General features: G+C 48.8%; 206 protein-coding genes, 4 tRNA genes and 2 riboswitches (1 of these 212 cut by a window edge). Of the genes, 149 read left to right on the forward strand and 61 right to left on the reverse strand.

Features of this window, described 5'->3' with window-relative positions; translation table 11 throughout:
• The first annotated feature begins 17 nt into the window (after positions 1-17).
• Genes AC6R03_RS03815 through rlmM form a run of 4 tightly spaced genes read left to right on the forward strand, consistent with a single transcriptional unit; the run spans position 18 to position 3018 of the window.
• On the forward strand, positions 18-926 hold the full coding sequence (locus AC6R03_RS03815) for a transcriptional regulator GcvA (RefSeq protein WP_334555218.1): 909 nt from the start codon (positions 18-20) through the stop codon (positions 924-926).
• Positions 919-1542 (forward strand): alpha/beta fold hydrolase, encoded by a 624-nt coding sequence (locus AC6R03_RS03820; RefSeq protein WP_500630648.1) that lies wholly within the window; start codon positions 919-921, stop codon positions 1540-1542. Before AC6R03_RS03815 ends, AC6R03_RS03820 begins: the two co-directional genes overlap by 8 nt.
• Positions 1532-1930, forward strand: coding sequence for a DUF423 domain-containing protein (locus tag AC6R03_RS03825; RefSeq protein ID WP_500630647.1), 399 nt, complete (start codon positions 1532-1534; stop codon positions 1928-1930). Before AC6R03_RS03820 ends, AC6R03_RS03825 begins: the two co-directional genes overlap by 11 nt.
• Positions 1927-3018, forward strand: coding sequence for a 23S rRNA (cytidine(2498)-2'-O)-methyltransferase RlmM (rlmM, locus tag AC6R03_RS03830; RefSeq protein ID WP_500630646.1), 1092 nt, complete (start codon positions 1927-1929; stop codon positions 3016-3018). The genes AC6R03_RS03825 and rlmM overlap by 4 nt, the downstream gene beginning before the upstream one ends.
• Before the next feature lie 49 nt (positions 3019-3067).
• Here the strand turns inward: rlmM and xni are convergent, their stop codons facing one another.
• The 5 genes from xni to queF all read right to left on the reverse strand — a co-directional run bounded on the left by xni (position 3068) and on the right by queF (position 10286).
• Entirely contained in the window at positions 3068-3847 is a 780-nt protein-coding gene (gene xni, locus AC6R03_RS03835) for a flap endonuclease Xni (protein ID WP_500630645.1), read from the reverse strand.
• 70 nt (positions 3848-3917) lie between these two features.
• Complete coding sequence (gene ppnN, locus AC6R03_RS03840; protein ID WP_500630644.1) at positions 3918-5279, reverse strand: nucleotide 5'-monophosphate nucleosidase PpnN; 1362 nt, start codon at positions 5277-5279, stop codon at positions 3918-3920.
• Between the two features lie 171 nt (positions 5280-5450).
• A complete protein-coding gene (locus AC6R03_RS03845) occupies positions 5451-7016 on the reverse strand; it encodes a diguanylate cyclase (RefSeq protein ID WP_334555224.1) in 1566 nt (521 codons plus the stop codon).
• 111 nt (positions 7017-7127) lie between these two features.
• On the reverse strand, positions 7128-9398 hold the full coding sequence (locus AC6R03_RS03850; RefSeq protein WP_500630643.1) for a tetratricopeptide repeat protein: 2271 nt from the start codon (positions 9396-9398) through the stop codon (positions 7128-7130).
• A gap of 42 nt (positions 9399-9440) precedes the next feature.
• Positions 9441-10286 carry an NADPH-dependent 7-cyano-7-deazaguanine reductase QueF gene (gene queF / locus AC6R03_RS03855; RefSeq protein ID WP_500625980.1) on the reverse strand — a complete coding sequence of 282 codons (846 nt, stop codon included), beginning with the start codon at positions 10284-10286 and terminating at the stop codon, positions 9441-9443.
• A gap of 82 nt (positions 10287-10368) precedes the next feature.
• Here queF and syd point away from each other — a divergent pair, with 82 nt between their 5' ends.
• Positions 10369-10932, forward strand: coding sequence for a SecY-interacting protein (gene syd, locus AC6R03_RS03860; protein WP_500630642.1), 564 nt, complete (start codon positions 10369-10371; stop codon positions 10930-10932).
• Positions 10919-11695 (forward strand): Zn-ribbon-containing protein, encoded by a 777-nt coding sequence (locus AC6R03_RS03865; protein ID WP_500653639.1) that lies wholly within the window; start codon positions 10919-10921, stop codon positions 11693-11695. The genes syd and AC6R03_RS03865 overlap by 14 nt, the downstream gene beginning before the upstream one ends.
• A gap of 104 nt (positions 11696-11799) precedes the next feature.
• On the opposite strand, the gene AC6R03_RS03870 is transcribed toward AC6R03_RS03865, so the two are convergent.
• From AC6R03_RS03870 to AC6R03_RS03885, 4 genes are read right to left on the reverse strand one after another with little or no spacing between them, the layout of a single operon-like run.
• On the reverse strand, positions 11800-12069 hold the full coding sequence (locus tag AC6R03_RS03870; RefSeq protein ID WP_500625983.1) for a DUF2897 family protein: 270 nt from the start codon (positions 12067-12069) through the stop codon (positions 11800-11802).
• Positions 12070-12076: 7 nt separating this feature from the next.
• On the reverse strand, positions 12077-12751 hold the full coding sequence (locus tag AC6R03_RS03875) for a M15 family metallopeptidase (RefSeq protein ID WP_500633951.1): 675 nt from the start codon (positions 12749-12751) through the stop codon (positions 12077-12079).
• A gap of 2 nt (positions 12752-12753) precedes the next feature.
• Positions 12754-13887 carry a succinyl-diaminopimelate desuccinylase gene (dapE, locus tag AC6R03_RS03880; protein ID WP_500632302.1) on the reverse strand — a complete coding sequence of 378 codons (1134 nt, stop codon included), beginning with the start codon at positions 13885-13887 and terminating at the stop codon, positions 12754-12756.
• A gap of 58 nt (positions 13888-13945) precedes the next feature.
• Positions 13946-14293, reverse strand: a complete 348-nt coding sequence (locus AC6R03_RS03885; protein ID WP_500632301.1) for an ArsC family reductase — start codon at positions 14291-14293, stop codon at positions 13946-13948.
• 201 nt (positions 14294-14494) lie between these two features.
• On the opposite strand from AC6R03_RS03885, the gene AC6R03_RS03890 reads away from it, so the two are divergent.
• Entirely contained in the window at positions 14495-14782 is a 288-nt protein-coding gene (locus AC6R03_RS03890; RefSeq protein WP_334555233.1) for a winged helix-turn-helix domain-containing protein, read from the forward strand.
• A gap of 47 nt (positions 14783-14829) precedes the next feature.
• On the opposite strand, the gene AC6R03_RS03895 is transcribed toward AC6R03_RS03890, so the two are convergent.
• Both AC6R03_RS03895 and AC6R03_RS03900 read right to left on the reverse strand, forming a co-directional pair.
• Positions 14830-15189 carry a DUF4156 domain-containing protein gene (locus AC6R03_RS03895; RefSeq protein ID WP_500632300.1) on the reverse strand — a complete coding sequence of 120 codons (360 nt, stop codon included), beginning with the start codon at positions 15187-15189 and terminating at the stop codon, positions 14830-14832.
• Positions 15173-15514 (reverse strand): DUF2956 domain-containing protein, encoded by a 342-nt coding sequence (locus AC6R03_RS03900; protein ID WP_500632299.1) that lies wholly within the window; start codon positions 15512-15514, stop codon positions 15173-15175. Before AC6R03_RS03900 ends, AC6R03_RS03895 begins: the two co-directional genes overlap by 17 nt.
• Before the next feature lie 133 nt (positions 15515-15647).
• Here AC6R03_RS03900 and AC6R03_RS03905 point away from each other — a divergent pair, with 133 nt between their 5' ends.
• From AC6R03_RS03905 to flhB, 27 genes are all read left to right on the forward strand, one after another.
• A complete protein-coding gene (locus AC6R03_RS03905) occupies positions 15648-16127 on the forward strand; it encodes a DUF2919 domain-containing protein (protein ID WP_500632305.1) in 480 nt (159 codons plus the stop codon).
• Between the two features lie 119 nt (positions 16128-16246).
• Positions 16247-17149 carry a Dyp-type peroxidase gene (locus tag AC6R03_RS03910; protein ID WP_500632298.1) on the forward strand — a complete coding sequence of 301 codons (903 nt, stop codon included), beginning with the start codon at positions 16247-16249 and terminating at the stop codon, positions 17147-17149.
• 127 nt (positions 17150-17276) lie between these two features.
• Complete coding sequence (locus AC6R03_RS03915; RefSeq protein ID WP_500632297.1) at positions 17277-18410, forward strand: flagellin; 1134 nt, start codon at positions 17277-17279, stop codon at positions 18408-18410.
• A gap of 269 nt (positions 18411-18679) precedes the next feature.
• On the forward strand, positions 18680-19813 hold the full coding sequence (locus AC6R03_RS03920; protein ID WP_334555237.1) for a flagellin: 1134 nt from the start codon (positions 18680-18682) through the stop codon (positions 19811-19813).
• A 253-nt stretch (positions 19814-20066) separates the two neighbouring features.
• Entirely contained in the window at positions 20067-21200 is a 1134-nt protein-coding gene (locus AC6R03_RS03925) for a flagellin (RefSeq protein WP_487902628.1), read from the forward strand.
• Between the two features lie 70 nt (positions 21201-21270).
• The gene (flaG, locus tag AC6R03_RS03930) at positions 21271-21699 is read left to right on the forward strand and encodes a flagellar protein FlaG (protein WP_334555239.1); all 429 of its coding nucleotides are present in this window, start codon (positions 21271-21273) and stop codon (positions 21697-21699) included.
• 20 nt (positions 21700-21719) lie between these two features.
• A complete protein-coding gene (gene fliD / locus AC6R03_RS03935) occupies positions 21720-23744 on the forward strand; it encodes a flagellar filament capping protein FliD (protein ID WP_500632296.1) in 2025 nt (674 codons plus the stop codon).
• Positions 23728-24051 (forward strand): flagellar protein FliT, encoded by a 324-nt coding sequence (gene fliT / locus AC6R03_RS03940; RefSeq protein ID WP_500625991.1) that lies wholly within the window; start codon positions 23728-23730, stop codon positions 24049-24051. Before fliD ends, fliT begins: the two co-directional genes overlap by 17 nt.
• A 12-nt stretch (positions 24052-24063) precedes the next feature.
• Positions 24064-24474 carry a flagellar export chaperone FliS gene (gene fliS / locus AC6R03_RS03945; RefSeq protein ID WP_500629280.1) on the forward strand — a complete coding sequence of 137 codons (411 nt, stop codon included), beginning with the start codon at positions 24064-24066 and terminating at the stop codon, positions 24472-24474.
• A gap of 255 nt (positions 24475-24729) precedes the next feature.
• Positions 24730-26196 carry a sigma-54 dependent transcriptional regulator gene (locus AC6R03_RS03950; protein WP_500632295.1) on the forward strand — a complete coding sequence of 489 codons (1467 nt, stop codon included), beginning with the start codon at positions 24730-24732 and terminating at the stop codon, positions 26194-26196.
• A gap of 120 nt (positions 26197-26316) precedes the next feature.
• A complete protein-coding gene (locus AC6R03_RS03955; protein WP_500632294.1) occupies positions 26317-27375 on the forward strand; it encodes a sensor histidine kinase in 1059 nt (352 codons plus the stop codon).
• Between the two features lie 2 nt (positions 27376-27377).
• Positions 27378-28784: a sigma-54-dependent transcriptional regulator gene (locus AC6R03_RS03960; protein WP_500632293.1), complete on the forward strand. Its 1407-nt coding sequence runs from the start codon at positions 27378-27380 to the stop codon at positions 28782-28784.
• A gap of 96 nt (positions 28785-28880) precedes the next feature.
• A complete protein-coding gene (fliE, locus tag AC6R03_RS03965; RefSeq protein WP_334555246.1) occupies positions 28881-29192 on the forward strand; it encodes a flagellar hook-basal body complex protein FliE in 312 nt (103 codons plus the stop codon).
• Between the two features lie 15 nt (positions 29193-29207).
• The gene (fliF, locus tag AC6R03_RS03970) at positions 29208-30950 is read left to right on the forward strand and encodes a flagellar basal-body MS-ring/collar protein FliF (protein WP_500632292.1); all 1743 of its coding nucleotides are present in this window, start codon (positions 29208-29210) and stop codon (positions 30948-30950) included.
• Positions 30943-31995: a flagellar motor switch protein FliG gene (gene fliG, locus AC6R03_RS03975; RefSeq protein ID WP_487902636.1), complete on the forward strand. Its 1053-nt coding sequence runs from the start codon at positions 30943-30945 to the stop codon at positions 31993-31995. Before fliF ends, fliG begins: the two co-directional genes overlap by 8 nt.
• 107 nt (positions 31996-32102) lie before the next feature.
• Positions 32103-32906 carry a flagellar assembly protein FliH gene (gene fliH, locus AC6R03_RS03980; RefSeq protein WP_500632291.1) on the forward strand — a complete coding sequence of 268 codons (804 nt, stop codon included), beginning with the start codon at positions 32103-32105 and terminating at the stop codon, positions 32904-32906.
• Positions 32906-34228, forward strand: a complete 1323-nt coding sequence (fliI, locus tag AC6R03_RS03985) for a flagellar protein export ATPase FliI (protein ID WP_500632290.1) — start codon at positions 32906-32908, stop codon at positions 34226-34228. The genes fliH and fliI overlap by 1 nt, the downstream gene beginning before the upstream one ends.
• A gap of 6 nt (positions 34229-34234) precedes the next feature.
• On the forward strand, positions 34235-34675 hold the full coding sequence (fliJ, locus tag AC6R03_RS03990) for a flagellar export protein FliJ (RefSeq protein WP_334555250.1): 441 nt from the start codon (positions 34235-34237) through the stop codon (positions 34673-34675).
• Positions 34676-34802: 127 nt separating this feature from the next.
• Positions 34803-36905, forward strand: coding sequence for a flagellar hook-length control protein FliK (locus AC6R03_RS03995; protein WP_500632289.1), 2103 nt, complete (start codon positions 34803-34805; stop codon positions 36903-36905).
• Between the two features lie 37 nt (positions 36906-36942).
• Positions 36943-37440 carry a flagellar basal body-associated protein FliL gene (fliL, locus tag AC6R03_RS04000; RefSeq protein WP_334555252.1) on the forward strand — a complete coding sequence of 166 codons (498 nt, stop codon included), beginning with the start codon at positions 36943-36945 and terminating at the stop codon, positions 37438-37440.
• A gap of 7 nt (positions 37441-37447) precedes the next feature.
• A complete protein-coding gene (gene fliM / locus AC6R03_RS04005) occupies positions 37448-38497 on the forward strand; it encodes a flagellar motor switch protein FliM (protein ID WP_334555253.1) in 1050 nt (349 codons plus the stop codon).
• Between the two features lie 20 nt (positions 38498-38517).
• Complete coding sequence (fliN, locus tag AC6R03_RS04010; protein WP_334555254.1) at positions 38518-38928, forward strand: flagellar motor switch protein FliN; 411 nt, start codon at positions 38518-38520, stop codon at positions 38926-38928.
• Between the two features lie 3 nt (positions 38929-38931).
• Positions 38932-39273 carry a flagellar biosynthetic protein FliO gene (fliO, locus tag AC6R03_RS04015; protein WP_487902640.1) on the forward strand — a complete coding sequence of 114 codons (342 nt, stop codon included), beginning with the start codon at positions 38932-38934 and terminating at the stop codon, positions 39271-39273.
• A gap of 19 nt (positions 39274-39292) precedes the next feature.
• A complete protein-coding gene (fliP, locus tag AC6R03_RS04020; RefSeq protein ID WP_500632304.1) occupies positions 39293-40147 on the forward strand; it encodes a flagellar type III secretion system pore protein FliP in 855 nt (284 codons plus the stop codon).
• Between the two features lie 12 nt (positions 40148-40159).
• Positions 40160-40429, forward strand: coding sequence for a flagellar biosynthesis protein FliQ (gene fliQ / locus AC6R03_RS04025; protein WP_487902641.1), 270 nt, complete (start codon positions 40160-40162; stop codon positions 40427-40429).
• Between the two features lie 8 nt (positions 40430-40437).
• Positions 40438-41220, forward strand: a complete 783-nt coding sequence (fliR, locus tag AC6R03_RS04030; RefSeq protein WP_500632288.1) for a flagellar biosynthetic protein FliR — start codon at positions 40438-40440, stop codon at positions 41218-41220.
• 9 nt (positions 41221-41229) lie between these two features.
• The gene (flhB, locus tag AC6R03_RS04035; RefSeq protein WP_334555258.1) at positions 41230-42360 is read left to right on the forward strand and encodes a flagellar biosynthesis protein FlhB; all 1131 of its coding nucleotides are present in this window, start codon (positions 41230-41232) and stop codon (positions 42358-42360) included.
• A 3-nt stretch (positions 42361-42363) separates the two neighbouring features.
• Here the strand turns inward: flhB and smrB are convergent, their stop codons facing one another.
• Positions 42364-42894 carry an endonuclease SmrB gene (gene smrB, locus AC6R03_RS04040; protein WP_334555259.1) on the reverse strand — a complete coding sequence of 177 codons (531 nt, stop codon included), beginning with the start codon at positions 42892-42894 and terminating at the stop codon, positions 42364-42366.
• A gap of 63 nt (positions 42895-42957) precedes the next feature.
• Between smrB and prmB the strand changes: the two genes are divergently transcribed.
• The 3 genes from prmB to AC6R03_RS04055 all read left to right on the forward strand — a co-directional run bounded on the left by prmB (position 42958) and on the right by AC6R03_RS04055 (position 45812).
• Positions 42958-43890: a 50S ribosomal protein L3 N(5)-glutamine methyltransferase gene (gene prmB, locus AC6R03_RS04045; protein ID WP_500632287.1), complete on the forward strand. Its 933-nt coding sequence runs from the start codon at positions 42958-42960 to the stop codon at positions 43888-43890.
• Between the two features lie 193 nt (positions 43891-44083).
• Complete coding sequence (gene aroC, locus AC6R03_RS04050; RefSeq protein ID WP_500632286.1) at positions 44084-45169, forward strand: chorismate synthase; 1086 nt, start codon at positions 44084-44086, stop codon at positions 45167-45169.
• Between the two features lie 112 nt (positions 45170-45281).
• Positions 45282-45812: an elongation factor P hydroxylase gene (locus AC6R03_RS04055; RefSeq protein WP_500632285.1), complete on the forward strand. Its 531-nt coding sequence runs from the start codon at positions 45282-45284 to the stop codon at positions 45810-45812.
• Between the two features lie 151 nt (positions 45813-45963).
• Here the strand turns inward: AC6R03_RS04055 and AC6R03_RS04060 are convergent, their stop codons facing one another.
• The gene (locus tag AC6R03_RS04060) at positions 45964-47082 is read right to left on the reverse strand and encodes a DUF6923 family protein (RefSeq protein WP_500632284.1); all 1119 of its coding nucleotides are present in this window, start codon (positions 47080-47082) and stop codon (positions 45964-45966) included.
• Between the two features lie 157 nt (positions 47083-47239).
• On the opposite strand from AC6R03_RS04060, the gene AC6R03_RS04065 reads away from it, so the two are divergent.
• Positions 47240-47512, forward strand: a complete 273-nt coding sequence (locus AC6R03_RS04065) for a YfcL family protein (RefSeq protein WP_500632283.1) — start codon at positions 47240-47242, stop codon at positions 47510-47512.
• A gap of 48 nt (positions 47513-47560) precedes the next feature.
• Here AC6R03_RS04065 and mnmC read toward each other — a convergent pair whose 3' ends face one another.
• Entirely contained in the window at positions 47561-49576 is a 2016-nt protein-coding gene (gene mnmC, locus AC6R03_RS04070) for a bifunctional tRNA (5-methylaminomethyl-2-thiouridine)(34)-methyltransferase MnmC2/FAD-dependent 5-carboxymethylaminomethyl-2-thiouridine(34) oxidoreductase MnmC1 (protein WP_500632282.1), read from the reverse strand.
• A 130-nt stretch (positions 49577-49706) separates the two neighbouring features.
• Here mnmC and fabB point away from each other — a divergent pair, with 130 nt between their 5' ends.
• From fabB to AC6R03_RS04125, 11 genes are all read left to right on the forward strand, one after another.
• On the forward strand, positions 49707-50918 hold the full coding sequence (gene fabB / locus AC6R03_RS04075) for a beta-ketoacyl-ACP synthase I (RefSeq protein ID WP_487902647.1): 1212 nt from the start codon (positions 49707-49709) through the stop codon (positions 50916-50918).
• Positions 50919-51152: 234 nt separating this feature from the next.
• On the forward strand, positions 51153-52286 hold the full coding sequence (locus AC6R03_RS04080) for a 4-phosphoerythronate dehydrogenase (RefSeq protein WP_500632281.1): 1134 nt from the start codon (positions 51153-51155) through the stop codon (positions 52284-52286).
• Positions 52283-53296 (forward strand): aspartate-semialdehyde dehydrogenase, encoded by a 1014-nt coding sequence (locus AC6R03_RS04085; RefSeq protein ID WP_500632280.1) that lies wholly within the window; start codon positions 52283-52285, stop codon positions 53294-53296. The genes AC6R03_RS04080 and AC6R03_RS04085 overlap by 4 nt, the downstream gene beginning before the upstream one ends.
• Positions 53297-53492: 196 nt before the next feature.
• Positions 53493-57914: a FimV/HubP family polar landmark protein gene (locus AC6R03_RS04090; protein ID WP_500632279.1), complete on the forward strand. Its 4422-nt coding sequence runs from the start codon at positions 53493-53495 to the stop codon at positions 57912-57914.
• A 94-nt stretch (positions 57915-58008) separates the two neighbouring features.
• A complete protein-coding gene (gene truA, locus AC6R03_RS04095) occupies positions 58009-58803 on the forward strand; it encodes a tRNA pseudouridine(38-40) synthase TruA (RefSeq protein WP_500632278.1) in 795 nt (264 codons plus the stop codon).
• A gap of 174 nt (positions 58804-58977) precedes the next feature.
• Positions 58978-59904: an acetyl-CoA carboxylase, carboxyltransferase subunit beta gene (gene accD / locus AC6R03_RS04100; RefSeq protein WP_500626009.1), complete on the forward strand. Its 927-nt coding sequence runs from the start codon at positions 58978-58980 to the stop codon at positions 59902-59904.
• A 43-nt stretch (positions 59905-59947) separates the two neighbouring features.
• On the forward strand, positions 59948-61213 hold the full coding sequence (folC, locus tag AC6R03_RS04105) for a bifunctional tetrahydrofolate synthase/dihydrofolate synthase (RefSeq protein WP_500632277.1): 1266 nt from the start codon (positions 59948-59950) through the stop codon (positions 61211-61213).
• The gene (locus AC6R03_RS04110) at positions 61214-61747 is read left to right on the forward strand and encodes an SPOR domain-containing protein (protein ID WP_500632276.1); all 534 of its coding nucleotides are present in this window, start codon (positions 61214-61216) and stop codon (positions 61745-61747) included.
• A 62-nt stretch (positions 61748-61809) separates the two neighbouring features.
• Entirely contained in the window at positions 61810-62301 is a 492-nt protein-coding gene (locus AC6R03_RS04115; protein ID WP_334552740.1) for a CvpA family protein, read from the forward strand.
• A gap of 35 nt (positions 62302-62336) precedes the next feature.
• On the forward strand, positions 62337-63851 hold the full coding sequence (gene purF / locus AC6R03_RS04120; RefSeq protein WP_500626012.1) for an amidophosphoribosyltransferase: 1515 nt from the start codon (positions 62337-62339) through the stop codon (positions 63849-63851).
• Positions 63852-64066: 215 nt separating this feature from the next.
• Complete coding sequence (locus tag AC6R03_RS04125) at positions 64067-65083, forward strand: IS110 family RNA-guided transposase (RefSeq protein ID WP_334227813.1); 1017 nt, start codon at positions 64067-64069, stop codon at positions 65081-65083.
• Positions 65084-65672: 589 nt separating this feature from the next.
• On the opposite strand, the gene AC6R03_RS04130 is transcribed toward AC6R03_RS04125, so the two are convergent.
• A complete protein-coding gene (locus AC6R03_RS04130; RefSeq protein WP_263837520.1) occupies positions 65673-66305 on the reverse strand; it encodes a LysE family translocator in 633 nt (210 codons plus the stop codon).
• An 87-nt stretch (positions 66306-66392) separates the two neighbouring features.
• A riboswitch (Lysine riboswitch) is annotated at positions 66393-66589 on the reverse strand.
• A gap of 716 nt (positions 66590-67305) precedes the next feature.
• Between AC6R03_RS04130 and AC6R03_RS04135 the strand changes: the two genes are divergently transcribed.
• Positions 67306-68874, forward strand: a complete 1569-nt coding sequence (locus AC6R03_RS04135) for a polysaccharide lyase 6 family protein (protein WP_500632275.1) — start codon at positions 67306-67308, stop codon at positions 68872-68874.
• 486 nt (positions 68875-69360) lie between these two features.
• Here AC6R03_RS04135 and AC6R03_RS04140 read toward each other — a convergent pair.
• Positions 69361-69436: transfer RNA gene (locus tag AC6R03_RS04140), tRNA-Asn, on the reverse strand.
• 544 nt (positions 69437-69980) lie between these two features.
• On the opposite strand from AC6R03_RS04140, the gene uvrB reads away from it, so the two are divergent.
• The 3 genes from uvrB to luxU all read left to right on the forward strand — a co-directional run bounded on the left by uvrB (position 69981) and on the right by luxU (position 73986).
• The gene (gene uvrB, locus AC6R03_RS04145; protein ID WP_487903397.1) at positions 69981-72011 is read left to right on the forward strand and encodes an excinuclease ABC subunit UvrB; all 2031 of its coding nucleotides are present in this window, start codon (positions 69981-69983) and stop codon (positions 72009-72011) included.
• A 251-nt stretch (positions 72012-72262) separates the two neighbouring features.
• Positions 72263-73642 carry a quorum-sensing sigma-54 dependent transcriptional regulator LuxO gene (luxO, locus tag AC6R03_RS04150; RefSeq protein ID WP_334552735.1) on the forward strand — a complete coding sequence of 460 codons (1380 nt, stop codon included), beginning with the start codon at positions 72263-72265 and terminating at the stop codon, positions 73640-73642.
• Positions 73642-73986, forward strand: a complete 345-nt coding sequence (gene luxU, locus AC6R03_RS04155; RefSeq protein ID WP_334552734.1) for a quorum-sensing phosphorelay protein LuxU — start codon at positions 73642-73644, stop codon at positions 73984-73986. The genes luxO and luxU overlap by 1 nt, the downstream gene beginning before the upstream one ends.
• Here the strand turns inward: luxU and yvcK are convergent.
• A complete protein-coding gene (gene yvcK, locus AC6R03_RS04160; RefSeq protein ID WP_500632274.1) occupies positions 73972-74859 on the reverse strand; it encodes a uridine diphosphate-N-acetylglucosamine-binding protein YvcK in 888 nt (295 codons plus the stop codon). The two genes, luxU and yvcK, sit on opposite strands and share 15 nt — an antisense overlap.
• A gap of 170 nt (positions 74860-75029) precedes the next feature.
• A riboswitch (molybdenum cofactor riboswitch) is annotated at positions 75030-75170 on the forward strand.
• Between yvcK and moaA the strand changes: the two genes are divergently transcribed.
• The 5 genes from moaA to moaE all read left to right on the forward strand — a co-directional run bounded on the left by moaA (position 75159) and on the right by moaE (position 77941).
• Positions 75159-76148, forward strand: coding sequence for a GTP 3',8-cyclase MoaA (gene moaA / locus AC6R03_RS04165; RefSeq protein ID WP_500632273.1), 990 nt, complete (start codon positions 75159-75161; stop codon positions 76146-76148). It overlaps the preceding riboswitch by 12 nt.
• Before the next feature lie 89 nt (positions 76149-76237).
• Positions 76238-76750, forward strand: coding sequence for a molybdenum cofactor biosynthesis protein B (moaB, locus tag AC6R03_RS04170; RefSeq protein ID WP_487903400.1), 513 nt, complete (start codon positions 76238-76240; stop codon positions 76748-76750).
• Between the two features lie 9 nt (positions 76751-76759).
• Positions 76760-77242, forward strand: coding sequence for a cyclic pyranopterin monophosphate synthase MoaC (moaC, locus tag AC6R03_RS04175; RefSeq protein ID WP_334552727.1), 483 nt, complete (start codon positions 76760-76762; stop codon positions 77240-77242).
• Positions 77235-77480: a molybdopterin synthase sulfur carrier subunit gene (gene moaD / locus AC6R03_RS04180; protein WP_334552725.1), complete on the forward strand. Its 246-nt coding sequence runs from the start codon at positions 77235-77237 to the stop codon at positions 77478-77480. The genes moaC and moaD overlap by 8 nt, the downstream gene beginning before the upstream one ends.
• A gap of 2 nt (positions 77481-77482) precedes the next feature.
• Positions 77483-77941 carry a molybdopterin synthase catalytic subunit MoaE gene (gene moaE / locus AC6R03_RS04185; RefSeq protein ID WP_500632272.1) on the forward strand — a complete coding sequence of 153 codons (459 nt, stop codon included), beginning with the start codon at positions 77483-77485 and terminating at the stop codon, positions 77939-77941.
• Positions 77942-77954: 13 nt separating this feature from the next.
• Here the strand turns inward: moaE and AC6R03_RS04190 are convergent, their stop codons facing one another.
• Positions 77955-78917 (reverse strand): GGDEF domain-containing protein, encoded by a 963-nt coding sequence (locus AC6R03_RS04190; RefSeq protein WP_500632271.1) that lies wholly within the window; start codon positions 78915-78917, stop codon positions 77955-77957.
• 150 nt (positions 78918-79067) lie between these two features.
• Here AC6R03_RS04190 and AC6R03_RS04195 point away from each other — a divergent pair, with 150 nt between their 5' ends.
• Positions 79068-79484, forward strand: a complete 417-nt coding sequence (locus AC6R03_RS04195) for a CBS domain-containing protein (protein WP_334552721.1) — start codon at positions 79068-79070, stop codon at positions 79482-79484.
• A 300-nt stretch (positions 79485-79784) separates the two neighbouring features.
• Positions 79785-80543 (forward strand): uridine phosphorylase, encoded by a 759-nt coding sequence (udp, locus tag AC6R03_RS04200; protein WP_334552719.1) that lies wholly within the window; start codon positions 79785-79787, stop codon positions 80541-80543.
• Positions 80544-80693: 150 nt separating this feature from the next.
• On the opposite strand, the gene AC6R03_RS04205 is transcribed toward udp, so the two are convergent.
• The gene (locus tag AC6R03_RS04205) at positions 80694-81506 is read right to left on the reverse strand and encodes a hypothetical protein (protein WP_334552717.1); all 813 of its coding nucleotides are present in this window, start codon (positions 81504-81506) and stop codon (positions 80694-80696) included.
• Between the two features lie 205 nt (positions 81507-81711).
• Positions 81712-83787 (reverse strand): methionine--tRNA ligase, encoded by a 2076-nt coding sequence (gene metG / locus AC6R03_RS04210; protein ID WP_500632270.1) that lies wholly within the window; start codon positions 83785-83787, stop codon positions 81712-81714.
• A gap of 222 nt (positions 83788-84009) precedes the next feature.
• Here metG and apbC point away from each other — a divergent pair, with 222 nt between their 5' ends.
• The 3 genes from apbC (at position 84010) to AC6R03_RS04225 (ending at position 88234) form a co-directional block, all read left to right on the forward strand.
• Positions 84010-85083 carry an iron-sulfur cluster carrier protein ApbC gene (gene apbC, locus AC6R03_RS04215; RefSeq protein WP_500632269.1) on the forward strand — a complete coding sequence of 358 codons (1074 nt, stop codon included), beginning with the start codon at positions 84010-84012 and terminating at the stop codon, positions 85081-85083.
• Positions 85084-85281: 198 nt separating this feature from the next.
• Positions 85282-85923, forward strand: a complete 642-nt coding sequence (gene udk / locus AC6R03_RS04220) for a uridine kinase (RefSeq protein WP_334552711.1) — start codon at positions 85282-85284, stop codon at positions 85921-85923.
• Positions 85924-86062: 139 nt separating this feature from the next.
• Positions 86063-88234: an AsmA family protein gene (locus AC6R03_RS04225; RefSeq protein WP_500632268.1), complete on the forward strand. Its 2172-nt coding sequence runs from the start codon at positions 86063-86065 to the stop codon at positions 88232-88234.
• A 94-nt stretch (positions 88235-88328) separates the two neighbouring features.
• Here the strand turns inward: AC6R03_RS04225 and cobO are convergent, their stop codons facing one another.
• Positions 88329-88940, reverse strand: coding sequence for a cob(I)yrinic acid a,c-diamide adenosyltransferase (gene cobO, locus AC6R03_RS04230; RefSeq protein WP_500632267.1), 612 nt, complete (start codon positions 88938-88940; stop codon positions 88329-88331).
• Positions 88941-89199: 259 nt separating this feature from the next.
• Between cobO and AC6R03_RS04235 the strand changes: the two genes are divergently transcribed.
• The 3 genes from AC6R03_RS04235 to AC6R03_RS04245 all read left to right on the forward strand — a co-directional run bounded on the left by AC6R03_RS04235 (position 89200) and on the right by AC6R03_RS04245 (position 90955).
• The gene (locus AC6R03_RS04235) at positions 89200-89994 is read left to right on the forward strand and encodes a family 16 glycosylhydrolase (RefSeq protein WP_500632266.1); all 795 of its coding nucleotides are present in this window, start codon (positions 89200-89202) and stop codon (positions 89992-89994) included.
• 110 nt (positions 89995-90104) lie between these two features.
• Positions 90105-90353 carry a DUF3297 family protein gene (locus AC6R03_RS04240; protein ID WP_334552704.1) on the forward strand — a complete coding sequence of 83 codons (249 nt, stop codon included), beginning with the start codon at positions 90105-90107 and terminating at the stop codon, positions 90351-90353.
• 140 nt (positions 90354-90493) lie between these two features.
• Positions 90494-90955, forward strand: a complete 462-nt coding sequence (locus AC6R03_RS04245) for a low molecular weight protein-tyrosine-phosphatase (protein WP_500632265.1) — start codon at positions 90494-90496, stop codon at positions 90953-90955.
• Here AC6R03_RS04245 and AC6R03_RS04250 read toward each other — a convergent pair.
• From AC6R03_RS04250 to sodB, 3 genes are all read right to left on the reverse strand, one after another.
• A complete protein-coding gene (locus AC6R03_RS04250) occupies positions 90952-91614 on the reverse strand; it encodes an SDR family oxidoreductase (protein WP_500632264.1) in 663 nt (220 codons plus the stop codon). The two genes, AC6R03_RS04245 and AC6R03_RS04250, sit on opposite strands and share 4 nt — an antisense overlap.
• A gap of 219 nt (positions 91615-91833) precedes the next feature.
• Positions 91834-92343, reverse strand: coding sequence for a VC2046/SO_2500 family protein (locus tag AC6R03_RS04255; RefSeq protein ID WP_334552698.1), 510 nt, complete (start codon positions 92341-92343; stop codon positions 91834-91836).
• Positions 92344-92465: 122 nt separating this feature from the next.
• A complete protein-coding gene (gene sodB / locus AC6R03_RS04260; protein WP_334552697.1) occupies positions 92466-93050 on the reverse strand; it encodes a superoxide dismutase [Fe] in 585 nt (194 codons plus the stop codon).
• A 340-nt stretch (positions 93051-93390) separates the two neighbouring features.
• On the opposite strand from sodB, the gene AC6R03_RS04265 reads away from it, so the two are divergent.
• The 11 genes from AC6R03_RS04265 to AC6R03_RS04315 all read left to right on the forward strand — a co-directional run bounded on the left by AC6R03_RS04265 (position 93391) and on the right by AC6R03_RS04315 (position 109071).
• Positions 93391-93726 (forward strand): Grx4 family monothiol glutaredoxin, encoded by a 336-nt coding sequence (locus AC6R03_RS04265; protein WP_334552696.1) that lies wholly within the window; start codon positions 93391-93393, stop codon positions 93724-93726.
• A 95-nt stretch (positions 93727-93821) separates the two neighbouring features.
• The gene (locus AC6R03_RS04270; protein ID WP_500632263.1) at positions 93822-95768 is read left to right on the forward strand and encodes a DNA topoisomerase III; all 1947 of its coding nucleotides are present in this window, start codon (positions 93822-93824) and stop codon (positions 95766-95768) included.
• Positions 95769-96079: 311 nt separating this feature from the next.
• The gene (locus AC6R03_RS04275; RefSeq protein WP_500629009.1) at positions 96080-97423 is read left to right on the forward strand and encodes a carbohydrate porin; all 1344 of its coding nucleotides are present in this window, start codon (positions 96080-96082) and stop codon (positions 97421-97423) included.
• A gap of 162 nt (positions 97424-97585) precedes the next feature.
• Complete coding sequence (locus AC6R03_RS04280) at positions 97586-99586, forward strand: methyl-accepting chemotaxis protein (RefSeq protein ID WP_500632262.1); 2001 nt, start codon at positions 97586-97588, stop codon at positions 99584-99586.
• A gap of 288 nt (positions 99587-99874) precedes the next feature.
• On the forward strand, positions 99875-100882 hold the full coding sequence (locus AC6R03_RS04285) for a LacI family DNA-binding transcriptional regulator (RefSeq protein WP_500632261.1): 1008 nt from the start codon (positions 99875-99877) through the stop codon (positions 100880-100882).
• Positions 100883-100921: 39 nt separating this feature from the next.
• Positions 100922-102166, forward strand: a complete 1245-nt coding sequence (locus AC6R03_RS04290; protein ID WP_500632260.1) for an ABC transporter substrate-binding protein — start codon at positions 100922-100924, stop codon at positions 102164-102166.
• An 88-nt stretch (positions 102167-102254) separates the two neighbouring features.
• Positions 102255-103220 carry a carbohydrate ABC transporter permease gene (locus AC6R03_RS04295; RefSeq protein WP_420378211.1) on the forward strand — a complete coding sequence of 322 codons (966 nt, stop codon included), beginning with the start codon at positions 102255-102257 and terminating at the stop codon, positions 103218-103220.
• A 2-nt stretch (positions 103221-103222) separates the two neighbouring features.
• Positions 103223-104119, forward strand: coding sequence for a carbohydrate ABC transporter permease (locus AC6R03_RS04300; RefSeq protein WP_334552683.1), 897 nt, complete (start codon positions 103223-103225; stop codon positions 104117-104119).
• 13 nt (positions 104120-104132) lie between these two features.
• Positions 104133-105482: a GH1 family beta-glucosidase gene (locus AC6R03_RS04305; RefSeq protein ID WP_500632259.1), complete on the forward strand. Its 1350-nt coding sequence runs from the start codon at positions 104133-104135 to the stop codon at positions 105480-105482.
• A complete protein-coding gene (locus AC6R03_RS04310) occupies positions 105482-106573 on the forward strand; it encodes an ABC transporter ATP-binding protein (RefSeq protein ID WP_487903504.1) in 1092 nt (363 codons plus the stop codon). The genes AC6R03_RS04305 and AC6R03_RS04310 overlap by 1 nt, the downstream gene beginning before the upstream one ends.
• Before the next feature lie 86 nt (positions 106574-106659).
• Entirely contained in the window at positions 106660-109071 is a 2412-nt protein-coding gene (locus tag AC6R03_RS04315) for a glycoside hydrolase family 94 protein (RefSeq protein WP_500632258.1), read from the forward strand.
• Between the two features lie 39 nt (positions 109072-109110).
• On the opposite strand, the gene AC6R03_RS04320 is transcribed toward AC6R03_RS04315, so the two are convergent.
• The gene (locus tag AC6R03_RS04320; protein ID WP_500632257.1) at positions 109111-110061 is read right to left on the reverse strand and encodes an aldose 1-epimerase; all 951 of its coding nucleotides are present in this window, start codon (positions 110059-110061) and stop codon (positions 109111-109113) included.
• 66 nt (positions 110062-110127) lie between these two features.
• Here AC6R03_RS04320 and AC6R03_RS04325 point away from each other — a divergent pair, with 66 nt between their 5' ends.
• From AC6R03_RS04325 to AC6R03_RS04340, 4 genes are all read left to right on the forward strand, one after another.
• The gene (locus tag AC6R03_RS04325; RefSeq protein ID WP_500632256.1) at positions 110128-113220 is read left to right on the forward strand and encodes a GH116 family glycosyl hydrolase; all 3093 of its coding nucleotides are present in this window, start codon (positions 110128-110130) and stop codon (positions 113218-113220) included.
• Positions 113221-113387: 167 nt separating this feature from the next.
• The gene (locus tag AC6R03_RS04330) at positions 113388-114404 is read left to right on the forward strand and encodes a LacI family DNA-binding transcriptional regulator (protein WP_500632255.1); all 1017 of its coding nucleotides are present in this window, start codon (positions 113388-113390) and stop codon (positions 114402-114404) included.
• Between the two features lie 62 nt (positions 114405-114466).
• A complete protein-coding gene (locus tag AC6R03_RS04335; RefSeq protein WP_500632254.1) occupies positions 114467-115378 on the forward strand; it encodes a histone deacetylase family protein in 912 nt (303 codons plus the stop codon).
• A gap of 2 nt (positions 115379-115380) precedes the next feature.
• Positions 115381-115863: an NUDIX domain-containing protein gene (locus AC6R03_RS04340; RefSeq protein WP_500632253.1), complete on the forward strand. Its 483-nt coding sequence runs from the start codon at positions 115381-115383 to the stop codon at positions 115861-115863.
• Positions 115864-115943: 80 nt separating this feature from the next.
• Here AC6R03_RS04340 and AC6R03_RS04345 read toward each other — a convergent pair whose 3' ends face one another.
• From AC6R03_RS04345 to AC6R03_RS04410, 14 genes are all read right to left on the reverse strand, one after another.
• The gene (locus tag AC6R03_RS04345) at positions 115944-117212 is read right to left on the reverse strand and encodes a DUF3526 domain-containing protein (protein ID WP_500632252.1); all 1269 of its coding nucleotides are present in this window, start codon (positions 117210-117212) and stop codon (positions 115944-115946) included.
• Complete coding sequence (locus AC6R03_RS04350) at positions 117209-118645, reverse strand: ABC transporter permease (RefSeq protein ID WP_500632251.1); 1437 nt, start codon at positions 118643-118645, stop codon at positions 117209-117211. Before AC6R03_RS04350 ends, AC6R03_RS04345 begins: the two co-directional genes overlap by 4 nt.
• Positions 118646-118647: 2 nt before the next feature.
• Positions 118648-119364, reverse strand: coding sequence for an ABC transporter ATP-binding protein (locus tag AC6R03_RS04355; protein WP_334552662.1), 717 nt, complete (start codon positions 119362-119364; stop codon positions 118648-118650).
• Positions 119365-119495: 131 nt separating this feature from the next.
• Positions 119496-119678 (reverse strand): diguanylate cyclase domain-containing protein, encoded by a 183-nt coding sequence (locus AC6R03_RS04360; RefSeq protein WP_500626045.1) that lies wholly within the window; start codon positions 119676-119678, stop codon positions 119496-119498.
• On the reverse strand, positions 119665-119862 hold the full coding sequence (locus tag AC6R03_RS04365) for a DUF6538 domain-containing protein (RefSeq protein ID WP_500632250.1): 198 nt from the start codon (positions 119860-119862) through the stop codon (positions 119665-119667). Before AC6R03_RS04365 ends, AC6R03_RS04360 begins: the two co-directional genes overlap by 14 nt.
• Positions 119863-120169: 307 nt before the next feature.
• The gene (locus AC6R03_RS04370; RefSeq protein WP_500632249.1) at positions 120170-120457 is read right to left on the reverse strand and encodes a hypothetical protein; all 288 of its coding nucleotides are present in this window, start codon (positions 120455-120457) and stop codon (positions 120170-120172) included.
• Positions 120458-120581: 124 nt separating this feature from the next.
• Entirely contained in the window at positions 120582-121697 is a 1116-nt protein-coding gene (locus tag AC6R03_RS04375) for a hypothetical protein (RefSeq protein WP_500632248.1), read from the reverse strand.
• A 130-nt stretch (positions 121698-121827) separates the two neighbouring features.
• Positions 121828-122610, reverse strand: coding sequence for a hypothetical protein (locus AC6R03_RS04380; RefSeq protein WP_500632247.1), 783 nt, complete (start codon positions 122608-122610; stop codon positions 121828-121830).
• Positions 122611-122839: 229 nt separating this feature from the next.
• Positions 122840-123397 (reverse strand): DNA-binding protein, encoded by a 558-nt coding sequence (locus tag AC6R03_RS04385; protein ID WP_500632246.1) that lies wholly within the window; start codon positions 123395-123397, stop codon positions 122840-122842.
• Between the two features lie 71 nt (positions 123398-123468).
• On the reverse strand, positions 123469-125004 hold the full coding sequence (locus tag AC6R03_RS04390) for a hypothetical protein (protein ID WP_500632245.1): 1536 nt from the start codon (positions 125002-125004) through the stop codon (positions 123469-123471).
• 178 nt (positions 125005-125182) lie between these two features.
• Positions 125183-126304, reverse strand: a complete 1122-nt coding sequence (locus AC6R03_RS04395; protein ID WP_500632244.1) for a tyrosine-type recombinase/integrase — start codon at positions 126302-126304, stop codon at positions 125183-125185.
• A gap of 220 nt (positions 126305-126524) precedes the next feature.
• Positions 126525-127766, reverse strand: coding sequence for a tyrosine-type recombinase/integrase (locus AC6R03_RS04400; RefSeq protein WP_500632243.1), 1242 nt, complete (start codon positions 127764-127766; stop codon positions 126525-126527).
• 86 nt (positions 127767-127852) lie between these two features.
• Positions 127853-127943, reverse strand: a tRNA-Ser gene (locus AC6R03_RS04405).
• Positions 127944-128018: 75 nt separating this feature from the next.
• Positions 128019-128729 carry an oligogalacturonate-specific porin KdgM family protein gene (locus tag AC6R03_RS04410; protein ID WP_500632242.1) on the reverse strand — a complete coding sequence of 237 codons (711 nt, stop codon included), beginning with the start codon at positions 128727-128729 and terminating at the stop codon, positions 128019-128021.
• A gap of 626 nt (positions 128730-129355) precedes the next feature.
• Here AC6R03_RS04410 and AC6R03_RS04415 point away from each other — a divergent pair.
• The 5 genes from AC6R03_RS04415 to AC6R03_RS04435 all read left to right on the forward strand — a co-directional run bounded on the left by AC6R03_RS04415 (position 129356) and on the right by AC6R03_RS04435 (position 135358).
• Positions 129356-130240 (forward strand): carbohydrate ABC transporter permease, encoded by an 885-nt coding sequence (locus AC6R03_RS04415; protein WP_334552657.1) that lies wholly within the window; start codon positions 129356-129358, stop codon positions 130238-130240.
• 2 nt (positions 130241-130242) lie between these two features.
• Positions 130243-131142 (forward strand): carbohydrate ABC transporter permease, encoded by a 900-nt coding sequence (locus tag AC6R03_RS04420; RefSeq protein ID WP_334552655.1) that lies wholly within the window; start codon positions 130243-130245, stop codon positions 131140-131142.
• Between the two features lie 15 nt (positions 131143-131157).
• Positions 131158-132294: an ABC transporter ATP-binding protein gene (locus AC6R03_RS04425; RefSeq protein ID WP_500632241.1), complete on the forward strand. Its 1137-nt coding sequence runs from the start codon at positions 131158-131160 to the stop codon at positions 132292-132294.
• A 17-nt stretch (positions 132295-132311) separates the two neighbouring features.
• Positions 132312-133595, forward strand: a complete 1284-nt coding sequence (locus AC6R03_RS04430; protein ID WP_500632240.1) for an ABC transporter substrate-binding protein — start codon at positions 132312-132314, stop codon at positions 133593-133595.
• 95 nt (positions 133596-133690) lie between these two features.
• On the forward strand, positions 133691-135358 hold the full coding sequence (locus tag AC6R03_RS04435) for a pectate lyase (protein ID WP_500632239.1): 1668 nt from the start codon (positions 133691-133693) through the stop codon (positions 135356-135358).
• Positions 135359-135380: 22 nt separating this feature from the next.
• Here AC6R03_RS04435 and AC6R03_RS04440 read toward each other — a convergent pair whose 3' ends face one another.
• From AC6R03_RS04440 to AC6R03_RS04455, 4 genes are all read right to left on the reverse strand, one after another.
• On the reverse strand, positions 135381-136382 hold the full coding sequence (locus AC6R03_RS04440; RefSeq protein ID WP_500632238.1) for a pectinesterase family protein: 1002 nt from the start codon (positions 136380-136382) through the stop codon (positions 135381-135383).
• Positions 136383-136500: 118 nt separating this feature from the next.
• Positions 136501-136577: transfer RNA gene (locus AC6R03_RS04445), tRNA-Pro, on the reverse strand.
• A 51-nt stretch (positions 136578-136628) separates the two neighbouring features.
• On the reverse strand, positions 136629-138440 hold the full coding sequence (locus AC6R03_RS04450; RefSeq protein WP_500632237.1) for a DUF3413 domain-containing protein: 1812 nt from the start codon (positions 138438-138440) through the stop codon (positions 136629-136631).
• Between the two features lie 28 nt (positions 138441-138468).
• Entirely contained in the window at positions 138469-138693 is a 225-nt protein-coding gene (locus tag AC6R03_RS04455) for a YejL family protein (protein WP_334552646.1), read from the reverse strand.
• Between the two features lie 83 nt (positions 138694-138776).
• Here AC6R03_RS04455 and yejK point away from each other — a divergent pair, with 83 nt between their 5' ends.
• The 3 genes from yejK (at position 138777) to asd (ending at position 142604) form a co-directional block, all read left to right on the forward strand.
• Positions 138777-139775 (forward strand): nucleoid-associated protein YejK, encoded by a 999-nt coding sequence (yejK, locus tag AC6R03_RS04460; RefSeq protein ID WP_487901073.1) that lies wholly within the window; start codon positions 138777-138779, stop codon positions 139773-139775.
• Between the two features lie 179 nt (positions 139776-139954).
• Positions 139955-141169 (forward strand): Hpt domain-containing protein, encoded by a 1215-nt coding sequence (locus AC6R03_RS04465; RefSeq protein WP_500632236.1) that lies wholly within the window; start codon positions 139955-139957, stop codon positions 141167-141169.
• A gap of 322 nt (positions 141170-141491) precedes the next feature.
• Positions 141492-142604 (forward strand): aspartate-semialdehyde dehydrogenase, encoded by a 1113-nt coding sequence (gene asd / locus AC6R03_RS04470; RefSeq protein ID WP_334552638.1) that lies wholly within the window; start codon positions 141492-141494, stop codon positions 142602-142604.
• Between the two features lie 95 nt (positions 142605-142699).
• Here asd and AC6R03_RS04475 read toward each other — a convergent pair whose 3' ends face one another.
• Positions 142700-143551, reverse strand: a complete 852-nt coding sequence (locus AC6R03_RS04475; RefSeq protein ID WP_500632235.1) for an ion transporter — start codon at positions 143549-143551, stop codon at positions 142700-142702.
• 106 nt (positions 143552-143657) lie between these two features.
• The gene (locus tag AC6R03_RS04480) at positions 143658-144296 is read right to left on the reverse strand and encodes a YchE family NAAT transporter (protein WP_500629045.1); all 639 of its coding nucleotides are present in this window, start codon (positions 144294-144296) and stop codon (positions 143658-143660) included.
• A gap of 625 nt (positions 144297-144921) precedes the next feature.
• Here AC6R03_RS04480 and adhE point away from each other — a divergent pair.
• Positions 144922-147624 (forward strand): bifunctional acetaldehyde-CoA/alcohol dehydrogenase, encoded by a 2703-nt coding sequence (gene adhE, locus AC6R03_RS04485; protein WP_500626054.1) that lies wholly within the window; start codon positions 144922-144924, stop codon positions 147622-147624.
• Between the two features lie 199 nt (positions 147625-147823).
• Here the strand turns inward: adhE and minE are convergent, their stop codons facing one another.
• From minE to minC, 3 genes are read right to left on the reverse strand one after another with little or no spacing between them, the layout of a single operon-like run.
• Positions 147824-148087 (reverse strand): cell division topological specificity factor MinE, encoded by a 264-nt coding sequence (gene minE, locus AC6R03_RS04490; RefSeq protein WP_334552630.1) that lies wholly within the window; start codon positions 148085-148087, stop codon positions 147824-147826.
• Between the two features lie 6 nt (positions 148088-148093).
• Positions 148094-148906 (reverse strand): septum site-determining protein MinD, encoded by an 813-nt coding sequence (gene minD / locus AC6R03_RS04495; protein ID WP_500632234.1) that lies wholly within the window; start codon positions 148904-148906, stop codon positions 148094-148096.
• Positions 148907-148926: 20 nt separating this feature from the next.
• Positions 148927-149730, reverse strand: a complete 804-nt coding sequence (gene minC, locus AC6R03_RS04500) for a septum site-determining protein MinC (protein ID WP_500632233.1) — start codon at positions 149728-149730, stop codon at positions 148927-148929.
• Between the two features lie 110 nt (positions 149731-149840).
• On the opposite strand from minC, the gene AC6R03_RS04505 reads away from it, so the two are divergent.
• From AC6R03_RS04505 to AC6R03_RS04515, 3 genes are all read left to right on the forward strand, one after another.
• Positions 149841-150131 (forward strand): YcgL domain-containing protein, encoded by a 291-nt coding sequence (locus AC6R03_RS04505; RefSeq protein ID WP_487901077.1) that lies wholly within the window; start codon positions 149841-149843, stop codon positions 150129-150131.
• 37 nt (positions 150132-150168) lie between these two features.
• The gene (locus AC6R03_RS04510; RefSeq protein ID WP_500632232.1) at positions 150169-151155 is read left to right on the forward strand and encodes a lytic murein transglycosylase; all 987 of its coding nucleotides are present in this window, start codon (positions 150169-150171) and stop codon (positions 151153-151155) included.
• 133 nt (positions 151156-151288) lie between these two features.
• Positions 151289-152401, forward strand: coding sequence for a GGDEF domain-containing protein (locus AC6R03_RS04515; protein WP_500632231.1), 1113 nt, complete (start codon positions 151289-151291; stop codon positions 152399-152401).
• Between the two features lie 18 nt (positions 152402-152419).
• On the opposite strand, the gene folD is transcribed toward AC6R03_RS04515, so the two are convergent.
• A complete protein-coding gene (gene folD / locus AC6R03_RS04520; protein ID WP_487901080.1) occupies positions 152420-153277 on the reverse strand; it encodes a bifunctional methylenetetrahydrofolate dehydrogenase/methenyltetrahydrofolate cyclohydrolase FolD in 858 nt (285 codons plus the stop codon).
• Between the two features lie 201 nt (positions 153278-153478).
• Here folD and AC6R03_RS04525 point away from each other — a divergent pair.
• The 9 genes from AC6R03_RS04525 to AC6R03_RS04565 all read left to right on the forward strand — a co-directional run bounded on the left by AC6R03_RS04525 (position 153479) and on the right by AC6R03_RS04565 (position 160659).
• Positions 153479-153555, forward strand: a tRNA-Arg gene (locus tag AC6R03_RS04525).
• Positions 153556-153782: 227 nt separating this feature from the next.
• Positions 153783-154496 carry a hypothetical protein gene (locus AC6R03_RS04530; protein WP_500653640.1) on the forward strand — a complete coding sequence of 238 codons (714 nt, stop codon included), beginning with the start codon at positions 153783-153785 and terminating at the stop codon, positions 154494-154496.
• Between the two features lie 40 nt (positions 154497-154536).
• On the forward strand, positions 154537-155265 hold the full coding sequence (locus AC6R03_RS04535; RefSeq protein WP_500632229.1) for a competence protein CoiA family protein: 729 nt from the start codon (positions 154537-154539) through the stop codon (positions 155263-155265).
• A 330-nt stretch (positions 155266-155595) separates the two neighbouring features.
• Positions 155596-156168, forward strand: a complete 573-nt coding sequence (locus AC6R03_RS04540; RefSeq protein WP_500632228.1) for an AlbA family DNA-binding domain-containing protein — start codon at positions 155596-155598, stop codon at positions 156166-156168.
• 201 nt (positions 156169-156369) lie between these two features.
• Entirely contained in the window at positions 156370-157038 is a 669-nt protein-coding gene (locus tag AC6R03_RS04545) for a hypothetical protein (RefSeq protein ID WP_500632227.1), read from the forward strand.
• Between the two features lie 206 nt (positions 157039-157244).
• The gene (locus AC6R03_RS04550) at positions 157245-157844 is read left to right on the forward strand and encodes an outer membrane beta-barrel protein (RefSeq protein WP_500632226.1); all 600 of its coding nucleotides are present in this window, start codon (positions 157245-157247) and stop codon (positions 157842-157844) included.
• Positions 157845-157970: 126 nt separating this feature from the next.
• A complete protein-coding gene (locus AC6R03_RS04555) occupies positions 157971-158285 on the forward strand; it encodes a DUF6693 family protein (RefSeq protein ID WP_500626065.1) in 315 nt (104 codons plus the stop codon).
• Positions 158286-159168: 883 nt separating this feature from the next.
• On the forward strand, positions 159169-159378 hold the full coding sequence (locus AC6R03_RS04560) for a helix-turn-helix domain-containing protein (RefSeq protein ID WP_500626067.1): 210 nt from the start codon (positions 159169-159171) through the stop codon (positions 159376-159378).
• A gap of 9 nt (positions 159379-159387) precedes the next feature.
• A complete protein-coding gene (locus AC6R03_RS04565) occupies positions 159388-160659 on the forward strand; it encodes a VapE domain-containing protein (protein WP_500653641.1) in 1272 nt (423 codons plus the stop codon).
• 173 nt (positions 160660-160832) lie between these two features.
• Here AC6R03_RS04565 and AC6R03_RS04570 read toward each other — a convergent pair whose 3' ends face one another.
• Positions 160833-162158, reverse strand: a complete 1326-nt coding sequence (locus AC6R03_RS04570; RefSeq protein WP_500630376.1) for a tyrosine-type recombinase/integrase — start codon at positions 162156-162158, stop codon at positions 160833-160835.
• A gap of 373 nt (positions 162159-162531) precedes the next feature.
• Here AC6R03_RS04570 and AC6R03_RS04575 point away from each other — a divergent pair, with 373 nt between their 5' ends.
• The 5 genes from AC6R03_RS04575 to AC6R03_RS04595 all read left to right on the forward strand — a co-directional run bounded on the left by AC6R03_RS04575 (position 162532) and on the right by AC6R03_RS04595 (position 166711).
• Positions 162532-162885, forward strand: coding sequence for a DUF1428 domain-containing protein (locus AC6R03_RS04575; protein WP_500630375.1), 354 nt, complete (start codon positions 162532-162534; stop codon positions 162883-162885).
• A 178-nt stretch (positions 162886-163063) separates the two neighbouring features.
• The gene (locus AC6R03_RS04580) at positions 163064-164146 is read left to right on the forward strand and encodes a calcium/sodium antiporter (RefSeq protein WP_500630374.1); all 1083 of its coding nucleotides are present in this window, start codon (positions 163064-163066) and stop codon (positions 164144-164146) included.
• 222 nt (positions 164147-164368) lie between these two features.
• The gene (locus AC6R03_RS04585; protein ID WP_500630373.1) at positions 164369-165109 is read left to right on the forward strand and encodes a nucleoside recognition domain-containing protein; all 741 of its coding nucleotides are present in this window, start codon (positions 164369-164371) and stop codon (positions 165107-165109) included.
• Positions 165109-165576: a YjiG family protein gene (locus AC6R03_RS04590; RefSeq protein WP_334552601.1), complete on the forward strand. Its 468-nt coding sequence runs from the start codon at positions 165109-165111 to the stop codon at positions 165574-165576. The genes AC6R03_RS04585 and AC6R03_RS04590 overlap by 1 nt, the downstream gene beginning before the upstream one ends.
• A gap of 10 nt (positions 165577-165586) precedes the next feature.
• Positions 165587-166711, forward strand: a complete 1125-nt coding sequence (locus AC6R03_RS04595; protein ID WP_500630372.1) for a M20 family metallopeptidase — start codon at positions 165587-165589, stop codon at positions 166709-166711.
• 116 nt (positions 166712-166827) lie between these two features.
• Here the strand turns inward: AC6R03_RS04595 and AC6R03_RS04600 are convergent, their stop codons facing one another.
• The gene (locus tag AC6R03_RS04600; RefSeq protein ID WP_500625857.1) at positions 166828-168036 is read right to left on the reverse strand and encodes an IS256 family transposase; all 1209 of its coding nucleotides are present in this window, start codon (positions 168034-168036) and stop codon (positions 166828-166830) included.
• A 205-nt stretch (positions 168037-168241) separates the two neighbouring features.
• Here AC6R03_RS04600 and AC6R03_RS04605 point away from each other — a divergent pair, with 205 nt between their 5' ends.
• The 11 genes from AC6R03_RS04605 (at position 168242) to AC6R03_RS04655 (ending at position 181087) form a co-directional block, all read left to right on the forward strand.
• Positions 168242-168850 carry a DUF2913 family protein gene (locus AC6R03_RS04605; RefSeq protein WP_500626074.1) on the forward strand — a complete coding sequence of 203 codons (609 nt, stop codon included), beginning with the start codon at positions 168242-168244 and terminating at the stop codon, positions 168848-168850.
• 526 nt (positions 168851-169376) lie between these two features.
• A complete protein-coding gene (locus tag AC6R03_RS04610) occupies positions 169377-170849 on the forward strand; it encodes a protein adenylyltransferase SelO (RefSeq protein ID WP_500630331.1) in 1473 nt (490 codons plus the stop codon).
• 148 nt (positions 170850-170997) lie between these two features.
• A complete protein-coding gene (locus AC6R03_RS04615; protein ID WP_500630330.1) occupies positions 170998-171726 on the forward strand; it encodes a response regulator in 729 nt (242 codons plus the stop codon).
• Positions 171727-171750: 24 nt separating this feature from the next.
• Positions 171751-173199 carry an ATP-binding protein gene (locus AC6R03_RS04620; protein ID WP_500630329.1) on the forward strand — a complete coding sequence of 483 codons (1449 nt, stop codon included), beginning with the start codon at positions 171751-171753 and terminating at the stop codon, positions 173197-173199.
• A gap of 144 nt (positions 173200-173343) precedes the next feature.
• Positions 173344-174594, forward strand: coding sequence for an ABC transporter substrate-binding protein (locus AC6R03_RS04625; RefSeq protein WP_334552591.1), 1251 nt, complete (start codon positions 173344-173346; stop codon positions 174592-174594).
• A 117-nt stretch (positions 174595-174711) separates the two neighbouring features.
• Positions 174712-175635, forward strand: a complete 924-nt coding sequence (locus AC6R03_RS04630; RefSeq protein WP_500630328.1) for a carbohydrate ABC transporter permease — start codon at positions 174712-174714, stop codon at positions 175633-175635.
• Entirely contained in the window at positions 175632-176489 is an 858-nt protein-coding gene (locus AC6R03_RS04635) for a carbohydrate ABC transporter permease (protein WP_334552587.1), read from the forward strand. Before AC6R03_RS04630 ends, AC6R03_RS04635 begins: the two co-directional genes overlap by 4 nt.
• 5 nt (positions 176490-176494) lie before the next feature.
• Complete coding sequence (locus AC6R03_RS04640) at positions 176495-177610, forward strand: ABC transporter ATP-binding protein (RefSeq protein WP_334568264.1); 1116 nt, start codon at positions 176495-176497, stop codon at positions 177608-177610.
• Between the two features lie 359 nt (positions 177611-177969).
• Positions 177970-178965 (forward strand): TRAP transporter substrate-binding protein, encoded by a 996-nt coding sequence (locus AC6R03_RS04645; RefSeq protein ID WP_500630046.1) that lies wholly within the window; start codon positions 177970-177972, stop codon positions 178963-178965.
• A gap of 91 nt (positions 178966-179056) precedes the next feature.
• Entirely contained in the window at positions 179057-179722 is a 666-nt protein-coding gene (locus AC6R03_RS04650; RefSeq protein ID WP_334552581.1) for a TRAP transporter small permease, read from the forward strand.
• A 3-nt stretch (positions 179723-179725) separates the two neighbouring features.
• Positions 179726-181087, forward strand: a complete 1362-nt coding sequence (locus AC6R03_RS04655) for a TRAP transporter large permease (RefSeq protein ID WP_500630327.1) — start codon at positions 179726-179728, stop codon at positions 181085-181087.
• Positions 181088-181135: 48 nt separating this feature from the next.
• Here the strand turns inward: AC6R03_RS04655 and AC6R03_RS04660 are convergent, their stop codons facing one another.
• Positions 181136-182485 (reverse strand): sigma-54-dependent transcriptional regulator, encoded by a 1350-nt coding sequence (locus AC6R03_RS04660; RefSeq protein WP_500630326.1) that lies wholly within the window; start codon positions 182483-182485, stop codon positions 181136-181138.
• The gene (locus tag AC6R03_RS04665; RefSeq protein WP_500630325.1) at positions 182485-184272 is read right to left on the reverse strand and encodes a sensor histidine kinase; all 1788 of its coding nucleotides are present in this window, start codon (positions 184270-184272) and stop codon (positions 182485-182487) included. The genes AC6R03_RS04660 and AC6R03_RS04665 overlap by 1 nt, the downstream gene beginning before the upstream one ends.
• 534 nt (positions 184273-184806) lie before the next feature.
• Here AC6R03_RS04665 and tig point away from each other — a divergent pair.
• The 13 genes from tig to pyrF all read left to right on the forward strand — a co-directional run bounded on the left by tig (position 184807) and on the right by pyrF (position 199359).
• The gene (gene tig / locus AC6R03_RS04670) at positions 184807-186108 is read left to right on the forward strand and encodes a trigger factor (protein WP_500626083.1); all 1302 of its coding nucleotides are present in this window, start codon (positions 184807-184809) and stop codon (positions 186106-186108) included.
• 104 nt (positions 186109-186212) lie between these two features.
• Positions 186213-186839 carry an ATP-dependent Clp endopeptidase proteolytic subunit ClpP gene (gene clpP / locus AC6R03_RS04675; RefSeq protein ID WP_045975254.1) on the forward strand — a complete coding sequence of 209 codons (627 nt, stop codon included), beginning with the start codon at positions 186213-186215 and terminating at the stop codon, positions 186837-186839.
• Positions 186840-186921: 82 nt separating this feature from the next.
• Positions 186922-188205, forward strand: coding sequence for an ATP-dependent protease ATP-binding subunit ClpX (gene clpX, locus AC6R03_RS04680; protein ID WP_334552573.1), 1284 nt, complete (start codon positions 186922-186924; stop codon positions 188203-188205).
• A 129-nt stretch (positions 188206-188334) separates the two neighbouring features.
• Positions 188335-190680, forward strand: coding sequence for an endopeptidase La (gene lon / locus AC6R03_RS04685; RefSeq protein WP_500630052.1), 2346 nt, complete (start codon positions 188335-188337; stop codon positions 190678-190680).
• A 194-nt stretch (positions 190681-190874) separates the two neighbouring features.
• Positions 190875-191153, forward strand: a complete 279-nt coding sequence (gene hbs, locus AC6R03_RS04690; protein WP_334552786.1) for a non-specific DNA-binding protein Hbs — start codon at positions 190875-190877, stop codon at positions 191151-191153.
• A 177-nt stretch (positions 191154-191330) separates the two neighbouring features.
• A complete protein-coding gene (ppiD, locus tag AC6R03_RS04695; protein ID WP_500630324.1) occupies positions 191331-193190 on the forward strand; it encodes a peptidylprolyl isomerase in 1860 nt (619 codons plus the stop codon).
• Between the two features lie 160 nt (positions 193191-193350).
• On the forward strand, positions 193351-193683 hold the full coding sequence (locus AC6R03_RS04700) for a ComEA family DNA-binding protein (RefSeq protein WP_334552570.1): 333 nt from the start codon (positions 193351-193353) through the stop codon (positions 193681-193683).
• A 329-nt stretch (positions 193684-194012) separates the two neighbouring features.
• Complete coding sequence (cmk, locus tag AC6R03_RS04705; RefSeq protein ID WP_334552569.1) at positions 194013-194693, forward strand: (d)CMP kinase; 681 nt, start codon at positions 194013-194015, stop codon at positions 194691-194693.
• 103 nt (positions 194694-194796) lie between these two features.
• Positions 194797-196467, forward strand: a complete 1671-nt coding sequence (gene rpsA / locus AC6R03_RS04710; RefSeq protein ID WP_334552568.1) for a 30S ribosomal protein S1 — start codon at positions 194797-194799, stop codon at positions 196465-196467.
• Between the two features lie 204 nt (positions 196468-196671).
• Positions 196672-196953 carry an integration host factor subunit beta gene (gene ihfB, locus AC6R03_RS04715; RefSeq protein WP_011080796.1) on the forward strand — a complete coding sequence of 94 codons (282 nt, stop codon included), beginning with the start codon at positions 196672-196674 and terminating at the stop codon, positions 196951-196953.
• A gap of 160 nt (positions 196954-197113) precedes the next feature.
• Positions 197114-197392 carry a lipopolysaccharide assembly protein LapA domain-containing protein gene (locus AC6R03_RS04720; protein WP_500630323.1) on the forward strand — a complete coding sequence of 93 codons (279 nt, stop codon included), beginning with the start codon at positions 197114-197116 and terminating at the stop codon, positions 197390-197392.
• Between the two features lie 32 nt (positions 197393-197424).
• The gene (gene lapB, locus AC6R03_RS04725; RefSeq protein WP_334552566.1) at positions 197425-198594 is read left to right on the forward strand and encodes a lipopolysaccharide assembly protein LapB; all 1170 of its coding nucleotides are present in this window, start codon (positions 197425-197427) and stop codon (positions 198592-198594) included.
• Between the two features lie 69 nt (positions 198595-198663).
• A complete protein-coding gene (pyrF, locus tag AC6R03_RS04730; protein WP_500630322.1) occupies positions 198664-199359 on the forward strand; it encodes an orotidine-5'-phosphate decarboxylase in 696 nt (231 codons plus the stop codon).
• A 56-nt stretch (positions 199360-199415) separates the two neighbouring features.
• Here pyrF and miaE read toward each other — a convergent pair whose 3' ends face one another.
• On the reverse strand, positions 199416-200195 hold the full coding sequence (gene miaE, locus AC6R03_RS04735; RefSeq protein WP_500630321.1) for a tRNA isopentenyl-2-thiomethyl-A-37 hydroxylase MiaE: 780 nt from the start codon (positions 200193-200195) through the stop codon (positions 199416-199418).
• Between the two features lie 65 nt (positions 200196-200260).
• Positions 200261-201022 carry a DNA repair protein gene (locus tag AC6R03_RS04740; RefSeq protein ID WP_334552563.1) on the reverse strand — a complete coding sequence of 254 codons (762 nt, stop codon included), beginning with the start codon at positions 201020-201022 and terminating at the stop codon, positions 200261-200263.
• A 294-nt stretch (positions 201023-201316) separates the two neighbouring features.
• Here AC6R03_RS04740 and cysB point away from each other — a divergent pair, with 294 nt between their 5' ends.
• The 5 genes from cysB to AC6R03_RS04765 all read left to right on the forward strand — a co-directional run bounded on the left by cysB (position 201317) and on the right by AC6R03_RS04765 (position 206472).
• Positions 201317-202291 (forward strand): HTH-type transcriptional regulator CysB, encoded by a 975-nt coding sequence (gene cysB, locus AC6R03_RS04745; protein WP_334552562.1) that lies wholly within the window; start codon positions 201317-201319, stop codon positions 202289-202291.
• Entirely contained in the window at positions 202291-203517 is a 1227-nt protein-coding gene (locus AC6R03_RS04750) for a methyltransferase (RefSeq protein ID WP_500630365.1), read from the forward strand. Before cysB ends, AC6R03_RS04750 begins: the two co-directional genes overlap by 1 nt.
• Before the next feature lie 179 nt (positions 203518-203696).
• Entirely contained in the window at positions 203697-204662 is a 966-nt protein-coding gene (locus AC6R03_RS04755; RefSeq protein WP_334552561.1) for an ABC transporter substrate-binding protein, read from the forward strand.
• Positions 204663-204739: 77 nt separating this feature from the next.
• Positions 204740-205681, forward strand: a complete 942-nt coding sequence (locus AC6R03_RS04760) for an ABC transporter permease (protein ID WP_334552560.1) — start codon at positions 204740-204742, stop codon at positions 205679-205681.
• Positions 205678-206472: an ABC transporter ATP-binding protein gene (locus AC6R03_RS04765; RefSeq protein ID WP_334552559.1), complete on the forward strand. Its 795-nt coding sequence runs from the start codon at positions 205678-205680 to the stop codon at positions 206470-206472. The genes AC6R03_RS04760 and AC6R03_RS04765 overlap by 4 nt, the downstream gene beginning before the upstream one ends.
• Positions 206473-206498: 26 nt before the next feature.
• Here AC6R03_RS04765 and dusC read toward each other — a convergent pair whose 3' ends face one another.
• On the reverse strand, positions 206499-207458 hold the full coding sequence (gene dusC / locus AC6R03_RS04770; RefSeq protein ID WP_500630320.1) for a tRNA dihydrouridine(16) synthase DusC: 960 nt from the start codon (positions 207456-207458) through the stop codon (positions 206499-206501).
• 104 nt (positions 207459-207562) lie between these two features.
• On the opposite strand from dusC, the gene AC6R03_RS04775 reads away from it, so the two are divergent.
• The 4 genes from AC6R03_RS04775 to serS all read left to right on the forward strand — a co-directional run bounded on the left by AC6R03_RS04775 (position 207563) and on the right by serS (position 211595).
• A complete protein-coding gene (locus tag AC6R03_RS04775; protein ID WP_500630319.1) occupies positions 207563-208168 on the forward strand; it encodes an SEC-C metal-binding domain-containing protein in 606 nt (201 codons plus the stop codon).
• A 58-nt stretch (positions 208169-208226) separates the two neighbouring features.
• A complete protein-coding gene (lolA, locus tag AC6R03_RS04780) occupies positions 208227-208823 on the forward strand; it encodes an outer membrane lipoprotein periplasmic chaperone LolA (RefSeq protein ID WP_500630318.1) in 597 nt (198 codons plus the stop codon).
• A 2-nt stretch (positions 208824-208825) separates the two neighbouring features.
• A complete protein-coding gene (locus AC6R03_RS04785) occupies positions 208826-210172 on the forward strand; it encodes a replication-associated recombination protein A (RefSeq protein WP_500630364.1) in 1347 nt (448 codons plus the stop codon).
• Positions 210173-210287: 115 nt separating this feature from the next.
• Positions 210288-211595, forward strand: a complete 1308-nt coding sequence (gene serS / locus AC6R03_RS04790; protein WP_500630317.1) for a serine--tRNA ligase — start codon at positions 210288-210290, stop codon at positions 211593-211595.
• A 90-nt stretch (positions 211596-211685) separates the two neighbouring features.
• Here the strand turns inward: serS and ansA are convergent, their stop codons facing one another.
• Together ansA and sppA are read right to left on the reverse strand one after the other, a co-directional pair.
• Positions 211686-212702, reverse strand: a complete 1017-nt coding sequence (gene ansA, locus AC6R03_RS04795; protein ID WP_334552553.1) for an asparaginase — start codon at positions 212700-212702, stop codon at positions 211686-211688.
• Between the two features lie 115 nt (positions 212703-212817).
• Positions 212818-214668 (reverse strand): signal peptide peptidase SppA, encoded by a 1851-nt coding sequence (gene sppA, locus AC6R03_RS04800; RefSeq protein ID WP_500626094.1) that lies wholly within the window; start codon positions 214666-214668, stop codon positions 212818-212820.
• A gap of 199 nt (positions 214669-214867) precedes the next feature.
• On the opposite strand from sppA, the gene AC6R03_RS04805 reads away from it, so the two are divergent.
• On the forward strand, positions 214868-216871 hold the full coding sequence (locus AC6R03_RS04805; protein ID WP_500630363.1) for an FAD-dependent oxidoreductase: 2004 nt from the start codon (positions 214868-214870) through the stop codon (positions 216869-216871).
• Between the two features lie 68 nt (positions 216872-216939).
• Here the strand turns inward: AC6R03_RS04805 and purU are convergent, their stop codons facing one another.
• Positions 216940-217773, reverse strand: a complete 834-nt coding sequence (purU, locus tag AC6R03_RS04810) for a formyltetrahydrofolate deformylase (protein ID WP_487901103.1) — start codon at positions 217771-217773, stop codon at positions 216940-216942.
• Positions 217774-218039: 266 nt separating this feature from the next.
• Between purU and AC6R03_RS04815 the strand changes: the two genes are divergently transcribed.
• The 8 genes from AC6R03_RS04815 to rnd all read left to right on the forward strand — a co-directional run bounded on the left by AC6R03_RS04815 (position 218040) and on the right by rnd (position 225787).
• Positions 218040-218240, forward strand: a complete 201-nt coding sequence (locus AC6R03_RS04815; protein ID WP_500630316.1) for a hypothetical protein — start codon at positions 218040-218042, stop codon at positions 218238-218240.
• A 113-nt stretch (positions 218241-218353) separates the two neighbouring features.
• Positions 218354-220270 (forward strand): DNA repair helicase YoaA, encoded by a 1917-nt coding sequence (gene yoaA, locus AC6R03_RS04820; protein WP_500630315.1) that lies wholly within the window; start codon positions 218354-218356, stop codon positions 220268-220270.
• A 23-nt stretch (positions 220271-220293) separates the two neighbouring features.
• Entirely contained in the window at positions 220294-220995 is a 702-nt protein-coding gene (gene tsaB / locus AC6R03_RS04825; RefSeq protein WP_500630314.1) for a tRNA (adenosine(37)-N6)-threonylcarbamoyltransferase complex dimerization subunit type 1 TsaB, read from the forward strand.
• 40 nt (positions 220996-221035) lie between these two features.
• Positions 221036-221338 carry a chromosome partitioning protein ParA gene (locus AC6R03_RS04830; RefSeq protein WP_500630313.1) on the forward strand — a complete coding sequence of 101 codons (303 nt, stop codon included), beginning with the start codon at positions 221036-221038 and terminating at the stop codon, positions 221336-221338.
• A gap of 32 nt (positions 221339-221370) precedes the next feature.
• Entirely contained in the window at positions 221371-221907 is a 537-nt protein-coding gene (locus tag AC6R03_RS04835; protein WP_500630312.1) for a Slp family lipoprotein, read from the forward strand.
• On the forward strand, positions 221904-222761 hold the full coding sequence (locus AC6R03_RS04840; RefSeq protein ID WP_500630311.1) for an alpha/beta fold hydrolase: 858 nt from the start codon (positions 221904-221906) through the stop codon (positions 222759-222761). The genes AC6R03_RS04835 and AC6R03_RS04840 overlap by 4 nt, the downstream gene beginning before the upstream one ends.
• Before the next feature lie 108 nt (positions 222762-222869).
• Positions 222870-224561: a long-chain-fatty-acid--CoA ligase FadD gene (fadD, locus tag AC6R03_RS04845; RefSeq protein WP_500630310.1), complete on the forward strand. Its 1692-nt coding sequence runs from the start codon at positions 222870-222872 to the stop codon at positions 224559-224561.
• Between the two features lie 110 nt (positions 224562-224671).
• A complete protein-coding gene (gene rnd / locus AC6R03_RS04850; protein WP_500630309.1) occupies positions 224672-225787 on the forward strand; it encodes a ribonuclease D in 1116 nt (371 codons plus the stop codon).
• Between the two features lie 73 nt (positions 225788-225860).
• Here the strand turns inward: rnd and AC6R03_RS04855 are convergent, their stop codons facing one another.
• Together AC6R03_RS04855 and rne are read right to left on the reverse strand one after the other, a co-directional pair.
• Positions 225861-227420, reverse strand: coding sequence for a SulP family inorganic anion transporter (locus tag AC6R03_RS04855; RefSeq protein ID WP_334552541.1), 1560 nt, complete (start codon positions 227418-227420; stop codon positions 225861-225863).
• Positions 227421-227678: 258 nt separating this feature from the next.
• On the reverse strand, positions 227679-230686 hold the 3' portion of the coding sequence (gene rne / locus AC6R03_RS04860; protein WP_500630308.1) for a ribonuclease E. It continues 37 nt past the right edge of the window; only the last 3008 of its 3045 coding nucleotides appear in the window; its start codon lies off the right edge, out of view — the gene reads right to left on this strand; its stop codon occupies positions 227679-227681.

Below are 230686 nucleotides of genomic sequence, written 5' to 3' on the forward strand. Positions count from 1 at the left end.
ATATAGAGGCGACCCTAATGTCCAGAAGATTGCCCCCTTTGAACTCATTAAAAGTGTTCGAGGCCGCCGCACGTCATTTGAGCTTTACCCGTGCTGCCGAAGAGTTGTTTGTGACTCAAGCGGCAGTGAGCCACCAGATTAAAGCGCTGGAAGAGTTTCTCGGCTTGAAACTGTTTCGTCGCCGAAATCGCTCGTTACTGCTCACCGAGGAAGGTCAAAGTTATTTCCTTGATATCAAAGATATCTTCTCTTCACTGGCCGAAGCGACAGATAAAGTTCTGGAAAGAAGTGAGAAAGGTGCCCTAACCATCAGCTTACCGCCGAGCTTTGCGATCCAATGGCTTGTTCCAAGACTGGCGGACTTTAACCAGCAAGAGCCAGATATCGACGTGCGTATTAAAGCCGTTGATATGGATGAGGGGTCTCTGACCGATGATGTCGATGTGGCCATTTACTACGGGCGCGGTAATTGGCCCGGGCTTCGAGCAGACAAACTTTACCAAGAATTTTTAATCCCACTTTGTTCCCCGTCGTTACTTTTAGGTAACAAACCATTAGAAACATTAAGTGACCTCAAGCAGCATACTCTACTTCACGATACCTCGCGCAAAGATTGGAAGCAGTTTGCGAAAGAGCATGACATTGAAGGCGTCAATGTCAACCACGGCCCCATCTTTAGTCACTCAACCATGGTGCTGCAGGCGGCTGCTCACGGCCAAGGGGTCGCCTTGGGTAACAACGTTCTTGCCCAACCAGAGTTGGAGGCAGGACGCTTAATTGCCCCATTCGATGAGGTATTGGTCTCCAAGAACGCCTTTTATGTGGTCTGCCATGAGAAGCAGGCGGATATGGGGCGTATTGCCACTTTCCGTGATTGGATGCTGGCCAAGGCGCACAAAGAACAAGAGGTATTGCTGGATGAATAATCGACGTATTGACGGCGATAGCCATGATCCTGTGTTTATTTTTGCTCATGGCGCGGGGGCGGGAATGGATCATGCGTTCATGGATGCCGTCGCCAAGGGGCTCGCGAGTCACGGTATTCAAGTGATTCGTTTTAATTTTCCCTATATGGAAAAGTGCGAACAAGATGGCAAGCGCCGCCCGCCAGACAGAGCGCCCAAGTTACTGGAAGCCTATCAACAGGTACTTGAGCAACATGCCGCTTCCCCTGTGGTGATCGGCGGTAAGTCGATGGGAGGACGCATGGCGAGTTTATTGGCTGATGACGATAAGGTGCGCGCGGTGGCATGTTTGGGGTTTCCTTTTCATCCGCCGGGCAAGCCAGAGAACTTTAAGGGCGACCACCTAAGCACTATCCACAAACCCACCTTGATTTTGCAAGGTGAGCGTGATGCGTTCGGCTCAAAAGATGAGTGCGTGAATTTCTCTTTGTCGTCATGTACCGAGCTTGTGTTCATTCCAGATGGCGATCATAGCTTTAAACCTCGCAAACGCTCTGGGCATACTGAGCAAAGCAATATCGCCTTAGCGGTCGAGAAGTTGGCCGAGTTTATTCAAGGAGTCTACAGTGAAAAGTAACCACTTACTTGCCTTGGGTGGCATGTTTGCCGGTCTTGGTGTCGCATTAGGCGCTTTTGCTGCCCATGGTTTAAAAGCCATGCTGCCGCCTTATCTGCTGGAGGTGTTTCAAACCGGCGTCCATTATCAATTCCTCCACGCTGTCGCGATCATGCTCTGTGCGCTTTTCCTTCGGTTGACGTCATTATCCGCCGGAGAAAAAAATTTCGCACGTGCGGCAATTTGCTTTATCATCGGCATCTTTTGTTTTAGCGGCAGCTTATACGCACTCGCGATCACGGGCATCAAATGGTTTGGCCCGATCACTCCGTTCGGTGGAGTGATGTTTTTGATTGGTTGGGCGCTGTTTGTTGTCGCCGCACTGCAAAGTAACGAGGTGAATCAGTGAAACAGTTAATGCTCTATTGCCGTTCTGGGTTTGAGAAAGAGTGTGCCGGAGAAATTCTAGATCGCGCCACCCAGTTGGAAGTGTATGGTTTCCCTCGCCTGAAAAAGAATTCGGGATACGTGCTGTTTGAATGCTATCAAGAGGGCGATGCCGAGAAGTTGGTCAAAGAGCTCGACTTTAAGTCGCTCATTTTTGCCCGTCAGATGTTTGCGGTGGCGGTAGAAATTGACGAGCTGCCTCGTGAAGATCGTATCACGCCGATTTTGCAATCTCTGGCTGAGGTCGAAGATTTTCCTCGTTGCGGCGATATCCGAATTGAGACGCCAGACACCAATGAGGCCAAAGAGCTACTCAAGTTCTGCCGAAAATTTACCGTACCGATGCGCCAAGCGATGCGCGGCAAAGGCATTCTTTTCGATAGAGAGAGCCCGAAAAAACCAGTATTGCACCTCTGCTTTGTAGCGCCGGGGCACTGTTTTGTTGGCTACTCGTTACCTAGCAACAACTCCCAATTCTTTATGGGCATCCCGCGTCTTAAGTTCCCTGCTGATGCGCCTAGTCGTTCGACGTTGAAGCTTGAAGAAGCGTTCCATGTCTTTATCCCAAAAGAAGAGTGGGACGAGCGTCTTGCCTCTGGCATGTGGGGTGTGGACTTAGGTGCGTGTCCGGGCGGTTGGACCTATCAACTGGTCAAGCGTTCGATGTTTGTCCATGCGGTTGATAACGGCATGATGGCGGACAGCTTGATGGAAACAGGGCAGGTGAAACACCATCAAGAAGATGGTTTTAAGTTCGAACCCGCGCGTAAAAACGTCACTTGGCTCGTGTGTGACATGATTGAAAAACCGTCACGCGTGGCGCAATTGATGGGTGAATGGATCATCAGTGGTTGGGCGAAAGAGGCGATCTTCAATTTAAAGTTGCCGATGAAAGGGCGTTACGATGAAGTGTTGGAAGATATTGAAAACTTGAAGATTTTCCTGATTGAAAACAAGGTCAAATTCAAGCTGCAAGCGAAGCACTTGTATCATGATCGAGAAGAGATCACCGTGCACGTCCAGTGTTTATCGAACATCTCGCCGCACTAAGCTAACCGATTAAGGTCAAGTTACAGCCCTGCATTGTCAGGGCTGTTTTTTATCCTTGTTCGGGCGGTGAATAGCGCAAATCTTGCAAGTTGAATCCAAGCTCGATATCGGTTTTCAGCGCGGCAACTTGGCGGCACAGTTTGGCTTGCTCAATATGCTCGTCCAATTTTTTACGATATTTGGGCGCTAAACTCTCGCTGGCGTAGGCCTCATCGATGTTGGCAAATTGCGTCAGGATCTCTTTGGCGGCTTTCGGGCCAATGCCCGGAACCCCAGTCACTTGGCTTGAGCTAATGCCAGCCAATCCCCAGTAGTCGGCCAATTGCTCGGGTTTGACACCAAATTCTTGTTCGATAAATGGCGCGTCCAACCAACGATGCTGAAAATAGTCGCGAATTTGCAAGGTGGGAGAGAGCAATTGGCAATAGCCTTTATCGGTGGAAATGATGGTCACTTTTTCGCCGTGACTCGCGACCTTCATCGCCAGTGTGGCGACCAGATCGTCAGCTTCATCCCCTTCAGATAACAGCGAATCCACCCCCAATTGCCACCATGCTTCTTGAATGCTCTCTAGGCCCTCTTGCAGTGGTTCGGGCATCGGTTTGCGGTTTTGTTTGTATTCAGGCAACCGTTCGGCGCGCCAGCCTCGCTCTTGCAGGTGATGATCAAACACCGCAATAATGTGGGTGGGTTGGCTTTCGTTGATGATGCGACTTAAAGTGCGCGAGGTGGTTTGAGCGGTACGTGCGATGTCTGACGCATCGGGCTGCGCTGAGTGGACTCGGCGAATCAAATTGAGGGCATCGATGATCACAAGGTGTATAGACATAACAGCGTTACCAAAACGGCATAAAATAAGGGCTCTAAGGCCCTTATTGTAATGATTGAGTGATAGATTGCTAGGCGGTCTTAATCCGATAGCACGGTTCGTAGGCACTGCCTCCGGGCAGTTTCATCCGGTCTTGGCTGACAAAGTCTTTTAATAGTCTGTCCATCTTTTTCATCAGCTCACTATCGCCATCGAGTTCGAACGGGCCGTGGCGTTCAATCTCACGGATACCTTCTGCCTTCACATTACCCGCCACAATACCCGAGAACGCTTGACGCAGAGAAGCGGCGAGGTTTTCAGGTCGTTGATTGAGGTGCAAATCCAAACTCGCCATGTTGTCGTGGGTCGGTTCAAAAGGCAGTTGGAACTCAGGCTCAATTTTAAGTGACCAGTTGTAGCTGTATGCATCGCCGGTTTCTTTACGATGAGCACGCACTTCACTCATTCCATGTTTCATGATTTGCGCCACACGCGCGGGATCATCAATCACGATTTCGTAGTGTTGTTGTGCAGTTTTACCTAGCGTGGCACCGATAAACTGGTCAATGGAGCGGAAGTACTCTTCACTCTCTTTTGGCCCAGTCAGTACGATGGGCAGCGGCTGATCGGCGTTTTCTGGGTGCATCATAATGCCTAACACGTAAAGCAGCTCTTCCGCTGTGCCCGCGCCGCCGGGGAAAATCACAATGCCGTGCGCCATACGCACAAAGGCTTCGAGGCGCTTTTCAATGTCCGGCATGATGACCAGTTCATTGACGATCGGGTTTGGCGGCTCAGCAGCAATGATCGATGGCTCAGTGAGGCCAAGATAACGCTGCTCGTAGTAGCGCTGTTTGGCATGACCGATCGCAGCCCCCTTCATGGGGCCTTCCATCGCACCAGGACCGCAGCCGGTACAGATGTTCATTTCACGCAGACCCAGCTCATTACCTACTTCGCGCGTGTATTGGTACTCCGTCGCATTGATAGAGTGACCGCCCCAACAGACGACTAAGTTAGGCTCAAGCCCAGGGATTAGGGCTCCGGCGTTACGCAAAATGCCAAACACCAAGTTGGTAATGTGGCTGGCATTGGTCAGGTTTAGACGTTGATTATCCGCTAAGTGCATGTTGACATAAACAATATCGCGCAGCACAGAGAAGAGATGCTCCTGAATACCTTTGATGATTTCCCCGTCAACAAAGGCGTGCTCTGGAGCATTAATGAGTTCGAGTTTGATGCCTCTCTCACGGCGTAATACATTGACATCAAAGGATTTGTATTTGTCGAGTAGCTCTTTTGAGTTGTCCGTGTGGCTGCCGGAGTTAAGCACCGCCAGTGTGCAGTTGCGATACAGTTGGTAGAGATCACTCGAGGCCGTTTTTTTAAGGCGCTCAACTTCAAGTTGAGACAGTAAGTCCATACTACCGGCTGGGCTGATATGTGTGATCATGAAGTCTCCTTAACCAGAATTGTTTCATGCGGTGATTTATTATTGTTAGTGCTCAGTGGAAAATGGAGAGGGAGTGAATAACTGAGTTACTACTAGCTTAGCATGCTTTAACAGATAATAAAGGCTAAGTATTTGATATGTTTATATCAAGCTGAGAAATGAGGGGGTGGGTTATTTCCAAACCAGTTGGCTTTTTCCGACGGATTTCGCTTCTTTCAGTGAAAGGTTTAGGCGTTCGAGTACTTCTTCTGGTGTATCGGACTCTTTGAAGGAGGTGCTGGCCGCCGACAAGGTGATAGAGAGGTTTTGGTCGCGGAATTTGAATGGCAGCTTCGAGACCTGAGACTGAACAGTTTGGATGAGCTTAAAGCTGGCGTTGTCATCGGATTCAGGCAGTAAAATGATGAACTCTTCGCCTGAGAAACGGGCGACAGTGTCTGTGCTATTCAACTGGCTCTTAATGGTGCGTGCAATGATCTTGAGTGCTTTGTCGCCCGCAGAATACCCAAAGCTGTCATTGATGACCTTAAAACCATCAATATCAAACATCACCACGCGAAGATTATGTTGCGCGCGAATCCAGCGGCGATATTCAAGCTCTAAACGATCGTTAAAGGCGGTGCGGTTGTAGACCTTGGTCAGCGGGTCAAGCAACATGCGCTGCGCTTGATCTTCAAGTCGACGACGGTAATCTTGCGTCACTTCGAACAGCGCTTCCAACTGATTATTGCCATATTCCATCCGCTCGATGAGGGCTTGCTCACGCTGCTCCGCTAAGTGTAACCGTTCGGTTAATGCATTGAGCTGACTCAACAGTGGATTGAGATCTTGCTTGAGATCATCGAGCGACTGCGCGTTGTTGACCTTAGATTGAGTACTGCCCAGTAACTCGGAGAGCTCGATGTTCATCTCTTTGCGCTGCTCAAAGTAGCTTTCCGACTGCTGCGTATTTTGCGCGCTACTTTTGAGTGTCGTCGCGAGAGAAGCGTTCACTTGCTCTAAAAACTGCTCAGAGGTCTTGCGCTCATACTTGGTGCCTTCGATGACCAGCTTGAGCGTTTGTAAGGTGAGCTCAAGCAATACATGTGAAGAGACGCCAATCAGCAGTTTGGCACGGATATCCGCTAAGAGATCCCCTGACTCACCTTCAAAATCCAATTCAGTGATGAGGTGTTGCAGCTCATCCGAAAGGCGCAAAAGCAGTTCGCGATCCGAGCTGTTGGCGATTTGATTGATGGAAGTGTCAGGGTTGGAAGTAATGATTTTGATGGAGCGTTCGTAGAGGCCAAGTAGAGTCAAAGCTTGTTCTGCTTTTGGCCGCTCAATGCCGTTGGAATAACTGAGTAAATCGCGTAGATCACGCTTAATCTTGGCAGGCAAACCTGTCAAGCGTAGCAGGGTCTCACCGCTTGCTTTGATTTTCGAGTCTAAATTGTCGCTCTGTTTGTCCATCGCTATGCTCTGCTGTTTAAGCAGGCGTTCAAGAACGGCGAGCTTCGGTATCATGGTAGTGACATCTTGCTGCTGTTCTAAGGCTCGACGCAGTTCTATCAAGCCATCTTGAAGCCTAGGGTTCTCATAAGTATAGGCGCTACTTAGGGACGCGACGATTCGCTTCAATACCTTTTGTTCTCGTTGAAACTTGAACGAGGTATCTCTGTGATTCAATCGGACTTGTTCCAATTGAGATTTCAGATTGTACAGCTGTGACTGAAGATCTTGCTCAAGAACGCCCATGAAAATCTAAACTTAAGACGGATAGGAAAAGCCTAACCTTAATAACGAATTTAACGATAATATCAAAATAAATCCGCCCGTCACGACATACCGACGTCGTTTGCCCAGGTTTTACTCATCTTTTAATAGTTTTTTGATACTGTCCTCATTCTTGAACGATGAATGGACCTTTATTAACCCTTGATTAATGGAATGTTTACACGCTTTACGTATGTTACCAGTTGCAAGGCTCGCTGCCGGAGCATTCTCAATCGCCTTGAGGTAAACCCACTGACTACTGTGTTCTTTCATACTTAAGGTACGCGCCGTGCTGGTGGACATCAACAACACATCAATCAACTCTTTATCATTCACGGCCGTATAAGCCCTTGGTAGGAAGGGGTAATCCGCCATACCAATTCGTACGATGCGGTTAAGCGAGCGTTGAGGCTCAAACTCACAGATCCACTGCTGAATGCGTTCAAACAGTCGTTCAGGATCTCGGTTCTCTTCGCTGGCTGGCTCAATGTAGAGGAGGTTGGCATCGGAAAAGTGATACATACGCGCCGGAGATTCAATTCGGCTGTGCAGATAGTCACCAAAGGCTTTTTCCAGTTTTAACCCCTCTGCGTAGCCGTGTTGCAAATACATGTTACGCAGGAAGGGGACGTCAATCATGACGAAGCGCAGGCGGTCATTGAGTGGTTCATGAATCAGCTCGCCAACATGCCATTTCTCAAATTTGTGGCTGCTCTCTTCCAATGACGCCGGTAGTTTCGCGTTCAACATGCGTAGGTTTTTCAAGCCAGAACGTGAATGGGTGTAGATCAGCTCGTTGAGCAGATCCAACTCCTCACGTTGAACATTGATGACATGCCCTCGACGTATTAAGAAGATAAAGAGCAGCGCGCACACCACAAACAGCGTCACTGTGATTTTCTGAAATTTGAGGTACTCGGCGTGGGTTTCAATCAGCTCTTCTTTTTGGCCCGCTAGATGAAGCGATTGCTCGACGAACTCTTTTTGTTGGCGAAACGCGTCTTCGCTTATGATGTCGAGTTGCTGCTGCTCAATAATGGATAGGGAGTTAAATTGTTTCATAAACTCTAACGCTTCTTTGTATTCCCCACTCAGTTCATAGCCGTAGTAGAGCAGTTGGAACGCGTGTTTACGAATGGTGATGTCATTGAGCGATTCACCGATAGAGAGCGCTTTGAAGGCGCGATCCAACACCACTTTTGCGAGCTTTTGATGACGTGCCAAACCGGATTCAAGCAACAGAGCGTGTGCCTTTAGACGTGGGGTATCTGTGTACTGCAACAGATCTTGCGCGCGCTCTAAATATTGCTCTGCCAGTGGGTAGTTGACCAAATTTAGATAAGTGGTCGCGAGCGAGAGACGAATGTCGATGACACTTTCGATATTGGTGCGCATCTTTTCATGGTCCATGGCGTTGAAGTAGTGCACCAACGCCAAGTTGTATTTCCCTTGCTGGTAGTAGATATCGCCCATACGTTTGAGCAAGGGGGCTAATCGAGGTGATGAGTCAAAGTTGTCATAAAAATCCGCTGCTTGGGAGAGGTGGTCCGCCGCTTTATCCAGCACTCGGCGCTCAAAAAAGAGTTGTCCCAGCACTTGGTTGACCTCTGCCAATTGTTGCCCTGAGTCCACTTCAATCGCTTTCCAATAACTGGCAAGAAGCTCGGAGAGCGCTTGGTTGTACTGTTTATGCGCGAGTAAGTGCTGGCCATAGGTGGTGTGAAAGCGGATAAACGTGCGGTCAGAATTGGAGTTGTCCACATACTCTTTACTTTGCAGGTAGAGTTGATTGGCGAGATCCAATTGCCCTTCCTGTGACGCTATCGCAGCGCGCAACATGGCAGTGCGGTATTGCAATCCGCGCGCAAATTGCTGTGGATTGGCGATTTGACTGATTTCTTGCTCGACCAGCTCGAGCCCTTCACGGGCGGCGGCGCCATCAGCGCTGATTTGCCAACGCAGTTGAATTTCATCAATACGCACGTCAAGCAGCAGATAGGGGAGCTGGTATTTCGCCGCTAATTCTTCCGCTTGTTCAAGGTGCAGGAGCGCGTTTCGTGGGTTGTGCAGATTGTATTCGGCTTTTGACAGAATACGCAGAGCGTCAATGGTGCTGCCTGGAGAGCGAGTGCGGCTCTCAGAATCGTCACGCGATAAAGCGTTCGGGCTTTGCTCCGTCTGACCAATTAAATCACGCTGCTCTAAGAAATTTTGCACCAACTGACGAGCTTGCGCTGGCACGACATCCACCACGCCGCTGGCCTCGTTCAACACGGCGGATGAATAGATCGTGTTGGCCCATAACGGGCGAGAAATCAGCAAAACAAACGCAAAGACAATCGAGCGCCAGCGAAGTGAAATCATGGTGGTAGCTATCCTTGTTGACCAAATTAAGAGGAACGAATGTTATTGGCGCGCCATGCGTTGGTTGTGCAACGGTTCTGGGTATTGATTTGAGCGATATGGGTTGATATCAAGACCACCACGGCGCGTGTAACGGGCATAAACCGTGAGCTTCTCTGGTTGGCAGTAGGTCATGATGTCGGTAAAGATTCGTTCCACACACTGCTCGTGAAACTCATTGTGCTCACGGAAAGAGACAAGGTAACGCAGCAGCGCTTCGCGATCGATTTGCTTGCCCTGGTACTGAATCTCGACGCTGCCCCAATCAGGTTGATTGGTGATCAAGCAGTTCGATTTCAATAGATGGCTGTGGAGGCTCTCTTCCACGTCTTCCGCGAGCGTGGCATTTTCCAGCAGGCTCGCATCAAAGTCGTAGTGGGTGATTTCGATGTCTTGGTGATCGATACACTCGCCATTCATGGTCACAATCACGCTGTCGGTATAGTCCTCAACGCTGTGCAGGGTGACGGATACGGTTTCACCTGCGCAGGCCGAAAGATCGCGGGTCAACGTGCGTTCGACTTCATCCCAACTGTCGAAGCGGGATTGGTTAAGACTGTTAAGGTAGAGCTTGAACGACTTCGACTCAATCAAGTTGGCGCTAGTGGCAGGGATGGCGACGTCACCAATCGCAACTTGAGGCAGCCCTTTACTGTTTAGCCATGAGAGCTCATACAAAGTCCAAAGATCGCAGCCCATAAATGGCAAAGTGTCACCCAGCTGAAGATCGTCGCGGTTGAGGCTGCGCGGGACCGGTTGAAGCAAGCTTGGGTCGTACTGGTTGGCGTAGTCGGTTTTTTGTCCAAGGGTTAGGCCAGCCAGCTCTTTGGCATCAGAATATTTGCTCATACTTTTGTTCATTTTCCATTAGAATGGCGAGAATTTTACGCAATCCCGCCCCTAAAAGCGAACATTGATGTTGGAGATTTGAATGCAAGATATCGCAGCTGAGGCGTTACTCTCGTTGAGTGACCGCTACCGCCAAGCCTACCTTGACCGTCAAGGTCATTTGCCGAAAAGCGCAGAGTTGGCGGACTTGGTCTCACCCTGTGTTGTACACAAGGATGAGGACACAGTCTGGTGGCAAGCTCAGCCGAGAGAGCGTCAAGCGGATTTTTCCAACGTTGAACAAGCGATTGAGCTGACCCTTCACGATGACATCAAAATCTTTTACGGTATTCAATACAGCGCCGATATGGACGTGACCTGGCAAGGCAATGACTTGACGCTCTTGCAAGTGTGGAGTGATGACGACTTTGAGCGCCTGCAAGAGAACATTCTGGGGCATTTGGTTACCCAGCGTCGTTTAAAACTCAAACCTACGGTGTTTATCGGAGCAACAGAGGCGGAGCTCGATGTGGTCTCGATCTGCAATTTGACGGGGAACGTGATTCTTGAGCGCCTCGGCACGGCAAAGCGAGACGTCCTCGCACCAAGTATTGATGAATTTCTTTCCCAGTTAGAGCCGGTGGTATCAAGCGATGTACGTAGTTGAGTTACAGTTTGAGTGTTTTGATAACACCACCATCAGTGCGGTCGACAAAGCCATTAACGGTCTGATGGATGCGCTACGTTACAACGGTCAGGTGCTCGGCAGAGAGTTCCCTATCGTGATGGGCGATGGCGAGTTTTTTGTCCGTGTCGTCTGCCCAGAGAAAGAGAGCTTACACCCAAGACACCACTCCGACTTTGTCAAAGTGTGTCTCAAGCGCCTAGCTGAGGCGGCGCTGCTGGCCCCAAAAATGCGTCTATTGGGCCGAGACATTAACTCGGAAGAGGCCGCCGATGACAGTGCGCCAAGCTGGCAGGTGCTCTACACCACGTATGTGCATACTTGCTCGCCGCTTCGTAGTGGCGATACCTTGCTGCCTATCCCTTTATACCGCACTGGCCCAACGCTCAATGGCGATCATAAAGCGGTGATCAAATGGCAGACGGAATGGCAAGCGTGCGATGAGCTGCAAATGGCCGGTGCGTGCCGCGCTGAACATGCGGCCTTGCATGAGATTGGTGACGTGGACAGCGTGCTATTTAAGCGTGGCTGGGATTTGCGCGGCCGGATTGAGTACATCACGCAAATCCCCACTTACTACTATCAGTATCGCGTCGGAGGCGAGAGCCTCGCGACTGAGCAGGCTAGGTTATGCCCCAAGTGTGGTGGCGACTGGCGCTTAGACGAGCCACTTCATGACGTGTTTCATTTTAAATGCGACGAGTGCCGATTGGTCTCAAACATGTCGTGGGATCATATCAAATAGATCGCCGGGCTAAACCGACTTGGCTGATACGCGGAGATGGCTCCGCGTAATGCTCTGAATCGGAGATGATCTGAATTGGAGATGTTCAGAATTAGGGAGGTAGCTTAGTCTTTGTTCTGCGGGTGAGTGGTGTTGCTAGTGGCACTATTATTGGTCATTGGGTCGCTGCCCTCTGGCGTGCTTTCCTCGCTTTCTTCGAGTAGCTCTTTGAGTAGCGCTTCATCGCTGCGTCGCTCTTGCTCTGCGTCTGTTGGCTGCGTTTTGCTAGTTGGTTTGAGTTTCAAGTAGGAGACATAGCGCAGTGCCGCGATGTTGCCGACCATAAAACAGACGACCAGAATGATGATAAACCAAGGGTTAGTGAACAGTTCCATTGCAAGCCTACGCGCTAATATTGGTGATAAACTGAGTATACAGCGTATCGACGTTTGAGATCAGGTACTCTTTTCCCAGTAGCTCGGGATCGTGCCACTGCTCAGTCAGCAAGGCTGGGGTGAGGTGGCTAAGGCAAGTATCTGCAGTCGCTCGGTGACTGATGTGCCAAGGCTCGGGAGCGACACCGCCACGATCGGTGTGATAGGGGAAGAAAAAACCGTAGTCCTGCAGGGTGTGACTAAGCCACAGATAGAAAGGTTGCTGGTGACCGGTGTGATATTCCCAAGGTTCCAGTTTTAGAGAAGTATGCCGAGGAAGTAAGTTACGTGCATACACGTCGAAATCCGTACCCCAATGATGGCGGCTCGCGCCTGGCACCGCTGACCAGCGCATGATGATATGGATGCGCTCTGCAATGGTGAGCGATTGAGCGTCGAGCGGACGGCTGTGGCTGTCGAGCACGGCAGCCTCTCCGCTCATTTTTCGATTCCAAATCGCTTTTTGCCGATCATAATCCCGAAAACCGCTCGCAACGCACAGGTCAAATCCAGCCTCAAGTGCCGCTTTTCTTAACGTCAGCAAGGCGTGTGTGGCGTTCGGGTGCACCAGAAACGCTTTTTCTCCCACCAACACCTCTTCCAGGTGATCGGAGGCTTTGCCGGTCAGTTGCGAGGGCGTCATGACTACACCAACAGATTTTCGAGCGTTTTCTGGTACATCAATGTCAGCTTTTCAAGATCATCGACTATTACACACTCATTCACTTTGTGGATGGTTGCGTTGACCGGACCAAGCTCAACCACTTGCCCCCCCATTCGGGCAATAAATCGGCCGTCTGAGGTGCCGCCCGTCGTGAGGAGTTGCGGTTTCGTTTGGTTGACCGCATCCACCGCATCCACAACAGCGTCAAGTAGCGCACCGGTATCGGTTAGGAACGGGTCACCATTGAATGTCCATTTCAGATCGTAGTCGAGTTGGTGCTTGTCTAATGTGTCGTGGACGCGTTTGACGATGGTGTCGTTATTGAGTTCGGTACTAAAACGCAAGTTAAACTGAACGTTGAACTCTCCCGGGATGACGTTAGAAGCCCCGGTACCTGCGTGCACATTGGGGATCTGGAAGCTGGTGGGTGGGAAGTAATCGTTCCCTTGGTCCCACTCTGTCGTGGCCAGTTCATGAATGGCGAGCAGCGACTCATGCACTGGGTTTTTGGCAAGATGCGGGTAGGCAACGTGGCCTTGAATACCTTTAACGGTCAAATCGCCGGTGATGGAGCCACGACGACCATTTTTCACTACGTCGCCAACGATGTCTGTGCTGGATGGTTCGCCAACGATACACATATCAATGTGCTCATTGCGTGCCATTAAGGTTTCAACCACGCGCACTGTGCCATTGATGAAGGGGCCTTCTTCGTCTGAGGTGATCAAAAAACCAATCGACCCCTTATGATCAGGATGCTCAGCAATAAACTGCTCCACCGCAACAATCATACTGGCCAGTGAGCCTTTCATGTCCGCTGCACCGCGACCAAATAAGACGCCGTCTTTGATGGTCGGTTCAAAAGGGGGCGTCTGCCACTGTTCAAGCTTACCCGCAGGCACGACGTCGGTGTGGCCTGCAAAGGCAAACAGCGGCGCATCAGTTCCTCTTCTTGCCCAGAAGTTGGTGGTGTCTTCAAACACCATCACTTCGATGTCAAATCCCAAGGCTTTTAAGCGTTCAATCATTACGTCTTGGCAGCCGGCATCTTCTGGGGTCACCGACTGGCGGCTAATTAAATCTTTTGCGAGAGCCAATGTTGGGCTATCTGTCATCCTTGAGTTCCTTAATTATTCATGTCAATACAATGTGGGTGATGCAATATGAGGGATTCTACGAAAAAACCGCTGTGTACTGGTCTGCTTTGAAACCGAGGTGGAGCGTACCGTCGACATCGAGAATCGGACGTTTGATCATCGCAGGCATCTCAACGAGCAGCGACACGGCCGTTTCTTTGTCTAGATTGGCTTTTTGCTCGTCGCTGAGCTGGCGGTATGTGGTGCCGCGTTTGTTGAGCACTTGCTGCCAGTCAAGCTGTTGGCAAAAGCGCTCGACGAGCTCCGTTTCTATGCCTTGTTTGCGATAGTCATGAAATTGGTACTCAATGCCTTGTTGTTCCAACCATTTTTTGGCTTTTTTGATCGTATCGCAGTTAGGAATTCCGTACATAGTGATGGTCATGACTTACCTTTTTTATGACTGTTTTTATTGTTTTCGCATCGTAGCAGGAACTGAGCAACGAGACAAAAGTGTGATCGATATATTTCATTGAGCAAAAAAAATGTGTTGCAACGAATTTCGATTGTCGAGTTATTGATCAAACGCAACACATCGCCAGGCAAAACAGAAATAATGACCATAGAAATCTTTAGGAGGTTATCAATGGAGTTGAGTCCTGTGTTTGCAAGACGCCTATATCTTGCACTGCTCGTTGAAAATTTAGAAAGGCCCAATGTCCCCAAGCTGATTGAACAGACGGGGTGGCCACGCCGCACCATACAAGATGTGATCAAAGCGTTGCCCGGTATCGGTATTGAATTGATGTTTGTTCAAGATGGACGCCGCCATAATGACGGCTATTACCAGCTTTCAGACTGGGGTCCGTTTGACAGCCAGTGGGTGATTGAGCGCCGCTCAGACATCGCGGCCAGTTTGGGCTTTAAAGCTTAGCCAGTGAGTGGAACCCACTCGGGGCACCGCTCTTACCAGGTATTCGTTTACGGACACAAATAGGCGTTGCCCATGAGTGTAAATGAAGTCACGAAATCTTGCGGAGAAACCATATACACCGTGTTTGCGCCTAGTGCGTGAGCACGGTTTTTAATGTCATTGGTTGCACCTTGGATCATCACATCGTTGGCAAAGAACCAGTAGCTGTACCAATGGCCTTCACTGCCGGTCACTTCACCAAGGAACTGACATCGCAGAGGATCAAAGGTGGCATCTTGGCGAAGATGAACGTGCTGTGCCGCAGGATTGAGGCTCATGCTCGGTGACGCGCACCCTACCAATGTAAGTCCGCAAAAGGTGAGCGCGCAAAAGGTAAGTAAAGTGCGATGTTTATTGGCTAACGACATAAGCAATAAATCCTATCCAACTGATGATAAGTAGCCCCCAAGGGAGCCAAGCATTGGTCTTTGAGCGAGAAGGAACCGATTGTGGTTCAGGGGAAAGCGCGACTTTCTGTGTCGGCGTGGTTTTGGCTTTCTGATTTTTCTTACGAGCCTTATCCGCTTGGCGAGCTTTCTCTTTTTGCTGCTTTTTATACAATGCGATGCCTTTCTCGATCCCTTGAGCAATAAGTTTGGTTTGCTCTTTGGTCTGCCCCGGCTTTTGCGTCGCTTTTGCAATGGCTAGCGCGTCTTGCTTGGTTTCAGGTGAGAGGGAAGGGCTGGTTTTCATGGCGGTCTTCATTGAGAAAGTAAACAAAGGCTTATCATAGCACGCCGCTATGGCTTGTGGGGGCTTGCGGGTCGCAAAGTGGCGGCTTTTACTTTACAGTGTGGGTTAGTCGTCTTAGAAAATGAATAACGTCGTGCGTTACGCCATCGAACACTATGATCAACACGGTTTTTTAAAAGCGCCAAAATGGCTATGGCTAGGGTGGTTTTTTCTTGCTCGCGCTTGGATTGTCTTCGTCGTCGCTGGCGCCAGTCGAGAGTCCGGAAGTGAGATACTGACTATCGTGTACCCTAATCAAACGGGTCTCTATCTTGGGTTACTGATGGGGTTGCCGACGATTGCGTTGATGTGGCTTTATGGTTTGCGCAGTCCCGAGCGCACTTGGCTCACTCGTTTACTGTATTACGGTCGCCCGCTCACCTTAGTCATTGCGGTTGCTCAGTGGTTGCAGTGGGCTTACCAGGTATACTTGCATCACGGTGCCTTCAGTTGGACACAGGGTGGTATCGGGTTATTGCTGACTTGGCTCATTATCTATCTAGTTAACAGTCGCAGTGTGAAAGATTGTTTTCAGCTTGGCGTCGAAAATGAGTCAACCAAGTCATCTACGTAAAAGCATCTACGTAAAAGGCATCTACGTAAATCGTGCATTCACCGTTAAAGAAGAATTGAACAGATACTGATCTCCCAACGTAATGGGATAAAGAACAATAAATACGTGAGGTTATAACAATGTCATCGCCACAAAGTGCCATTCTCCCTGAGGCTGGCCCATTCGCTCAATACACACTTCTCAAAATCAAACAGAATCCGCAAGGGGTGCTTGAAAAGCTTCAAGCTCTGCCGCAAAAGGTGGCTGAGCTCAATCAGCAGCAACCGGGCGCACAGTTAACCTTGTCGATTGCGTTTACGCACGCATTTTGGTCGCAGCTCGATGCGCCAATGCCAAGTGAATTGATGGCGTTCCCTGTTTTGGGAACGGGTAGTGTGGTGGCGCCAAGCAGTGATGTCGATGTGCTGATTCACTGTCACTCACTGCGTCATGACCTGCATTTTTACCTTCTGCGTACGCTGATGGCGGAGGTGGCCGATGAGGTCGAGATTGTGGATGAGACATACGGTTACCGCTACCTAGACTCTCGTGATATGACCGATTTCGTCGATGGCACAGAAAACCCGAAAGAGGGGCAACGTCATGAAGTGGCGATCATCCCTGAAGGTGAATTCGCCGGCGGTAGTTACGTGATGGTTCAGCGCTTCGTGCACAATTTACCTGCATGGAATCGCCTTAACGTGTCAGCGCAAGAAAAAGTGGTCGGTCGTACAAAACCGGATTCTATTGAGTTAGATGACGTGCCAGCGGCATCGCATGTTGGCCGCGTTGACATCAAAGAAGAGGGGAAAGGACTGAAAATTGTGCGTCACAGCTTACCGTATGGTTCAGTATCGGGTGAGCATGGTCTGCTCTTCATTGCTTACTGTAATACGCTGCACAATTTCAAAGCGATGCTTGAGAGTATGTACGGTGTGACAGATGGCAAGACGGATCAACTGTTGCGTTTTACCACCGCGGTCACCGGGGCTTACTTCTTCGCGCCTTCTGAGGCAATGTTGACGGCGTTAAGCGTCAAATAATCTCCCTCATAAAGCTTAAACGCGAGAGCCGAAGCATCCAGCTTCGGCTTTTTCATATTTGTCATTAAAGAATGGCGTGATTGGCCGATATAACCTGTAGGACTTTAATTGAATTTGTAGTGAAATCATGGCGATCACCGTAAGCACCAACGTGTCAGCAATGACGGCGCAGCGATATTTGAGTAGCGCGACAGAGATGCTCAATCAATCGTTGGAGCGGCTCTCTTCGGGCAGTCGGATCAATAGCGCCAAAGATGACGCGGCGGGTTTACAAATCTCTAATCGTCTTGAGTCACAAATGCGCGGGCTCGATGTTGCAATGCGCAATGCCAATGATGGCATTTCAATCATGCAAACCGCGGAAGGGGCGATGCAAGAGACGACCTCCATCTTGCAGCGTATGCGCGATCTCTCTTTGCAGTCGGCCAATGGCTCGAACAGTCAAGCTGAAAGGCAGGCGCTACAAGAAGAAATGGGCGCTTTAAACGACGAATTGAATCGAATAGCAGAAACGACCTCTTTTGGTGGGCGAAAATTGCTCAATGGTGGCTTTGAAACCTCTTCGTTTCAAATCGGTGCTAGCTCAGGGGAGGCGGTTCAGGTGTCACTAAAAAGCATGCGCACCGACACCCTAGCGATGGGCGGGTTTAGCTACCGCGCTGGCTTATCTGCAGGTTCAGATTGGCAGGTCTCGCAAGGGGCATCGATGCTCAATATTCAGTACACCAACGCCGTAGGTGAGCAAGAACAAATTCAAATAAAAGCCAAACAGGGTGATGACATAGAGCAACTGGCGACTTACATCAATGGGCAAACGGATAAAGTCTCCGCCTCGGTGAATGACGAAGGGCAACTGCAACTGTTTATCGCCGGTAAAGAAACATCAGGAACCTTATCTTTCTCGGGCAGCTTAGCCAATGAATTGCAACTGGGGCTGGTGGGCTACGAGGCGGTCGATAATCTGGATATTTCCAACGTCGGCGGCGCGCAACGAGCGGTGTCAGTGATTGATACGGCGCTGCAGTACGTCGATAGCCATCGAGCAGAATTAGGCGCAATGCAAAACCGCTTTGACCATGCGATCAACAACCTAGGCAATATCAACGAAAACCTTGCCGCCTCGAACAGCCGCATTAAGGACACCGACTACGCACGTGAGACGACGCAGATGGTCAAACAGCAAATCTTGCAACAAGTGAGTACCTCCATCCTTGCCCAGGCGAAACAGCAACCCGATCTGGCGCTAACGCTGTTGAATTAATCGTCATTGTTGAGAAAACAAAAATCTCAAAAAAGAGAAAGGTATCGACAGGTCGAAATAAAGCTTTAGCGAAAAAATGAATTTTTTAACGATTATTGCCCGTTAATCACGTTTTCCTCCCCAACTGCCTTTTTTTCGAAAAAAACAAAAAAAATGTCTCAAGCTTTTCCGCCTCACGCCGTTAATAAAAGTAACTTTGAGAGAACTACTTTGGTTTTCCGAGACGTCGGAAACCGGATACATCGGAAAATCAATTTGGAGAAATCACCATGGCAGTGAATGTAAATACTAACGTAGCAGCAATGACAGCACAGCGTTACCTAAATAGCGCGAACAATGCACAACAAGCTTCAATGGAGCGTCTATCTTCTGGTTTTAAAATCAACAGTGCGAAAGACGACGCAGCAGGTCTACAGATCTCAAACCGTTTGAATGTGCAAAGCCGCGGTCTTGATGTCGCTGTACGTAACGCGAACGACGGTATCTCTATCGCGCAAACTGCTGAAGGTGCGATGAACGAGACAACCAACATCTTGCAACGTATGCGTGACCTATCGCTTCAATCAGCGAATGGCTCGAACTCAAAATCTGAGCGCGTGGCGATTCAAGAAGAAGTCACAGCTCTAAACGACGAGCTAAACCGTATCGCGGAAACAACCTCTTTTGGTGGTAACAAGTTGCTTAACGGTACTTACGCAACGAAATCGTTCCAAATCGGTGCAGACAACGGTGAAGCCGTCATGCTGACGCTCAACGACATGCGTTCTGACAACGTTGGCATGGGCGGTACTAGCTACGTTGCACAAAACGGTAAAGATAAGGATTGGTCTGTTCAAGCGGGTACCAATGATCTCACGATCAACCTGACTGACACTGACGGCCAAGCACAAACCATCAATATCACCGCGAAAGAAGGGGATGATATTGAAGAGCTTGCGACTTACATCAACGGTCAAACTGACATGGTAAAAGCCTCGGTTGATGAAGATGGTCAACTGCAAATCTTTGCAGGTACCAACAAAGTTGACGGCGCAGTGAGCTTCTCTGGTGGTCTAGCGGGCGAGCTAAACATGGGCCCAGGTCAAGACGTAACAGTGAACACCATTGACGTGACGACGGTGGGCGGCGCGCAAGAGTCTGTCGCGATTGTTGATGCGGCGCTTAAATATGTGGATAGTCACCGTGCAGAGTTGGGTGCGTTCCAAAACCGCTTCAACCACGCGATCAACAACTTGGACAACATCAACGAAAACGTCAACGCGTCGAAGAGCCGAATCAAAGACACTGACTTCGCGAAAGAGACAACAGCACTAACCAAATCTCAGATCCTGTCTCAAGCGTCAAGCTCAATCTTGGCTCAAGCGAAACAGGCGCCAAACTCGGCACTCAGCCTACTTGGCTAATCGCCCTCCGCGCTTATCGAATAAAAATCCAGCTTCGGCTGGATTTTTTACGTTTGGTGTTTGCAAGGATTTTCATGGTAGTTAGATCAGTTTCACGAAATTGTACGGATGTGAGGCAAAGAGAAAAAAACTTCATTTTTTTTCTAAAGGTATTTTTTGTTTCGCCGTTACAAGACTGAGAGAAATGAGATGCGCCGAAGTGAGGTGAGAGACACGACAGCGCATCACCCCTAATGCCAAAGGAGATCAATATATGGCAATTAACGTAAACACGAACGTGTCTGCGATGACCGCTCAGCGCTACCTCAATGGGGCGTCGGATGGTATGCAGAAATCCATGGAGCGTTTGTCATCGGGTTACAAAATCAACAGTGCCCGTGATGATGCTGCCGGTCTACAAATCTCAAACCGTTTAACGTCTCAGAGTCGTGGTCTTGACATGGCGGTGAAGAATGCCAATGACGGTATCTCTATTGCTCAGACGGCTGAAGGTGCGATGAATGAAACCACCAACATCCTTCAACGTATGCGTGATTTGGCACTGCAATCGTCTAATGGTTCGAACTCGCGCTCAGAGCGAATTGCGATCCAAGAAGAAGTCACGGCGCTGAACGATGAATTGAATCGTATAGCCGAAACCACTTCGTTTGGTGGCAATAAGTTGCTCAATGGTACTTATGGCAGTCAGTCGTTCCAGATTGGTGCCAGTTCCGGTGAGGCGGTGATGTTATCCATGGGCAACATGCGTTCTGATACAGCAGACATGGGCGGTAAAGCGTATATTGCTACGGCGGGTAAAACACCCGATTGGACAGTGAGTGCAGGGGCGAGCGACCTGACTTTAGACTATACTGACGTGCACGGTGAGGCGAAAAGCTTGACCATCAACGCGAAAGAAGGCGACGACATCGAGCAATTGGCCACTTACATCAATGGTCAAAGTGAAGATGTGAAAGCGTCGGTTGGCGAAGATGGCAAACTGCAACTGTTCGCTGCGACCAATAAAGTCTCTGGTGATGTCACCATTGGCGGTGGTCTTGGTGGAGAGATCGGCTTTGGCGCCGCGCAAGATAAAACTGTCGCAGATGTCGATGTCACTACCGTTGCGGGCTCGCAACTGGCAGTGTCAGTGATTGATGGCGCGCTAAAGAGCGTGGACAGCCAGCGCGCGGAGCTTGGTGCGTTCCAGAACCGCTTTGGTCATGCGATCAGTAACTTGGATAACATCAACGAGAACGTCAATGCGTCTCGTAGCCGTATCCTTGATACAGATTACGCCAAAGAGACGACAGCGATGACCAAATCGCAAATTCTCCAGCAAGCGAGTACGTCGGTTCTAGCGCAAGCTAAGCAGTCACCGTCGGCAGCTCTTAGCTTATTAGGTTAATCGGTAGGTTCGCAGGAGCTTATTGGTAGTAGCATGCGCTACTGACCTATGAGGTGGAAGGGAGATTGTTATGGACATACCATCTAACACATCGAACATCCAGCCTTACGGCTCAGAAAGTGGCACTAAAATTGCTTCTAAGTATGATGGTGCGCAGTCCATTTCTTTAAGTAAAGAAAAGGCCTCTACCCATGAAATGAGCAAGCAGTCTGCCGAGTCTGTCACGCAAGCGATAGAAGCGGCGAAAGCTCGTGAAAAGCTCAATAGCCAAGAAAGGCAACGTTTGGTCGAGGAGATGAATGATTTCATTTCGTCCATCAACAAAGGGTTGTCCTTTCGAGTGGATGAAGAGTCGGGGAGAGATGTGGTCACTATTTACGAAGCGAGTACTGGCGATATTATCCGCCAGATACCCGACGAAGAGATGCTGGTAATATTGCGGCGCCTAAGGGAACAAACGGCTCGATACTCATCGGGCTTAGTAAACCAAACGGTGTGATCGTACTTCGAGGTGATTGAATGAGTTTTGGCCCTATTGGGATGAACACTGGCATGGACATCAATTCCATGGTCAGCAAAATTGTTGATTCGGAGCGTGTGCCTAAGCAGCAACGTATCGACAATGAGCGAGCCGAAATTGAGTCTAGTATCAGTGCCTATGGGCGACTCAGAGAGTCGCTGGATACGATGAGAAGCTTGATGCAAAACTTTCGTACAGAGAAAGCGTTTGCAGCAAGAAAGGTCGATACGACCGATGACTCTGTTGTCTCCGCGACGGCAACCACAGAAGCTATCGCTGGTCGATACGCTATCGATGTGTTGCAGCTTGCCCAAAGTCATAAAATTGCGTCTGATGTTTTGCCAGCAGATGGCAAATTTGGACCGGGCAAGCTGCAGATTTCAATGGGCAACCGAAGTTTTGATGTCGATGTTCAATCCGGCTCGAAACTGGTCGATATTGTACGTGGTATCAACAACGATAAAGCCAATCCAGGCGTTCGCGCCTCAATCATTAACGACGTAGACGGCCCTCGTCTTATCGTCGCCTCCAATAAATCCGGCGAAGAGAACAGCGTATCGCTGCTTGCAGACGCACAGCCGGGTGATCTACTTAAAAATCTAGAATACAAAACGCTTGAGCAGCGCGTGAAAGATCTCGAACGTGCACGTGCTCAGGCGCAAGAGCTGCTTGTCCCTCTCACTCCAGAAGAGCAAGCGATTGCCGACAACATCGCGCAAAGAAACATCGAAGCGGCAAAACTTGTCGATCAGGAAATTGCCGATGCCTCAAAGCAAGCGGCCATTCAAGCCGACCCTAACGCCGCCAAAGATGCGTCAGCAGGGAATGAGCTGTCCGATAGTGCAGCAGCAGCGGCGGCCGGTGCGGGTGTTGAGGCGAACAAGTACATCAAACCAGAAGACCGCATTCCAGGTTGGACGGAAACCGCTTCAGGGACCTTGCTCGACTCTTATTGGGAACCAGAGCCTGAGCTCGATGCCAAAGCGCGCGAGAAAGCCGGTGATGTCCCTGGATGGAGTAACACCGCGTCAGGCACACTGACAGACTCCTACGTGACGCCGAAAGAGGCGCAAGCCAAGCTCGAAGCAGAACAAGCCCGTATTGAGCAGAAGGTGGCCGACGAAAAAGCCGCGCTTCAGCAGCGCGTTGATGCTGGCGAATTGACGGCAGAACAAGCCAAAGAGTTGGAGCGAGCAAAATTACCGAAAGAAGAGCGCGAATATCTAGAACGTGTCGATGCCGCGCAAAAAGCCCTTGAGGACGCACAACGCTCTTTTGAGTCTTATCGCGGGATGACGCAGGTCCAAGCAGCCCAAGACTCCAAAGTGATGCTTGATGGTGTCGCCCAGTTGTCGAGTGACAACAACATTATCGAAAATGCCATTGAAGGGGTCGATTTAACCTTAAAAGGTCGTACGACACCCGGGAAACCCGCATCGGAAATCGATATTGAGTATGACCGAGAAGGTGTACGCCAAGATATTGAACAATTCGTTGCTGCTTACAATCAGTTCTATCAAGTATCAAAAGAACTGTCTGGAGTCGATCCCCGTACAGGCATGGCGGGCCCACTATCAGGCGACAGTATCGTCCGCAATGCCGATGCTAGGTTGAAATCTGTTTTCTCATCCGCTATTGAGCCTGCGCCCGATGACCTCAAAACATTAACCGAGTTTGGTATCACCACCACACGTCAGGGTAATCTTGAGATTAATTACGCGATGCTCGACAGGCAAATCAACAATAACTTCAATAAGCTTGAAGCCTTCTTTGGCGGCAATCAAGGGTTTGCCAAGAAAGTGGAAGATGCCATTCAAGGGTTAACTGGCGCGACTGGGTCGATTCGAACTCGTGAACAGAGCATGATTGAACGCAACTATGGTCTTCGAGATGATCAGGCGGCACTGGATCGCCGCATGGAGAGTTTGGAGCAGCGAACTCACGCCAAATTTTCGGCGATGCAGGACGCGACCGGTAAAATGCAATCACAGTTAGCAGGGATGATGAATGCACTTGGCGGATGATTTTTCGGCGCAACTGGCCACTTTGTGTGATATTGATCAAGCTATTGGCCATCTGCTTTCAATAGATGACATAAATACTGAAGAAATCACCGCCCAAGTCGATACAAGGGAACAGATATTGCAGAAGTTACTCTGCATGATCGAACAGTGCCCTGAGTTAGCGCAATTGCCTGCTTGGCAACGCGCCATAGATGACACTGCAGCCATGGTGCAGTTGATGCAACAGAAAACGGCCCTCGCAGGCCAAGCGCTAAAACAGTATCGTCATGGTCAACGTTCGGTTCAGCAGTACAAAAAGTTTTTATAAAAGAGGATAGTTATGCGTGGTTCTTTACAGGCTTACAAGAAGGTATCGGTTGATAGCCAGCTCAGTGCGGCCTCCCCGCATAAGATAGTGCAAATGCTGATGGCTGGAGCTATCGAGCGTCTTATTCAAGGGAAAGCAGCAATGCAAGCTGGCAATGTTCCAGTGAAGGGAGAGCGTTTGGGTAAAGCGTTAGACATCATCATCAGCTTACGCAGCTGCTTATCGATGGATGATGGCGGTGACATTGCACAGAATCTCGATCAACTCTATGAGTTTATGATCACTCAGATCACGGAAGCGAATCATAAAAATGAACCGCAGCCTATTGACGATGTGATTGAGATTATCCGTGAAATCAAATCAGCATGGGATCAAATACCCACTGAGTTTCATAACCTTACCGCAGCAGAAGTGGGCATTTAACCCGCACTTCGGTCAAGAAATGTTAAGTCGAAAGCCTTTCATTAACGCGCTTTTGGCTTAACATCACACCGAGTTATTGCTCGGTTGCCTTTTGCTATTTATCACATAGAATATAAGTCACTACGTAGCCTAGTGGCTTATTTTTGTTGTAGAAGTTTATACATTCTCTGTCGTTACACCTACACTGTAATTGAAAGACGTTAGAACAGATAAAACAGCCACAACGTTTCTGATAAAAGGCAAATATTCTCACCTATGCAAGGTTTAGCAAAAATTCTCGTGATTGAGGATGACGCGCAGGCGCAAATCAATCTGAGTAACATATTGGAGTTTGTAGGAGAACAGTGTGAGGCCATCTCTTCTCGCCAATTAGAAGAGCCCAATTGGTCTGGTTTGTGGGGCGGCTGTATCGTCGGTTCCCTGATTGGAGACTCACTGCCTGCAAGCCTGAGTGAAAAACTGGCCTCTGCCAACCATATCCCTTTACTGATAGCCGGTACGCATTCTTATCCCGTCGATGAGCTGACCAATTATGTTGGCGATCTCGAATACCCATTAAATTACCCGCAACTCAGTGAAGCCTTACGTCACTGCAAAGACTTTCTAGGCCGCAAAGGTGTGAATGTCTCTGCATCGACTCGAAAAAACACCTTGTTCCGAAGTCTGGTTGGCCAGAGCATGGGCATTAAGGAAGTGCGTCACCTAATCGAGCAAGTGTCTGGCACGGAAGCGAATGTGTTGATTCTGGGTGAGTCCGGTACAGGTAAAGAAGTGGTGGCACGCAATATTCATTACCACTCAGCGCGACGCAATGGGCCTTTTGTGCCGATCAACTGCGGCGCTATTCCACCGGACCTGCTGGAAAGCGAATTGTTTGGTCATGAAAAGGGCGCGTTTACCGGCGCGATCACTTCAAGAAAAGGGCGCTTTGAGCTGGCAGAAGGCGGTACACTCTTTTTGGATGAAATCGGCGATATGCCGATGCCGATGCAAGTTAAACTGTTGCGGGTTTTGCAAGAGCGCACATTTGAACGTGTTGGTGGCAACACCACGATTCGTGTCAACGTACGAGTGATTGCCGCTACTCACCGGAACCTTGATAATATGATTGTGGATCAATCTTTCCGCGAAGACCTCTACTATCGTCTCAACGTTTTTCCAATCGAAATGCCCGCTCTGCGTGATCGTAAAGAAGACATTCCGTTGCTATTGCAAGAGTTGATGACGCGAATGGAATCGGAAGGATCGCAGCCTATTTGCTTCACGCCTCGTTCTATCAATTCATTGATGGAACATGAGTGGCCTGGCAATGTCCGCGAGCTCGCGAACTTAGTAGAGCGTATGATTATCCTCTATCCCAACAGTTTGGTTGACGTTAACCACTTACCCACCAAGTATCGTTATAGTGACATTCCTGAGTTTCAACCAGAGTACCACTCTACGGAGTCGGTTGAAGAGCAGGAGCGTGATGCCTTGCATGATATTTTCTCTGAAGACTTTAGCTTTGAAGGGAGCGACCCATTTCAAGAGTTTGATAACGCGCCGCAAGATCTGCCGCCCGAAGGAGTCAATCTCAAAGAGATGCTCGCAGAGCTTGAGGTCAACATGATCAATCAAGCCCTTGAAGCGCAAAGTGGTGTTGTGGCACGCGCAGCGGACATGCTAGGCATGCGACGCACCACCTTAGTTGAGAAAATGCGCAAATATAATTTGCAGCGCTAAAGCGACAAAAACTCAACTGTCAAATAATCGACTTTTGTAAGTCTTTGAAAAATATATAAAATAGCCTGGTATGCAATTTGCATTTCAGGCTATTGTTGTATTTACGATAAGAATGTCGACATGACCTCAAACCCACCGACAGAACCCGCGATGCCACTGGGCACGCTCGAAGAGCAAGTAGCACGTTATCAGCAAGTGTTGGATGTGATGCCTGCAGGTGTCATTTTGCTCGATACACAAGGTGTTGTGCGAGAAGCCAACCCTGAAGCGCAAAAATTACTTGAAGTTCCGCTGGTGGGGTCGCGTTGGTTTGAAGTAATTCAGCACGCGTTTGCGCCGCGTGAGGATGACGGCCATGAAATTTCTTTGCGCAACGGGCGTAAAGTCCGACTGGCGATTTCCGCCTCGGCGACAGGGCAATTGATTCTCATCACTGACCTTACCGAGACGCGTTTGTTGCAGTCGCGCATCAGTGATTTGCAGCGGCTCTCTTCGCTTGGGCGCATGGTGGCGTCGCTGGCCCATCAGGTGAGAACGCCTCTGTCGAGTGCCATGTTGTACGCTTCCAATTTGGTGGCGCCGAATCTGCCTCCTGCAACGAAAGACCGATTCCAATCCAAATTAATGGATCGATTGCACGATTTGGAAAAACAGGTCAATGACATGTTGCTGTTTGCCAAAGGTGGCGACAACAAAGTCGTTAAACCTTTTTGCATTGGCGAGTTAGTGGATGAGTTCTCCCCCATGGTGGAGACCGCGTTAAAGAACAATCAGATAGACTATCATTTAGAAGTAGAGCAAGAAGAGACCTTACTACTCGGCAATGCCAATGCGCTAGCTTCAGCTTTGAGCAATTTGGTGATGAATGCGATCCAAATTGCAGGCAAAGAGTCTCAACTCGACGTCTTTTTTAGGCCCGTGAAGGGTGAACTGAAAATCTCGGTTCAAGACAGTGGCCCAGGGGTACCCCCTGAGCTGCAAAGCAAAATCATGGAGCCCTTTTTCACCACACGCTCTCAAGGTACTGGGCTTGGCCTTGCGGTGGTACAGATGGTGTGTCGAGCGCACGATGGGCGTTTAGAGCTCATATCAGAACCGGGTGATGGCGCATGCTTCACCATGTGTATTCCGTTGCAGCGCAATGTGGAACCTAATCAAGATTTAAGCACTGGAGAATAACAATGGCTCAAAGCAAAGTACTGATCGTTGAAGACGATGAAGGTCTACGCGAAGCGTTGGTCGATACGTTAGCGCTGGCGGGGTACGAATGGCTTGAAGCGGACAGCGCAGAAGACGCGTTGGTTAAGCTGAAAAGCCAAGAGGTGGATATCGTTGTTTCTGATGTGCAAATGGCAGGCATGGGCGGTCTCGCCTTGCTAAGAAACATCAAGCAGCACTGGCCTAACTTGCCGGTGCTATTGATGACGGCCTACGCCAATATCGAAGATGCCGTGTCAGCGATGAAAGAGGGCGCCATTGACTACATGGCAAAACCTTTTGCTCCAGAAGTCCTACTTAATATGGTCAGCCGATACGCGCCGATCAAATCGGATGACAATGGCGACGCTGTAGTCGCAGACCAAAAAAGCCTTAAGCTGATGGCGTTGGCCGATAAAGTGGCGAAAACCGATGCGAGCGTGATGGTGCTTGGCCCAAGCGGTTCGGGCAAAGAGGTGATGTCTCGCTACATACACAATGCGTCATTGCGCAAAGAGGGCCCTTTTGTCGCGATTAACTGCGCCGCGATCCCAGATAATATGCTTGAAGCTACCTTATTTGGTTATGAGAAAGGGGCCTTTACGGGCGCCGTTCAAGCGTGTCCGGGTAAGTTTGAGCAAGCGCAAGGCGGTACGATTTTACTCGACGAAATCAGTGAGATGGACTTGAGCCTACAAGCCAAACTGCTGCGTGTTTTGCAAGAGCGAGAAGTGGAACGTTTGGGGAGTCGCAAAAGCATCAAACTGGACGTGCGCGTACTGGCGACCAGTAACCGCGATCTTAAGCAATACGTCCAAGAAGGGCATTTTCGCGAAGATTTGTACTACCGCCTCAATGTCTTTCCGATTACTTGGCCAGCACTGTGTGACCGACCGGGGGATATTGAACCGCTCGCTAATCACTTGATGCAGCGTCACTGTTCAAAACTTGGGATGCCGGTTCCGCAGTTGGAGCAAAGTGCGATTCATAAATTGCTGACTTACCGTTGGCCTGGCAACGTACGTGAATTGGATAACGTGGTGCAACGTGCCCTGATTCTTAGCGATCAAGGGCAGATTCACGCTGAGCACATTCTGTTAGAAGGGCACGATTGGCATGACGCGTCAGGCTTACAACAAGTCGTTCAAGAGAGTCATGTGATGGCGCCGGAGGTCAAGCCGATTGCTGAAGCGGAGGCATCGCGTCAGCTCTCAGGGGGAAGTGGCTTGGGAGGCGAGCTTCGTGACCAAGAATACGCAATCATTTTGGAGACCATGGCCGAGTGCAAAGGGCGCCGCAAAGAGATGGCCGAGAAGCTGGGTATCAGTCCACGTACCTTGCGCTACAAGTTAGCGAAAATGCGTGATGCGGGGATTGATATTCCTAACTAACGTGCTATTTTTCGTCTCATTCAAACGTGGCATACAGTTTGCAGCGTCAGAGAAACAGCAGAACAAAATGTCAAAGAGTTGACAATCGAGGTACGGATGAAAATTGACGGTTTTCAGGGCGAAATGCAAGCCATGATGTTTGAAGCAAGTAACACCAGACCTGCCGCCACCGGTCATACGGTCGGGGCGGATTTTGGCGACTTACTCAACAATGCCATCAATAACGTCAATCAACTTTCGAAAACCTCGAGCAACTTACAAATGCGCTTTGACCGCGGAGATGAAGATGTCTCTTTGTCAGATGTCATGATTGCCCGCAACAAATCGAGCGTGGCCTTTGATGCGACAATCCAAGTACGAAACAAGTTTGTTGAAGCGTACAAAGAATTGATGAATATGCCAGTTTAATAGTAGGTATCGACGGTGGCAGAACCAACTCAATCCACAGACCTAACCGTAGCGGATGACCATGTCGATAGCACCATGCTATCGACGGATATCGATAGCGGTGGTCAAAACCCCGATCTTGATGAAAAAAGCAGCTCCAAGTTTGATATGGCGGTGGGCGATCTCGACCTGCTGCGTCAAGTGGTGCTGGTTCTGTCGATCTCAATCTGTGTCGCATTGATTGTGATGCTGTTTTTTTGGGTCAAAGAGCCCGATATGCGCCCACTCGGAGCGTACGATACCGAGGAATTGATTCCTGTCTTAGATTACCTTGATCAGCAAAAGCTAGACTACAAACTCGACGGCAACACTATTTTGGTGCCTGCGAGCGATTACAACTCACTCAAACTCAACATGGTCCGCGCGGGGCTCAACACCGAGAAACAGGCGGGTGACGAGATCTTGTTGCAAGACATGGGATTTGGGGTTTCTCAACGTCTCGAGCAAGAGCGCCTTAAGCTCAGCCGTGAACGCCAGCTCTCTAAAGCGATAGAAGAGATGACCCAAATACGCAAAGCGCGTGTGCTGCTTGCGCTGCCTAAGCAAAGTGTGTTTGTGCGTCACAATCAAGAGGCCTCAGCGTCGGTATTTTTGACTTTGCGTACCGGCACCAGCCTTAAGCAAGAAGAGGTCGACTCGATTGTGGATATGGTCGCGAGCGCAGTTCCGGGCATGAAGCCGACCCGCATTACCGTGACGGATCAGCATGGGCGTTTACTGAGCTCTGGCTCGCAAGATCCAGCCTCTGCGGCAAGACGCAAAGAGCATGAGCTAGAGCGTAAACAAGAACAAGCCTTGCGTGACAAAATTGATTCTGTATTGATCCCAATATTAGGCTTTGGCAATTACACCGCTCAGGTCGATATCCAACTTGATTTTAGTGCGGTCGAACAGACGCGTAAGAGCTTTGACCCTAATACGCCGGCAACGCGCAGTGAATACACCCTTGAAGATTACAACAATGGCAATGTGGTCGCTGGCGTGCCAGGCGCACTGAGTAATCAACCGCCTGCCGATGCCTCCATTCCTCAAGATGTGGCCCAAATGAAAGATGGGTCGCTACTTGGCCAAGGTTCGGTGCATAAAGAAGCGACGCGCAACTTCGAACTCGATACCACCATCAGCCATGAGCGTCGTCAAACCGGTGTCGTGAATCGCCAAACGGTCGCCGTCGCGATAAAAAATCGTGCTGTGGTCAACCCTGAAACCGGTGAGACAACCTACCAGCCGCTCTCGGATGCGGACCTAAACTCGATTCGACAAGTGTTGGTCGGCGCTGTTGGCTTTAACGAAAATCGCGGTGATTTATTGAATGTGCTGAGCATGCAATTTGCTGAGCCAGAGATGGATATCGTCCAAGATGTGCCACTATGGGAACACCCGAATTTCAACGACTGGGTACGTTGGTTTGCTAGTGCGCTCGTGATTATTGTGGTGGTACTGGTGCTTGTGCGCCCAGCCATGAAGAAACTGCTCAACCCAGCATCGGATGACGATGAACAACTGTATGGCCCAGATGGCTTACCGATTGGCGCCGATGGTGAAACAAGCTTAATTGGGAGTGATTTAGAAGGTGGCGAGCTGTTTGAGTTTGGCTCAAGTATTGACCTTCCAAATCTACACAAAGATGAAGACGTGCTGAAAGCGGTTCGTGCATTGGTTGCGAATGAGCCGGAACTCGCGGCACAAGTTGTGAAGAACTGGATGCAAAATGCCTAACGAAATGGTCCCACAGGGGGGCGGTGAAGAATCAGAAAACACCGTGGATATTGAATCAATACCGGGTGAGGAGCGCGCGGCGATTCTATTGTTGAGTCTCAATGAAGAGGACGCAGCAGGCATTATTCGCCACTTAGAGCCCAAACAAGTACAACGCGTGGGTAGCGCTATGGCACGCGCGTCGGATTTAAGCCAAGACAAAGTTGGGGCGGTGCACCGCGCTTTTCTTGAAGATATCCAAAAATACACCAACATTGGTATGGGTAGCGAAGACTTCATGCGTAATGCCCTAGTGGCGGCGCTCGGTGAAGACAAAGCGAATAACTTGGTTGACCAAATCCTGCTGGGTACGGGCTCGAAAGGCCTTGATTCCCTCAAGTGGATGGACCCACGTCAAGTGGCCAGCATCATCGTCAACGAACACCCACAGATTCAAACGATTGTCTTGTCTTACCTAGAGCCCGATCAATCGGCGGAGATTTTGTCTCAATTTGCCGAGCGCGATCGTCTCGACCTGATGATGCGTATTGCTAACCTCGAGGAAGTCCAGCCTTCAGCATTGGCCGAGCTAAACGAAATCATGGAGAAGCAGTTTGCGGGTCAAGCAGGGGCGCAAGCCGCCAAGATTGGTGGCCTGAAAGCCGCAGCCGAAATCATGAACTACATGGACAACAACATCGAAGGCGTCTTGATGGAGCAGATGCGCGATCAAGACGAAGATATGGCGACACAAATCCAAGATTTGATGTTCGTGTTCGAGAATTTGATCGAGGTCGACGACCAAGGTATCCAAAAATTGCTGCGTGATGTTCCGCAAGATGCGTTGCAGCGTGCACTCAAAGGTGCCGATGACGCACTGCGCGAGAAGATCTTCAAGAACATGTCCAAGCGTGCAGCTGAGATGATGCGTGATGATCTTGAAGCCATGCCTCCGATCAAGGTGTCGGACGTGGAAACCGCTCAAAAAGAAGTCTTGGCGATCGCCCGTCGCATGGCCGATGCGGGCGAAATTATGCTTGGCGGCGGCGCAGACGAGTTCTTGTAATGGTTTGGGTCATCACCGCTCAACCGAGTGATGACCGCAACGCAAATCAACGCGAAGAGCGATCAGTAATTCAGTGAACGATCAGTAACTCAGTGAGTAAAAGTGTTATGGCCGGAGAAAGAAAGCGCGGTTTTTTACGATTGGATGATGAAGAAGTGGTGGTCCAAAAAGCGGAGCGCTGGGGCATGCCTGACTACACGTCACACACTCACAAGCAAGCCAAAGAAACGGCGTTGAATTACGATCCGAGCTGGATGCCTTTGCCCACCGAACCTGAAGAAGAGGCGCCCGTTGAGCTGACCGATGAGCAAATTGAGCACATCAAGCAGCAGGCGTATCAAGATGGATTGCTGCAAGGTCAAGAAGCCGGTTTCAAGCAAGGCTATGAGAAAGGCAAAGAGCAAGGCTTAGCGGAAGGCCATCAAGAAGGGCTCGAAGCGGGCCGTCAAGAAGGTGTCACGGCAGGCGAAGCCTTTATCAAAGAACAAGTCGATACCTTCATCAACTTAGCCAACCAATTCGCTCAGCCGCTTGAACTGATGAACGCCCAAGTGGAAAAACAGTTGGTCGATATGGTCCTCATTTTGGTGAAAGAGGTGGTGCATGTCGAAGTTCAAACCAATCCTCAAGTCATTCTAGACACCATCAAACAGTCGGTGGAATCTCTGCCTATTTCCGGTCACGCGATTACCTTAAAACTTCACCCCGACGATGTCGCTATTATCCGTTCTGCCTATGGCGAAGACGAATTGAACCTGCGTAATTGGAACTTGATGAGTGAGCCTGCTCTCAATCGGGGCGATGTTCAAATTGAAGCGGGGGAGTCGAGTGTCAACTATCGCCTTGAAGATAGGATTCGCAGCGTGATCCAAAGCTTTTGTGGTGTCAATCGCCATCAAGGTGTTGAGTGATGCTCGAGCTCGCTCAGCGTCTTGGCCAGTACAAAACCCACGGGTTAACGTGTCGCCCAGTGGCGTCCGGTAAGTTGATTCGCGTGGTGGGATTAACGCTCGAAGCGACCGGGTGCCGGGCTCCGATTGGCAGTTTGTGTACCGTGGAAACCATGCACGGTGAAATGGAAGCCGAAGTGGTCGGCTTTTCTGGCGACAACCTTTTTTTGATGCCGAGTGAGCAGATCACCGGCGTGCTGCCCGGGGCGAAAGTGACGCCGCTGACCAGTGATGCAGGCCTGCCTGTTGGTATGGAGCTTCTTGGTCGAGTGATTGACGGCGTAGGCAACCCACTCGATGGTCTTGGCCCGATTTATACCGAGAAAAAAGCCTCGTTTAATGTGCAGCCGATTAATCCGCTGGCACGTAAACCGATCACGGAGCCGCTGGATGTCGGCATTAAAGCGATCAACGGCTTATTGACAGTGGGCAAAGGCCAACGTATTGGTCTGTTCGCCGGTTCTGGTGTCGGTAAATCGGTGACACTCGGTATGATGACTCGAGGCACAACTGCGCAAGTGGTGGTGGTCGGCTTGATCGGTGAACGTGGCCGAGAAGTGAAAGAGTTTATCGAAGAAATTTTGGGTGTGGATGGTCGCCAGCGCTCTGTGGTGGTCGCAGCGCCCGCCGATGCCTCGCCGTTGATGCGTTTGAAAGGGTGCCAGACCGCCCTGACCATTGCGGAATATTTTCGCGATCAAGGGCTCGATGTGCTGCTTTTAATGGACTCCTTAACCCGTTTTGCTCAAGCGCAACGTGAAATTGCGCTATCGGTTGGCGAACCGCCGGCAACCAAAGGTTACCCGCCTTCGGTCTTTGCCAAATTACCCGCTTTGGTAGAGCGAGCCGGTAACGGTGGCCCCGATCAGGGCTCCATTACCGCATTTTTTACCGTACTGACCGAAGGGGATGACCTGCAGGACCCGATAGCAGACGCATCGCGAGCCATTCTCGATGGTCACGTTGTGCTCTCGCGAGAAATGGCCGATGCGGGTCATTATCCAGCGATTGATGTCGAAAAATCGGTCAGTCGTGTCATGCCACAGATCACCACCGATGAGCATATTTTGATGTCCAAAGCGGTGAGACAAATCCTCTCGATTTGTCGCAAGAATCAAGATCTGGTCTCTATTGGTGCTTACAAACCGGGTACCGATGCAGCGATTGATGGCGCGTTTACTATCAAGCCGAAACTCGATGGTTATCTACAGCAAGGAATGAAAGAGAGCGTGCCGTACGATATGTGCGTAAATATGCTCAAGAACTTGCTGCAAGGGGAGTGATAGTCGATGGATAACGCGTTGGCATTCTTGCTAGAGCAGGCGAAAGAACAGGAAAATCAGGCGGTCATGGCGCTTACACAGGCTCGCGGTGAGCTAGAAGGCTATTACCGACAGCTCAAACAGATTGAGCAATACCGCCTAGATTACTGCCAGCAACTGGTTGAACGAGGTCAGCAAGGGTTAACGGCTAGCCAATATACCCACTTAAACCGCTTTTTAACCACGCTCGATGAGACCCTCGCCAAACAGCAGAAAGCCGAGCACCATTTTAAGAGTCAGGTAGAAAGCTGTGAGCAGCACTGGCTGGAGCGTCGCAAACAGCGACGTTCGTATGAATGGCTGATGGAGAAAAAACGCAGTGAAAAAGCGCGTGAACAAGAGCATCGCGAGCAAAAGCTGATGGATGAGTTTGCCACCTTGCAATATTCACGGCGGAAGCCGAACTGATCGCTCATTATCATCGTAAAAACTTCGTATTAGCTTCCAACTATGGCGTGATTTTTGCTGATATCCTAGCTAACCCCTGTTCCGTCTCTGCGCTGTTTCGAGATGATTAACTGTGAGTAGCTCAACTATGAATATCAATTTATCGTCTGTTTCTGACAGCGGAAAAGCCGCTAAGGTCGCGCCAAGCACGGGTGAGGCCAGCACTGAGAAAAACAGTGGAGAAGGCTTTTTTTCTAAACTCGCTGCGCTGATTAAAGGTGAAGGCGGAAAAGGCGACGGCTCAGGTGATGGGGTAAAAGCGCAAGGCAAAGTCCCTGTAGAGAAAGCACCCGCAGAAAAAGCCCCCACAGAGCAAGCAAGCGCGAGTGAGGCGTCTAAGTCAACGTCTAACGGCGATAAGTCGACATCGACCGCCAATCAATCTACCGACGAGTTACTCGAGGCCGAATCGGTAAGTTCGAAAGCCGACGGTGCAAAAGGCGAAAGCGATCGCGCAGCCTCAGCTAAGGTGTTGGCTGCGACGGATGATAGCGAGGCCTCCCTGCCGAAAGACCAAGCGGCGAAAATTGTGTCCGACAATGACCAAGTATTGCAGCGTCTGGATGAATCTAATCGCGCCCTCAAGGCAAAAGACGGCAAGAACTTGCCTCATGAAGCCAATGCCGCCAAGCTCGATCCTGCAACGGATACGCCTAAAGTGTCTGCTGAAGGGCAAGTGTCTGTTCAAGCCGCCGCCATCTCCGCTCAAGGCGATGAAAAGACCCAACCAGAATCCTTTGTGCGCTCAAATGAGAGTGAAGTGGTGAGAGTGCACGGCGAAACCCTGCACGCAAATAGCCAGGCTAGAGATGAAGGTCAAGATGCAAATGCAGTGCAAGCCGCCGCGTCTTCGGCCTCGGCTACTGGCAGCGATGGCGAATCGCTTGCTGTAAGCGAGGTATCTGAGCAGGCGAAAGCGGAATCGGCGAAAAAGTACCTTAATGTGGAGTCTCCACTTGTGGATAGCGAACAAGATGGTGCTTCGCCTCAGGTTGCCGCTGCAGTGACCGCGAGTGTGGCGGCAAAAGCGGGACAAGACCCCACACCAACCGATGCATTGCCTGTAGATAAGTCGACTCAACACCGTTTCAACACCGAGCAACATCAAGCCGATGCGACCGCTGCGCCAAACGCACTGAATGCCAGCGCCATGATGGTAGGCACGGAATTAAGTGAAGCTGGCGTTGATACGAACAGAGCAGAGCAAGCGACCAATGTCTCTGCTGCCTCCTTGACTGCAGAGCCCCAAACCGTATCGGCCGATACTCTTACGGATACCGAAAAGCCAATGCAAGCAACAGCCATCCCATGGGCCGTACAAGGTGAGGCGGTGGTCAAAGAGGAGGTCAATCTGGCCCGAGATCCGCAAGTGAAATCTCAGCAAGCGGTGCTCGCGCACTCAGTACAACAAGCGATGCATCAAACGCAGTCAGTGACACCTACGCCGCTGCAACAGGCTGCCACTTCGCCTATTCCTAACGCTGCCACGCAAGCGATCCCCACATCGCCTATACCCACCGACCTAAGCGCCAGCGCGATGCCGAATGTGGCGGCGAACCCGGCACTGCAAGAGCAGGCACTGTTAAAATCGGCGTTGGGATCGAAAGTCGCGATGGGCGCCGCCCAAAGTGGGGAGAGCAAAGAGGCGGCATCGGGCGAGCATTTTGCTCAGCAGTTGGCTGCCGCGAGTGGGCAGCAGCTTGGCACTCAACCTAATGGCATGCGTGCGGAGCAAGCCAATCCTGCGCAAGTTCCTTTGCAGCTCAGCCGTGATGTAGCCGCGGATCAAGTGGCAGAGCGCGTACAGATGATGATGTCGAAAAACTTGAAAAACATCGACATTCGCCTTGATCCCCCTGAGCTAGGCCGCTTGCAAATTCGCATGAACATGAATGGTGACGGCGCCACAGTCCACTTTACTGTCGCCAACCAAGGCGCGCGCGATATTATCGAGCAATCGATGCCAAGACTGCGTGAAATGCTCGCTCAGCAAGGGGTTCAGCTGGGAGACACCTCCGTTCAGCAACAGGCCTCTGGCCAGCAGCAAGGACGCTATGCAACAGGCAGTGGGCAAGGAAATGGTCAAGGGAGCAGCAATCACGCCTTTGGCGGTGAAGAAAACCTTGAACCAGACACCAATCTTGATTTGAATGTAGCAACAAAGCGTGATGGAATCAGTTATTACGCTTAAACTGTTAGAAAAACTAGGATTTAGAGACCGTTAAGTTATGGCAGACGAAGATATCACCGCAGAAGCTCCCAAAGGGAAAGGCAAATTACTGATCATAGTGGCCGTTGTTGTTGTCTTGCTGCTTGGCGGTGGTGGTGCCGCGTTCTTTTTGATGGGTTCAGATGAGCCCTCCGGAGAACAGGCTGCAACGCAACAGCAAGTGGTGACGCCCGCCGAGCCTGTCTCTTATGTCAATATTCCTCAGCCGTTTTTGTTTAACGTGACGGGCGACAAACGTGACCGCATGGTACAGATCAAAGTGCAGTTGATGGTGCGTGGCAGCGAAAATGAAAACCTGGCCCGCTATCACTCGCCACTGATCGAGAGTTCCCTGCTGAGCACGTTTGCTTCGGCAACGGTGGACCAACTACGCAGCGTCAACGGACGCGTGGAGTTGCGCGACAAAGCGACGGATGACATCAAAGCCAGTTTGACCAGAGCTGTGGGTCAGCCTGTGATTGAACGTGTGCTATTTACTGATTTTGTAATGCAATAGGTGACGCGTGACTGATCTATTAAGCCAAGATGAGATCGATGCGCTGCTTCACGGCGTCGATGACGTCGATGAGATAGAAGAAGAGAGTAACGAGCAAGACGCGAGCGCCGTCGATTTTGACTTTTCCTCTCAAGACCGCATTGTTCGTGGTCGGATGCCAACCCTCGAGCTGATCAACGAACGCTTTGCTCGTCATATGCGTATCAGCCTGTTCAACATGCTGCGTAAAACCGCTGAAGTCTCGATCAACGGCGTGCAGATGATGAAGTTCGGCGAGTATCAAAATACACTTTACGTACCGACCAGTCTCAACATGGTGCGCTTTCGACCTCTAAAAGGTACGGCGCTGATCACCATGGAAGCACGCTTAGTGTTCATTTTGGTGGAGAACTTCTTTGGCGGTGATGGCCGTTTTCACGCGCGGATTGAAGGGCGTGAATTTACGCCAACCGAACGTCGAATTGTTCAATTGTTGCTCAAAATCGTCTTTGAAGATTATAAAGAAGCATGGTCGCCTGTGATGGGGGTCGAGTTTGAGTATCTCGACTCCGAAGTGAACCCGAGCATGGCGAACATTGTCAGCCCGACGGAAGTGATCGTTGTGAGTTCGTTTCATATTGAAGTGGATGGCGGGGGCGGCGATTTCCATGTCGTGATGCCATACTCAATGGTAGAGCCGATCCGTGAGCTACTCGATGCCGGTGTTCAATCGGATAAGATGGAAACTGACGTGCGCTGGAGTACGGCGCTACGCGAAGAGATCATGGATGTTCCTGTGAACTTTCGCGTTAACTTGCTCGAGCAAGATATTTCCCTGCGCGACCTAATGGAGCTGCGCCCTGGCGATATTATCCCGATCCATATGCCAGAGCACGCCACCATGTTTGTAGAAGAGTTACCGACCTATCGGGTCAAAATGGGCCGTTCAGGGGAAAACCTTGCGGTACAAATATCGGAAAAAATTAAGCGTCCCGATGTAGTGAAAACCGATATTGCCTTCTTGGGCAAAGATGTTATCTCCGAGTTAGAAGATGACGAAGGCGACATTGAAGATTAATTGAAGAGTAGGAATTAGGTATGGAACCAAGTGACGATCAGAAACTGGCGGACGAATGGGCGGCAGCCCTAGGAGAAGATCCCAACGCGCCAGAGATCGATGTGGATGAAGTGATGTCAGCGCAACTGGATGAGTTAGAAGATACCTCCTCACCCATTTCCGATGACGAGCGCCGTAAGCTCGATACCATCTTGGATATTCCGGTCACCATCTCTATGGAAGTGGGCCGCTCGCAGATCAGCATTCGTAACCTGCTGCAACTCAACCAAGGTTCAGTGGTCGAACTTGAGCGCTTGGCCGGGGAGTCACTCGATGTATTGGTCAACGGCACCTTGATTGCCCACGGTGAAGTGGTGGTGGTCAATGACAAGTTTGGTATCCGTTTGACTGACGTTATCAGCCAAACTGAGCGTATTAAGAAGCTTCGTTAAGCCATGGGGCCTGCAACCGATAGCCAGTTAGACATAGCGACCACCTTTGGGTCGCTTTTGTTCGTTGTCGCTTTTATTTTGTTTTTGGCTTGGCTACTCAAGCGAATGCGCGTTCCCGCTATTGGCAATCAGCCGGGGTTGAGTGTGGTACGCCAAATCGCGGTGGGCACTAAAGAGCGTATCGTGATTGTTCAAGCCGGAGAAGAGCAGTTCTTAGTCGGCGTGACGGCGCAGTCTATCCAGTTGATTGCGAAGTTGGATAAGCCACTTTCTCAGGAGGAGTTAGCCACCAGTCCGTTTGCAAGCCAACTGACTCAGCTATTGAAAAAGAATGATAAATCGTAGTCGAACTTTTTGGGTCTGGATGACCTTGCTATGGTCTCTTCTCTCTACGGCGGTGGTCGCACAGGAGGAGTTAGCGACATCGGTACCGAGTAATGCGGCGGGCGCATCGTCTGTGACTGTCTCGGCGATGGAGCGTGAACAAGGCGCTTCCGGTAGCAGCGCACAAACGTTGTCGACCGGTAGCTTGACCGGCGGTGGCGGCGGTATCCCTGCCTTTACCATGACCACCAACCCTGACGGCACAGAAGACTATTCCGTCAATCTACAGATTCTCGCTTTGATGACCATGCTGGGCTTTTTGCCTGCCATGGTCATTTTGATGACCTCATTTACCCGCATCGTTGTCGTGATGTCGATTTTGCGTCAAGCGATGGGTTTGCAGCAGACGCCGTCGAACCAAGTGATCATTGGCATTGCTATCTTTCTTACCTTTTTCATCATGTCGCCAGTGTTGAGTAAAATTAACGACGACGCGATTCAACCCTACATCAACGAACAAATCACGGCACGTGACGCGTTCGATTTGGCGCAAGTGCCAATGAAAGATTTCATGCTCAAACAGACGCGTGTTAAAGATCTGGAAACCTTTGTCAACATTTCGGGCTCCGACGCAACCGCTCCAGAAGATGTGTCGATGGCGGTGCTGATCCCGGCGTTCATTACTTCTGAGCTCAAGACGGCGTTTCAAATCGGCTTTATGCTCTTTTTGCCTTTCCTCATCATTGACCTAGTGGTCGCTTCTGTCTTAATGGCCATGGGTATGATGATGCTCTCACCCATGATCGTCTCGCTGCCATTCAAACTGATGCTGTTTGTGCTGGTGGATGGTTGGAACCTGATTTTGTCGACCTTGGCCGGCAGTTTTGCGTTGTAGCGGGAGGAGACCATGACGCCAGAGGTTTTTGTCGAAATGTTTCGCGGCGCACTGTGGATGGTGCTCATTATGGTGTGCGCCATCATTATCCCAAGCTTGCTGATTGGTCTTGTGGTGGCGATTTTCCAAGCCGCAACGTCGATTAACGAACAAACGTTGAGTTTCTTGCCACGTTTGATTGTCACATTGCTAGCGTTAATGCTGTTTGCTCACTGGATGACACAAATGCTCATGGAGTATTTCTTTGCCATGGTTGAGCGACTACCTCAGGTTCTCTACTAGGAGCGGGTATGGAATATCCCGCTAGCGTCGTCCTCGACTGGATTGCCAACTACTTTTGGCCCTACACGCGCATTGCCGCCATGTTGATGGTGATGTCGGTGACCGGCGCGCGGTTTGTCTCTAATCGTGTTCGACTCTATTTGGGCTTAGCCATCACCTTTGCCGTTATGCCCGCTATCCCCGCCGTCCCTGATAATATTGAGCTGCTCTCATTCGCCGGTTTTATGACGTTACTTGAGCAGATCATCATCGGCGTGGCGATGGGTACCGTGACCCAATTTATGATTCAAACCTTCGTCATTCTCGGCCAAATCTTGGGTATGCAGTCGAGCTTGGGTTTTGCGTCTATGGTAGACCCTGCCAATGGACAGAATACGCCGCTGCTCGGTCAACTGTTCATGTTTTTGGCAACGCTATTCTTTCTGGCGACGGATGGCCACTTAAAGATGATCATGCTAGTGGTGATGAGTTTTCAATCTCTACCCATAGGCTCAGGGTCGCTGACGAGTGCCGATTTTCAAGAGTTGGCGAGCTGGCTGGGGATCATGTTTAATGTTGCACTGAGTATGTCGCTATCGGGCATTATTGCGCTACTGACCATCAACCTGTCGTTTGGTGTTATGACGCGTGCGGCGCCGCAGTTGAATATCTTCTCGCTCGGTTTTGCTTTTGCGCTGATGGTGGGTTTGCTGCTCTGTTGGTACATTATCGCCGGCCTGTATAGCCACTATGAGCTATTCTGGTTACAAGGTGAAGCGCAAGTGTGCCGCTTCATCCGGTTGGATTGTTAAGGGAGCGCGATGGCAGAATCCGACGGTCAAGAACGCACCGAAGACGCCACGCCCAGGCGCTTGCAACAGGCTCGAGAGAAAGGGCAGGTTGCAAGGTCTAAAGAACTGGCGTCGGTCTCCGTCCTTGTGGTGGGCGCGATTGCTTTAATGTGGTTTGGTGAAGGGTTGGCACGTGGCTTGTTTCAAGTAATGCGCCGCTTGTTCACTTTGTCGCGTGAGGAAGTGTTTGATCAAGTCAAACTGTTCGACATCGCCCTCGGGTCGCTAGGCAGTTTGATATTGCCATTATTGCTGATTCTGGTGACGCTGTTTGTTGCCGCGCTGATTGGCGCAGCGGGTGTTGGTGGTATCAGCTTTTCAGCAGAAGCCGCGACGCCCAAATGGTCAAAAATGAACCCGCTGAGTGGTTTTAAGCGCATGTTCGGTCTGCAAAGCTGGGTCGAGCTGCTGAAATCCATTCTTAAAGTGGCGCTGGTGACCGGTGTGGCGATCTTTCTTATCAACTCAGCGCAGCAGGATTTGTTTCAGCTGAGTATGGACGTTTACCCGCAAAACATCTTCCATGCGCTCGATATCTTACTCAACTTTGTGCTCTTGATTAGCTGCTCACTGTTGGTGGTGGTCGCCATCGATATTCCGTTCCAAATCTGGCAGCACGCCAACCAATTGAAAATGACCAAGCAAGAGGTCAAAGACGAGTACAAAGAGACTGAAGGTAAACCTGAGGTAAAAGGCCGTATTCGTATGCTACAACGGGAAGCGGCTCAGCGGAGAATGATGGCAGAAGTGCCGCAAGCGGATGTGATTGTTACCAACCCAGAGCACTTTTCCGTGGCGCTCAGGTACAAGCAAGATAAAGATCGCGCGCCGATTGTAGTTGCGAAAGGGACCGATCACATGGCGCTTAAAATTCGAGAAGTGGCGCGAGAGCATGATATCTACGTGATCCCCGCTCCGCCATTGGCTCGGGCGCTGTATCATTCAACAGAGTTGGAGCAAGAGATCCCAGATGGGCTGTTTACCGCAGTGGCTCAAGTGTTGGCGTATGTGTTCCAGCTCAAGCAGTATCGCAAACGTGGCGGTCAAAGGCCGAAGCTCAAGGCGTCCGAACTCCCTATCCCGCCAGATTTGCGCCAGTAATGATTATTTTTCCGGGATCGAGAGTAAAACCAGCAACGCGCCATCGCCACCAAACTCAAGCGGTGCTTGGTGAAACGCCATCACATCAGGGTGCTGGGCCAGCCATAGCGGCGTTTTTTGCTTCAGGATGTGTTTGCCGATGCCATGCTGAACACAGGCACAGGCAATTTCGTTTTTGATGCAATAGGCAATCATCGCGCCGAGTTCACGCTTGGCCTCCAGTTGCGTCATACCGTGCATATCCAAAAAGACATCAGGCACGTACACGCCACGGCGGAGTCGCTTCACCTCATACTGTGACACGTCGTCGCGGGCGTAGCGTGTTGGCCCTTCTTCATTGAGGAGCGGTACAAACTCGTCAGAGAAGTAAAACTCCGAGTCGCTCGCTTCACGTGCGCTGCGTGTGATTTCTTTCTGCTTAGTGTTTCTTTTTGGCTGTTGGACTATGGTATCCTGTCGCAACTTTTTTACGCCTTGTACTGCATCCCTGAAGAGGGCGAAATCGTCATCAATATCGGTGTCTTTTTTGTTCATGGGTGATTTCAATAGGTATGATTAATGCTATTGGCAGTATTGTAGCGCTTTTCGGAGGCAATTTTGGATAAGATTTTTGTAGAAGAAGCGGTATCGGAACTGCATACCCTTCAAGATATGATTCGCTGGACGGTCAGCCGTTTCAACGCCGCTCACCTATTTTACGGTCACGGCACTGACAATGCTTGGGATGAAGCCGTTCAGTTGATCCTACCCACACTCTATCTTCCGATTGATGTGCCTCCCCATGTTCTCAACTCTCGTTTGACCAGCAGTGAGCGCCTGCGCGTCGTCGAGCGTGTGGTGAAGCGCATCAATGAGCGCACGCCTACCGCCTATCTGACGAATCGTGCCTGGTTCTGTGGTTTGGAATTCTTCGTCGATGAACGTGTCTTGGTGCCACGCTCTCCGATTGGTGAGCTGATTCAAGCTCAGTTCGAACCTTGGCTAATCGAAGAGCCGACGCGCATTATGGATATGTGTACCGGCAGTGGTTGTATCGCCATTGCTTGTGCGTACGCCTTCCCAGAGGCGGAAGTGGACGCCATTGATATTTCATCCGACGCGCTGCAAGTGGCGGAACAGAACGTTCAAGATCACGGCATGGATCAACAAGTCTTCCCAATTCGCTCGGATCTGTTCCGCGATTTACCGAAAGAGCGTTACAACTTAATTGTCACGAATCCACCGTATGTGGATCAAGAAGACATGGACAGCTTGCCGCAAGAGTTCACCCATGAACCTGAACTCGGCTTAGCGGCGGGCAGTGATGGTCTCAAACTGGTGCGCCGCATTCTTGCCAATGCCCCCGATTACCTGACCGAAAAGGGTATTTTGATTTGTGAAGTGGGCAACTCCATGGTGCACATGATGGAGCAATATCCAGACATCCCATTCACATGGTTAGAGTTCGAAAACGGCGGGCATGGTGTCTTCTTGTTGACTCGTGACCAACTGGTCGCTTGCGCCGACGAATTCAAGTTGTACAAAGACTGATTTGTTGCCAACCGTGCACGCCCAAACGCCGAGCTTTTGCTCGGCGTTTTGCTCTCTAGCGTTTTCGCGGCTAGGTGAACTAAAATAGTTCTGGCTTGGGGCTTTACATCAAACCGTAATAAAGACACTATGAAAAAACGAACAATTGACGTGTAAAGCCTAATTGACAAGGCTGAAATAATACGAGGAAGTAATGGCAGGAAACAGTATCGGACAACATTTCCGAGTGACCACATTCGGAGAAAGTCACGGTATCGCACTAGGATGTATCGTTGACGGATGCCCTCCAGGTTTAGACCTCTCAGAAGCAGATATTCAAACGGATCTCGACCGTCGTCGTCCAGGCACTTCTCGCTATACCACTGCACGCCGCGAACCTGATGAAGTAAAAATCCTTTCCGGTGTGTTTGAAGGGAAAACGACCGGGACTTCGATCGGTTTGCTGATTGAAAATACCGACCAACGCTCAAAAGACTACTCAGAAATCAAAGACAAGTTCCGTCCCGGTCATGCTGACTACACCTACTATCAAAAGTATGGAGTGCGTGATTATCGAGGTGGCGGCCGTTCGTCTGCTCGTGAAACAGCGATGCGCGTTGCGGCGGGCGCGATTGCGAAGAAATACCTTAAGCAAGAGTTTGGTGTCGAAATTCGCGCTTACCTATCGCAGATGGGCGATGTCGCCATTGAGAAAGTCGATTGGGATGAGATCGAGAACAACCCATTTTTCTGCCCGGATGTGGATAAGGTCGAGCAGCTCGATCAATTGATCCGAGATTTGAAAAAACAAGGCGACTCTATCGGTGCCAAATTGCAAGTGGTCGCCACTGGCGTACCCGTTGGACTTGGCGAGCCAGTGTTTGATCGTTTAGACGCCGACATTGCGCATGCACTGATGAGCATCAATGCGGTAAAAGGCGTCGAAATCGGCGATGGTTTTGATGTGGTAAGCCAAAAAGGCAGCCAGCATCGTGATACCCTCACGCCAAGCGGTTTTGGTAGCAATCATGCTGGTGGCATCTTAGGCGGTATCTCGACTGGGCAAGACATTGTCGCGAATATAGCGCTCAAACCAACGTCGAGCATTACCGTACCGGGTGAAACCATCACCAAGCAAGGGGAGTCGACCGAGCTGATTACCAAAGGCCGCCATGACCCTTGTGTTGGCATTCGCGCAGTGCCGATTGCTGAAGCCATGCTGGCGATTGTGTTGCTGGATCACTTGCTGCGTCATCGCGGTCAAAACCACGGTGTCACAACGCAAACCCCGAAAATTTAATCGTTCAAACGGCTTCGCAAGGAAGCCGTTTTCTTTTCGCTGTGGCGCGTCTTAACGCTGGCTGCGGAGTCGGGTACAATGGCGTGCATCGTTACTTTGAACTTCCACATAGATGACCCACGATTATCGCGATTTGATTGCACTCTTCAATCAGACCTTTTTTGAACTGTATCAGACCCGTCTTGAACTTGGCGGTGATGAACCTATCTATCTTCCCGCGGATGACTCTACTCCTTACCATCGCATCGTGTTTGCACGAGGTTTCTATGCGTCTGCACTGCATGAAATTGCCCATTGGTGTGTGGCAGGCCCTGATCGCCGTTTACTGGAAGATTTTGGTTATTGGTATCACCCCGATGGCCGCGATGAACAGGTTCAAGCGCAGTTTGAACAAGTGGAGATACGTCCGCAGGCGTACGAGTGGATCCTATCGGTCAGCGCTGGCTTTGCATTTAGTGTCAGTTGCGACAATCTCAATGGCGACGTTGAACCTGACCGCCTCGGGTTCATGCAAAAAGTCCATCAAGAAGTGATGTCCATTTTAGCGACGGGGTTGCCGCCGCGTGTGCTGGCATTGTCTGAGGCATTGCGTGCCTTCTACCAAACCCCGCCACTTAAACCTGACGCCTTTATCGTCAAATAGAGCTTGGAATCAGCCACACCGCCTCTGACTCGCCTTCATGTTGGTAGGTGTATGAGGTTGGTACGCTGCCTTCTTCCATAACCCACACCACAGCAATCAGTGATGACCAATGGTTGCCGCTGGCGTTGCGGATGGGGATGTCTGCACGGCGTCAGTGTTTGCTGGAGTCAAACTCCCCATCTCTGTCCCAGTCAATCCAGCCATTGAGCACGCTGTCGGCGCTTGCGCCAGTGACCGTAACTTGCACCGTACTGGTTTGGCCCACTTGCAGCGGGACGGGAAACGCGACACCATCGTCGTCGTTGAGTCCATCGGCGCTGTCATCACTCAATGGAGGAAGATAAGCCTCGCTCTCACCATCCACGCTGAGCCCGAGCGTCAAGCCACTGATACCATGGCGCGCGCCGAGCGCAGCGTAACTGGTTTGATAGCTGTCTGGCGTATCACCAAAGTCTGTGTTGTCACTGGCGACCACTAGCGCTAACGCGCAGCGTGCGCCATCATTCGAGTTGCTGGAAGGGCCGTAGGCAAAAAAATCCGCACTGGATTGAGTACCGTCTAGGGTGACACGAAACACCAAACCGCTGGCCTTGTTGCTGCCATAGAGATTGCCGTCAACGTCAAAATAGATAGCACCAAAGGTGAGCTTGTAGCCGAGTAGATCTTTGTTCAACACTTGGTTAAGACGCGTTGAACTCCCGGCTTCAACGTCAATCTCAATCAAGTAACCGTTAGCATCAATCGAATAGGCGAGGCCATTGTCAGGATGAAACGCGAGATCATAAATCGCAGGCGTGCCGAAATCAGACGGATTGGCCACTTGCGTCATGACCAGAGTCTCGAGATCCGCCTTAATTAGGCCATATGAAGGGTGGTAGCCAAACCACGCATTAGTATGCACCGCCACATCACCAACATAGATGCGCTCGGGTACGCCGGCGGGCTGAGTCATCTCGAGCGGGTATTTGACGAATTCGGCATCGAGTTTAGCCAGAGTCTTGGCATCGTAATCCCACGCGCAAATAAAATCATCATGATTGCTGTAACCGGCGCAATTAAGCTTTGCACTGCCCATATTGGACTCGAGCGTGCGATAGCTGCCGAGGTCGATGTCGACACCATATGCCACTGGGAAGCCATTTGGGTTTTGAATTAGAAACGCCTGAGTGGTGGGACATTGCGCAAAAGGCACCTCAGCGCGCGCGTTGTAATGCGCTGCGGCGAGGGATAAGGCGACGAGAACGTTGACGGACAATCGGGACATCTTCATAGCAATTCCTTGGTTGTTTGCGGTGCATAACTCCCTATTGCAACCGATATGCCAGAGGACAACCCCTTGTGAACACAAGCATTTGCCTTGGGTTTCTCAATGTGAGAAGCTTTGGCCTCTTTTTGAGAATCAAACTGATTTTAGGTAGCTACAAAGAATGATCACGGAATACGAAGAAGCGTTGCTTGCGCTAATTGATGCGCGTATTGAGACAGCATCGGAAGATGAGTTGTTTGCAGGTGGCTACCTGCGTGGGCACATTTCTCTCTCCGCCGCGGCGTGTGAAGAAGAGGGGATCGTCGATCTTGACGTGTTCAAGCACCGCATTCAAGCCAGTTTAGATGAGGCGCGCAGCGAGTTGTCACCTGCTGATCGCACCATAGTGAATGACCTATGGGCCGAGTTAGCTGACCAAGCCTTACGTGCCTAAGTCTTAGGAGCCTGAGTCAGCCAATCGGGCCTTGTTGACTAAAGCCTATTACAACTCAGTAATAGGCTTCCCTTTTCTTAATTTTCTTACCCACATCCGACTCGGGTGACAGGCGTCGAGGATGTCGACAGGCAGTGGCATCGGATCGCCACACATCTGTGAAGCGAGTGTTTCCGCCAGCAACGGTGCGCTGCTCAATCCACGCGAACCTAGCCCCAACATGCAATATAGATTCGGATAACTTGGTACCGGCAGCGCCTCATCCTCTTGCTGTGTTGCTAATGTTTTGTATTGTTCCACCGTCGCGCTCTGCAGACCCACCGCACCGATAAACGGCAGATGGTCGCGGCTCACGCAGCGAATGCCTTGGCGAGATTTGTTCTCACTGGTATCGACATCCTGAGTCCAATCTTGGTTGGGGAGGCAGCGCTTGAGTTTTTCGCCATTGTCGATTTGCGCAGCAGGATCAAACTCTGTATCAAGGCTCGTGCGATCGTAGCTAGCGCCAATACAATGCTGCTGGGTCTTCGGGTTTACTGGCGTCATGTAGCCATCGTAACAAAGTACGTTGCGCAGGCTGCTTAATCGATCGGTGGTCGGGATATGACTTACTTGTCCTTTCACTCGTCCAAGTGGCAGAGTGGAGGTCTGCGTAAGGTCGGTAAATTGATGCCCATTGGCGACCACCACCGCATCAAAGGTGCGGGACTCCTGTTGGCTGCATACCGTCCAAGTGCCCTCTGAGTGCGCTTTTAGCTCGGTGACCTTATGCTCAAAGCGAACCTCGAAAAGAGGGTGTGCCGATAAATCGTCAATCATTCCTCGACTAAACTCTGCCGGGCAGAGCCAGCCGCCCAATGGATAATGCACGCTAGGCATGGTCAACGGTAAGCCGACGGTTTGCGCCGTCTGCGCTGGGTCCAATGGCCTAACCAGTTGAGCATCAAAGCCCACTTGATTCAGTTTGCTCAGTTTGGTGTGTGATTTTTCATCCCACATCAATTGAGTGACGCCGCACCAGTCGTGGTCGAAATGAAAGCGTTCACTGGCTTGCTCGACAAATTGACGGGCGAAGAGAAAAGCAGGGGCGAAAAAGCGTGACACGCCGCTGTGGGTGCCATTGAGCAGTGGGTACACCGCGCCTTGTCGATTGCCAGAGGCGCCCATTGCTGCGGCTTTATCTTGGCAATAGAGCGTGACGCGTTTCCCGCGTCGAATCAGCGCCGTGGCTAAAGTTGCGCTGGCAATGCCACCACCAACAATGGCGATCGACTCTGCGTCTGCGCTATTTGGCCGCGCAAATAGGGGGGAGAGGTTGCTGTAAGGTGTGCGTTCACTCAACTCACCCGCAATCATCTCTCTTTTGGTGCCAAAGCCTTTGACTTTTTTCATCGCAAAGCCCGCTTCAATCAGCCCTCTACGGACAAAACCGGCGGCAGTAAAGGTGGCGCAGTGACAGCCTTGCTTGGCGAGTCTCGCCATGCCGTCAAACAGCGTTTGATTCCACATTTCTGGGTTTTTACTCGGAGCAAATCCGTCGAGAAACCAGGTGTCGACGAAACCTTGCTCAGGCACTGGAACCAGAGGGAGGCAATCTTTAATGTCACCAAACCAGAGATCTAACGTCACGGCACCGTCATCGAGCACAATACGGTGACACTCAGGCACTGCAATCGGATAGTGCTTTTGCAGCTTTTGCGCGTAGCTGGCCAGCTCAGGCCATGCGAGGTGGGCCTTGGCCAAGTCTTCTTTACTTAGGGGGTACTTCTCAAAACTGACAAAATGCAGCTCTTTAAGTGGCGCATCAGGATGGCGCTGTCTAAATTCATCAAACCATTGCCACAACGCAAGGAAGTTAAGCCCTGTGCCAAAGCCGGTTTCTGCCACCACAAAACGGCGTTGGTCATATTCCTGCCATCTTTGCGGAAGATGATTTTGGGTCAGGAAAACATAACGGGTTTCTTCAAGACCATTGACGTTGGAGAAGTAGACGTCGTCAAATTGGTCGGAAACTGGTGTGCCAGCTTCATTCCAGCCAAGCTGGGCGTGCGAAATAGTGGTCATAGAGAGTCAGAATTCTTTCTATTTAGACATTAAAAGTGTGAAGATTGTACGGATTTATGGGAAAGCTGACCACTTTTGCAGGGCAACTTCGTTATTATCTAGCGGAAATTTAATTTATAGGATTGTCATAATGAAACGTGTCGTAATCACCGGTATGGGTATTGTTTCGAGTATCGGTAACAACGCCGAAGAAGTGTTAGCGTCTCTAAAAGCAGGAAAATCTGGTATCACTGCCTCTGAGCAGTTTAAAGAACACGGTCTACGTTCGCAGGTTTGGGGTGATCTAAAAATCAACCCAGCAGAGCACATCGATCGTAAACAGATGCGCTTTATGGGTGATGCGGCTGCGTATGCTTACCTATCAATGGAACAAGCGATCGAAGACGCAGGCCTGACTCCAGAGTTGGTCTCTAACGATCGTACCGGTATTGTGGCAGGTTCAGGTGGCGCATCTGCGCTTAATCAAACGGTGGCGACTGACACCATGCGTGCCAAAGGCGTGAAACGTGTTGGCCCATACATGGTGCCTCGCACTATGTCATCGACGGTTTCTGCGTGTCTTGCGACACCGTTTAAAATCCGCGGCGTGAACTACTCAATGAGCTCGGCGTGTGCGACTTCTGCGCACTGTATTGGTCACGCGATGGAGCTGATTCAACTGGGTAAACAAGACATCGTATTTGCCGGTGGTGGTGAAGAGCTCGATTGGTCTCAAACCATGATGTTTGATGCGATGGGCGCTTTGTCGACTAAGTACAACGAGACACCAGAAAAAGCGTCTCGTACCTACGATGCGGACCGTGATGGTTTCGTTATCTCTGGGGGGGGCGGTATGTTAGTCATTGAAGAGCTTGAGCACGCGCTTGCGCGCGGCGCGAAAATTTACGGCGAAATTGTTGGCTACGGCGCAACCTCTGACGGCTACGATATGGTGGCACCATCAGGTGAAGGTGCGGTGCGTTGTATGAAGATGGCGATGCAAGCTGTCGATAGCATTGATTACGTCAACACGCACGGCACCTCTACACCAGTTGGTGATGTTAAAGAGCTTGGTGCGATTCAAGAGCTGTTTGGTCAAAACAGCCCAGCAATATCAGCAACGAAAGCGATGACAGGTCACGCATTGGGCGCTGCAGGCGTGCATGAAGCCATCTACTCAACTTTGATGCTGACTCACAACTTTATTGCCCCAAGTGTGAACATCGAAAATCTCGACGAAGCGGCTCAAGGCCTTGATATCGTGACTCAAGCGCGTGACGCTGAGTTGAACACTGTGATGTCAAACAGCTTCGGCTTTGGTGGAACGAACGCGACGTTGGTGATTAAAAAGTACCAAGCTTAATCGCTCGCGCTGGTTCGCCAGACACCCGTTTCCAGGACTGGTGGTGAAGAGTTTTACTCACCGCCGAACAGACGCAGACTCTGACCCATGGAGAGCGGGTTAGGATCCTTTTGTTCTGGATAATTGCCCGGCCATGCGCCGGGCTTTTTTACGTCAGGCGGGGCGTGCTACTCGACACCGAGCCTGCTTTTCTGCACAATCGCCCCAACGCCCTTTAATCAAAGACAGCACACCATGAAAATTCTAATCGATGAAAACATGCCTTACGCCGAAGGGCTATTTAGCCAACTGGGTGAGGTGGTGTTGAAATCAGGCCGAGAAATCACTGCGCAAGACCTTATCGATGTGGATGCGCTCATGATTCGCTCCGTCACCAAAGTGAACGCAGAGCTTATCGCCAACGCCAATAAACTGAAATTTGTCGGCACCGCAACGGCGGGGATGGACCATGTCGACCAAGCACTATTGCGTGAACGAGGTATCTTCTTTACCGCCGCTCCCGGATGCAACAAAGTCGGCGTTGCTGAATATGTGGTGAGTGTGATGATGGTGCTAGCGCAGCAACACGGTTTCTCGGTGTTTGATAAAACCGTTGGCATTATTGGTGCTGGTCAGGTAGGCAGCTACTTACAAGCGTGTTTGGAAGGGATCGGCATTCAAGTGCTCATCAATGATCCACCAAAACAAGCGCAAGGCGACATGCGTTCGTTTACTCCGCTGGATAACTTGCTCGAGCAAGCGGATATTATCACCATCCATACGCCGATTACGAAAGAGGGTGAGTATCCTACCCATCACCTTATCGATGAAGCGGTACTCAACCGTTTACGCGGTGACCAAATCTTGATCAATGCGGCGCGGGGTCCCATCGTGGACAACAGTGCACTTAAGGCGCGGCTTGCGCGTCAAGATGGCTTTATTGCAGCACTGGACGTGTTCGAATTTGAACCTGAGGTTGATATGGAGTTGCTGCCTCTGCTAGCATTCGCGACCCCTCATGTGGCTGGATATGGGCTTGAGGGGAAAGCTCGTGGCACGACGATGCTCTTTAATGCCTTTTGTGAGTTTTTAAATCAAGAGTTGAGCGCGAACGCCAGTGATCTGTTGCCGAACGCGCCGGTTCCTCGTCTTGAGCTCAATCGAGCGTGGGATGAGGCGACGCTACACACGATCACACAGCTCGTCTATGATGTGCGTAAAGATGATGCACTGTTTCGCCGAGAAATCGGTCAGCCCGGCGCCTTTGACGCCATGCGTAAAAATTACTGGGATAGACGCGAATACAGTGCTATCACGCTAGTGGGGACGGCTGATTGTCAGTTGTCACCCCTAGCCAAACTAGGTTTTCAGGTTGAGGTAAATCAATGAGCCAGCAATACAATGTTGCCATTTTGGGCGCGACAGGCGCCGTCGGTGAGACGATTTTAGACGTTTTACAAGAACGTAAATTTCCCGTGGGTGATCTTTACCTACTTGCCAGTGAGCGTAGTGAAGGCAAAAGCTACCGTTTTAATGGCAAGACGATCAAAGTAGAGAATGTTGAGAATTTTGACTGGTCTCAAGTTCATATTGCGCTGTTTTCTGCTGGGGGTGATTTGTCGGCGAAATGGGCACCCATCGCTGCAGAGGAAGGCGTTGTCGTGATCGACAATACGTCACATTTCCGCTACGAATATGACATTCCTCTTGTGGTGCCTGAGGTCAATCCAGAAGCGATTGCGGAATTTCGTAACCGCAACATCATCGCTAACCCAAATTGCTCGACCATTCAAATGCTGGTGGCGCTCAAGCCAATTCATGATGCCGTCGGAATCGAGCGCATCAATGTCTCGACTTACCAATCAGTGTCAGGAGCAGGCAAAGCCGGTATTGATGAGCTGGCAGGGCAAACGGCCAAGTTGCTCAATGGGCTACCTGCTGAAACCAACCAGTTCTCTCAGCAGATCGCGTTCAACTGTATTCCACAGATCGACCAGATGATGGAAAACGGCTACACCAAAGAAGAGATGAAGATGGTGTGGGAGACGCAAAAAATCTTTAATGACCCATCCATTACGGTGAACCCGACCTGCGTTCGCGTGCCGGTGTTTTATGGCCATGCTGAAGCGGTCCACGTAGAAACTCGTGCGCCGATTGACGCAAGCGAAGTCGTGCAGATGCTGGAGCAAACCGAAGGGGTTGAAGTATTCCATGGCGAGGATTTTCCGACCCAAGTTCGCGATGCTGGCGGCAAAGATCACGTCATGGTCGGACGAATCCGCAATGACATTAGCCACCACAGTGGCGTCAATTTGTGGGTGGTGGCCGACAACGTCCGCAAAGGCGCGGCGACCAACGCGGTACAAATCGCCGAAGTGTTGGTTCGCGATTACTACTGAGTGTGTGCTTCGCTTTTAAGAGCCTCGCCCTAGTGCGAGGCTTTTTTAATCAAAGTAAGAAAATTAGTGTGAGATTCATGCGATTATGGCGTAGGACACACATTTTTTGGCTCTCAGCCTATAGTTTTACTGCGTTTATCCGATATATTTAACAGATCAACGTTTTCAAACTATTAAGCACATAGCTGAGCCTTTTATGCTTCATATTTTTAAGCGCCTGCTTTTGCCCTTGGCATTGGTGGCCGTGACTCAGACATCCATCGTTAGTGCAGAAAGCATTCGCCTAAAGGGTCCAAATGGCGAAATTCAGTCTTCTCCACAGTTTGCACAGCCGCTTGCGCGTCGCTCTGGACTAGCGAATGAACCGTCACGCTTCTACGGACCGACTGGCGAACAAGAGACCTTATGGAGCATCGCTTCGCAACTGAGACCCTCTAATCAAGTCTCTGTGCAGCAAACCCTCTACGCTATTTATCAGATCAATCCCCAAGCTTTCGACAACCAAAATATCCATGAACTGATCCCAGGCAGCAATCTTCGTATCCCTTCATTAGCGCAAATCCAGAGTGCCACCACTGAACAAGCGGTCAATGTGATGACGGCGCATCAAGCGCGCTTAACTCCGACTCAACCCGTCGCCCCAGCGCCTCAGCCTCAACGGGCAACCCCTTCGGTCACGGCGCCAGTCGAAGCTCCGGTCGTTGAGTCTACAACGCCTGACATGATAGACAAACCGGCGCAAGATGTGCCGAGTACGCCTGAAACTCGCCCACAAGACAGTGCCTCACAAATCAGCGATCTTCAAGAGATGGCCAATCAAGAGCGCCAAGGTGAAGTCTCGACGCTGGAAAATCAGCTCAAAACCTCCGAAACAGAGTTGATGGCGTTGGAGGAGAAAAACCACAAATTGCGCCTGATGCTTGCACAGGTTCAGTCGGAAGTGGACGTACTCAAAGACTCGTTGGGCGATGAATCTCGCATTCGCAACGAAGTTGAAAAACTGCTGGAAGCCGAACGTCTCAAGCTGGCGGAAGAGCAAAAAATGGCGCCAAGCCAATGGGATAAGTTGCTATCGAACACTTGGGCAGTGGCTGCAATGGCGGTGGTTCCAGGTTTGATCATTGGTTTGTTGGTCGTGTTGTTACTCGGGCGCCGTTCTAAATCGGAGCCTCAAGCAGAAACGACACCGGAAGCGACACCAACGGTTGCACCTGTTGTCCCCGATACCCTCAATGAAGATATTGGTGATGATCTGTTGCTTGATGATGACTTGTTTGGCGAGTCAGATGACGGTGAAGCGCTGTTCTCCGATGAGTCGGAAGAGCAAAGTGATGAAGCGGATGTGTTTGCCGACCTTGATGACAGCGATTTAGACTTCAACCTCGAGGGCGAAGAGGGTGAGGACCCATTCGCCGGTATCGGCGATGACGGCGATCTGGATGAAACCCTTGCCGATGAAGTGGACAGTGCCAACGGTATCAGCGTCAAAGGGGACGATAAAGCGCTCAGCTTGGAAGAGATGGAACGTGCGCTTGATGATGTCGTGATGGACGACGATGAAGATGACAGTTTCGACCTCTCGGATGGGGGTGACTTTAGTCAAGATGACATTGACTCGTTGCTCGCCGGTGACAGCGATGACGACTCGCTAGAAAGTAGCGAGCTCGATCAATCCATGTTGGATGACTTGTTTGAGCAGAACAAAGAGAGTGATGAAGGCGATGTTGACTTCGATGAGTTGCTTGATGAAGCGGAAAATGCGTTTGACTTGAGTGATGAGGCCGATGACGAACTGACACAAACCTCAATTGCATCCGATGATGATATTGATGCGCTGTTCGCAGAAGCGGAGGCGCAAGCTAACTTAGAGGAACTCGAGTCTAACTCGGTCGATGACGCCGCTCTGCTTGACGAAATGCTAGAGTCAGACTTCCAGCTCGATGATGACGAAGAGGATGACTTCGACGACTTGATTGGCGCTGATATTGAGGAGAGCGTTGAGCCTGAGAGCACCGAGTTACTCGACGAGTTGCTGGAGGTCGATGAAGAGGACCCGTTTGAGGATTCACAATCTCTACTCGATAGTGAACTCGATGAGCTGATTGGTACCGATGAGTTAAATGCCCCTCTTGATGCCGGCACGGATCTGCTCGATGAACTGGTAGGGCAAGATGGCGAAGAGGATCTCAACGATGACGCCACTGATTTGTTCGAAGAGCTGCTTGATATTGAGCAGAGTAGTGAAGAGAGCCTAGAAGCCATTGCTGACGACGTGTCGCCTAGCGTGAGTGAAGATGTCGATACCTTGCTTGACCAAGCGCAAGCAGAGGAACAGGCTTTACCAGAACCAGAACCAGAACCAGAACCAGAACCAGAACCAGAACCAGAACCAGAACCAGAACCAGAACCAGAGAAAGGTTTTTCTAGCGAAGAGTTCATCGACGATATGATGAGTGTTGCCCCGCAAGGTGACCCATTGCTCGACGCACAAGAACAAGACCCTGATTTATCTACGTTAGCGCTTGACGAGCAGGACGAGTCTGAACTCATCCCTGCAGAGCCAGAGCCAGAGCCAGAGCCAGAGCCAGAGCCAGAGCCAGAGCCAGAGCCAGAGCCAGAGCCAGAGCCAGAAGAAGATGAAGACGACTGGTTAAGCGCCGCTATCGACGAAGTGGAAAATCCTGATTATGACTCAGAGACGCCGCTCGATAGTGACGAGTTGCTGCCGCAAAGCGGCAGTGAGGAAACGCCAGCAGAGCCAGCTACGCTGAGTGATGATGACCAAAGTGATGATGCTGACGATGATGATTGGCTGACGTCCGCCATTGAAGAGGTTGAGCAGCTACACGTTGAAGAGAGCCCATTAGAAGAGAGTCAGGTTAAGGAAGAGTTAGCGACTGAGCCAGAACCAACACAACCTGTAGAGGATGAGAGTACACCTGCCGTTGATGCTGGATGGGACCAGGACAGTGATCAACCAGCTTCTAACACACAGGAGAGTGAAGCGGTAGAAGCACCGGAATCGGATGAGAAGGAATCATCAGACGAGCTGGAGCTTGCGCCATCATCAGCCCCTGAAGTCGCTGCGAATGAGTTTGGTGTTCCGCAAGATGAAGATTGGCTGGTGGGAGACCCAACACCAGAGATACAAACTGATGCGGATACATTGGACAGTGCAGATCCACTGTCGCAATCTGTCAGTGATATCTCTGACGTCGATGATTTGGAACTTCCAGAACGTACTGAAGAAGATGACCTCGCGGATGTGGCCAATGAGCCTGCAACATCAGAGCCAGAGAAATCAGTCAGTGACGATGAGACTCACGATTTTGATGATTTAGAGCTTCCAGAATACAGTGAAGACGATGCGCTTGCGGATATGGCCAACGAGCCTGCCGAACCAGAGCCAGAGAGATCAGTGAGTGACGATGAGACTCTTGATTTTGATGATTTAGAGCTTCCAGAATACAGTGAAGAAGACGCACTTGCGGATATGGCCAACGAGCCTGCCATACCAGAGCCAGAGCAATCAGTCAGTGACGATGAGCCTTTCGACTTCGATGATCTCGAGCTTCCCGAATACAACGAAGACGATGCTCTGGCGGATTTGGGCGATGAGCCATTCATTGATCTTGAAGAGAAGGCGCTAGCGTCGAGTGCAGACTCTCCTCAAGAGGAGCAAGCGACGGAATCAGTCGATACCGATGAGCTTGAGCTGCCTGAATATAATGAGGATGACGCACTGGCAGATATGGCTTCAGAGCCGATGTCTGATGACCAAGGCGAGCCTGTTGGGCAGGAACTGACCGAGTTTGATGAGCTGGAATTGCCTGAATATGGTGAAGACGAAGCGCTGGCTGACATGCCGACCACAGATGGGGACGCAGAGAGTGCCGATGAGGTCAATTTCAATTTAGACGATTTGGAGACGCCTGAACTGTCGGAAATTCCTTCCGAACGCCGCGCTGATATCGACGTCGCTGAGGCAATGGCCGCACAAGAGTTTGATGAGCAGGCGTTTGATGAGTTGCTTGCAGACAGCGAGGATGCCACACCTAGCTTCTCATTTGACAGCCCGATCGATGCCACAACGTCTGACAGTGCCGGTATGGATATTGACGCTATGCTCGAGATGGGCGGCGAAGATTGGAACGGCTTTACGCTCTCTCCCGAGCAGCAGGCACAGATTTCGGATGACATTCCTGAAGAAGAGCGTGGGGTTTGGGATCAAGATAATGCTTTAGAGCAACCTGAGGTCAGCGATGAAGATTGGAGCATTCAAGACAGCGCCGACGATTTCAGCCCACAGCAAAATCAGTTTAGAACCATTGATGAACTGATGGCAGAAGTGGAGATAGAAGAGCAGCAAGAGTTGGATGACGAGCTTAAGTTGGATGTTGGCCTGAATGATTTCCCTGATGTGATCGGTGACATTGGTGATGAGATTGATGTCGATTCAAACGCAGAGGCGGCAGGAAAACTTGATCTCGCCAAGATTTACGTTGAGATGAATGACGCGCAAGGGGCCATCAAACTGCTCGAAGAGGCGATTGTTGATGGCAGTGACGAGATTCGTCGAGAAGCCAAACGTCTGATTGACAAAATCAACCGCGGATAGGCGAGTTAGAGTGAGGTAAGAGGGCTGCGGCCCTCTTATTTTTTATCCCTATTAAAGGTATACTGCCCGGCCCATTTTTAAAGAGATTCTGCAGATGAGAATAGCGTTAGGCATCGAATATAACGGTACTCAATACTATGGCTGGCAACGCCAAAAAGAGGTGAAAAGTGTTCAGGAAGCGCTCGAGAAAGCGTTGAGTGTTGTCGCCAATCACCCCGTTGAAGTGCAATGTGCTGGCAGGACAGATGCAGGCGTACATGGCACAGGCCAAGTGGTTCACTTTGATACCACGGCAGAAAGAAAAATGGTGGCGTGGACTATGGGCGTGAACGCCAATTTGCCATCGGATGTCTGTGTTCGCTGGGCGAAAGAGGTACCGGAGTCGTTTCATGCTCGTTTCTCTGCGACCGCGCGACGCTACCGCTATATTATCTTCAATAGCCCTCTCAGACCCGGGATCCTCTCGTCAGGCGTGAGCCACTACCACGGTGAACTGGATGAAGCATTGATGCACCAAGCTGGGCAGTATTTGCTCGGCGAAAACGACTTTACCTCATTTCGAGCGGTGCAATGCCAATCTCGTAGCCCTTGGCGCAATGTGATGCACCTGCATGTGTCTCGTCACGGGCAATATGTCGTGATTGATATTAAGGCCAATGCCTTTGTGCATCATATGGTACGTAACATTACCGGCAGCCTTATCTGCGTGGGACGTGGGGAACAAAAGCCCGAGTGGATAGAGTGGTTGCTTGGCGTGAAAGACAGAAAATTGGCGGGCGCCACAGCGAAAGCAGAAGGATTATACTTGGTGGATGTGGATTATCCGGATGAGTATCAGTTGCCACGCGTACCGATCGGACCTCTGTTTTTGCCAGACAATCTGAACTAATTCGTGATAAATTGTCGAATCAATCAGGACGTTAGGGCGTGAGACAGAGAGCCAGAAAATAGGTACAACCAGTTTTTTGTCTACACTTGGCATTTAATATGCTTTAATCCTCACGCGTAAATTCAGAATTTGAATCCCTGTATTGAACGGGGATCGAGAGAGAAAAGGTCTTCCATGAGTTGGCTTGAAAAGATTTTAGAAAAGAGCAATATCGGCACATCGAGAAAAGCGTCAATCCCTGAAGGGGTATGGACCAAATGTACATCGTGTGAACAAGTGCTTTATCACGCTGAACTAGAGCGAAATCTAGAAGTTTGTCCTAAATGTGATCACCACATGCGCATGTCGTCGCGTCGTCGTCTTGAAACATTTTTGGATGAAGGCAATCGTACTGAGTTAGCCACTGAGCTTGAGCCACAAGATAAGCTCAAGTTCCGCGATTCGAAGAAATACAAAGACCGTATTTCTGCTGCGCAAAAGAGCAGTGGTGAAAAAGACGCGCTCATCGTTATGCAAGGCGAGTTGCTGGGTCTACCTGTGGTTGCGTGTGCGTTTGAGTTCTCCTTTATGGGTGGCTCGATGGGTTCAGTCGTTGGCGCTCGTTTCGTACGTGCGGTTGAAGCGGCGATGGAAAACAACTGTGGTTTAGTTTGTTTCTCGGCCAGTGGTGGTGCGCGAATGCAAGAGGCGCTAATGTCTCTGATGCAGATGGCAAAAACCAGTGCAGCGTTAGAGCGACTATCGCAAAAAGGATTGCCGTTCATCTCAGTGATGACGGACCCAACCATGGGCGGTGTATCGGCGAGCTTAGCGATGCTAGGCGATATCAATATCGGTGAACCCAAAGCACTGATTGGTTTTGCTGGTCGCCGTGTGATTGAACAAACCGTTCGTGAAGATCTTCCAGAAGGCTTCCAGCGCAGTGAGTTCCTATTGGAACACGGGGCTATCGATATGATTGTTGATCGCCGTGAAATGCGTCAACGCATCGGCAGTTTGTTGGCCAAAATGACCAATCAACCGTCGCCACTGGTGGTTTCTGTGAATGATGCGCCAAATGAACCTGCATATGAAGTACCAGAAGCGGACGAAAAAGGGTAAAGTAACACACTAACAAACCACCACAATTTATGGTTTCAGTTAGATGAGTCAAACCCAAATTCCACAAGCCACATCCCCTCTTACGATGTGGCTTGATTATTTAGCCAACATTCACACCTCAGCGATCGATCTCGGGCTAGACCGAGTCCAAGCCGTCGCACAACAAGCCAACTTAACCAAACCCGCTCCGACAGTCATTACCGTTGCTGGTACCAACGGCAAAGGTTCTACCTGCGCTTTGATGGAAGCGATTTTGCTCGACGCAGGGTATAAAGTCGGTGTCTACTCTTCTCCTCATTTAATTCGATACAACGAGCGCGTGCGCGTCAATGGCGTCGATTTAGCCGACGAGAAGCATTGCCAAGCCTTCGATTTCATTGAACAGCAGCGCGGGGATATCAGCTTAAGCTTTTTTGAGTTTGGCACGCTTGCGGCGTTACGCCTGTTTCAAACCGAGCAAGTGGATGTTGTCTTGCTTGAGGTCGGTTTGGGCGGGCGTTTAGACGCCACTAATGTCGTCGATCATGACGTATCCGTGATTACCAGTTTAGCCATCGACCACGTCGATTGGCTGGGCGATGACATTAACGTGATTGGTTTTGAGAAAGCCGGCATCTTTCGCGCAGGCAAACCAGCGATTTGCGGTCAGCCGAAAGCGCCATCAACCGTGGCAGCACACGCCGATGATATTCAGGCTGAGCTCTTTCAAGTGGGGATTCAATACCACTATGAGCAACAATCAGAGACACAATGGCGCTGGCAACTTGGCACTTTTGAATTAAACGAGCTACCCATTCCCGGACTGCCACTGCAGAACGCGGCGACGGCCTTAACGGCGCTGGCAAACGCCAATCTGGATATCACAGATATCAATATCGTCAACGGCCTTGAAAACGCCACCTTGCCAGGGCGCATGCAAATTCTGCACACTTCGCCAGTGATACTTTTGGATGTCGCGCACAATCCACATTCAGCGCAATACTTGGTTGAACGTGTAGCAAAGCAATACCCAAAACGTGTGATTCATACTGTGGTGGGCATGCTGCATGATAAAGACATCAAGGCGACGCTGGCTATCTTGAGCGAGCTTTCTTCGCATTGGTATCCAGCTTCACTGCATGGCCCTCGCGCCGCGCACGCTAATGAACTGGCAAGTCATTTACCAGCCGCGACTCAAACCTTTGATTCTCCGGTGCTGGCTTTTGAAGCCGCGATGACAAAGGCGGGCCAAGACGATGTGATACTGGTTGTTGGCTCATTTCATACCGTTGGGGAAGTGTTGGCGCATTGGCAAACACAAGGAGATTAAATGGCGAGCAAATTTCAAAACCGCTTAGTCGGTACCATCATCTTAGTGGCGATTGGCGTCATCGTATTGCCCGATGTGCTCGATGGCAAGAAAAGCCACTATCAGGAAGAGATCGCCAGTATTCCGCTAAAACCGGAGCTTGAAAGCGATCTGGAATCGTTTGAGATTCTCGAGCCGGTGGATGACTCGAAAGCGCTGCCCGATACGCCTGTCGCGGTCGTCACTCAAGAGGAGAGTGCAGAAGAGGCGCCACTCGAGGTGATCGTTAAAGCCATCCCTGAACGCAATGAGTATCAAGACAGTGCATGGATCATCCAACTGATGGCGTTAAAAAACGCAGAGAATGCGCAGAGCGTCGTGGATGATTTGCAAAAGCGCGGATACCAAGCACACACCAAATTAGAGAATGGTTTTACCCGAGTAATTATTGGTCCTGATGTGTCGAAGAGTAAACTCGAACACCAAGTGATTGAACTGGAAAAGATCACTGGCTCAAAAGGTCGATTGCTTAAATTTAAACCACTAAATCCATAAGAAAACGTTTGCGTCAGCGTTTTTTCTGTTAAAATGCGCGCCAACTTAAGATGTAGAACAACATGAACTGGTTAGATATTGTCATTTTAAGTGTGATCGGCCTCTCAGCGCTGATCAGTTTAATTCGTGGCTTCGCGAAAGAAGCGCTGTCTCTTGTTATCTGGTTTGGCGCCTTTTTTATTGCCAGTCAGTACTACGCGAAATTGGCGATGTATTTCACCAATATCGAAGATGACATGATCCGAAACGGATCCGCGATCGCTGCTCTGTTTATTGCAACTCTGATTGTCGGTGCTATCGTCAATTATGTGATTGCTCAATTAGTGCAGAAGACAGGTTTGTCTGGAACGGATAGAGTCCTTGGTATCGTGTTTGGCGGTTTACGAGGTGTTCTTATAGTGTCAGCGGCACTATTCTTCATGGATGCGTTTACGTCGTTTCCAGACTCACAGTGGTGGAAAGGGTCGCAGTTGGTACCGGAATTCAGCCGCATCATCGCACCTTTTTTTGAACACCTACAAGCAACATCTAGTTTCTTATCTGGGGCGCTATAGCGCTCCAGCCATTGTCGAAAATCGAGGGTTAAGACATGTGTGGTATTGTTGGAATCGTGGGCACAACGCCTGTAAACCAGTCTATCTATGACGCATTGACGGTATTGCAGCATCGTGGCCAAGATGCCGCGGGTATTTGTACCATAGATAGCAATCGTTTTCGTCTTAGAAAGGCGAACGGTTTAGTAAAGGATGTGTTTGAAGCCAAACACATGCAAAGACTTCAAGGTACAGTGGGTATCGGCCATGTTCGCTACCCAACAGCAGGAAGCTCAAGCGCGTCTGAAGCGCAACCTTTCTACGTGAACTCACCATTTGGTATCACACTGGCTCACAACGGTAACCTCACAAACGCACACGAAATTCGCGAAAAGTTGTTCGAGAAAGACCGTCGTCACATCAACACCACCTCTGATTCAGAAGTGTTGCTTAACGTGTTGGCTCATGAGATTGATACTGTCAAAGGTAACGTTACCTCTGAAGATGTGTTCCGTGCTGTCACCAACGTGCATCGCGCGATTCGTGGTGCTTACGCGGTGACGGCTATGATCATCGGTCACGGCATGATTGCGTTCCGCGATCCTAACGGCATTCGCCCACTGTGTTTAGGTAAACGCGAGGTTGAAGGTCGCACCGAGTACATGGTTGCCTCTGAATCAGTGGCACTGGATGCCGTCGGTTTTGACTTTATGCGCGATGTCGCGCCAGGTGAAGCAATCTATGCGACGTTTGATGGTCAACTGCATACTAAGCAGTGTGCGGACAACCCTCGACTCAACCCATGTATTTTCGAATTTGTTTACTTTGCACGTCCCGACTCCTTTATCGATAAGATTTCGGTTTACAGCGCACGCGTAGAGATGGGTAAGAAGCTGGGCGACCGAATCCGTGACGAATTTGCTGATTTGGACATTGATGTGGTTATCCCGATTCCAGAGACCTCGTGTGACATCGCCCTACAAATCGCTCAAGCGATTGAAAAGCCTTACCGCCAAGGTTTTGTGAAAAACCGCTATGTTGGCCGCACGTTCATCATGCCGGGTCAGCAGCAGCGTAAGAAGTCAGTACGTCGTAAACTCAACGCGATTCGTTCAGAGTTTAAAGACAAGAATGTCTTGTTGGTTGATGATTCTATCGTACGTGGTACTACGTCAGAGCAGATCATCGAAATGGCCCGCGATTCAGGTGCGAAGAAAGTGTACATGGTCTCTGCTGCGCCAGAGATTCGCTTCCCGAACGTGTACGGCATTGACATGCCAAGCGCCAATGAGCTTATCGCCCATGGCCGAGACAACGAAGCGATCTGTAAGCAAATTGGTGCCGATGAGCTCATTTTCCAGACGTTGGAAGACCTTACGGACGCCGTTGGCCTAGGCAACACAGACATCTCTCAGTTCGAAACGTCGGTATTTAGCGGTGAATACGTAACCGGCGACATCAATCAGCAGTACTTAGACTTTCTTGAGTCTTTGCGCAGCGATGATGCAAAAACGCAACGAGAGATTCAGCAAGAGCTTGCTAACCTAGAGTTGCATAACGAAGGCGCGTAACCTCCACGCCCTCTACGTAAACGTATTTAATGGTCATCCAACGGATGACCATTTTTTATTGCGCCATCCGGCTGCTGTCAGATGACAATAACGTGCGATTACTTTTTGGGTTTAAAGCCGTAATTAGCTGAACACGCGTTATCTCATTAATTAGATGGTACGCCCCACACCTACGCTAAAATTAGCATGGTCGTTGAACATTTAGAGGTGCCATCATGTCAGCTATTAAAGTTATTGGTATAGATCTCGGTAAGTCTGTTTTCCATCTAATTGGCCACGACTACTCTGGTCGTGAAGTTTTCCGACACAAATTAACCCGAGCTAAGCTCATTCATTTTATCTCACAGCTAGAATCTACAACCATAGCAATGGAAGCCTGCTGTGGTGCGCACTGGTTGGCTCGAAAATGCAAAGAATATGCTCATAAGGTCAAGCTAATACCTGCACAGTATGTAAAGCCATACGTTAAGAGCCACAAGAACGATTTCATTGATGCTGATGCTATTGCCGAAGCTGCCACGAGACCTAATATGAGGTTTGTCTCTCCGAAAAGCGAACAAGCTCAAATTAGTACCGTTATTAGGAAAATCAGAACAGGATATATTCGCGAAAGAACCTCCTGTATGAATAGAATCGGGTCAATCTTACTAGAGTTTGGCATTAGCTTTCCTCGGGGGCATGCCAATATGAAAATGCTGTTCCAGTGGCTAGCAGATAGAAAAGCTATAGTCCCACCACAGATCATTCTTGAACTTCGTGACCAATTGGACTACTACAACCAACTAAATGAAAAGATCGCTGTTCAAGACCAAAAACTAGTCGAACTCAATAAAGAAAATGAGTTATATAGTTTACTTCAAACGATACCAGGCATAGGGCCTATGACAGCTTCGTGTTGCTTGTCTTCCGTCGGAGACCCTAAAGACTTTGCTAATGGGCGAAACTTTGCAGCATGGATAGGGTTAGTACCGTTTCAATATACAACGGGAGGAAAGTCGCGATTGTTGGGTATATCGAAGCGGGGAAACAAAGAACTGAGAGAATTATTTATCCATGCGGCTAGAGCTGTCATGTGGAGGGATAGCTCTGCGGAGCATTACTTCGGGTCATGGCTTATTGATTTGAAGTGTCGAAAACCATTCAACGTTGCTGTTGTTGCATTGGCTAATAAACTGGCTCGCATAGCATGGTCAGTTATGAACTCTCACAAAGCGTTCGAAGTAAAAGCATAACCAAAATTTGCATATGATAAATCAAGATGACAAAACGGTTAGACCACCAGATTGAAGACCTGAGGGGCAGAACAGCATTGAAAGTGCTTTCTCATTTATGAGGACAATCTGGCGCGGATCTCATCGTAGAGCTGGGACTAATGAAAGTCTCAAAAAGACTCTGAATACATTAGCGCAAACCAACTCTGTTTTTTTGACTTTTCACTTGCAAAACGGGGCGTACCATACATTCTGCCCCAAACCGCCTTAGTGCTATTACTCAGCAACGAGTTACGCTGCGGAGTTTGCGATACGTGAAGTTATGGCAGACACCAGAACAGCGCTGCACGGAATCTCCCATTTCCAATCAAAAACGATGCCCTTACCCAGAAAATATCACCTGAGTTGTTATGCAAATTCACAACCGGACAGAAGTTTATTGGAGTAGCATCCCATAGTGTTGCTTTCAGGAACTCCTTCGTACCCAAAAACGTAAAAGGCCACCGTTTGTAGCGGTGGCCTGTTTGCTCTGAACTAGAAGGAAACGCGCATCATGTAAATGTCTAATTCACTATTGCGGTACACGCTCATTCTCCTTGAGTAGATATTTTTAGTTTGTTGATACTGCTAACTTTACACCCAGACCAGCAAACATTGTTCCGACAGCACGATCTAACCAGATGCTGAGTTTTTTACTGCTTCTAACTCGTTCAGAAATCTTGTCTGCCGCAAGAACATATGCAGCTTCCACAACGATAGCAACCGCAATAACAAGTAACCCGAGATAGAACAACTGGAATGATACAGAGCCTGCGTCTTCACGAACAAACTGTGGTAGAAACGCCATAAAGAAAATAGCTACTTTAGGGTTTAGAATGTCGATTAGTACCCCTTGCTTAAATGCTTCAAATGCTGTTTCTTTGCTCTGATTTGAGCCATCGGCATTTAACTCAAATCCAGATGATCTAAATGACTGATAAGCAAGATATATCAGATAAGCCGCACCAACATACTTAACAATGCTAAATGCTAGTGCAGAAGAGACTAAAATAGCAGATAAGCCAATGGAAGCAGCAAACACATGGAAAAGCGCTCCGGTACATACACCAATAGCCGATGCTAAGCCTACCTTTTTTCCATTGCTAATTGTCTTCGTCAGGATGTACAGCAGATCAGGCCCCGGAGCGACATTTAGAGCAAAAGCGGTTGTTAGAAACAATAACCAAAAGTTAAAATCAGACATTCTTACCTCAATATATATTATGGAGGCTACTAGAACAGCGATGCAGGATGCAAAGCTTTGGGGGGACACATATAAACTGGCTCACCATCCATCTGTAGCGCTCCATAGAAAACGTGTTTTTGTCATCCTAACGAGTTTACTATGGCAGTGCTGTACCTATTCGATACAACCCCAGCACTACGGGGTGACGCCCGTGGCACTTCGGCATTGACTCCTTTCACTCAGGGTCAATGGTTGTCAACCTAAACTGAGCTACTGATAGGTAATGCGCCTCTACATTGCTGCACTGATTTTCGCCAATACAGCTTTGCAAATGAAGATAAACTATAAGCTAGAATGATTGCAAATATTTTTTGCGTCGCTTAAACCTCCCAACGGAGCTCTGGGAAAATCAATTCGGGCCGAACGAGATTCTGCATACTTTGTGGCGAATTCTGCATATAGAGAATCTAACAATGTAGATCGCAGGTGGAAGATTATGTCCAATTCCGCGCAGACAGACCATCACTGACAACGGTGGTCTTTGACGTTTTGGGGTACGAAAAGTTATCCGTAATAACCTAAATTAGCAAAGCAGCTAGCAGTGTGATCACTGCTAGCAGAAAGAATTACTAACTCATTCATACTCTGTATCTTTCACAAAATCCCGATCAATATTTCGTTATTGTAAGTGCACTAATATTACAAATTATCCTTAATTTGCAAAGTCTCTCATATGCTCTAGTTTGAAAATTCTACTAAGAGTTAAGGTAATCTCAGATAAAAGAGTTTAAAAACAATAAGTTAAAATAAAATTTAAGAGAGCTATTGAACTGAACCAAGACCCTTTACAACCATTAAATAGTACGATCTGTTTGTATTATTAAATTATTTGAACTTGTCCGCAGTTTAACAAAGCCGATGCGATTCAGACCACATTCCAAGGGCGAATCGGTTTTCTCGCCCTCTTGTGTGTTGCTAACCTTCCCTCATACTCAAATACCCTACGAAAGAGATACCAATGAAAAAGTCACCAATTGCATTTATTTTAGGTTCATTACTATTCGCAAGCGCGACAACGAGCCACGCAAGCACAGAACAAGTTACCCAACCGACAGCAGTTATGGTTGATCAAGGTGTTGCTGTTGCTTCTGCACAAGAGGTGCTGGAGCTGCGCGAGAGCATCAACAACGCGCAAGATGGCGATGTGATTAGCATCAAACCAGGTCGCTATGCCGATTTAGGTCGTGTGACGTTATCTGCGAACAACGTCAAGATTGTCGCTCAAGAGCCTGGAACTGCCATTTTTAACGGTTCAACTCAGTTCTTGATTAAGGGTGACAATAACCTAATTGAGAGCTTAGTCTTCACTGAAGGTGGCGCAACGCTAAGCACTGAAAGTCATGATGCAAACATCATGGGCGTGTTTGGTATCTTTGGTAAAAACAACACCTTAAATAACTCTGTTATCTACAAGTTCAACGATTACGAATACGTAGCGGATGAGAAAGGAAAATACCCTAACATCCGTTGGATCACTGTTGGCGGCGAAAACAACAAGATTACCAACAATACTTTTGAAGGTAAGTACAAGCGCGGCGCGATGCTTGTTGTGGCAACATCAGACAAGTTAGAGAAAACTCTGATCGAAGGTAACATCTTTAAAGACCTGACGGCTTTAGATATGGAGCTGATCGAAAACTCTAACCCGAAAATGGTGAGAACCAACCGCAACGACAGACAAGCGATCCGCGTGGGTGACAGCCACAACTCACTGTTTGATTCACAAAGTATTATCCGCAATAACTACTTCGACAATATCAGTGGTTATGTCGGTAAAAACGGCTCTGGCGAGATCGAGCTTATCTCTGTGAAAGCGAGCGGCATCACTTTTGATGGCAACACAATCAAAAACAGTACTTCGATGATTTCTTTGCGTCATGGCCATAATAATGTTGTGACAAACAACGTGATCTTACCGGGTAACACGCCTAACTCAGGCGGTATCCGCATCTATGATGAAAACCACGTTATTGAAAACAACTATATCGAAGGCACGTTAGGTAAAGGCACTTACCGAGGCGCTCTTGTACTGAACACTGGCATCATCGATGTAGCGAATGGCGAAGTACTAAGTAAAGATTCAACAGACGGTAAAACACTGCAAAAGCAGTGGACACCAAAAGACGTTGTGGTTAAGAACAACACGCTAGTGAACAACACACAAGGTATCTTTGCGAGTAATGCAATTCACCGTGTGAGCTTAACCAACGATGAACGTGTTGAAACAATCTTCCCAGCTGTTAATACGCTATTTGAAAACAACCTGTCTATCGCAACTGAAGATGGTACAAACGCATTCCGACAATTTGAAGGCGAAAAATTCCAGATGGTTGGTTCTAAGTTTGTGAACAATATCTTCTATGGTCAAATCGAAGGCTTAGACCAATTGCCTGAGGGTATTACTACAGACGCACCAGCAATGGAGCGTGACGAGCAAGGTCTATTGAAAGCGGTGGGTACAGTAGGTGCGTCTAACCTAACCGTACTGAATGAAGAAATGGTTGGTTCAACTATCGTTATCAACTAATCGATTTCAATAATTTAATCTGGTTCGTTCAGCCATCTATTCGCTGAACGGGCCGGCCATCCGGCTGTGACATATTCACCATTCACAAAGATCTGAACGTAAAAAAGCCCAACTTATTTCTAAGCTGGGCTTTTTTGAATTTGGCTCCCCCTGCGGGACTCGAACGTGCCGGCCATCCGGCTGTGACATATCCACCGTTCACAAAGCTCTGAACGTAAAAAAGCCCAACTTATTTTAAGCTGGGCTTTCTTGAATTTGGCTCCCCCTGCGGGACTCGAACGGGCCGGCCATCCGGCTGTGACATATCCACCGTTCACAAAACTCTAGCTATAAAAATGCCCAACTGTATAAGCTGGGCATTTTTAGGAATGTGGCTCCCCCTGCGGGACTCGAACGGGCCGGCCATCCGGCTGTGACATATCCACCGTTCACAAAACTCTAGCTATAAAAATGCCCAACTGTATAAGCTGGGCATTTTTAGGAATGTGGCTCCCCCTGCGGGACTCGAACCTGCGACATACGGATTAACAGTCCGCCGTTCTACCAACTGAACTAAGGGGGAATTGCTCTAAAGCGAGCGGGATATTAGCAGTACCAGAAAATCTGTCAAGTTTCATTCTGCGTAAAAACGCAAAAATTAATCATAAAAAAAGCTTTACTTTTCTGTAGCCCTTGCGGCATTTGGGCTCTATTTACTTATCCACCAAAATTGTGGATAAGTGTGTGTATGAGATCTGATCAAGTAAAATTTCCGTCAAAATTAATGCCTTTACTCTAATTTGTAACGTGAAGAGTTTGGGTTACAACACCTTGTTCTATCAGATGATAATCGAGAAAATGCCTGAGAAACAGCGAGATCTTAGCCTGTGTATAACAAAAAGAGAATGTAAAAAATTAGCTTGAAATGTGAGTAAGCTGTGGAGTAAAAGAGAGGAATTTTAGGAGTAGATTTCCTTTAGGGGGAGGAATATTAACAGGAATGAATATGATGATCTAGAGTAAATTCTACAGATAAGAAAAATCGGTAATTTATTTTTCTCTCGCCTATTGAGTCTGTATATCTATACAGCCAAAATAGACGAAATTGTCTCACGGTGTACATGCGTATGAATAAAGTATTTGATCTGGTCTCAGACTATCAGCCATCAGGGGATCAGCCAACCGCGATCAAGCAGTTACTCGAGGGCCTTGATGCAGGGCTTGCCCATCAAACACTGCTCGGTGTTACGGGCTCTGGCAAGACGTTCACACTGGCTAATGTGATTGCTCAAGCACAAAGGCCAGCCATTCTACTTGCACCGAATAAAACACTGGCTGCGCAGCTGTACGGAGAGATGAAGTCGTTTTTCCCTAATAATGCTGTTGAGTATTTCGTCTCTTACTACGACTACTATCAGCCTGAAGCCTACGTACCTACCACCGACACCTTTATTGAAAAGGACGCCTCGGTTAACTCGCACATAGAGCAAATGCGCCTGTCGGCCACCAAAGCGCTACTGGAGCGTAAAGATGCCATCATCGTCGCGTCTGTGTCCGCGATCTATGGTTTGGGCGATCCTGAATCCTATTTGCAAATGATGTTGCACATCCGTCGCGGCGATGTGATGGACCAACGTGACATCCTACGTCGTTTGGCCGAATTGCAATACAGCCGCAACGACGTTGCGTTCGAGCGCGGCCAATTTCGAGTGCGTGGAGAGGTGATCGACATCTTCCCGGCTGAATCGGATCAAGATGCGGTTCGGATTGAGATGTTTGATGATGAGATAGATTGCATCAGCGTGTTTGACCCGCTCACGGGTGTGGTGAAACAGCGAGACCTACCGCGATTTACCATTTATCCAAAAACGCACTACGTTACCCCTCGAGATCGTATTTTAGATGCGATAGAAAAAATCAAGGTAGAGTTGGAAGGGCGTAAAAAAACGTTGCTGGAAAACAACAAATTGCTTGAAGAGCAGAGGATCTCCCAGCGTACTCAGTTTGATATAGAGATGATGAACGAGTTGGGTTTTTGCTCGGGGATTGAAAACTACTCCCGCTACCTCAGTGGTCGAAATGAGGGAGAGCCGCCGCCGACCTTGTTTGACTATCTACCGCACGATGGCTTGTTGGTGATTGATGAATCGCACGTTACAGTTCCGCAAATCGGCGCGATGTTCAAAGGGGATCGCTCACGAAAAGAGACCTTAGTGGAGTTTGGTTTTCGTCTGCCGTCGGCGCTCGATAATCGTCCGTTGAAGTTTGAAGAGTTTGAATCACTGGCACCGCAAACCATTTTTGTTTCAGCGACGCCAGGTAATTATGAGCTAGAGAAATCGGATGGGGAGATCGCCGATCAGGTCGTTAGGCCGACGGGTTTGCTTGACCCACAACTTGAAGTGCGCCCCGTGGCGACTCAGGTAGATGATCTACTGTCAGAAATTCGTATTCGAGCGGCGAAAGATGAGCGTGTGTTAGTCACGACGCTGACCAAGCGAATGGCGGAGGATCTCACTGAGTACTTGACCGAGCATGACGTCAAAGTGCGTTATTTACACTCAGACATCGATACGGTGGAGCGGGTCGAGATCATTCGCGATCTGAGACTTGGTGAGTTTGACGTCCTAGTGGGTATTAACTTGTTGCGAGAAGGACTCGATATGCCTGAGGTCTCTCTCGTAGCGATTTTAGACGCCGATAAAGAAGGCTTCTTGCGTTCAGAACGTTCCTTGATTCAGACCATAGGCCGCGCGGCGCGAAACATTGAGGGTCGAGCGATTCTGTACGCGGACACCATCACCAAGTCGATGAAGAAAGCGATGGACGAGACGAATCGACGTCGCGAGAAACAGCAAGCTTACAACGAGAAAATGGGCATAGAGCCACAAGCATTAAAACGTAATATCAAAGATATTATGGAGCTAGGTGATATCACGAAGTCGAAGCGTCAGAAGAATCAAAACGCCGTGCCTTTGTCCAAAGTCGCCGAGTTGTCTCAATCCTATGGCAATATGAGCCCACAAGAGTTAGAGAAAGCGATCAGTCAGCTCGAAGCGCAAATGTATCGTCATGCGCAAGAGTTGGAATTTGAGCTTGCTGCTGAGAAGCGTGACCAAATTGACAAGCTGAGGCAGCAATTTATTGCCAACAGCTAATCCCAGATCACAAGACAAAAAAAAGCCAACAGAAATCAGTTCTATTGGCTATTCTTGTGAATACTTTGTTCACTAACAACGTCAGTTGGCTAGGTGACCCATGAGGGTCACAGTGTTTACTGCATCTAGCGTGCCAACTTTTAAAGCGTGATTTTCATTCAATTACGCGCTTTTTAGGTGATAAATTTGCAAAATGCAATGCGCAATGCAATCATTTAGTCGAATGCAAAATAAAAATAGACGGCTAGGCAATGAATACTCAAAAATCCAAATACCTACTCATGGTAGAAGATACGGCGTCCGTTGCGGCGCTCTATCGCTCGTATCTCACGCCGCTGGGGATAGACATCAATATCGTCGGCACTGGGCGTGATGCGATTGAGAGCCTCAATTTTCGCACACCGGATCTCATCCTACTCGACTTAAGACTTCCAGATATGACGGGGATGGACGTATTAACCGCGGTGAAAGCGAAAGATCCGGATGTCCCTGTTATCTTTATGACTGCCCACGGCTCGATTGATAGCGCGGTAGAAGCGATGCGTCTTGGCGCGCAAGACTTCATGATTAAGCCGTGTGAAGCCGATCGCCTGCGCGTAACCGTGAACAACGCGATTCGTAAAGCCACTAAGTTGAAAAACGAAGCCGATAACCCGGGAAATCAGAGTTATCAAGGGTTTATCGGCAGTAGCCAAACCATGCAAGCGGTCTATCGCACCATAGACTCCGCCGCAACCAGTAAAGCGAGTATTTTTATCACTGGTGAGAGTGGCACAGGTAAAGAAGTGTGCGCCGAGGCTATTCATGCCACCAGTAAACGTGGCGATAAGCCCTTTATTGCGATCAACTGTGCGGCGATTCCTAAGGATTTGATTGAGAGTGAGCTGTTTGGCCACGTGAAAGGGGCGTTTACCGGCGCATCAACCGACAGGCAGGGCGCCGCAGAGTTGGCTGATGGTGGCACACTCTTTTTGGACGAGCTGTGTGAGATGGATCTAGACTTGCAAACCAAATTGCTGCGTTTTATCCAGACCGGTACTTTCCAGAAAGTCGGGTCGTCTAAAATGAAAAGCGTAGACGTGCGTTTTGTATGTGCAACTAACCGAGATCCTTGGAAAGAAGTGGAAGAAGGGCGTTTTCGGGAAGATTTGTACTATCGCCTGTATGTGATCCCATTGCATCTCCCGCCACTGCGTGAGCGTGGCGAAGATATTATAGAGATTGCCTACTCGCTGTTGGGTTTCATGTCTAATGAGGAAGGGAAAGACTTTGTTCGTCTGGCACCGGATGTGGTCGAACGTTTTAAACGTTATGAGTGGCCGGGCAACGTGCGTCAGCTGCAAAACGTGTTACGTAACGTCGTTGTGCTTAATAATGGCCGCGAGATCACCTTAGACATGTTGCCGCCGCCGCTAAACCAACCGGCGACCAATGAAATCCGAGTCTCTTTACCGCAGCCGGAGACGATTTCAGTGCACGAGATTTTTCCGTTATGGTTGACTGAGAAAAACGCCATTGAGCAGGCGATCGCCGCATGTGATGGCAATATACCGAAGGCCGCAGGGTATTTGGATGTCAGCCCGTCAACGCTCTATCGAAAATTACAAGCGTGGAACGCTAAGGAAAGCTAATGGAACCTGTTTTGAATCAGGCTAAAGTCGATAAGTTGGCCGATGAAATCGGCCAAGAGAATGTCCCTGTGCTATTAGACATCTTTTTAGGGGAACTGAGCAGTTACATTGAGCATCTCTCTGATGACGGTGCAACGGACGTGTTAGAGTACCTTAAAGAGATCAGCCACGCGTTGAAAAGCAGCGCCGCCAGTTTTGGCGCCGATGCCCTGTGTCATCTCTCTACGCAAATAGATACCAAAGTCAAAACCGGGGCGGAGTTAGACGTAGAGCAATCAAAGCATGCCATGATTGCTCTGCTGCACGAGACCAAGCAAAGTTACCACTCGTTATTGGTCAATTAAGTGTTCAATGGCGCGCTGCAATTTCACCCGGTCGTGACGCCAGTCGCGATTGGGTGAGGCAAGGGGCGTCGTCACACAGTTCCACTCGCTGAGCTCAGGGTGAGGCGTATCACCGAGCACCACATCAATCCTACGCCCTTGGCATGCGCGTTCACACCATTCGAGTTTTTCCCTTAAGGACATTTTCCCCGCAGGACCATGCTCCTTGGATAAGTTTTCGACGAAAATCAGTGTCGCTTTGCGATTGAGCGCGATGGCTTTGCTTAATTCAGGCAGCAGCAGCGGGGGCATAATACTGGTCAGAAAACTGCCAGGGCCAAGTATGATTGCATCTGCCTGTTCAATAGCGAGGACGCCCTCTTTCGTCGCCGGTACCTCTGGCTCTAAGTCTAAACGAATCAACTTATCTGGCATTTCATCGACACTGGTTTCACCGGTGACCCAGCGTCCGTTAGGTGCAAGGGCTTTCAAGTCAGAGGGGTGCTCTGACATGGGGATGATATTGACATCCACTTTAAGCATATTGCGAATGAGATTGGTCGCCTCTAGTGGGCGCACGGATAGGTTATCCAGTGCCGTGAGCATAAGATTGCCAAGGTTATGACCATCGAGCTCTCCCGCGCCTTTGAAGCGATATTCGAACATCATTGAGCTGATGGAGGGTTCGGTGATCAATTGGTTGATACAGTTACGAGTGTCGCCCCAGGCAATGCCGCCTTGGCAGTGGCGAATACGCCCAGTTGAGCCACCGTTATCTGTCGTCGCCACGATCCCCGTGGCGTTACTACCGAAATCTTTTAGAGCCGCCAACATGCGCCCTAGACCGTGACCGCCGCCAACTGCGACCACTTTTTTTGTATTGTATAACGTCATGTGTGTGTCATTGTTATTATCACTATGGACTACAATGTAGAGTAATCGAGGCGCCGCAAGTACTCAATAGTGGGTATTTTGGGCGCGAGATTCGGTTTTTTTACGCCAAAGGTAGAAAGGCCCACAAATTTTAAGTATTTTATCGCTTAGCTGCTGGTTCAAAACGGAATCAGTTGCCATAACTCCGAGCTTATCGGGCTAAGTTTTCAACAAGAGAATAAGCGCGCTAAGCCAGTGACATAAGGTCACAAGGGCTTGATTGGAAATGGTCATGCCTCCCGTGTTTGGAAAGGTGTTTCGTGGCGCAACAATTCGAAGATAGTTTTCAACGCAAGTTTTACTACTTGCGTCTCTCTGTTACAGATGTCTGTAACTTCAAATGTACCTACTGCTTGCCTGATGGTTATCAATCTGCGGGGCGTCGCAGCTCGTCTTTTTTATCGATAGAAGAGATCCAACGGGTCGTCAATGCGTTCGCCGAGTGCGGCACTAACAAGGTGCGCATCACAGGCGGAGAGCCCAGCTTACGTAAAGACTTCACGGATATCATTCATACCGTCTCAAGTACGCCGGGCATCAAGAAAGTCGCCACTACCACTAATGGCTACCGGATGGAGAAGCAGGTTGAACAGTGGAAGCAAGCCGGGTTAACTCACATTAACGTTAGCGTCGATAGCCTTGACTCGCGCATGTTCCACCAGATCACCGGTGAGAACAAGTTTACCCAAGTCATGGCGGGCATTGATAAAGCGTTTGAAGTGGGGTATTCGCAGGTCAAAGTGAACGTTGTGTTGATGAAAGATCTCAATGCGCAAGAACTGCCGGCGTTTCTCGCTTGGATAAAAGACCGGCCAATCCAGTTACGTTTCATTGAATTGATGAAAACGGGTGAGATGGATGAGCTGTTTCAACGACATCATGTCTCCGGTGTGGCGATTCGCAATCAGCTTATCGCCAACGGCTGGCTGCTCAAGGCTCGAGCCAGTAACGATGGCCCCGCTCAGGTGTTTATTCACCCAGATTACCAAGGTGAAATTGGTTTGATCATGCCTTACGAGAAGGATTTTTGCCAAAGTTGCAATCGTCTACGAGTCTCGGCAATTGGTAAATTGCACTTATGTCTGTTTGGCGAAGAGGGGGTGGATCTGCGAGATTTGCTCCAAAGTGATGGCCAACAAGCGGCGCTGACGTCGCGTATTCAGCAAGCACTTCAAACCAAATCCGTCAGTCACTTTCTTCATGATGGCAACTCAGGTGCTACACCTCATTTAGCCTCTATCGGTGGATAGTCACGTCAGAATGACGAAAGCGAAATTGTGATCACGGGGGGACACTCGTGATGGAAAAAAACAACGTAAATTATGTGAAAGGTGAACAAATGGGTCACGCAGAAAGCAAATTTCAACCGGCGACAATCGCGGTGTTAACCGTGTCGGATACCCGTAACGAAGAAAACGATACCTCGGGACGCTACTTGGTCGAGCAAGCTCAAGAGGCAGGACACCAAGTGGTTGATAAACAAATTGTGATTGATGACATGTATAAGATTCGTGCCATCGTCTCTCAGTGGATTGCGGATGAGTCAATCCAAGCGGTGATGATCACCGGCGGTACGGGGTTTACTTCTCGCGATAGTACGCCTGAAGCACTGAAGCCTCTGTTTGATAAAGAAGTGGAAGGGTTTGGCGAGCTATTTCGCATGGTCTCTTTTGAAGAAATCGGCACTTCAACGATTCAGTCACGTGCCATTGCTGGCTTTGCCAATCACACCGTGATTTTTGCCATGCCGGGTTCGACAGGCGCGTGTCGCACAGGCTGGACTAAGATCATCAAGCAGCAGTTGGATGCCAGCCATCGTCCTTGTAACTTTATGCCTCACTTATCAGTATAAGGGGATCGCATGAGTGAACTGACTCACATCAATGCTTCGGGTGAAGCGAATATGGTCGATGTGTCGAGCAAAGCAGACACAGTGCGCGAGGCGCGCGCTGAAGCTTTTGTTCACATGGCGCCAGAGACGCTGCAACTGATTCTCTCTGGAGAGCATCACAAAGGTGACGTGTTTGCCACCGCTCGTATTGCCGGTATTCAAGCCGCGAAAAAAACCTGGGACTTGATTCCGTTATGCCACCCGCTGCTCCTGTCCAAAGTGGAAGTACAGTTGGAAGCGCTGACCGAAAAGAGTCAGGTGCGCATCGAGTCGGTGTGCAAGCTCGCCGGTAAGACCGGTGTGGAGATGGAAGCATTGACCGCGGCTTCAGTGGCGGCGCTGACCATCTACGACATGTGTAAAGCGGTTCAAAAAGACATAGTGATCGGTTCGGTGCGTCTTTTGGAGAAAACGGGCGGAAAATCCGGGCATTTCAAGGTGGATTATGATTAACGTATTGTTTTTTGCGCAGACGCGCGAGTTGGTTGGCGTTGATACATTAACGCTCCCTGACCAATTTGACACCGTGGAGTCATTGCGTGCGCATCTTGCGCAGCAAGAGGGCAAATGGTCTCTCGCACTTGAAGCGGGTAAACTGCTCGCAGCGGTGAATCAAGCGATTGTGCCGCTTACCCATCCGCTGAAAGATGGCGATGAAGTGGCCTTTTTCCCGCCAGTGACTGGGGGCTAACGATGACGGTTCGTATCTCTGTTCAAGCGGATGATTTTGATGTCGGTGAGGAGTATGGTCAGTTGGCGAAAGACGCCAGTATTGGCGCAGTGGTGACCTTTGTCGGTAAGGTAAGGGACATGAACTTGGGCGACCAAGTGACCGGTCTTACCCTTGAACATTACCCAGGAATGACGGAGTCATCGCTGCAAAAGATTGGCGACAGCGCATTGGCGCGTTGGCCGCTAGATTGTGTGCGTGTGATCCATCGTATTGGCGATCTTGATATTGGCGATCAAATTGTGTTTGTCGGTGTAACGAGTGCGCATCGCAAAGCCGCGTTTGAAGCGTGCGAATTTGTGATGGACTACCTCAAGACACAAGCGCCGTTTTGGAAAAAAGAGCGCACGACAACCGATACGCGTTGGGTGGAATCGCGTGAGTCCGATGCGCAAGCCGCACAGCGCTGGCAACAACCTTAGTTGATGCCTTGCTCTACCACTGATTGATTTGATGAATCGTACCCCGGCGCTGTTTTTTGGCAAAGAACAGCGCTTTGTCTGCGACAGCGACTAGACGCTCAGTGCTCATCGGGTGGGGAATGTGCGGGCAATAATGAATGCCAATCGTAATCGACACACAATTGCTTACGGTTGAAGATAGATGCTCAATCGCTAGAGCGTTAACCTGATCTCGCAATTGCTCTGCACGCTCTAAACACTCACTCTCCCTGATGTTGGGACACACAATCAGAAACTCATCACCACCATAGCGAAAACAGAGGTCGTGCGCACTGCACCAGTTCATCAGCGTTGCCCCCAGTGATTCAAGCACATCATCGCCTTTCAAATGGCCATAGCGATCGTTGTATTGTTTAAAACAATCAAGATCGATCATCAGCAGCGCACATCCGGTTTGGTTAAGATAGGCCAGCTCTAAGACATCCGGGACCATCACATCCAAGGCGTAGCGGTTGTAGACCTTAGTCAAATGGTCAAGATGGGTAATTTTTTCCAATTCAAGCTGCTGCTTTGCCAACCTTTCTAGCGCATTTTGGTGCTCGGTGATGTTGCGAACCGTCCAGAGGACAAACTCCGTATCGGGGAGGGGGATCACCAACGCATTAAAAAACTGTCGATCTTTTGGCCCTTCCACCTCGTTAAAACAGCTCAACGACTTTGGGTCAAGGGAGTATTCCAGCTCTGCCGGGGTTTGACTCTCTATGACATCGACCACCACTTGGCTAAACCACACCGCTTTATCAGCGGGGAGTACCTGGTACTGATCTAGCCCGATAATGATTCTTGGGTCATGGTGACGCGTCGTATCGCGTCCACCCCACGCCTCCACATAGACGCCCATTTTGCTGATTAAAAAGGTCGGCTCAGGCAAAGAGGCAAACACCGTATGCATCAACGCGGGGTTCACTTTCATCAATTCAGTCAACGTTGAGTTCACGGGCTCATACCTCTCCATCGCTATCACTAATTACAGTTTAGTCATTAAGTTGAGGGGCGGTGGAAAAATCCGCAGCGCCATTTGTGAAATCAAGAAATTAGACGACAATATATAGTATGACCCGCCCAGAGCACGGACAAGGAGACGCAGATGGAATCATTAAAGGTCAGAGACTATATGACGTTACAAGCGGTGACATTTACCCCCAATATGTCGTTGAGTGCGGCGCTTGAAAAGGTGATGAACTCAAATTATCTCGGTGGGCCCGTGATTGACGAGAGCAAAAAAGTGATTGGTTTTCTCTCGGGCCAAGACCTGTTGGATAAACTCATCAAGGTGAGTTACTACTGCCAAGATACCCATATCGTATCGGACTGTATGAGCAAGGAGGTACTTTCAGTGACCCCTGAGACTTCTATTATCGAGTTGGCGGATATGATGAAGGTCGGTAAGCCTAAGGTCTACCCTGTCATTGATAATGGTCGATTGGTTGGGATCATCACGAGAAGAGATGTGTTACGTGCGATCGGTAAAACCATCAACGATTGCTTTAAGCATCCGGTTTAATCTACGTCTCGCCGTTTATTTCGCTCTCGGAGGCATCGCTGTTGACCTCGGGGTGATGGCCGTAGCGATGAGAAAACGTGAGATCAAACGGCGGTTTTATGTGCAAAATTGACGATATTGCGCATTAAAGTGTGATGCAAAACGGTTTATTGTGAAATTGAATGTTTTGTTGCTTTGTTATGTGTGATCTAAATCACTCTATATTGCTGCTGACTTGGTTAGAGTATCCGGGTACCCAAACAAATGTAAGAACAGGCCGCCACTCATTCGATGAGCCTGTCACTATAAGGAGCCTCCCCTATGTCTCAAGCTGTTTTCCACCTTGGTGTTACGAAAGATGATCTTGCTGGTGCGACACTCGCGATCATCCCTGGTGATCCTGCACGTGTGCAAAAAATTGCTGAAGAGATGGATAATCCCGTCTTTCTCGCCAGTCACCGCGAATACACGCTGTACCGCGCTGAATTAGAGGGCAAGCCTGTTGTTGTGTGTTCAACCGGTATTGGTGGCCCATCGACTTCTATTGCGGTTGAAGAGCTAGCGCAGTGTGGTGTGCGTACCTTCCTACGTGTTGGTACCACTGGTGCAATCCAACCGCATGTGAATGTTGGCGATATGATTGTTTCAACCGGCTCTGTGCGTCTCGATGGTGCCAGTCTACATTTCGCGCCTATGGAGTTCCCAGCGGTGGCTGATTTTGATGTCGCAACAGCGATGAAAGCGGCGGTAGAAGAGACAGGTGCAACGGTTCACATGGGTGTCACGGCTTCCAGTGATACCTTCTACCCTGGTCAAGAGCGTTACGATACCTTCTCCGGTCGCGTGGTGAAACGTTTCCAAGGCTCGATGAAAGAGTGGCAAGATATGGGCGTACTGAACTTCGAGATGGAGTCAGCGACCTTATTGACGATGTGTGCAAGCTCAGGCCTAAAAGCAGGTTGTGTGGCGGGTGTCATCATCAACCGAACTCAAAAAGAGATCCCTGATCACTCTACGCTAAAAGAAACCGAAGCACGCTCGATTAAAGTTGTCGTCGAAGCGGCGCGCAAAATGCTCTAAGTAAAAATGATCTAAGTATCAGAGTCTTTAGCGCATATTCGCGTTGACCAAACAATGATGAAAACGGCCAGGTCTTATCACCTGGCCGTTTTATTTATTTCAAATAGATTGGCAACCATAGATTTTGCTAAAACGTGTATCGCTAGCCGTTCACGCTATCGCTACTCGAGGAAGTGGCAGATAGAGTGTTTCCGTCATGTCCGATAACACTTGGTCATAGACTTGCGAGATGACCGCAGACACGTCACTGGTCAGTTCATACAAGGCTTCTTCTGTCCAATCAAGCTCTTCGCTGATGGCGATTTCAGTCAGGTCACGCATCGCGGCACTGCTGGCTGGCGAGGCAACACTCAAGGGACTGATAATCGACAGTTGGTTAAGTTTACGACGTGTTTTGTCGCAATAGTATTTAACGCGCAAGCGACCATCAATAGTATCGATTTCTGGAATGCACAAACGCAGTTGAGTCAACACTTCCATACTGTCGAGGATTTGTTGCCAGTTCATGTGGTACTCATCACTGAGATCTTCACGCTCAGACTCAATCAACCATGCAATCGCGACTTCATCCATCAAGAACATGCAGTGACGAATGGTTTTACCGTGGATGACTTGGTTGCGAATCACGGTTCTGTCTTGCCACTCTTTATGCATGCCTTTGAGTTTTAATTGGAAAATTCGGTACATGGGTTTGTTGTCAAAGGGCGCGTTGGCCACCAAGCCATTGGTGATATCGACCATTTGATCGTAGAGCGCTTCAATCTCTTCCAGCTCACTATCCGTCACCTCCTTGGTTAACGCTAAGTGGGTCGCGCTACGATGTTTGCGGCTAAGCAACATCACCTGTCGCAGCAAGACCAGTGTTTCAAACTTGCGCTCTAAAGTGCTTTGACGCTTTTTAGAGAAGTAAAGCATGACAGCCAATACGGCTATCGATAGAACCACTGAGATCAACACAAACATAACGTACTCCTTGTACTCGCCTACTACTAAGTGGGTAGAGCAGGAACAGTGCCAACTTATAAGTTGTTTAAATACAGTAAGTTACATTCTGGACGGCGAAGGGGTTGAACGGTTTTGGTGCAAAGTAAGCCCTAATATTGTGATTGAGGGCACAAAAATCCCCGCGGACGGTGTCACGCGGGGATGAGTGATACGAGCCTGGTGATTACATCACGCGCATACCTGGCTGTGCGCCTTCATGAGGCTCAAGAATCCATAGCTCGCTGCCACCAGGGCCTGCTGCTAGGATCATGCCTTCCGACATACCAAATTTCATCTTACGCGGCTTAAGGTTCGCAACCATCACGGTGAGTTTGCCTTCAAGCTCTTCGGGTTTGTAAGCAGACTTAATACCAGAGAAGACTTGACGAGTTTCACCGCCGATATCGAGCTGGAACTTAAGCAGCTTGTTGGCTTTTGGCACTTCTTCGCAAGAGATGATACGAGCGATACGCATGTCCACGGCGGCGAATGCATCAAATTCAATCTCATCGGCGATAGGATCTTTATCCAGCTCAGTTTGGCTCGCTTGGTGCTTCGCCGCTTCTGCTGCTTCCTTCGCTGCCACTTCGGCTGCCGCATCTTCTTTAGACGCTTCCACCATCGCTTCCACTTTCTTCGGATCAATGCGATTGAACAGCGCTTTGAACTTAGTGATTTCGTGATCGGTCAGCGGTGACGCGACCCCTTCCCACGTCAGCTCTTCGTTTAGGAAGGCTTCAGTGCGTGCAGCGAGCGCAGGCATCACAGGTTTTAGGTACGTCATCAATACGCGGAATAGGTTGATACCCACAGAGCAGATGTCTTGCAGCTCTTGGTCTTTACCTTCTTCTTTCGCAATCACCCACGGCGCTTTCTCATCGACGTATTGGTTTGCTTTGTCAGCAAGGGCCGTGATTTCGCGGATTGCGCGACCAAATTCACGGCTCTCATAAAGCTCTGCGATGCGAGAAGCCGCTGTTGCGAACTCGTTGTATAGTTCTGGCTCTGCAAACTGTGCTGAAAGCTTGCCGTTAAAGCGCTTGCTGATGAAGCCTGCGTTACGTGATGCTAGGTTAACAATCTTGTTCACGACGTCAGCGTTCACGCGCTGAGTGAAGTCTTCAAGGTTGAGGTCGAGGTCATCGATGCGGCTGTTGAGCTTCGCCGCGTAGTAGTAACGTAGACACTCTGGATCTAGGTGATCTAGGTAAGTAGCTGCTTTGATGAAGGTCCCTTTAGACTTAGACATCTTCGCGCCGTTAACCGTGACATAGCCGTGGACGAATACGTTGTCTGGCTTGCGGAAACCGCTGCCTTCAAGCATCGCTGGCCAAAACAGAGAGTGGAAGTAAACAATGTCTTTACCAATAAAGTGATAAAGCTCAGTTGTGCTGTCTTTTTTCCAGTACTCGTCGAAGTCGAGATCATCACGCTTGTCACACAGGTTTTTGAACGAGCCCATGTAGCCAATTGGCGCATCTAGCCAAACATAGAAGAACTTGTCCTTTTCACCTGGGATCTCGAAGCCAAAGTAAGGGGCATCACGTGAAATATCCCACTGCTGCAGACCTGACTCAAACCACTCTTGCATCTTGTTGGCGGTTTCAGCTTGAAGAGAACCAGAACGAGTCCACTCTTTCAGCATGCTTTCGAACTGAGGCAAGTCGAAGAAGAAGTGCTCAGAATCTTTCATGATGGGCGTCGCGCCAGAGACCGCTGATTTAGGATCAATCAGTTCCGTTGGGCTGTAGGTTTCACCACAGTTGTCACAGTTATCACCGTACTGGTCTTCGGATTTACACTTCGGACAGGTCCCTTTTACGAAACGGTCCGGAAGGAACATCTCTTTCTCAGGGTCAAACAGTTGAGAAATGGTACGGCTAGAAATAAAGCCGTTTTTCTTTAGCTCTAAGTAGATGTGTGACGCTAGCTCACGGTTCTCTTCTGAGTGTGTGCTGTGGTAGTTATCAAAGCTAATATCGAAGCCAGCGAAGTCTTTTTGGTGCTCTTCACTTACGGCAGCGATCATCTCTTCTGGTGTCATCCCCATCTGTTGTGCTTTTAGCATGATTGGCGTGCCGTGAGCATCGTCAGCACAGATGAAGTTTACAGTGTTGCCACGTAGGCGTTGGTAGCGTACCCAGATATCGGCTTGAATGTGCTCAAGCATGTGACCTAGGTGAATCGAACCGTTAGCGTACGGAAGGGCACAAGTTACCAGCAGTTTCCTTGGATCAAGGGTTCTTGGATCGTTTGCCATACTTAATATTCGCTTCTTAAGGTGTAGGAAAAAATAGACGGTAATACTACCTTATCCCACCAGTGACTCCAAGGTATCTAGTTGCTCAAACACCCAGTTTTTTCAGGGTTCTGTCAGGACCTCGGGAGTGATAGCATGTGCGGTGCTATCCTTCTGTACAAAGAGCGTGTGTTTTCTGCGCGCCCTCTGCCAGTTCAGTGGGTCTTATAACAAGGAGCATTCATGCAGCAGTTTACTTCCAAGCAAGCGCTATGCGACTGGCTTAATCAGTTTCAACATCCACAGCTTGTGGCCGATTGGGCCTCAACGTCACATCTCGTTCATGTCGCCGCCGACCAATGTCAGATTCGACTGCCGTTTTCTTCGCGCTCTTTGCCTAGTGAACTCACTACTTGGATTGAAGGTCAGTTAGAGCGCGGTCAAATCCAGCGTTTCCCGTATTCTATCCAAATCGATGTGAAACCGCTCAGCACTCATGTGAGCGCGGAAGTGAAAGGCGTGAAAAATATCCTTGCCGTAACCTCAGCCAAAGGCGGTGTGGGAAAATCGACAACGTCGGTCAACTTGGCGTTGGCGCTGGCCGCGACAGGTGCCAACGTCGGTTTGTTGGATGCGGATATTTATGGGCCATCAGTGCCGATGATGATTGGTCAGCAAGACGCTAAGCCACAAGTGAGAGACAACAAGTGGATGCAACCTATCAAGGCGCACGGCATCGTGACGCAATCTATCGGTTATCTGGTGTCCAAAGACGAAGCCGCGATTTGGCGTGGCCCGATGGCCTCTAAGGCGTTAGCTCAGCTGTTGAATGAGACCGAATGGCCAGATTTGGACTATTTAGTGGTCGATATGCCGCCGGGTACGGGGGATATTCAACTGACGCTGGCGCAGCAAATCCCCGTCACCAGTGCTTTGATTGTCACCACACCGCAAGATTTGGCGCTCGCCGATGCACGTAAAGGCGCGGCGATGTTCAATAAAGTAGAGGTGCCAGTTGTCGGCTTGGTCGAGAACATGAGTTACCATATCTGTTCTCATTGCGGTGAGCGTGAGCACATCTTTGGCGCAGGCGGCGCAGAGAAAATGGCGCAAGAATATGGGTTGGATCTGCTCGCTCAAGTGCCGCTGCATATTGCGATGCGTGAAGACATCGATCAAGGCGTGCCTACGGTGGCGGCAAGGCCAGACTCAGAGCACAGTCAAATCTACCTTACCCTTGCCGAATCGATCACTGCGCGCATGTATTGGCAAGGTGAGGAGCGCCCTGCGGCAATCCAATTCACCATGGTCGAGTAACCCTCACTCGGTGTAATCGATTGCTTGCGTTTTTCTCCCTTCAAATGCGGTTTTGTTGCTAAGTGTGACTAGCAACAAACCGCGCTTCTCCCTATAATCATGCGGTTTAACCAATTTACACTGATATGCATGCGTCTATTTGCACACTTGCTAATATTAGTGAATATGACACCAATTCAAACATCGAGTGCAAGAATAATGTCTGAGAATAATCAATGTGTGATCGTCGGTATTGCTGGCGCGTCTGCTTCTGGGAAAAGTTTAATCGCAAGTACGATTTACCGTGAGTTGCGTGAGAAGGTGGGCGATCATCAAATTGGTGTGATTACGGAAGATAGTTACTACAACGATCAAAGCCACCTAAGCATGGAAGAGCGTGTAAAAACCAATTATGACCACCCAAGTGCGCTAGACCATGACTTGCTTTGTGACCATCTAGAACAGTTGATCCGCGGTGAAGCGGTGGAAGTCCCTGAGTACAGTTACACTGAGCATACCCGCCTAGATAAAACCACCACGTTAACACCAAAGAAAGTCATCATCCTTGAAGGCATTCTGCTCCTGACTGACCCGCGTCTACGTGATTTGATGCATGCGACGGTCTTTATGGACACGCCGCTTGATATCTGTTTGCTGCGCCGCGTGAAGCGTGATGTGGAAGAGCGTGGTCGTACAATGGATTCCGTTTTGAAGCAATATCAGAAAACGGTTCGCCCGATGTTTATGCAGTTCATTGAGCCTTCTAAACAATATGCGGACATCATTGTGCCTCGTGGCGGTAAAAACCGTATCGCCATTGATGTGTTAAAAGCGCACATTGCAAAACTTTTGAAAGCATAATCCCAGCGGGGTTTATTTTTTTAGTGAGAAGTGGCACTTTAAGTGCCACTTTCTTTTTATGGCGACAAGTATTTGTTCAATCACGACTTATACTTGGGGAAGGCCTAAAATTGTCTCTTACTTAGCAAGGATAATGCTGATGAAGAAGTTACTCATAGCCATAGCGGTCGTCGTTGTGGTCCTCCTTGGCGGGGTGGTTGCATTGGTAACCCTCGTCAATCCCAACCAATTTAAACCCCTGATTGTCGAACAGGCCAAAAAGCACACCGGCTTAGATCTGGTCATTGAGGGGGATATCAGTTGGCAGTTTTTCCCATCGATTGGTTTTGAGCTCGGTAAAACTGAACTGAGAAACCCAGCCGGGTTTGATAAACAAAATCTGTTTAAAGTCGATTCAGTGGGTATTGATGTCTCGGTCATGCCGCTATTTAGCCAGCAGCTCAACATTGGAAAACTTCGCCTCGATGGTGCAGAGTTCGCACTGATCACGCGTAAAGATGGCTCGACCAATTTGGATGCTTTGACTCAATCGTCATCTTCATCGCAACCGGCGACTCAAACCCAGAGTACGGCAGGGGACGTAGCAAGCTCAACCAGCAGCGAGCCGTCGTCCACCGAAACAGAAACTGGGGCCGCTTGGAGCATCAATCTCGCTGGCGTGAGCGTCAGTAACGCCGCTATTGAGATCCAAGACCTGCGCACAGGTAGTTTTACGAAACTGTTCGATGTGGCATTTAACTTGTCTGAGTTTGCCTTCGAACAATGGAGCTCGGTGACGTTTGCAGCGAAAGGTCAAAACAACCAGCAAGTGTTTGAAACCAAGGGTGACCTTGAGCTCAAATTAGCCCCCGGGTTGCGTGATTATGCTTTGCGCAATATCAACCTAGATAGCCGTTTTAGTGACCCAAGCACCAAAATGGAATCCATTAAGCTGGCGTTAGAGACGTTTCAGTTTGATGCGGTGAATCCGTTGACTTTCGAGATCAAAGGCCAAGCCGCTGATATGGACATCGATATGACGGGCGCGGCCAAACTGAGCGTTGATAAAGCGATGACGCTAGTGCAAGTGAATCAATTCACGCTCGACGGTCAGTTGCAAGGCGAGAGCCTACCTCAATCCCCTATGGCTATTGGCTTGTTATCGGACATACGTTTTGATCTCACTAAGAGTCATCTGAGCCTTGTGCTGAGTAAACTGACTGCCAATGCATTGCAATTTGATGGCAAAGCCGACGTCACCTTGGCCGAAATCGCGAAAGTGCGCTTTGCGCTTCACAGTCCAAACATCGACTTGGATGAATTTCTTGGACTAGGCGAAGCCAGCTCAAATCAAGGCGAATCTTCCGACTCATCTCAATCGACGTCAAGTTCTTCACCGCAATCAGGCACGTCACAAGCGGGGACGTCAGCTGCGAAACAACCGAGTGCAGAAGTAGAACCTGACTTGTCAGCGTTGGCCAATTTGGACGTGAAGGGTGACATCACCATCGATAAGTTCAAGGCCAACAACGCCAAGATGGAGAAGGTGAGCACAAGCTTCTCGATTGACCGAGGTGTGGTTGATTTGAGCGCTTTTACCGCCAACCTCTACCAGGGTAGCGTCACAGCCACAGGACGGTTGGATGCGCGTAAGAGCCCAGCGACCTACAGTGCCAAAAAGCAGATTCGCGGCGTGAAAGTTCAGCCTTTGCTGGTGGATGTGGCCAACACTGATCAGTTGGAAGGCACAGGTAACATTGATGTTGACGTTAAAGGTAACAGTTTGACTCCAAGTGGTATTCAGCAAAACCTTGTTGGCACGATAGGAATAAGTTTCACCGATGGTGCGGTCAATGGGATCAACGTTGCGCAGTTGATTCGTGAAAACTACGCCAAGATCAAAGGTCAAAAAGTGGAAGCCGCAACGGGTGTTAAGAAAACCGACTTTAGTGCGATGAAAGCTACGTTAGTCCTTAACAAAGGCAATGTATCGACCAACGATCTCACCATGCAATCCCCTCTGCTACGAATCCGTGGTCAAGGCGGAGCGAACTACATCAAGCAGACAGTGAACTTTACCGTGAGCACCTCAGTGGTTGGTTCTTTGGAAGGCCAAGGTGGTAAAGATATCGATGAGCTGAAGGATGTCACGATTCCAATTAACATCTCCGGCTCGTGGGATGCGCCTAAGTTCAAGTTAGTTTTTGATGATGTACTGAAGCAAAAAGCGCAGAAAGAGATTGACCGTGGCTTAGAGAAGTTAGACGGGAAAATCAAAGACGAAAAAACCAAGGAAGCCGTCAACAGTTTGATCAAAGGTTTGTTCAACTAACCTCACAGCGCACCACAGCAACAAACAAAAAGCCTAGCTCGCGATTGTCGCTATGAGCTAGGCTTTTTTAAATCCCAGTAATGGGAAAATCGTGTTACCAATCCACCCCTTTGAGGGCTTTGACACCGGATTCAAAGGCGTGCTTGATGTTTTTCACTTCTGAGACGGTATCGGCCATCTCAATCAAACTGCGATGGGCACCACGCCCGGTGATGATCACCGATTGCATTGCTGGGCGTTGCTCGAGTGCCTCGATCACTTCATCGAGTTCAATATACCCATAGCTCACCATGTAGGTGAGTTCGTCAAACAGAATCACATCCAGTGATTCGTCTTTGAGCATGCGCTGGCACTCTTTCCACACCACTTGAGCCGCTTCGGTATCAGTGGTTTTGTTTTGCGTTTCCCATGTAAAGCCTGTCGCCATCACTTGAAACTCGACGCCGAGTTTTTCCAGCAGGTTGCGTTCGCCGTTCTCCCAGGTTCCCTTGATAAACTGCGCGACAGCACACTGTTTACCATGACCGACCGCGCGAGCAATTGTGCCAAACCCTGAGGTGGATTTGCCTTTGCCGTTGCCCGTGATGATGAGCAACAAGCCTTTCTCTTCTTGTGCCGCTGCAATTTTCTTATCAACTTGTTCTTTGACTTTCTGTTGACGCTGTTGGTGTTTTTGCTCTTTGTGAGAAGGTGCTTGGTCTGACATATCGTTACCTTGTGATCATTCCTTTGCTCGCCATCATAGCGGACAACGCAAAGGGAAAAAACCGTCATCGACTGTGGTTACTCTCTCGCGTGATATCACATTTTGAGAGGGAGAAGTTTCATCCTGCTGGGATAGATTTCATGCCGCCAATCTAAAAAGTGTCGTTGTTCAAGATATGGATAACAAATTGAATTTACGAATGTTGTACCCCTTAGCCACGGTGTATAACCAAGATGTGTTTTGAGAAGGAGGCACAGAGATGATACACCCGACTTGGCAACGATACGCGATGGCCGCAGCCCTGAGTTTTATCGCACTTAACACACAAGCTGACGTGTCCAATCAAGATACCTTGGTTCAGTCTGGGCGGTTAAATACGACGTCTGTTCCACTCTATGGCGCAGAAGTATACAGCCATGACAAGGTCACCTTTGGCAAGTTCGTAATGAGGTTGAAGTTGGTCTCTGCGCCCGGCGTCGTCTCGTCTTTTTTCACCTATGATAATGAATCTTGGCAAGGCGGCATTCCTTGGCGTGAGATAGATATCGAGGCGATCGGCAAAGCGCCCAACCAACTGCAAACCAATCTCATCACAGGCGCCCTTGGCGAGCGGATTCACTCCGAACATCTCCATCCCGTGCCACTGAATACCTTTCAGGAATATACGCTCATCTGGACTCCAGATGAAATCACTTGGTTGGTCAATGGTGAGGTGTTGCATCGCGTATTAGCCAAGGACTCGCAACAGGTGATAGACATGCGAGACAGCCCGCAAAGTTACCGCATGAACCTTTGGGTCTCTGAAGCGGCGGATTGGGTGGGTAAGTTTCAGCCTGAGCAACTGCCACTCACCCAGCAAGTGGACTGGATGGAGTACTACCGCTATCAAGATGGGCATTTTGAGAAGGTGTGGCGTGATGATTTTGATCGTTTCGATCACACGCGCTGGGGAGCAGGGGATTGGTCCTTTGAATCGAATCTGGTTACCTTTCATCCCGATAACGCGTTTGTCGACAATGGTCTGTTGCACCTTCGCTTATCCAGTGGCGAGTAGTTGAGGCGCCGACAAGCGGTATTCTTACCCTTTGTCTTGATGTGAGAGTTGAACCCGCCTAGCGTCTCAACTAGAATCCACGTTTTGATTACTACTATTAGGTCACAAGTATGAGCGATACCAACGCCAAACCTGAGTTACCGGATCACCTATCAGGCAACCCACGCAGCCCACATCACATCGCTGAGTGTTTTGAACACCAAATCGGCATTCGCCTAAATGGCAAAGAGCGCACCGATGTGGAAGAGTACTGCATCAGCGAAGGCTGGGTAAAAATCCCATCACCGAAAGCAAAAGATCGCTGGGGTCAACCGATGCTGATTAAACTCAAAGGCGAGGTTGAGGCTTACTACAAGTAAACCGCCCCTATGAGAATTCGAAAGAGTGAAGCCCGTGCTTCACTCTTTTTTTATCTGCGCGTATGGTTTTGGAATCGACGGCGTGTTTTCCTAATGAGAGAAAACGCCGGCACATTGGTCAACTGAAAAGGAAATCCATCATGAACAGTACTCAGTGTTCCTCCATCCTTGTCGTCTGCATGGGCAATATCTGTCGCTCTCCGACGGGCGAAGCGGTGCTCAGAGCGAAAGCAAAAGAGCTAGGCGTTGAAGTGGAGATAGACTCGGCAGGAACCATCGGTTACCACCAAGGTCATGCGCCGGACCCACGTGCCCAGGCGGCAGGGAAGAAGCGGGGATATTCGTTTAAAGGGATTCGAGCACGGCAAGTAGAGCCCAATGATTTTGCTCGCTTTGATCTCATTTTGGCGGCAGATAGGGACAACTTAGCCGATCTTCAAGCGCAGTGCCCACGTGAGCATCAACATAAGCTCAAACTGTTTCTCAGTGACATTGATGCAGACGTGGATGAAATACCTGACCCATATTATGGCGGAGATGAAGGGTTCGAGAATGTGCTCGATCTGATTGAGCAAGCGAGCGAGGCCATTTTGCAACGCTAAGCGGCCATTACGCGTCCACTGAAGTAATCATTGGCGACGATATACTCGGTATTGCGGATCAGCTCGTCGTGAATCTCCGACCAATGAACATCGTCAACATCATAGCTGGGTACGACACCGCCAACGCGAATGTTGAAAGGCGTTAGCTCTTTAGCCCAGCTTTGGGTAAAACCGGCCACCATGGAGGTGGCGTTGTCGAAGCCAGATAAATCTCGATAATCCGCATGGGCGATAACGTTGACGATTACCCCGTTTTTCTTTTCCGTCCTCATTCGCTCTGCGGTAGCTTGGCCAAAGCTAAATAGCGTCGCTGCCATGTGGGAAAGCTGCTGAGTAAAAATCTCGCGGCCACTCTGTTCAAGAATGGTCGGCATCGCATGGCTAGTGATGGCGTTGATCAACACATCGGGTGAGTGACCTAACGTATCATCCATGTAGTGAAACAGATCGTGAATGGCATCGACACTGTAATCAACAATCGCACAGGAGTAGATCTTAGTGGAGATCTGCTGACAGCTTTGCACTGTTTGTTGCAAGCGAGCGGAGTTTTTGTCGCACAGAACCAAGGTGGCACCTAGCGATGCGAAATGAGACGCGAGCGTACCACCAAGCTGAGAGCCTGCAGAAGTAATTAATATTACTGCATTTTTTATATCCATCGCTCGCCTTCCTTCTCGTCACACTTGACTACTTTGTTCATATAGCATGGTAGATTAACTGTTACTTATATGTGAATAACTTCAAATAAGTTGTGCGCATCTTTGAGCAGAGCGTGTTTCTTTGCGGTGTTTCACACTCTCTAGTTGAACGGGTGAATATGTATACAAAATGAGACAACGAGAATGTGATCCTGCGTCAATAGCAAAGATGTTAACCCATTAAGTTTGTAGGGAAATTTGGAACTGACGTTGAGCGTGGATCAGCTGATTGTAGAGATCGGCCGGCATTAGCTCACGCGGTGTTTGTTCTGCCAGTTGACGCCTCTGGTGACCAGAAAGGTTGTGATAGACCTCTTCAGGAAGGTCATGTGTCTCTTCGGGTAAATACGTCAAGGTTTCCGGTGTTAGGTAGTGGGACAACTTAGCACTGGCGAGACCACTGGAGTGAAACAGCGCCGCTTGTTGCGCGGAAACTGCGTATGAGCTTTGATCCGAACGCAGAGTTTGTGGAGACGGCAACTCAAATCGACGGCGCAGAGCTGCTTCACTGCTGTCAACCGTATCGATTTTTTCCACTGGCGTTGTATCGCGGACATCATCAGAGAACAAAGAGAGAATCAGCGCAAAATCGGCACGGCGACCTTCGTGCACCGCATGATTAATGCCAGTGCCAAACTGAAGCTCGTTGATGACGCTCGCTTTGTCTAAGGTATGAATCGGGGTGTGCATATGTCCTCGCTTGATGTCTATGTAGCGGCGAGGGGGCAAAAAGCTTGAGAGCAGGTATGAAAAAAGCCAGCTGACTGCTGGCTTTTTAGGCGACTAAATTCCAATCCTTTCGGGAGAAGGGATTATTTTGCTAGGTTTTCTGCAACGAAGTCCCAGTTAACCAGTGCCCAGAAACCGTTCATGTAATCTGGACGAACGTTACGGTAGTCGATGTAGTACGCGTGTTCCCATAGGTCAACCGTCAGTAGTGGCGTGGTGCCTTCTTCTGTTAGTGGCGTCGCTGCGTTTGACGTGTTCACGATATCTAGTGAGCCGTCAGCTTTTTTCACAAGCCATGTCCAAGAAGAACCGAAGTTGTTGATTGCCGCATCAGTAAACTTCGCTTTGAATGCGTCGAACGAACCAAAGGCTGCGTTGATGGCATCGGCTACTGCGCCTGTTGGCTCACCACCCGCGTTTGGAGCAAGACAGTGCCAGTAGAAGGTGTGGTTCCAGATCTGTGCAGCGTTGTTAAAGATGCCGCCAGAAGATGTCTTGATGATCTCTTCAAGTGTTTTGCCTTCGAACTCAGTACCTGGGATTAGGCCGTTGAGCTTAACCACGTAAGTGTTGTGGTGCTTGCCGTGGTGGAAATCTAGGGTTTCTGCTGAGATGTGTGGTTCTAGTGCGTCTTTCGCGTAAGGAAGAGCGGGTAGTTCAAATGCCATTGCTCGATTCTCCATTGATTTGAAAGGGTTAGCCCTTTCGATTGCTTCCAGTGTTATTTATTATTCACAGCTTGCACGCGGCTTGCTGTGGTCAATGTGCTGACTTGCGTTCTAGTTTAGCAAGTTTTTACTTTATTAAAAGAGTTATTCGGATCCGATCACTGCAAAATTCTCGTCAAGAGCCCGTCGGCTTTTGCAAGACACCGCATTGTGCAAACAGTGTCGCATTCAAGCCCAAATTTGTGCAAGGATTAAATCCCTTCTTATTGTAGGCTTTTTATTCTGCGCTAATGGTTTAGAATGTCCAGAATATTTGCAGTAACTCCATTAAGAGGAAGCAATGGAAACTATCGATAAAATCAAACAGCAAATCGCAGAAAACACGATCCTTCTTTACATGAAAGGTTCCCCGAAACTACCAAGCTGCGGTTTCTCATCTCAAGCAGCGCAAGCTTTGATGGCTTGTGGCGAAAAGTTCGCTTACGTAGACATTCTACAAAATCCAGACATCCGTGCAGAACTGCCAGCGTATGCGCAGTGGCCAACGTTCCCACAATTGTGGGTAGAAGGTGAGCTGATCGGTGGATGTGACATCATTATTGAGATGTTCCAAAAAGGCGAATTGCAGCCACTGATTAAAGAAGCCGCGGCGCGAGCAGGCAGCGACGAAGAATAATACTGGTTATATTTACAGTTTTTCTTGATTTGTAAGGGCGACATTGGTTAATGTTGCCCTTATTTTTTGCCATTTGACTCGCGTCTAAACTCCCTATGTCCCGTCTGTTTATTGCTGAAAAACCTAGTCTTGGCCGAGCGATCGCGGCAGCGCTGCCTGGCCCAAAGAAAAATGAGTCAGGCTATATTCGTTGCGGCAATGGCGATGTAGTGACCTGGTGTATTGGTCACCTGTTAGAGCAGGTCGAGCCAGACAGTTATGACGAGCGCTACAAAAAGTGGAATCTCGCTGACTTGCCTATTGTCCCGTCACAGTGGCAACTCAGACCGAGAAAGTCCGCCAGCAAGCAGCTCACAGTGGTCCGTAAGTTACTGAAAGAGGCGCAGCAGATCGTCCACGCTGGGGATCCAGACAGAGAAGGGCAATTGCTGGTGGATGAAGTGATTGAATACTGTCGCGTCCCCCAAGGTAAGAGGACGTCGATGCAACGTCTGCTGATCAGTGACTTGAACTTACCGGCCGTTAAACGTGCGCTTAGCCAAATGCGCAGCAACCGTGACTTTATCCCCCTTTCTGTTTCCGCGTTGGCGCGTTCGCGCGCCGACTGGTTGTATGGGATGAATATGTCGCGGGCCTACACCTTGTTGGGGCAAAAAGCGGGTTATCAGGGCGTTTTATCCGTTGGGCGCGTTCAGACTCCGGTACTCGGCTTAGTGGTGCGTCGAGATGAAGAGATTGAGCAATTTGTACCTAAAGATTATTTTACGTTGCATGCGTTGATTCCCTGTCAGCAGGGTGATCAGGCGTTTGATATTCGCGCGAGATGGAAGCCGAGTGAAGCCTGTCAGCCTTGGCTCGATGAAGAAGGCCGAGTATTGAGCCGCAAGCTGGTTGAGAACGTTGCAAGCCGTATTGCCAATCAGCCGGCGACGGTGGTGGAGTCCGAACAAAAGCAGACTAAACAGTCGGCGCCGCTTCCTTACTCGCTCTCTGCTCTGCAAATTGACGCTGCCAAGCGTTTTGGTATGAGCGCACAACAAGTGCTTGATACCTGCCAATCTTTGTACGAAAAACATAAGCTCATCACCTACCCACGCTCCGATTGCCGCTACCTGCCGCTTGAGCACTACTCGCAGGCGCGTTCGGTCTGCGATGCGATTGCCAATAACGCCAAGGATCTGTCCACGGCGGTGGAGGAGGCGAATCTCTCCTTGAAGTCCAAAGCATGGAATGACAGCAAGGTGGATGCGCACCACGCGATTATTCCGACGCCTAAAAAAGCGTCAGTCAATGCGCTCTCTGCAAGTGAAATGAAAATATATCAGCAGATTGCTCGCCAATATCTGATGCAGTTTTACCCTGCAGCTGTGTATGCCGAAGCCAAGTTGGTGTTTGAGATCGCCGGCGGTGCGTTTGTCGCTAAAGGTCGACAATTGGTCTTAGCGGGGTGGAAGGCACTGATGGGCAAAGTGGATGATGAGGATCAAGGCGTTGAGACGGTGCCACCGCTGGCGAAAGGAGAAGTGCTGACCTGCCGAGAGGGAGAGATCAAAGAGAGAAAAACAGAGCCGCCGAAACATTTTACCGAAGCCACGCTACTGCAAGCGATGACAGGCATCGCCCGATTCGTTGAAGACAAAGCATTAAAAGCCATCTTAAAAGAGACCGACGGGTTAGGCACCGAAGCTACTCGAGCCGGTATTTTGGATACGCTGTTTAAGCGTCAACTCCTCACCCGCCAAGGCAAAGCCATATTGAGCTCCGCCGCCGGGCGCGGGCTAATTCACGCCTTGCCAAGCGAATCCACCTACCCTGACATGACCGCCCACTGGGAGCACCAGTTGCAAGGTATGGCCGAGCGAAATCAAGCCTACCAACCTTTCATGCAAGCACTCCAACAGAGCATCGACGGATTGATGCAGCAGGTCAAACCCGGTGACGTGCCGCCATCGCTGCGTCATTTACCTAAGGTTGAGCGTCCGGCCTACAAAAAGAGACGTTCTTTTAAAGGCAAATCACCAAGAGCGAAGAAAAGCCGTTGAGCGAGTATGAAATCTTTCATAATGTCGAAAGTTTTCATTCGAGTTGTTTTTTGTTCGCCTGTTTATCGACTCGTTTTCGTGACAAATTTCGCCAAATCTCATGAAATGAAACCGATTTCATCCTCGCCTAACCTGAAAAACAACGTCATAACTCTATGAAAGTCTTGTTTTAATTTTTAAATCTCTTGAATAGAACAGTTTCATGACGCTTATTTCAATAATCGGATGTGAAGTCGGCAAATATTTTCAAAGGTTTCATTGCTTATTATTTCCCTGAATTAAAACAAACCTAAATTAAATAGGGATATAACATGAAACATTTTAGAGTTTTACCAATAACTTTAGCGGTGGCTTCCACTCTCGCTTCTGCCTCTGTCCTTGCTGCGGAAACCGATATTTCGGCATTAGAGCAACGTATTCAAGAATTAGAGTCAAAGCTGGTTGAAATTGACTACGTCAATGACCAACAACAAGCTGTGTTGACTCCAGATACGCAAGTGCCTCAAGGCATTATCTTCTCAGGTTACGCACGTTATGGCGCGCACCACTCGTCAGGTGACAACCGTTATGTCGAAGTGGGCAGCACTGGTCGCTCTCTTGGCCGTTTGGGTAACGAAGCGAATGGTGGTGAAGTTCAATTAGCCAAAATCTTCCAAGCAGACAATGGTGCCAAATGGGATTTGGTTTTCATGGTGGATGATTGGAACAACGACCAATGGGGTTCATCAGGCGGCGTGAATTTGAAGAAAATGTATGCCGGCGTCACTAACATTTTTGAAAGCCAACCAGAGCTCTACATGTGGGCGGGTCGTGACTTCCATCAGCGTCCACAACAAGGTTTGAATGATTACTTCTGGATGTCTCATGATGGCCAAGGCGCGGGCTTCAACAACCTAAACTTGGGTGGCGTGAAGTTGGATATGGGCTTTGTTGGTGCAGTGGACAGCTCCGACGGGGCATTAGGCAACGATGCGGGCCGCTATGCTATTACGTCAAAGTTACATGGAATCAATTTGGGTTTCGGCAATCTAGACCTTTACGCGAACTATGGTTTTGCTTCTAGTGAAGCCAACAGCTCAGCGAGTGAGGAAATCGTGATTGACGAAGATGGCGACATTGTTGTGAAGAAAAATCCTGCAGTAAACGTTGAAGATGAAACCGCTTGGCAAGTCGGTGCCGTACTTGGCCTAGGTAGCTCTAATAAGTTAGTGATGAAATACGCCGATGGCGCTGACAACTCGGTATTCGAGCTAGCAGGTGATAAGCAGGTCTTCTACGCAAGTGTCGAAGGGGGCTACAAAGCGTCTGAGCAATTTATTATCGATTACTTAGTGTCGTACAAAGATATTTCAGGTGCTGATACCGATGAGAAAAGCGAATACGCCGGTATCGTTCGTCCACAGTATCAATGGGATGACGTTCATTCAACATGGCTAGAAGCTGGTTATGCGATGGAAGATTGGGACGATGGCAGTGAGAAAACCGGTTGGAAAGTGACATTATCTCAAAACGTGTCACTGGGAGGCTTGCCTTGGAGCCGTCCGATGCTGCGCTTCTATACAACCGTTGGCGATGTAGAAACGACTGGCTCAGCGGGTGATAAAACAACCGCAGACACCGTGGCTGTCGGCGCCATGTTCGAGGCGTGGTGGTAAGCCTAGGGTAATTTACTGTCCAACTTATTGGCCCCACAAGGCAGATTGGTGGGGCCGGGTCGACCAGCCAATTTAACTCCAGTTTGGGCACAGTTTTGTGCCCATTTTTTATCCTTGTCAAACACCGAAGTGTTCTAGATTCGGTCAAGAACGGGTGAACCTATGCCATTTCAAACCCTTGTGTCACGCCTCTATTTGGGCTTTATCTGCTTGATTGCGATTATGGTCGGATCGGCGTGGCTCTCTGTACACAGTAACCAAGATGTCACAGATAAGATGGAGTCGATTACTCGTGATACGACGCCATTGATGTTGCGCTCTGCGCAGTTGACCATAGATTTTCTTAATATCAATCGTAGCCTTACGCCCTTTTTATCGGCTCAATATTTGGATGAGTTGCCCCCTTTTGAAGAGCGGATAGCCGTCAATCGCGATGTCTATCTGAGTCAGTTGGAGTGGTTTGAATCGGCAGCGCAGCATCAACCTCAGCTCATGCCATTCCTCACACCCGTCAAAGAACAAGGGCAATTGGCGCTCAGTGGTTTGGAAGCGGTGATGGGTGCCTATACCGATGTGCTTGATGCGCAAGATCGCAGTGACTATCTTCAATCTCAATTCCAACAACTGATGACGCAGTTGAGTAACTCGCTTCAACGTGCGCGTACACGAGCACAATCAGAGTCAGCTCAGCGAGCGTTGGATGGATTGACCAGTCAAGTGTCGTTGCTGGGCAATGAAGCGAATGAGGTCTACAAGCAGAAAGACATGACAGAGCTGCGCTCAGTGGCGCGACGTTTTACGACGCGTCAACGTTATTTGGAGGAGAGCGAACAAGCCTTAACCGCAGTAGCGCCAAAGGTCTATCAAACGCTAGAAGGTACCTTACAGCGCCTAAAGCTACATGCGTTTGCTCAAGAGGGTGCGGTGCATTGGCACCTGCAAACCGTAGAGCAGGCAGAACAATTGCGACAACTACGTCAGGAGTTGGAACAAGCCATTGATCGCCAGCTCGAGCATATCGATGGCTTGTCACGCTTTGCCAATCAGGTCGCCAATGACCTGTATGAAGAGGCAAAATCGGCCACCGAGGCAACTCAAACCTTGTTTATCGGCATCTCGTTTGGCTCTATTGTTGTCGCGCTTGTGTTGGGTTTGAGTTTTGCCAGTATGGTGCGCCGACCGACACGGCTCTTACTGGGGGCACTCGATGCCATCGCGCAGAAAGATCTTACGTCTGATGTCGATTATTCAGCGCGCAACGAGTTTGGTCAGGTGGCGCAAAAGGTCAATGTCGTGGTGCGTCATCTGTCGGAGATGATTGAGCGTATTCGTCAATCCAGTGCGCAGGTCAATGAGGCATCACTCTCCAACCAAACCATTAGCGCAGAGCTCAATCAAGCGATCAGTCAACAGACGGAGCAAACGCTGCTGGTAGCGACGGCGATGGAGCAAATCGAGTGCTCGGTGACAGACATCGCGAGCTCAGCAGAGCAGACGCTCTCCCTAGTCACTGGCGCCGTTGAGCACTCCCAGCACGCGCAGACAGAGATGAATAGCAATGTGGCGATGTTGGAATCGCTCTCTGAAGAGCTTAACCAAGTCACTGAAACCATCGGAGTACTGGAGGCTGAAAGTGCCAGCATTGAGTCGATATTGGAGGCTATATCCGGTATTTCAGAGCAGACCAATTTACTTGCGCTGAATGCGGCGATTGAAGCTGCGCGCGCCGGTGAGCATGGCCGAGGGTTCTCTGTGGTGGCCGATGAAGTGCGGGTTTTAGCAGCGCAGACCACCAGCAGCGCCAAAGAGATTCAAAGTAAAATTGAGCGATTGCAACAGCGCTCGGATCTCGCTAGCCAACAAATTGCCAGTTGTTTGAATGGGATGGGGCAGAGCATGCAGCAAACCGAGCGAGTCAACGCGCGACTGCATGAAGTGCATAGCCGATTGGATCAGGTCTCTCAGCGTAGCCATCAAATCGCGTGTGCGACAACGGAGCACCAGTCGGTGGCCAGTGATGTCACTAAGAACGTCAGTCACATTCACTCCTTAGCAGAGCAAAATTTAGATCGCTCACACCAACTCGCGACTCAAGGAAAAGAGTTGGAACAACTGGCGCAAGTGCAATTTGAATTAACGGCCAGCTTTATATTGCGCCATTAATTTCACTATTAAGCATTATATTAGAGAGGTATTTGCCTCTCTTTTTTTATTTTATGCCCCATAAAAACACATGCTATTAGGCTATTTTCTGGCCTGATAAATAAAAGATGTGTGGTTATTTCATGAAACTGTTTCATGGCGACGATTGAAACTGTAGCGGCTCTCTATTTTTCCAAAACCGCCATTTTTTTCCAAAAATTAGTGTGATGACACTCACTCATTCCTCCCTTCAACTACGGAATACTCAGCCTGTAAGCGGTTTCAAGTCAAAGCAGTATTGAGGTTTCAGTGGCAACAATTAAACACGTTTCCGAGCATGCGGGGGTTTCTCAGGCGACGGTATCTCGAGTCATTAACGGTACCAGTCGCGTGAGTCACGACAAGAAGCTCAAGGTGGAAAAAGCGATCAAAGAACTGGGCTATCGTCCCAATTCGATTGCTCAAGCCTTAGCGTCGAGTCGTACCGGTAGCGTTGGGATTGTTGTACCGGAGCTAGGTGGGCCTTTCTTCTCGGGCATTCTCCATTGTCTAGAGGAAAACCTGCGCCGCTTTGGTTATCACGCAGTGGTGACAGCTGGCTCAAACACGGAGCAGGGGCAACGTGAGTCAGTGGAGTTTTTGCTAGGACGTAGGGTCGATGCATTAATTCTTCATGTTCAACACCTGTGTGATGACTATCTGATCGCTCTGGAAGAACAAGGGATTCCTGTTGTGTTAGTGAACCGTTTTATTCCAGAGATGTATCAGAGCTGCATCGATATTGACAACGAGTTGGGGGGCAAACTGGCGACTCAATATCTTTTGCAGCAGGGGCACACCGAGATTGCTTGTATCACAGGGCCTTTGGATAAGTCAGACGCACGGGGGCGTTTGCAGGGTTACCGAAGTGCACTGGAGGAAGCAGGCTTGGAGTACAACGAAGCGCTGGTCTCGGAGGCAGGGTTTACCGAAGAGACCGGTGTTATCGCCACCAAAAAACTTCTCAAGCGTCGGTGCCGATTCAGCGCGATTTTTGCGTCGAACGATCACATGGCTTTTGGTGCATTTGAGGTGCTACGCAGCGCAGGTTTCTCTATCCCGGAGGAGGTGTCGCTGGTGGGATTTGACGATAACATTTTCGCTCGTTACCTCACCCCATCGTTAACCACAATCAACTTCCCCATTGAGCAAATGAGCATTGAGGCCGTACAGCTCACCTTGCAAAAACTGAACAAAAACAAGCGTGATGTGAATTTCAAACTCAACCCCGCGTTGGTAGTGCGAGATTCAGTCAAGGACCTAAACAGTACCCTATAGCACTCGTTTAAACACCAATAACAAGATTAAGGATAAGACATGAAATTTAAGACCTTAGCGCTTTCGAGCGCGGTTGCACTCGGGCTTGCTGCCACAGCGACAGCAGCAGACAGTCAAATTCGCTTTGATGGATTTCCAGATTTTGACAGCAGCTTAAAAGTGCTTCTGCCTGAATTTGAAAAAGAGTCTGGCATCAAGGTCGACTACCTGATGAACAACCATGGTGACCACCACACCAAGTTGACTACCAACTTGGCAACAGGGTCGGGCGCAGGTGATGTGATCGTAGTCGATGTCGAAAAAATCGGTCCGTTTGTTGCCTCTGGCGGTTTGGTGAACTTATCTGAGCAATATGGGGCAGACAAATACGCCGATCGCTTTGCGCCTTATGCATGGACACAAGGCAAGGGCGGTGATGGTGATGTCTACGGTATCCCCGTCGACCTAGGCCCAGGTGTCATGTACTACCGTACCGACATTTTTGAAAACGCGGGTATTGATGTCAATGAAGCCATTAAAGATTGGGATTCTTACATCGCGGCGGGTGAAAAACTGAAAGCACAAAATGTCCAGTTGATTGCCTCTGCAGCGGACGTTGCGCAAGCGATTATCTTTACGACTGTGCCGGAAGGCGAAGGTCTGTACTTTGATGCCAACGGCGATCCTGTTGTGACGTCTGAGCGCTTTGTTCATGCGTTCGAAGTGGCGAAGCAGATCCGTGACAAAGGCTTAGATGGTCGTATCTTGGCATGGTCAAACGAGTGGTACGAAGGTTTCCGTAATGGCACATTCGCCACGCAGTTGTCAGGTGCTTGGCTATTGGGCCACCTCAATAACTGGATCGCACCAGACACCGCCGGTATGTGGGGCGTATCGAACCTACCAGATGGCATCTACGGTAGCTGGGGCGGTTCATTCCTTTCTATTCCGACACAATCGACTAAGCAAGACGAAGCGTGGAAGTTGATTGAATACATGACGACTAACCGTGATGTGCAGCTCAAGCACTTTGAAACTATTGCTGCGTTCCCAGCGAACGTGACGACCTACGATGACGATCTGTTCCAAGAAGAAGTGGCCTTCCTAGGTGGACAGAAAGCGCGTTTGTTGTTTGCTGAAGTGGCGAAGAACATCAAGCCAGTGGCGCCAGCAAAAGGTGACCACGTCGCGCGCTCTATCATCTTAGAAAACGCGTTGATGGAAGTGCTGGATGAAGGCAAAGACATCAAAACCGCACTGCAAGAAGCAGAGCGTTTGATCAAGCGTCGTACGCGCAACCTGTAAGTCAACGTTTGTTTTAAGTTTGGGAGACGCAACTCTGCGTCTCCCTAGGTAAGAGGTCGTTACTATGAATCAAGCAGCGAGCAGCGCCATGGAAACTTCAACCGGTCAGAGTCTTTTTTCTCGCCTAAATTTGAAAGCGCTTACACCGTACGGATTCCTATTGCCGTTTTTGATTATTTTTTCTGTATTTGGGATTTTCCCGTTACTTTTTTCTGTTTATCTCTCGTTCCATGAGTGGAACCCAGTCGAAGGACTCGGCGCGATGCAATATGTGGGGTATGAGAACTACTACATTGCATTGACCGACCCGTGGCTTTGGCGCTCATTGAAAAATACGTTGTGGTTAGCCATCACATCCGGTGTGGCTCAGCACCTTGTCGCCATTCCTGTGGCGTACATTTTGGTGTCAATGGGTGACCGTCTTCGTCATTGGTTAACGTCAGCGTATTTTCTGCCGTTTATTACCTCAACCGTTGCGGCATCGTTGATCTTCTTCAACATGTACTCGCCAAACTCCGGCATCATCAACCAAACCTTGATGGCGTTGGCTGACAGTTCTCTGTTTGGATGGGCGTTCAGTTGGGTCAATGAGTACCAGCCGATTCGTTGGTTAGATGATGCGACTATGGTGAAACCATCGATTGCCATCATGGTGTTTTGGAAATACACCGGTTTCAACATCGTGCTCTACACCACAGGCTTGATGACCATACCCAAAGACATCCTAGAAGCTGCCCGTATGGATGGCGCCAACGCACTGCGCCGTTTTTGGAACATCTCACTGCCGATGATTCGTCCGTTTGTCTTCTTCGCGGTCACCATGACCATCATCGGTAACCTACAGCTATTTGAAGAACCGTTCGTTCTGACACGTGGTACTGGCGGTACGGGGCAATCGGGTCTCACCATCTCCATGTACCTCTACAAAGTGGGTTGGGAATGGCTAGAGATGGGCACCGCTTCAGCGATTTCTTGGTTGCTGTTTGCCTTGATCGCTGCGTGTACCACGATTCAATTCTTCTTCTTCGGTAAAAAAGGCTTAGGGGAGCAATAACCATGACGACTCACTCTGCGACTTCGCCAGTGTCGATTTGGGCAGCCATCAAGCCCAGCGACCGAGCGATTGAAATTTTCACTAAGGTGCTGATGGTCGTATTGGGCATCATTCTGATTGTCTCTGCGATTGTGACGGTGTTTCCGTTTGTTTGGTCGGCGCTGTTATCCACACGCGACCGTACCGAGATCTTTGGTTCGGGTATCAGCTTTGCCATTGGTGACAGCTTGGCGATCAACTACGCCAAACTGCAAGAGATCATGCCTTTTTGGCAAGCGATGTTTAACTCGATTTATGTCGCCTTCCTAGGCACCACGATTTCGCTACTGTTTTGTAGCATGGGGGGCTATGCCTTCGCTGTGTTCAAGTTCCGCGGCAAAAATATCCTGTTTGGCATGTTGGTTGGATCCATGATGATCCCGCCCGTACTGAGCTTGATTCCCTACTTTATGATCGTCAAGTTCCTTGGCTTGCTTGATAACCACATGGCGGTTTGGCTGCCGTTTACGACGACGCCGTTTGGTATTTTCTTGATGCGTCAGCACGTTGTGGCCTCGATCCCGAAAGAGTTGCTTGAAGCGGCTAAACTGGATGGAGCGGGGGAGTTTAGAACTTACTGGAGCGTGGTTTTGCCATTGATGAAACCGGCGTTGGCAACATTGGCTATCGTCCAGTTCGTCTTCTTCTGGAATATGTTCATGCAGCCGTTAGTTGTACTGACGACGCCAGAAAACTACGTGATTACTCAAGCCCTGCGCAGTGTGCAAGGGATTCCTAATACGCCATGGGGCGCGGTGATGCTGGGGACCACCATTTCCATTTTGCCTTTGGTGGTGACGTATCTCTTCGCGTCAAAACAGATGATCAGCGGCTTAACGTCGGGTGCAGTAAAAGGTTAGATAAGGTAAGAAAATGAATAAATATCAACTTCCAAGTGACTCAAAATTACGCAGTAAGGAATTTGTCTTTGGTGTGGCGACCTCGTCTTACCAAATCGAAGGTGGCATCCATGAAGGCGGTCGTACGCCCTCTATTTGGGATACCTTTTGCGCCGTGCCTGGCAAAGTCGACAATGGCGACACCGGCGCTGTAGCCTGCGATCACTACCATTTATGGAAACAAGACATTGAGATGATTCATAGTCTCGGTGTGGATGCTTACCGCTTATCCATGGCGTGGCCGCGCATTTTGCCACAAGACGGCGTGGTCAATGAGCAAGGATTGGCGTTCTACGAGCAGATCATCGATGAGTGTCATGCTCGTGGTTTAAAGGTCTATGTCACGCTCTATCATTGGGATCTGCCTCAATACCTTGAAGACAAGGGCGGTTGGTTAAATCGTGAAACCGCTTACAAGTTTGCTGAGTATGCTCAAGTTGTCAGTGAGTATTTTGGCAACAAAATTGATGTTTACACTACGCTTAACGAACCGTTTGTTGCCGCTTTTCTCGGCTACCGCTGGGGAATTCATGCGCCGGGTATCGAAGGGGACAAAGAGGGCTTTTTAGCGTCTCATCACTTGATGCTTGGCCACGGCTTGGCGATGCCAATCCTGCGCGCCAATGCACCAGCCTCTTTGCATGGCATTGTATTTAACGCGACGCCGTCTTACCCACTAACGCCAGAAGACCAAGGCGCGGCGGATTACTGTGAAGCGGAGAGTTATCACTGGTTCATGGATCCGGTACTTAAAGGGGAGTACCCAGCGGTGGTGATGGAAAAACACGCCGCCAATATGCCGATGATCCTAGAAGGTGATTTGGCAGTGATTTCAGCGCCGGTGGATTATGTTGGCCTGAACTACTACAGCCGCAGCGTTGCCCGTTACAACGAGCAAGGTGAGATTGAGACCATCAAACCGCAAGAGTCGGAGTACACCCACATTGGCTGGGAAATTTATCCACAAGGTCTGACGGATCTCTTGGTGCGCTTTAAAGAGCGCTACGCCAATCTACCGCCTGTCTATATCACAGAAAACGGCGCTGCCGGTGATGATGACGTCTGCGAGGGCCGCGTTGACGACACGCAACGTGTGGCGTACTTCCAATCGCATTTAGAAGCGGTCGACAACGCTATCAAAGCGGGCGTTCGCGTCGATGGTTATTTTGCGTGGAGCCTGATGGATAACTTCGAATGGTCATTTGGCTACCACCAACGTTTCGGCATCGTCCATGTCGATTACCAAACTCAACAAAGAACTTTGAAACAGAGCGCCATTGCCTATCGCAATATGTTGCTAGAGCGCGCTGAGGAGAACAACTAATGGCTAAAGTAGAATTTCGTAACATTAAAAAATCGTTTGGTGATGTGGACGTGGTAAAGCACTTCGATTTTACCGTCAATGATGGTGAGTTTGTGGTGTTCCTTGGCCCTTCTGGCTGCGGTAAATCGACCACGCTGCGCATGCTCGCGGGGTTGGAGAGCATCTCCTCAGGCGATATTTTTGTCGGCGACAAGCTGATGAACAAAATCGATGCCAAAGATCGTGATTTGGCGATGGTGTTTCAAAGCTACGCGCTCTACCCGCACATGACGGTGTACGAGAACATCGCGTTTGCTCTCAAACTGAAAGGGATGAAAAAGCCAGACATCGACGTTGAAGTGCGCAAAGCGGCCAAAATGCTCGAGCTCGAACCCTTGCTTGATCGTAAACCGAAAGAGTTATCGGGCGGCCAGCGTCAGCGTGTGGCCATGGGGCGTGCTATGGTTCGTACACCTAAGGTGTTCTTGTTTGATGAACCGTTATCGAACCTTGATGCGAAGCTTCGCGGTGTGATGCGTGAAGAAATCAAGCAACTGCATCGTGAGCTGAAAACCACCACGATTTACGTGACCCACGATCAGATTGAGGCGATGACGCTCGCCGATCGCATCGTCATTCTTAAAGATGGCTATGTGGCGCAGGTCGGTACGCCAACCGAAGTCTTTAAACGCCCTGCCAACAAATTTGTTGCGCAGTTCATCGGCAACCCGTCGATGAACATGTTGGATGCGAAGTTGATTGAAAAGCAAGGGGCGTTCTTTGTTGCCCTAGGCGACGTCGAGATCCCGTTGCCAGAGCGTTTCAAAGCGCACGCGTCGAAAAACCTCGCACTGCACTTTGGTGTGCGCCCAACCGATATCCATTTGCGTGCTGAGCAAGTGGACCATGACCGCGTGCTGCCGATTCCTGTCACCATAAAAGACAAAGAGCTGCTCGGCGCCAGCATTTTGCTGAAAACCGAGGTCAGCGGTCAGCCGTTGATGGTTGAAACCCAAGCGGCAGAAGTGGATGTGAAGGATTTGACTTTATACCTCGATCTCGACGCGATTCATCTGTTTGACGCGCTGAGCGAAAACTCGCTCGCGAGCTAAGGCTGCCACTCACGGCGAATCTCATTCGCTTTATTACACGATTTAATGAATTGCTCCCTCGGTTTGGGGGAGCCAGGGATAGTGACATGAATTTCGGATATTTTGACGATAACAACAAAGAATACGTCGCCACCACACCATGTACGCCAATCAAGTGGTGTAACTACGTGGGCACACTCGAGTTTGGCGGCTTGGTCGACAGCAATGGCGGCGTGGTATTGTGTAAAGGTGACCCAGCCCTCAACCGCATCACCAAATACATAGCTCAGTTGCCTAACTCAGAGTTTAAAGGGTCGACCTTATACCTAAAGGTGAAAAACCGCCAAGGCGATGTTCAGGTGTTTTCACCCTTCTATACGCCGACGCTTAAACCTCTCGATAAGTTTGAGAACCATACCGGGCTGTCATACACCACCATCATCGCCGAAGGGTATGGGGTACGCTGTGAGGCGACCTTCTTTGTACCTAAAGATGCCCCCGTCTTGCTCGAAGACATCCGAATCACCAACATCAGTGACGAGGCTTTGCACGTAGATGTTGTGCCAGTATTCGAATTTACCCATTTTGATGCCCTTAAGCAGCTCGTCAACGCGGACTGGGTGCCGCAAACGATGACGCTCAACGCGCATCAACAGGCGAGCGGTCATACCGTCTTAGAGCAATACGCATTTATGAAGCGCGATTATGCCGTCAACTTGATGACCGCCGACCGAGTAGCGACCTCATTCGATGGCGACCGCCAAGTGTTTCTCGGTAATTACGGTTATGGCAGTTGGGCTGCGCCAGAGAAGCTGTTTGCAGAGGAACTGGGCAACAGCGAGTGTTTACGTGGCGACAACATCGGCGCACTCAATTTGCGTTTGGGTTGGATTGAGCCCCAAGCGAGTGAGCGCACAGTCGTGCAACTGACGCAAATGTCGAGTTTGGCTGAGGCCATGCCCATGCTGGAGAAATACCGCGATCACGCCCAAGTGGACAAAGCCTTTGCTGAGCTAGCCGAACATTGGCAATCTTACCTGGCGACCGTACAGGTAGAAACGCCCGATCCGGCGATGAACTCGATGCTGAACATCCACAACCCGCGTCAGTGTCATACTACTAAGAACTGGTCACGTTACTTGTCTCTGTATCAGCTTGGCTACGGTGCGCGTGGTATTGGTTTTCGAGACTCATCACAAGATACCTTGGGCGTGATTACCCATATGCCGGAAGAGGCGCGAGAGTTTATTGAGCGTCTTTTATCGGTCCAAAACCAAGATGGCTCCGCGATGCACCAGTTCTTTCCCTCTACGATGGAAGCCAATGCCGGTGACTCGCGAGAAGAAGAAGACCGACCGGATTACTATGGCGATGATCACTTGTGGATCATTTATGCCGTCACCCAATACGTCAAAGAAACAGGCAACGGTGCGTTTCTCGACAAATCGATCCCGTTTTATCAAAAAGATAAACAGGGTCAGCCGCTTGAATCTGCCTCAGTGTGGGAGCATTTATGCCGAGCGATAGAGTTCACGCACAGCAATACCGGTCAACACGGATTGCCGCTACTGGGTTTTGCGGATTGGAATGACACGGTTAACTTACCCACTGGCGCCGAGTCGATGATGGTCGCCAACATGTACGGTAAAGCGCTGTTGGATATGCTTGATTTGTGTCGCTTGCGGGGTGACGAGCAACGTGCGCAGCAATACCAAGCGCAGTACGAGCAGATGAAATCCACCGTCAACGAATGTGGCTGGGATGGCGAATGGTTTATCCGTTATTTTGATGAGCAAGGTCAGCCAATTGGCTCACACATCAACGCGCAAGGGCAAATCTACACTAATGGTCAAAGCTGGCCAGTGATTTCCGGGTTTGCTGATGGCGAGCGTGCTACCACGGCGCTGAATTCTGTCTACTCGAAACTCAATACCGCCAATGGGATCAAGCTGTCAACACCAGGCTATAACGGCTTTGATCCTAACTTAGGTGGCGTCTCGACGTATCCACCTGGGGCGAAAGAAAATGGCGGCATCTTCCTGCACGCTAACCCTTGGGTGATGATTGCTGAAGCGAAGATGGGCAATGGTGACCGAGCGTATCAGTACTATCGTCAAATCAATCCTGCCTCGAAAAATGATGTGATTGAGACATTCGAATCGGAGCCATACTGTTACCCACAAAACATTCTGGGTGATGAGCATCCGCAGTTTGGATTGGGACGCAATGCTTGGCTATCGGGCACCTCGTCTTGGACTTACGTCGCGGGCACACAGTGGATTTTGGGCGTAAGACCAGACATCGATGGATTGATCATCGACCCCTGCATTCCTAAAGCGTGGCCAGAATTTCGTGTGACTCGACAATTTCGCGGCGCCACGTACCACATCCATGTCGATAACCCTAACCGGGTGAGTAAGGGGGTGGCTGAGTTACGTGTCAACGGTGAACGTGTCGAGGGCAATAAAGTGCCCGTATTGGCGGCGGGTGACCACCGTATTGAGGTGACGCTAGGCTAACCAACGCTCGGGGAGGTTCGCCTCCCCGACGATGGTGCATCAGCGCCGTGGCTGATAGTGCGCGTGGCATTGCCACTCAAACTGCGCGGTTTGCTCGGGGTTAAGTTCCAATAAACCGATGTGATTGTTAAACGCATCAGCAGGGCATGACATAGGTTCAATTGCAATACTCGGCTCCGACGCTGGCGTGTAGAGCTGAATAAAAGGGTAATTTGCCCCTTGCTGGTAGTCGAGACGGGCTTGTTGATCCGCTCGGGTTAGGGTGAGCGATTGATCACTGCTTTGATGAAATCGATAGCAATGATTGAGTGTGACATCGGCGAGTGTCATTGGGCTACTGAGGGCGGTGTTGCTCGTGTATTCGCCGGTGGGTAAATCATCGCGGTGTACGACCTCTTGATGAGGGCTTAGGCTCAGTTGGCACTGTGCCAGTGAATCACCGAGCGAAAAATAAGGATGCCAAGCATCGCCATAAGGGAAAGGGGATTCGCCGGTATTGGTGATCTCGGTATAACAGCGAAGGCGGCCAGTCTCATCAATGTGATAGCAGACGTCGAGCCGGAAAGCGAACGGAAAACCGTCGGCAAGATGGCCGGTCTCATAGCGAAAACGCGCCGTGGCAAAGTGCTCTTGTGCATCGGTCTCAACGACTTGAAACGGTTGATTGTAAAGTAGGCCATGTACGGCATGTTCAGACCAAGGAAAGTTCGCCGGTAATCTGTAGTCATGGCCTCGGTAGTGATATTGACCGTTTTTTAGGCGGTTAGGGAAGGGAAACAGTTTGGCACTACGAGAGAAAAAAGGGTGAGATTGAATCACATTTTGACTGTCTTGGTAGCCAACAATAAATGAGAAAGGACTATGATTGACCCGATATTGGTTAATAATGGCACCAAAGTCTTGAATAATTTCGACGCAGATGCCGAGTTTTGAATTTAAGAGTGTTGTGGAGTGAAAATCTCCAAATTTCCCTTTAACGATTTTAAACATATTAATATCTCCTTTGAAGACGATATTAATTGATGAATATAAATGTTCAATGTTGGTTTTCACATTATGATAAATAAAATTCCATACACTTCATATTTTGGTCCATCGGATGTTCTGTGCAGTAAAGGCAACGCCGTTGAATTTATCCAGCCTTGGTATACGCCTATCTCAACCACCCCTGAAAATACAGGGATGGCGGTGGGTGGTATTGGCAACACCTTCACCTTAACGCCGCAAGGTAAAACGCCGAATTTTAGTTTCATTCCTGGTATATTTATTGATTGCCAAGAGGATGATATCTACTTCAACGATTTCTATATTTCTGTGATGGATGAATATCACGTTGAGAATCTAGATATACCGGATTTTTCTGAAGCGAAACTGTATTTAAATTACTATCCAGCGATATTTTTACATGAGATATCACAATGTAAGAATAAAGGTGAGCTATTGTCCTTAATTAGGGAGACCATTTTGTCTGGTCAGTTCTACTTGAACAACAAAGAGCACTTTCTACGCTGGAATATTGAATTTAGCGCTGCAACGCACCAGGCAATTCAGGCTGACGAGACAAGCGTTGAGACTCAGCTACTGGTCGCGATCGACTTTTTTAATGGTTTGTTGGTCAATGGGTCGACCCACGCGTGGTCATTGACACCGCAGCGTGGTGCAGTGGTGCCTTCTGTTGAGGCCAGTCGAGTGCATTATCGGGCGCTGTATCCGTTGGCGGAGTATGACTATCATGGACTCGGTGATATTGAGTTAATTCGCCAAGTGGTCTCTCCTGTGGTCAAAGATGCCCCAGAACTTTGCAGTCTACCTTTGCACTGGAACCAATTTCAGCTCACCAACCGCAGCAATAAAGCTCAGTGGGTCACAGTGGTTCAGCCGCTGAATAACTTGATGGGAGCGACCTACCAAAAGGCGCGAGATGGCGTACAAGATTCGTGTTGTCACTTGGTGCAAAACCCTATTGGGCATCAGCATCAACCGATTGTGCTTGACCAAGGTGAGACGCAGTTCAGTGGTGTGCGCTTGGCGTCCAACTCACCGTATGCCAGTGATATTGAAGGCGAAGTGATTTACGGCGTTCAAGCGTCAGCGAGCACAGTTCAAGCGGGCAAGATAACCGTGTCGCTTAAGTCACAGGTTTACGCCAGCAAGGCGCAGCAACAAGTGTGGCGTGCACTGCATACAGGGCGAACCAATGATCATTTTGACCGCGGTATCTACAGTGGCCGTGAGCCACTCAGTGCTCTAGTTTGTGTTCAGGTTAAGCTTGAGCCGGGTGAAACGCAATCGCTGCGTTTCGCGCAAGTGATGGATCACAGCAAAATCCTTCTCGACGGTTGGCAAAGTCACAAAGCGTACGCTCGCTACTTCCCTGAGCCATCGCGCGCTGAAACGATATTAACCCAGACCTTGCCTAAGCTTTCAGAGATAGAGCAGCGTATTGTCACCCAGCAACAAGGCTTCTATGACCAGGCGGTTGCCAAGTTTAGTGGCCAAGAGAGTGCCCTGCGTTACGCGACGATGGCGATGAATAGCCTCTCGTTTCTAGCGGAATCAACCGTGTGGGACGTCGAAGATACCTTGCTGGTCAAAGAGTGTGTCGATTATCCCTTCTTTAACTCACTGGATGTTTATTTTTACGGTTCGTTTTCACTGCTGTATTTGTTGCCGCAACTCGATGGGGCGGTGATGAAGCATTTTGCGCGGGCGATTTTAGCCAGTGACAATACTCTGCGGCGCTATTGGGAGTATGAAGACAAACCTTACGCTGAGCTGGTTGACGAAAAATACCAAGGGACACGTGCCGAGCGCGGCGCGGTAATTCACGATCTGGGCAGCCCTTACGATATTCAGCCAGATGCCTACAGTTGGCATAACGTCAAAGAGTGGAAGGATCTCGCACCTAAATACATCTTGATGGTTTACCGCCACTGGCAGAAAACCGGCGATCAGGCGGTGGTGGAACAGTGCTGGCCGGCGGTGAAAGAGAGCATCGAGTACCTCAGTCAACTGATTGGCCCCGGTGAGGATCTACCTTTGACACGTGGCACGGACGATACGTTTGATAACCTGTCGTCTCATGGCATCTCTATCTACTGTGGTAGCTTATGGGCCGCAGGGTTGCGCGCGGCAGCTGAGTTAGCTCAATGTGTTGGTGAGATGGCGCTGAGCGAGGGGTACAATGAACGTAGCGAGCGCGCTTTGGCAACCCTCGAACGTGCCTTATGGGATGAGAAGCAAGGCTATTACCACTTTTTCGTTACGCCGGTCCAAGCCAAGCATCTGACAGGAGAAGGTTTGGTTGAGCTACAAGGATTGGGGTTAGCGGTGAGTGGTGACGCAGTGAGCGATGCCGCGGTGTTGAACACGTATCTTGATGAGGTCGACGAGGCGAGTGACGATGGCCAAAGGGCACAGCGTAAAGTGAAGAAGCAGCAGTTATTGAGCCGCGCACCCGCCGCCTTTACGCCTCAGTTTTCTGAGCTGGTGGAGGATTCAGATAACAGTTTTGGTGATGCGTTACTGGCTGACAGCTACCTGCAATTGGTGGGGCTACCTCGCTTGTTTGCGCCGCAGCGGACTGAGCGAACTTTGGACTTTATCTACCAAACTAACTTTGTTGCGAACAGTCCTAAGCTGGGGGTGGCGAATATGACCTTAGCGGACGGGCGTCCTCACGAGGCATTCCAAGCGCAAGATGTCTGGATTGGCGTGCAATTCAGTGTTGCCACCGCGCTGCGTTTGGCGGGTAAGCAAACGCAAGCGGAAACCTTGATGGATACCGTCTATCAGGCGCTGTACCAAATGGCGAAGATTCCTTTCGCCGCGCCGGAGGGTTTCAATTGCTCGGTCGTGGTGACGCCAGAGTCGATGGCGCAGCGATTTGACATCGATAAGACTCGCGCTCAGCAGTGGGTATCGTATTTGCAACACTTAGGTCATCTACTTAGCGATGGGCGTGTTAATCCAAATCTGACGGATGATACCGATGAATTTATTCGCTCTCTCGCGTCTGACGAGTTTGCTGCTAAGGATAATTGGCCGGATCACGCTGAGCTGCATAAGTGGTTACTCAGCACGGGGTTAAAGTACACCGCAGGGCGATACTTCAGACCGGGAATGATTTTCGCTTATCTGTACCAATAATGAGGGACGCGCATACGTGGGCGCAGGCAGAGCGATGTCATATCTGGTTGCCATTGAGTTTTGCCTGAACCTCACAAAGCCGCAATCGTTGGGATTGAGTACACGACTCAGTCCCATTATAGTTCAGCCACTAACGGTGAGTGACTCATGATGAGCCGAGCAACCTTATGACAAACAAGAAGAAAAAATCCCCCACGGTGTACGATGTCGCGACGTTGGCTGGCGTCTCGCCTAGTACGGTGTCGCGTTTTTTAAACCGCACCACCTATGTGTCTGATGACAAGAGCCACAAGATCGAGCAGGCGATCACCACGCTCGGTTACAAGCCCAATTTTCATATGCAGCAAAGCACGACTCGTCGCTCGATGACGATTGGTGTGCTGATTCAGCATCCAGACAGTCCTTATACCAGTCGTATTCTCAATGACATGGAGAATGTATTACTGGCGCAAGGTTACTCCTTGGTTTTAGCGACTGGACATTGGCAAAATAAGCTTGAGATTCATGCGCTTGAGTACCTGATGAAAAGCAACGTCGATGGCATCATCGTTGTGACGGGCAACTTGAGTGAGCAGTCGATTCTCACCACGGCGAAATCCATTCCGGTTGTGGCGGTAGGCTATGACATTCAAGGGGAGAATGTTCGCTCCTTGAATCTAGATAATGTACTGGGCGGATATATTGCAACGCTGCACCTGTTGCAACTTGGCCATGTGAATATTGCCCACATTAAAGGGCTCTCCAGTCAACCAGATTCGGGGGCACGCTTTGCCGGTTACAAGAAAGCGTTAACTGAAGCGCAAATCAAACCCAATCCAAAATTGATCAAACAGGGCGATTTCAGCTCTGAAACAGGGTATGAGAAAACGGTTGAACTGATTGAATCTAAAGTGCATTTCTCTGCGTTGTTTGCCGCTAATGATCAAACGGCCTATGGCGCAATGAAAGCCCTGACTGACCACGGTTTTAGAGTGCCAGAGGATGTCTCCATCGTCGGTTTTGATGATTTGCCCACCTCTCAATACTTTACGCCCGCTTTAACTACATTGCGTCAGCCGATTGAAGAGATAGGCGCCGTCTCTGCGCGTTCGATGTTGAACTTGTTGTCAGGCGAACGACATGAGGCTCGTTTACCACCGATAGACTTGATGATTCGACAATCCACCAAGTCCATCTATCGATAGTCGTTTTCCCTGCGCCCATGAGCTGCTAGCATGGGCGTTATGGTTACGTGTTTGTTGTCCTCATGATCCCCCTGATATACCACCCGATCTACTCCGATTTACCCTTGCCTGATGGGCATCGTTACCCGATCAACAAATATCGCTATCTGTATGAGGCGATACGCAAGCAAGCGCCTTGGCAGCACCGTATCGATTGGGTCACGCCCAGTGCCATCACGATGGAGGAAGCCGCGCGTACCCATTGCGACCAATATCTTGATCTCTTGTGTCGCGGCGCACTGCCTGCTGCCAAAATGCGCCGTATTGGCTTTCCTTGGAGTGAGCAACTGATCACTCGCACCCTCACTTCGGCAGGGGGTACCTGTGCAACGGTGGACGCGGCGCTAGAGCGAGGCGTGGCGATTCATTTGAGCGGCGGCTACCATCACGCGCATTATGATTTTGGTAGTGGGTTTTGTCTGATCAACGATTTGGTGATCGCGGCCAAAAGAGCCTTGACCAATGAGCATGTGGATACTGTGCTTATTGTTGATAGCGATGTGCATCACGGCGATGGCACGGCGACCTTGTGTCGAGATGAGGCGGAGATCATTACCCTATCGTTTCATTGCGACAAGAACTTTCCGGCGCGCAAACCGGATTCTAATCTCGATGTGGCGCTTTCAAAGGGCACAGACGATGCGACATTTTTAAGTCACTTTACTAGCGTGGTTGAGATGGCTGTGAATCTGCATCAGCCTGATTTTATTCTCTATGATGCCGGTGTGGATATTCACCAAGAGGATGAACTGGGGTATTTTAATGTCTCAACACAGGCGATATATCAACGAGATAGAGCTATGTTTGAAGTAGCGACGAGGCGAGGTGTGCCGATTGCCTGCGTCGTCGGTGGTGGTTATCGCACTCGTCATGAGGATTTAGTGCCGATACACATGCAGCTGATTCAAGCTGCAATGGATGTTTACAAGGATTAGTCATGGAACACAGGATACGTGCCGCGGGCATACTGGTCGATCAAGGCGCCGTGTTGTTGCTCAGAGTCAACGATTTTACCGGTGAGTACTGGATACCGCCGGGTGGCGGCATGGAATCGGTTGATCGCAGCACGAAGGCGTGTGTTGAACGTGAATTCGTCGAAGAGACAGGGCTGAGCGTGAAAGTGGGTGAGCTAGTGTGCGTGCGCGAGTTTCTTGAAACGGAAAATCATCGCTACCATGCCGAGTTCTTTTATCACATCACCCATTATCAAGGCACACCGAACTTAGAGAACCTTAAAGGGCTGAATGACGAGCAGTTTATTCAAAGCGTCGAGTGGGTGCCGATTGAACAGTTGGCAGAGAAACGTCTCTATCCAGTGGAGCTTAAACACAAGTTGTTAGCGCTGATTGAAAGTGGACACTACGCCACGCATCTCGGCTCTTACATTCAAGGATCGTTTGAAGACATTAACCAGCTTTAACTGAGCAGATTTATGAAAAAGGCGCAGGCAAGTGATTGCTCTGCGCCTTTTTTTTCGCTCATTGCTTGAGTGAGCGAGCCTTAGCCCTCGTCAGAGAAAACCGGCATGGACTCCAGTTCATCATGGCTAAATGGCGCGTCACCAAACAGCAGCGGGTAGTAGAAGTGTCTCAGCGATTGGTGGAAATCGCGCACACGTTGCTCGTAGCGCATGCTCGCTTTAACATCGGTATTCGCCAGCGATGTCATCCAACGTTGGGTGAGCGTTGAAGGCGAAAGCCACGCTGCATAGCCAGCGGCGGCATCACGTTCGCGTAGTGTTTGGCGATACGCTTGTGACAGTGGCGCGGCTTTTTGATCGCCCACTTGCTGAAACGCGTAGTACCATTTCCATTCGAACAGTGATTGCATATCGGTTGCTTGCGCCCATTCTGGGTGGGTAGTTAAGAATGACGCCCAAGTATCAGAAAAGGGTTTGTCCCACGCACCGTTTACCTCTTCGCGTTGCAGCAGTACGATGTCGCCGCCACTTGGACCTGTGATGGTGTGGTTAATCACGCTATCACTGACCACGGGCACCACCACCGTCGAGGCTAACCAAATACCAAGTAAAGCTGAGGCAATGCGCGCCGAGCGCTGACCTTTCTGTGTGAGTGTTTTTCCGATGAGTAAGGTCAACCATGCCCAAAACGCGAGGTGGACAAGTACGATGGCCATCACCGCGAGGACTTGGATGATGGGCACTGCCATCGTCCATGCACCAAGACCAAAGGGGACCAACAGTGCCAGCGCGAGCCCGGTGCAGAGAATCAACGCACGCGCAGCCCATAGCGAGCCTTGACGTTTAGCGCTCACCAACAGCAGATCGTAGCGACCCGCTTCGCGCTCGCCCGCCCGTAAATCATGGAGTAACAGAATCACAAACAGAGGCAGTAGTATGCTGACGATAAACGCAAAATCGAAAAAGCCTGCCAAGGAGAGTTCCGGGTTTTGTGCGTCGGTTTCGTAGATCTGCCCTTCAAGCGCTAGCATGCGGATGCGGTGCTTCCAAGACGTCACATCACGCTGGCCCATGGCTGCAAAGGCAAGCGGCTGAGGCTCAGAGTAGGTGAGGTGGAAGCTGTAGTAAGCGGCGCTGCCGTAGTCGTGCTGCTCGGCGAGAATGTGTTCGCGCTCTGTGGCATCCTTCGCCTGCAAGCGAACTAAGGTCTCTTGCTGCTCACGAATTTCATTTACGCCGCTAACGATGGCAAAGCTCGTCAGGGCAAACACAACCAGCAAAAAGCCGACAACGTAACCTTGTTTAGCGAGAAAACGGGTTTCACGGATGAGATCCGTTAAAGACATCATGACATCAATCTCCTAGTCGCGAAACGGATAAGGCCCGCCAGAATCAGTAACCAAAGTCCCATTTGCAACGCATATCGCAGACTTTGGGCGAGGCGGGCGTTGGGCGCTTGTGGCGTAAAAGTAAAAGAGGAGAGCACTTGCCAGTGGTGAGCGTCGACGCGCGCGGCTTTGGCTGTCGCGTCGTCTTTATAGCGATTCACGTCAGTTTGGTAGTCAAGATCGTGCAGGTGGACGTGGTTTAGCGCTTGAACGAACTCAAAACGCAGATCTTCGGCTTGGCGTAAAAAGCGATGGTGCGTTTCCAAGTTGGTACCGGCCAGCATCATCGAGAGATTGGCCATGGAGACTGTCGGCGATAACCAACCAAATTGGCGCGCAATGTTCGCTTGGTTTTGCTCTTTGTCCATGTTGTCTTCGGCGTAGCGATTGAGCACCTTAGTCAGTTTCTCTTCTGAATACGCGGCGACGGCGCCGCGAAAGTTGACTGGCAACTCGGCGATGTCGTCCACTTGGTATTGCTCAAGGAGATCGCGTTTGAGTTTTTCAAAGGCAGGGTCAGCGGCGTTGTGTCCGTCGCCAAGCTGACGCAGCTCCTCAATCACCCCAAAATCTGTCTCCAATTTGCCCATTGCAGGTGCTAGTGTGGCGGCACTTGAACTGGCAATACGCGGCATCAATACCGCAAATACCACCCATAGGCTAATCAATATGGCGAAGCTGGCGTGACTGCGTTGACTCATGCTCGAGACCCACAGCACCAACGCGCTCCAAATGACGATGTAGCCAAGGTAACCGGCGATAAAGGCGCTGCTGGTCAAGACACTTTCACCCTCGCCAATGGCGAGTAGGCTCGCAACCATCAAGGGTAATAACATGACGACTCCGGCCAAGACCAATGCCAGGAACTTACCACTCAGCAGTTGACGAGCGTTCACCCCTTGCGTGATGAGTACGGTCAAGGTACCGGCCTCTTTTTCCCGCGTGACGCAACTGTAACCGACCAAAACAATCAGCAGTGGTAACAGCACCTGGACCAAAAAGGCAGGAGACAGAGAACTAAAGCGTGTCATGCCGCTAGACTGGTTTTGCTCAGCGAACATCGCGGTGTTTTGGCGGTGTCCCTCAAGAAAAATCGCATGACCCGTGTACGCATCAACGCCAGGATCCAGTGCACTCAATGGCGTGGGATTACGAAACACGTAGTGACCGTAATGGACCATTCGATGTGGGTGACGGTCAGGTTGGGCCATAAATTGGGATTCAGAGTACTGCTGAAGTTGGCGACGCTCAGCATCGGCGTGTTGTGTCTCAACATGATTGACCACCACAGATGCCAGAGTGAGTAATACGCCGATCACCAGCACCGTAGCGGCAACTTTGCTGCGACGCCAAAAACGCCACTCATCGAACAGAATAAGGGAGAGAGTTTTCATGCTTAGCCCCTTTGCGCGAACGCGGCGTGGACTTGCTCGGTGTCGATGCTGCCTTGTTCTGAACGCTCAAACAGACCGACAATACGTCCTTTGTCCAATAGGCCGATTCGGTCAGCCACTTGGCATGCGCCGTAGACATCGTGGGTGACCATAAACACCGTCGTGCCTTGTTTGGCAAGCGCACTGATCAACTGGTTGAACTCGTCAATGGCTCTTGGATCTAGGCCTGATGTTGGCTCATCAAGAAACAGCACGGGCGCTTCACGCAGCAGCGCGAGGGCGATCGCGGTTTTTTGTCGCATTCCTTTGGAATAGCTGGAGAGACGTTGATGCCAGGCATTGGGCTGGAGCGCCACTTGCGCAAGAGCTTGTTCCACCTCAGGACGTGAGCGAGTAACGCCCGAGAGAGACAAAAAGTAGTCGATGTTTTCAAGGCCGCTTAAATGCCCATACAGCATGACGGATTCAGGCAAGTAAGCGACTTTACTACGAATCTCATCAATATGAGTGGTGGTTGAGAGACCGAGTACCTCGGCATGGCCTGATGATGGCGTGACGGTGCCTAAAAAGGTTTTGAGCGTTGTCGATTTGCCGGCGCCATTGCCACCGAGCAAAGCAAAGACTTCCCCTTGCTGGACGCTAAAGTGAACATCATTGAGAACCGGGTTGTGTGCGAACTCGACGCACAGAGCGTTGGCGACGACCACAGGTTGTGTCATGGGAGTTTTCCAAGTTGGTTAATGAGAATTGGTCGCAAATGTTATGTTATAACGTATTTGCAATCAAGTGGATTAAGTCCACATTCTCATCGCTGTTTATCGACTCTAAGGGGTATCGTGGCGCGAAGCCATCAGTCAGAGGCGAGTACGACGCGGTTACGTCCTTGGTCTTTGGCTTGATAGAGCGCATGGTCAGCGCGTGAGAGAAGGGTATTGATGTCATCGCCATCGTGATATCTGGCGACACCGATACTGATGGTCAACGCGGGAATGTCGGTGAAGGAGAAGGTAGCGACGACATCACGTAGTCGCACAACTTTTCCTACCTTGCTTGTACATCGCGCGAGCGAGCTGAGCATTTCGTTTGGTCGCTAATCGACGATATTTAGTGAAAAGAGAGAGACGAATTTCTCTTGGATAACCCAAGGAAGCTTGCAGGGGAGTTGGAGTGGAAATACGCGTATAAAACACGTTATAGCTTCGCTTTATCAAATACATATGTATCACCTGTGTGTATTAGGTGACATTTGATTGCTTAAAAACGAGAAAAGCCCTTGATAAATCAAGGGCTTGAATGTGGCGGAGAGATAGGGATTTGAACCCAACACTCCGTCATTCAAATCAACAATTACTGTTAACTATCAATAACTAAGCGTGGTAACACATGCTACGGTTAAACAATTGATTCCTACGGTTGACTATAGTCTTTTCGATAGGGTTCGACAACTATAGAATTGCTTAGTGATCACAGCTGGATTCTAAGAATACTGATAGCGCTCAATCATAGAGCTAACTATGAGTGACCTTAACTTTGCTCACTACATTTCACAAAGGCCTCAGCTACGCGTTGAGCAAATTTGTTGTTTGGAGTAATGAGAGCGTCAGTATGAGCGTTAGTCCCTTTGCTGAAAAAATAAACATAATTGCCTTGAATACGTATCTTTAGATGGTTGGAAAGGTTGTACAGGGTTATGTCGTTTTGGTTCTTCATAACTTTTACAGTGCAGTCGTCGATCTCATAGCGTTCATTTGCAAGTGAAGCATGTGAAAAGATGCCTAGTAAAGCCGCGATACTTATTAATCTCAGTTTCATGTTTTTCCCCTAACACAATATTAAAAAACCACGGGTATATAACCCTATATTTATCGAGATAGAATTTTGATCTTCAGCTAAGAAATTTAAACTATCTCTATGAATATGAATCACAGATCTTAACTTACACAAAACTTTTAATTGTCTTCGAGTCGTATCTCTTATTGATGGTATCGACATTTCGAGCAAGGTCTTTTTGAACACGGATACTATCGTTCTGAAGAGCTACACTATCTCTATGCATTTGCAACTGAACGTCTTTGCTTTCGTTGTGAGTATGAATAAGTGTCTGATCAAGATTTCGAAGTTCATCTGATACACTAGACAATTGTTCGATAATTAAGTCGCCAACTCCCTCTATGGCGCTGCTTAATGATGTGAATCCAGAAATCAATATGGAATTTGTCTTCTTCATTTCAAATATAGATGCAAAGCCAATGTCAGCTTGAGCTTTCGCTACCAGTTCACGCATTGAACTATTCAATCGGTTCACTATGTCCAACTGTTTCGATGTATCTGTTGTAACAGGTAGATTCGGAATCTGAAACGATGGCTGCCCTTCGTTTGCATCATTCAATGTGCTTAGTAACTTTCTGTATTCTTTACTGTGCTCGTTAATGTTATAAATTGATTGATGGAATTCATCAAGGGACCTCAAGCTATCCTCAATGCTGTCCCAAAAAGGGCTAAACCTTCCGTCTTCAAAATGCTGTCGTGCCGTTTCTATATTTTGATCTGTTGAGGCCAATCTTTCGCTTGCTAATTCAAGGCTATTGTTTGTTTGTGCTGAACACTCTGCTAATGAGGATACTAACTCCTCCTCAACCTTTAGCCCTTCTTCAAGAGATCGAGACTCGCTCTCAAGGCGTTCAGCTTCCCTTACTAATTGGTCTAGTTCATGTTCTATTGAATTATGCTGCTCTTTAATTTTATTTTTGGTAGAACGTATGCGTAAGACATAAATACTTACTGCCGCGAAGATTACGACACCAATAGCGGTATTAGCGTAAACTATAAGCTTCCCTAGTGCAGTGTAGACTTCAATTTGATTGTAGGTATAGACGATAGAGGCTAGTCCGATAATGAAGAAAAGGCCCAAGAGAAGTGCAACTACTTCACTTTTTTTTTCAACCTTGTCTACAATTTCACTATGTGCTTGAACTACTTTATTTTTATCTCTGATTTCCGCTTCTTTTGCTTTAATTTCATTGTTGGTCTTCTCGAGCTTATCTAAACGCATTTTCTGTTACCCTGCATTTTTAAATTGAATTTAAAGTTCATCCCTTACGATGGAACAAATCTTAACGTCTCTTTTGAGCGAATGTACTGCGAAGTTTCTTAGAATGCGGCAATTTTTATCCCTCCAGTCATCATTGACCAATGACTAAAACTTTTGCTTTATCTATACCCAACTTAGCCGCTTGAATCTGACTCGCAGCTTTAGAAACCTCGACAGATGGAGGAAGCACAATAAAGTATACTTCCGGCTGAGCGTTAATTACGCCATTTCTCTGTGTCTCTTTATTCCACCAATACGCCTCTACATTGACGCTTAGTATCAAACTTTTTCTATGTGCGAAACCACCAAAGAATGTTCCCAACTCATGGACACTTCCAAAAGCAGATTTCAATGGGACTTCTTGAGAGCTCTTGAGGTAGGCATGAAAACTAACACCGTTAGTTTTGTCATCTAAGTTTGCCTCTATACGATTTGAAATAAACTGCCCTGAAACAAATGGCATTTGTTCTTTTTTGTTCTCATCTACAATAAAGCCGTCACAATCTGAAGCTGACGGCAATCGATTTCTAAAGCGGTATTCTGCGCATATAAACTTACCGGCGACCTCGGAGACTGCGTTTACGAACGCTTGGGAAGCAACTTTCTCAACATTGTATGAAGAGCCAAAGTTTTTTTCGGGGAAAAGGAAGTTGCGTGCACCGACAAACTCAGAGTTGAACCTGAGTTTAATAGCGTTCCCGTTCTCTATTGCGTAGGCAACAACGTTAGGTTTAGCATTAACCGCCTCTCCTGAACTAAACAACTTAGCAGTAGCAAATTTAGGATAGCTTCCCGACTGATAAGCACTGGCTGAAAAGCTCAAAAAAAGCACAGCGAGGCATAGTATTGAAAAGGGGTTAAACCTTTTAGTCATTCTTGATTCCAATTCTTCGAATAAATACTCAGCTTCTGGCCAGATTAATCAACATCAAATATGCAATCAAGTCACCAAGAAATCTATGGAAAAATATATTAGACAATAAAAACAATGGGTTAATAAAAATCCAAGAGAATAAGTCATTTAGGTTATTTATTGTTCATTTTATTTCATTTATTTTTGTGACATATGATATTGTTCGTGTTCGATTGACCGACAAAAAACGCTACTCGCTATACTCGCCATTCTTTTCGCTAAGGTAGCTGGTTAACATGCAATTGCTTTTAAGCAACTCACCATTTTCATGTTTGAGCTGGATTACCTCCTCATGTAGATTTTCTGCTCTCTGACTGGCCAAATTTAGCTGCTTCTCTAGCTCTTCAATGAGCTGCATGGCATCTTTTACCTCCGCCTCAGCATTTTGTTCACGTTCTTCAGCCAGTTTGATGGCCTGATGAACTCGATACTCTGCGGATTGAACCGCAGTTGCGTTCATTTGCTTTGCCATACTTTCTAAATCCGCCAGGAACTTTTTACTCATTGTGCTCAAGATGTCTGATAGCTCGCTGGATAATTCGATACCATGATTGTTTGGACTGTTTCTAGTCGTTTCCAAGTATGCGTTCCAAACCCGATATAAACGGCTGGCGTCACCGCGATTTCCCACTGCCTTTCGAAGGGCAAACCCTGTCACCCTAGCACCATCGGCTAACAGCATTTTTCCTGCATCAATGATATCGTCGTCGGAGACCTCGGGGGCTCTTCCTATTGCTGACTTAGCCATTTGAAGCCTCCTCAATTCGAAAGAAAGTAAGAAAGAAAAGAAAGTAAGTAATGGCTATCGCATTCCCTAAGCTAGTCATAATCCACCTCATTATTGTTGGAATTATCAGGGCCTGCGTCTTTAATGGCGTTAATAGCACTCTGAAAGATGGGCTTGATTCCTAGGTCCATTTCATTGTCCAGTCGCTGTGTTAATTGGTTGAAATAGTCATTTGCTTTCTGATGCTGACCTCTTTTTTGATATTGAACTGCGATATATGCCTCACGAATGATAGAAACAAGCTGTTCACCCGCAGTCCCTGATAGCTTTTTAGTGACGTTACTAAGGCGAATGGCCTCTATGTTCAGCGCTCTGGTTTCTTGTTTGGCTTGCTCTAGCTCTTCTTGTTGCTTAAGTTTTTCGGATTGGAAAGTGGAATCAATGTCTGCCAGTTGAGCGATAAGTTGCTCTTTTTGTGCTTGAATCAACTCGATACTCTTAGTCTCTTGAGAAAGCTCATTTCTCAAATGGTTTAAGTCCTTCTGCTTTTCTTCAACCTGTCGAGACATATAGTTAAAGTCGCGTTCAGATTTCGCTAATATAGCTTGTCTGTTCATTCGCTTTCGCTCTGGTGTCGAGCGCTCTTCCTCGCTAGAAATCTCGGCATGTAACCCTCGCTCGTTGAGCAAGTGCTGATTAATGTGATCGAGAAACATGCGCTGCAATCGCTCTCCATGGATGGCGCTCTGCTCCCGCGTTAGCACACAGTTTTCAGGGAGTAGAGCTTCTGGTTCCTCTCCTCGGGCTTCATGAAGCTTGTTTTGCCCTTTGATGTACTCGTTAACGACTTCTATTTGCCTTTTCAAAATGTCCCAATTGCCAAACACCGAATCTTGACCAGACAGAAAGTAATGGCAATGAGTACCTGTCAATTCATTTTTGAGCCTTTCATCGCAGTGCGCGGCGAGGGCGTGTATCGGGTATTCTGGGAAAAAATGGCTTAGACAACGTTTCGTATAGTAAATCCAGTCGTCTGGTGTGATGGTGTTGTCGTCAACATGCCATCTGTGTGGAATTTTGAATATGCCCTCTTGAAGATAGGTCGCGTTTTCATTAGGTCTAGTCTCAACGAGGCGGTTATGCACATTGACAAACTTCCTAAGCATTTTTACTTTTTGTGTGTGTCGCGCCATCGTAGTCATGGTGTCTAAGCAAGTCACCAGTGACTCGGGTATCTCCGTATCTGCACTCTTGTTATAGAATTCCCACAATACGTCGGCCGCATAATCATTGCCGTTTTTTCGCTCGATTGTGTACGCCTTTTTCACTTTGTGTTTAAGTTGACGACGTTGCTCCTTCAATCGACTTTGGTTTCTAAGTTTTGGCTTGGGAGCGATAGCATCGAAAATCGCCTGACGCTCTTCCAGTGAATAACTCTCCAAGGGTGCGGTGCTTCCATTAAACCAGAGCAGATTTCCTGACGATAGTGACTCGTCCCATTCAATGCTTTTATTGTTGTCAGGGGATGGTAGTCTCAGTGAGTGACGCAACGTTTTGTGGAGCTTAGCGACACCAGCACTCGTTGTGTTGATATTAAATTGACGATAAAAAGTTCGGATGGTTCTCATGCCGCACCTCCTTTCGAGGTGAGGGCCAACAGCAGGGTCAAGGGAGTTCCCTTGCCTGCTGTTTGCGTTTCATCTTTTGCGAAGCATAAAGTGAAACGGAAACTTAGCTGGTTAAACGTTCGTCGCAATTTATTTGCACGGCACACTGCAAAAGAGTGGTTGGTAACAAAGAGGTACATTATAGCTGTCCTCCATTGCCAAGTAGTGCGTTGATAGCCGTCAACATGTTCGGTTGATTTTTAAGGGCCTGCATCATTTGTAGCGCGGCAAGAATATCAGTGCTGTTATTGCTCTGATGTTCGGTTGGCACTATGATTTGCTCTATTGATTGTTCTCCCTCATCAAACGCTCGATTAAACGCTTTTCCCAACTTGTCGGCATGGTCGTCGGCATCAACATCAATCCAACGGGCATAGTGTTTACGAATCACCTCAGTGTCCCTGTGGCCCATCTGCTTGGCGATATAGTTCTCGTTAATGCCTGCGGTCAAAGCTTGACTTGCGAACGTGTGACGCACTTGCCCTGGCCCTCGGTGCTCTATACCCAGTTCAGCAAGCGCTGGCGTAAGAAAGGTTTTGGCGAACTGCTTGTCATCAATGAAAGCGCGATTCGTCTTTGAATTGATGAAAACGGGTATTATTGTTTCTGAGCGAAAGCTCTTGTTGTCTGCGAGCAGTATTTTGACTTTAAAGGACCTCTTGTTGCCTGTCAGGTCATGCAATTCTCTCAGCATTGCAATGGCATGCTGGTTTAAGTCAACGCACCGAACCGAGCCTTCGGTTTTGGGTACTCGATAACCATCCGAAGATTTTGCCCATTTCACCCAAAGCTTCATCTGTTCAAAGCTAATGCAGCACCAACTCAATCCAAGGAGTTCAGAAATTCGCAATCCAGTCATGGCACCGATTCCGACAAGGAGCCGAGCGATTCGACATAACTTTCTATCGTTTAAAATGGCCTTAATATCACTGAGTGTGAATGGGTTCGGCTCCTTGGTTGTCGTTTTGAAATTGTGAATGTTCGCCATTGGGTTTTTCGTTATTAACCCATTGGCTTCAGCACTGGAAAAAATGGCACGCAAAATAGTGAAATGTTCATTCAACGTTTTATTGGACCAAAAACGATGCTGTTTGTTTATCCATCGTTGTATACGCTCTTCGTTGATAGTTTTAACATTGAACTGGCCAAATGCAGCCTTCAAATTGTTGGCTCGCGCTCGGTTTGAGCGAAACGTTTTCGGCGCTTGTGTATGTTTTTTGCTGTCTAAATAGATTTGTACTCGTTGGTTAAAATTTGGCATTAGCTTGCCCTTACTTTAATGCACAACTCCCTCTGAATGTGCGTTTATGTAAAGTCAGAATATCAACGAGAACTCAACCGTCAAATATGTAAATGCTTATATTTCAACATCTTAAATTAGCACCAGTAAATAATCACTCTTCAAAGCTCTGATTTATATGAGAAACAATTGAGCACAGAAAATCGCATTTTTTTGAAAAAAATTTCAAATTCAACTCAAATCACAACCGAAATTGGTTTACCGGCCCCACTAACTCGCTCAACGACAAGCATTTACCATAGCGACCGAAAGTGAGGTTGGTATACGAATGGCCAACAATCTGAGCAACCACATGCTCAGGCACATCGGCTTTCTTCAACTCATCAATAAATGTATGTCGCATCCCATACAGAGTGGGACGCTGTTTTGCTTTCCATCCCATAGCCGTCTGAATCTTGCCAAACTTAGTACAAAGCTGTTTGCTCCAATCCAAATCGGGCCCTAGCGGTTTGAAGTCAAATAGCTGCGATTGGGTACTGGCCTTGCGCTTTGAAAGCCATTTTTGAAGTTGACCATCACGCAATACTGCGTGATGAATCGGAACCATTCGCTTTGAGTTCACGTTCTTGAGGTGCTGCTTATCGGACTCTTGGCAAATATTGAGGTATGGTACTTCCGCATCCAAAATGACATCATCCATACTTAACTGACAAATTTCAGCAGGTCGAGTCCCGTGATGTAAAATCATTGAAATTGCCAACTGTATTTGTTCTTCTGCTTGTTGAAAGTGAGCATCAGAGAAAAGACGCTTCAAGTCCTTCGAACCCCATCTTTCTCGCTCTTCACTTGGTCTCTTCAACGCTTTCGGCAACTCAACGCCAGAGAATGGATTAGTGAGTACGATGTCTCGTGAAACACACCACTTGAAGAATTGACTGATTGCAGCAAGGTATTCACGATTGGTTTTATTACTTCTCCCATCACGTAATAATTCATCCACATACCGATTAGCCACCGCCAAACTCACTTCTTGAACGGTATTTACGGCCATTTTGGCAATGAAGTATTCACAACGCTTTTGGAGTTGTGACAAGGAAAGGTGGGTGAGATTTTGCAATTTCTTGGACTCGATGAAGCTCTCCAATATTTGGCTAATTGAGCCTTTATCTATAGGGGGCGACACCTTTCTCGGTTGAGATTTACGGGGTTGGATTGGGACAAATGGTGAATCAAAACAGTCTCTTACCTCACCAATAATATCGGAAACTTGTTGATTAAATTCGTCAGGGGAGAGGCTATTGGATGTGTTGTGAACGATAGGGTGCAATTTGGCAACGATCAGCGCATTGCGATAGTTGGCTATGTGACGCTCTTTGGTTAATAGCGAGGCTTTGATGTCAAAAGGAAACCCTCTGATTTTTAGGGCTTTCGGTAAACAAAGGCGAGTGTAGTAAGTGCCGGATGGCGATTTGAATAAGTACATTGTCTCAGTCAATCCTATTTGATTGAGCAAGTGCACCCAGATACAAAAAAAGCTGTTGATAATCAACAGCTTTTTTTGTTTGAATGTGGCGGAGAGATAGGGATTTGAACCCTAGATACGCTATTAACGTATGCCGGTTTTCAAGACCGGTGCTTTCAACCACTCAGCCATCTCTCCGTGTGGGGCGCATAGTATAGCGGTTGGTTGGGCTTGTAAACCCCTATAAAAACTGTTTGCTTTATTTGTGAGCGGTTAGAACGAGTATTTCACACCAACACGGAAACGAGGCTCGTAAGAGTCTTTACCGTCTCTTGCGTCATCGGTGTTTTGTGCGACCATACCGAGCTCACCAAATGGGCGCCAGCCGTGATCAAAGCCTGAGTACTCACCTGTAAAGTTCACTAGGTTGAGATAGTTGTTGTCGCCTTTGTAGCCTTTGCTGTCCGATTGTTCGAATTTACCTTCGATATCGATACCAAAGCCAAAGTCGCCCATTTTGTAGCCAGACGTGAGGTTCAACTGGTTGTAGTGGCTTGAATCACTGCTTTTTGATTCGTTTTTGTAACCGTAACGGTAGCGAAGTGCCACGTTCCAATCACTGGTAATCTTTTGTGTACCGCGTAGATCGAATTTATGTGTTGCGGCAGAAGAGCTTGCGTCAATGGCGTAGGCAGGCTGTAACGTAAAGCTATCGGTGACTTTGTAGTTGTAGCTGACTTTGGTCTCATGGCCCACGTCTTTCAGTTTAGACAGGTCGAAGCTGTCATCGCCGTAACCCCATTTTACTTCTGCGCTCAAGCCAATACCGTTGTCGAATCCATGCGAAATGGCGAGTCGGTCACGATGTCTCGCGTCCATATCGCCTTCAGAAGCAATGTACTCATGACGTAGGTTCAGTGTCGTTGCATTCACTGCTGTTGCGGTTAGGCCAAGTAGGATGGCGGTGGTTAGGATCTTCTTCATCTAGAAACGCCTTTGTAGCTGTAGTTTTGATGGCGGCTAATGTAGTGATCTTTCTTAATAAAATGAACATTAAAATACTCAAATCGTGATCTATGAAACGATGTTTTATTTTGATGGGAATAACGTTTAAATTTTGTAAATTATTCGATGTTTTGCTTTTGTTATTTATTTTTATGCCCTAAAAATAAAATCATTCATCATCCCGATGTATCCTTTTCCTTGTGTTATTTTATTTATTTGATTTGAATCAATTTTATCCTTACCAAATCAGTTTCTGATGATTTTTTAGGATTAATAATCCATGTTTTCTATCTTATGTGGCTTTTGTCTCTGCTTTTTCGCTGTATTTAGCGTATTTTTGGACAGTTATTCTGATGTGTGAGATTGGCGCTTAGGTACCGTTTTTTGTAAAAATTTACAGTTCGCTTGTTTTAAAAAATGAAAATAGAACTGCGTTTCACATTTTTTGTGTGTATATCATTAAAAATGTTATTTAAGATCACAATTACATTTTTTCGACGTGAAATCCCTCACAGAGTTGCGTTAAATGAATAGTGAAGCCAGCAGGCGTATTGCTAAGGGAAGTGTCTAACCGGCTGGCATATAACTCTAAAGAGGACGAGAAAATGTATGAAAATCGTAAGCTTGGATTGGCGTACCTGTCTCCCTATATCATCGGGTTGATAGTGTTTACCGCCTTTCCATTTGTGTCATCATTTTTGATGAGCTTCACCGATTACGATCTCATGAATTCGCCTGAATTCGTTGGGATTGAGAACTATCGGTACATGCTCACTGAAGATGATGTGTTCTGGAAGTCAATGAGCGTTACATTCTTGTACGTTTTCTTGACCATCCCAGTCAAACTGGCGTTCGCGTTGTTCATAGCTTTTATCCTGAATTTTAAACTCAAAGGAATTGGCTTTTTCAGAACCGCGTACTACATCCCTTCCATTCTAGGTTCAAGTATCGCTATTGCCGTACTGTGGCGCGCGTTGTTCGCTATAGACGGTGTGCTCAATGGTGCGCTTGGCTTCTTTGGTGTGGAGCCTATCAGCTGGTTAGGTGAACCGGCATTTGCACTCTTCTCCATCACTTTGCTACGTGCTTGGCAGTTTGGTTCTGCGATGGTTATTTTCCTCGCGGCGCTACAAAACGTGCCTCAGTCTCAATACGAGGCGGCGTTGATTGATGGTGCGAGCAAATGGCAAATGTTCTTGAAAGTGACGGTGCCACTGATCACGCCGGTTATCTTCTTTAACTTCATTATGCAAACCACTCAGGCGTTCCAAGAGTTTACCGCTCCGTACGTGATTACCGGTGGCGGACCAATGAAGTCCACTTATTTAATCTCTCTCTACATCTACGAAACCGCGTTCAAGTTCTTTGACATGGGTTACGGCAGTGCTTTGGCTTGGTCATTGTTTGTTGTTGTGGCCATCTTTACGGGCATTACGTTCCGTTCATCGAAGTACTGGGTCTTCTACTCTGGCGATAAGGGAGGGAAATAATCATGTCAGTTATTACGGTTGAAAATCAAGCGGTTGACAATGGTGCAGAGAATGCACGCACGATTCGCCGCGAAAAAATCAATGCCTTTATTCGCTATGTTGTGTTGATTGGTGTGGGCTTTTTGATGCTCTACCCACTGCTGTGGATGTTCACGGCAGCCATGAAGCCCAACCATGAAATTTTCTCGTCGATGAGCCTTATCCCCTCTGAATGGAGTCTGGAAGGGTTTATCAATGGCTGGAAAACAGGGACTGAATTTACCTTCGGTCACTACATCTTAAACACGTTCTATTATGTGCTACCAAAAGTATTCTTTACGGTTGTCTCTTCGACCATCGTGGCCTACGGCTTCGCTCGATTTGACATCCCGTGGAAGAAGTTCTGGTTTGCGACATTGATTGCGACCGTGTTACTCCCTCAATCGGTTCTGCTTATTCCTCAATACGTGATGTTCCGTGAGATGGGTCTGCTCGATAGCTACTTACCGCTGTACTTGCCTTTGGCATTTGCAACGCAAGGCTTCTTCGTTTTCATGTTGGTTCAGTTCCTTCGCGGCGTACCAACAGATATGGAAGAGGCAGCGATGATCGATGGCTGTAATTCACTTCAGGTACTTTGGCATGTTGTCGTACCGGTGATTCGTCCTGCGATTATCTCGGTAGCGCTGTTCCAGTTCATGTGGTCGGTTAACGATTTCTTGGGTCCACTGATTTATGTCTCAAGTGTCGAAAAATACCCGATTGCACTGGCTCTGAAGATGTCAATTGACGTCACTGAAGGGGCGAAGTGGAACGAAATTCTAGCAATGGCTTCTATCGCCATCATCCCATCCATCGTGGTGTTCTTCATGTCTCAAAAATACTTTGTTGAAGGCGTCACCAGTAGCGGTATTAAAGGTTAATTTGGAGTAAGAACAATGGCTGAAGTGAAATTTAAAAAGCTAGAGAAAGTATATTCAAACGGTTTCAAGGCGGTACACGGTGTCGACTTGACCATCAAAGACGGTGAGTTCCTCGTCATCGTTGGGCCATCTGGCTGCGCGAAATCAACCACGCTACGCATGTTGGCGGGCTTGGAAAACATCACCGGTGGTGAAGTCACCATTGGCGGCAAAGTGGTCAACAACTTGGCACCCAAAGATCGCGGCATTGCGATGGTGTTCCAAAACTACGCCCTTTACCCACACATGACAGTAAAAGAGAACTTGGGTTTTGGTCTTAAGTTGCAAAAGCTGCCCAAAGACGAAATCGAAGCGCGCGTTAATGAAGCAGCCAAAATCTTGGAGATTGAAGAGTTGCTCGACCGCTTACCGCGTCAGTTGTCAGGGGGCCAAGCACAGCGTGTGGCAGTAGGCCGCGCTATCGTGAAAAAGCCGGACGTATTCTTGTTTGACGAGCCACTGTCAAACCTAGATGCCAAGCTTCGCGCGTCAATGCGTGTGCGCATCTCGGATCTGCACCGTCACCTTAAGAAAGAGGGCAGCTCTGCGACGGCGGTTTACGTGACGCACGACCAAACCGAAGCAATGACCATGGGCGATCGCATCTGTGTGATGAAGCTGGGTGAGATCATGCAAGTCGATACACCGGATGAGCTCTACAACAACCCCGTCAATATGTTTGTGGCTGGCTTTATCGGTGCACCTGAGATGAACTTACGTGATGTTCAACTGCACGATGAAGAAGATGGCTTGTACGTGGCGATAGGCGACCAGCGTTTGAAACTACCACAAGCGAAAGCGGAGCAAATTCGCTCACACAAATGTGAGAAAGCGGTGCTCGGTATTCGCCCAGACAGTATTACCTTGCAGATGGCTGAAGATGATGCTCTACCGACGATCACAGGCGATGTGGTGCGTATGGAGAACATGGGCCATGAGGTGTTTGTGTACTTTAGAGTGAATAATCAAGAATTTACCGCTCGTGTGCCGATTGACGATGTGAAAGACAAGCTGGGCATGGAAACGCGCAGTAACGTCAAATTCGTTGTTGATATGCAAAAAGCGCACATCTTTAACAAAGAAACTGAACAGAACATTTCTTTATTACGATAATAATTGGAGAAACATCCATGAACAAAAAGGTACTGACTACTCTTATCGCGTCGGCGATTGCCGCCACCTCTGCACCGTCTTTTGCTGACGTTGAACTGCGTATGTCTTGGTGGGGCGGTAACTCACGCCACCAAGCGACGTTGGAAGCGATTGAGAAGTTCCAACAAAAATACCCAGACATCAAGGTCAAAGCAGAATACACAGGTTGGGATGGTCACTTGTCTCGCTTGACCACACAGATCGCGGGTAACACTGAACCTGATGTGATGCAAACCAACTGGAACTGGCTGCCTATCTTCTCTCGTGATGGCGGTGGTTTCTACGACATGAGCCAAAAGGCGGATGCGCTGCACATTGCGAACTTCCCGAAAACTGCGATGGACATGACCACAGTTAACGGAAAAATCAACGGCTTACCAGTCAGTATGACGTCCCGCGTGTTCTACTACAACAAGCAGAAGTGGGAGCAAGCTGGGGTGGATTACCCAACTAACTGGGACGAGTTGATGGCTGCGGGTAAAGCGTTTGAGAAAAACCTCGGCGCGGATCACTACCCACTGGTTATTGAAGCGCGCGACGTATTTGCGATGAACCGCTCTTACATGCTGCAAACCACGGGTAAAGACATCATCAGCGCTGAGACCAACATGCTCAACTACGACCAAAAAGAGATGGAAGCCTTCTTCCAGCTTTATGTGGATCAGGTCAGCAATCACGTGTTCCCATCAACCAAAGAGTTCGCTTCGTACGGTAAAGGCAACTTGTATGAAATGCGCCCTTGGATTGACGGTCGCTTCGGTGGTCTATACATGTGGGATACAGCTATCGCGAAATACACCGCCAACCTTGATCCTTCAATGACATTGGAGCTAGCGCCTTACCCAATGGCGCCGGGTGCAACTGACTCAGGTCTGTTGGCGCGTCCTTCGATGATGTTCTCGATTGGTCGTAACACTAAGCACCCAGAAGAAGCGGCGAAATTGGTCGACTTCTTGCTAAACGATCCTGTGGGTGTTGAGGCGCTAGGTCTCGCTCGTGGTATTCCATTGAGCACCGCTGGCCTTACAACGTTGGATGCCAAAGGCGAAATCGACCAAGAAAGCTTGTCTTACCTAGGTTACTTGCAAGCGCAATCGTTGCCAAAAGAAGTGCTGCCAACCACATACACAGACAACGCTCAGTTGATGGAGCTGTTTAGTGAAGTGATGCAAAAACTGGATTACGGCCAAACTGATGCGTCTGGTGCTGCCAAAGACTTCCTACGTCGCGGCGACCGCATCTTGAAACGCATGGCGAAGTAATCGCTAGAGTAGGGCGCGAAGTCAGATGGCTTCGCGCCTTTTTTCTTTTGGTCAACTTTTTCGGTTAATAAGGACCTGTCTATTAAGGATTCTCTATGACGGACACTGCCAATCGTCGCACCTTTCGCCCCTATATTGATCTGTTTTATGCCCGTAGTGTAGAGCTAGGGAAGCACCCCCAGACGGGCCTGATGGCCGACGGCCTGGATGTCACCACCTTACAGCCTGTGATGTGGACCTACCCCGACGGGCGCCAAGCCCCAATGAGCAACTTTGCCAGCCAACAAAATCTGATGCGCGGATACATCGGCTACAGTATGCTCATCGGTGATAATCACTACTTTACGCACGCCAGCGAACTGAGCGAAAGCATCTTGACCCGTTACCACGACAAACCCAGTGGATTACTGCATTGGGGGGGGCATCGATTTGTCGATTGGGCCAGTGGTGCTATTGAAGGCCCGGCAAGCAAAGAGTGTGTCCACGAACTTAAAAACCACTTCCCATTTTACGATTTGATGTATCAGGCCGAGCCGGCGGTGACTGAGCGCTATTTGAGTGGTTTTTGGGCGTCACACGTGATGGATTGGGACAAATGCGATCTCACTCGCCATGGCGAATATGGCCGAGAGCAACCGGAATCGATATTTTCCCGCCATACGCCTAAAGACGCCGTTGATGCGAGCGCATGGCCTACGTTGCCGGAAACGGTCGGGCTGACGTTTGTCAATGCCTCAACCGATCTGATTTACGCCGCGTGTCACGTCTATCGCTACACGCACGACCAAGCGGCGCTGACTTGGGCTAAGCACCTCTATCGACAATTTGTGCTCGCCCGTCATCCAAAGACCCGCATGCCTGTCTATCAATTCTCTTCACCCTTGCAGCGAGAGCCTGTGCCTGAGGATGATCGTTTGACCTACTCTTGGTTTGGCGATCGCGCGCGGCGTCAATTCGGACCTGAGTTTGGCCCTATTGCGCTTGAAGCCAATGCGCTGTTTCGTGATTGCTGGGCGCTGGTGGTGGATAATCCGCTGGCTCTGTTAGCTTGCCCTGAAGTGTGTGAAGACAAAGAGTGGCTTGGCTGGATCATTGATGGCATTGAGGGCTACTTTACTCACGCTTGGGATGAGGCAACCAATCAAATGAAGCCGTGCTGGGCTGATGGGACCGACTTAACGGGCTATCAGTTTGTGCGAGATGGCTACTATGGCGACAAAGGCACCACATTAGCGCGTCGTGATGCCGATCCTGCCTACTTATTGACGCTGACGCGCGCCTATCGAGCCAGCCAAAACGAGCGTGTTGAGCGCCTATTAAAACGCATGCTGACGCGCTTTGAACTCGCCCGTTTTGAGTCCTCAGCAGGGCCCTTGATTGAGGTAGCTAGCGAGACGTCACTCTGTTCGAGCTACTTGCTATTGGCGCTGATAGAGATGCACTACATCGACGGCGATCATCGTTGGTTGACGTTAGCAGACAGCGCGGCAACGCAACTGATTGAGCAGCATTGGCACAGCGAAAGTGGCTTGTTTGTTGCCAATAAAGCGGTCAAGTACGCCCGTTTTGACGACCCGATTCCCTATGCGCTGCTTTGTCTTGAAGCGGCGCATCAGGGGATTTACGATGAACTGCCTACTTTGGTTTCAAGCGGTGGCTACTTGCATGGCGATCGTCAAATGGGTGATCAGGTGCACGTCGTCTATGACCGAGATGTCATCTATGGTGAGCGTCACAATGAGATGGCGATGACGGCGCAATAACCGTCAATCTTGCAGCCCTTCGTTAGCTGAAGGGCTGCTGCGGTTTCCAGCCAAGTTCGCTGTGCTCGTCAATCTCACGCTGTTGCTGCGGCAGTGCGTGAGCGCCTTCACCTCGATTACCTACCAATTCAAATCGACTTTGCTCTGGGGTAAACCACGCTCGCTTGCCGTCTCGACCGCGGCCACTCATGGATGTCCAATCGCTGACATGTTCGCCAAGTTCACACTCTACGTAGGCACAATGCCCAATAGCATTCGGGTCGGCGTAATGGCCATCAGAGAAGTGCGTGGTGGGGTGCCAAGGGCGGCCGAGTGCATAGCTGCCTTTGGGGACGTCAGCTTCGGCATCGATAACGCAGCGGTAGAAGACCAAACCCAGGGGCACACAATGAGGCGTGCTCGGCGCAGCGATGTAACCCCATAGCGCGTCCTTGGGTCTGTCACTTCTGGCGCGGCAAGTGATTTGGCACTGTTCAAATAAAGCGCTACCGCCACCAAAGATAAAATCAATGCAGCCTAAAATATGACATGTTGAGAAGTAGCTGCGTCCTGCGCTCATGTACAGGGTGTCGTGATAACTATCGAGTATCAGATCGTGGCCAATGAAATAGTCAGCGTGATGGCCAACCAATAGGGCGACGGATTGGGTGTGCGTGAGTTTACTGGGATCACTATCGTTTTTCGCTTGGTTGGCAATAAAGTCGAACGAGTTGCGAATCGTGAGATGAGCCAATGTGCAGTGCTGGTTATCGACGATGACGACGCGGCTACCGTAGGTGCCGCCTATAGAGCCATCGTCCAACACCATTTGATTGGCGATCTTACTGTCGATCACGGTTTCACGTGCGCATTCACCGACTAGCGATACATTGGCGCGTGCAATCGTCAGCCGCTCTGAGTAGTGGCCTTTGCGAATAAAAATCCGGTAGGGAGCATCATTTTCGGGGGCGGCCTCGATTGCCGCTTGAATAGAGGTAAAATCAGCGCTACCTGCGCTATCGACGATGGCATGGTATTGAGTCATAGCAAATCCATAAAATGAACCATTGGTTTATTTTATGGATTTTGATACTGAGGTTCTGTGATGCGTCGCCGTATAAACGAGAAAGGGCTCATCCGAAGATGAGCCCTTTAGGGATAAATGGTCGGACTGACTGGATTTGAACCAGCGACCCCTGACACCCCATGACAGTGCGCTACCAAGCTGCGCTACAGTCCGATTCGCTTAATTTACCATATTCAACGTAAGCGTCAATTATAACATTATGATTTAGTTGCTCTTTGTATAAAATCTCTGCAATTCGGTTAAACCTTGCATTAACACCGGCAGTGTAGGGTTGTCGTCTTGTAATCGCTGGTAGTTTGCATCGTACAATTTGTAGTTGCCGAACTTGTCGATCACCGTGGTGTTTTTGTTGGTAATCAGGGCTAACTCACGCGAATCACCGGCTAAAATCCATTTGCGAGAACGCTCATCAAACAAATTGCGACCACTGCTAAAGTCACTTGGGTTTGACGATACCCCTAACATGTCTTGCAGCAGCGTCACCGAGAAGTCGAGGTGGCTGGTGCGGTGAGTAAAGGTGGCCGCGACCTTACCTGGCCAATGGATCACCATCGGCACCTGAAGTTGGTATCGGCTGTAATTACTGTTCGCGCCCCAACTGTTGGTCTGGGTTTCATTGAACTCTGCGCCGTGGTTTGAGGTGATCACCACAATGGTGTCTTCCTCGAGACCTAGGGTATCGAGCGCGTCAATCAGCAGCGCGACTTGTTTGTCGGCGTGCTGAACGGATTTGTGGTAACCGGCGATGAGCTTTTCCGTCGAGGTTTGTTTGTCGTTGTTGTCACTGCTGTAAGCACTGAAGTTTTCGACAGGGGTGAGCTCAACGTAGCTAAACCAAGGTGACTTTTTCTGCTCTTGTACCCAAGTTGCCCATGCGTTAATGGTTTGCTCTTCGGCAGAGTGATCAGAATCGAAGGCAACGCCGTGGAAGTTCATACCGCGGAAAACGGTTTCGCCGTACAGCGCATCATCGAAGTTATCACTACTGAATAGGCCAAATTGGTACTCTTTGTCGACCAACGTATCAATCACAATCGGCTTGGAACCCTGCGCTTTAATGCTGCTGGCGTAGCTACTCGGTAGACCATAAAACAGACCAAACACACCAAAGGTGTCATTACTTGAGCTGTAGTGATTGGTAAAGTTCAGGTTTTGCGCGGCGAATTGCGCCGTCGCTGGCATCAACTGCTCATTCAAAGCATCGCCTCTGAGGTTGTTGACGCTCACCACCAATACGTTCAACTGGTTGGCGCGGCGATTGAACTCCAGTGGCTCAAGCGGGTAGCTGACCAGTTGGTTGCTGGTTTGGTTGTTCTCTAGGCGTTTGAGATATTGCTCTCGGTCCAGTAAGCCGTGTTTCTCCATAAAGGATTTAGCGGTCATCGGGTAGGAGAGCGGGAAGTTCGCGCGTTGAGAGGTGATCGGATTGTAGAAATACGCATCCGCCCACACATAAATTAAGTGGCTAGTGATGAAGCTGATAAAGAACAGCGCCGAAATTGGGCGGCCGACGTGCTTATGAGAGAGTTTACGCTGCTTGCGCCACACCCATTCAGATAACGCCAATTGGAGCAAAAAGATGAGCGGTAACACCACAAACAAATGTTGCAAATCGGCACTGAGGGCAGAGGAGCTGTCATCGTTGAACAGCACTTCCCACACCACGGGCGTTAAATGCAAATTGATGGTCTGGTACGCTTGAGTGTCAATCAGCAATACGGTGAGTCCCACCGTTGCAAAACAGACCGCCACCAGGCGGAACAGTTTGCGTGACGGAAGGACAAACGTCAGCGGAAAGAGAACAAGGAGATACAGGGCAAATACGAGGAAGCCAAAATGCCCGACCCAAGAAACGGCCAGATAAAATTGACCGAGCAAAGTCTCAGGCCATGGTGATTGAGTGATATAACGGGTACCAATCAACATCGCAGCGATGATGTTGAAAAACGCAAACCAGTGACCCCAGCCGACGAGACGCGATACGCGCTCACCATATGTATTTCCGTTATCTACCATGTATCTTTATCTATTATCCGTTTATTTTTTAATGGCTTTTTTCTTCGATAGAAGAAATCAACGCCTGAGCAAATTTTTCAGCAATTGCTTTGCGTTGTGAAGGCGCAACATCCTGATTTAAGACATTGGTTGCGATATTTCCTGCGATCATAAGCGCCAGTTCTGGACCCGCGGCATGTTTGTCTAGGATAGCAGCCACTTCAGTTAAGATCTGTTCTACTTTCTCGTCGCTGTATTTAGATGTAATCGGCATAAAGACTCTAATGATGATAGTAAAGCGGCTTATGATACCCTACAATGCGATGCAACTGAAACCTACCCAGCGATAAAAATCACATGAGTTTGCACCTCTCTCACGTAATCTTACATCAACTTCAGAAAAATGATTCCGACGAGCTCATCGTCAATTACCGCAGTGCTTCTCTTGCCAATGATGCGTCGACAGAAAACCTCGTCGCAGAGCTGCATCGCGTGTTTCATTCTAAAGCGGGAAAAGGCTTTGGCTGCTTCAAATCAGACAGCGAATTTCAGCACTGGTTGCATGAACTGCGTAAAGGGGAGCGCGATTTTTACGACTTCTCACAAGTCAGCGCCAAGCGCTTAAAAGATGAGTTAGCGAAATACCCCTTTGCCGATGAAGGCATCTTGGTGATTGCACAGTATCAATCACTCGCGACTGATTACTTGTTTGTCGCCATCATTCCGTCTAATCAGAGCTTAAAGGTCACCGAAGGGCTGGACATTAGCGCCACCGATTATCTCGATCTTGGCAAAATGGACATTGCCGCGCGTATCGACTTGACGGCTTATGAGACCGATAAAGAGTCCAACCGCTATCTTGCCTACATCAAAGGGCGAGTAGGGCGCAAAGTGGCAGACTTCTTCTTGGACTTCCTGCAGGCAGAGGTCGGGCTCGACAGCAAGCAGCAAAACCAAGTGTTGATGCAGGCTGTGGATGATTTCTGTGCTGATTCCAAGTTAGAAAAAGACGAAGTACTGAGTTTTAAAAAGCAAGTGGCGGATTACTGCAGCGAGCAAATTAAAGCCGGCGATGAAGTCTACGTGAAAGAGTTGTCTGGTGAGTTGTCCCCCTCGCATGATGGCACAAGCTTTTTGGATTACACCCAAGAGCAAGGCTACCAACTTGAGGAGAGTTTCCCAGGAGATAGAACCGCAGTTCGTAAGCTGACCAAGTACGTTGGCGCTGGCGGTGGCCTGAGTATTAACTTCGACAGTTTGCTGCTTGGCGAGCGTATTTTCTATGACCCGGAAACCGACACCCTGACCATCAAAGGCACACCGCCGAACTTGCGCGAGCAACTCAATCGCAAATGATGCATCGGTAAAGAGCAGAGCTTAGCTCAATCCCTATCTATGAGCCCGCGTATGTCGCGGGCTTTTTGTTGCGTTGTGCCACAGACAAGAGGAAAGAGCGAGTGCAAAGCCGCTTTCTTCAGCAGAATGTAAAAAATCGGTATATGATTGTATTTACGGACATTGTTTAGGGCATACACATGGATAGTAGCAGGCTCAGGCTAGGTGGGATGGTCGTCTTACTGTGGATTGCAGTAACAGCAATTTTAGTGAGCAACTATCGAGTCCTGGGCGAATCTCATCAGCGGATCACCGAATTGCGTAACGCGGTTGAAGAGCTGCGTAGCACCTTTCACCTCTCCTCCGCGTATCGGCCAGAAGCGACGGATCAGCAAGAGCTGAATCTGCAACTGATTTATGCGCTGCAATTGCAGATTGAAGCCAATTATGAGCAAAGTTGGTACTCCCCTGATGTTAGCCAACTGCTTTTTTCACTGGATAAATACATTGCACAAGCGAAAGCCTACCTCGACAACGACCTCCTTATTCAAGAGCTGATTGAAACCATCAAGCAAGCGAGGGGCAAACAGGCCGATTCGCCACTGTTGACGCAAACCTACTACCGGTTGAGTGCGTTGGTGCTTGAAGAAGTGTTTGGTACGCATGACGATAGCCCACGTCTATCGCGTGAAATGGACAGTATTTATGTTTGGTCAACGGAACTAGAGGGCACACAGCAACAAGAATTGCAGCGTGTACTCGCGTTGGTGGCTCAGGTGTTGGGGACGTACGCGAAAGGTCTGCACTTGGTTGAAGGGCTGGTCGGGCATGATGTCAATATTCAAATTGCTTCCTTGGGCGAGGCGTACCACCAAAGCTTGGAGCGTCATGTGCAGCTTGGATTAGTCAGTTCAGCTCTCGCCATCACGGCGCTGGTTTTACTAGTGATGAGCGCACGAACGGCGGCGCGTTCACGTTTAGCGTCAAATGAGCCGATGGTTGATCATCACAACAGGGTTGAGGTTGACAAAAAAGACAATGAACTCGAGGAAGTAGAGAGTCCTATGGAACCAGAGCCGATTATCGATACACAAGCTATGTTGAGCTCGCTCAATGGTGATACAGAGTCAGTATGCATGCTGCTGGAAGTATTTGTGGAAGATCATCAAGATGACGTCAGTACCATTGAACGGTTGATTGTTGAATCCCCCGAGACTGCACTGCGCAAAGCGCACAGTTTAAAAGGTGTGGGGGGAAACTTAGGTGCGCCGCTACTCAAACAAGCCGCTGCTCACGTTGAAAAAGCGATCAAAGAGACGCAAACCGACCTGTCTGATGAGCTCAACGAGCTACAGCATGTCCTTGGCCAGGCGATTGACGAGGCGAAACAGTTCTTAAAAGCGAATCAGCTTTAATTGAGAGCGATGAGTCAACAAAAATGGCCATTCCAAGTGGTGTCCTTAGCGATGGAAAAGATCATACGTCAATCAGAAGCCCCGTGTTAAGTTTGGTTCTGACTTGTCGACTACTTCCCCCGTAGATGCTTTGTTTTCTTTCTGTTCGGTTTGAACGATCAGTAGTGTCGTCGTTGAGAAAAAGTGAGAAAACAGTCAGCTAACGCGATTCTAGCGCTTAGCGAGACAAAACTTACAAAAATATGGCATTTTTTGCTTGAGATTTTGAGCTGAACATTGAAAGATGAGTGATTCCTTTTTTAGATTACATGGAGAGTTGAGAATGAGAGTAGGTTTAGTCGGTTGGCGTGGCATGGTAGGTTCTGTCCTCATGCAGCGCATGGTGGAAGAGAAAGATTTTGATCTCATTGAACCGGTTTTTTACAGCACTTCTCAAGTCGGCATCCCAGCTCCAAACTTTGGTAAAGACGCGGGTTTGCTGCAAGATGCGTTCGATCTAGAGAGCCTAAAACAGCTTGATGCCGTCATTACTTGTCAAGGTGGCAGCTACACGGAAGAAGTGTATCCGAAACTGCGCCAAGCAGGTTGGAAAGGCTACTGGATTGATGCAGCCTCAACACTGCGTATGGCTCAAGATTCAATCATCACGTTGGATCCGGTCAACTTGGCGCAAATCCAACAAGGTATCCACGCGGGCACCAACACGTTTGTTGGTGGTAACTGCACGGTAAGCTTGATGTTGATGGGCTTAGGTGGCTTGTTCGAAAAAGGGCTGGTGGAGTGGACCAGCGCGATGACGTATCAAGCGGCGTCTGGTGCGGGTGCGCAAAACATGCGTGAGCTTATCTCGCAAATGGGCGTGATCAACGACTCAGTGAGCTCAGAGCTGGCCAACCCTGCAAGCTCCATTCTGGATATCGACCAAAAAGTGGCGGATACCATGCGCAGCGATTCGTTCCCAACGGATAAGTTTGGCGTGCCGCTTGCGGGCTCATTGATACCTTGGATCGATGTGAAACGCGACAATGGTCAGAGCAAAGAAGAGTGGAAAGCGGGTGTCGAAGCGAACAAGATCCTAGGTTTCCAAGCGTCACCTGTTCCTATTGATGGCACATGTGTTCGTATCGGTGCGATGCGTTGTCACTCACAAGCGTTGACCATCAAGCTCAAACAAAACGTGCCGATGGATGAGATTGAAGAGATCATCGCCACGCACAATGACTGGGTGAAAGTGATCCCGAATGACCGTGATATCACGGCAAAAGAGCTGACTCCAGCGAAAGTGACGGGTACCTTATCGATTCCTGTCGGCCGTCTACGTAAGATGGCAATGGGTGATGACTTCCTCAACGCATTCACCGTCGGTGACCAGCTGCTATGGGGCGCGGCAGAGCCGTTGCGTCGTACGTTGCGTATCATTCTAGCGGAGAAATAAACCCTCAAACCCGAGTGTTGGTTCCCTATCCTAAAGCGCCTCTTTGCAGGCGCTTTTTTTATTGGTGATTGTTTTATCGGTGATTCACAAAGTGCTTAGACTTTTTCTTGAACTGGGGCGGTTACGCGCTTATCGGGATCGGCGAGTTCACTGCCACAATGCTTGCAATAGAGCGCGTCAGACTCATGCCCCGATTTTGAGCAGTTTGGGCATTTGACCAAGGTCTTGTGTGATTTCATCTCTTGGTTGATTTCAGCGGTGATGATGCCAGTGGGCACCGCAATGATCGAGTAACCCAGCAGCATGGTAATGGCCGCGATGGTTTTACCTAGACCGGTTTGCGGCACTAAGTCGCCATAACCTACGGTGGTGATGGTCACGATGGCCCAATAGATGCTCATGGGAATGCTGGTGAAGCCGTTATCTGGTCCTTCAATGACGTAGATGAGGGCGCCAAAGATGGTGACCAAGATGGCGACATTGGAGAAAAAGATAAAGATTTTGCGCCGAGAAGTGAGCAGAGAACGCAGCAAGATGTTGGAGTCTTGCAGATAGCGAACCAACTTAAGAATGCGGAAAATACGCATCACTCTGAGCAGTCGGATCACGCCCATAAAGGTCGCCGAAGGAAAGAAAAACGCCAAGTAAGTGGGCAAGATAGCCAATAAATCAATCACCCCATAAAAACTTTTCGCATAGGCGAGGGGCTTTGGCGAGCAGTAGAGCCGCACAAGGTATTCGAGCGTAAACAGCGCAGTAAACGAGTATTCCAGCACTCTTAATGTACTTTTCCATTCCTGCGGCACGCTAGGCAGTGATTCAAGCAATAGAACGATCAGCGAGGCAAAAATCGCTACGATAAGCGCCAAATCGAAGCGTCGACCCGCCTTGGTATGCGTGCCAAAGATGATGACATAGAGATGGTGTTTTAAGGGATCGGATTTCATGACCTAGCCTAGTGACAAACGACAAGGTCAGAGTATGAGCAAAGCTGAAAGGCGTCAACCTTGCTCAATGTATGTTTGATCAACGCCTTAGTGGGATTCTAAGGGATTAGGCGAGGCCAGGAAATAGATTGCGTAACCCGTTGGCAATGAACTCGATGCCCAGAGCACCAAGAATCAAGCCCATGATACGCGTAATCACGTTGATGCCGGTTTGGCCAAGGAATTTCACGATCAAAGGCGCAGAACGAAACAGCAGCCAAGAGCACAAGCAAAACACCGCGATGGTAATGATGATACCTGTGGTATCCATCATGCCCGGGTAGCGTGAACCATAAACGATGGTTGAACTGATCGCACCAGGACCGGCCATTAGCGGCATCGCTAATGGCACAACACCGATTTGTTCGCGGCTGACGTACTCCGATTTTTCCTGCTTGTTCTGCTTATCTTCACCGAGCTTACCGCTCATCATCGAAAAGGCGATGCTCAGCAGCAGTAAACCGCCTGCCACACGAAACGAATCTAGAGAAATGCTGAACATATCGAGCAACATCTGCCCGCCGAGTAGAGAGACGATCAGAATAACCGCGACCGCCGCGTTGGCTGTGGTTGCGGTTTTGTGTTTCTCTTCGAGGGTCATATGACCGGTTAACGAGACAAACACCGGCATGATCCCCACCGGGTTAACGGCGGCGACTAAACCGAGAAAAAACTGTAAAAAAATCGCTAATTCAAAGGTTTGCATCTAAGCATGTCCACATTAGGCAAAGGGGTAAAAAAGTCACGCGGAATATAGTCTAAATTCACGCAGATAACGAATGAAAAAAGCTAATCTGTCGCCTATACCATGACTGAGAATTTCTAATTATTCCTGACAAAGGGATCGTGCCTGACATGTTTTGTTAACCAAAAGAGGCGTAAGATGAGCTACAGTTTTACGATGTTGTTAAGTTTGCCACAAAATCATGTCTTCAAGACGCCATTTCATCTAAAAATGACGTAACTTGTAGTGTGAGTAGCACGAATTTTGTGAATTACATGTAAGTTTGTGGTCAAAAAATGAAACTTTTTTACAATCTATGCTTGTTCAACGAGTTCGATTGATTGATTGCTGTTATTTTATTCAGTTCGAATTTGTGATTTAAGTCTTTATAAATTAGTGGTTTATGGTGATTTGTGCGATTCGCGTACCACTAACTAGGTAAATAGTTTTTCAGAACTGATCTGGGTCAATTTTTTTCACAACCTGAAATAATATACTCAGCCCTGAAAGCAATTTACTAAGAAAGCTGTGATTGACTGCCCAAGATAAGCATGCAGTTGGCTTAATAAAAAGTTTTTAATATTTGTTAATTTTAGGAGATTTCCCTATGCCTGTTACTAATATAGCCGAGCTAGATGCAATGATTGCACGCGTTAAGAAAGCGCAAGAAGAGTTCGCAACTTACTCTCAAGAGCAAGTTGACCAAATCTTCCGTGCTGCTTCTCTTGCTGCGAACCAAGCTCGTATCCCGCTAGCACAACAAGCGGTCGAAGAATCTGGTATGGGTATTGTTGAAGATAAAGTAATCAAGAACCACTTCGCTTCTGAGTTTATCTACAATAAATACAAAGACGAAAAGACCTGTGGCATCCTAGAAGAGGATGACAACCTAGGTACTATGACTATCGCTGAGCCTGTGGGCATCATCTGCGGTATCGTACCTACCACAAACCCAACTTCTACAGCGATCTTCAAATCTCTTATCTCTCTGAAGACTCGTAACGGCATCATCTTCTCACCACACCCACGTGCGAAAAACTCAACCAACGATGCAGCGAAACTGGTTCTAGAAGCAGCAGTAGCAGCGGGCGCGCCAAAAGACATCATCGGTTGGATTGACCAACCATCTGTTGAGCTATCAAACGCGCTAATGAAGCACGATGACATCGCACTTATCCTTGCTACTGGTGGTCCAGGCATGGTTAAAGCCGCTTACTCTTCTGGTAAGCCAGCAATCGGTGTTGGTGCAGGTAACGTTCCTGTCGTTATCGATGAAACGGCTGACGTTAAACGTGCAGTGGCTTCTATCCTAATGTCTAAAACATTCGATAACGGCGTAGTGTGTGCTTCTGAGCAGGCAGCAATCGTTGTTGACGAAGTTTACGACGAAGTGAAAGAGCGTTTCGCAACGCACAAAGCGGTTGTACTGAGCAAAGCTGACGCGGATAAAGTACGTAAAGTTCTACTTATCGACGGCGCATTGAACGCGAAGATCGTTGGTCAGCCAGCAGCAGCAATCGCTGAGATGGCGGGCGTGAAAGTTCCTGCTGACACGAAAGTGCTTGTTGGTGAAGGTCTTGGTAAAGTGTCTTACGAGGACGCATTTGCTCACGAGAAACTCTCTCCAACGCTTGGCTTGTTCCGTGCAGACAACTTCGAAGATGCGGTTGCTCAAGCAGTGACTATGGTTGAAATCGGCGGTATCGGTCACACCTCTGGTCTATACACTAACCAAGACACAAACGCAGACCGTATCCGTTACTTTGGCGACAAGCTAAAAACAGCTCGTATCCTAATCAACATCCCGACGACTCACGGTGGTATCGGTGACCTGTACAACTTCAACGTTGCACCTTCTCTAACTCTAGGTTGTGGTTCATGGGGTGGTAACTCTATCTCTGAGAACGTAGGTCCTAAGCACCTAATCAACAAGAAAACTGTAGCGAAGCGAGCTGAAAACATGTTGTGGCACAAACTACCTAAGTCTATCTACTTCCGTCGTGGTAGCCTTCCGATCGCGCTTAGCGACCTAGAAGGTAAGAAACGCGCATTCCTTGTTACTGACCGTTTCCTATTCAACAACGGTTACGCAGATGACGTAGTACAACTACTGAAAGCACAAGGTATGGAAGTACAAACGTTCTTCGACGTTGAAGCTGACCCAACGCTATCAGTGGTTAAGAAAGGTGCTGAAGCGATGCAAAGCTTCCAGCCTGACGTTATCCTAGCACTTGGTGGTGGTTCACCAATGGATGCGGCGAAGATCATGTGGGTAATGTACGAGCACCCAGAAACGCACTTTGAAGAGCTTGCAATGCGCTTTATGGACATCCGTAAACGTATCTACAAGTTCCCTAAAATGGGTAAAAAAGCTGAGCTTGTTTGTATCACCACAACTTCAGGTACAGGTTCAGAAGTGACACCATTCGCGGTAGTAACTGATGACGAAACTGGTGCTAAGTACCCACTTGCTGACTACGAGCTAACACCTCAGATGGCGATCGTTGATGCTAACCTAGTCATGAACATGCCTAAGTCTCTAACCGCATTCGGTGGTTACGATGCTGTGACTCACGCTCTAGAAGCTTACGTATCAGTTCTTGCGAACGAGTACTCTGATGGTCAAGCTCTACAAGCACTTAAGATGCTTAAAGAGTACCTACCTTCAAGCTACGCGAACGGTGCAAACGACCCAATCGCTCGTGAGAAAGTACACAACGCGGCAACTATCGCTGGTGTAGCATTTGCGAACGCATTCCTAGGTGTATGTCACTCTATGGCGCACAAGATTGGTGCTGAGTTCCACCTACCACACGGTCTGGCGAACGCACTACTGATCTCTAACGTGGTACGTTACAACGCGAACGACAACCCAACTAAGCAGACTGCATTCTCTCAATACGACCGTCCACAAGCACGTCGTCGTTACGCTGAGGTTGCTGACCACCTAGGCCTAAGCCAAGAAGGTGACCGTACTGCTCAGAAGATTGAACGTCTACTAGCGTGGATGGATGAGTTGAAACAAGACCTAGACATTCCAGCGTCAATCCAAGCGGCGGGTGTTGCTGAAGCTGACTTCCTAGCGAAGCTAGATGAGCTAGCGGTTGAAGCGTTCGATGACCAATGTACTGGTGCGAACCCACGCTACCCTCTAATCTCTGAGCTGAAAGAAGTTCTAAAAGCTTCTTACTACGGTAAAGCATTCGTTGAAGGTGAAACTTTCGAAGGTACAACTGTTATCAAGAAGAAAGCGGATCAAGAAGCAGCGAAAGCAGCACCAAAAGCGAAGAAAGAAAAAGCGGACGCATAAGTAAGCCGTCACGTTGAGATAGGTTTTCGCTAGCACGAAACCTACGCTTTGAAATCGAGCCCTAGCCCTGTGCTGGGGCTTTTGTTTGTCTGCTCATATTTTGTGCTATCCATGTTGGTGCTATTCATATTGGTGGCGTAAAAAAGCCGATGCAATTGCATCGGCTCATTACTCATCTCCAATAGCCTACCCAATCAGGCTATTTCTCTTCGTCTGGCAGTTTGACGTTGAGCTCGAGAACGGAGATGTCGTCATCTTTGTGCTCAAACGACAGGTCGACCATCGATGGGTCAATGTCGACATACTTCGCAATGACCTTCAGAATATCTTCTTTAAGCTGAGGCAGATAAGACGGCGCAGGGTCGTTTTGACTGCGACGCTCGGCCACAATGATTTGCAGTCTCTCTTTGGCTAAATTCGCAGAGCTCTTTTTCTGCGGGCGGAAAAACTCAAGTAATGACATGCCTAATTAGCCTCCAAATAGTCGTTTAAAAATGCCTTTCTTCTGCTCTGTGAGGAAGCGGAAATCCACTTGCTCACCGAGAAGACGCTCAACCGTATCATTATAGGCCATACCGGCGTCGGACTCGTCGTCGAAGATGACCGGCACCCCTTTGTTAGAGGCATTCAAAACCGCTTGGCTCTCCGGGATCACGCCGAGCAGGGAAATGTGCAAGATCTCTTCGACATCTTCCACGCTGAGCATTTCACCTTGATTTACGCGCGCAGGGTTGTAGCGCGTGAGTAGCAGGTGCTGTTTCACCGGCTCTAAGCCTTCTTCTGCGCGACGGGATTTAGAATCGAGAATACCCAGGATACGGTCGGAGTCACGTACAGAAGAGACTTCTGGGTTGGTGGTGACAATTGCTTCATCAGCAAAGTACAACGCCATCAAAGCGCCTTGCTCGATGCCTGCTGGTGAGTCACAGATAATGAATTCAAAACCCATCTTATCCATGTCATCGAGCACTCGGCGTACGCCTTCTATGGTGAGGGCGTCTTTGTCACGAGTTTGAGAGGCGGGCAAGATGAACAAGTTGTCGGTACGTTTGTCTTTGATCAGCGCTTGATTGAGCGTTGCTTCGCCATTGATGACGTTAACAAAGTCGTACACGACGCGACGTTCGCAACCCATAATCAAGTCAAGGTTACGCAGACCAATATCAAAATCGATCACAGCGGTTTTTTTGCCTTTCATCGCAAGGCCTGAAGCGATAGCAGCGCTAGAGGTGGTTTTCCCTACGCCGCCTTTTCCTGATGTGACAACAATAATGCGTGCCATTCGTTGGTTCCTTTAAACTATTAAATTGTTAACAGCTCGAATTTAAGTGAATCGTCGCTCAAGCTGAACATCACTTTCTGTTGCCAATATTCCTCGGCAAACTGTTCCGTAAGCCAGTAGTGCCCAGCAATAGACATCAATTCTGCATTGAGTTTGTTACAGATGATGACGGCGCCCGTGTTGCCACTGGCCCCTGCAATAGCGCGACCACGCAACGTGCCATGGATGTGAATCGAGCCATCGGCAATCACCTCGGCACCTTCACTGACATGATTGAGTACCACTAAATCCGCGTCTTTGGCGTAAATCTGTTGCCCAGAGCGCACCGGGGTGCGAACAATTTTGGTGGGCGCTAAGGTCGCGGGCGCTTTTGTGGGGGACTTGCTTGCCGTCATCACGGCGAACTTAGCGTCAGACGCTAAGTTTTGTGTACGTTTGTCTGGGCATCCCGTCACCCCAACAGGTATCATGCCCGCTTGGGCGATGCCTTGCTTTAGCTTTACAAAGTCCAATTCGCCCGCCACCTTTGAAATATTGATCACCACAGGTGCGTGAGCAAAAAACGCAGGTGCCGTTTGCACTTTCTGTTGTAAGAAGTCGATGCATTTGTCGACATCGTTATCGCTAAGGTGCAAAACGGACAAGGTGAAACTACTGCCTTTCAAGTCAGGCGAAGCGGCGCTGGATGATTGGGACGGTTTGGATGGAGCGGTGACGCTCTCTGACCCAATGGTCTGTGGCCTGCTTGTATTGGGCTCGGTCATATTCGACATATAGGTAAGTGGCAACCTCTTAAGGGCGTTGCTTGGGACTAGGGGACTCATGTTATATTCCCTCCCTAAGCTCAGCAAGTTATCTTGCGCTCAATTGGGTGTTTTGCTCTCAAAAATAGCGAAACATTGACGTTTAATGACAATGAGATAAAAACATAGACATGCTTTGTGCAATTTATAAGAGTTCAAAAAAAGAGGGCGCGTACCTCTACTTACCGAAAAAGGACGATTTTTCGCAAGTTCCTGACACACTGATGCAGATGTTCGGTAAACCTACAATGGTGATGATGGTGAAGCTTGACGGGCGCAAGTTAGCACAAGTCGACATCGAAAAAGTGAAGCAATCCATGCAAGATGAGGGCTTCTTTTTGCAACTGCCACCCCCACCGAAAAACCTGCTTGATGAATACAAAGAGCAGAAAAAAGCTCGCCAGCAGTCGAATAATTCATAGTTCTAAAGACTCGCTAAAATTGCTCAAGGAGGGCAATGTGAAAACAATACTGTCAGCTGTTCTAGGATTGACACTTTCAGGCACTGTGTTGGCAACGTCAGTGTCTGCGAGTGAGGTGTCATTTGATGATTACATCCAAACACTCAGAGATGAAGCCAAAGCGATGGGGATTGCTCAGCCCGTCATCGATGAGGCATTTGCCAATGTGACTCATAAACCACGCGCCGTGACGGCCGATAAGAATCAGCCAGAGAGAAAACTGACCTTAGATGAGTACATTCCACGTGCCGTACCAAAATGGAAAATCGATCAAGCCAAAGCTCTTTACCAAAAGCACCACACTGAGTTGACTCGCATTGGCGAGCAATATGGTGTGCAGCCGCGCTTTATTGTTGCGCTGTGGGGCGTTGAGAGTAACTTCGGAAAATTTACCGGCAATTACCCCGTCATTGATGCACTCGCGACCTTGGCGTACGACGGCCGCCGTGAGGCCTTCTTTCGCAGTGAAACCATGGCCGCGTTACAGATCTTAGAGCAGGGCCATATTGCTTTTGATGACTTTAAAGGCTCATGGGCAGGGGCGATGGGCCAGTGCCAGTTTATGCCGAGCTCGTTTTTAGCCTTTGCTGCGGATGGTAACGGTGATGGTAAAAAAGACATCTGGACGACAGAAGCGGATGTGTTTGCTTCGGCGGCCAATTATTTAAGTCAATCCGGTTGGGACGATACCTACACCTGGGGACGTCAAGTGACGCTTCCCGCTGGGTTTGATACGTCAATTCAAGGGCGAGCGCCGGACAAAGCCAAATATTTGCAACAGTGGGCGTCAATGGGGATTAACCGTTTTGATGGCCGACCGCTACCTAAGCTCGACCAAGATATCCAAGCCTGGTTGATCGCACCCGATGATGGGAATGGGCGTGTTTATTTGGTCTACAATAACTATAACGTACTAATGAAATGGAACCGGTCTTACTACTTTGCGCTGGCTGTTTCACACCTTGCGGATGCAATTGTGATGTGATGCGGTAAACAAAAACGACGAATCCTCCTACATTCAGTTGCGCTTAGCTTGACGGTGTCTATATTTGATTGACAATAAATAATGTAGCATTATCTAAATAAGTGATTGGTTTTGTAGCAATGACTGGAGCGCGATGAACGTACACCACTTTGTAGCGGATAAATTATCCGAAGTCGTCTTAATGAAACAGCAGCGCCAGATGATGATGATTCGGGTGCTCGCTGTCTTAGGTGTCTCCTTCCTTGCGGCCTTCTCTGTCTATAGTTTTTATCGCGGCGATATTGAGCTGGGCACAACGCTGGCCTTTTACTCCTTGGTTGGCATCGTCACCATCAAAATGATTAACCTGCAACATCGCTTTGGTCTTGCTGGGCTATCTTTTATGATCTACTCCTTGAGTTTGTATCTTATTTTTACTGGAGGGTATGAAGGTACTGGCATTATGTGGGTCTACCCACTGTCTGCCATCGGCATATTCATCAATAGTTTTCGTGTTGGAGTGGGGCTCTCGGTACTGAATATTGTCCTTACTTCCTTGATCTTCGCCTTTGGCTTGACGCAGTTTCCGTACCCATACCATGTAGGGTTTCGCTTGGTATTAACCTTGGTCGCGATGTCAGGTATGTGTCACATCGTGATCTATTTTCAAAGTCAAATGGACGACTATATTTTGAAAATGGATCAAGAGGGCATTCAAGAACTGGCTTACATTGACTCGCTCACCCAACTGGCGAATCGAGCAAGCTTTATGTCGGTGTTGTCTCACGCGACACGCCTTGATGAAAACAAACACACCGCGATCATTTACCTCGACTTAGATAACTTTAAAGCGGTCAATGACCGTTATGGTCACGATGTCGGTGACAACGTACTGTACGATTTTGCCAAGCAAACCAAAGCCATCGCGCAGCAAGCGTTGGGCGAGCGACTGCAAAAATACGACATTGCCCGCTTGGGCGGTGACGAGTTTGCCATTTTTGTGCGCGATTATGAGTCGGAGCAAGAGGTGGTTGATTTGGCAGAGCAAGTGGTCGCGCTCTTTTATGGTCACCATTTGCAATCACTGAACAATATTCACGTCGAGATTGGCGCCAGTGCGGGTATCTCATTTAACAATGAGACGATGACTTTAAGTCAGTGTTTGAAAGTGGCGGACAGAGCGATGTATCTCGCCAAAGAAGCCGGGTCGGGTAATGTTAATGTGGCTAAAACAGCCTCAGAGCGGCGAGAAGAAGCGCTGCTCTGAGGAAGGATAGAGCGCTAGTTATTTGGTATGAAATTGCTCACACGCTAGCATTGTATTCTCAATCAAGCTCGCCACCGTCATTGGCCCAACACCACCCGGGACTGGCGTAATAAAGCTGGCGCGCTCTTTGGCTTTATCGTATTCCACATCGCCGACCAACTTGCCTGACTCCAAGCGGTTGATACCGACATCGACCACGACCGCACCCTCTTTGATCCAGTGACCTGGAATAAAGTTAGGTTTACCTACCGCAACCACCACCAGATCCGCTTGACGCACATGACCTTCTAGATCTTGAGTAAAACGGTGACAAGTCGTGGTGGTACAGCCCGCAAGCAGAAGCTCCAATGTCATTGGTCGACCGACAATGTTGGACGCGCCTACTACCACTGCGTGTTTGCCACGAAGATCGATGTTGTAGCGATCAAGCAGGGTGATGATGCCTTTCGGCGTACAAGAGCGCAGTTTTGGAATGCGCTGCGCTAGGCGGCCCACGTTGTAAGGGTGGAAGCCATCGACATCTTTCTCCGGATGAATGTGTTCGAGCACGGCGGTAGAGTCGATTCCCGCTGGTAGCGGAAGTTGAACCAAGATGCCGTCAATCTCATCGTCTGCGTTCAGTGTGTCAATCAGTGCAAGCAGCTCAGTTTGACTTGCGGTGGCAGGGAGGTCGAATGATTTAGACACAAAGCCCACCTCTTCACACGCGCGGCGTTTGCTGCCGACATACACTTGAGACGCCGGATCTTCACCAACGAGAACCACAGCCAAGCCAGGGGCACGTAACCCTGCGTCTAGGCGCGCTTTCACACGAGCCGCCACTTCGGAACGGACGGTTTGAGAAATCAGTGTTCCATCGATATTTTGAGCAGTCATGACTTTCCTTTAATCACAATGGCGAATAATTTGTGGCGCATTGTCGCAAATAATTGAATGAACATCCATAAGCAAACGTTTGCTTCGGGTTGTTTTTAAACACCTCAATCGCCAATGCCCCTTTTTTAGTCACTTAGATCATAATGATACGAAAAGGTCTTGTGTTAAGACCTCGAACTCGTATAATCCTGTCCCTGTAGCGCGCCCTTAGCTCAGCTGGATAGAGCACGTCCCTTCTAAGGATGTGGTCGTAGGTTCGAATCCTACAGGGCGTGCCATATATCAGAAAAAAGCCCGATAATTCAATGAGTTATCGGGCTTTTCGTTTTTCTGTGGTGCCTCTGTGGTGCCGCTGAAATCTATTTTTATCAACTTTTGTTAAACCCCACCTATTTTCAACTCTTCGCTTTTTTCGAAACATCACTCTCTTTTTGTCTATCCGATCGCTTGCTTCATCTATTCAAAATGATACCTTCTATAACTGAGCTATTAAGTAACAAGTTGCATGGAGTTTGCAGTGGCAGGGTTGAGCCAAAAACAGACAGACGAGTTGATGAGTATCGGGCTTGATGTTCATCAAGTGAAAGCGTGTGAAGAGATACTAATCCAAATTCCAAGTGACACCGATCTTGCGTCAATTAAGCGCCTATCTAAAGCGTTGCAACAAGCACAGTCAGGCTTTAACGATATCAGACATAGCGATCCCAATTTCTATGACGAAATAGAGCGGCAACTTCAAAGCAAAGTGGCATGGTCACGCTCGCTATTAAGCACCATAGCTGAGACATTAGAGGGAGTTCACGCTCAGCAACAAGGTGTCTACGTATCAGAGGTGGATTTTGATTCCAATGAACAAGTAACGCGGGTTACGACTCCCAAAAGCAGGGACTTTCGTCGCTATCAAGCCCTGACAGATCTGTGGCGTTCATGGGGCAAATTAGTGAAAACCACGAAAGATTCTGAATTTTTATCCTTTCTTACGATTTGCCTCAAAGGTCGCTTTTCTTTTGACGGTGTCGCTAGTGTTAGAACTCATTACCTCAGGTATTTTTGGGGTAAAACGAAGGAGGTCTCGACAGGTGACACAGAACACAAATCAGATCTCTTGGAGGTTGAGATTACTCTGAAAAACGGACAGAAACAGGTCGCGCGTATGAGAGTCCCTAAAATGGATGCGTTGGACAAGGATATTCGCCAACTCAAGAAAAGTCGAAGCTAGCCAGCCACCGACAATTCATAAACGTGAAGGGAAAAGAGGGATGTTGATACCGTTTGGCTTGAAGGATGATAAATACCTAGACATTAGTGAGGTGCAACGGGGTAGAGCATGTGTTTGTCCCAGTTGCAAACAAAACCTTGTGGCTAAAAAAGGGCCCAATCCGGATAAAATGATCCACCACTTTGCCCATGACAAAAAGTCGAAAGATGAAACGGGTGAGCCGATAGAGTGTCAATATTCATTCTGTGTGGTAGCAAGGCTTGTGATTAAGCAATGTTTAAAGGAGCTGGACCAGTTTGAGATACAGTTGCCTGATTGGAAGCTTGAATTAGAAAAGAGAGATGATTACGGAAGGGAGGTCACCGTCTCTGGATATGTGACTCAAGCACATCATTTAACGATTGATGATTTTGAAGTCGAGCCTTCGGGGCACTATTCAGATCTCGATATCCTTTGTCGCATAAATGGGTATTTGGTCGGTATCCACTTTAGTTATCACGGCAGGTCAATGATTGGGGGAAACGAAAATTTTAGTGCCGTTTCAATTGTGGATATTGATTTAGAGCCCTTGCAAGACCTTTACGATAGTTTTGACCATAAAGAACATGAATCATTTAAATCACTGGTGATGGACTATGTACTGAACATCGGCCATAGATCTTGGGTGACTCATGCTCGCTATACCGCCAGATATTCAGAGTTGACCGAAAAGCTAAACTTACTCGTAGAGGAATCCAATCTAGCACCGCCGAGAGGCCACATAGCCTAAAAGCCTATTGTTAATACGATTCAGCATCAACCTTATAAAAAGAGCTCATGCTCGTATGCAAGGGAAATTGAATCTTCAAGTGTATAAGGCCATAGGTAAAGTCAAAATTAGCAGTCAATGCCGTCATATACATGATAGACGGGGATTTGCTGCAGTATCCAACAAGTGTCATAATGGGCCGTTTACTAATACTCTGATTTTCGGTTATTTATTAGTGCAGCGTCTTAGTGGGTGTAAGTATTAGGCGGAAGGATGCGAGTTGGAAAGGCGGCTTGTTGCCGTACATAAAGCGTTATAGCCCATCATGTCAATAAATTGGGAGAATTCTTTTTGAGTTCAGACATTATAGAATTATTAGAACAAGGTGAGAGTGCAACAGTCGAGTTTTTGCTACCTGAAATAGAGCCAATGCGTCTGGCCAAAACAATTGCTTCATTCGCTAACTCTGGTGGTGGAAAAGTTTTGCTTGGGGTCCGTGACTCAACTTTCGCTCCGGGTATTAAAATAGAGGAAGCTCAATTACTAACTTTGAAGGCCAAGGAATTACTTAGCGAACCTGACATATTTGAGGTTGAAAATATTAGTTTTAGGGTTTTGCTGAACATATGTGTCATAACTGTTCAGGCTTCGTCGTCATTAGTTCTTTGTAGTGATGGTGCTTATCATAGGGTTACTGGCAAAACTAAAGCGATGAATCATTATGAAATACAAAGAAAGCTCTCACCAGATGACACTTCATTAAGTAAGATCTCGGAGGTTCTTGAAACACAGACAAAAAAAATCGAGCAGCTTACTGCTGAGTTAGCCGAATCTAATACTCTAAAGAGCAAACTTAAAGACCATCTATTAGGAGCAATTGTTGGTTTGGTAATTGGTGCGATAGGAGCAGGTATAGGGCTATAACAAGCGCTTTAAGACGGATTCACAACGCGTGGCATTTGTAATTTGCGGTAAATTTAGTGATTTAGGTGGTATGCGGAAGCATCGTATTGCGTTGCTCACCACTTAAGCGTGCGTTAGGCAAACTATTCAAACTTATCGTATGTCTGATTGAACTTGGTTATTATATGGTCTTTCATCCTATAAAGTATAAAGGGCAAATTTATGCGAAATATTCTGCTGGTTTTAGCTAGCTTTAGCGTTTTATCTGGCTGTACTTCACTAAAACATAATGGTGGAGGTGTTGAAGAAACACTTATTGATCACCCGCCGATTGGTGTTGAGGCTGTAGCTTATGTGGGTGATGAAATGCTAGCGAAAGGAAAGCAAACCACAGTGAATGCGATATCTTTGAAGCACAGCACCTCCGTAGGTGTGCTCGGTGGGTACACTTTTTCTCCGGGCATTTATACACAAATAGGGCATAGCAAAAACAAAATCTTCTACACACCAACTCAGCACGGTATGGTACAGCCTAGCGCACTAGCAGACCCGTATGGTGGTATGTACGTTGATCAAAAAAATCGTGAAATTTGTGGTGTTTCTACTTTAGGCGGTACAGTCTGTACATCTGCTGAGTTTGAAGAAATAAAGCATACTACGAATGACAGGTTGTCTTTTCAACAGACATTACTTTATTCAGGAAAAGTCGGAAACAAAGTAAATATTAGCTACCGTGAGTTTAGTAATGGTCAAGCGCGAGCAGCTTTTACAAATGATGTTGAATATGACTTAAATTCTTCAAAAGTCATTGGCTACAAAGGGGCGCAGCTGGAGATTATCGAGGCGAATAACCACAGTGTTAAGTACAAAGTACTGCGAAACTTCCGATAAACCGGTTGCCTAAAAGTTGCTCAACAGGGACTCCTAAGGCTTGGCGACTTCAGTCGCAATTTTCGCTACGTGTTTAAGGCACAATATTCATGTCTGGCGGCATCGCGTTGTCGCCCGTTAGCAAGGCGTTATGCTACCTTGTCTATACGGTGTTCCATAAGTTTGGGTTTCTGATATAATTTCGGTTTTAAGTATCGGTATTAATTATGAAAAACACAGCTGGCTTGTTCGTAGGTTCTTTGCTTTTATTTAGCTCACCTTCCATTGCAAAGCCTGATGACTTTGTCAAAAAGACTGGCGATCAGTTTTATGTAGGCGCAGATTTAACTGCGGCAAATAATATTGATGTTAGCATCAATGGTGAATCGGCTGACGAATCTGCAGATATTGGGTTCAATTTTTTAGCGGGTTATGAATTCAATACGCATTCGCTAGTAAAAACGAGTGTAGAAGCAGAATATAGAACGTTTGGTGAAGTTGATAATACAGGGACTTTGAAAGTTGACGGTGATGCTTTCTTTGTGAATCTGAAAGCAAAACTATTTGTACTGTATGACTTCGGTAATTTGTACTTAGCGCCTATGGCAGGCATCGGTCATGTATCAATAGATGGCTCTGGAAACAATATCAGCATTTCAGAATCTCAAACAGGCTACCAAGCGGGTTTGGAAGTTGGTACACGTTTAAAGCAAGGCGTTGATTTAAACTTGGGCTATCGTGCTACATTTACATCAATCAGCCAAGCTGGAAATGATATCGATGTAAACCTATCAGGTGCTTATGCTGGTGTAAGGTACCACTTCTAAAACAGTAGCATCACAAAGCATTTAAGAGTGATTCGCAACGCTCGGCATTTTCGCTTCGCTCAAGTATAGCCGAGCGTAGCTCACACCTTAACACGGCGTTAGCAATGCAAATAAGGAAAAAAACACATGAAACTAAAAGCAGATATAACGGTGTTAGATATTCTTGGGCATCTACTGATCTGGCTTGTTCTTTCAATTGTAACTTTTGGGATCGCTTTGTTCTTTTTGCCCTATTCATTTTGTAAGTTCATTATCAACAGAGCCTCAGTTATTGACGAGTATGGTGTCGAACGGAGGCTAAGTTGCAACATAGACCTATTTGGTGATTTGGGGCATGTGATTCTGTGGGCAATTATTTCACTTATTACGCTTGGTATTGGCTACATCTTCTACTTCTATAAAGTATGGAATTACGCCTTAAACAATACCACGGTAAACTGAGGCAATATTGCTAACAAATCGCTTAACAGGGACTCCTAACGCTTGGCCACTTTCATGCAAATCAGCCTCGGTGTTTAGGGCACAAATTTTAAATTGGGTGGTATAGCGTTATCGCCCGTTCGCAAGGCGTTATATGCTATTGTGCCGATCTCCATCAAGGTTCTCATTAGTTCTATTTAGTAAAGTCCACGCTGTACTCTAATTTATCTACAAACCATCGAATGAAAAAATATCTTTTAATTTTGTCGGCTTTGTTGGCAAATTCAGCTTATGGTAAATCGCCAGATGAGCTTTTAAATGGGCTTAAACCGGATTTGAAAAGCTGGGTTGAGAAGTCTTGTAGCAAGAGCTTAGGTCCCTCTCTTTGGTCCAGCTGCGTTACTCGTGAGGTTAATGCTCTAAATGGTCACTTTCCGGACCTTTCTATATTGAGCAAGAATCAAAAAACGTGGCTAATGAATTCATGCCCTAGTTCGCTAGGTCCAAGCTTAACTATTAGCTGCTATAACCGAGAGTATGAAGCGTTGGGGCATATCCCCTCTTTTTCTGGTTTATCGGAGCAGCAGGCTAATTGGGTAAAACAAAGTTGCTCTACATCTTTGGGACCATCTCTATATGCTAGCTGTTTGAATCGTGAAATTTCAGCTGTCAAAAATGCTGGTACCCCTTAAAATGGTGGGCTTTGGGGGCATGTTAGCGCTCTGATATAACTCAATATCTATGCTATCCGTTCCCGCACCAGCCCTTTAAACCAAAGGGCTGACGGCTTGCCGCTTAACTCTCTACACTAAAAACCGTTCCCCTCTTCTGATTGCCGTTAAACCTCATCATTCGTAGTCTGAACTTATCCAATTCGGATGATTTCAAACTAGGAAGATTAATTATGAGTAATTCAGAAATTTCAAAGTACGGCAAGAAGTTGAACCGTAAATCAGCAGCAGAGTATTTGGGTGTGACAGAAGGGACGCTCGCCGTTTGGGCATCAACTGGACGCTATCGCCTGCCATTTATCAAAGTGGGCCGTAAGGTGTTTTATACACTGGCTGACCTTGATGCTTTCCTTGAAAGCCGAGTTCAAACACAAACGGCATAAGGAGTGACTATGGATTGTGTTGTTGAACAAGTAAGCCAATTACACGACACGGTGAAACCTAACTACCCTGACTTAGATGCTAGGTTTAATCCGTTACCTACATCAAGAAACCTGCAAGCGCTGTTAAAAAGCAATGGTATCGATGTAGTGGTTAACAAAATGAATATGGAAGTCGAATTGTTTGTCGATGGCCAAATGCTCGACAAAACAGCCGAGCAAAAACGTAGCTTGTTGATTGATGTTTGTGTTCGAGGTGGCTTCAAAAAAGAGATTCTAGCCGATCACCTTATGTCGTTGGCTGAGAACAACAGTTACCACCCTTTTGCCAATTACCTGCATGAAAGTAATTGGGACGGTATCGACCGTATGACACCTGTGATTGACGCCATGAACGCGAAGGATAAAGAGCTTGCCAGCTGCGTGATGCGAAAGTTTTTTATCGCGGTGGTGGCATCGGTATTTGAAACACCATTTAGCTCAAAATTGATTCCGGTTCTTCAAGGCGGGCAGTCGTTCAGGAAAACGGCGTTTATCAAGCGATTTGCCTCCGTGTTTGAAGGGGCGTTCTTGGAAGGGCAAGAGATCAACCCTGACTCTAAAGATTCAGTTATTAGCTGTATTAACAGCCTGATTGTTGAGCTCGGTGAGTTAGAGCGTACCTCTCGAAACAGCCAAGGAAGCCTCAAGGCGTTTATTACTAAGGAGGTGGATACTGTGCGACCCCCTTATGGCGCGAAGGATATTAAGAAACCTCGTCAAACGTCGTTTATTGCGACTGTTAACGTGACTGGCTTTCTACGTGATGAAACTGGATCAAGTCGATATGCCGTTATCGAGCTGGCCGCGCCTATCGACATGGAACTGGTAAACCGTACCCTTGGTTGGCGATATGACAACGGTAGGCTAAGCCACCGTCATCCAACAGAACTCAAGCAATTTTGGCTTCAAGCCTATGAACTATACAGGTCTGGTGAATCTTGGCACTTGACGGATACTGAGCTTGAGTTAGCCGCAAAGGTCAACAACGAGCACAATGCCAAAAGTTCTTACTATGAAGCCATCGTTGAGCGCTTCCTAATCGATGACCCTGAAAAGTACGTTTGGGAGTGGGTGACGGCTTCGGAGGTGTGTAAACACATCAATGTGCACGTAGATAAAAATAGAATCGTGGGTAAAGAACTTAAACGACTGGCACAAGAGGAAGGGGCGATTGAGTCTAAGGCTGGCAGGTCAAACACTACTCTATACCGCTTGCCTGTTTCCGTTCGTATTGCAGCCTGATTTGTTTATTCTCTTTAACCCACTAACCAATTTTTGTGGTTAGTGGGTTAAAGAAATATGGAAGATTAGCCGCTGTGTTTTAACCTAATAGGCTTAATGTCACTGGCTAGTTAGCCAGTCAATTTTGGCTAACAAAAAGTGCTTAAGCCAATAAATTCAAGGCTTCGTGCGGCTTAAGCCGTAAGAATGTCAGAATCTACAGATTGTTCCAAATAGCTCATCAATTCCTGCCTTGCTTCGATAGGCAGAGTATCAATCTCTTGCTTAATGCGATCTAACTTAGTCTGCAATGAGTCCCCAAGCATATAGGTGACGGTTTTCTCTAGCGTCTCTCTCACGCTATCGTCCGACAAATGAGCATACACATCATTGGTTATGCTGATGTTGGAGTGACCCAGTAGTTTACTTGTTGCCTGTATTGAGCCGCCCGATGTAACTTGAAAAGTGGCTAGGGTGCGTCTTAGGTCGTGAACTGTTAGATGCTTTTCCGAATTGTCGGGTGCGTACATGCCAACGCGATCGGTGATTCTTTGCCAGAAACCGCCTTTCCCGCTTTTATCGGTGATATGACCGAGTTGGCTTCGAGCGCTTGGGAATACAAATTCTTGGTTAAGTTCAGCTTCATGTGAGCGACGAACCAATATCCTCATTGCCTTTTGAGTGAGTGGAACAGAGTGAGCCTTTTTACTCTTGTTTTTACTGGCTGGAATAATCCAGCGACGATTATCAAGATCAATTTCTTGCCAGCGCATAGAAAGAACCATCGATTTGCGTTGACCCGTCAGCAGAAGCAAAAATATGCAATCTTGGTAAATCTGCTTTTCTTGGCTCAGTGAGTCAAAAAACTGCGCGAGCTCTTTCTTGGATAAGGTTCTTTCGCGTCTGAAAAGGGACTCATCAACCTTATTGATTTTAGCGAAGGGGTTAGGCTCGATATAGGCTCGATTAAACATCGATTTGAGCAAGGTTAGCGAATGGTTGTGTTTGCTGTATCCGTGTTTGGTGAACAAGTCCTGCATTAGCTTCCGCGCTTTCTCGGCATCAAAATCAGTGATGGCCTTTTTACCAAGCTTAGGCTTTAGGTGTAATCGGTAAAGAGTCTGGTTTGATTTAAGGCTACTGGCGCGGCGCTTCTTGGCTTTAATATCGAGCTCGAAAGAGGCAACATAGATATCGAACAAGTCATCAAAGGTTTGGCTTTCTCTGGCTTCTCTTTTTTGCTGGTTTGGGTTGATGCCGTTGGCAAGGTCGGTCGCCGTGTTTCGTGCCATTTCCCTTGCTTGCTCGACCGTCATCGTAGGGAACTCACCGAGTTTGACCTTGATGTTTTTTCCATTAACTTTGCGCTGAAAACGGAAGATTTTAGCGCCAGAAACCAAGGCATCAAGCACTAAACCTTGAACGCTTTTAGTGCTTCCCACGTCTCTATAGGTAATGCGATGTTTCGGTTTTTCTATGCTTTCTAACGCACGTTTTGTGAAGTTTATTCCTGTATCCATAACAACTTACCGTCAAATCCTGTGGTGCCTCTGTGGTGCCGTGGGTGTCAATTTAGAGCCATTTTGAGCTATTTTGGTTAAATATACAATTCGGTAATTTGTGGCTTAAGTATATGATAATAAATAACTATTAAGCTTTGTTAAACGAAGTTAAAAACCTAGTTTAATTCCTACAGGGCGTGCCATTTCTTTAGAAAGCCCCGATAACTCAATGAGTTGTCGGGGCTTTTGCGTTTCTATTGTGCCAAATCTCATTGCACGCTAATCAGTATCTGAGCGTCTACAGCTGACGGGGCGGAGCCAGTGATCAACAAGTGATCTACTTCTGCATTGGTGGGCTATGGTTATTACTCCACATAAGAGGAGAGTGATCATGACATACGTTGATGGATTTGTAGCGGCTGTACCGACAGCGAACAAAGAAAAATACATGGCACACACAAAAATCGCCGCCGAAATGTTTAAAGATTTCGGTGCCTTAAGGGTGGTGGAGACGTGGGGGAATGAAGTACCTGATGGAGAGGTGACGTCATTTCCTATGGCGGTGAAAGCTCAAGACAACGAAACCGTGGTGTTCTCATGGGTTGTGTGGCCATCAAAAGAAGTTCGAGATCTGGCATGGCAACAGATCTCGGATGATCCGCGAATGAGCCCAGAGCAAAATCCTATGCCGTTCGATGGTAAACGAATCATTTATGGTGGTTTTGAGGTCATTTTGGACCAGTAATCATCGACTGTGTAGGCAATATCTGAGGCGCAGTTACCAGCCATGCGTTGCCACTCGATTGTACTAAGCGATAAGACTCGAATTGATCGAGCTTTATTCATTAATTCGAGTTATTTTAGCTTGTCCAACGCTGAATGCGTTCTTGGTGTGAATTGGCCTTCGAGTGGGTGAGGTAAACATGGATTATCTTCTTTTAGTTTTGGGTTTGATGTTGTTGATTGCCGGAGCTGACGGGTTGGTAAAAGGAGCAGCGAGACTCGCTGCCAAAGTGGGTATTCCAAGTCTGGTTATTGGTCTAACGGTTGTCGCTTTTGGCACCAGTGCGCCCGAGTTGGCTGTGAGTATCAATTCTGCCGTTTCCAATAAGACCGAACTGGCGATCGCCAACGTTGTCGGCAGCAACATTTTTAACGTTCTGTTTATCCTAGGTTTAGCGGCCGTCATTACGCCACTCACCATCTCAAAGCAGTTGATTCGCCAAGATGTTCCCATCATGGTTGGTTTAAGTGCGCTGGTCTTCTACATGGCGACAGATGGGCGATTAAACCTGTTGGACTGTGGGATTTTAGTCGCGTTATTGGTTGTTTACACCGCGTTTCTTTTTGTCCAGGGGAAGCGCAGTGAGACCGAAGCGGCAGAGGCGAGTGACGATGAAGTCGCTTCATTGACACAAGGGCATCAACCAGTATGGCAGAGTGCGTTATGGCTCGTCGTTGGTTTAATTCTACTGATTGCGGGCGCGAATCTGTTGGTGAGTAGCGCAGTGAACATTGCGCGAGCCTTTGGGGTTAGCGAAGCGATGATTGGTTTGACGATTCTAGCGATCGGCACCTCTCTTCCTGAGGTCGTGACATCGATAGTGGCGAGCTTCAAAGGGCAAAGAGACATCGCTGTCGGGAACGTCGTTGGCAGTAATACGTTCAATTTGTTGGCGGTTTTGGGTATATCCGGTCTGTTTAGTGGTGCAGGACTTGTTGGCAACGAGCAACTCGTCTCACAGGACTTTCCGATCATGCTTGGCGTCGCTTTGTTGTGCTTACCTCTGATGTTGACAGGTGCGATAGTCAGTCGACTTGAAGGAGGGCTCTTTTTTGGCTTGTACTTCCTGTATAGCGTCTTCCTGATTGGTGACGTGAGTGATGCAGGCTGGCTGCCCACTTTGTCAATGGTCACTTGGAATGTGGTTTTCCCCATTGTGCTTTCCATTATTGTGATTTCTTTACTCAAATACTGGTGGGGGCAAAAGCAGAAAAGGAGCTAATATCCGCATTGCCAACTTGTTATCACTGATTGGCGGATTAAATGCCTATTTGATATCTAATTGCTGGCTAAATATTCCAAATGTGATCAATATCACAATCGTAAATGTGACAGAATGATTACGCTCACCTTCCGCCTTCTACTTGATTTTGATCATCTATCTAGCACGTTGCTTGGGAGTACATTCGCCGCGCTTTTCCCCAACGAATAGATAGGTATCTTGATGACGACTCCGGTTCAATCTGAACGCAAGGTAACGATCGGCTGCTACATTGCGCTGGCGTTTGCGGTTGTGTTTTTCTCTGGTCTGATGCAATCCAATGAATGGTATGGCGTGTTGGACTTTACAACGCTCAATGGCTCTTTCGGTAAAGTTGCGCACGGCGTGACAGAAACCGCGGATGGCGTTCAAGCCGCGACCACTTCTTTCCGTGGTGTCGGTGGTAGTGGTGCGCGTGATGGCTTCATTTTCGCTTTAACTCTTATCCCTACTGTGATGTTCGCGCTTGGCATGATCAATGTGCTTGAGCACTACGGTGCACTGGAAGCGGCGCGTAAGCTGCTGACGCCACTGCTTCGTCCAATCATGGGCATTCCGGGTAACACGGGCTTGGCGTTGATCGCCTCTTTGCAAAGTACGGATGCCGGCGCGGCGATGACGCGTCAGCTGAAAGACGAAGGCCAACTGACCAAACGTGAAACCGGTGTGTTCACTATGTTCCAGTTCACGGCAGGCGCGACCATTGTCAATTTCTTCTCATCTGGTGCGGTTCTATTTACGTTAACGCTCGCGGACGGCTCTCTCGCGGTGACTTCGTCTATCGGCCTTGCGGTATTAGTCATGTTCGCATTCAAGATCATTGGCGCGAACCTATTCCGCATTTACGTCAATCTGACGGAAGGCAAAGAAGAGAAATCTGACGACAAGAAAAACAAAGAAACACTGACCGAGGAGACCGCATAATGGGTGACGTAAAAGCGAAAAAGCCAATGGTGACGGACATCTTCGTCGAAGGCGCGAAAAAAGGCTGGGTGATTGCAACCACATCGACGGTGCCAAACGTATTGATGGCGTTTGTGATCATTGCGGCGTTGCAAATCACAGGTGCATTGGATCTAATGGGTACTGTGTTTGCACCTGTGATGGCAGTATTTGGTCTGCCTGGTGAAGCGGCAGCGGTACTGATTGGTGCATGGATGTCGATGGGCGGCGCGGTCGGTGTAGTGATCACCCTATTTGACCAAGGCATTCTGAATGGCGCGCACATTGCGATTCTTGCGCCTGCCATCTACTTGATGGGTTCACAGATTCAATACATGGGTCGTATCCTTGGCCCAATTGGCACTGAAGGACGCTACATCCCAGTGATGATTGCCATTTCAGTACTCAACGCATTTGGCGCCATGCTTGTCATGAACCTATTTGTGTAAGGGGGAGGCGATGTCATTTTCTCTCCAAACGTATTTAGATGAGCTGCGCCCGCTAGTCAATGTCGATTGCGGCACGTACACGACTGAGGGCATTGAGGTCATCGCTCAGCAGTTTGAGCAGAAGTTCCTCGAGATGGGTGGCTGGAACGTCAAACGCATTGACTGCACCAAAGCGGGTGTTGGGCTTGAAATTCGCAACAAACCTGACGCTGAGCAGATCGATGTGATGCTGATTGGTCACATGGATACCGTCTTTCCTGTCGGCACCGCTGCGCAGCGTCCGATGACGGTCGATGCAGAGAAAGCTTACGGCCCAGGTGTGTCTGACATGAAATCAGGCTTGCTCAATGTGGTGTATGCGATGCGTGACCTTGAGGCAAGCGTATTGGATGCGCTGTCGATCTGTATCTGCATGAACCCAGATGAAGAGACTGGTTCTCTTTACTCGCAAGATTGGTTGCAATCGGTCGCGAAAAACGCCAAACACGTTCTTGTGGCGGAAGCGGCACGCGCCGATGGCAGCTTGGTCAAAGCTCGTAAAGGCATGGCGCGTTACAAGATTGATTTTCATGGTATCGCGGCACACGCGGGTAATGAGCCAGAGAAAGGCCGTAGCGCCGTGACGGAAATGGCAAACTGGATTCTAGCCATAAACGAGATGACCAATTTTGAGTCAGGCACGACTTTGAATGCCGGTGTGGTTTCAGGTGGCGCAGGCGCAAACATTGTTCCAGATTTGGCGCAAGTTATCGTCGATGTGCGCTTTTGGAGCAACGAAGAGTATGACGATGTCGATACACGCCTGAATGGATTAACCTCGACGCCATTTGTTGACGGTGTGCGTGTTGCCCTTGAGCGTGAAGCTTACAAGCCATCCATGGTACCGAGTGACAAAACCGAGAGTTTGATGGCGTTGGTAGAGGAAGCGGCCGATGAGTTGTCAATCCAAATGGGTTGGCAAGCGGTAGGCGGCGGTTCAGATGCCAACTGCACAGCCATCCTAGGTGTACCTACACTTGATGGATTAGGTCCGGTTGGTGCGGGATTCCACAGCGATCAAGAGTACTTACTGCTTGAGTCTATCGAGCCACGTATCCAGCTCTTACAGCGCGTACTCGGTAAGCTCGCCAAATAGCGAAGTAATTGTTGTGGGTGATCGGGACTCGCACAACGGTTGATGAGCTTAAGCCTCACACTCTTGGGTGTGGGGCTTTTTTGACCCTGTAAATAATTCTGTGTAACTGTCGGGGGTTACATGTATTCAGTGAGTCGGTCTTCGAACATAATCATAAAGCGGTTTAGAGCTTGTCGCCAGTTTCTAATCGGCATCGTCCACTTCTTGGAAGCATCTCGGATAGCCAGGTAGATCACCTTTCTAGCTGACTCATCCGTTGGGAAGAGCTTGCGCTTCTTGATCGCTTTTCTAATAACGCTGTTGAGGGATTCAATGGCGTTAGTCGTGTAAATGGCTCGGCGAATATCCTCTGGGTAGTTAAACAGGGTGTTGAGGTTGTCCCAATGCGCCGTCCAAGAGCGACTGATTTGAGGATACTTGCTATCCCATCGTTCAGAGAACTGCTCTAAAGCGAGCAGTGCCTCATCTTCTGTGGCTGATTGGTAGATTTTCTTCAGGTCAGCCGTCACCGCTTTGTAGTCTTTCCAAGGGACGTATTTGACCGAGTTTCGCACCATGTGGACGATACAGAGCTGTATTTGCGTCTCTGGGAACGCAGTGTTGATGGCGTCAGGAAAACCTTTTAGTCCGTCAACGCAAGCGATAAGGATGTCTTTTACCCCACGGTTTTGAAGCTCTGTCAGCACGTTAAGCCAGAACTTGGCGCCTTCCGTTTCAGAGAGCCACATGCCGAGCAGTTCTTTCTGGCCTTCCATGTTGACGCCTAACGCAAGATAGACCGCTTTGTTGATGACTTGCTTGTCTTGACGCACCTTAACCACGATGCAATCGAGATAGACGATAGGGTAAATTTCGTCGAGAGGTCGCGACTGCCATTCAATCACTTGCTCGAGTACCGAGTCGGTCACCTTTGATATCAGCGTTGGCGAGACATCCGCATCATACATTTCCTTGAACGTTGCGACGATTTCACGTGTGGTCATGCCTTTCGCATATAGGCTTAATATCTTGTCGTCCATGGATTGGAATCGAGTTTGGTGCTTGCGGACGAGTTGAGGCTCAAAGCTAGCTTCACGGTCACGAGGGACGTCGATATCGACCTCTCCATCATCGGTGATAATGGACTTACCCGAGTAGCCATTGCGGGAGTTGGAGCTGGTTCTAGGTTGGTGTTTTTGATACCCAAGGTGCTCATCGAGTTCAGCGTTTAACGCCGTTTCAACGGTCACCTTGGTTAACATTTTTCGGAAGTCATCAAGATCGGATTCAGTCTTAATTGACTTTGCTGCTTCACGAGCAAAAGCTTCGAGTGCTTTCTTATCCATATTGTCCATCCTTAGCCTTTAAGGCTTAAGTTTAGACAGTTACACAGAATTCAGGACACTCTCGCTTTTTTTAGATTGGCATTATTTTTGCGTGCTTGTGCCGTATCGCATCTGTACATGGCGAAGGGTTTTCGGTAGCATAGCGGTCCTTTTCGTGTTTCAAACGACCACTTTCTCCGCGAGTTTCAGTTAGCTTCCAGTCATAATGCGCAGTATTCATTCCAAAATTAAACCCGAGTTTGAACCTCTCCTGTCTGAATTGGCGCTGCATGCATTGTTGCATTTGCGCACCAACCACAACGGAAAAGTACTGGCTCGAAAATCGCGCAATGATATTAACGACATTCTTTCTGCATGGTTGAATAAAGCCGCCAACAGTAAGAAATACAAGCCGTTCAAGAAGAAAGTACGCTCTATGGTGACCCATGCGCGCTCGCAGCGCCTCGATATGGAAGCCATGCTCGATAACTTATTGAGCCCGATGAGTGGCGACGAGTTACCTCATCTTGATAGCTTCTTGCTGCTGATTAATCAGTTAGAAAAAGAGCTCAATACCACCGTTCTCGTCTCAAGCCCTGAAGCGGTAGACTTAGCGTATAACCCGACGGGTTGTCTGCTGTGCGTGCTGTCTGCCGATCTCAATGGTCACTTTGACCGCCGAAATCGCTTGGTACAAAGTGTCTCTATGCTAATGCGCGGTGCGCACGGTGAAAAGCACGCGTTTTTGCGCACTATCTACACGTCTTCGATTTTTGATCACCAAATGGATTACGAAGACGAAAACTTCGTGCGAATCACGCTTTCCTTGCGCTAAGCGCCTGATTTTCTTTCAGCGCGCTTTTTCTCCTACAATCTGTTTTTAACGCCTTGTTTTTCTTTGTGATAATGAAGACGGTTTGGTGATCTTGTCACAAAAAATTCACACAGATTGGGCTTGAGATAAAACGAAGATTTCATCATATTGTAATTAAGTTGTCATAAAGAGAAAAATAACGAGGAGAATCTATGCAACATCATGAAATGATCGAACCCACTAACTTTGGTGTGATTAGCCGTACTTGCCTGTTCTCATTGGTCGGTATTCTCGGCGTTTTCGCACTGATCTAGTCGATTATCGGGCTGTATTTCGTTACGCGATCGATATCGTACTTCCGATACAGTATAGAGGCGATGCCTTAGTCTTCGATTAAGGCAGCCTTTCTCTTTATAACTCATGCTATCGGCCATCTCAGGCTTTCTTATCTCGAGCGCTCTTTTTCAATCCCGCTCACACTTTCTCTTGCTACTCTCTGCAACATTTTGCTAACGTCGGCGACAACACTCATTACATTGGGCCGTCTATGTCCTCGTTGTCATCTTTAGCGCTTACTCACCGTTTTTATCAACTGCCTAAGGTGTTTTACATGCCTGTTGAAGCAACGCCACTTAGCAACACGCGTTGGGTAAGTTGGAACGCATCACTCGCCGCACAGTTTTCACTGGATGAGTCCCTGCCATCGGGCGATCTAAAAGCGTTTTTGGCGGGCGAGCAACGCGTTGAAGATTGGCCATCATTAGCCATGAAGTACGCGGGGCATCAGTTTGGTGTCTACAACCCTGATTTAGGTGACGGTCGTGGACTATTACTCGGAGAGCTAAAGGACGCCAAAGGTGAAGTCTACGATTTACACCTTAAGGGGGCGGGACTGACTCCGTATTCACGTATGGGCGATGGACGAGCGGTCCTACGCTCAACCATTCGTGAGTATTTGGGCAGCGAAGCGATGGCGGGTTTGGGCATTCCAACCACTCGCGCTTTAGGTATGCTCGCCAGCGATACCCCCGTCTATCGAGAGAAACAGGAGCGCGGTGCATTGCTGCTGCGTGTGGCGCGCAGCCACCTACGTTTTGGTCACTTTGAGCACTTCTTTTACACCAATCAGTTGAGTGAACAGCGTCTGTTGGCAGACAAAGCGATTGAGTGGTATTGGCCAGAGTGTCAAACCGCCACTAAGCCTTATTTGGCGATGTTTGAACAGATCGTCGAGCGCACCGCTCACATGATCGCTATGTGGCAAGCGGTGGGCTTTGCGCACGGCGTCATGAACACGGACAATATGTCGATCCTTGGTGAGACGTTTGATTACGGGCCATTTTGTTTTCTGGATGATTATGATCCGCAGCTTATCTGCAACCACTCTGACTACCAAGGGCGTTATGCGTTTGATCAGCAGCCGCGCATCGCATTGTGGAATTTGTCCGCGCTTGCCCATGCGTTGTCACCGTTGGTCGATAAAGCCGATCTGGAGCAGGGGCTCGGTCAATTTGAGTCAGTGCTAAACAGGGAATTTAGCGCCATCATGCGCAAAAAATTAGGCCTCAAGACCAAATTAGATCAAGACCCTCAGCTCTTTAGCGCCATGTTTGAGTTATTGGCTCAGCAGAGCGTAGACTATTGCCGCTTTATGCGCGCATTGTCGATGCTCGATAGTGAACCAGAGCAGAACGTCATCGATTTATTTGTTGATAGAGCGGCTGCGAGTGAATGGTTGTCGCTCTATTTAGCGCGTTGTGAATGTGAAGTGGATGAGAGCGGAGCACCTGTTAGCGCGCGTGATCGCTGCGCTGCGATGCGTCAGGTCAATCCCAAATACATTCTGCGAAATTACTTGGCGCAGATGGCAATCGACAACGCCGAACAGGGGGATTATCAACTGGTCAACGAGCTCGCGCTGGTGCTTCAATCTCCGTACGACGAGCACCCGAATTTTGAACATTTTGCGGCGTTGCCACCGGATTGGGGCAAACGGCTTGAAATCAGTTGTTCTTCTTAATTGACCATCTACTGATAGATGACTCGCTTAATGTTAAAAACTTGTGAGCTCCATTTGTTTTCTGTTCAAAAAATAAGGATTTATCGGTCACACCGCGGGTGAGAACTGTCTAGACTGTGAGCTAACACCATAGGCAGTGATTGGCGAAATGAACAGTAAAATACTTGTTGTGGATGATGATCAGGAGATCCGCGAGCTTTTGGATGAGTATTTGTCTAAATCGGGCTTCCATGTGGAAGCCGTGGCAGAAGGACAAGCACTTAAGCAGCATCTCGATGCAAAAGGTTACCCTGATCTGATTTTGTTGGATGTGATGTTGCCCGGCGAAGATGGCTTTGCGTTGTGCCAGGCGATTCGTCGTGAATCCAACGTGCCCATCATTATGCTAACGGCGGTGTCGGATGATATGGATCAGGTGGTGGGTCTTGAGCTCGGTGCTGACGATTACATCGCTAAGCCGTTCAATCCACGTCAATTGATGGCGAGAATCAAAGCGGTACTGCGCCGCGCCCAAGTGGTCGAAGAGAAAGGCTCGGAGCCGACCAGCTTGCCCAAAACCATCGTATTTGGCGATTGGCAGCTCGATACCTTGGCACACAAAATTACCCATACCACGACAGGGGAACAACACGATTTATCTGGGAGTGATTTTGCCCTGCTGATGCTGTTTCTTACTCGCCCCAATGAAGTGCTAGATAGAGACACCATCTCCTTTGCGACCCGGGGCAGAGAAGCGCTGCCTTTTGAGCGTGGTATCGATGTGCAGCTCAGCCGGTTGCGCCATCGGTTGGGTGACTCGGCCAAATACCCTCAGTACATCAAAACCATGCGTGGCAACGGCTATATTCTTGCTGTCCCCGTTAGCGTTGAACATTAATACTTCTTTGAGTAAGACAACGTGATGAAGTGGTTATTACGCTTACTGAAACCCAATTCGTTGGTGACCCGGACACTCGGCCTTACCGTGTTGGCGGTGGTGATCGCGCAGGGTATTGCCACCTCCATTTGGTATACCGAGTCCAAGCACAAAGAGCTTGCAGGGATCCGAGACGCCTCGCAAAGCATGGCCAACATGTTTGCCTCTACGGTGACCTTTTTTCAGTCTCTGCCTACTGGCTATCGCCATATCGTGCTTGATCAAATTCGCAATATGGGCGGCACGCGCTTTTTTGTCTCGTTCAACAAAGAGCGATTGATTGTCGACCCTATTGACGATACACGCCTAAAACGCGCCTCAATCAATGCTGTGACAACGGTGCTCAAGCAGAAGCTGCCTCGCGCTCGCTCGATAGACGTCAACTTCTCCCAGCCAGAAAACCTGCGCTTGCTAAAAAACGACATTTATTTGCACGATTTACCGAAATCGTGGGCGCATCACACGCTCACATTGTCACCGATTGATCCTCCGGTATTGGTGGTACAAATCGAACTGAATGAGCACGAGTGGCTCTACATCGCCGCCTTGTTGCCTGCGCCATACGTGACGTTGGATGACACCTTGATTGGCCGAGAGCAGATTTTATTCCTCTTCTTTTCCACCACCTTGCTGCTTGCCTTGACCTATTTACTGATGCGTCGGCAAGTGAAACCCTTGAAGCGTTTGGCCAAAGCCGCCAATGACATGAGTATGGATGTCGATCAGCCGCCTTTGGCCGAAGATGGCGCTCGTGAGCTGGTGGTGGCGACGCGTGCGTTCAATCGTATGCAGCAGCGTATTCGGCGCTACACTGCCGACCGTGAGCATCTGTTCTCTGCCATTTCACATGACTTAAAAACACCCATTACGCGTCTAAGGCTGCGAGCCGAGCTACTGGAAAGTGACGTGAAACGCAGAAAATTCAATAAAGACCTCGACGAGTTGGAAATGATGGTTAAAGGCGCGCTGCAATGTGTGCGCGATACCGACTTGCACGAGAACAATGCCTACATTGACCTCAATGAGATGATCCTCTCTGTCATTGAGCCCATGAACCACAAGCAACATTGCGTCGACTTTACCCCGATGACTATGGAGCCGATCGTCGCGAAGCCTTTGGCGATTAAGCGAGTACTCACTAACTTACTCGATAACGCAGTGAAATATGGTAAGCGTGCGTCTGTCACGATAGAAGTCCAGCGCGAGTGGATCACGGTGACGATTGATGACTGCGGCCCGGGTATTCCAGAAGATAAGTTGGAAGCGGTGTTTGAACCTTACTTTCGTTTGGCAGAAGATGATCAAGGTCACGGCCTTGGGCTTGGCATCTGCCGCAACATTTTGCACGGACACGGCGGAGATCTCATTATTAGTAATCTCCCGCAGCGTGGTTTACGCGCGCAACTCTTTATTCCACCTGGCCTTGAAGTGTAATGTAACTGAGTTGTTACATTGGCTTTACGATTTGTTTCAATCTTCTTTTTCTAGTCGGATAGACTCAATAACGTTCAAGCACGAAGTGAACGGGTCAGTTTGACGTCGACCCAGATGTCTAATCCAAAAACATGGAAGATAACAATGAAAATGAAGAAAACCCTACTTACCTTATCCCTCCTTGCTGCCTCTGCTTTCTCCCAAGCGGGCGAAGTCGAAGTACTCCACTGGTGGACTGCCGGCGGTGAAGCAAAATCTGCAGCGGTATTGAAACAGATGCTCGAAGAGCAAGGCCACAGCTGGAAAGACTTTGCGGTTGCTGGTGGTGGCGGTGAGTCCGCGATGACCGTGTTGAAAACCCGCGCAGTATCGGGCAACCCACCGTCAGCGGCACAAATCAAAGGTCACGACATTCAAGAATGGGGCGGCCTAGGCTTTTTGACCTCACTCGATGACACGGCCAATCAAGAGAAGTGGGACAGCATCTTGCCTTCGGTGGTCACTAAAGTGATGAAGTTTGATGGCGAATACGTCGCCGTGCCAGTGAACGTTCACCGTGTTAACTGGGTATGGGCAAACCCAGAAGTATTGAAAAAATCCGGCGTAGAACTGCCAAAGACATTGGATGAGTTCTTCGTTGCAGCCGACAAGATCAAAGCGGCAGGTTACATTCCATTGGCGCACGGCGGCCAACCATGGCAAGACGCGACAGTCTTTGAAGCGGTGGCGCTCGATGTGCTCGGCAGTGAAGATTACAACAAAGCGTTTGTCGACTTAGATATGGATGTGCTCGCTGGCGACAAAATGGTCGAGGTGTTCACCAAGTTTAAGAAAATGCGCGATTACATCGACGCCAACTCACCAGGTCGTGACTGGAACGTTGCCACCTCTATGGTGATCAACGGTGAAGCCGCCATGCAAATCATGGGTGACTGGGCGAAAGGTGAGTTCTCTGCTGCAGGTAAAGTACCGGGTAAGGATTACATCTGTGCTCCAGCGCCAGGTACTGACGGTCAGTTCACCTTCAACATCGATAGCTTTGCGTTCTTTGAGCTCAGCAATGCTGATAACCAAAAAGCGCAGCAAGATTTGGCGAAAACCATCTTGACCAAAGAGTTCCAAGAAGTCTTCAACCTCAACAAAGGTTCGATTCCAGTGCGTCTGGATATGGACATGAGCGCGTTTGACCAGTGTGCATTGGATTCGATGGCAACGTTTAAAGCCAGTGCAGAGTCGGGTGACCTAGTGCCAAGTATGGCGCACGGCCTAGCGACGACCAGCTACGCGCAAGGTGCTATCTATGACGTCGTGACCAACTTCTTCAATGATGCGAATGCGGATCCAAAAGAAGCGGCACAGAAACTGTCAAAAGCGGTAAAAGCGGCGATTTTCTAACCTTCGCTTAGCATTACTTCACACCCCAAAGGGCGCTTCGGCTTGTGGGGAGCCAAGCGCCCTTTCCTTAACCATCTGACGGTGATGGTGTCAGATGAGAAGACGTAAGGAATCGTTATGGAGCATGTTGTATCTAGGAATGCAAACAAGTCTGCACCAAAGCTCAGCTTTGCAGACAGGTTGCAACGCTGGCTGCCGAAAATTGTACTTGCGCCGACTATGTTAGTGACCGTGGTGTGTATCTACGGCTACATTTTTTGGACGGCGGCATTGTCATTGACAAACTCGCGTTTCCTACCGAGCTATAAGTTTGTCGGCTTTGCTCAGTATGAAAGGCTAATGGAAAATGATCGTTGGATTACGTCCATTTCCAATCTAGGCATTTTTGGCCTGATGTTTATGTTGGTCGCCATTGTGTTGGGCGTTGGTCTGGCTATCTTGCTGGATCAGAATATTCGCCAAGAAGGGGCGATCCGAACTATTTACCTCTACCCAATGGCCCTGTCCTTTATCGTGACGGGTACCGCGTGGAAGTGGATTCTCAACCCAGGTCTGGGTATCGAAAAACTGATGCAAGACTGGGGCTTCACCAGCTTCAAATTTGACTGGTTAGTCAATTCTGAAATGTCGGTGTATACGCTGGTGATAGCAGCGGTGTGGCAATCCTCAGGCTTTGTGATGGCGATGTTTTTAGCGGGCTTGCGCGGCATTGATTCATCGATCATCAAAGCGGCGCAAATTGATGGCGCGAACCTACCGACCATCTACATGAAAATTATTTTGCCTTGTTTACGTCCGGTGTTCTTCAGCGCCGTGATTATTACTTCGCACATTGCGATCAAGAGTTTTGACCTCGTTACCGCCATGACGGCCGGTGGCCCGGGTTACTCCTCAGATTTACCTGCGCTCTTTATGTACGCGCACTCCTTTACCCGTGGCCAAATTGGCCTAGGTGCTGCCAGTGCAATGATGATGCTGGCCGGGATATTGGCCATCTTGGTGCCATATTTGTACTCAGAACTTAGGGAGAAGAAGTCATGACCAAAAACATGAACATGGCTCGCCTGATGATTTATGCCGGGTTGCTATTCTTCTGCTTAGTGTACTTGATGCCGCTGTTTGTCATGGTGATCACCTCGTTTAAAACCTTGCCAGACATCAAGGCCGGTAACCTGATGTCGTTGCCGACCGAGTGGGTATGGGACGCATGGTACAAAGCGTGGGACAGTGCTTGTACGGGCGTAAAATGTGAAGGCGTCAAAGGTTACTTCTGGAACTCGTTCCAGATGGTGATTCCCGCGGTGGCGATTTCAACCTTACTGGGGGCGTTTAATGGTTACGTGGTGACAAAGTGGCAGTTTAAAGGCTCAAACTTGTTCTTTAGCTTGTTGCTGTTTGGGTGCTTTATACCATTCCAGGTGATTTTGCTGCCAATGGCCGCGGTATTGGGCAAATTGGGTCTAGCGAACACTACGACAGGTTTGGTGATCGTTCACGTCATCTACGGTATGGCCTTTACCACGCTGTTTTTCCGCAACTTCTACATCGGTATTCCTGATGAGCTGGTTAAAGCGGCGAAGCTGGATGGCGCAGGCTTTTTTACCATCTTCTTTAAGATTCTCTTACCGCTCTCTACGCCCATCATCATGGTCACGGTGATTTGGCAGTTCACGGCGATTTGGAACGACTTCCTATTTGGGGTGGTCTATTCGGGCTCAGAAACCCAGCCTATTACCGTGGCGCTCAATAACTTGGTCAACACCAGTACCGGGGTGAAGGAATATAACGTGGATATGGCGGCAGCGATTATTGCGGCATTGCCGACACTGCTCGTTTACGTACTGGCAGGAAAATACTTTGTTCGAGGCCTGACGGCAGGATCAGTAAAAGGATAATTACAATGGCAACACTAGAACTTAAACAGATCCGCAAAACCTACCCTAAGGCGGAGCAAGAAACACTTAAGGGTATTGATATCAGTATTGATTCAGGTGAATTCCTGATTCTGGTGGGTCCTTCGGGCTGCGGTAAATCGACATTGATGAACACTATAGCCGGTCTTGAAGGGATCAGCTCGGGTGAAATCGTCATCGATGGGCGCGATGTCTCCAGCGTTGAGCCAAAGGACAGAGATATCGCGATGGTGTTTCAGTCCTACGCGCTTTACCCCAATATGACGGTGCATGGTAACATCGCCTTTGGGTTGAAAATCCGCAAAATGCCGGCGGATGAAATTGAAGCGGAAGTGCAGCGAGTGGCGAAAATGTTGCAAATCGACCATCTATTGGACCGTAAACCGTCGCAACTTTCTGGTGGCCAACGTCAACGTGTCGCGATGGGACGTGCACTGGCTCGCAGACCTAAGCTTTACCTCTTTGACGAACCGCTTTCAAACCTTGATGCTAAGTTACGTGTTGAGATGCGTCACCAGATCAAACGTCTGCATCAGCAGCTCAACACCACGATTGTGTACGTGACGCACGACCAAATCGAGGCCATGACGTTAGCCGATCGTATCGCGGTAATGAAAGACGGTGAGTTACAGCAACTGGGCACCCCGAAAGAGATCTACAACAAGCCGAACAATATGTTTGTCGCCGGCTTTATGGGATCGCCTTCAATGAACTTCATCAAAACCATGGTGGATCTCGATAGTGATGATCAGCCGGTGATTAAAGTGAAAGGGGGCAATGGTCAGGAGCACCACATCAAGCTGCCGGCCTCTATGCGTGAGCAAGACGGCAAAGAGATCGTGATTGGCCTTAGACCTGAGCACATTACTGAAAGTGAAAATGCGGACTCAAGCGCCACCACTGCGCTGAATCTGCAACTTGAAGTGCTAGAGCCGACAGGTCCAGATACGATTGCGATGATTAAGGTCAACGATCAGGAAGTGGCGTGTCGCCTTTCACCTGAGTTTGATGCCAAGGTCGGTCAGGTTGCGCCGTTGCATTTTGACCTATCCAAAGCGGTGTTCTTTGACGCCGACACAGAGCAACGTATCGATTTTCATTGATACACGTATTGAGCACACTCTTCGGTCATATTCACGGGGGGGAATTCAGGCTAGGCTTGCAGTCTGAGGTGAAGAGTGTGCTCCTCTTTATAGGGACGTTTTGGCAGCATGACGCTGCCTTTTTTGTGTCTATTTTGTTAATGGTGTGTAAATTGACCCATTACACTTTTTCTCTTGGGTGGATTTCCACACATTTATTATTCGATTTGGCGCTGGGAACGCATCTCTGACTCTCTCTTTTTATATAAGTATATGTTTTTGTTTGTTTTTAATCTTTCTCTCTAAGTTGGCCAGTTTATTGCTCTTTACTTGATACAACACCCAGTGATGGGGTTGCTCAATCCACAAGGAGAATAATAATGTTAAAGCCTTTGACCCTACTATCTGCCTCAATTCTTGCTGTCACCAGTTTCAACGCCGCTGCAAACTGCGATCCTGGCGAGACGGTGATCAAGTTCAGTCACGTGACCAATACCGACAAGCACCCGAAAGGGATTGCGGCGTCGCTGCTTGAAAAGCGTGTCAATGAAGAGATGAATGGCAAAGTCTGTATGCAGGTCTTCCCAAACTCGACCCTTTACGATGATGACAAGGTACTTGAAGCGCTACTCAATGGTGATGTTCAACTCGCAGCCCCTTCTCTTTCAAAGTTTGAGAAATTCACCAAAAAGTACCGCATCTTCGATCTGCCGTTCTTGTTTGAAGACGTGGAAGCGGTGGATCGCTTCCAGAACTCAGAAGCGGGTGAGAAGCTGAAAAACGCGATGCAACGTCGTGGTGTTCAAGGTCTTGCGTTTTGGCATAACGGCATGAAGCAGATGTCAGCGAGCCAACCGCTGCTTGTCCCTGAAGATGCAAAAGGGTTGAAGTTCCGCGTACAAGCGTCTGATGTCCTTGTCGCTCAGTTTGAGCAGCTAGGGGCTAACCCACAGAAAATGTCGTTTAAAGAAGTGTATGGCGGCTTGCAAACCAAAGTGATTGATGGCCAAGAGAACACCTGGTCAAACATCTACGGTAAAAAATTCTTCGAAGTTCAAGATGGCATTACAGAAACCAACCACGGCATTCTTGATTACTTAGTCGTGACCTCAAACGATTTCTGGAATGGGTTACCTGATGATCAGCGAGACCAACTGGCGACCATCATTAAAGAGGTGACTGAAGCTCGAAACGCGGAGTCAACGAAGGTTAATCTTGCCAACAAAAACAACGTAATAGAAGCAGGTGGTGTGGTGAGAACATTAACACCAGAGCAACGACAAAAATGGGTAGATGCGCTTCAGCCCGTATGGAAGAAGTTTGAAAAAGACATCGGTGCCGATCTGATTGAAGCGGCGTTGGCGTCGAACAAATAATCCCCTCTACAGATAACAATACACACCCTATACAGGCTCCTTCTAGAGGAGGAGCCTGCTGCAAAAGGGTGGAACCAAAAGTGATCACACTATGGAACAGTCAATCTTTGCCAAAATAGGACAAGTGACCGATGCGATTGAGGAAACCTTGATTGCCTTTTTCCTTGGCGCTATGACCCTGCTGACGTTCACCAACGTCGTCTTTCGTTATGTTTTTAACAGTAATATTCTTTGGGCCCTCGAACTGACCGTATTTATGTTTGCCTGGATGGTGCTGGTCGGCGCCTCTTACGGTGTCAAAAAACACTTCCACATCGGCGTTGACGTCATCATCAACATGGTATCGCCGGGCATGCGCAAAACCTACGCCTTGATGGCTGCAGGCTGCTGTTTGGCCTTCTCGATTCTGCTCTTGGTCGGCTCTTGGAACTACTGGTACCCGTTTGCCACCGAGAGAGCTTGGTATGAGACGGACGATATCCCAATGCCTGAGATATTGCAGTTTTTAGCCGATTGGCTCAATGAAGGCGAGCGCTATGAAAAACTGCCGCGTTTTATCCCCTACATGGCTCTACCCATTGGCATGGCGCTAATGACGTTCCGCTTTTTGCAACTGACGCTGCAAATTGCCACCGGCAAGTTGGATCGATTGATCGCAGGTCACGAAGCGGAAGAAGAGCTAGAAGCACTGAAAGAAGAACTCAGTGAAGCGGGAGAGGCCATGGAGCCCACCAAGAAAAACGGCAAGGAGAGCTAAGCCATGGATATTTTATTTTTGTTCCTGATGGTGATTGGCTTCATGCTGATTGGTGTGCCTATCGCAGTCTCACTCGGCCTGTCGAGTATTCTCTTTTTGATGATGCACTCAGATGCTTCCCTAGCGTCGGTGGCACAAACCCTATTTAACGCCTTTGCGGGCCACTACACCTTATTAGCGATTCCGTTCTTCATCCTCGCCTCGAGCTTTATGTCGACCGGCGGTGTGGCAAAACGCATTATTCGCTTTGCGATTGCGATGGTGGGTTGGTTCCGCGGCGGCTTGGCGATGGCGTCGGTAGTCGCGTGTATGATGTTTGCGGCCTTGTCTGGCTCATCGCCTGCGACGGTGGTCGCAATCGGTAGTATCGTGATTGCCGGTATGATCAAAAATGGCTACTCCAAAGAGTTTGCGGCTGGCGTGATTTGTAACGCGGGTACGCTCGGCATTTTGATCCCGCCTTCGATTGTGATGGTGGTGTATGCGGCGGCGACCGATGTTTCGGTGGGACGTATGTTCCTTGGTGGCGTGATCCCAGGCCTGTTAGCCGGTGTGATGTTAATGATCGCCATTTACATTGCTGCGCGCGTGAAGAACTTACCGAAACAACCGTTCGTCGGTTGGGGCGAGATGCTTGCCGCTGCGAAAGACGCCAGCTGGGGCTTGTTGCTGGTGGTGATCATCCTTGGCGGTATCTACGGTGGCGTGTTCACGCCGACAGAAGCGGCGGCCGTTGCGGCGATATACTCGTTCTTTATCGCTAACTTTGTCTACAAAGACATGGGACCATTTGCCGATAAAACCAACAAGAAACCGGCGTTGGTGAAAGTGTTGCAAGCGTTTGTTCATAAAGATACCAAGCACACCCTGTATGATGCCGGTAAGCTGACCATTATGCTGCTGTTCATCATTGCCAATGCGTTAATCCTTAAGCACGTATTAACCGAAGAGCGCATTCCGCAAATGATCACTGAATCCATGCTCTCGGCAGGGCTTGGGCCGATCACCTTCTTGATTGTGGTTAACTTGCTGCTGTTGATTGGTGGTCAGTTTATGGAGCCATCGGGTCTGTTGATTATCGTCGCTCCGCTGGTATTCCCGATCGCCATCGCGTTGGGTATCGACCCTATTCACCTTGGCATCATGATGGTAGTGAACATGGAGATAGGGATGATCACACCGCCAGTGGGGCTCAACCTCTTTGTTACTGCCGGAGTGGCGAAGATGTCGATGATGCAAGTGGTCAAAGCAGCATTGCCTTGGGTGGCGGTGATGTTCTTGTTCTTAATCATCGTCACTTATGTGCCTTGGGTATCCACTTGGCTACCGACCACACTGATGGGGCCGGAAATCATCACCAAATAGTACCGTCTCTTGTCACGTTATCGCCCCGGCTACGATGCCGGGGCGATGTTATTCTGGCTGGTCACTTTTGTAGACGCTCTTGTCTATCCCATACTTTTGCATTTTATCGTAGAGCGTTTTTCTTGGCACTTGCAGCAAGGTCATGGTGTCATTGATGCGTCCGGAAGTGCTGGCAAGCGCTTGTTCAATCACTGCTTTCTCAAACTCTGCCACTTGCAGGGCAAGCGGTGTTGCTTCGGCGCTCGACTGGCTCGGATTGAGGTGGCCAAGGTTACCAAGCAGCACGAAGCGCTCGGCGCTGTTGCGCAGTTCACGCACGTTACCCGGCCAATCATGACACATCAGTGTTTGCAGATCGGCATCGGGCAAGGCATTCGCGGCTTTGCCATATCGCGCGGCGGCAACCAGAAGAAAATGGTGGAATAGGGCAGGGATGTCCTCTTTTCGATGGCGTAGAGGTGGTAAATCCAAGGTAACGACATTGAGGCGGTAATAGAGATCCTCACGAAACGTCCCTTGAGCTGACGCTTGTTTTAAATCCACTTTGGTGGCGGCAATGACGCGAATATCCACCGGGATTAAGGTATTTGAGCCAACGCGTTCAATCACTCGCTCTTGCAGCACGCGCAGTAAACGAATTTGCGCCTGCATGGGCATAGATTCGATCTCATCAAGAAACAGCGTGCCACCTTGAGCGTGCTCAAACTTACCGATGCGTTTGGCCTCTGCGCCAGTAAACGCGCCTTTTTCGTGACCGTAGAGTTCGCTCTCAATCAAATTTTCAGGGACGGCGCCACAGTTGATGGCGACGAAGTTTGCCTCACGACGACAGCTCTGCTCGTGAATGGAACGCGCAACCAGCTCTTTACCGGTTCCTGTCTCGCCAAACAGCAGAATATCGGCGTTGGTGTCCGCGATGTGCGCAATGGTATCGCGCAGTGCTTGGATACTAGGGGTGTCGCCGATAATCCTTGGGCCCAGTGTATTACTGGCCTTAAGGCTGCGCTTTAGTGCTTGGTTTTCGAGCGTTAAGGCCCTTTTGTCCAGGGCACGCTTGGTGGTGTCAATCAAACGGTCGATGGCAAAAGGTTTTTCAATAAAGTCATAAGCGCCGTTATGCAGCGCATTGACTGCCATGGTGATGTCACCATGGCCGGTAATCAGGATCACCGGCACATCCTTGTCTTGATGCAAAACGGAAGTCAGTAAGTTTTCCCCGGATAAACCGGGCAAACAGATGTCGGTGATCAGCACCTTTGGCATGCCATGCTCTTTGATGGCCAACAGAGCATCTTCTGCGCAGGCAAAAAAATCGGCAGAGATCCCCTCAAGCTCGAAGCTCTGTTCGATGGCAATGCGGATGTCACTTTCGTCATCAATAAAGAATACGTCGTGCATTAGAGTTCCTTTTCAACAAGAGGGAGCGAAACAGTAAATTGTGCGCCGCCAAGGGGAGAGGTCCCAACGGTGAGCTCACCGTGCATGGTCTCAACAATGTGCTGAGAGATAGAGAGCCCAAGACCCAGTCCGTTTTTCTTGGTGGTGTAAAACGGCTCGAAGAGGTGAAGGGCCGCTTGTTGATCGATGCCAGGGCCATTGTCGTCTATGGCAATCTGAACCTGTTTATCCACTACCTTGGCGCTAAGGCGAACCTTACGCGTGTCGAGAGATTCGACCGCCTGCGCGGCGTTGGTGATCAAATTGATCAGCACTTGCTCAAGCTGGATTGCGTTGATGTCCACTTTGCCCAGTTCGGGCGCCAGTTCAACCTCGAAGTCGACTCGATACGATTTGATTTGCGGTGCGACCAACTCTTTCACCGAGGTGATCACGGGGGTTAGCGCCATAATGGAGACATCATTGCTGTCAGATTTGCGCGTAAAGGATTTCAACTGGCTACTGATTTTGGCCATTCTGTCGGTCAGTGAGGAGATACGCTGCAAGTTGTCATCAACGCGATCGAGGTGGCTTTTGGCCAGAAAGCGGCGAGCGTTGTCAGCGAAACTGCGAATCGCCGCTAACGGATTATTGAGCTCATGGCTGATACTGGCCGACATCTGACCGAGTACCGCAAGTTTTGCTGCTTGAATGAGCTCATCTTGCGTTTGGCGCAGCGCGGCTTCCGTGCGTGAGCGTTCAAGAACCTCGGCGTGGAGCTCGGCGGTGCGTTCCATCACTAAGAACTCAAGTTTTTGTTTGGCTTCCGCTTGGAGGCGCTCAAATTGACGTTGCTTGAGTCGGCGCTGATAGGTTAATTGCATGGTTAAAAAGACAATCACAAACAGCAGCGACCAAACCAGGCCAAAACTCAACACTGACCAAAATACGGTCACTTTTTCCGATAGAACACGAATGGTTAAGTTAAGTTCAGGCAGGGGGCGGCTGGAGACTAAATAGTCCCCTTGAATCCAACCGAGACGCCGGTTAGCCAGTTCCGATTGTGCAAGGTCAATGGCACCGTTGAGGCCCAGCGATTGAATGTCAGTATCGAGGTATTGCCTGCTGTCACGAATCGCCTGCCGGGTCACATCGTCTAAATCGGTCAAGCTCTTAAATAACCAGTGAGGGTTGCTCGACATAAAAATGACATGGTTCTGATCGGTGGCGACAAAGGTGTTTACTTTGCTGCTCCAGTTCTCTTCGATGGCAGAGAGGTCCATCTTGACCACGATGACTCCCACGACTTCAGCGGCATAGACGACAGGGTAGGAATAGTAGTAACCGCGCTGCCCAGAGGTGGATCCCAAGGCGAAGTATTGGCTCGCTCGACCTTGAATCGCTTCAAAATAATAGGGACGCCAGGCGAAGTTTCGGCTGACAAAGGAGCGATCTAAGTTCCAGTTGCTGGCAGCAATGGTGGTGCCCCAACGATCCAATAGATAGGTATCGGCGGCGAGAATCGTATCGTTAACGTTTTGCAAAAAGCGATTAGTGAGTTCGACTTGAGCGGGGTTGCCCGGTTGTTTCAGTGCCGCGAGCAACTCGCCATCTTTGGCAATCAATTTGGGCAAATGCGCGTATTTGTCCAGTTTGTTAATAATGTGACTGGCAAAGCGATCAAGCTGCTCTTGCTGCTCCGCATGTTGGGCATGGTAACGATACTCCCACATCCATTGTGAGCCAGCGAGCAACGTCAGCAAATAGAGAATAAACACAGACAGATTGGCGCGGCGAAACGACGACATAATACCCTGACAACTCTTAAAATTACGCCTCTCTATCGTACTGTTTTTTGTTACTGGAGTGTTTAAGTTATTAACGAAATTGCGCAGCAAAACCGGACTTGGATCTAGTTTTTCAGTCTATAAATAAAAAAACGCTAGTGAATCTTGAAAAACCAATTAATGTCCCCATTTCTGCTATCAAAGGCCGTCATATTGATGCTTTTTTTAGCACTTAAGTGGGTTTTTAGGAGAATGCAGCCCGTATCACTGCGATTAGCTCGACAGCTATGCATCGGGTCGGTAGAATGCTGCGTCTAAATTTTTGTCCTGAGACTAATTGGAGATGGCTTTGACCTCGCTTTTTAGTGTGGTGAGAAGAGATCGCTGATTAGTCCGGTAGTCCACATTGTTGGTTACCGATACTCGAATTACGAAATGTGTTCATCGAGCACACAAAGGATGGACCGAATTAGTGGCGTGCGGTGGTGACACTCTGCTCTGCTAATAAGGAACATAAGCTCAGCTTAGCTGAGCCTGTATTGAGGTTATTGAATAATGCAAGTTACTGTTGAAACGCTAGAGGGCCTAGAGCGTCGTCTAAACATTACTGTTCCTGCTGCTAACATCGAAGATGCTGTAACAGCTGAACTACGCAACATCGCAAAAAACCGTCGTTTCGATGGTTTCCGTAAAGGCAAAGTGCCTCTAAAAATGGTTGCTCAGATGTACGGCAAAGCGGTACGTCAAGACGTAATGGGTGAAGTGATGCAACGCCACTTCATCGAAGCGATCGTTAAAGAGAAGATCAACCCAGCAGGCGCTCCAACTTTCGCTCCAGTAGAAGCAAAAGAAGGCGAAGACCTAGTTTTCACTGCAACGTTTGAAGTTTACCCAGAAGTTGAACTGAAAGGTCTAGAGAACATCACTGTTGAAAAACCAACAACTGAAGTTCAAGACGCAGACGTTGAAGAGATGATCGACACATTGCGTAAGCAACAGGCAACTTGGAAAGAAGTTGACGAAGCTGCAGAAGAAGGCAAGCGTGCGACTATCGACTTCGTTGGTTCTATCGACGGCGAAGAGTTCGAAGGCGGTAAAGCAGAGAACTTCCCTCTAGAAATGGGCGCAGGTCGCATGATCCCAGGTTTTGAAGACGGTATCGCAGGTAAGACTGCAGGTATGGAATTCGAAATCGACGTGACTTTCCCAGAAGATTACCACGCTGAAAACCTAAAAGGTAAAGCAGCGAAATTCGCTATCAAACTGAGCAAAGTTGAAGCGCGTGAACTGCCTGAGCTAAACGACGAGTTTGTTGCTAAGTTCGGTGTAGCAGAAGGCGGTGTTGATGCTCTGAAAGCGGAAGTTCGTAAGAACATGGAGCGTGAGCTGAAGCAAGCGGTTAAAAACCGCATCAAAGAGCAAGCGCTCGACGGTCTAGTGAAAGAGAACGACATCGACGTACCAGCAGCGCTGATCGACCAAGAAATTGGTACTCTACGTCAGCAAGCGGCTCAACGTTTCGGTGGCAACCCAGAAGCCGCTGAACAGCTTCCACGTGAACTGTTCGAAGAACAAGCGAAGCGTCGCGTTGTCGTTGGTCTTCTTCTAGGTGAAGTGATCAAGTCTGAAGAGCTAAAAGCTGACGACGAGAAAGTGAAAGCACTGATCGAAGAGATGGCGACAGCGTACGAAGATCCAACTGAAGTGGTTGCTTACTACGAGCAAAACGAGCAAATGATGAACAACATGCGCAACGTTGCTCTAGAAGAGCAAGCAATCGACGCTATCATCGCTAAAGCTCAGGTTTCTGAGAAAGCAGTAAGCTTCAACGAGCTTATGAACCAGCAGCCAGCTTAATAGGCAATATCTTGCGTAGGTAGTTGACTAAGCGTCGACTATTCTGCTAACAATGGTCCGTATGATATTATCATCCGGGCCATTTATTTTAGGGACATAAGAATATGAGCTACCAAGAAAAAAATGCAATGTCGCCAATTCTAGACGCGCTAGTACCCATGGTGGTTGAACAAACTTCCCGAGGTGAACGTTCCTACGACATTTATTCACGTCTACTTAAAGAGCGTGTAATTTTCCTGACTGGTCAAGTGGAAGACCATATGGCAAACCTTGTCGTGGCACAGCTGCTTTTCTTAGAATCTGAAAATCCTGATAAAGACATCTTCCTCTATATCAACTCGCCAGGCGGCAGTGTGACTGCGGGTATGTCAATCTATGACACCATGCAGTTCATCAAGCCTAACGTCAGTACCGTTTGTATGGGACAAGCGTGTTCTATGGGGGCCTTCCTGCTTGCTGGTGGTGCGCCAGGCAAGCGTTATGTACTGCCTAACTCACGCGTGATGATTCACCAACCGCTGGGCGGATTCCAAGGACAAGCGTCAGATATCCAAATTCATGCGCAAGAAATTTTGACCATCAAGCAAAAGCTCAATAAGTTGCTAGCAGAGCACACGGGTCAACCGCTTGAAGTGATTGAACGTGATACCGACCGTGACAACTTTATGGCAGCCGAACAAGCCGTTGAATATGGTTTGGTGGATGCGGTATTGACGCATCGCGGTGAATAAGCCAGAGCAAATTGTTCTGCGCAATTATGAATGATTTGATGTACACTCAAATCATAAAGAGTAAAGGCTAAGAGGTTAGCGAATGACAGATAAAAGCAAAGAGAGCGGTAGTAGTAAGCTTCTTTACTGCTCTTTCTGCGGCAAAAGCCAGCACGAAGTTCGCAAGCTGATCGCTGGTCCGTCAGTTTACATCTGTGATGAATGTGTCGACTTATGTAATGACATCATCCGTGAAGAAATCAAAGACGTGCTTCCGAAAAAACAGTCAGAAGCACTACCGGTGCCGCGCGAGATCCGTGCCCACCTTGATGATTATGTGATTGGCCAAGATTACGCTAAAAAAGTGTTAGCAGTAGCCGTTTATAACCACTATAAGCGTTTACGTAATGGGGACACGACCAGTGAAGGTGTTGAGCTAGGTAAGAGTAACATCCTTCTAATTGGTCCAACGGGTAGTGGTAAAACACTGCTTGCAGAAACGTTAGCACGTTTCCTTGATGTACCATTTACTATGGCTGACGCGACCACGCTGACAGAAGCGGGTTACGTGGGCGAAGACGTAGAAAACATCATCCAAAAACTGCTGCAAAAATGCGATTACGACGTGGCGAAAGCAGAACGTGGTATCGTTTATATCGATGAGATCGATAAAATTTCGCGTAAAGCGGAAAACCCTTCAATTACCCGCGACGTGTCGGGTGAAGGTGTGCAGCAAGCGTTGCTTAAATTGATTGAAGGTACGGTCGCATCCGTTCCTCCTCAAGGGGGTCGTAAGCATCCACAGCAAGAGTTCTTGCAAGTGGATACCTCCAAAATCCTCTTTATCTGTGGCGGCGCATTTGCCGGCTTGGATAAAGTGATTGAGCAGCGCGTCGCAACAGGCACAGGTATCGGTTTTGGCGCAGAAGTGCGTTCAAAAGATGAAACCAAAACCGTGGGTGAGCTGTTCACTCAAGTGGAGCCTGAAGATTTGGTTAAATACGGCTTAATTCCTGAGTTCATTGGTCGTCTTCCTGTAACGACGACGTTGACTGAGCTTGACGAAGAAGCCTTGATTCAGATCTTGTGCGAGCCTAAGAACGCATTAACCAAGCAGTACGCGGCACTGTTCGAACTAGAAGATGCTGAGCTTGAATTCCGTGAAGATGCATTGCGTGCGATTGCGAAGAAAGCCATGGAGCGTAAAACAGGTGCTCGTGGTCTTCGTTCTATCCTCGAGAGTGTTCTGCTTGAGACCATGTACGAATTGCCATCAATGAACGACGTCAGCAAAGTCGTGATTGATGAGTCAGTGATTAAAGGCGAATCGGATCCGTTGCTGATTTATAGCAACGCCGATAACCAAGCCGCTGGCGCTGAATCTTAATCGGATTCACAAACTAAGATGGTGTAAGAAAGGGAGTAATCAATTACTCCCTTTTTTTTATTCTTCCATTGAATCCAACCAATTAGCCCCCATATACTGCTCATAAGACTAAGCGGAAGAGAGAAGAATATGAACTTGGAACGTTCCGAACGTATCGAGATCCCCGTACTACCTCTAAGAGATGTAGTGGTTTACCCGCATATGGTAATTCCTTTGTTTGTTGGTCGTGAAAAGTCGATTGCGTGCCTAGAAGCTGCAATGGACAACGACAAGCAAGTCTTGTTGGTGGCACAAAAAGAAGCTGACACCGACGAACCCACGAAAGACGATCTGTTTGAGGTAGGAACGGTCGCCACCATTTTGCAGCTGCTTAAGCTCCCTGACGGTACGGTGAAAGTACTGGTCGAAGGTCAGCAGCGCGCGAAAATCCATCAGTTTTATGAAGAAGAGTTCTTCACTGCAGATGCAGAATTTTTGTTGACTGAGCCACTGGACGAGCGAGAGCAAGAAGTGATCGTTCGCAGCGCGATCAACCAGTTCGAAGGCTTTATCAAGCTCAACAAAAAAATCCCACCTGAAGTTCTAACTTCGTTAAGTGGCATCGATGAAGCCGCACGTCTGGCGGATACGATTGCAGCGCACATGCCACTCAAGCTGGCTGAAAAACAGAGTGTGTTGGAAATTCTTGATGTCACAGAGCGTCTAGAGTTTTTGATGGGGCAGATGGAATCAGAAATCGATTTGCTTCAAGTTGAAAAGCGTATTCGTACACGCGTTAAGAAGCAGATGGAAAAGTCGCAGCGCGAATACTATCTGAACGAGCAAATGAAAGCGATTCAGAAGGAGCTGGGCGAGTCTGAAGACGGTGTTGACGAATTTGAGACGCTCAAGCAAAAAATTGCTGAAGCGAAAATGCCGCAAGAAGCGCGTGAGAAGACTGAGCAAGAGCTGCAAAAGCTGAAGATGATGTCGCCAATGTCGGCAGAAGCGACCGTGGTTCGTGGTTACATCGATTGGATGATTGGTGTGCCATGGAACAAGCGCTCGAAAGTGAAGAAAAACCTCGCCAAAGCAGAAGAAGTGCTCAACGAAGATCACTACGGCTTAGAGCGAGTGAAAGAGCGCATTCTTGAATATTTGGCGGTGCAAAATCGCATCAATAAATTGAAAGGACCTATCCTGTGTCTCGTTGGTCCTCCAGGTGTGGGTAAGACGTCGCTAGGTCGCTCTATCGCAGCGGCTACCGGGCGTAAATACACGCGTATGGCGTTAGGTGGGGTACGTGATGAAGCGGAAATCCGTGGTCACCGCAGAACCTACATTGGTTCCATGCCAGGCAAGTTGATTCAGAAAATGTCCAAAGTGGGGGTGAAAAACCCGCTGTTCTTGCTGGATGAAATCGACAAAATGTCATCGGATATGCGTGGTGATCCGTCATCGGCGCTCCTTGAGGTTCTCGACCCTGAACAAAACAACGCATTCAATGACCACTACTTAGAAGTGGATTACGATCTGTCCGATGTGATGTTTGTTGCCACCTCAAACTCAATGAACATTCCGGGGCCACTGCTTGACCGTATGGAAGTGATTCGTTTGTCGGGTTACACCGAAGATGAAAAGCTTAACATTGCGAAACGTCACTTGGTCGACAAGCAGATCAAGCGAAACGGTTTGAAAGCGGGTGAGATTGACATTGAAGACTCAGCGATCATCGGCATTATTCGCTACTACACGCGTGAAGCGGGTGTGCGTAGCTTAGAGCGTGAAATTTCGAAGATCTGTCGTAAAGCGGTGAAGAACATTCTGCTCAAACCGGATTTGAAGAAAGTGACGGTGAGCATGGATAACCTCAAAGAGTATCTAGGTGTTCAGCGCCATGATTACGGTAAAGCGGAAGACAGTAATCGTATTGGACAGGTAACAGGATTAGCGTGGACGGAAGTCGGCGGTGACCTGTTAACCATCGAAACCCAATCGATGCCAGGTAAAGGTAAGTTGACTCAAACCGGTTCATTGGGTGATGTCATGCAGGAATCGATTCAAGCTGCGATGACCGTGGTACGTTCGCGCGCTGAAAGCTTGGGTATCAACTCTGACTTTTACGAAAAGCGTGATATTCACGTCCACGTACCTGAAGGTGCCACGCCTAAAGATGGTCCGAGCGCCGGTATCGCGATGTGTACCGCTTTGGTGTCTAGCTTGACGGGCAACCCAGTCAAAGCTGAGGTGGCCATGACAGGTGAGATCACGCTGCGTGGTGAAGTTTTGCCGATTGGTGGTTTGAAAGAAAAACTGCTGGCGGCGCACCGTGGTGGTATTACAACGGTTCTTATTCCAAAAGACAATGAACGCGATTTGGAAGAGATTCCAAGTAACGTCATCGCGGATCTGAAAGTGATTCCGGTTCAATGGATTGATGAAGTCCTGAAAGTCGCACTCGAAAAAGACCCGTCAGGTGTTGAATTTGCTCACTAAAAAGAGTGATGTGCAGCAAAAATAAGTAAAAGATTACGCTGATTAGCCGAAAAAGGCTTGTCAGCGTTTTTTTTGGGCGCTAACGTTAGCTCTTAAAGCGCCAGCCCTTGTCTGATAAGGCTTGCGCTTATATTTGGAAATGAAAATGGAACACAGCTGTCTCATTAAAAATAAAACAGGCGGCACAAAGGGGAATCACAGTGAATAAAACACAATTAGTAGAAAAAATCGCAGAAAACGCAGACCTATCTAAAGCTTCAGCAGGTCGCGCACTAGACGCTTTCATCGAAGCTGTAGGTGACACTCTACAGTCTGGTGATCAAGTCGCATTAGTTGGCTTTGGCACATTCAGCGTACGTACTCGTGCAGCTCGCACAGGTCGTAACCCTAAGACGGGTGAAGAAATCCAAATCGCAGAAGCGAAAGTACCCGCATTCAAAGCCGGTAAAGCTCTAAAAGACGCTTGTAACTAATTCAGAAATTTGACTGCATTTGCAGTTTTTTCGAACCTTTTTAAATTATGCGCATCCTACTGATGCGCATTTCTTTTTCTGGTATTATCGCGCTAATAGTTTTTTTAGTTCAATTAAGTACTTGCTGCTCAAAATATAAGCATCTTGGGCAGAGTACAAGCGGAGAGTAGTTTCAGTATGATGGACCGATTACGCGAGGGCGTGAACAGCATCGCGGTTAAAATTATCCTAGGGCTTATCATCCTATCTTTCGTTTTTGCAGGTGTGGGTAGCTACATTGTCGGTGGCTCAAACAATTCAGCAGCAAAAGTAGGGAATGTTGAGATTGGTCGTGGTGAGTTTGAACAGGCTTACCAAAACGAACGTAACCGAATGCAAGCTCAGCTTGGCGATTACTTCTCAAACCTGTTGGCTGACCCAAGTTATGTGCAATCTTTCCGCAAATCTGTGTTGGATCGAATGGTCAACGATGCGTTGCTAGAGCAGCATGCTGAGTCATTGGGGCTACGCGTGAGCGATGCTCAGGTTCGTACGCTCATTTTGGACATGCCTCAGTTCCAAATTGATGGCAAGTTCGATCAGGACATCTACCAATCTGCGTTGCGTCGTGCGGGCTTCAGTGCTGAAAGTTTTGCTGAGTACTTGCGTCGTGACTTAGTGCGTAATCAGTTACTGACTGCCATCCAGAGCAGTGACTTTGTGCTTGATAATGAAATGGAAGCACAGGGCCAACTGTTGACTCAAACTCGTGATATTAAAAAGGTCACACTCTCTCTAGAAGAGTTTGCCAACAAAGCGAATCTGTCTGAAGAAGAGATTCAGGCCTATTACGAACAAAACCCTGAGCGTTACACTCGCCCAGAGCAAGTAAAAGTTGCGTACATCGAACTGTCTGCTCAGGCGCTTAAGGAATCGATTGAGATCAGCGATGAGCAAGCGAAGCAGTACTATGAAGAGCATCTCGATAAATACTCTTCTGATGAGCAGCGTAAAGTGAGTCATATCCTTATCCAAGGTGATGATGAAGTCAAAGCGCAGGCAATTTTAGACGAGCTACAAGCGGGTGCAGATTTTGCTACTTTGGCACAAGAAAAGTCAGACGACTTTGGCAGTGCAGAAGAGGGCGGTTCACTGGGTTTCATAGAGCGTGATGTGATGGATCCCGCCTTTGAAGAAGCGGCCTTTGCTTTGGAAAATGAAGGTGAAATTTCAGGTTTAGTGAAGTCAGATTTTGGTTACCACGTCATTAAGCTTGATGAGCGAAAAGACGCGGTCGCTAAGCCATTCGAAGAGGTTAGTGCGTCTATTAAGCAAGAGCTCACCGATCAGCAGGCCATCGATCAATTCTACGAACTGCAAAGTGAGTTAGAAAAAGTCGCCTTTGAGTACCCAGATTCACTGGATGATGCAGCAAAAGCGATTGGCGCCACAATCACAACGACGGATTTCATCTCGCAAGTGGACGCGCCTGAGGTGCTAAGATCGGCAGCCGTCATGCAAGCCATCATGAGCCCTGAAGTGAAAGAAGACGGCCTCAACTCAGAAGCGATTGAGATTGCTCCAGAGCACATTATCGTGGTGCGTGTTGAAGAGAGTCGTGATGAAACACTGCTGCCGCTTAGTGAAGTCCGCGAACAGTTGATGGTGTCGCTAGCTAAAGTCAAAGGTGAACAAAATGCCATTGAACTTGCTAAAGCGATGACCGAACAGTTAGAGCAAGGCGACGCATCACTATTGGAAGAGAATGGCCTGGCGTTCTCAGACGTAGAAACCATCGATCGCAGTTCTCCTTATGCTCAGACGGTATTTGCGTTGCCAAAACCTGCAGCGGGTGAAGTTCATTACGCTCAGACCAAAGACCTTAATGGCGACATTGTGATCGTTGAATTAAGCCAAGTCTCGAGTGAGTACGACGCTCAATTTAATACTCAAATTGGTAATCAACTGCTTCAGACGAGTTCACAACAAGAACTCAGTGGACTGGTGAGTATTCTTCGTAAAACCTACGATATCGAGTATTACGCGGTGGCTCAATAATCCCGCTGGCGTGCGAGGCATCGCACGCTAACCGTGTAATTGATAATCTCATCATAACGGGCTGCATCTGCAGCCCGTTATGTTTTCTACTTTTCGCACTTTCTCCTGAGGATACGCACGTTACTCTAGTAGCGGTAATTCAGTGAACTAAGGAGATCCTATGCGAGGGAAAGCATCCCCACTTTTAGCACGCTTGAAAAGCGTCTTTTCTGTCGCAGCGATTACGCTGTGTTTTGTGACCAGTCCACTCTCTTTTGCCAATGAGCAAAAGCAACCAGATAAGTATGAGGGAATAGAAATAACGGTTAACATCAATCAAGCCAGTGCAGAAGAATTGGCCGATTTGCTCTCAGGGGTTGGGATAAAGAAAGCTCAGGCTATCGTAGAGTATCGACAAGCAAACGGAAAGTTTAGTGCAGCCAATGATCTCACCCAGGTAAAAGGGATTGGTGAGGCGATCGTGACAAAAAATGCGGATCGCATAAAGCTTTGAGCGTGATCGTTCAACCGATGTGACCTTTTAAGCATCAATAACCTACTAGAGAGGAATGCCCACTCTCAGCAGTTCTAGTAGGTTTTTATTCACTTCTTTATAGCTGATAAAGATTTTCATTCTGTAACAATATCCAATTAAATGCACTATCACCCGATCCCGCCTAGCGAAAATACGCGTATGAGTATATAATTTGTCGCCGAATTTCAAGGTCAACGCACTTTGCTCTTCACTTCAACGTTGTCACGTTTTAATCATGAGCCATTGCCATTTGAACGTGTGTTTTGTGGAGATCACCGCGGTGACCGTCAATAGACTTGGAGTAAAACATGTCGTCTCATACACCGGTCGTGACCGTTGATGGACCAAGTGGTGCGGGTAAAGGCACGCTTTGCATGCTGTTAGCAAAAAAATTAGGCTTTCATCTTCTCGATTCTGGCGCGATCTATCGCGTATTAGCCTTGGCTGCTATTCATCATGGTGTCGATTTAGAATCTGAAGATGCACTGGTGCCGATTGCGACTCATCTTGATGTCCAGTTCGTTGCAGAAGGCGATTTGGTGCGCGTTATTCTTGAAGGGGAAGATGTTTCTCGCGAACTTCGCAAAGAAGAGACAGGTATGGCCGCATCAAAAGTGGCCGCTTTACCACGTGTACGAGAAGCGCTACTGAGACGCCAACGCGCCTTTGCTGAGGGCAAGGGTTTAGTGGCCGATGGCCGTGACATGGGCACTGTCGTTTTTCCTCAAGCTGAGGTGAAGATTTTTCTCGATGCCAGCGCTGAAGAGCGAGCGAATCGTCGCCTCAAACAGTTGCAAGGCAAGGGCTTAGATGTTAAATTTGACGACCTTTTGAGCGAGATCCAAGAGCGAGACGACAGAGATCGTAATCGCCCTGTGGCGCCATTGCGCCCGGCAGAGGATGCGCTTTTGCTCGATTCTACCTCGATGAGTATCGACGAAGTGGTAGAAAAGGCACTACAATATATCGAATCGAAGCTAGTCGCTTAGGCGGCTAGGTAAGAGCGTTGGTCGCATGGATGATGACTAGCGAATTTAATAACCCCATGTGGTAGGACACCCGTGGACGTTTAATTTATTGAAGATTAACTAAATGACTGAATCTTTTGCTCAACTCTTTGAAGAGTTTCTAAACGAAACAGAATTCCAACAAGGCAGCATCGTTAAAGGTACTGTAGTAGCTATCGAGAACGGTTTCGTTCTTGTTGACGCTGGTCTTAAGTCTGAGTCTGCTATCCCTGCAGAACAGTTCAAGAACGCTGCTGGCGAACTTGAAGTTGAAGTGGGTGCTGAAGTAGACGTAGCGCTAGACGCTGTTGAAGATGGTTTCGGTGAAACTCAACTTTCTCGCGAGAAAGCGAAGCGTCACGAAGCTTGGATCGTACTTGAGAAAGCTTACGAAGAAGCTGAAACTGTTGTTGGTATCATCAACGGTAAAGTTAAAGGCGGTTTCACTGTTGAACTAAACGGTATCCGTGCTTTCCTTCCAGGTTCTCTAGTAGACGTACGTCCTATCCGTGACACTGCTCACCTAGAAAACAAAGAGCTAGAGTTCAAAGTTATCAAGCTTGACCAGAAGCGTAACAACGTTGTTGTTTCTCGCCGTGCGGTAATCGAGTCTGAGAACAGCGTTGAGCGTGATGAGCTTCTAGAAACTCTACAAGAAGGCGCAGAAGTTAAAGGTATCGTTAAGAACCTTACTGACTACGGTGCATTCGTAGACCTAGGCGGCGTTGACGGCCTACTACACATCACTGACATGGCTTGGAAGCGCGTTAAGCACCCTTCTGAGATCGTAAACGTTGGTGACGAGATCCAAGTTAAAGTTCTTAAGTTCGATCGTGAGCGTACTCGCGTATCACTAGGTCTTAAGCAGCTAGGCGAAGATCCATGGGTAGCAATCGCTAAGCGTTACCCAGAAGGTCACAAACTATCTGGTCGCGTAACTAACCTAACTGACTACGGCTGTTTCGTTGAAATCGAAGAAGGCGTTGAAGGTCTAGTACACGTTTCTGAAATGGATTGGACTAACAAGAACATCCACCCATCTAAAGTTGTTAATGTTGGCGACGAAGTTGAGGTTATGGTTCTTGAAATCGACGAAGAGCGTCGTCGTATCTCTCTAGGTCTGAAACAGTGTAAAGCTAACCCTTGGCAGTCTTTCGCTGAAGCGCAAGCTAAAGGCGACAAAGTAACTGGTAAGATCAAGTCTATCACTGACTTCGGTATCTTCATCGGTCTAGAAGGCGGCATCGACGGTCTAGTTCACCTATCTGATATCTCTTGGAACGTTGCTGGTGAAGAAGCGGTTCGTGAGTACAAGAAAGGCGACGAGATCTCTGCAGTTGTTCTAGCAGTAGACGCAGAGCGTGAGCGTATCTCTCTAGGCGTTAAGCAAATGGAAAATGACCCATTCAATGCTTACGTTGCAGAGAAGAAGAAAGGCGTTCTAGTTAACGGTACTGTAACTGCAGTAGACGCTAAAGGTGCAACTATCGAGCTTGAAGAAGGCGTAGAAGGTTACATCCGCGCATCTGAAGTTTCACGTGACCGCGTAGAAGACGCTTCTCTAATCCTAAGCGCTGGTGACACTGTTGAAGCGAAATTTACTGGCGTTGACCGTAAGAACCGCGTAATCAACTTGTCTATCAAAGCGAAAGACGAAGCTGAAGAGCAAGAAGCAATGGCTACACTGAACAAAGCAGACGATGCTTCATTCGGTAATGCTATGGCTGACGCTTTCAAAGCAGCTAAAGGCGAGTAATCTCGTCGATAGTTAGAAAAAGGAGCCGAAAGGCTCCTTTTTTATTGCCTATCAGTGACCTAGTGTCCAATTTGTAGAAATCGTACGAAATTGTCGCGAAGACTACACAAACTGACGAAATCTTGTCTAAAATTGATAGCAAGTGTTTGTTGGAACTACTATTAGTAACTATAATAAATGATAAATTACTCTACGAGGGATACTATGACTAAGTCTGAATTGATAGAAAGACTCTGTGCTGAGCAGACCCATCTTTCAGCAAAAGAAATTGAAGATGCGGTAAAAGATATTCTCGAGCACATGGCGTCAACACTGGAAAGTGGTGACCGCATTGAAATTCGTGGTTTTGGCAGTTTTTCTTTGCACTACCGTGAGCCTCGTGTGGGTCGCAATCCAAAGACAGGCGATAAAGTGGAACTCGAAGGTAAGTATGTTCCCCACTTTAAACCGGGCAAAGAATTACGTGAACGCGTAAATATTGGATAGATTTTCACTGCCTTATTCATAGCGGATGAAGGCAGTATAAAAAAACGGCATACATTAGGTATGCCGTTTTTTTATAAAATGAAAACCCGAGATAACCATGGTTTGTTCAGTGGTTTTACTGCATAATCGTAGCAGCGTTTGTCCATTCAGGTGATAGAAGATGAAAATTATAAAAATTGTTATCGTACTGGCTCTGTTTCTTGTCGCGCTGGCATTAGGTTCGCAAAACCAAGAGGTTGTGAACTTCAATTACTTATTAGCTCAAGGTGAATTCCATCTTTCAACCCTACTTGGCGTGGTATTTGTCGTTGGCTTTGTGATTGCTTGGATCATCTTTGGCAGTTTACATTTACGCTCTCAGCTTGAAGTTCGTAAACTCAAACGCCAGGTCAAGAAACTCTCTCCGGCTGAATCGACACCAGAGCAGTCAAACGCATAATACACTTAGTCGTTAGGTAGGCTCTTCACTCGATGTTAGAAATACTCTTCTTGTTATTGCCAATTGCCGCCGCTTACGGTTGGTATATGGGTAACCGTAGTGCCCAGCAAGACAAGCAGAAACAGTCCAATCAGATTTCCCGTCAGTACGTGACGGGTCTAAACTTGTTGCTGTCCGATCAGTCCGATAAGGCGGTCGACCACTTTATCGAACTGCTCCAAGTTGACAATGAAACCATAGATACCCATTTAGCATTAGGTAATCTCTTTCGCTCTCGTGGTGAAGTGGATAGAGCGATTCGTATTCACCAAAATCTTATCTCACGTTCAGGGCTGACCATCGACCAGAAAAATATCGCGTTGCAGCAGTTAGCCAAAGATTACATGGCGTCGGGTTTTCTCGATAGAGCGGAAAAGATTTTTGAACAACTCGTGGACGAGCCCGATCATAGAGAAGCGGCATTAGGCCAACTGGTCGCGATTTATCAGCAGACACGAGAGTGGGGCAAAGCAATAGAATACGCCACGCTTCTCGTTAAGATGGGGCGTAAGCGTATGCGCAGTAGCATCGCGCATTTTTGGTGTGAGCTTGCAGCGCAAGAAAAGCTCGAGGGGAACATCGACAAAGCCACGCAACATTATAAGCGCGCTTTATCTGAAGACCCCAAATGCGTACGAGCCTCTTTGGCGCTCGGGCGTCTATTTCTTGATGCTGAAAATTACGCTGAAACCATTCACTACCTTGAACAAGTGCTTGAACAAGACAGCGACTTTGTCAGTGAAGTGTTGCCGACGTTGGCGGAGTGCTATCACCATATTGGTGATCAAGAAGCGCTATTGGATTTTTTGCGCCGTTGTATTACCAACAAAGCGGGTGTGTCAGCGGAACTGATGCTGGCTCAGTTGGTGGCCAAGCATGAAGGCGCAGGAGCTGCGCAAGAATTGCTCACAAGGCAGCTGGTTAAAAACCCAACAATGAAAGGTTTTTATCGCTTGATGGATTATCATCTAGCGGAGGCAGAAGAGGGCCGCGCGAAAGCGAGCTTGGCAACCCTGCAAAAGTTGGTGGGTGAACAGTTAAAAGTGAAGCCTCACTATCGTTGCCGTAAATGCGGATTTTCAACCCACTCCCTCTATTGGCATTGTCCATCATGTAAAGGGTGGGGCACGATTAAGCCCATTCGAGGATTGGATGGCGAATAGCCATAAATTTTTAAATGCAGCGGCGATCCCGCTGCTTTTTTTCGACTTATAGATACATTAGGAGATGAAATGATCGACCAAAAAGTGATAGTTGCGCTGGATTATGACAACCAAGCTGACGCACTGGCTTTTGTTGATAAAATCGACCCAGCGTCTTGCCGACTCAAAGTTGGTAAAGAGATGTTTACTCTCTTTGGTCCCAATTTCGTCAATGAGCTGCACAAGCGCGGCTTTTCTGTTTTTCTCGACCTCAAGTTTCACGACATTCCGAACACCTGCTCCAAGGCCGTTCGCGCTGCTGCTGAGATGGGGGTATGGATGGTCAATGTTCACGCCAGTGGCGGTGAACGCATGATGACGGCATCACGCGAGATACTGGAGCCTTATGACAAAGATCGCCCGCTGCTCATCGGAGTTACTGTACTAACGAGTATGGAGCAGCAAGATCTCGCGGGCATTGGATTGGATGTCGCGCCTAAAGAGCAAGTGGTACGCCTTGCAACGCTCACTAAAAATTCTGGGCTGGACGGTGTTGTTTGTTCGGCGCAAGAAGCGAGCATGCTTAAGAGTGAGTTGGGTCGTGACTTTAAATTGGTCACACCAGGCATTAGACCAGCGGGCGCAGCAGTGGGGGATCAGAAGCGTATTATGACGCCTGTTGATGCCATTCAAGCAGGGTCAGATTATCTGGTGATTGGTCGCCCTATCACGCAGGCGAGCGACCCTGCGGCGGTGTTGGCAGAGATCAACGCCACATTGGCTTAAATCATAGTGTATGACTAACAAGGCCAGCAAATTGCTGGCCTTGTGCGTTCTTGGGGTTATTCGGCGCAAAGTGGTACGCCACTGTGGAACTTAAAATCAGCATCGGGTGATGAAATAAGCGCGGCTTCTTTCTGACCAAAATAGTGAATGCGATCTGAGATGTCTTTGCCTGCGATCTCCTCAGCGAGCACGAGATAGTCTTGATAATGACGCGCTTCTGAGCGGAGCAGGGAAATATAAAACTTACCAATATCTTCATCCATTAATGGCGCCAGTTTGGCAAAACGTTCGCACGATCTCGCCTCGATATATGCGCCAATGATCAATTTATCGATCAGTGTTTGCGGCTCATGCGTTGCCATCTCTGATATAAGGCCTTTTGCGTATCGGCTGGCAGGAATCGGCTCGTACGTGATTCCTCGTTGTTCCATGATTTCCAGCACCTGATAGAAGTGGTGCAACTCTTCTTTGATCAGTAACACCATCTTATCGATCAGCGCTTGGCTGTAGGCTGAATCCGATTTCGCCATGATTGACTTGGTAATGTTGCTTTTGCCTTTCAGTGTCTCTAGGTTACCCGTTTGACGATAGGCGAAATCTTCATAGGGCTTGAACCATTCAAGTAACGCAGTCGCACTCGATGGGTCGACCGCATACTTTCGAATCAAGTACATCGCCGACTGACCTGCCTTTAGCTCGCAAAGCAAGTGGTCGATCAACACGGTTTTTAGGTTCTCTGGTTTACTTGCTTCGTTGACCCACTCGTCCGGGGTGTGACAATGAAGAAATTGATGGATGGGAGAGAGTAAATCCTGGTATTGAGCTAAATCTGACATGGGGTATCTGTTTAAATAGAAAAGGTCGCAACCGCGACCTTTGAAAAGGGTGATAACTGATTATATTACCATTTTTTCTTGGCACCAAAGAGCACGTCCATATCGTCTTGACGTTCTTTCTCTTCGATTTGGTGTAACTCTTCCGCGTTGCGTGATTGACGTTTCTGCTCAAGCTGATCATACATCTCCTGCAGCTTTTCTCTCGCTTGGTTGGAGTAAGCGTCATTTTTGGTGCTTAATGCATCCAAGCCTTTGCGCAGCAGTTGAATCGCGGTACCCGGTTGGCCACGTACGATGGCATCGTTGGAACGTTTGATAACATTTTCGATATTGATGCGAATCTGAATGGTTTCCAGACGCGCGTTCTCAGTGACGAAAGTCTGAGTGTCTAGGCGTCCTTTGTTATGTTCGCTGCGAACGGTATCACGAAGACGTTTCACTAGCTTAAGCATCACAATGGCTTGTTTGTCACTGGTTGGCACCTTGAAAGCGGTACTCTCACCTGACTCACTATTTTTCAATTGAGCAATTTGTTGTTTGACGGATTCAACACGCTGTTCCAATTGTTTGTTCTTCGGATCCAGTTCATACATGCTTTGCAATGAATCTAAGATACGATTGTTTAAGCAAACGAGTAGCTCTTTACTATAAGGAAGGTGGTGCGCGTGACCGATAAGTTCTTCTGTTGCATCAATGATTTGCAGGTAACGTGAGCTTTCTTGTTTCTTGGCCGTTTCAACTTTCACTTTATACTGAAGCATAATGTTGTAGCCAAGAACGAGAACCAACAAGATGGCAACGAGCGCTATGATTAAACCAATATTCATAAATTCCGTATCTTATGTTCCGTCATGGTTAGCAGTTAAGGATACATGATCCATCGCCGCTAGACACTTTTTTATATTATTACTCAACAGATTATTTAAAGTAATGAAAAACATCAACTGCTGAGCAAATCTGTGCCTCTGCTTGCAAAACATCCGCTTGAATCCAATTTGGTTATGCTTTTGCGTCGCATTTAAAGCATAGGACTATTATTTTAAGCCTAGAGGCGTTATAACTAAATATTATAAAATATGTTGGCACTTGCCGTGCGTAGGTAAGGGAATACGAGGTCGAGAATGAAATTACAACAATTGAAGTACATTGTTGAGGTGGTCAATCACAATTTGAATGTCTCCGCGACGGCGGAAAGTCTTTATACATCGCAGCCTGGCATCAGTAAACAAGTACGATTACTTGAAGATGAACTCGGCATTCAAATATTTGAGCGCAGCGGCAAACACCTTACCCAGGTAACGGGCGCGGGCCAAGACATTATTCGTATTTCTCAAGAGATCCTCGCGCGCGTTGAAAGCATCAAAGCGGTCGCCGGTGAGCACACTCACCCGGAGATGGGCACGCTCAATATCTCAACGACCCATACCCAAGCGCGTTATGCCTTGCCGGATGTGATCAAAGGGTTTACGGCGCGATACCCTAAAGTCTCCCTTCACATGCACCAAGGCACCCCTTCGCAAATGTCAGAAGCGATTGCGAAAGGCACTGCCAACTTTGCCATTGCGACGGAAGCACTGCACCTTTACCAAGATGCTATCATGTTGCCGTGTTACCACTGGAATCGCTCTATTGTGGTACCTAAAAATCACCCATTGGCGCAGAAAGCTCAGGTGACCATTCAAGATCTTGCCTCATACCCTCTGGTGACTTACGTCTTCGGCTTCACAGGCCGCTCTGAGCTCGACACGGCCTTTAATAAGGTTGGTTTAACGCCAAGAGTCGTGTTCACTGCGACCGATGCAGATGTGATTAAAACCTATGTAAAAATGGGCATGGGAGTCGGCGTGATTGCCAGCATGGCGATTGACAAAACTCAGGATACCGATTTGGTTTCCATCGATGCAAGCCACATCTTTGGCGCCAGCACCACCAGTATCGGGTTCCGTCGTGGTACCTTCTTGCGCTCTTACATGTTTGATTTTATGGAGCGCTTTGCGCCACACTTGACTCGCCCTGTGGTTGAGCAAGCTCTGACGTTAAAATCCAACGCCGAAATTGAAGAGATGTTTAAAGACATCGAACTGCCAGTGCGATGATCGAGAGGCATTTCCAAGCGCTGGATGACTATTTACGCCAACATCAAGTCTATTGGCGTTTTGAGCCTTTTCTCGCGAGCAGCGCCTCTTCTCTACCTTGGCAAGCGATCAACCCCGATCTTTGCCATTGGTTAAATGCCTTGTCGGATGAGGAGATTGAGCAGTACAAATCGGATACCGATGCGCTGCTCGCCGCGATGACGCCACATTTTCCTGAGCTAGGCAGTATCAAAGCGCTTACCGATTTATCGCCCTATTCACTACCGACCGCGAGCCATCTATCGACAGATGTTGAGAGCATGTCACTGCCTCGCGGATTAGACAAAGGGATCCCCGGCAGAAAACTTCGACAGATCACCTTAATGGGCAGCGCAGCGCTGGCGCATCACAAAGGCGATGAATGGTTGGAGTGGTGTTCGGGTAAAGGTTATCTCGGCCGTATCTTGGCGAGTCAATCTCAGCAAAACGTCACCAGTTTCGAGTACCAAGCGGCTCTCTGTTTATCTGGGCAAGCGGAAGCGGATCAGATGGGCTTGACGATGACGTTTGTTCAAGGCGATGCATTGAGCAACGAAAGCCAATCGATACTTAAGCACAATCAACACGCGGTGGCGCTTCACGCGTGTGGTGATTTACACGTTTCACTCATGCACAAGTCAATTGCCGCAAAGCTGCCCGCTATAACCTTATCACCTTGCTGTTATCATTTAATCGAAGGTGAGACCTATCAAGCTCTCTCGGCTCAAGGAAAGGCATCAAGCCTTGGATTAACCCAGCAAGAACTGCGGATCCCGCTACAAGAAACCGTGACTGGCGGCGAGCGAGTCAAACGCCATCGCCAACTGGAAATGAGGTATCGATTAGGTCTCGATTGTCTGTTTCGTCAAGCGTTGGATTATCGTCACTATGAGCCGATCCCCAGTGTAAAAAAATCACAGTTATCCGAAGGCTTTGAGTCGTTTTGTCACTGGGCATGTCAACAAAAGGGGATAGAATTACCGAGCGTTGACTTTGCTGACTATGAACAGCAGGGGATGAGGCGTTATTGGCAGATGGAGCGATTGAGTCTTTGTCTGCAAGTTTTTCGCCGTGTGCTTGAACTGTGGTTAGTGATGGACAAAGCGCTCTACCTAGAGCAGAACGGATACCGCGTCTACGTAGGCGAATTTTGTTCGAGAGAAACCACGCCGCGCAACATTTTAATCCATGCTGAACGTCAGTCGTGACTGAAGTCTACCCGCCTCTCTTTTTTGTTACTGCGCTGTTAAAAGTTGCTTCCTTTTTCATCACCTTGTTGGTAATAATGAATACCATGCTCATACATGAAGCATGGGTATAACTATTACAAGCACACCCTCATTAATTACAAACACAACATCGTTATTGCTTATATCAAGGAGTTAAGATGAAAGCAGGTAAAATCTTTGCCACCGCAGTACTGGCCAGTGCGGCGCTTCTTAATGCAACCTCTATTGCAGCGAAAACTGCTACGGTTGCCGTTTCACAGATCGTTGAACACCCAGCGCTTGATGCGACTCGTCAAGGTCTATTAGATGGTTTGGCAGCGAAAGGGTACAAACAGGGCGAAAACCTAGAATTCGATTATAAAACCGCACAAGGTAACCCAGCGATTGCCGTTCAGATCGCTCGTCAGTTTGTTGGTGAAAACCCAGATGTATTGGTAGGCATTGCAACGCCGACGGCGCAAGCCTTGGTGTCGGCAACGCGTAACATTCCAGTGGTATTTACGGCGGTCACGGATCCAGTGGGCGCGAAACTGGTTAAGCAACTGGAACAACCGGGCAAGAATGTCACCGGTCTTTCCGACCTCTCGCCTGTCAAGCAGCATGTTGAGCTTATCCAAGAGATCTTACCTGAAGCCAAGTCTATTGGTGTGGTGTTTAACCCAGGTGAAGCCAATGCGGTGACGTTAGTCGAGCTGTTAAAAGAGGCCGCTGCGGAAAAAGGCCTAACGGTGGTCGAAGCGACGGCGCTGAAAAGTGCGGACGTTCAGTCAGCGACACAAGCCATTGCGGCCAAATCTGACGTAATTTACGCACCGACCGATAACACCGTTGCCAGCGCGATCGAAGGTATGATCGTGGCGGCAAACCAAGCGAAAACACCCGTGTTAGGCGGAGCAACTTCCTATGTAGAAAAAGGTGCGATTGCAAGCTTGGGCTTTGATTACTACCAAGTCGGCGTGCAAACTGCCGATTATGTCGCCGCGATTCTAGAAGGCGCTGAGCCAGGGACATTGGATGTCAAAGTGGCGAAAGGCTCTGACCTCGTGGTTAACAAAACGGCGGCTGATAAACTCGGCGTCACGATTCCTAGCGCCGTGATTGAACGAGCGACAAGCGTGAAGTAATTCACTGACGAGGGAGGCCCGTTCTCCCTCACCTCTCACCTGAAAAACGGAGAGTATTAGCAGAAAAGGGAGTTTTTATGTCTGCTTTCGCTTTTTTTGGTGCACTTGAGATTGGATTGATCTACGGCCTTGTGGCACTTGGCGTGTACCTTACCTTTCGTGTACTTGATTTTCCTGACCTAAGTGTTGATGGTAGCTTTCCTATGGGAGCCGCCGTGGCGGCGACTGCGATAGTTGCGGGCATTAACCCTTGGGTTGCAACCTTTATGGCTATTGTTGCCGGAGCGATGACAGGGTGGGTCACGGCCTTTCTTGCCGTGCGCTGTGGCATCTTGCATCTGTTGGCGTCGATACTCACCATGATCGCCGCATTTTCGATCAATATTCGCATCATGGGTCGCCCTAACATGGCGTTGTTGGGTGAAGATACCATTCTGACACCGTTCGAAACGATGGGCGATCCCATGTTGGTTCGACCGCTGTTAGTGGGCGTGTTGGTGCTGTTATCTGCATGGTTCGTCATTCGACTGCTCAACAGTGATTTCGGTTTAGGGCTGAGAGCGACGGGTGTCAATGCGCGCATGGTCTCAGCACAAGGTGCAAGCACCTCCTTTTACACCTATTTTGGCCTTGCTCTATCCAATGGATTCGTGGGTTTCGCGGGGGCCTTGTTTGCGCAGACCAATAGCTTTGCCGACGTGACCTCCGGGGTCGGAACGATCGTTGTCGGTCTCGCGGCGGTGATTCTTGGTCAAACTTTGATCCCGGGTCGACGAATTTGGGTCGCGGTGGTAGCGGTGATCGTCGGCTCTGTGCTCTACCGTTTGGCTGTCGCCTTTGCGCTCAGCTCTGGCATGTTCGGTTTACAAGCTTCTGATCTTAACTTAGTGACAGCAGTATTGGTTGCGCTAGCACTGATTGCACCGAAGTTGAAAGGCAACATAAAGGCAAAAAAGCCTAGTCCTGCCGAGGCACCACGGGCGTCAAAGCAAAACGATAGCAATGGAGGCGTCGCATGATTCGGCTAAAAGATATTCAAGTCACCTTTAACCCAGGGACCATTTTGGAAAATCGCGCGCTAAGAGGTGTCGATCTTGAGGTACCTCAGCATCAGTTTTTAACCGTGATCGGCTCAAACGGTGCGGGTAAATCGACGCTGCTTGGTGCCGTCACCGGTGAAACACCTATGGTGGGTGGACAAGTAGTGATTGATGAACTGGATGTGACAAGACAAACGGTTTCCCAGCGCGCCAGTCAATGTGCGCGCGTGTTCCAAGATCCGTTGGCAGGCACTTGTGGTGAGCTCACCATTGAAGAGAACATGGCGCTGGCCTATATGCGAGGCAAAAAGCGCGGTTGGAGTCTCTCCTTGTCGAGCAAACGGCGTCGTCTGTTTCAAGAGCGCATCAGCATTTTGGGCTTAGGGTTGGAAGACCGCTTGGGTGATAACATTGGTCTTTTGTCTGGCGGGCAGAGGCAAGCAGTCAGCTTGGTGATGGCCACTTTATCGGACAGCAAGTTACTCTTGCTTGATGAACACACCGCCGCGCTGGACCCACGTATGGCCGCGTTCATTATTGATTTGACCAAAACCATTGTCAGTGAGTTCAACTTGACCGTCATGATGGTAACGCATTCGATGAAAGATGCACTTGCGTGTGGCGATCGCACTGTGATGCTCCACCAAGGTGAAATTGTACTCGATGTTCAAGGTCAGCAACGAGCGGGCATGACAGTGCCTGATTTGCTCGAGATGTTCACCAAAGTACGGGGCGAAGAGTTGGCCGACGACAGTCTACTGCTCAATTAACGGCATGCATCCTAGAGAGTGTTTCTCTAGGATGCATTTTCTAACAGCGTTGCTTGATAACGCTCAATATGATCAACGATAGGCTGAGCTTTGTTGAAGGTTCGAATTTCGCGAAACAGAGCATCAGCTTGCGGGTATTGCTGACGCAAGTAAGAGAACCACTGCTTCACGCGGTTCGGGTAGTAGAGCCCTTTATCGCCTTTCATCTCATACTGCGAATAGACCAGTAGCAGCTTGACGACGTCTTCCCAAGGCATTGGGGCGTGATTGTGTTTGACCACGTTGCCAAGATTGGGCACGTTGAAGGCGCCTCGGCAAACCATGAGTGAATCGACTCCAGTCGTCTCGATACACGCTTGGCCATCTTGATAGTTCCAGATCTCGCCGTTGGCGATCAGTGGGATAGAAAAACGTTGTCGAATCTGGTCAATATACTCCCACTTAATTTCACTCGCTTTGTAGCCGCCCGTTTTGGTGCGCGCATGCACAGTGAGCTCATCGGCGTTGGCCGATTGAATGGCATCAACAATCTCGAAGCAATCTTCCGGGTTCTCCCAACCTAAACGGATTTTGGCGCTGACAGGAACGCGCGGATCCACTGCGTCGCGGCAGGCTTTGACGACATTGTGAATCAATTCAGGATGCTGCAATAAGGCGGCGCCACCTTTACTTTTATTCACAAGCTTGGCCGGGCAGCCAAAGTTAAGGTCAATCCCTCTTGCACCCAACTCTACTGCGCGCAGGGCATTTTCCGCCATCCAATGCGGATCTTGACCAAGCAGTTGGACATGAACAGGCACGCCTGATTTGGTTTGAGAGCCTTGTTGTAATTCTGGACAAAGACGATGAAAAACGTGCTCTGGCAGTAATTGGTCCACGACACGGACAAACTCGGTGACGCACAGATCGTAATCATTAATATCTGTGAGAATTTCTCTCATTAAATGGTCAAGGACGCCCTCCATCGGGCCAAGAACAACGCGCATAACACTCACCTCTTTGCGGGAGGCGTGATTCTAGTGGGTTCGCTTTCGATTGTCACTAGCTAGGGGTATAATGCGACGGTTTCTCCCAATCCAAAAGAAGCTAGATGACCTATCAATTGTTAATCCTTGACCCCGCCACCTGTGAAGAATCGCCTTTGTTTATTGAAGGACTTACCTTGGCCGCTAACCTAGCGACCAAGCCACTTGCCCCGCTGCAGTGGGTGGGTGAGATCTTGTCTGATCAGGTTGATGCGAATCTTATCGAGTCACATATCACCGCGCAGTACAGTGCGATCAAACGTAATGATTACTCACTGCTTGCGTTACTGGCTGAGCCGCGAGATGAGCAGCTGGCCGATGTGGCAGAAGGCTTCATGACCTTGTGGCCGACGATTGAAACCCAGTGGCAAGGCCTGACCTTGAGCGATGGCACGGAGCGCATGTTACAGGCACTATTGACCACCATGATGCTGGCCATTGATCAAGAACAAACCCAACAGCAAATGCGTGAAGCGGGCATCGATACGCCGCCAGCGTTAGAGGATTTGGTTGACCAATTAGATCTGATGCTGATCGAAGTGGCACAAGCGGCCGACGAGCAATTAGTCGGCGCGAAAGCGCAAAGCGTCAATCCTTACAAATCGATCGGTAGAAACGATCCTTGTCCGTGTGAAAGCGGCCGAAAATTCAAACAGTGCTGTGGTCAATAGAACAAAATACCGAGATGTAGGTCGAAAGACTGGGTCTACGTGTAAAAAAGGAACCTAAATGAAAAAATTAGCCGCTCTATTTTTGATGAGTTGTTCTGTCCTTGCTGCGCCGAAAGATGAGCTCAACGCGCGCCTACAAAAAACCGAAGGCTTCAGTGCCAATTTCAGTCAAAAAGTGGTCAGCCCAGAGGGCGACGTCGTTATGCAAGGTGAGGGGACAGTCGATATTTCGCGACCCAGCCTCTTTCGTTGGGAAACGACGCTACCCGATGAGAACTTATTGATCTCTGACGGCGAGAGCTTGTGGTACTACAGCCCGTTTATCGAGCAGGTGAGCATTTATTCGCAAGAGCAGGCGACGGAGCAGACACCTTTCGTGTTGCTTACCCGCAATCGAGCCAGTGATTGGGATAACTATCGTGTCAGTCAAGAGGGCGACCAGTTTACCCTTATTCCAACTGCTGAGGATTCAAACCAAGGCCAGTTTCGCTTAGAAATTAACTCGAAAGGTGCGGTCAAAGGGTTTAGCGTGGTGGAGCAAGATGGGCAAACCAGCAATTTTGTCTTTGATGATATTCGCCTTGGCAAGCCGTCGGCAGATAAGTTTACGTTCAAAATCCCAGAGGGTGTGGAAGTGGACGATCAAAGGAACTAATGGTGAGTAATTACTCGTTAGACTTCTCAGGGGACGAAGATTTTCGTCCTCTTGCCGCTCGGATGCGCCCGCAAACGGTGGAGCAATACATCGGCCAGCAACATATTCTCGGCGAAGGTAAACCGCTGCGCCGTGCATTGGAGGCTGGTCACATTCACTCTATGATTTTATGGGGGCCACCGGGCACCGGAAAAACCACCTTAGCGGAAGTGGCGGCGAATTACGCCAATGCTGAAGTGGAGCGAGTCTCGGCCGTTACCTCTGGGGTGAAAGAGATTCGCGCTGCGATTGAAAAAGCACGTGAAAACAAACTGACAGGTAGACGCACCATCCTATTTGTGGATGAGGTGCACCGTTTTAACAAATCACAACAAGACGCTTTTCTGCCACATATTGAAGATGGCACTGTCACATTTATTGGTGCTACGACAGAAAACCCTTCGTTTGAGCTCAATAACGCGCTGTTATCACGAGCTCGCGTGTACAAACTGACTTCGCTTTCTCAAGCGGAAATCCGCCAAGCGCTGGATCAAGCGATTAACGATACCGAGCGCGGACTCGGCCATATTGACGCGGACTTTGGCGAAGGTGTATTAGAACGGCTTTCTGAGCTAGTGAATGGTGATGCACGAATGTCACTCAATTATCTCGAGCTGTTGTACGACATGGCTCAAGATGATGCGCAGGGGCGCAAAGCCATTACCTTGCCGCTGCTTGCCGAAGTCGCGGGTGAAAAAGTCTCCCGTTTTGATAACAAAGGCGATATTTGGTACGACCTGATTTCTGCGGTGCATAAATCCATCCGAGGGTCTAACCCCGACGCTGCGCTTTATTGGTCGGCGAGAATGATTGCCGCAGGGTGCGATCCTCTTTATATCGCAAGACGCCTGTTGGCGATTGCGTCGGAAGATATTGGTAATGCGGATCCAAGAGCCATGCAAGTGGCGCTATCGGCTTGGGATTGCTTTACCAGAGTCGGGCCTGCCGAAGGTGAGCGAGCTATCGCGCAAGCGGTGGTGTACCTCGCTTGTGCGCCAAAGAGTAACGCGGTTTATAGTGCCTGGAAACAAGCTTTGGCCGATGCACACAACCTGCCTGAGTACGAAGTGCCTGTCCATTTACGCAATGCGCCCACTAGCTTGATGAAAGACTTGGGTTATGGCGCGGAGTATCGCTACGCGCATGATGAGCCAGGTGCCTACGCCGCAGGCGAGCGCTACTTGCCACCAGAAATGAGTGAAACGCGATACTATCAGCCGACCAATCGTGGCTTAGAAACGAAAATTGGCGAAAAGTTAGATTACTTGGCTAGTTTAGACGCAAAAAGCCCACAAAAGCGCTATGAATAAGCGCCTATTTTAGATACATTTATTCGGTTGTGGTTTTGGTCAAGCACCACAGTGGCAGGCCAAAATCAGAAACGCACATTCTTAAAGCACATTATTGATAAGCATAGGGTTAACAATGCTGGATTCTAAATTACTTCGTACAGAGCTGGATGACACAGCTGCAAAACTAGCGCGCCGAGGCTTTAACCTTGACGTTGAGACAATCCGTACACTTGAAGAGCAACGCAAGTCGATTCAAGTCGAAGTTGAAAATTTACAATCCACTCGTAACTCCATCTCCAAGCAGATCGGTCAATTGATGGCGAAAGGTGACAAAGCCGGCGCAGAAGAGATCAAAAAGCAAATCGGTTCTCTTGGTAGCGATCTTGACGCGAAAAAAGCGGAACTGGACGTGATTATGGCGAAGCTCGATGACATTACGTTATCTGTGCCTAACTTGCCAGCAGAGGATGTGCCAGACGGTAAAGACGAAAACGACAACGTGGAAATCTCACGTTGGGGTGAACCTAAAACTTACGACTTCGAAGTGAAAGATCATGTCGATTTAGGTGAGATTGCAGGCGGTCTTGATTTTGCTAGCGCCACCAAGATCACCGGCGCGCGCTTTATTGTCATGAAAGGCCAGTTTGCTCGTCTTCACCGTGCGATCGCACAGTTCATGCTGGACTTGCATACCGAGCAGCACGGCTACACGGAAATGTACGTGCCGTACCTTGTTAACTCTGACAGCTTGTTTGGCACAGGACAACTACCTAAGTTTGGTAAAGACTTGTTCCATACCGAGCCGCTTGAAGAGAAAGCCAGCGACGAAGAGCTACGTCGTCTTTCATTGATTCCTACGGCAGAAGTGCCAGTGACCAACATGGTGCGTGACACCATCTCTGATGAAGCGGATTTGCCTCTAAAGATGACGGCTCACACCCCTTGTTTCCGCTCTGAAGCGGGATCGTACGGTCGTGATACGCGTGGTTTGATTCGTATGCACCAATTTGACAAAGTTGAGCTGGTTCAAATCACCAAACCAGAAGATTCAATGGATGCATTGGAAGAGCTAACGGGTCATGCTGAGAAAGTCCTGCAACTGCTTGAACTTCCTTACCGTAAAGTAGTGCTATGTACCGGTGACATGGGCTTTGGTGCGCGTAAGACTTACGATTTGGAAGTCTGGGTACCGGCGCAGCAGACCTACCGTGAGATTTCATCTTGTTCAAACATGTGGGACTTCCAAGCTCGTCGTATGCAGGCGCGTTTCCGTCGTAAAGGCGAGAAGAAGCCTGAGTTGGTCCACACACTTAATGGCTCTGGCCTCGCAGTGGGTCGTACTATGGTGGCGATTCTTGAGAACAACCAGCAAGCTGATGGCCGTATTGAGATTCCTGGTGTGCTGCAACCTTACATGGGCGGCGCGACGCACATCGGTTAATGACCTATCGGTGTCATCATCGTTGAAATAGCTAGGGGCTGATGTTGAACATCAGCCCCTTTTTTATGATTTGATTTGAGTCACATCGGACTAGAGCGTCATCTCGCCGCGCAGCACCTGTTGCATTTGCACTTTTACCTCGTCGTAAGAGAGGTTTTGGCTGAGCAAATAATGCAGTTTGGCTAGCGCCGCTTCGCGCGTCATATCAAAACCGCTGATCACGCCTGCTTCAGCCAAGGCGCAGCCTGTTGCGTAACCGCCCATGTTGACTTTACCCGCCAAACACTGGGTTAAGTTCACGACGATCACACCACGTTCAGACGCCTCTTGAAGATGAGCCAGAAGCTGTGGGTTTTGCGGCGCGTTGCCAACACCAAAAGTCAGCAGAATCATCGCATTCACAGGTTGTAGCAGGGTGTTGCGAATGACTTCATGCGAGATGCCAGGGTACATGGTAATGACGCCAATCGGCTGAGGGGTAATATCATGCACTTTAAACTCGCCACTCGGCATTTGGCCTACCGTGACATCTTTGCTCACTTGAATATTAATACCTGCTTCCAACAGAGGAGGTAAGTTGGGTGATGTAAAAGCATTAAAGCCGTCGGCATGAGATTTTGTGCTTCGGTTACCGCGCATCAGTTTGTTGTTAAAAAACAGCGTCACTTCGTTGATGGGGTAATTGGCAGCGATGTGCAGGGCATTGAGCAAATTCGCTTGGCCGTCAGAGCGCAGTTCTGCCAGTGGAATTTGTGAGCCTGTCACAATCACGGGTTTACCTAAGTTCTCCAGCATGAAAGAGAGCGCGGAGGCGGTGTACGCCATGGTGTCGGTGCCGTGAAGAATGACAAAGCCGTCGTACTTGTCGTAGTTATCACGGATGTCGTCAGCAATTTGTTGCCAGTCGGCCGGGGTCATGTCGGACGAATCAATCAGCGGGTCGTATTCGTGAATGGTGTATTCAGGCATTTCTGGGCGGTGGAACTCCGGCATACTTGCGAGCTGTTTTTCCATAAATCCAGCCACCGGCACGTAACCGTGATCATGTGACTTTTTCATGCCAATTGTTCCGCCTGTGTAGGCGATGTAGATATGTTTTCTAGCCATGACTCAGAAACCGTATGTAGGGAAGTGTGCGCGATTATATATTAATTACTCGCAGAAAAAAGGGCATGGCAGCGTGAGTGGCGCTGTCATGCCCTAGGTCAGAGGAGTGCTTGTCCTATTGCACTTGGCAGTTCAAGCAAAACGCATAGTGACCTTTAGGATCATTGAAGCTTTGCAATAGGTCGGCATCACTACTCAATTGATGAATCACGGGAGAGAGTGAGGCGGGTAGCAGCGCGCTTACGTCTAAGCCAACGCGCACTTCCACTTGGTTGATAAGCTCTTGCAAGAACTGCTGCGCTGGAGAGAGTGGCTCTTCAACCCAGTAAATGTTGTAGTCCTCGACGTTAGCAAGCTCAGCCGCGAGTGCAATCGCATCGTCAAAATCACCAATTTTGTCGATAAGGCCTAGGTTTAGGGCGTCTTGACCCGTCCAAACGCGACCTTGTGCCAGCGCGTCCATATCTTTGCGCGGAATATCTCGAGCGTCGCTGACCAAGCCGACAAAGCGATGGTAGCCATGCTCGATACCCATCTGAATGGCTTGCGAGGCGCCGTCTGACAAACCGGTGGTCACACCGACATCAGAAAAGGGTGATGTGCCAACGCCATCGGTATAAATGCCGAGTTTGTTGAGCCCTTTTTCAAATGTCGTGATAACACTGAAGATACCAATTGACCCGGTGAGCGTCGTTGGCTGCGCCACAATGCTGTCGGCGCTCATTGATATCCAGTAACCGCCAGAGGCCGCTAGGCTCGACATCGACACCACCACAGGCTTGCCCGCCGCGCGTAGCGCTTCGACTTCATTGCGAATTACTTCTGAGGCGAAGGCGCTGCCTCCGGGGCTGTCAACGCGCAACACGACCGCTTTCACCTTGTCATCGCTGCGCGCTTGACGAAGTAAGGCAGCAGTGGTGTCGCCACCGACGGTACCACGCGGCTGTGAGCCGTCCATGATCGCGCCGCTTGCCACCACGACGGCAATATCATCTTGGGCAAGGTTCAGCGGCATGCGCATGGTCGGTAAGTATTCATAGTAAGTGATGTAGTTGTAGCTATCGTCACCATCACTGCCAAACACGTCGATCAGTTCGCTGCGCACTTGTTGGCGTGTCGCTAGTTGATCCACCAAGCCTAATCCTTTAGAGAGCGCCGCTAAATCACCTTGGTATTGCTCAAGCAGTGTTAGGAAGCTATCCATATCTGGATTGAGTTTTTCTGCACTGATTTGGCGGTTGGTCGCCACATCGTCAACGTACGCGCCCCACAGTTGACCGAGCCAACGTGACGCGGATTCACGCGCTTCATCGGACATATCATCACGCAGAAACGGTTCCACAGCCGATTTATAGCTACCGACACGGAAAACGTGTGTGCTGACATCCAGCTTTTCAAGCAAGGTTTTGTAGTACAGCGAGTACGCGCTGTAGCCTTTGAGCATCACAGCGCCATCCGGGGCAAGATAAATCTTATCCGCGTAGCTGGCGAGGTAGTACTGGCTTTGGTTGTAGATGTCCCCGACCGCATAGATGGGCTTGCCCGATGCTTTAAACTCATTCAAGGCTTTGGCGATGTAACGCAGTTTCGTGAGATTGGTTTCCGGCATGTCACGCAGCGCGAGCACTAGGCCGCTGATGCTGTTGTCGTCTTTGGCGTGGCGAATGGTGTCCACCAGCTCAAACAGGACATTCTCTCTTGGCATCTCTTGGCCAAATAGGGAGCCGGTCAAAGAGTCCATCGCGTTGATGTAGCGAGGCTGCTCAACAATCGGGCCAGAGAGGTTAAGCACGAGTGCGGATTCTTTTGGCACCGATGGCGGCGGGGCATCCGTAGCGGTGTAGAGGAAGTAGATAACAGCGATGCTCGCCAAAAAGATCAGATTGGTTAGGGCGATGCGTAGGAAGGTGAGCAGTTTCCACATTCCCTTGAAAATCATCCCTATGATTTTGAATATTTTTTTCATTCTATCTCCGCTGCGACGTCAACGCAGGTGATGGGGTTACCCTAGATGTCCGGACACCCTCCATCCTACTGAAACTCGTGGAGTGGAACAACTGTAAGATTGATCGGTGTTACAAAAATGTAAACGCCTGTTTGATTTTTTATAAAGAAGCTCATATCGTGGTCAGACCACAATAATAAACAGTATAGTGATGTCTGCCATGTACCCAAACCTACTCAAGCCCTTAGATCTCGGCTTTACTCAGATTCGAAACCGTGTCTTGATGGGCTCTATGCACACCGGCCTTGAAGAACAGAAAGAAGGCCTTGGAAAACTTGCCGCTTTCTACGCTGAACGTGCCAAAGGCGGTGTCGGTTTAATTGTGACGGGTGGCTTTTCGCCCAATTTACGCGGTCGTCTTCATCCATTTTCGGCTGAATTCAGTAAGCCGAAACATGCACAAGCACACAAGGTCGTGACCGAAGCGGTCCACCAACATGGCAGCAAGATTGCGTTGCAACTGTTGCACGCAGGTCGCTATGCAATGCACCCCTTCTCCCAAAGTGCTTCTTCCATCAAAGCGCCCATTGCGCGTTTTGCACCGAGTGAGATGAGTACTCGTCAAATCAAGAAAACCATCGACGCGTTTGCAAACAGTGCGCAGTTAGCTCAGTTGGCAGGATATGATGGCGTGGAAGTAATGGGGTCGGAAGGTTATCTCATTAACCAGTTCATCTGTAAACGAACCAATATGCGCTACGACGATTGGGGCGGTAGTTACGAAAATCGTATGCGTTTTCCCCTAGAGATCGTCAAAGCCATTCGAAAAGCAGTTGGCGAAGAATTCATTATCATTTTCCGTCTATCGATGCTGGATCTGGTGGAAGAGGGCAGCACATTTGATGAAGTGGTGATGCTCGCCAAAGCGCTAGAAGCGGCTGGGGTCACCATCATCAATACCGGCATCGGCTGGCACGAAGCGCGGATTCCAACCATTGCGACGCAAGTCCCGCGAGGCGCGTTTACGTGGGTGACCGAGAAAGTGAAGCCGCATGTCAATGTGCCGATTGTGACGTGTAACCGAATCAATATGCCCGATGAAGCGGAGCGAATCTTAGAGAGTGGCCATGCGGATATGGTCTCGATGGCGCGTCCATTCTTAGCAGACCCATATTTCGTCGCCAAAGCCGAGCAGGACAAGGCGAAGCTCATCAACACCTGCATCGGTTGTAACCAAGCCTGTCTGGACAATGTCTTCAAAGGTAAACGTGCAAGCTGCTTAGTCAACCCGCTCGCCTGTCGAGAGGAAGAGTGGATTGTCTCTCCGGTGCAGAAGGCGAAAAACATTGCCGTGGTGGGCGCAGGTCCTGCTGGCCTGGCGTGTGCCACGACTTTGGCCGAGCGAGGCCATCAAGTGGATTTGTTTGAACGCAGTGACCGTATCGGTGGTCAGTTCCGTCTTGCCATGCAGATCCCGGGCAAGGAAGAGTTTCGTGAAACCATCCGCTATTTTGCTAACCGCATTGATGAAACGGGCGTCAAACTCCATTTAGAGGCGGAAGCGAATTTCGATCTATTGGCGGAGTACGATGAAGTGGTCATGGCCAGTGGTGTTGAACCTCGTAAAGTGACTATTGAGGGGATTGATAACCAAGAGAAAGTGGTGGATTACCAAACTCTAATTCGCGAAAAAACCTACGTTGGCGACAAGGTGGCGATTGTGGGAGCCGGCGGCATTGGTGTCGACGTTGCCACCATGCTCACCGAGCCTCAAGGACACAATCTTGACGATTGGCTGCATGAGTGGGGTATCGACAAAGCGATTTCACATCCGGGCGGCTTGTTCCCTTACCCAGATTCGCTCAGTGATAAAACCGTGTGGGTGTTGCAACGTCGTAAAGGGCGTGTCGGCAAAGGTCCGGGAAAAACCACAGGTTGGATTCATAAGCGGACACTGGAAAAACGTGGGGTTCACCTGCTCGGTGGGGTGAGTTACGAGAAGATTGACGACCAAGGACTGCACATTGCGATTGATGAACAAAAGCAGTTACTCGAGGCCGACAAAGTGATCATCTGCGCGGGCCAAGAATCCGTTCGTCCGTTTGAGAATGAGTGGGAGAAGTTTGGCGACAAACTGCATGTGATTGGCGGCGCGGATTATGCCGGTGAGTTGGATGCGGTGCGTGCAATTAAACAAGGTGTCGAGCTGGCGATTAAGCTCTAATGTGTTCAATAGAAAACGCCAGATGGAGTCGCTCCATCTGGCGTTTTTTTATTCCCACTGAGAAAGCGTTACAAAATGACCGTCTTGTTTCCGTAGACAAATACATGGTCATTAAGGACTTTGGTTAGCGCTTTGCTGAGAACGTTTTTCTCCACATCGCGACCTGCTTGCGCCATATCTTGGGCGTTGAAGTTATGATCGACTGGAATTACGTCCTGCTTAATGATCGGGCCTTCATCGAGGTCGTTGGTGACAAAATGCGCCGTTGCGCCGATGATTTTGACACCGCGCTCATACGCTTGCTGATATGGTTTCGCGCCAATAAACGCAGGCAAGAAGCTGTGGTGAATGTTGATGATCTTATGGTTGTACTTTTCGACAAAAGAGGGAGTAAGAACGCGCATGTATTTCGCGAGCACTAAGTAGTGCGGTTCATACTGCTCAATCACTTCCAGCATTTTCTGCTCATGCTCCTCACGGTTTAACCCTTCGTGAGAGACGCAGTGATAAGGAATGTCAAACTTTTCTGTCAGGCTTTGCAGGTTGTCGTAGTTACCGACCACGGCCGCAATCTCAACATCTAGGCTACCATCGTAATTTTTCATAAGAATATCACCCAAGCAGTGCGCTTCTTTGGTGACCAAAATGACAATGCGTTTGCGCTCAGAGCCAATCAATTTACGTTTCGTACCGGCAGGTAGCGCTTGGTCTAGATCGGCCAACAAGGTTTGATCATTAAAGTAACCTTCCAATTCGGTACGCATGAAGAAGTGGCCGCTGGTATTGTCGACAAATTCGTTGTTGTGAATGATGTTGAGTTGATGCTTATAACAGATGTTAGTGATTTTAGAAATCAGGCCCGCAGCGTCTGTACAGTGCGTCAGTAGTGTTTTCTTTTCCATTAAGTCGATACTTCCGAGAATTATTTTTTTTTAAAAGTAAAATTTTTGCGCCGCTTCGAACGGTGAAGCCACACGCAATATTGAAGCTACAATTAAACTAATATCAGATTGGTTTCAACAATTAATCTGAGTTAATTGATTATCTGCTTCTCTGTATCGTCAACGAAGGTCGCAGGCCAGTGAAATGAGGGCGCACTGTTCGGGCAATACGAATAAGCTCAAGGTTGACTCATTCTACTCTCAAAGAGTTGTTTAAGGTGGTATGTATGGATAAAGAACTCCTCGCCCGCAAACTGTATTCTGAGCGTGTTCATGCGCTGCTCGGTGATCATGAAATTGATGAACAAATTTTAGGAGAAATGTGGGAATGCAAAGCGTCGCCAAGTGAAGCGGCCAGAGCCATGCTTGATCAGCACACTGGATTTTCCGGTCCTGCGTGGTTAGCGCGTTACCTCAACAAACGCTAATCCACTCGTCACCTCTCTACTTGCTTATCTACCAACTTAGGGCGCGAAACACATTCGCGCCCTTTTTAAAAAACTGACATAATCCCCAGTAACCCCTCTTATCGTATTGTCGAATGATTGCAAAAACCTTCACTCAAGATGGCGCCTTGGGCAAGGCCATCCCAGGCTTTCAGCCTCGCCAAGCACAGTTAGATATGGCAGAGGCGGTGCATCAAGCGATTCAAGATGGTTCGCAGCTCGTGGTTGAAGCGGGAACGGGAACCGGAAAAACGTTCGCCTACTTGGTGCCCGCGCTGCAAAGCGGCAAGAAAACCGTAATCAGTACTGGTTCAAAGAACTTACAAGAGCAGCTTTACCACCGCGATCTACCACTGATGGTCGAAGCGCTCGGGTTTTACGGACAAGTGGCCTTGCTGAAAGGTCGTGCTAACTATCTCTGTCTAGATCGTCTAAGTCGACAAATGCTCGAGAGTCACCATCAAAGTTCGGATCCGACCTTACTCAGTCAGTTGGTCAAAGTGCGCAGCTGGTCTTCAGAGACAAAAACCGGAGATTTGGGCGATTGTGATGCGATTGCGGAAGACAGCCCTGTGATTCCGACCATTACGTCCACCAACGATAACTGCTTGGGAAAAGAGTGCCCTAGCTACCAAGACTGTTTTGTACTCAAAGCGCGTAAAAAAGCGATGGAAGCGGATGTGGTTGTCGTCAATCATCACCTCTTTTTGGCCGATTTAGCCATTAAAGAGACGGGGTTTGGTGAACTGATCCCAGAATCGGACGTGTTTATATTCGACGAGGCACACCAACTGCCGGATATTGCTAGCCAGTATTTTGGTCAGTCGTTATCCAGTCGCCAAATACAGGAGCTGTGCAAAGATATTGAGATCGCCTATCGCACCGAAGCAAAAGACATGCGTCAACTGCAAAAGGTCGCGGAAAAACTGGGTCAATGTGCGATGGATCTGCGCATTACTCTGGGTGAACCTGGGTTTCGTGGCAATTGGCGTGAAGCGATCAAATCACCGTCGATCGCTCGAGAGTTGAACCGTCTTGAAGAGAGCCTTGATTTTACCGTTGAAGTGTTGAAATTAGCCCTTGGCCGCAGCCAGTTGCTTGATAGCGCTTTTGAGCGAGCGAGTACCATCAAAGCGCGCTTGGAGCGCGTGTGTGATGTCTCTATCACGGGCTACTCCTACTGGTATGACACGACGCCTCGTCATTTCAGTTTGCACATTACGCCCTTGAGTGTGGCGGATAAGTTCCATGAACAAATGACGCTCAAACCCGGTGCGTGGGTATTTACCTCTGCAACGTTAGCGGTTAATCAAGATTTTGCGCACTTCACGTCTCGTTTGGGTATACAGCCCACTCAGCAGATGTCGCTACCTAGCCCATTTGATTACCAACAGCAGGCGAGACTTTGCGTGCCCCGTTATCTTCCCGAGCCAAATTCGGCGGGTTTACCAGACAAACTGGTTGCTTTACTCGCGTCTGTCATTGAACAAAACCAAGGTCGCTGCTTTTTCTTGTGTACCTCCCATTCGATGATGCGAGAGTTGACTGAGCGATTTCGCGCGGTACTCAATGTCCCGGTTCTTATGCAAGGTGAGACAAGTAAACAAAAGACCTTGGCGGAGTTTATGGAGTTGGGTAATGCACTGCTGGTGGCGACAGGGGCCTTTTGGGAAGGGATAGATGTTAGAGGCGACGCGCTGAGCTGTGTTATTATCGACAAACTGCCGTTTACCGCGCCCGATGACCCACTGCTTAAAGCACGTATTGAGGATTGTCAGTTAAAAGGGGGAGACCCGTTTGCACAGGTACAAATTCCTGATGCGGTGATTACGTTAAAGCAGGGCGTAGGGCGATTGATTCGTGATAAAACGGACAGGGGAGCGCTAATCATTTGTGATAATCGATTAGTAACACGTGATTACGGTGGTGTGTTCTTAGCCAGTTTACCTCCAATTCCTCGTACACGGGATATTGAAGCGATAAAGCAGTTCCTCCAGCCCAATAAAGATTAATGAAATTAGATTTAGAGAACATCATGAGCGCAAAAATTCTTGCCCTAGATACCGCTACAGAGAACTGCTCTGTGGCCCTATTAGCCTTCGACAAAGTGTTTGTTCGCAGTGAAGTCGCCCCGCGTGATCACACCAAGAAGATTCTTCCTATGGTCGATGAAGTGCTAAAAGAAGCCGGGCTTACGCTACAAGATTTAGACGCGTTAGCCTTTGGTCAAGGCCCGGGTAGTTTTACTGGCGTACGTATTGGCATTGGTATTGCACAAGGTTTAGCGTTTGGTGCGGATCTGCCCATGATTGGTGTGTCGACACTCGCCGCGATGGCTCAAGGTAGCTACCGTCTCCACCAAGCGGAGCAAGTTGCGTGCGCCATTGATGCTCGCATGAGTGAAGTGTATTGGGGACGTTTTCAGCGTCAAGAAGATGGCAGCTGGGCCAATGTGGATGAAGAGTGCGTGATTGCTCCCGATGAGCTCGTTCAACGCACGCCTTCTGATGCGCAGTGCTGGCACACGGCAGGAACGGGGTGGCAAACCTATCAAGCGCCGCTGGCGGAACTTCCATTAACGCTGAAAGCGGGTGATGTGCTGTTCCCGGATGCGCAGGATATGGTGATCTTGGCCGAGCAAGCTTGGCGAGAGGGACTCAGTGTCAGTGCAGAAGAAGCCAGCCCTGTTTATCTTCGCGATACGGTTGCGTGGAAAAAGCTTCCTGGGCGTGAATAATACTCTGCCCAGTGAGCGCACAGCGAAATGAGTGAATAGTATGGTGTCTATAAACGGTTTACCCCCCTCGGTCCCCGGACCGAATCGTGCGAATAAAGCCAATAAAAAACAGGGGGTAAACAAGCAAAGTAAGGGTAACGAGGTTTCGCAGCCGACCAAGGTGGCAAACGCCGTTGCGAATTCTATTCGCCCCATCACAGAATCTGACGTCGAACGGGCGAAGGTTCAATATGATCTTCCAGAAGGCAAGAGCCGTAAAGCGATGGAAGAGTATATGAATGTGATGCATCAGGTGAAGCGAGATGAACTCTCGCAGATGCTTGGTGTCGATCTCTATATCTAGCACACTTTCCTTTTTCCGATAAAGAGTCTCCGATGAAATCAGCACTACTCCTTTTTGCGACTACGTTTCTCATGACGGCATGCAGCACACTGCCCACACAGCTAGTGAATGACGACCCTGCGCTCGTGACAGATTACGCGCAGTGGGATGCCTCACAATCTCACCCTGTGCGCCTTGGCGGCGTGATTGCCGACGTGAAGAATCTGGATTCACAAACGCGGATAGAAATAGTCAATCTGCCTATCTCAAGTAGTGGTAAGCCTGACATCACGCAAGAGCCCAACGGTCGCTACGTCGCCTATGTGCCCGGTTTTGTGGATCCTGTCAGCTTAGCTGAAGGACGCTTGATCACGACGCTGGGGCAATCTGCGGGTGTCGAAGAGGGTAAAGTCGGTGATTACTTACATCAGTTTCCTGTGATGAAACAAGCGACCCTTCACTTGTGGCGTATTGAAGAGCGTGTGATTGTGGATGACTTTGGCAGCTATATGTTCCCTTGCCGAGGCTACTACTGTCGTGATGTGGGGTACCGACCAAGAGAAGGGCGCGTGATTCAGGAAGTCAAATGACGTTTGAACATTGCCACTACCAGATTGACGGCGGCAAGGTCGCCACCCTTGAGCTAGGAGATAAACAAACGGCCGGTGTCTCGGTCGTTTTTTTGCACGGTTGGTTAGACAACGCCGCCAGTTTCACTACTGTAATGACAGCACTAGCGCATCAGTTACCTCACGCCCACTTGTGCGCCGTAGACTTGCCTGGACATGGGCACTCATTTCATAAAGCCTCTCCTCATTTCTATTCGTTTCATGACTATATCGACGATGTTTACCAAGTTTTGGCTAAGTTATCGCCAAACAGAACCGTATTGGTTGGACATTCGCTTGGTGCTTTGATCGCAAGTTGCTATAGTGCCGCGTTTCCAGAACAGGTGGCTGGATTAGTCCAGATTGAAGGCGATGGGCCGCTTGCGGAGACGCCGGAGTGTGCGGTCACAAGATTGCGCCAAGGGGTGATGAGCCGCCAACGTATTCGTCGTAAGCCTGTGCGTTTGATGAGCTCAGCGGACGATGCGGTAGCCCGGCGTGCCTCGGTCAACTCGCTGACGGAGGCACAAATTACGCCGCTTGTGCTGCGCGGAATTAAGCAAACCGAACAGGGCTGGGCTTGGCGCCATGACACCGCTTTGCAAAGTGACTCCCTCTACCGGATGTCTCATCAGCATGCTCAAGCGATCCGCGATGCGATAGTCTGCCCTCAGATCATTGTGCTGGGAGAGCAAGGCTTTTCTCATTTGAAGCCCATGACGTCAGAGGCAAATCCGGTGCGCGAGTTTGTCACCCTCTCGGGCGGACATCACTGCCATTTAGAGCATCCTTCTAGAGTATCTGACCTAATTTTTGGCTTAGTTAACAAAATTTAAACAAGTGTTTGAGTCTTCCGTGCGCGGGCGCTGCGCCTGTGCTGTAATAGGCCAATAACAACATAACGATATCGGCGCGCGCACGCTGTTTTTTCGAGGAGTATTAACGTGGATAAACCTTGGTTGTCACGCTATCCAAGCGATGTACCTGAGCACATTAACCCGGACCAGTATCCATCTCTGGTTGAGATGTTTGAGCAGTCCGTACAAAAATACGCGGATCAACCTGCTTTTGTGAATATGGGGTCGGTGATGACCTTCCGTAAATTGGAGGAACGCAGCCGAGCGTTTGCCGCCTATTTACAAAACGATCTTAAGTTGCAAAAGGGTGATCGCGTCGCGTTGATGATGCCAAACTTGCTGCAATATCCGGTCGCCCTGTTTGGTGTATTGCGAGCTGGGCTGATCGCCGTCAACGTTAACCCGCTTTACACGCCACGTGAGTTGGAGCATCAGCTCAATGACTCTGGTGCCAAAGCGATTGTGATTGTCTCCAACTTTGCCAGTACGCTTGAGCAAGTGGTGGAGAACACGCCTGTTAAGCACGTGGTGTTGACGAGCCTTGGGCAAATGCTGCCTCGAGCGAAAGGTACCTTGGTCGATTTTGTCGTTAAGTACGTCAAAGGCATGGTGCCAAAATATGACTTGCCTGGGGCGATCTCGATGCGCAAAGCCCTCCACAAAGGCCGTCGTCTACAGTACGTGAAGCCGTTTATGTCGGGGGATGACATTGCATTCTTGCAATACACGGGCGGGACGACAGGGGTGGCGAAAGGCGCAATCCTAACCCACCGCAATATGATTGCTAACGTTTTGCAGGCGAAAGGTGCTTACGGCCCTGTCTTGACAGAAGGGCGTGAATTAGTGGTAACAGCGCTGCCGCTGTATCACGTATTCGCTCTGACGGTGAACTGTTTGCTGTTTGTTGAACTGGGGTGCCAGAACCTGTTGATCACCAACCCAAGAGACATTCCAGGCTTTGTCAAAGAGTTGCAAAAGCACCCTTTCACCGCGATCACTGGGGTGAACACCTTGTTCAATGCCTTGGTGAGCAATGAAGATTTCCACGAACTTGATTTCAGCAAGCTTAAGCTCGCCGTTGGTGGTGGCATGGCGGTGCAGCGCGCGGTTGCCGACCAATGGAAGAAGACAACTGGCATTCACTTACTTGAAGGCTATGGTCTGACCGAATGCTCGCCGCTAGTAACGGGGAACCCTTACGATTTGAAAGACTACACAGGTGCGATTGGATTGCCTGTTCCTTCAACGGAAGTGCGTATTGTGGATGATGCCGGACAGGTATTACCAACCACCGAGGTTGGAGAACTACAAGTACGCGGCCCTCAAGTGATGCAAGGTTACTGGCAGCGTCCGGAAGCGACTAAAGAGGTGATCAACAGCGAAGGTTGGTTGTCAACGGGTGACATCGTCAAATTCGATGAGCACGGCATGATTTATATTGTCGATCGTAAAAAAGACATGATTCTGGTCTCCGGTTTCAACGTCTACCCGAATGAGATAGAAGATGTGGTTGCTCTGCATGGCAAGGTGCTGGAAGTGGCGGCAATCGGTCAATCTCACGATGTCTCTGGTGAAGTGGTCAAAGTGTACGTTGTCAAGCGAGATCCAAGCCTCACCAAAGAGGAAGTGATTGCTCACAGTCGTAAGCATCTGACCGGCTATAAAGTGCCAAAATTGGTTGAGTTTAGAGAAGACTTACCTAAAACCAACGTTGGTAAGATTTTACGTCGCGTTCTGCGAGAGGAAAACGAAGCGAATCTGGCCAAGCACGATAGCTAAACTCGCTAAGCAGATCGTAAGCTTTGATGTTAGAATGCCGACATAACCATGGTCGGCATTTTTTATGTGCCGCAACTAGAACGCCACTCTATAGGCGTAGCGAGACCTTTGTGAATTACCAAATCATTACCGATACCCAACAACTAAACTCTATCTGCCAGCAAGCACGCCAGGTGGATGTAGTGATGCTCGATACCGAGTTTGTCAGAACGCGTACCTTCTACCCACAGCTAGGGCTGATACAACTGTTCGATGGCGAGCAGCTCTCATTAATCGATCCAACCGTGATTGATGACATGAGTGAGTTTGTGGCTCTGCTCAAAGACAGCTCGGTGCTGAAAGTGCTCCACGCCTGTGGTGAAGATTTAGAAGTGTTTAACAATAGCTTTGATTGCTTGCCGTTTCCCATGGTAGACACGCAAGTGATGGCGGCGTTTCTCGGCCATGGCCTGTCAACCGGCTTTGCTGCCCTGGTTGATCACTACTTAGGTGTAGAGCTCGATAAAAGTGAATCACGCACCGATTGGTTAGCTCGTCCACTCTCAGATAAGCAACTCGACTACGCGGCGGCAGACGTGTTCTACCTCTTGCCACTGTATGAAAAACTGCTTGATGCAGTGACTCAAGCAGGCTGGTGGGACGCAGCGCAGCAGGAGAGCGAAATGCTGGCCGCAAAGCGAATCAAAAGTATCGATCCAGCTAACGCTTATTTAGACATCAAGGGCGCATGGCAACTGAAACCTAAAGAGCTGGCCATATTGAAGCCTCTGGCCACTTGGCGTTATAAAGAAGCGCTGCGTCGTGACTTAGCGTTAAACTTTGTGTTTAAAGAAAATGATTTGCTCAACGTCGCGAGACTGGGTTTGCAAAACAAGCAGCGTATGGAGCAAGAAGGCATGGACCCAAGATCCGTGCAACGTCATGCTACGCGACTCATTTCGTTGGTGAAAGAAGCCAAAATGACGCCAGCAGACGAGTACCCAGAGAAAATTGAACGTTTGATGGATTTACCAGGCTACAAGCAGGTGTTTAAACGTCTAAAGGATGAAGTTAAACACGCTGGACAAAGCTCAGGTCTGGCGACTGAATTCATTGCCTCAAAAAAACAGCTCAATCAGATCATCACTTGGGTATGGAAAAAAGACCGAGATCCTGCGGCCTTACCGGACGTGATGCAAGGATGGCGTAAGTCCTTAGTGGGCGAAAAGTTGAATCAACTGCTGTAATCATCGCGGTTAATAAAAAGGGCTTCCAATTGGAAGCCCTTACTGTTTCTGTGCTATCGATAAAAGCGAACCGTTAGCCTGCTAAGACGTCGGTGGCCACCTTGTAGCTTGGGTCTTCTTTGACATTGATTTCCACTAAGCTACCGGCTTTATGTAGCAGCTTACGGCAGTCTGGACTGAGATGGCGCAGGTGCAATGTCTTACCGACGGTCGCGTAGCGATCCGCCAAGGTTTCAATGGCCTCAATCGCTGAGTGGTCAGTGACGCGAGAGTCGGCAAAATCGACGATCACATCACTTGGATCATCTTGTGCGTTAAACAGCTCAAGGAAGTTGGCGGTAGAGCCAAAAAACACCGGACCATGAATCTTGTACTCTTTTGACCCCTCGTCATTGATGCGCGTATCAGCATAAATGTGTTTGGCGTGCTGCCATGCAAACATCAAGGCAGAAGCGATCACACCGACCGCAACGGCGACGGCCAGGTCAGTTAATACCGTGACCACAGTGACGAGAACAATCACGAAGAAATCTTGTTTTGGTACGCGGCGTGCTAGTTTGAAGGTTGCCCATTCAAAGGTACCGATCACAACCATAAACATGACGCCAACCAGAGCCGCCAGCGGAATCATCTCAATCAGAGCCGACGCAAATAAAATAAACATCAGCAAGGCAACCGCAGCAACAATACCGGAAAGGCGGCCACGACCACCCGAATTGACGTTAATCATCGATTGACCAATCATGGCACAACCACCCATCGCGCCAAAGACGGAGCAAGTCATGTTCGCCATACCTTGGCCGATACATTCGCGGTTAGATTGACCGCGAGTATTGGTCATTTCATCGAGAACCGTCAGGGTTAATAGTGATTCGATCAGGCCAATCGCCGCTAAAATGATGGCGTAGGGTAGGATGATTTGCAGCGTCTCAAGGGTAAACGGCACCATAGGGATGGAGAAGGTGGGCAGTGAGCCCGCCAGTGTCGCAGCATCATCACCAGACATGGTACGAAGAAAGTCAACCACGGTACGTGTTTCGAGGTCTAAACCCACCACCAAAGCGGTGACGGTCACGATGGCCACGAGCGAAGAGGGCACTGCTGTAGTGATTTTAGGCAAGAAATGGATGATGGCCATGGTCAGTGCAACTAAGCCCAACATCAGCATCATTTGACCTTGTGGTAGCCAAGTCAGCATACCGTTGATATCCGGGGCTTTAAATTGGCCTAACTGAGCGAGGAAGATAACGATCGCCAATCCATTCACAAAGCCGATCATCACAGGGTGAGGTACGATGCGAATAAATTTACCTAGCTTAAAGATACCCGCGGCGACTTGTAAGATGCCGGCAAGCATGATGGCAGCGAATAAATACTGTACGCCATGACTGGCAACCAGTGAAACCATAACCACGGCCATGGCACCCGTCGCGCCTGAAATCATACCTGGACGACCGCCAAAAATGGACGTAATTAAACCAACAATAAAGGCGGCGTACAGGCCAACCATAGGGTCAACGCCGGCGACAAACGCGAAAGCGACGGCTTCTGGGACTAAAGCCAGGGCGACCGTTAGGCCAGAGAGCACATCGTTTTTCACCGAGTGCTTAGAAAATTGAGGAAATTCAAACATACTTATTTTGTTCTGCTCATGAGTTAGGCCTAGTCTGAATGACGTCATAGTGCGCAAAATGCGATGATACTTTTGATATGGGTATCGAAAGGGTTGCTAAAACGTTAATTCAGTTCGTGACCGCGAATGCTACCTAAAAGTGTGATTAAGTTCAATAATGACTAGAGTGTAGCATGTGGTGTGTGACACAGTGAGGGTGTATCACAGAGAAAAAACAGCCCCAAAAAGGGGCTGTCTTACTGAGGGATTAAGGTTGTATTAGTAACCTTGTGGCTTTGCCATCGCTGCGCTTGCCTGGTTGCGCGCGACTTGACTGCCGGCTCCTTTAGGCTGATAGCGCTCTTGACGAAGAGGCGCGGCGACCACTGAAATCTCTTTCATTTCATCGCTGCCAGGGGCTTTAGCCATCGGCGCAGAAGCAAATCCTTTCAGAGGAGAAGCCTTCGCTGGCTTAACTACTTTCGGTTCCGGTTTGACTTCTGCCTGTTCAACTACGGGTTCAACAGCTGGGGTCACTAGCTCAGAGACGTCCGCTGGCGCTGATTCCGTCGCGACGGTCTCTTCAACCACCTTGTCTGCAACGGCTTCAACTGGCGCTGGAGCCTCTACCGTTTCGGCTTTGACCGCTTTAGGTGCTTCAGGAGTGACGTTCACCACTTCGGCTTCCACTGGTGAAGGCACGGTCTCAGCTTGAGCCTGGACAGGTTGCTCGCGACGAATGATCACTTTACCCATTGCCATTTCTGGGCAGGCAAATCCACCAAGGGTCACTGTTACCTCTGTGGTCTCTTTTTCCACTTTAGGCTTCGCAGTTGGTTTAGTAATGCCGTAGCTTGGCATCACTTTACCCATCGCCATTTCTGGTGACGCGACACCGCCTTTGCGCAAACGGAACGGGTTAGGGCGACGATCACGTCCACGACGACGACGCTGACCACTTGCACGTAAGTGACGCGGTGAGCGGCGGTTGCGGCGCTGCTTAGGCTGTTCAGCTTGTTCATTCGCTGTGTCGTTCGTCTGTTCAACGGACTCAACAACCGCCTCAGCTTTTGCTTCTTGAGCATCGGCATCGGCTTGGGCCTGAGCTTGTTGATCTTTCACGCGAACCTGTTTGGTGAGTTTGCGGCGCTGGCGACGCTCTTTCACTTTTTCAGTTTTCTCTTCACGCGCTTTGGTAGGCTCAGTTTGCTGGGCATCAGCGGCAAGCTTCAATCCTTCTTCCGCAACTTTCGCATTGCCTTTTGTGGCATCATCGCGCTTGGTATTGCGGCGATCTTGCTTTGGCTTGCGGTTCTGGCTCTTACGCTCAGTGGTCGCGTTGCTTTCTGTTGCTTCGACTTCATCGCGATTGTTATTGCGACGCTTGTCATCACGGTTGCTATTGCGACGGCGGTCATCACGGTTGCTATTGCGACGGCGGTCATCACGGTTATCGCGTTTGTCATCACGATTGTTGTTACGACGGCGATTGTCATTACGACCACGACGGTTGCGATTGTTGTTACTCGCGTTGTCTTTCTTCTCGCTTTCGACTGGTTTTTCTTCTTTCTTCTCTGCTTCGCTATTAGAACCAAACAAGAAGCCAGCCAGTGCTTTAAACAGGCGAGCAACGACGCCAGGTTGAGCCGGAGTCTCTTCAACCGGTTTCTCTACCGCTTTTGGCGCAGCAGGTGGTGGCGTTGGTGCAGATGGTGTTGCCGAGGCAAATCCTTTAAGAGCAGGCTCTTCGATTTTCTTCGGTTTCACTTCTGTTTCTGCAACATCACGGCTTTCTGCTTCCTTCATCGCTTCCAATTTTTGTGGTAGCAAATAAGAGAGCAGATCAAACTCTTCACCTTCACGTACACGAATCACATCGAAGTGAGGGGTTTCCATGTCAGAGTTCGGTACCACGGTAATTTTAACTTCTTGAATGCGTTCGATGTGGTTAACCGAGCGACGTTTTTCATTCAACAAGTAAGAAGCGATAGGTACAGGAACTACAGCCAACACTTGGGCAGTGTTGTCTTTTAGTGCTTCTTCTTCAATCAAGCGCAATACTGACAGGGCGAGTGATTCGTTATCACGCACCACGCCTGTACCGCTACAGCGAGGACAAATATGGTGGCTTGCTTCTGCAAGCGACGGGCTTAGGCGTTGACGAGACATTTCTAGCAAGCCAAAGCGAGAGATACGACCAATTTGCACGCGCGCTCTGTCCATACGAACCGCGTCACGAAGGCGGTTTTCAACTTCACGCTGGTGACGCACCGGTGTCATGTCGATGAAGTCGATAACGACCAGGCCACCCAAATCACGTAAACGCAATTGGCGTGCGATCTCATCCGCCGCTTCTAGGTTAGTATTGAGCGCTGTCTCTTCAATGTCGCCGCCTTTGGTGGCGCGTGCCGAGTTGATATCGATAGACGTCAACGCTTCCGTTGGGTCAATAACGATAGAACCGCCTGAAGGCAGGCGCACTTCGCGTTGGAAGGCAGATTCTATCTGGCTTTCAATTTGGTAGTGGCTAAACAGTGGCACTTCACCATCGTACTTTTTCACACGATTGACAAAGTCAGGACGCACCAAACGGATGTGCTCAAGTGCACGTTCGTAAATGGTGTTGCTGTCGATCAGGATTTCACCAATATCGCGGCGCAAATAGTCACGAATCGCTCGGACAATCACGTTACTTTCTTGGTGAATCAAGAACGGTGCTGGATTCGCATCAGAGGCTTGTTTGATCGCACCCCAATGGTTAAGCAGAACGTTCAAGTCCCACTTCAGCTCTTCAGCACTTTTGCCCACACCCGCGGTGCGAACAATCAGTCCCATGCCTTGCGGGAGCTCAAGCGTGCTCAATGCCGCTTTGAGTTCAGTACGCTCGTCGCCTTCAATGCGTCGAGAAATACCACCCGCGCGTGGGTTGTTTGGCATTAATACAAGGTAACTACCCGCAAGAGAGATAAAGGTGGTTAAGGCTGCGCCTTTACTACCACGCTCTTCTTTCTCTACCTGCACGATCACTTCTTGGCCTTCCTTTAGCACTTCTTTAATGCTTGGACGACCTTGATAGGTGTAACCGTTAGGGAAGTATTCGCGGGCAATTTCTTTGAGAGGGAGGAAACCGTGTCTTTCTGCACCGTAGTCAACGAAGGCGGCCTCTAGACTAGGTTCGATGCGGGTGATACGTCCTTTGTAGATATTTGCTTTCTTTGATTCATGTCCTGGACTTTCGATATCTAGATCATACAGTCGCTGGCCATCAACCAGTGCAACACGCAACT

The sequence above is a fragment of the Vibrio sp. R10-SG-ISO4 genome (assembly GCF_059834135.1).

What these genes read in the sequence shown, in the direction of transcription:
- folC (WP_500632277.1), top strand. Translation starts at nt 59,948, where the DNA reads ATGAGTCAAACCCAAATTCCACAAGCCACATCCCCTCTTACGATGTGG.
- AC6R03_RS04415 (WP_334552657.1), top strand. Translation starts at nt 129,356, where the DNA reads ATGTATGAAAATCGTAAGCTTGGATTGGCGTACCTGTCTCCCTATATC.
- AC6R03_RS04835 (WP_500630312.1), top strand. Translation starts at nt 221,371, where the DNA reads ATGAAATCAGCACTACTCCTTTTTGCGACTACGTTTCTCATGACGGCA.
- yejK (WP_487901073.1), top strand. Translation starts at nt 138,777, where the DNA reads ATGAGTTTGCACCTCTCTCACGTAATCTTACATCAACTTCAGAAAAAT.
- AC6R03_RS04505 (WP_487901077.1), top strand. Translation starts at nt 149,841, where the DNA reads ATGCTTTGTGCAATTTATAAGAGTTCAAAAAAAGAGGGCGCGTACCTC.
- udp (WP_334552719.1), top strand. Translation starts at nt 79,785, where the DNA reads ATGTCTCAAGCTGTTTTCCACCTTGGTGTTACGAAAGATGATCTTGCT.
- AC6R03_RS03845 (WP_334555224.1), bottom strand. Translation starts at nt 7,016, where the DNA reads ATGGGCGTTCTTGAGCAAGATCTTCAGTCACAGCTGTACAATCTGAAA.
- cobO (WP_500632267.1), bottom strand. Translation starts at nt 88,940, where the DNA reads ATGTCAGACCAAGCACCTTCTCACAAAGAGCAAAAACACCAACAGCGT.
- AC6R03_RS04065 (WP_500632283.1), top strand. Translation starts at nt 47,240, where the DNA reads ATGATCACGGAATACGAAGAAGCGTTGCTTGCGCTAATTGATGCGCGT.
- AC6R03_RS04365 (WP_500632250.1), bottom strand. Translation starts at nt 119,862, where the DNA reads ATGTATTTGATAAAGCGAAGCTATAACGTGTTTTATACGCGTATTTCC.
- AC6R03_RS04660 (WP_500630326.1), bottom strand. Translation starts at nt 182,485, where the DNA reads ATGCACGACGTATTCTTTATTGATGACGAAAGTGACATCCGCATTGCC.
- AC6R03_RS04720 (WP_500630323.1), top strand. Translation starts at nt 197,114, where the DNA reads ATGAAAATTATAAAAATTGTTATCGTACTGGCTCTGTTTCTTGTCGCG.
- AC6R03_RS03950 (WP_500632295.1), top strand. Translation starts at nt 24,730, where the DNA reads ATGCAAGGTTTAGCAAAAATTCTCGTGATTGAGGATGACGCGCAGGCG.
- udk (WP_334552711.1), top strand. Translation starts at nt 85,282, where the DNA reads ATGTCTGAGAATAATCAATGTGTGATCGTCGGTATTGCTGGCGCGTCT.
- cysB (WP_334552562.1), top strand. Translation starts at nt 201,317, where the DNA reads ATGAAATTACAACAATTGAAGTACATTGTTGAGGTGGTCAATCACAAT.
- AC6R03_RS04340 (WP_500632253.1), top strand. Translation starts at nt 115,381, where the DNA reads ATGGAACACAGGATACGTGCCGCGGGCATACTGGTCGATCAAGGCGCC.
- AC6R03_RS04600 (WP_500625857.1), bottom strand. Translation starts at nt 168,036, where the DNA reads ATGGATAAGAAAGCACTCGAAGCTTTTGCTCGTGAAGCAGCAAAGTCA.
- AC6R03_RS04590 (WP_334552601.1), top strand. Translation starts at nt 165,109, where the DNA reads ATGGGTGACGTAAAAGCGAAAAAGCCAATGGTGACGGACATCTTCGTC.
- AC6R03_RS04205 (WP_334552717.1), bottom strand. Translation starts at nt 81,506, where the DNA reads ATGTTTGTGTTGATCTCAGTGGTTCTATCGATAGCCGTATTGGCTGTC.
- fliG (WP_487902636.1), top strand. Translation starts at nt 30,943, where the DNA reads ATGCCTAACGAAATGGTCCCACAGGGGGGCGGTGAAGAATCAGAAAAC.
- ppnN (WP_500630644.1), bottom strand. Translation starts at nt 5,279, where the DNA reads ATGATCACACATATCAGCCCAGCCGGTAGTATGGACTTACTGTCTCAA.
- AC6R03_RS04270 (WP_500632263.1), top strand. Translation starts at nt 93,822, where the DNA reads ATGTCCCGTCTGTTTATTGCTGAAAAACCTAGTCTTGGCCGAGCGATC.
- AC6R03_RS04535 (WP_500632229.1), top strand. Translation starts at nt 154,537, where the DNA reads ATGTTGATACCGTTTGGCTTGAAGGATGATAAATACCTAGACATTAGT.
- AC6R03_RS04515 (WP_500632231.1), top strand. Translation starts at nt 151,289, where the DNA reads ATGAACGTACACCACTTTGTAGCGGATAAATTATCCGAAGTCGTCTTA.
- AC6R03_RS04330 (WP_500632255.1), top strand. Translation starts at nt 113,388, where the DNA reads ATGACAAACAAGAAGAAAAAATCCCCCACGGTGTACGATGTCGCGACG.
- AC6R03_RS04245 (WP_500632265.1), top strand. Translation starts at nt 90,494, where the DNA reads ATGAACAGTACTCAGTGTTCCTCCATCCTTGTCGTCTGCATGGGCAAT.
- AC6R03_RS04700 (WP_334552570.1), top strand. Translation starts at nt 193,351, where the DNA reads ATGCGAGGGAAAGCATCCCCACTTTTAGCACGCTTGAAAAGCGTCTTT.
- tsaB (WP_500630314.1), top strand. Translation starts at nt 220,294, where the DNA reads ATGAGCGCAAAAATTCTTGCCCTAGATACCGCTACAGAGAACTGCTCT.
- cmk (WP_334552569.1), top strand. Translation starts at nt 194,013, where the DNA reads ATGTCGTCTCATACACCGGTCGTGACCGTTGATGGACCAAGTGGTGCG.
- AC6R03_RS04295 (WP_420378211.1), top strand. Translation starts at nt 102,255, where the DNA reads ATGGAAACTTCAACCGGTCAGAGTCTTTTTTCTCGCCTAAATTTGAAA.
- folD (WP_487901080.1), bottom strand. Translation starts at nt 153,277, where the DNA reads ATGACTGCTCAAAATATCGATGGAACACTGATTTCTCAAACCGTCCGT.
- AC6R03_RS04085 (WP_500632280.1), top strand. Translation starts at nt 52,283, where the DNA reads ATGAGCCAGCAATACAATGTTGCCATTTTGGGCGCGACAGGCGCCGTC.
- serS (WP_500630317.1), top strand. Translation starts at nt 210,288, where the DNA reads ATGCTGGATTCTAAATTACTTCGTACAGAGCTGGATGACACAGCTGCA.
- AC6R03_RS04545 (WP_500632227.1), top strand. Translation starts at nt 156,370, where the DNA reads ATGCGAAATATTCTGCTGGTTTTAGCTAGCTTTAGCGTTTTATCTGGC.
- AC6R03_RS04110 (WP_500632276.1), top strand. Translation starts at nt 61,214, where the DNA reads ATGGCGAGCAAATTTCAAAACCGCTTAGTCGGTACCATCATCTTAGTG.
- queF (WP_500625980.1), bottom strand. Translation starts at nt 10,286, where the DNA reads ATGAGCAAATATTCTGATGCCAAAGAGCTGGCTGGCCTAACCCTTGGA.
- AC6R03_RS04595 (WP_500630372.1), top strand. Translation starts at nt 165,587, where the DNA reads ATGTCATTTTCTCTCCAAACGTATTTAGATGAGCTGCGCCCGCTAGTC.
- moaB (WP_487903400.1), top strand. Translation starts at nt 76,238, where the DNA reads ATGGGTCACGCAGAAAGCAAATTTCAACCGGCGACAATCGCGGTGTTA.
- AC6R03_RS04455 (WP_334552646.1), bottom strand. Translation starts at nt 138,693, where the DNA reads ATGCCGATTACATCTAAATACAGCGACGAGAAAGTAGAACAGATCTTA.
- AC6R03_RS04080 (WP_500632281.1), top strand. Translation starts at nt 51,153, where the DNA reads ATGAAAATTCTAATCGATGAAAACATGCCTTACGCCGAAGGGCTATTT.
- metG (WP_500632270.1), bottom strand. Translation starts at nt 83,787, where the DNA reads ATGGCAAACGATCCAAGAACCCTTGATCCAAGGAAACTGCTGGTAACT.
- fliJ (WP_334555250.1), top strand. Translation starts at nt 34,235, where the DNA reads ATGGATAACGCGTTGGCATTCTTGCTAGAGCAGGCGAAAGAACAGGAA.
- moaC (WP_334552727.1), top strand. Translation starts at nt 76,760, where the DNA reads ATGAGTGAACTGACTCACATCAATGCTTCGGGTGAAGCGAATATGGTC.
- AC6R03_RS04115 (WP_334552740.1), top strand. Translation starts at nt 61,810, where the DNA reads ATGAACTGGTTAGATATTGTCATTTTAAGTGTGATCGGCCTCTCAGCG.
- AC6R03_RS04575 (WP_500630375.1), top strand. Translation starts at nt 162,532, where the DNA reads ATGACATACGTTGATGGATTTGTAGCGGCTGTACCGACAGCGAACAAA.
- AC6R03_RS04315 (WP_500632258.1), top strand. Translation starts at nt 106,660, where the DNA reads ATGAATTTCGGATATTTTGACGATAACAACAAAGAATACGTCGCCACC.
- truA (WP_500632278.1), top strand. Translation starts at nt 58,009, where the DNA reads ATGAGAATAGCGTTAGGCATCGAATATAACGGTACTCAATACTATGGC.
- AC6R03_RS03875 (WP_500633951.1), bottom strand. Translation starts at nt 12,751, where the DNA reads ATGACGCCCTCGCAACTGACCGGCAAAGCCTCCGATCACCTGGAAGAG.
- AC6R03_RS03885 (WP_500632301.1), bottom strand. Translation starts at nt 14,293, where the DNA reads ATGACCATCACTATGTACGGAATTCCTAACTGCGATACGATCAAAAAA.
- AC6R03_RS04585 (WP_500630373.1), top strand. Translation starts at nt 164,369, where the DNA reads ATGACGACTCCGGTTCAATCTGAACGCAAGGTAACGATCGGCTGCTAC.
- moaD (WP_334552725.1), top strand. Translation starts at nt 77,235, where the DNA reads ATGATTAACGTATTGTTTTTTGCGCAGACGCGCGAGTTGGTTGGCGTT.
- lolA (WP_500630318.1), top strand. Translation starts at nt 208,227, where the DNA reads ATGAAAAAATTAGCCGCTCTATTTTTGATGAGTTGTTCTGTCCTTGCT.
- fliE (WP_334555246.1), top strand. Translation starts at nt 28,881, where the DNA reads ATGAAAATTGACGGTTTTCAGGGCGAAATGCAAGCCATGATGTTTGAA.
- AC6R03_RS04840 (WP_500630311.1), top strand. Translation starts at nt 221,904, where the DNA reads ATGACGTTTGAACATTGCCACTACCAGATTGACGGCGGCAAGGTCGCC.
- pyrF (WP_500630322.1), top strand. Translation starts at nt 198,664, where the DNA reads ATGATCGACCAAAAAGTGATAGTTGCGCTGGATTATGACAACCAAGCT.
- AC6R03_RS04645 (WP_500630046.1), top strand. Translation starts at nt 177,970, where the DNA reads ATGTTAAAGCCTTTGACCCTACTATCTGCCTCAATTCTTGCTGTCACC.
- AC6R03_RS04605 (WP_500626074.1), top strand. Translation starts at nt 168,242, where the DNA reads ATGCGCAGTATTCATTCCAAAATTAAACCCGAGTTTGAACCTCTCCTG.
- AC6R03_RS04410 (WP_500632242.1), bottom strand. Translation starts at nt 128,729, where the DNA reads ATGAAGAAGATCCTAACCACCGCCATCCTACTTGGCCTAACCGCAACA.
- AC6R03_RS04830 (WP_500630313.1), top strand. Translation starts at nt 221,036, where the DNA reads ATGGTGTCTATAAACGGTTTACCCCCCTCGGTCCCCGGACCGAATCGT.
- AC6R03_RS04740 (WP_334552563.1), bottom strand. Translation starts at nt 201,022, where the DNA reads ATGAATATTGGTTTAATCATAGCGCTCGTTGCCATCTTGTTGGTTCTC.
- lon (WP_500630052.1), top strand. Translation starts at nt 188,335, where the DNA reads ATGAACTTGGAACGTTCCGAACGTATCGAGATCCCCGTACTACCTCTA.
- ansA (WP_334552553.1), bottom strand. Translation starts at nt 212,702, where the DNA reads ATGGCTAGAAAACATATCTACATCGCCTACACAGGCGGAACAATTGGC.
- AC6R03_RS04550 (WP_500632226.1), top strand. Translation starts at nt 157,245, where the DNA reads ATGAAAAACACAGCTGGCTTGTTCGTAGGTTCTTTGCTTTTATTTAGC.
- AC6R03_RS04385 (WP_500632246.1), bottom strand. Translation starts at nt 123,397, where the DNA reads ATGGCTAAGTCAGCAATAGGAAGAGCCCCCGAGGTCTCCGACGACGAT.
- AC6R03_RS03915 (WP_500632297.1), top strand. Translation starts at nt 17,277, where the DNA reads ATGGCGATCACCGTAAGCACCAACGTGTCAGCAATGACGGCGCAGCGA.
- fliN (WP_334555254.1), top strand. Translation starts at nt 38,518, where the DNA reads ATGGAACCAAGTGACGATCAGAAACTGGCGGACGAATGGGCGGCAGCC.
- accD (WP_500626009.1), top strand. Translation starts at nt 58,978, where the DNA reads ATGAGTTGGCTTGAAAAGATTTTAGAAAAGAGCAATATCGGCACATCG.
- fliO (WP_487902640.1), top strand. Translation starts at nt 38,932, where the DNA reads ATGGGGCCTGCAACCGATAGCCAGTTAGACATAGCGACCACCTTTGGG.
- AC6R03_RS04805 (WP_500630363.1), top strand. Translation starts at nt 214,868, where the DNA reads ATGTACCCAAACCTACTCAAGCCCTTAGATCTCGGCTTTACTCAGATT.
- AC6R03_RS04250 (WP_500632264.1), bottom strand. Translation starts at nt 91,614, where the DNA reads ATGGATATAAAAAATGCAGTAATATTAATTACTTCTGCAGGCTCTCAG.
- AC6R03_RS04530 (WP_500653640.1), top strand. Translation starts at nt 153,783, where the DNA reads ATGGAGTTTGCAGTGGCAGGGTTGAGCCAAAAACAGACAGACGAGTTG.
- ihfB (WP_011080796.1), top strand. Translation starts at nt 196,672, where the DNA reads ATGACTAAGTCTGAATTGATAGAAAGACTCTGTGCTGAGCAGACCCAT.
- AC6R03_RS03815 (WP_334555218.1), top strand. Translation starts at nt 18, where the DNA reads ATGTCCAGAAGATTGCCCCCTTTGAACTCATTAAAAGTGTTCGAGGCC.
- AC6R03_RS04055 (WP_500632285.1), top strand. Translation starts at nt 45,282, where the DNA reads ATGACCCACGATTATCGCGATTTGATTGCACTCTTCAATCAGACCTTT.
- AC6R03_RS04615 (WP_500630330.1), top strand. Translation starts at nt 170,998, where the DNA reads ATGAACAGTAAAATACTTGTTGTGGATGATGATCAGGAGATCCGCGAG.
- luxU (WP_334552734.1), top strand. Translation starts at nt 73,642, where the DNA reads ATGGAACCTGTTTTGAATCAGGCTAAAGTCGATAAGTTGGCCGATGAA.
- syd (WP_500630642.1), top strand. Translation starts at nt 10,369, where the DNA reads ATGCAAGATATCGCAGCTGAGGCGTTACTCTCGTTGAGTGACCGCTAC.
- AC6R03_RS04640 (WP_334568264.1), top strand. Translation starts at nt 176,495, where the DNA reads ATGGCAACACTAGAACTTAAACAGATCCGCAAAACCTACCCTAAGGCG.
- AC6R03_RS04775 (WP_500630319.1), top strand. Translation starts at nt 207,563, where the DNA reads ATGACCTATCAATTGTTAATCCTTGACCCCGCCACCTGTGAAGAATCG.
- purF (WP_500626012.1), top strand. Translation starts at nt 62,337, where the DNA reads ATGTGTGGTATTGTTGGAATCGTGGGCACAACGCCTGTAAACCAGTCT.
- fliR (WP_500632288.1), top strand. Translation starts at nt 40,438, where the DNA reads ATGGAATATCCCGCTAGCGTCGTCCTCGACTGGATTGCCAACTACTTT.
- AC6R03_RS04350 (WP_500632251.1), bottom strand. Translation starts at nt 118,645, where the DNA reads ATGAAAACTCTCTCCCTTATTCTGTTCGATGAGTGGCGTTTTTGGCGT.
- AC6R03_RS04225 (WP_500632268.1), top strand. Translation starts at nt 86,063, where the DNA reads ATGAAGAAGTTACTCATAGCCATAGCGGTCGTCGTTGTGGTCCTCCTT.
- AC6R03_RS04305 (WP_500632259.1), top strand. Translation starts at nt 104,133, where the DNA reads ATGAATAAATATCAACTTCCAAGTGACTCAAAATTACGCAGTAAGGAA.
- AC6R03_RS04570 (WP_500630376.1), bottom strand. Translation starts at nt 162,158, where the DNA reads ATGGATACAGGAATAAACTTCACAAAACGTGCGTTAGAAAGCATAGAA.
- AC6R03_RS03865 (WP_500653639.1), top strand. Translation starts at nt 10,919, where the DNA reads ATGTACGTAGTTGAGTTACAGTTTGAGTGTTTTGATAACACCACCATC.
- AC6R03_RS04240 (WP_334552704.1), top strand. Translation starts at nt 90,105, where the DNA reads ATGAGCGATACCAACGCCAAACCTGAGTTACCGGATCACCTATCAGGC.
- AC6R03_RS04440 (WP_500632238.1), bottom strand. Translation starts at nt 136,382, where the DNA reads ATGACTCAATACCATGCCATCGTCGATAGCGCAGGTAGCGCTGATTTT.
- AC6R03_RS04610 (WP_500630331.1), top strand. Translation starts at nt 169,377, where the DNA reads ATGTCCTCGTTGTCATCTTTAGCGCTTACTCACCGTTTTTATCAACTG.
- AC6R03_RS03870 (WP_500625983.1), bottom strand. Translation starts at nt 12,069, where the DNA reads ATGGAACTGTTCACTAACCCTTGGTTTATCATCATTCTGGTCGTCTGT.
- luxO (WP_334552735.1), top strand. Translation starts at nt 72,263, where the DNA reads ATGAATACTCAAAAATCCAAATACCTACTCATGGTAGAAGATACGGCG.
- AC6R03_RS04380 (WP_500632247.1), bottom strand. Translation starts at nt 122,610, where the DNA reads ATGACTAAAAGGTTTAACCCCTTTTCAATACTATGCCTCGCTGTGCTT.
- fliH (WP_500632291.1), top strand. Translation starts at nt 32,103, where the DNA reads ATGGCCGGAGAAAGAAAGCGCGGTTTTTTACGATTGGATGATGAAGAA.
- AC6R03_RS04290 (WP_500632260.1), top strand. Translation starts at nt 100,922, where the DNA reads ATGAAATTTAAGACCTTAGCGCTTTCGAGCGCGGTTGCACTCGGGCTT.
- AC6R03_RS04420 (WP_334552655.1), top strand. Translation starts at nt 130,243, where the DNA reads ATGTCAGTTATTACGGTTGAAAATCAAGCGGTTGACAATGGTGCAGAG.
- clpX (WP_334552573.1), top strand. Translation starts at nt 186,922, where the DNA reads ATGACAGATAAAAGCAAAGAGAGCGGTAGTAGTAAGCTTCTTTACTGC.
- asd (WP_334552638.1), top strand. Translation starts at nt 141,492, where the DNA reads ATGAGAGTAGGTTTAGTCGGTTGGCGTGGCATGGTAGGTTCTGTCCTC.
- AC6R03_RS04195 (WP_334552721.1), top strand. Translation starts at nt 79,068, where the DNA reads ATGGAATCATTAAAGGTCAGAGACTATATGACGTTACAAGCGGTGACA.
- AC6R03_RS04480 (WP_500629045.1), bottom strand. Translation starts at nt 144,296, where the DNA reads ATGCAAACCTTTGAATTAGCGATTTTTTTACAGTTTTTTCTCGGTTTA.
- AC6R03_RS04275 (WP_500629009.1), top strand. Translation starts at nt 96,080, where the DNA reads ATGAAACATTTTAGAGTTTTACCAATAACTTTAGCGGTGGCTTCCACT.
- AC6R03_RS04430 (WP_500632240.1), top strand. Translation starts at nt 132,312, where the DNA reads ATGAACAAAAAGGTACTGACTACTCTTATCGCGTCGGCGATTGCCGCC.
- minE (WP_334552630.1), bottom strand. Translation starts at nt 148,087, where the DNA reads ATGTCATTACTTGAGTTTTTCCGCCCGCAGAAAAAGAGCTCTGCGAAT.
- AC6R03_RS04125 (WP_334227813.1), top strand. Translation starts at nt 64,067, where the DNA reads ATGTCAGCTATTAAAGTTATTGGTATAGATCTCGGTAAGTCTGTTTTC.
- AC6R03_RS04300 (WP_334552683.1), top strand. Translation starts at nt 103,223, where the DNA reads ATGACGACTCACTCTGCGACTTCGCCAGTGTCGATTTGGGCAGCCATC.
- AC6R03_RS04650 (WP_334552581.1), top strand. Translation starts at nt 179,057, where the DNA reads ATGGAACAGTCAATCTTTGCCAAAATAGGACAAGTGACCGATGCGATT.
- adhE (WP_500626054.1), top strand. Translation starts at nt 144,922, where the DNA reads ATGCCTGTTACTAATATAGCCGAGCTAGATGCAATGATTGCACGCGTT.
- AC6R03_RS04320 (WP_500632257.1), bottom strand. Translation starts at nt 110,061, where the DNA reads ATGTTTAAAATCGTTAAAGGGAAATTTGGAGATTTTCACTCCACAACA.
- fliD (WP_500632296.1), top strand. Translation starts at nt 21,720, where the DNA reads ATGAGTTTTGGCCCTATTGGGATGAACACTGGCATGGACATCAATTCC.
- AC6R03_RS04565 (WP_500653641.1), top strand. Translation starts at nt 159,388, where the DNA reads ATGGATTGTGTTGTTGAACAAGTAAGCCAATTACACGACACGGTGAAA.
- AC6R03_RS04580 (WP_500630374.1), top strand. Translation starts at nt 163,064, where the DNA reads ATGGATTATCTTCTTTTAGTTTTGGGTTTGATGTTGTTGATTGCCGGA.
- uvrB (WP_487903397.1), top strand. Translation starts at nt 69,981, where the DNA reads ATGAATAAAGTATTTGATCTGGTCTCAGACTATCAGCCATCAGGGGAT.
- AC6R03_RS04815 (WP_500630316.1), top strand. Translation starts at nt 218,040, where the DNA reads ATGGATAAAGAACTCCTCGCCCGCAAACTGTATTCTGAGCGTGTTCAT.
- AC6R03_RS04335 (WP_500632254.1), top strand. Translation starts at nt 114,467, where the DNA reads ATGATCCCCCTGATATACCACCCGATCTACTCCGATTTACCCTTGCCT.
- AC6R03_RS04620 (WP_500630329.1), top strand. Translation starts at nt 171,751, where the DNA reads ATGAAGTGGTTATTACGCTTACTGAAACCCAATTCGTTGGTGACCCGG.
- AC6R03_RS03895 (WP_500632300.1), bottom strand. Translation starts at nt 15,189, where the DNA reads ATGTCGTTAGCCAATAAACATCGCACTTTACTTACCTTTTGCGCGCTC.
- AC6R03_RS03890 (WP_334555233.1), top strand. Translation starts at nt 14,495, where the DNA reads ATGGAGTTGAGTCCTGTGTTTGCAAGACGCCTATATCTTGCACTGCTC.
- AC6R03_RS04355 (WP_334552662.1), bottom strand. Translation starts at nt 119,364, where the DNA reads ATGACACAACCTGTGGTCGTCGCCAACGCTCTGTGCGTCGAGTTCGCA.
- yvcK (WP_500632274.1), bottom strand. Translation starts at nt 74,859, where the DNA reads ATGACGTTATACAATACAAAAAAAGTGGTCGCAGTTGGCGGCGGTCAC.
- AC6R03_RS04280 (WP_500632262.1), top strand. Translation starts at nt 97,586, where the DNA reads ATGCCATTTCAAACCCTTGTGTCACGCCTCTATTTGGGCTTTATCTGC.
- AC6R03_RS04475 (WP_500632235.1), bottom strand. Translation starts at nt 143,551, where the DNA reads ATGAAATCCGATCCCTTAAAACACCATCTCTATGTCATCATCTTTGGC.
- AC6R03_RS04235 (WP_500632266.1), top strand. Translation starts at nt 89,200, where the DNA reads ATGATACACCCGACTTGGCAACGATACGCGATGGCCGCAGCCCTGAGT.
- AC6R03_RS03960 (WP_500632293.1), top strand. Translation starts at nt 27,378, where the DNA reads ATGGCTCAAAGCAAAGTACTGATCGTTGAAGACGATGAAGGTCTACGC.
- AC6R03_RS04375 (WP_500632248.1), bottom strand. Translation starts at nt 121,697, where the DNA reads ATGCGTTTAGATAAGCTCGAGAAGACCAACAATGAAATTAAAGCAAAA.
- AC6R03_RS04130 (WP_263837520.1), bottom strand. Translation starts at nt 66,305, where the DNA reads ATGTCTGATTTTAACTTTTGGTTATTGTTTCTAACAACCGCTTTTGCT.
- AC6R03_RS03850 (WP_500630643.1), bottom strand. Translation starts at nt 9,398, where the DNA reads ATGATTTCACTTCGCTGGCGCTCGATTGTCTTTGCGTTTGTTTTGCTG.
- AC6R03_RS03900 (WP_500632299.1), bottom strand. Translation starts at nt 15,514, where the DNA reads ATGAAAACCAGCCCTTCCCTCTCACCTGAAACCAAGCAAGACGCGCTA.
- AC6R03_RS03820 (WP_500630648.1), top strand. Translation starts at nt 919, where the DNA reads ATGAATAATCGACGTATTGACGGCGATAGCCATGATCCTGTGTTTATT.
- AC6R03_RS04760 (WP_334552560.1), top strand. Translation starts at nt 204,740, where the DNA reads ATGTCTGCTTTCGCTTTTTTTGGTGCACTTGAGATTGGATTGATCTAC.
- AC6R03_RS04135 (WP_500632275.1), top strand. Translation starts at nt 67,306, where the DNA reads ATGAAAAAGTCACCAATTGCATTTATTTTAGGTTCATTACTATTCGCA.
- lapB (WP_334552566.1), top strand. Translation starts at nt 197,425, where the DNA reads ATGTTAGAAATACTCTTCTTGTTATTGCCAATTGCCGCCGCTTACGGT.
- AC6R03_RS04855 (WP_334552541.1), bottom strand. Translation starts at nt 227,420, where the DNA reads ATGTTTGAATTTCCTCAATTTTCTAAGCACTCGGTGAAAAACGATGTG.
- AC6R03_RS04325 (WP_500632256.1), top strand. Translation starts at nt 110,128, where the DNA reads ATGATAAATAAAATTCCATACACTTCATATTTTGGTCCATCGGATGTT.
- moaE (WP_500632272.1), top strand. Translation starts at nt 77,483, where the DNA reads ATGACGGTTCGTATCTCTGTTCAAGCGGATGATTTTGATGTCGGTGAG.
- AC6R03_RS04435 (WP_500632239.1), top strand. Translation starts at nt 133,691, where the DNA reads ATGACGGACACTGCCAATCGTCGCACCTTTCGCCCCTATATTGATCTG.
- AC6R03_RS04560 (WP_500626067.1), top strand. Translation starts at nt 159,169, where the DNA reads ATGAGTAATTCAGAAATTTCAAAGTACGGCAAGAAGTTGAACCGTAAA.
- AC6R03_RS04390 (WP_500632245.1), bottom strand. Translation starts at nt 125,004, where the DNA reads ATGAGAACCATCCGAACTTTTTATCGTCAATTTAATATCAACACAACG.
- AC6R03_RS04765 (WP_334552559.1), top strand. Translation starts at nt 205,678, where the DNA reads ATGATTCGGCTAAAAGATATTCAAGTCACCTTTAACCCAGGGACCATT.
- AC6R03_RS04345 (WP_500632252.1), bottom strand. Translation starts at nt 117,212, where the DNA reads ATGATGTCTTTAACGGATCTCATCCGTGAAACCCGTTTTCTCGCTAAA.
- dusC (WP_500630320.1), bottom strand. Translation starts at nt 207,458, where the DNA reads ATGCGCGTTGTTCTTGGCCCGATGGAGGGCGTCCTTGACCATTTAATG.
- yoaA (WP_500630315.1), top strand. Translation starts at nt 218,354, where the DNA reads ATGATTGCAAAAACCTTCACTCAAGATGGCGCCTTGGGCAAGGCCATC.
- AC6R03_RS04655 (WP_500630327.1), top strand. Translation starts at nt 179,726, where the DNA reads ATGGATATTTTATTTTTGTTCCTGATGGTGATTGGCTTCATGCTGATT.
- AC6R03_RS04400 (WP_500632243.1), bottom strand. Translation starts at nt 127,766, where the DNA reads ATGTACTTATTCAAATCGCCATCCGGCACTTACTACACTCGCCTTTGT.
- fliP (WP_500632304.1), top strand. Translation starts at nt 39,293, where the DNA reads ATGACCTTGCTATGGTCTCTTCTCTCTACGGCGGTGGTCGCACAGGAG.
- flaG (WP_334555239.1), top strand. Translation starts at nt 21,271, where the DNA reads ATGGACATACCATCTAACACATCGAACATCCAGCCTTACGGCTCAGAA.
- AC6R03_RS04425 (WP_500632241.1), top strand. Translation starts at nt 131,158, where the DNA reads ATGGCTGAAGTGAAATTTAAAAAGCTAGAGAAAGTATATTCAAACGGT.
- miaE (WP_500630321.1), bottom strand. Translation starts at nt 200,195, where the DNA reads ATGTCAGATTTAGCTCAATACCAGGATTTACTCTCTCCCATCCATCAA.
- minC (WP_500632233.1), bottom strand. Translation starts at nt 149,730, where the DNA reads ATGAGTCCCCTAGTCCCAAGCAACGCCCTTAAGAGGTTGCCACTTACC.
- AC6R03_RS03925 (WP_487902628.1), top strand. Translation starts at nt 20,067, where the DNA reads ATGGCAATTAACGTAAACACGAACGTGTCTGCGATGACCGCTCAGCGC.
- AC6R03_RS03920 (WP_334555237.1), top strand. Translation starts at nt 18,680, where the DNA reads ATGGCAGTGAATGTAAATACTAACGTAGCAGCAATGACAGCACAGCGT.
- fliL (WP_334555252.1), top strand. Translation starts at nt 36,943, where the DNA reads ATGGCAGACGAAGATATCACCGCAGAAGCTCCCAAAGGGAAAGGCAAA.
- AC6R03_RS04465 (WP_500632236.1), top strand. Translation starts at nt 139,955, where the DNA reads ATGGATAGTAGCAGGCTCAGGCTAGGTGGGATGGTCGTCTTACTGTGG.
- sppA (WP_500626094.1), bottom strand. Translation starts at nt 214,668, where the DNA reads ATGAAAAAAATATTCAAAATCATAGGGATGATTTTCAAGGGAATGTGG.
- dapE (WP_500632302.1), bottom strand. Translation starts at nt 13,887, where the DNA reads ATGACAGATAGCCCAACATTGGCTCTCGCAAAAGATTTAATTAGCCGC.
- AC6R03_RS03910 (WP_500632298.1), top strand. Translation starts at nt 16,247, where the DNA reads ATGTCATCGCCACAAAGTGCCATTCTCCCTGAGGCTGGCCCATTCGCT.
- AC6R03_RS04630 (WP_500630328.1), top strand. Translation starts at nt 174,712, where the DNA reads ATGGAGCATGTTGTATCTAGGAATGCAAACAAGTCTGCACCAAAGCTC.
- clpP (WP_045975254.1), top strand. Translation starts at nt 186,213, where the DNA reads ATGAGCTACCAAGAAAAAAATGCAATGTCGCCAATTCTAGACGCGCTA.
- purU (WP_487901103.1), bottom strand. Translation starts at nt 217,773, where the DNA reads ATGGAAAAGAAAACACTACTGACGCACTGTACAGACGCTGCGGGCCTG.
- AC6R03_RS04625 (WP_334552591.1), top strand. Translation starts at nt 173,344, where the DNA reads ATGAAAATGAAGAAAACCCTACTTACCTTATCCCTCCTTGCTGCCTCT.
- AC6R03_RS04665 (WP_500630325.1), bottom strand. Translation starts at nt 184,272, where the DNA reads ATGTCGTCGTTTCGCCGCGCCAATCTGTCTGTGTTTATTCTCTATTTG.
- fliT (WP_500625991.1), top strand. Translation starts at nt 23,728, where the DNA reads ATGCACTTGGCGGATGATTTTTCGGCGCAACTGGCCACTTTGTGTGAT.
- rpsA (WP_334552568.1), top strand. Translation starts at nt 194,797, where the DNA reads ATGACTGAATCTTTTGCTCAACTCTTTGAAGAGTTTCTAAACGAAACA.
- apbC (WP_500632269.1), top strand. Translation starts at nt 84,010, where the DNA reads ATGCAGCAGTTTACTTCCAAGCAAGCGCTATGCGACTGGCTTAATCAG.
- AC6R03_RS03955 (WP_500632294.1), top strand. Translation starts at nt 26,317, where the DNA reads ATGACCTCAAACCCACCGACAGAACCCGCGATGCCACTGGGCACGCTC.
- fliS (WP_500629280.1), top strand. Translation starts at nt 24,064, where the DNA reads ATGCGTGGTTCTTTACAGGCTTACAAGAAGGTATCGGTTGATAGCCAG.
- ppiD (WP_500630324.1), top strand. Translation starts at nt 191,331, where the DNA reads ATGATGGACCGATTACGCGAGGGCGTGAACAGCATCGCGGTTAAAATT.
- smrB (WP_334555259.1), bottom strand. Translation starts at nt 42,894, where the DNA reads ATGAACAAAAAAGACACCGATATTGATGACGATTTCGCCCTCTTCAGG.
- fabB (WP_487902647.1), top strand. Translation starts at nt 49,707, where the DNA reads ATGAAACGTGTCGTAATCACCGGTATGGGTATTGTTTCGAGTATCGGT.
- xni (WP_500630645.1), bottom strand. Translation starts at nt 3,847, where the DNA reads ATGTCTATACACCTTGTGATCATCGATGCCCTCAATTTGATTCGCCGA.
- mnmC (WP_500632282.1), bottom strand. Translation starts at nt 49,576, where the DNA reads ATGACCACTATTTCGCACGCCCAGCTTGGCTGGAATGAAGCTGGCACA.
- AC6R03_RS04090 (WP_500632279.1), top strand. Translation starts at nt 53,493, where the DNA reads ATGCTTCATATTTTTAAGCGCCTGCTTTTGCCCTTGGCATTGGTGGCC.
- AC6R03_RS04635 (WP_334552587.1), top strand. Translation starts at nt 175,632, where the DNA reads ATGACCAAAAACATGAACATGGCTCGCCTGATGATTTATGCCGGGTTG.
- AC6R03_RS04370 (WP_500632249.1), bottom strand. Translation starts at nt 120,457, where the DNA reads ATGAAACTGAGATTAATAAGTATCGCGGCTTTACTAGGCATCTTTTCA.
- AC6R03_RS04755 (WP_334552561.1), top strand. Translation starts at nt 203,697, where the DNA reads ATGAAAGCAGGTAAAATCTTTGCCACCGCAGTACTGGCCAGTGCGGCG.
- AC6R03_RS04265 (WP_334552696.1), top strand. Translation starts at nt 93,391, where the DNA reads ATGGAAACTATCGATAAAATCAAACAGCAAATCGCAGAAAACACGATC.
- minD (WP_500632234.1), bottom strand. Translation starts at nt 148,906, where the DNA reads ATGGCACGCATTATTGTTGTCACATCAGGAAAAGGCGGCGTAGGGAAA.
- flhB (WP_334555258.1), top strand. Translation starts at nt 41,230, where the DNA reads ATGGCAGAATCCGACGGTCAAGAACGCACCGAAGACGCCACGCCCAGG.
- AC6R03_RS04395 (WP_500632244.1), bottom strand. Translation starts at nt 126,304, where the DNA reads ATGCCAAATTTTAACCAACGAGTACAAATCTATTTAGACAGCAAAAAA.
- aroC (WP_500632286.1), top strand. Translation starts at nt 44,084, where the DNA reads ATGGCAGGAAACAGTATCGGACAACATTTCCGAGTGACCACATTCGGA.
- AC6R03_RS04060 (WP_500632284.1), bottom strand. Translation starts at nt 47,082, where the DNA reads ATGAAGATGTCCCGATTGTCCGTCAACGTTCTCGTCGCCTTATCCCTC.
- tig (WP_500626083.1), top strand. Translation starts at nt 184,807, where the DNA reads ATGCAAGTTACTGTTGAAACGCTAGAGGGCCTAGAGCGTCGTCTAAAC.
- AC6R03_RS03995 (WP_500632289.1), top strand. Translation starts at nt 34,803, where the DNA reads ATGAATATCAATTTATCGTCTGTTTCTGACAGCGGAAAAGCCGCTAAG.
- sodB (WP_334552697.1), bottom strand. Translation starts at nt 93,050, where the DNA reads ATGGCATTTGAACTACCCGCTCTTCCTTACGCGAAAGACGCACTAGAA.
- AC6R03_RS04555 (WP_500626065.1), top strand. Translation starts at nt 157,971, where the DNA reads ATGAAACTAAAAGCAGATATAACGGTGTTAGATATTCTTGGGCATCTA.
- fliI (WP_500632290.1), top strand. Translation starts at nt 32,906, where the DNA reads ATGCTCGAGCTCGCTCAGCGTCTTGGCCAGTACAAAACCCACGGGTTA.
- fliQ (WP_487902641.1), top strand. Translation starts at nt 40,160, where the DNA reads ATGACGCCAGAGGTTTTTGTCGAAATGTTTCGCGGCGCACTGTGGATG.
- AC6R03_RS04450 (WP_500632237.1), bottom strand. Translation starts at nt 138,440, where the DNA reads ATGGTAGATAACGGAAATACATATGGTGAGCGCGTATCGCGTCTCGTC.
- AC6R03_RS04255 (WP_334552698.1), bottom strand. Translation starts at nt 92,343, where the DNA reads ATGCACACCCCGATTCATACCTTAGACAAAGCGAGCGTCATCAACGAG.
- AC6R03_RS04310 (WP_487903504.1), top strand. Translation starts at nt 105,482, where the DNA reads ATGGCTAAAGTAGAATTTCGTAACATTAAAAAATCGTTTGGTGATGTG.